Origin of the sequence: Hydrogenophaga sp. RWCD_12 (assembly GCF_046604225.1) — a bacterium.
Classification (GTDB): domain Bacteria; phylum Pseudomonadota; class Gammaproteobacteria; order Burkholderiales; family Burkholderiaceae_C; genus Hydrogenophaga.
This window is the reverse complement of record NZ_JBKIXC010000004.1, coordinates 217731-435243: the sequence shown is the minus strand read 5'-3', so window position 1 is coordinate 435243 and position 217513 is coordinate 217731. Positions and strand designations below refer to the sequence as shown.

The window sequence follows — 217513 nt, the reverse complement described above, 5'->3', positions numbered from 1 at the left end:
CCTCGTCCAGATGCGGGCAAGGCACACCCGCCGGTTTGCCGTTGGGAAGCCCCGGCATGGGACTGCTGATCGAAGGCGCGATGCAGCAGGCCGCGCAGCCGGGACGGCAGTCCACCGCGCTCAGTCCTGAAAGCGTCGCGCCGCCCAGAGGACCTGCTCGACCACCGCGCGCACGTTCTCGCGTGCGGGTTCGGCGGCCAGCTGGCCCTCAGGCGTGAAGGCCTCGCCGGCCTTGGACAGGGCGAACTGTTTCGGCGACACCCAGCATTGCAGGTTCATCAGCAGCGGCGCCAGGTGGCTCAGGCTGCGCAGGCCACCCAGCGCTCCGGGCGAAGCCGCGAGCATGCCGACCACCTTGCCGGCGAACGGCTTGGTGCCGCTGGACCAGGCCGGGTCGCCCTTGATGGGGCTGGAGACCCAGTCGATGGTGTTCTTCATCAGGCCGGTGTAGCTGCCGTTGTACTCGGGCGAGACCACTATCCAGGCCGGGTGGGCGAAGAAGATTTCCTTCAGGCGCACCACATCGCGCGGCGTGCCTTTGGCTTCGAGGTCGGCGTTGTACAGCGGCACATCGAAGTCGGCCAGCTCGATGTGCGTCACGGCGGCACCGGCCTCACGGCCCAGGCCCGCGGCGACGGTCGCCAGCTTGCGGTTGAAGGACTGGGCGCGTGTGCTGCCCGCGAAGACGAGGAGGGGGGTGGGGGTGCTCATGCGACCCATTGTGGCAGCGGGTGTCCGCAGGATTCCTGCGTGGGGGTTTCAGGGCCCGGACCGTTGCGCCGTTTCCAGCGCCAGCAGCAGGCTGGTGCGGTGCTCGCGTGCCACGACCCGCCAGTCTTCGCCGGTCAGTGCGCCTTCCATGGCCCAGAGCAGATTGAGGCTGGCGTTCTGTCCGGCCGCCTTGACGCGCAGCCAGGCACGGACCGAGCCCAGCTGTTCGAGGTCGGTGCGGCCGTGGATGCCGGCGGCGGCGAGCATGGCCAGCGATTTCGGGCCGAGGCCGGGGAGGTCGGACGGTGGGGACGGAGGCATGGGCAAGCGGTGCGGTGTCGCAGGGCGTGGCGCGATCTAGGACAATAACGGGTTCGCGCGGGCCGGGGCAGGCCCGCAGCCGCTGTTTCACGTGAAACAGTCCTTGCATTGTCGGGCCGGCCGGGATGGCTGGAGCCCTGGAGCGCTCTCACATGTTGTACCCACAGGAATTTGACGTCATCGTCGTCGGCGGTGGCCATGCCGGCACGGAAGCCGCGCTGGCCGCTGCGCGCATGGGCTGCGCCACGCTGCTGCTGACCCACAACATCGAGACGCTGGGCCAGATGAGCTGCAACCCCAGCATCGGCGGCATTGGCAAGGGCCACCTGGTGAAAGAGGTGGACGCGCTGGGTGGGGCGATGGCCCTGGCCACGGACGAGGGCGGCATCCAGTTCCGCATTCTCAACAGCAGCAAGGGCCCTGCCGTGCGCGCCACCCGCGCCCAGGCCGACCGAATCCTGTACAAGGCCGCGATCCGCCGCATGCTGGAAAACCAGCCCAACCTCTGGCTGTTCCAGCAGGCGGTGGACGACCTGATGGTGGAGGGCGATCGTGTGGTCGGCGCCGTGACGCAGGTCGGCATCCGCTTCCGCAGCCGCACCGTGGTGCTGACGGCCGGGACCTTCCTTGACGGCAAGATCCATGTTGGCCTGAACAACTATGCCGCCGGACGGGCGGGTGATCCGCCAGCGGTCAGCCTGTCGGCGCGCCTGAAAGAGCTTAAGTTGCCGCAGGGTCGCCTGAAAACCGGCACGCCGCCACGGCTGGACGGCCGGACCATCGACTATTCCAAGTGCCAGGAACAGCCCGGCGACGGCGTGCCCGGCGGCATGAACGCCGACCAGCCGGTGCCGGTGTTCAGCTTCATGGGCAGCACGGCGATGCACCCGCGGCAGGTGCCATGCTGGATCACCCACACGAACCTGCGCACGCACGAGATCATCCGCTCCGGCTTCGACCGCAGTCCCATGTTCACCGGCAAGATCGAGGGCGTGGGCCCGCGCTACTGCCCGAGCGTGGAAGACAAGATCAACCGCTTTGCCGACAAGGACAGCCACCAGATCTTCCTGGAGCCCGAGGGCCTGACCACCCACGAGGTCTACCCCAACGGCATCAGCACCAGCCTGCCGTTCGACATCCAGTACGCGCTGGTGCGGTCGATGCCCGGTCTGGAAAACGCCCACATCCTGCGCCCGGGTTACGCCATCGAATACGACTACTTCGACCCGCGTTCGCTCAGGAACAGCTTCGAGACCAAACAGGTCCAGGGGCTGTTCTTCGCCGGACAGATCAACGGCACCACCGGCTACGAAGAGGCGGCGGCCCAGGGCCTGTTCGCTGGGCTCAACGCCGCGTTGCAGTGCCAAGGCAAGGACGCCTGGCTGCCGCGCCGCGACGAGGCCTACCTGGGTGTGCTGGTCGATGACCTGGTGACGCAGGGCGTGACCGAGCCGTACCGCATGTTCACCAGCCGCGCCGAGTTCCGCCTGCAGCTGCGCGAAGACAACGCCGATATGCGCCTGACCGAGCAGGGCAGGGCGATGGGCCTGGTGGACGACGCCCGCTGGGATGCATTCAGCCGCAAGCGCGACGCTGTTTCACGTGAAACAGAGCGTCTGAAGTCCACCTGGGTCAATCCTCGCAACCTGCCGGCGGCCGAATCCGAGCGGGTGCTGGGCAAGGCCATCGAACACGAACACAACCTGTTCGACCTGCTGCGCCGGCCGGGCGTGGGCTACGCCGAGCTGATGGGCATGGACGGCGGCAAGTACCACCCGGAGCCGAAGCCGGATGACACCGACGCCCGTCCGGTGGTTTCACGTGGAACACTGGGCGAGCTGCACGACGCTGTGGTGGAGCAGGTGGAGATCGCCGCCAAATACTCGGGCTACATCGACCGGCAGAAGGGCGAGGTGGAGCGCGCCGCGCACTACGAGCACCTCAAGCTGCCAGCGGATCTGGACTATGCGCAGGTCACAGCCCTGTCGTTCGAGGCGCGGCAGAAGCTGGCCAAGCACCGCCCGGAAACTCTGGGTCAGGCCGCGCGCATCTCGGGCATCACCCCGGCCAGCATTTCGCTGCTGATGATTCACCTGAAGAAGGGTGGGTTCAAGGGTTTCGCGCGTCGCGAATCTGAAGCCGCATGAGCGCCGTGGACTTGAAGAAGGCGCTTGAAGCCGGGTTGCGCGATCTTGGCCTGAGCCTGTCCGGTGGGCAGGTCGATCAGCTGCTGGCCTACCAGGACCTGATCGCCAAGTGGAACAAGGTCTACAACCTGACGGCCGTGCGCGACCCGCAGGAAATGCTGACGCACCACCTGCTGGACAGCCTGGCCGCGATTCCGCCGCTGCTGCGCCAGACTGGCGGGGAATCTGTGAACTTGCTCGACGTCGGGTCAGGCGGCGGCCTGCCGGGCGTGGTGATCGCGATCACCTGCCCGCAGATCGAGGTGCACTGCGTGGACACGGTGCTCAAGAAGGCGACCTTCATCCAGCAGGTGGCGGCGACGGTGCGGTTGCCGAACCTGCGCGGAATTCATGCGCGAGTCGAATCCCTGAAAGCGGAAGAGGGCGGCTACGACGTGGTCTGCTCGCGGGCGTTTGCCTCGCTGGTGGACTTCACCACCTGGTCGCGATCGGCGCTGAAGCCGGGGGCGGTGTGGATGGCGATGAAGGGCAAGCACCCATCGGACGAGCTGTCTGCTCTGGCTTCCGATGTGGCGGTGTTTCACGTGGAACAGTTGAAGGTGCCGGGGCTGGATGCCGAGCGTTGCATCGTGTGGCTTCGGCCTGCGGTTTCTTGAGTTTGGTGCGTTTCACTCATTGACCTGGCGCCAGGCCGTTGGCGATGTGCGCGTTCTCCGGCCCACGCTCGCGGGCTGATGGACCTGTTCGCTGATATCCCTTCGTCAACGCCGGGCCTGTTTGCCATCGTTTGGGCAACCGCGAATGGGGCCTGCGCCCGCGCACATCGCCAACGGCCTGTGAGAAGCAATGCTGGTGTACCAACCGTTGGGGTGCCGGTGTTTCGCTGGAGGGGGTTGTGGCGTGTGGATGGGCGGCGGGACGATTCGCGGTTGCCACAGAGCGGGCGGACCAGCGCGTTGTTGACGGAGCAACGCAGGCATTCCAGCCCACAAGACCGCGAGCTGGACCAGAGCCCAGCCACACGCCGCAGCCCCCTCTGAAGTAGCGCAGGAAAGAAACCAGAGCCACAGAAGCAACAGATGAGCGAAAGCAGGCGCGCCCAAACCAACAAAGCCAGCCGAAGAAAAAGACCCCTCACGTAAACTCGACCGTTCCACCCGAGACAAGAGAAAGCCCACACCATGTTCGGCATCGCTGACTACGGCGCCTTCGTCGCCGCCATCATCCTGTTCCTCGCCATCCCCGGCCCCGGCAACCTCGCGCTCATCACCTCCACCAGCAAAGGCGGCATCAAGGGCGGGCTGGGTGCCACCTTCGGTGTCATCGCGGGCGACCAGGTCCTGATGTGGGCCGCCGTCGCCGGCGTCGCCACGCTGCTCGCCACCTACCCGGCCGCCTTCCACGCTGTCCAGTGGCTCGGCGCCGCCTACCTCGCCTGGCTCGGCTTCAAGATGCTCACCGCCAAACCCGGCGACGCACCTGTCCTCAACATCCGCCCGCGCCAATACTTCCAGCAGGCTTTCACCATCACCCTGCTCAACCCCAAGGCCATCGTCTTCTACATGGCCTTCTTCCCGCTGTTCGTCGACCCCGCCCGCCATCAGGGTCTGGTCACCTTCGGCGCCATGGCCGTCACCGTCGCCTTCCTCACCTTTCTCTATGGCCTGACCGCGGTACTGCTCACCCACTTCCTGGCCGAGCGCATGCGCGCCAACCCCAGGATCGGGCGCACGCTGGAAAAGCTGGCCGGCGTGTTCCTGATCGGCTTCGGCATCAAGCTGGCCCTCTCCAAATAAGCAACCGGGTTCGACCACATGGCCAAGATCTTTTGCGTCGCCAACCAGAAGGGCGGCGTCGGCAAGACCACCACCACCGTCAATCTCGCCGCCGGCCTGGCCAAGGTGGGGCAGCGTGTGCTCATGGTCGACCTCGACCCGCAGGGCAACGCGACCATGGGTTCGGGCGTGGACAAGCGCAGCATGGCGCTGTCGGTCTACGACGTGCTGCTGGAGTCGGCGACGGTGGCCGAGGCGGCGATCCGTTCCGAGAAATGCGGCTACTCCGTGCTCGGCGCCAACCGGGAACTGGCCGGTGCCGAGGTCGAGCTGGTCGAACTGGAGCGGCGCGACAAGCGCCTGAAGGCGGCTCTGGCCGCGGTCGACGCCGACTACGACTTCATCCTGATCGACTGCCCTCCGTCCCTCTCCATGCTCACGCTCAACGGCCTGTGCTCGGCGCACGGCGTGATCGTGCCCATGCAGTGCGAGTACTTCGCGCTCGAAGGCCTGACCGATCTGGTCAACACCATCAAGCAGGTGCACGCCAACCTCAACCCGGACCTGCAGATCATCGGCCTGCTGCGCGTCATGTTCGACCCGCGCATCACCCTGCAGCAGCAGGTCAGCGACCAGCTCAAGGCCCACTTCGGCGACAAGGTGTTCGACACCGTGATCCCGCGCAACGTGCGCCTGGCCGAGGCGCCGAGTTACGGTCTGCCGGGCGTCGTGTTCGACCCGTCGGCGCGCGGCAGCCAGGCCTTCGTGGCCTTCGCCACCGAGATGGTGGACCGCATCCATTCGATGTGAGCGCCGGCTTCTGTGGAATGGCTGATGAAACCTGAGAATGTATTGATCCTGCCGGGCTGGCAGAACAGCGGTCCCGAGCACTGGCAAAGCCGCTGGGAAGCCCAACACGGCTTTCGCCGCGTGGATCAGCACGACTGGATGACCCCGCGCCGCGGCGACTGGATCGCCCGGCTGGAAGATGTGATCCTGGGCTGCGACGGCCCGGTGGTATTGGTGGCGCACAGCCTGGGCTGCATCCTGACCGCCGCCTGGGCCGAGGTCTCGCACAGCACGGGCCGCGTGCAGGGCGCGCTGCTGGTGGCTCCCGGTGACCCGGAGCGCGAAGAACTGCGCCCGCTGCTGCCCAGCTGGGCGCCCATCGTGCGCCAGCGCCTGCCGTTTCCCAGCACCTTGGTGGGCAGCCGCAACGACCCATATTGCGACTTCACCAAAGCCCGGAGCCTGGCCGACAACTGGGGCGCGCGCTTCGTTGACCTCGGCGAGCGCGGCCACATCAATGCCGAATCCGGTCTGGGCGACTGGCCCGAAGGTCTGGCGCTGCTGAACGAACTGACTGACAAGAAAGACAACTGAACATGGTCACCAAAAAACCCAAGGGCCTCGGCCGCGGACTCGAAGCCCTGCTCGGTCCCAAGGTGGCGGAAGCCGCCTCGCCCGACGCTCAAGAAACCGAACGCAACGCCGGCGCGCCCAGCACGCTGGCGCTGACCGAGCTGGTCGCGGGCGTCTACCAGCCGCGCACCCGCATGGACGAGGGCGCACTCTACGAGCTGGCCGAGTCGATCAAGGCGCAGGGCATCATGCAGCCGATCCTCGTGCGCAAGCTGGCCGACGGCCCCAACGCCGGCAAGTACGAAATCATCGCGGGCGAGCGGCGCTTCCGGGCCTCGAAGCTGGCGGGGCTGGACAGCGTGCCGGTGCTGGTGCGCGACGTGCCGAACGAGGCCGCGGCCGCGATGGCGCTGATCGAGAACATCCAGCGCGAAGACTTGAACCCGCTGGAAGAGGCGCAGGGCCTGCAGCGCCTGGTCAAGGAATTCGGACTGACGCACGAGCAGGCGGCGCAGGCAGTGGGCCGCTCGCGCAGCGCGGCGTCCAACCTGCTGCGCCTGCTGCAACTTGCCGAGCCGGTGCAGACCATGCTGATGGCCGGCGACATCGACATGGGTCACGCGCGTGCGCTGCTGTCGCTGGAGAAGGCGGCGCAGATCACAGCAGGCAACCAGATCGCGGCGAAGAAGCTGTCGGTGCGCGAGGCCGAGAGCCTGGTCAAGAAGCTGGGCGCCGAGTTCAACCTGGTCCCGCAGCAACCCAAGAAGGAAAAGTCGCGCGACATCCGCCGGGTGGAGGAAGAGCTGGCCGACCTGCTGACCGCCGAGGTCGAGGTGAGAATCAAGAAGCGCGTTAAGCGCCACGGCCGCGTCGAAGAAATGGGCGAACTCGCGATCCAGTTCGGCTCGATCGACGAGCTCAACGGCCTGATCGATAAGCTCAGAAACGAGCGCTGAGCCGCGTGCAAGCCCAAAGAAAAAGGCCTCCAAGTGGAGGCCTTTTCAGTGGCGTCGCGCCAGCGTCAAGAACGCCGCGGAACCGGCTCTGCCGGGCCGCCAGCGTTGTCCCCCAGGGGGGAAGCCGCGCAGCGGCGCAGGGGGGAGTTAATTCCCCACCTTCAGTTGGCCGCCCTTGCCCAGGCCGCCCTTGACTTCCTGCGCCTTGTAGTTGCGCAGGGCAATCACCATGCTGTTGTAGGCGTCGGTGAACGCGGCCACCGTGGCCTTGCCGGCGGGGGAGCGCGAGAAACCACCCAGCGAACCGGCGGCGGTCGGGCCGAAGACGCTCAGGGCCGCGCCGTAGTTGGTGGCGGTGGCGTTGCCTTCGGAGATCGCGATCTGCACGCCCGAGCGGATGTCGAACATGGTCAGGGTCACGACCGAGGCCTTGCTTTCCAGACCACCGGCGATGATGCCCAGGTTGCGGTTGCGCGAACCCAGCAGGCCGCCCACGGTGCCGGCCAGGGCGCCGGTGGAGTCGTTGTCGATGATGATCGCGGGTTCCAGGTAGTAGTCGGCGGCGACGCGCTGGCCCTTTTGCTGGTTGGAGCCGGCACGGAACTCACCCGAATTGCGCTGCTTGTCGGTGATGTTGGACAGCTTGCCTTCGGTGCGGTTGTTGCCGATCGAGGTGATCACGAAGCAGTTGGACTGGGCCACGGCCAGGCGGATCAGCGGCTCGATGGTCGTGATCTGCGTGGCGGAACCGAAGCTGCCCCACCATTCTTTGTCGCGGCCATCGTCCACAGCGAGCGTACCCAGCGGAGCGGCGCAACGCTCCAGAGACGAGTTGGCGCCGACACTGGTGCCGCCGGCAGCGGCGCCGGTGGTGGCGGTCGGGCTGGAGCCGGTGGACACACGACCGCCGCCACAGGCGGTGAGGCTGACGCCCAGAGTCAGGGCAGCCGCCAGGCGCAGGGGGGTGGAGTTGATTTTCATGGAACCTTCCTGGTGATCAAGGGAAAAAAGGGAGTGACGGGCGACGCGGCCTCGGGTCTGGTCAATAGAACCACCAGCGGCCGTCGCGCCAGTAACTCGTGTAAGCATATCCGCTGTACCAGCCGGCGAACCAGCCATTCTTGCGCACACTTTCGCGCCACTGATAGTCGGACTGGGCGTCCTGCTTGGCCTTGCGGGCCTGGGTGAGCATTTTCTTGGCTTCCTTGTCGCCCTTGTCGGCGGCCATCATCAGCCAGCGCTCGGCCTCGGCCGGATCGGGACCCATTTCTTCCAGGCCGACCAGGTAGAAGCGGCCCAGCGCCTGTGCGGCCTTGAAGTTGCCGCGTTCGCCGGCGTCACGCATCCACTTGATCGCCAGGTATCCGTCTTTGCGCACACCGTCGCCGCGGAAGTAGCGCAGGCCCAGGTCGTAGGCCGCGCGCGGGTCCTTGGCAGCCATCGCTTCGAGCGCGGCCACCTTGGCGTCCTGCGCAGGATCGGCCTTGGCCGCCAGCTCGGCCTCGAAGTTCGCGGTGCTGCGCGGGCGGTCGGAACAGCCGGTGTTGTCGCAGATGCGGATGGTGTCTTCGGCCATGGCGGCACTGGAGACAAGCAGCAGGGAAAGACAGAGGTGTTTCATGACGGGCCTGTGGAGGTGTGACATCAGCGAAAAAGTGTACTGCCCGGTGCCATGCCGGGGCAACCGGCGTCGGTCAAGGAGCGGCGAATCTGGCAAGCAATTGTTCCCTCGCCCGGTGGATGCGGGCTCATGCCGACAGCTGCATCAGGGTGCAGTTGATGCCGCTGCCGATGCCGCCGAGCAGGACCTGGCTGCCTGGCGCCACCCGGCCGGCGCGCATCGCTTCGTGCAGGCAATAGATCACCGCCACCGGGCCCATGTTCCCGTGGGTCGGGTAGATGTTGTGGAAGCGCTCGAAGGGCATGCCCCAGACCTTGGCCACGCCCTGGGCGTGGGTCTCGGACACCTGGTGGCAGACGAACAGGTCGAACTGGTCCCGCCGCACGCCCAGCTTCGCTTCGAGCCGCACCAGGGTGCGCGCTGCCAGCATCAGGCCATGGCGCAGCAGCCCGCGGCTTTGCGTCGTGATCAGTTCGCGCTGTGCGGTGCACAGCCGGTTGCGCCCCTGGCTGGTGGCGGCGAGCGACGCGGCGCCGTGCACCCGCAGGGCTCCGGGCCCGCCGGCATCGCGCGTGAGCCACACCGCCACGGCGCCGCAACCCAGCGTCAGGCCGGGCAGCAGCGACTCGAACCGGGTCGCGTCCGGCGTACCCGTGCCCAGGGTACGCAGCGCGCCGTCGATCAGGTCGTGGGTGTTCTCCGCGCAGACGATCAGGGCGTTGTCCACGCGGCCGCTGACGATCATCTGGGTCGCGACATCGATGCCGTTGACCATGCCTACGCAGGCGTTGGACAGGTCGAAGCACTGGCAGGTGTCGGGCAAACCCAGCTCGCCGTGGACCAGGGTGGCGACCGATGGTTCGATGAAGTCGCGGGTGACCGAGCAGCTGATCACCAGCGTCACCTCGCTGCGGGCGATGCCCAGCCTAGACAGCAACCGGTCGGCCACCAGGGCCGCCGCCTGGCTGGGAGTGCAGGTGCGGTCGGCCCACATGCGGCGTTCGCGGATGCCGGTGAGCTGCTGGAGGAACGTGGGGTCCTGCATCGTGGGCGGCAGCAGGTGCCGCACGGCAGGGAGCAGGGTCTCGGACAGCGTGGCGCTGCTGAGGGCGGTTTCGGCTTCCAGCACCTCGATGCCGGCGATGGATACCCCCGCAGGGGCGTGACTGGGCTTGGCAAACATGCCGTTCCTCCTGAATGTGTCGGTCTTCTCCCACCCGGATCGGGTGGGGCGCCGGCACATTCTAGGGAGAGGGCGCTGGGGTGGCGCAAGAGGCTGTGTCACCGCACCAGCCGCAGTGCAAGGTGGGAGGACCGCGCAAAGGGTTCCAGCCAACCCCCGTCCATGGACAGGCTGTAGGCGAAGTTCAGCGGGTCACCCATGTAGGCGGCGTCCGCCGGGTCGCCCACGGCCGCGGTGCTGGTCCAGAGGTCGGTACCGGGTGCCCCGGGAAATGCCGCGCGATCGGCGTACGGGGCGGACGTCTGGGATTTGTCCAGCAAGCTGGCACCTTCCTTGACATTGGGGATGCGCCAGCCGGACGTGCGCAGGCCCGATCCGTTGGCGTAGAGCAGTGCTTCCCGGTGGGTGTAGGTGGTGGCGGTTCCTGTACAGGCAGAGCCGCTCCAGACCTGGCCTTCGAGGCAACGGCGCCACTGCAGCCCGGTCAGCTTGTCGCTGACCACGTTGTTGGCGCCGTCGGTGCCATAGACCATGGTCGAGTAGCTGTAGCGGCCCCCGCTGACATTGCCCATGTTGCCGCGCACCAGGCGGACAGGCCACGCATTGACATTGCTCTCAACGACGTCCCATCGGTAGCTGTCATTGGCCAGCACCCACTTTTCGGTGGCGCTCGCCGCCTCGCTGCTCCAGAAGAAGCTGGCCACCGTGTTGGGGAACCATGTGGCATCGACAAAGGGTGGTGGACCGAGCAGGCCGTAGTGGTTGAGCGTGGCGAGTTCCAGCACCGTGGGCACGCGCCAGTCGGTGAAGCCGCACAGCGTGGAGGCGTTGACGGCAGCGACATAGCCGCTGGTGTCGGTGGCCGCGCCGCCGCCCTGGCTGGTGTAGGTGTGGTCTTTGTCGCGCAGTCCGCCGTCGTCGGTCTTGCCTTCCCAGTAAAGGCCGGTGACCTGGTCCTGGACGCAGCTGGTCTTGGGTTCGGTGACCAGGGTCGTTCCCGAGAGGCGCGTCACCGGGCCATAGCTCATCGGGTTGTGGGCTGTGCGGACCGAGTCCTGCTGCACATACAGGGGCAGCGTGGCCAGCGTCGCACCACAAGTGCCGAAGAAGTCGGTGGAGGTCACCAGGTTGCGTCCATAGCATTGGTCGGCAGAGAGGCCGGTGTGCGGCAGCTTGTCGGCGTTCCACGCGCTCGACGGCACGTAGTAGCCGATGCCCTCGTAGCTGTAGGTGCCACTGAGGGTGGACTGGATGGAGTCGCGTTCGGTGGCGCTGGCGGTGTAGAAGTGGTAGCCCTTGGCGGGCAGGTAGAAGCGGTACAGCGGCGTGAGGCCCTGGCCGGCGACCTGGCTGGCGTGGTAGGCCGTTCCCTCCAGCTGGAACTGGGGCAGGGTGGCCAGGACCGTGGTCTTCTCGGTCTCGCTGATGGTGTAAAAGTGCACGCCCGTGGCGCTGTTGTAGAAGCGGTAGACGGGGCTCAGCCCCGGCGCGGCTTCGCTGGCCGCTTCAAACGCGGGACCGTCGAACGCGAACTGGGGCATGGTGGCCAGGATGTTGGCCTTCTCCGTCTCGCTGGTGGTGTAGAAGTGCGCGCCGGTGCTGCCGTTGTAGAAGCGGTAGACGGGGATGCGCACTGCGGTGGCCTTGCGCGCGACGTTGCCGTTGGCGTAGTCGTCCCAGGCCGCGATCTGTCCCGGGGCGATCTTTTCCAGCGGGGCGGGTTGCTCCTTGGCGTGGGCCTCGGCGTCCTGGAGCGACCGGGCGTTGAGCCAGGCCGGGGGTGCGCCGGAGGCTGCTTCAAAGACGACGCCTTCGCTGCCGGTGCGGTCCGTGACGGTGGATGCGTGGCCGGATGCCTCGTTGCCGCCGCCGCAGGCGGCCAGCACACAAACCAGGACCAGCGCGGTGCTGGTCCGGAGCAGGCGGATGGCAGGGATGGGCATCGCGATCTCCGGGACATCGGGCGCCGGGATCGGCGCACCGAATTCGCGGGTAATGTGCCGCAGCGCTTCACCGCGCACATGTCCCTTTCGAGATGGTTCCGAAGCAAGCATCCCCCAACCGGTGCATCAGCGCACCAGCCGGATGGCGATCCAGTCGATGGTCCGGTTGCTGTGGTCGAGGTATCCCGCGCCCACCGACACGTCGTACGCAAAGTTGATCGGGTCCACCACATAGCCGGTGCTGGTCCACACGCGCCCTGCCGACGGCGTGCCCACCGGGAAGGCCACCGTGTTCATGAAGGGCGGGGCGGTCGCCGACCGGTTCAGCAGGCTGGCACCTTCCTTCACGTTGGGCAGCCGCCAGCCACGGGCGGTCAGGCTCGGGTTCTCGGCGTAGGCCTGGGCACGGACGTGGGTGAAGCCCAGATAGGTGCCGGTGCAGGCCGTGCCGTTCCAGATCTGCCCTTCCAGGCAGCGCCGCCACTGCAGACCGGTCATGTGGTCGTTGACCACGTTGCTGGCGGCGTCGGTCCCGTAGGGCACCGAGGTGTAGCTGTAGCGGCCGCCCGCGGTGTCGCCCATGCTGCCGCGCACCAGGCGGACCTTGGCCAGGGTGTTGCGGGGCGTCTCCACTTCCCAGCGGTCCTGGGCCATGTACACGGTCCAGGCGGTCGTGATCGAGCGCACCTCGCGGCTCCAGTAGTGGCCGAACGGCATGTTCACCAGCCAGTTCGCATCCACGTGGGGCGGCCCACCGGTGGTGTCGCCGTAGTTGAGCAGCGTGATCAGCTCCAGGGTGGTCGGCAGGCGCCAGTCGTTGTAGCCACAGAGTTTGGCCGCGTTGACCGATGCCACATAGCCGCTGGCGTCGTTGGCGGCCAGGTTGCCCCAGTTGGTGTAGTTGTTGTCCTTGTCGCGCAGTCCGCCATCGTCGGTCTTGCCTTCCCAGTGCAGGCCGGTGACGTTGTCGTAGACGCAGTTGGTCAGGGGCTCCAGGATGAAGAACATCCCGGCGGGGCGCCGCACGCCGCTGTAGGACATCGGGTTGATGGCGGTGCGGGCCGAGTCCTGGCTGAACGACATCGACACTGTGTTGCCGGTGCAGGCGGAGAACACGAACGACGAGGTGTTGTTGTCGTAGCCGTAGCACTGGGCGGTGGTCAGGCCGGTGTGGGGCAGCTTGTTGGGGTTCCAGTTGCTGCCCATGACGTAGTAGCCGATGCCCTCGTAGCTGTAGCCGCTGGCGGTGTTGGCGATCAGCGCGTCTTTCTCGGCGGGACTGGCGGTGTAGAAGTGAAAGCCCCGGGTCGGCACGTAGAAGCGGTACAGCGGCAGCAGGCCCTGACCCGCGGCCGGGCTGGCGTGGTAGGCCACGCCATCGAGCTGGAACTGGGGCTGCGTGGCCAGGATGGAGGCCTTCTCGGCTTCGCTGATGGTGAAGAAGTGCACGCCGGTCTGCGTGTTGTAGAGGCGGTAGACCGGTAGCAGTCCCGGGGCCGATTCGCTCGCCGCCAGGAAGGCGGTGCCATCGAAGGTGAACTGCGGCATGGTCGCCAGCAGCGTGTTCTTCTCGCTTTCACTGCTCGTGTAGAAGTGCGCGCCGGTGCGCGTGTTGTAGAAGCGGTAGACCGGGATGCGTGTCGCGATGGCCTTGCGGGTGGCGGAGGTGGTGCTGGGGCTGCCCGGGGATGCAGCGCCGGGCGCGGATTTCTCGACCGGCGGTCCCGATGCTTCGTCGCCCTGGCCGCCGCCGCAGCCAGCAAGACCCAGCAGCCACGACAGCACCAGCGCTGCCGCGCCCAAACTCCGCACACGTCTGCCCGTGGCTCCAGCGTTCATGACCGACTCCTTCAGGACAAGCGTTGACCCGGTGCTTCCGCGCCAGGCAAGGCAGCGGAACACCGGGTAAGCACTGTCCGGCGTCCGGTCACCGGCCGCCAGTGCCAAAAGTCACTGTCTCGGGGCTAGCGCACAAGGCGGATGGAGTGCGTGTTGCTTCGGCCGGAAATATCCATCCACCCGCTCGTCATGCTGATGATGTAAGCGTTGTTCAGGCCGTCCACGGCGTCGGCCGTTGTCGTCCACAGGTTGTTGCTGGCTGCGCCGGGAAACGCGCTGCTGTTGATGAACGGCGCGGCGGTAGCGGCCTTGTTGAAGAGGCTTGATCCTTCCTTGACGTTGGGCAGTCGCCAGCCGGAGGCCGGCAGGCCGGACGCATTGCTGTAGACCAGTGCAGCGCGGTGGGTGTAGGTGGTGGGAGTGCCGGAGCAGAGGTACCCGCTCCAGGTCTGGCCTTCGAGGCAGCGGCGCCACTGCAGGCCGGTCAGTTTGTCGTTGACCACATTGTTGGTGCCGTCGGTGCCGTAGGCGATGGTCGAATACGTGTATCGGCCACCGGCAACGCTTCCCATGCTGCCGCGCACCAGCCGGACTGCACGGAGACTGTCGCCCGTCATGACGCCCTCGTAGCGCCCCGTGCCGTGCGTGACCGTCCAGTATCCGCCGCCGCTGGTCGCTTCGCCCGTCCAGTAGTAGGGGGTGCTCAGGGTATTGGGGAACCAGGTCGGGTCGACATAGGGGGCGGCGTCGGTCCGGCCATAGTGGTTGAGCGTCATGAGTTCGAGTGCCGTGGGCATGCGCCAGTCGGTGAAGCCGCACAGGCTGCTGCCATTCACGGCCGCGACATAGCCGCTGGCGTCCGTGGCTGCGCCACCGCCCTGGTTGCTGTAGAGGTTGTCCTTGTCGCGCACACCGCCGTCGTCGGTCTTGCCTTCCCAGTACAGGCCGGTGACCTGGTCGTAGACGCAGTTGGTCTTGGGCTCGGTGATGAAGAACAAACCCACACGGCGGAACACCGAGCCATAGCTCATCGGGTTGTGGGTGGTGCGCGCCGAGTCCTGCTGCGAGTACAGCGACGAGAAGATGGCGATCAGGCTGCAGGTGCCGAAGAAATCGGTGCCGGTCACGATGTTGCGCCCGTAGCATTGGTTGGTGCCAATGCCGGTGTGCGGCAGCTTGTCGGCGTTCCAGGAGCTCGACGGCACGTAGTAGCCGATGCCCTCGTAGCTGTAGGTGCCGCTGAGGGTGGACTGGATGGTGTCGCGTTCGGCAGAGCTGGCGGTGTAGAAGTGGTAGCCCTTGGAGGGCACGTAGAAGCGGTAGAGCGGCGTGAGGCCCTGACCGGACACCTGGCTGGCGTAGTAGGCGGGACCTTCCAGAACGAACTGCGGATAGCTGGCCAGGATCGTGGTCTTCTCGGCCTCACTGATGGTGTAGAAGTGCACCCCGTTCTGGGTGTTGTAGAAGCGGTAGACAGGGCTCAGGCCCGGTGCCGTTTCACTGGCGGCTTCGTAGGCTGGCCCGTCGTAGTTGAAGTTGGGCATGGTGGCCAGGATGTTGGCCTTCTCGGTCTCATTGGTGGTGTAGAAGTGCGCGCCCGTGGTGCGGTTGTAGAAGCGGTAGACAGGGATGCGCACAGCGGCCGACTTGCGGGCCACGTTGCCGCTGGCGTAGTCGTCCCATGCAGCGATCTGCCCGGCCGCCAGCTTCTCCAGCGGAGCGGACTCGGCGGAGGTGGCCTTGGCCTGGACTTCGGCGTCTTCCAGCGACTTGGCGTTGAGCCATGCGGGCGGTGCGCTGGAGGCTTGTTCGAAGACAACGCCTTCGGTGCCGACGCGGGCGGTGGCGGTCGAGGACGCGCCTCCAGTCTCTTCGCGGCCACCGCCGCAGGCAGCCAGGCCCAGGCAGAGCAGCCAGGCCAGTGCCGGACGGGCCGCAGCCACAGCGCTTGTTCTTGTCAATGTGTCCATCATCCCCTCCTCGGGTGCAGCGGGAGGTGCAGGGAAAGCGTCGGCGTCCCGCCAGGTTCCGACGAAGCCGAACTATGGAGGGACTAACAAATTGACACATGTCCCGAAAGTAATGGGACATGCCTCATCGGAGGGACGCCGAGGCTTCCACGGTTGCGCCGTGTGAGGCGCGGTATTCGCTCAGATCGCGAAGATCTTGCCCGGGTTGAGGATGTTGTCCGGGTCGAGGGCGCGCTTGATGGTGCGCATCATGTCGACCGCGCCGTCGCCGGCCTCGGTGCGCAGGAAGTCCATCTTGTGCAGACCGACGCCGTGTTCGCCGGTGCAGGTGCCGCCGAGTTTGAGCGCGCGCGCCACCAGGGTCTGGTTGAGCGCTTCGGAGACGCGGTGCTCTTCCGGCTTGGCCGGGTCGATCAGGTAACCGAAGTGGAAGTTGCCGTCGCCCACGTGGCCGACCAGGAAGTAGGGGATGCCGCTGGCGTCTGCCTCGGCCACCGAGTCGAGCAGGCAATCGGCCAGCTTGCTGATCGGCACGCAGGTGTCGGTGCTGATGGCGCGGCAGCCGGGCTTGCTCTGGATGGCCGCGAAATACGCGTTGTGCCGCGCGGTCCACAGGCGGGTGCGCTCTTCGGGCGTGGTCGCCCATTCAAACGCGTTGCCGCCGAATTCGCCGGCGATTTCCTGCACCGTCTCGGCCTGTTCCTTCACGCTCGCGGGCGAGCCGTGGAACTCCATCAGCAGCATGTGTTCTTCGCGCAGGCCCAGCTTGCTGTGTGCATTCACCATGCGCACGGTGTTGGCGTCGATCAGCTCGCATCGCGCGATCGGCACGCCCAGCTGGATCACCTGGATCACGGTGCGCACGGCCGCTTCAATCGTGGGGAACGAGCAGGTCGCGGCCGAGATCGCCTCGGGCAGCGGATACAGCTTGAGCGTCACTTCGGTGATGACGCCCAGCGTGCCTTCGCTGCCCACCATCAGGCGCGTCAGGTCGTAGCCGGCGCTGCTCTTCTTGGCGCGCGTGCCGGTGCGGATCACTTCCCCTTTGGCCGTCACCACTTCGAGCGCCAGCACGTTCTCGCGCATGGTGCCGTAGCGCACGGCGTTGGTGCCGCTGGCCCGCGTGGCGGCCATGCCGCCGATGGAAGCGTCGGCGCCCGGGTCGATCGGGAAGAACAGGCCTTCGCTTTTCACAGCATTGTTCACGCCCATGCGGGTGATGCCGGGCTGCACGGTGACCGTGAGGTCCTCGGCGTTGATGGACAGCACCTGGTCCATGCGGCTGACGTCGATACTGATGCCGCCTTGCACGGCCAGCAGGTGGCCTTCGAGCGAAGAACCGACGCCGAACGGGATGACGGGAACCTTGTATTGCGCGGCGAGCTTGACCGCATCGGCCACGTCTTGCGTGGACTGCGCAAACACCACGGCGGACGGTGGTGGCACGCTGAAAATCGATTCGTCGCGGCCGTGGTGTTCGCGCACCGCCAGCGCGGTGGAACACTGCGCGCCGAAGCGCTGCTGCAGGGCGTCGATCAGGGCCGCGGGAACCTCGCGCAGCTGCAGCGCGGGTGCGAGGTGGTGGTGTTCGGTGGGGGCGTTCATGGACGGTCTCCTGGATCGTTCTGCGCCGCGGCGCCTGGCCGCGGGCGGGGTGATCCGGCAGTGTAGACCGGGTGCCGCCACGGTGGGGCCACCGCGGCGACTGCCCCCACCACGGGCATCACATCTTCATCGCCTTGGCGAACTCCGCGCTGCTGACGGCGCCGTCCTTGTCGGCGTCGATGCGGTCGAAGCTGACCGCGACGGCCGGCAGGGCGGCCGCTTCTTCGCGGGTCAGCTTGCCGTCGCCGTTCTTGTCAGCCTTCACGAAGGCGGCGGTGACTTCGGCGTCGCCGGCGGGCGCGGCCGGGGCTGCGGTGCTCTGGGCGTAGGCGCTGCCGGCCACACCCAGGGTGACGCTGGCGATCAGCATGAGGCTGCGGGTTTCAAAGGCGGTGATGCGTGAGTGGCGTTGGGTCATCAGGAACTCCTGTGGTGTTGAAAGGACCGCCATTGCAACGTCGATCGCGCCCCGAGGCCAGCGCTTTTGCCGGCTGTTTCCTCACGCACCTTCTGCTTGCCTGAGACACATTTGCCTGTGTTCCCTTACATCCGGGTCTTTGCCGCCCGCGGACCGGCTTTCACGGACAATGCCAGCTCGCGGCGCGCGACCGGATGCGCCGCCCCCGCAGGAGACTTCATGGGCAACCGCCTTACACAGATCGCGACCCGCACCGGCGACGCCGGCACCACCGGCCTCGGAGACAACAGCCGCGTGTCCAAGAACAGCCTGCGCGTGCACGCGATGGGCGATGTCGACGAACTCAATTCGCAGATCGGCGTGCTGCTGTGCGAAGAGATGCCGGCCGACGTGCGCAGCCTGCTGGTCGAAATCCAGCACCAGCTGTTCAACCTCGGTGGTGAACTCTCGATTCCCGGCTACGAGCTGCTCAAGCCTGAGGCGGTGGCGGCGCTCGACGACGCGCTGGAGCGCTACAACGCGCAGCTGCCGCGGCTGCAGGAATTCATCCTGCCGGCCGGCAACCGGGCGGCCTCGCTGGCCCACGTCTGCCGCACCGTGGCGCGCCGCGCCGAACGCGCGCTGGTCGCGCTGGGCAACGAAGAGGCGATCAAGGAAGGCCCGCGCCAGTACCTCAACCGCCTGTCGGACCTGATGTTCGTGCTCGCGCGCGTGCTCAACCGCATGCACGGCGGCGACGACGTGTACTGGAAGAGCGAGCGCCTGGCCCAGGGCGACGCCTCGTGAACCTGCGGCTGCCGGCCCTGCTGCTGTGTGCGCTGGCCGGTGCAGCGCAGGCGGCGGCGCCAGCCAGTCGCCACGTCGGACTGGTGTGCGAGGCGGTGTACCTGCCGGCCCGCTCGACCTGGACCCGCCAGGTCGACATCGACTACGACCAGCGCAAGGTGACGGCGGTGCGCATCGACGGCGTCAGCGTCTACAGCTTCTCGGTCACAGGCACGGTGATCCTCACCGCGGTGGACAACGAACGCATCCAGATCGACGCCGCCGCGCCTTCCTGGCACAGCGACTTCCGCGGCCTGGCCCAGTCGCAGGGCCATTGCGAGCGCACCCCTTAGGCCGCTCAAGGCTCCCTAGGGTCAACCCTGAATCCGGTCTGGCCAGGATTTGATCTGGCGCAAATGGGCGGCCAAACACAGGCACGATACTGCACTTTTCCGTTCATCAACATGCATTAAAGTGCATTCAACGAGGAGACTGCCGTGAGCCAACTGAACGCAGACAGCCTGGTCGAAGACCGCGAATCGATCCAGAGCGACAACTTCGTCGAGGTCAACTACGACGACCGCATTCCCAACAACGTCGACCTGTCGTCCGACCGCCAGCTGCAGCGCGCGTTGGAGAGCTGGCAGCCCAACTACGTGGAATGGTGGAAGGAAATGGGCCCCGAGGGCTTCCAGAACGCCGAGGTCTACCTGCGCACCGCTGTGGGCGTGGACCCGGCCGGCTGGGCCAAGTTCGGCTACGTGAAGATGCCCGACTACCGCTGGGGCATCCTGCTGGCGCCCAAGGTTGAGGGCCGCACCATTCCGCACGGCAAGCACAAGGGCGAGCCGGCCTGGCAGGAGGTGCCCGGTGAATACCGCGCGCTGCTCAAGCGCCTGATCGTGGTGCAGGGCGACACCGAGCCGGCCTCGGTCGAGCAGCAGCGCTGGCTCGGCGCCACCGCGCCCAGCCTGTACGACATGCGCAACCTGTTCCAGGTCAACGTCGAGGAAGGCCGCCACCTGTGGGCCATGGTCTACCTGCTGGTCAAGTACTTCGGCAAGGACGGCCGCGAAGAGGCCCAGGCCCTGCTGGAGCGCCGCAGCGGCCACCAGGACAACCCGCGCATCCTGGGCGCCTTCAACGAGAAGACCCCCGACTGGCTGAGCTTCTTCATGTTCACCTACTTCACCGACCGCGACGGCAAGATGCAGCTGGCCGCGCTGGCCGAATCGGGCTTCGACCCGCTCTCGCGCTCCTGCCGCTTCATGCTGACCGAAGAGGCGCACCACCTGTTCGTCGGCGAGACCGGCGTCGGCCGCACGGTCGAGGCCACCTGCGCCGCGATGAACAAGGCCGGCATCACCGACCCCTACGACACCGAAGCCATCCGCAAGCTCGGCGTGGTCGACCTGCCGCTGCTGCAGCGCAAGGCCAACTTCCACATGAGCGTGACGCGCGACCTGTTCGGCAGCGAGATCAGCTCCAACGGCGCCGACGCGTTCAACACCGGGCTGAAAGGCCGTTTCAACGAGGCCAGGCTCGAAGGCGACGACCACCAGCTGCAGGACGCCACCTACCCGGTGCAGCGCGTGGTGATCGGAGGGCTGGTGTGGGAAGACGTGCCCGCGCTGCGCGCCATCAACAGCCGCCTGCTCGATGACTATATCGCCGACTGCCAGGGCGGCATCGACCGCTGGAACAAGACGATCGAGAAGGCCGGCATTGACTTCAAGATCGCGCAGCCGCACAAGGGCTTCAACCGCAGGATCGGCGAGTTCGCCGGGCACCGCATCAGCCCCACAGGCGAAGTGCTGAGCGAAGAAGTCTGGGCCGCACGCTGCGAAGAGTGGCTGCCCAACGACAGCGACCTGACGTTCATCCATTCGCTGATGAAGGCCCACCACGAACCCGGCCAGTACGCCAGCTGGATCGCGCCTCCCCGCATGGGCATCAACCAGCAGCCCGTCGATTACGAGTACGTAAAAATCGACTGAAGGTACATGGCCCCCACGCTCCGCCGCTGCGCGGGTCGCTGCCCCCCGAGGGGGCGCGAATTCAGCTTGGGGCGGCCCTGCGCTGAATTCCGGGCCCTCTCGCTCCTTCAGCTCAGCCCAAGCTTGCGGCGCAGTTCGGGGATGGCGGCCTGGCCGGCGGCGTAGCCGGCCTCGATCATTTCCTTGCGTGCCGAAAAGTCCGAGCTGTCGAACTCGTCGGTGCGCGGCTGGATCAGGACGTTCGCGGTCTTGCCTTCGAGCTGGGCCAGCGAACGGCCCATGATCTCGAACGACTGCAGGATGATTTCGTAGAGACCGCTGCGCGGCTTGGTGGTCGGCCTGCCGCCCACGTCGACGGCGATCACCAGGTCGGCACCCAGCTGTCGTGCCACGGCCACCGGCACCGGGCTGGTCAGCCCGCCGTCGACCAGCTCGCGTCCCTCGAAGGTGGCCGGAATGAACACGCCGGGGATCGAACACGACGCGACCACCGCCGCACCGGTGTCGCCGCGCTGGATCGCCACCTTTTCGCCGGTCGCCAGATCGGTCGCCACGGCCGCGAAGCGGCGCGGCATCTTCTCGATCGGCATGTTCTCCAGGAAGCCGTTGACCAGGCGCTTGAGCGCCGCGCCGCCCATCATCCCGCGCTTGTTGCCCGAGGACAGGTCGGCGACGTCGATGTCTTTCACCTTGAGCGCAACCTCCTGCATCTTCCAGGGCGAGAAGCCCGCGGCGTAGAACGCGCCGACCAGCGAACCCGCGCTGGTGCCCGCGACGATGCTCACGGGAATCTTCGCTTCGTCCAGCGCCTGCAGCACGCCGATGTGCGCGAAGCCGCGCGCCGAGCCACCGCCCAGCGCGATGCCGATGGTCTTGCCAGCGACGGGCCGGGCGGCCGCCGCAGGCTTGCCGCCGGCCTGTGCGCGCACAAGACCCGAACCCGCGAGACCGGCGCCCAGCGCCAGCCAATGTCTGCGTTGCATGTCCATGCTCATTTCTCCACCGGCTTGACCAGACCCTGGTCGATCAGCGCCTTGAGCTGGTCCCAGGCCGAGGCGAACGCACCGGCGGGCTCACCCTTGGTGATGTTCTCGATCTTTTCTTCCAGCAGCACCACCTCGACGCGGCGGTTCAGGCGACGGCCTTCGTCGGTGGTGTTCGAAGCCACCGGGCGGCGCGCGGCGAAGCCGGCGGACTTGATGCGCGCTGCGGGCACACCGCGCGCGACCAGCGCCTTGCCGATCTCGGCCGCACGTTCGTCGGACAGCTTCTGGTTCATCTCGGCCGCGCCGGTGTTGTCGGCATGGCCTTCGAGCGCAATCGCCTTGTCGCTCTTGGTCGTCACCAGTTGCGCGATGCGGTCCAGGTAGGGGCCGGCCTCGGAGGCGTTGAGCGCGCTCTTGCCGGTCTCGAACAGCGCCGCGCTGGGCAGGAAGATTTCCACGCCGCGTTCGGCCTGCTGGATCGGCAGCACCGGGCCGCGGTAAGGCGCGGGGGCGGGCGTGGTCTGGCAGGCGGCCAGCAGGGTGGCGGTGAGGACGGGAAGCAGGAGCCGTTGGGCGAAGGTGCGTCGAAGCATGGTGGGGCAGAGGTCGGTTGTCGGAGCGGGGCCGCGCCAGCTTAGGGGCGCCCCGCCCGCAGGGACCGTCGACTCCGATCTCGTCCGCACAAACCGTGCGCTATTGCCGTGCCTGTCGTTCGGCAGCAACCGCAGCGGCAACTACCGCGGCGCCAGGACCGCCATCGTGATGCGCGATACGCAGGTCAGCTCGCCTTCTTCGTTCTTCATGTCGATCTGCCAGACCTGGGTGGTGCGGCCGATGTGCACCGGCCGTGCGGTGCCGGTGACCCAGCCGCTGGTCGTGCCCTTGAGGTGGTTGGCGTTGATGTCCAGCCCGACGGCGCGGTGGTCGGGAGGGCAGCTGTACGCCGCGCCACAGCTTCCCAGCGTCTCGGCCAGCGCCACGCTCACGCCGCCGTGCAGCAGGCCGTAAGGCTGGCGCGTGCGCGCGTCCACCGGAACGCGTCCGACGATGAAGTCGTCGCCGACTTCCATGAACTCGATGCCCAGATGCTCGTTGGCAGTGCCTTTGCTGACCGCCGTGAGGATCTCGCAGGAGATGGGCTTCTTCCAGATGCCCGCCATGGTGTTCAGGCCTTCTTGCGGCCGATCAGCGCCCACAGCAGGATCGCGCCAAAGGTCGCGGTACCGATGCCACCGAGCGCAAAGCCGCCGAACTTGAGCGTGTAGTCGCCGGTGCCCAGCACCAGGGTGATGGCCGCGACCAGCAGGTTGCGGTTGTCGGAGAAATCGACCTTGTTGTCGACCCAGATCTTGGCGCCGGCCACGGCGATCAGGCCGAACACCACGATGGACACGCCGCCCATCACGGCCAGCGGAATCGCCTGGATCAGCGCACCGAACTTGGGGCTGAAACCGAGCAGCACGGCCATCAGGCCCGCCACCAGGAACACGGCGGTGGAATAGATCTTGGTGGCGGCCATGACGCCGATGTTCTCGGCGTAGGTGGTCACGCCGGTGCCGCCCGCACTGCCGGCCACGATGGTGGCGACGCCGTCACCGATGAAGGCGCGGCCCATGTACTGATCGAGGTTCTTGCCGGTCATGGCGGTCACGGCCTTGATGTGGCCCAGGTTCTCGGCCACCAGAATGATAGCGACCGGCGCGATCAGCAGCATCGCGCTGCCGCTGAACACCGGCGAGCTGAAGTTCGGCGCCCCGAACCAGGCGGCGCTGGCGATGCCGGACAGGTCCAGTGGCTTGCCGAAACCCAGGCCGTTGGTCAGCACGGCGTAGACGATGCTGGCGACGATCAGGCCGACCAGGATCAGCAGTCGCTGCACCATGCCGCTGCTGAACACCGCCACCAGCGCGACGCAGACGAAGGTGATGCCCTGCATCCACTTGTCGAAGTCGGTCGGCGCCATGTTCTTGATCGGGATGCCGGCCAGGTTCAGGCCGATTACCGCGACCACCGCGCCGGTGACCACCGGCGGCATGAAGCGCTCGATCCAGCCGGTGCCGATCACCTGCACGATGGCGCCGATCACGGTGTAGACGATGCCGCAGGCAATGATCCCGCCCAGCGCAACGCCGATGTTGGCGTTCGGGCCCTGGCCGGCGTAGCCGCTGGCCGCGATCACCACGCCGATGAAGGCGAAGCTGGAGCCGAGGTAGCTGGGCACCTTGCCGCCGGTGATGAGGAAGAAGATCAGGGTGCCGACGCCGCTCATGAGGATGGCGACGTTGGGGTCGAAGCCCATGAGGATGGGGGCGAGCACCGTGGCGCCGAACATGGCGATCAGGTGCTGCACGCCCATCACGGCGGTCTGCGGCCAGGGCAGGCGTTCATCGGGTCCGATGACGCCGCCGTTGGCGAGGGTGGAGGATGGTTTTTCGGTCCAGCTGAGCAGGCCCATGTCGACTCCTTCTTGTGGGTGTGATGGGCCGGCATTCTGCGCGTGTTTCGATGCCCGCACCAATCCGGTGCGGGACAGCGCGGCGGTGCCGGTCTCAGCCGGCGATTGCCGGCTGCACCTGCCCGCTGCAGCGGCCGAAGCCGATGCGCGCGGCGCCGGGCTTCTCGCACCAGCCGTGCAGGATGACGTTGTCGCCGTCTTCCAGGAAGCGGCGCTGCTCACCGGTGCCGGGCAGATCGATGGCCACTGTGCCGCCCCGGCTCAGTTCGACGATGGCGCCGGCCTCGGGCGGGGTCGGGCCCGAGATCGTGCCCGTGCCCAGCAGGTCGCCGGTCGTGAGGTTGCAGCCGCCGACCGTGTGCTGGGTGACCATCTGCGCGATGGTCCAGTACTGGTGGCGAAAGCTCGTGGCCGAGAGCCGGTCGGGCGCCACGCCCCGGGCACGGTGGGTACCGGTCTCCAGCAGCACTTCAAGTTGCACGTCCACGCCGCCGTGCTCGCGGTTGGCGGGCGCGTCCAGATAGGCCAGCGGCTGCGGCTCGTCGGCCGGGTGGGCGAAGGGCACGCGGTAGGGCGCCAGCGCTTCCATGGTCACGATCCAGGGCGAGACGCTGGTGCAGAAGTTCTTGCCCAGGAAGGGGCCCAGTGGCGCCATCTCCCAGAACTGGTGGTCGCGCGCCGACCAGTCGTTGAGCAGGCACATGCCGAAGATGTGGTCCTCGGCCTTCGCCAGCGGGATCGGTTCGCCCATGGCGTTGCCCGGGCCGATGTAGAAGCCCATCTCCAGCTCGAAGTCCAGCCGCGCGCAAGGCCCGTAGACCGGAGCCTTGGCGCCCGGCGGCATGGCCTGGCCCATCGGACGGTGGAACGGCGTGCCACTGACCACCACGCTGGACGCGCGGCCGTGGTACGCGATGGGCAGCCACTGGAAGTTGGGCGTGAGCGGATCGTCAGGCCGGATCACGCGGCCGACGTTGCGGGCGTGGTGGATCGAGGTGTAGAAGTCGGTGTAGTTGGCCACGCGCGTAGGCACCGCGTGTTCGGCCTCGATCTGCGCCACCATGCAGCCGTGCAGCGTGCCGACAGTCCGAGCATCGGCGTCGTGGCGCAGCGCGGCGAACAGCGCATGGCGCAGCGCGCGCCAGGCCACCGGACCCATGGCGAGCAGGTCGTTGAGCACTGGCGCGCCGCCGGCCTGCGCGGCCACCTGCGGCAATCCCTCGAACAGCCCGGCCGAGGCCGCGGCCGCCAGATCGATGATCTGGTCACCGATGGCGACACCGCCGCGGAAAGCCTCGCCGGAGCCCCGGCGGCGGAACACGCCAAAGGGCAGGTTCTGGATCGGGAAGTCGGCGCCGGCTTCGTTGGCCGAGGCCAGCCAGCTTTTCACGCTGGCGTCGTGGGTGTGGTTCAGTTCCATGGTGTGGGGTCCGGTCACTTCGAGGCCATGAGCGAATCATCAAAAATGGCGACCGCGCGTGTCCAGCCGGCCGAGGCCCCGCGGATCTTGTGCGGGAAGCAGGAGATGTAGAAGCCCGAGGAAGGCAGGGCTTCGAGGTTGTGCAGCTTCTCCAGGTGGCAGTAGCCGATGTCGCGGCCGGCCTTGTGGCCCTCCCAGATCAGGCTGGCGTCCTGCGTGGCGGCGTATTTCTGCGCGGTGTAGACAAAGGGCGCGTCCCAGCTCCAGGCGTCGGTGCCGGTCAGGCGCACTCCGCGTTCGAGCAGGTACATGGTGGCGTCGTAGCCCATGCCGCAGCCTGCGCTGACGAAGTCGTTGTGGCCGTAGCGGCTGCCCGCGCGGGTGTTGACGACCACGATCTCCAGCGGCGAAAGCGTGTGGCCGATGCGTGCCAGCTCGGCCTCGACGTCGGCGGCGGTGACCACGTAGCCGTCGGCCATGTGGCGAAAGTCGAGTTTGACGCCGGGCTGGAAGCACCACTCCAGCGGCACCTCGTCGATGGTCCAGGCCTTCTTCTTCTCGCCCAGCGCCTTGTCCATGGTGCTGTGGAAGTGGTACGGCGCGTCCAGGTGGGTGCCGTTGTGGGTCGAGAGCTGGATCATCTCCACCGCCCACACGTCGCCGTCGGGCAGGTCTTCCTGCTTGAGACCAGGAAAGAACGGCGCCATCTGTTCGAACGAGTTCTTGTGGTCGAAGTACTGGATCTTGGGCGCAAAGGCCGGCGGGTCGGAGATGACGTCGTTTTCGAGAAAGATCGACAGGTCGACGAATTGGCGGGTCATGGTGGTCTCCTTGGAATCGGGTGGGATGGTCAGGGGCGCTGCCAGCGCAGCAGGCGGCGTTCGGCCAGGGCGAGCACGGCGTTGGTGGCGAAACCGATGGCGCCCAGCAGCACGATGCCGGCGAACAGCTCGCTGGCCTGGAACGAGCGGGCGGCCAGCAGGATGGCCTGGCCCAGGCCGTTCTGCGAGGCGATCATTTCGCCGACCACCGAGACGATCAGCGAGACCGTCATCGACAGCCGCATGCCCGAGAGGATGTCGGGCATCGCGTTGGGCAGGCCGATCTGCGCGATGAAAGACAGGCGACTCATCTGCAGCGCCTGCGCCACTTCGCGCAGCCGCGGGTGCACGGCGGCCAGGCCGTGCAGCGTGGCCAGCAGCACCGGCCACATGGAGCCAAAAGCGACCACCGCCAGCACCATGCCGCCCGACAGGCCGAACAGCGCGATCGCCAGCGGCATCACGGCCGAGGCCGGCAGCGGGCGAATGAATTCCAGCGTGGGCGCGATCCAGGTGCGGGCCCTTTGCGAGCTGCCAATCAGCGCACCCAGGGCGATGCCGAGCGCGCTGGCCAGCACCCAGCCGGCCAGCATGCGGCCCAGCGTGGCGCCGGTGTAGCCCAGCAGGTCGCCACCGGCCAGGCCCGCCACCAGGCTGGCGGCGGTGTCGGCTGGCGAGGGCAGGAAGGCGCGGTTGACCCAGCCGCTGCTGCTGGCGAACCACCACAGGGCGATGCACGCGGCCAGCAGGGACAACGAAGACAGCGCGCCGGTGGCGGCGTCGATGCGGCGGAGCGTGTTGTTCATGCGGCCAGTTCCCCCATGCGGCGCGCCACATGCTGCTGCAGTGCCGACGCGCCGGCGTTGATGGCGTAGCCGACCACGCCGATCCAGGCCAGCCAGCCCAGCATCAGCGCCGGGTCCAGGCTCTGTTGCGCGATCATCATCGCGTAGCCCATGCCGTTGGGGTTGGCCGCGATCTCGACCGTGACCGCCACCACCAGCGCGATCGCCACACCCAGGCGCAGCGCCACGAACAGGCGCGGCACGATGGCCGGGCCGATGATCCAGACGAAGCGCTGCAGTGGCGAGAGCTGCAGCGCCTGCGCCACCTCCAGCAGCCGCGGTTCGACCTGCTGCACCGCCGCCTGCGTCAGCACCAGCATGGGCCAGAGGCAGGCAAACGCGACCACGCTGACCTCCATGCGCAGGCCGAAGCCGAACACCAGCATCGCCAGCGGAATCAGCGCGACCGAGGGAATGGGCCGCGCGACTTCCACGCTCAGATAGGCCGCCCGCGCCGCCCGGCGCGACAGGCCCAGCAGCGTGCCCAGCACCAGGCCGGCGAGCGCGCCGATCAGCAGGCCCAGCGCCGCGCTGCCCAGCGTGAAGGCGGTCGCGCTCCATAGCGAACCGTCGGTGGCCGCACCGGCCAGCGCCTTGAGCGCGGCGGTGGGCGGCGCGATCGCGTCGCTGCCCTGGCCGACCGTGCGCGTCCACAGCTCCAGCGCGCCCAGCAGCACGGCCGGGAACACCAGTGGTTTGAGGGAGAAGGCCATCTCAGTGATGCCCCAGGTAGTGATACAGCTCGCGCCGCAGGCGCAGGAACTCCGGGTGTTCCTTGGTGCCGATCTGGTCGCGCGGCTGCGGCAGCGGCACGTCGATCACGGCGGCCAGGCTGGGGCGCTCCGGGGTCGGGTTGCTGCGCAGCGCGATCACGCGGTCGCCCAGGTACAGCGCCTCTTCCAGGTCGTGGGTGACGAACATGACCGTCAGCCCTTCTTCGCGCACCAGCCGCGCCAGCTCGTCCTGCAGCGTCTCGCGGGTCATCGCGTCCAGCGCACCGAAGGGCTCGTCCATCATCATCACGTCGGGGCGCTGCGCCAGGCAGCGCGCGATCTGCACCCGCTGCTGCATGCCGCCGGAGAGCTGGGCCGGGTACTTGCTGGCGTGCGCGCCGAGGCCCACGGTGTCCAGCACCTTCGCGATGCGCGCGGGCCGCTCGGCCTCGGGCACCTTCGCCGCTTCCAGCGCCAGGCTCACGTTGGCCGCCACCGTGCGCCAGGGCAGCAGCGCGCGGCCGTAGTCCTGGAACACGAAGGCGACCTCCCGGCTTGGTCCGGTGATGGGCTTGCCCTGGCGCAGCACGGCGCCGCGGCTGGGCGCCACGAAACCGGCCGCGGCGCGCAGCAGCGTGGTCTTGCCGCAGCCCGAGGGCCCGATGACACAGACGAACTCGCCACGCCGCACGCTCAGCTCGGTCGGAGAGAGGATTTCGCGACCGCCGAGGGTGATGGCGACGCGGTCGAAATGCAGAACGGTTTCCGACACCCGGGCCTCACTTCACGATCAGCTTGGCCACGTTGGGGGTGGTCTTGAGCATCTCCTGGTCCTTCATCAGGCCGACCCAGTAGTTCAGCTGCTTCTCGGTGACGATGGGCGAGGGCGGCGAGATCTGCACCTTGGCCAGCACTTCGGGCGGCAGCTTGATGTATTTGGCGATGGCCGCGCGCACGGCGTCGTTGTTCTTGGGCTGCAGCATGAAGGCCGCGCCCTCCTGCACGCCGTCGCGGAAGGCCTTGACCGCGCCGGGGTTCTTCTCGGCCCAGTCCCGCCGCGCGGTGTGGATGATGGTCGGCTGGTTTTCGGGCAGGAAGGTCGAGTAGTAGCTGGCCACGTAGCCCGCGCCCGAATCGGTGATGCGGCTCATGAACGGGTCGGCGCTGACGACCGCGTCGACCGAGCCGCCGCGCAACAGGTCGCCGTGCTGCGGGAACGAAGCCTCGACGAAGTTGACTTTCTTGAAGTCCACGCCCTGCGTCTTGAGCCAGGCGCGGAAGGTCACGTGCAGGAAGGCGCCCAGGCCCGGCACGCCGATCTTCTTGCCCACGCAGTCCTGCGCGGTGCGGATGCCGCTGCCCGCCTTGGCCACCAGACCGAAGCCGGTGATGGTCTTGGAGGTGGCGCCACCGCCGGCCACCACCACGTGGTCCAGCCCGCCGTCGACCGACTGCAGGAACACGCTGGGCGTGGGGCCGCCGATCTGCAGCGAGTCGGCCTGCACGGCGGCGGGAATGGTGGAGTTGATCGGGATGAACTTGGCCTCGACCTCCAGCCCGCGCTTCTGGAAGAAGCCCTGCTCGATGGCGACGAACACCGACGCGAAGTCGGTCACGGCGGTGTAGCCGAACACCACCTTGGGCATCGACTGGCCCAGGGCGGGCAGGCTGGCGGCGGCGGGAATGGCGGCCAGTGCGGCCAGGGCGGTGCGTCGTTTCATGCTTGTCTCCTTCGGGATGGGGTGGCTGGTTTTCTGGTCGGGGCGGGAGCGGGCAGGGCGGCGCGCAGACCGCCCACGATGAATCGCACGAGCCGGTCCGAGGCCTCGGGGTCGCCGGCCCGGCTTTGGTTCTGCGAGAGCCGCACCACCCGGTCGTCGACCAGGTGGTGCAGCAGGGCGCCGAGCGCGAACTGGTAGCCCCAGGCCACGTCGCCCAGGCTGGCGTGGGGCAGGGCGGCGTGCATGGCCGCGATGAAACGATGCGCCATCGGGTCGAAGAATTCGCGCAGCACGCGGTCTGCCTCGGCGCTGCCGTAGGCCAGCTCGCGGCCGACCAGTTGCGCGTAATAGAAGCCCTCTTCGCTGTGCCGCAGGCGGATCACCGGCTTGACGAAGGCTTCGATGATGCGGGTCAGCGTCTGTGGGTCCTTCGGGTCCACCGCCGCGGCGTCCAGCGCTGCCAGGCGTTCCTCGATGGTCTGGTTCCAGTGCGCAAAGATGGCGTGGAACAGCTCGTGTTTGGGGCCGTAGTAGTAGCCCACCAGCGCCAGCGGCACGCCGGCTTCTTCGGCGATCTGCCGGATCGTCACGCCGTGGTAGCCGTGCTGTGAGAAGAGCTTTTCGGCCGCCAGCAGGATGGCCTGCTGGCGGTCGGGGCGTGATGCCGCGCGCGGCGAAGCCTTGACGGAGCGGGGGCGGGAGGCGCTGGTGACCATGGAGCGGTATTGAACGGTTGTACAAAAAACTTGAACATCCGTGCAAACCCTTGTGCGGGCCCCGCTGACAACTGCGCGATAGGCGCAGGCGCGGGAGCGCTGCTACGCTGCGCCGCAGGAGACAAGACATGACAGAACAACATCCCCCCTTCACGCCCCAGATCCGCCTGTACCAGCAGTGGCTGGCCGATCGGCACGGGCTGCAGTTCGACAGCTACGACGCGCTCTGGCGCTGGTCGGTCTCCGATCTCGACGCGTTCTGGCAGAGCATCTGGACCTACTTCGACCTGCGCTCGCCGACGCCGCACACGGCGGTGCTGGAGCGCAACGTGATGCCGGGCGCGCGCTGGTTTCCCGGCGCCCAGGCCAACTACGCGCACCAGGTGTTCCGCCACGTCGACGCGGCGCATGCGGCGGGCCTGTCGGCGGTGATCTCGGACAACGAGAAGGGCCAGCGGCGCGAGCTGTCCTGGCCCGAGCTGCGGCGGCAGGTGGCCTCGCTCGCGCTGCACCTGCAGGCGCAGGGCGTGCAACCCGGTGACCGCGTCGCGGCCTATTTGCCCAACATTCCCGAGACCATGGTCGCGTTTCTCGCGGTGGTCAGCATCGGCGCGGTCTGGAGCGTGTGCGCGCCCGACATGGGGACCAATGCGGTGCTCGACCGCTTCCGGCAGATCGAGCCGGTGGTGCTGATTGCCTGCGACGGCGTGACCTACGGCGGCAAGGACTTCGACCGACTGGGCGTGGTGGCCGAGTTGCGCGCGGCGCTGCCGACGGTGCGCCACGTGGTGCTGCACGCCAACCTCGCGCAGGACCCGGCAGATGTGGACCGTGCGCTGGAGACCGCGCAACCCTGCGCCGCCTTCAGCACGGCGATCGCCCGCCACGACGCCCCCGTGCGGGCCTTCGAACCGATGTGGCTGCCCTTCGACCACCCGCTGTGGGTCGTCTACAGCAGCGGCACCACCGGCCTGCCCAAGCCCATCGTGCACGGCCACGGCGGCACCGTGATCGTCGCGCTGGCGCTCAAGATCCTTCACAACGACGTGGGCTGCAGCTATGCGCCCAACAGCTTCGGCGAACGGTTCCACTGGTACAGCTCGACCGGCTGGGTGATGTGGAACGCGCAGACCAGCGGCCTGCTCAATGGCACCACCAGCGTGATCTACGACGGCAACCCCGGCGGCAGCAAGGAGCGGCCCGACTGGACCGTGCTCTGGCGCTTCGCGGCGCGCGAAGGCGTCACCTTTTTCGGCGCGGGTGCGGCGTTCTTTGCGAACTGTTTGAAGTCGGGCGTGGACCTCTCGACCTGTGGTGATCTGTCGGCCGTGCGCGCGCTCGGCACCACCGGCTCACCGCTGTCGGAAGACGCGCAGCGCTGGGGCACGGCGCAGTTCGCGGCCATCGCCCGAACCGACATCCAGAAAGACATCTGGTGGTGCAACATTTCTGGCGGAACGGATTTCGCGGGAGCCTTCATTGGCGGAAACAGGGATCTGCCACAGACGCCCGGCCGCATGCAATGCCGCCTCATGGGCTGCGCGGTTGAGTCCTGGGACGAGCAGGGCCGGCCGGTGATCGACGCGGTGGGCGAGCTGGTCTGCGCGCAGCCGATCCCGTCCATGCCGCTGTACTTCATCGGCGACAGAAACCACGAGCGACTGCTCGGCAGCTACTTCGACATGTACCCGCCCGGTCATGGCCGCAAGCCCGGTGGCGGTGATCTGGACAAGGACTCCGGCGCCGTCTGGCGCCACGGCGACTGGCTGCGCATCCATCCCGACGGCTCCTGCGTGATCTATGGCCGCTCTGACGCCACCATCAACCGCCACGGCCTGCGCATGGGCACCAGCGAGCTCTACAGCGCGGTCGAGGCCCTGCCCGAGGTGATGGACTCGATGGTGGTCGACCTCGAATACCTGGGCCGCGAGAGCTACATGCCGCTGTTCGTCGTGCTGCGTCCGGGCCTCACGCTCGACGATCCGATGAAGGCGAAGATCAGCGAGGCGATCCGCACCGCGCTTTCACCGCGGTTCTTGCCCAACGAGGTTTTTCAGGTCACCGAAATTCCGCGCACGCTCTCGGGCAAGAAGCAGGAACTGCCGATCAAGAAGCTCATGCTCGGCCAGCCGCTGGAGAAAGTGATCAACCGCGAGGCCATGGCCAATCCGGCCTGCCTGGACTGGTACGTGGCGCTGGCGGTGGCGCACCTGGGCCAGGCAGCGGGTTGAACCGCCGGGGGTGGCGGTCAGGGACTGTTCGCCACCAGCCGCAGCGTGGAGGTGCCACCACCGAATCCGACGTAGCCGTCGATCGACTGGACGTAGAAGCTGTAGGAGCTGTCGTCCAGCCAGGGCGTGGATGAACCGTTGAGACCGTTGTCGCCCGGAAAGAGCGTGGTGTCCAGCGCGGGCGCGTACCTGGAATAGTCGGTGATGCTGTTCAACTCCTTGACGTTGGGCATGCGCCAGCCGGTCTGGGTTCTGGCATGGCTCAGGGCGGCCTCCAGAAAGAAGCTGCTGGCCGTGCCGGTGCAGGTGCTGCCGTTCCAGGTCCGCCCTTGCTGGCAACGCCGCCAGGTCAGGCCCGTCTTGCGATCGATGACTGCGTTGTTGGCGCTGTCGCCGGGGTAGGGCTGGGTCGTGATGAGATGGCGTTGCCCGGTCCACGCAGCGCCTCTGACGAGGCGGACATAGTGGGTATCTGAGCGGAGCGCACGAAAAACTGTGCCGTTGTAGAAGTTGACCACCCACGCCTCCGCAGCCAGGGCGGGGTTCGCGTTCGGCGTGTTGGTCCAGTAGTAAGTCCCCAGGGAGTTCGGGAACACCGCGGTGTTGTACCGGGCGCCCACCGCGCGACCGTAATCCACCAGCCCCTGAAGCTCTTCGACGTTGGGCAGGCGCCAGTCGTTGAACCCGCAGATCTTGAAGGCGTTGACGGCGACGACATAGGCGCTGGCGTCGGTGCTGCTGCTGTTGCCGCCCTGATTCGTGTAGAGCTTGTAGCCGTAGCGAAGGGCCAGCGCAGCACTCTCCTTGCCTTCCCAGATGAGGCCGGTCACATTGTCCTTCACGCAGCTGGTGTTGGGATAGGTGGTGGCACCGGAGGTGACGCTGCTGTAGCTCATCGGGTTGAAGGCTGCGCGGTGGCCGTCCTGCAGCGGGTTGAGGTTGATCGCGCCGGTGGTGCCGCAGCTGCCCAGGATCAAATTGCCGCCCCAACACTGCGCACCGGTGATGCCGGTGTGAGGCACGGCCGGTGTCTGCCAGTCGCTGCCCAGCACGTAGTAGCCGATGCCCTCGTAGCTGTATTGCGGCAGCGTGGCGATGATGCTGTCGCGCTCGGCGGTGCTGTTGGAATAGAAGTGAAAGCCCTTGGCCGTGTAGAAGAAGCGGTAGAGCGGCGTGTAGCCGGTGCCGCTGAGGGTGCTGGCGTAGTAGGCGATGCCTTCGAAGGTGAACTGCGGCTGGGTGGCGACGATGCTGTTCTTCTCGGCGTCGCTGATGGTGTAGAAGTGCACGCCCGTGGCCGTGTTGTAGAGGCGGTACACGGGGCTGAGGCCTGCGATGGCGGTGCTGCTGGCGTAGAAGGCCGGGCCTTCGTAGGTCATGTAGGGTTTGGTGGCCTGCACGCTGGCCTTTTCGGCCTCGCTGGTGGTGAAGAAGTGCGCGCTGGTCAGGGTGTTGAAGAAGCGGTAGACCGGCACGCGCGAGGCCGCACTCTTGGTGACCGGCACCTCGGCGCTCTTGGTGGTGATGGTGGTCGTGGCCGCTGGTTCCGCAGCGGCCTTGTCGCTGACCTCACCGCCGCCACACGCCGTGAGGGCACCGAGCGCCAGGGCGCACCAGAGCATTTTCCAGCGCGCTGGTGTGGCGAGGATGGTCGGAAGAGCGGGACAGCGGATCGAAGGGGATGACATGCCGGCGATGCTAGACACCGCCTCTGCGAGCAGCATCCTTCATGTGAATGAGATCTGTGAATTGGGGCTTTGAAGGAGAGGGCCCGCGCGGCCGCGGAGCTCAGCCCTGGGGAAACGCCGCCATGAGCCGCAGCAGTTCCTGCTGCCGGCGCACACCGGTCTTCTGCAGCAGCGACGACAGCTGCGAGCGCACCGTGGGCACCCCGACCTCCAGCGCGTGCGCGATTTCTTTGGGCGTGTGGTCTTCCATCAGCAGCGACAGCACCTTCTGTTCGGCCCGCGTCAGTCCAAAGAGGCTGGCCGCCAGTGCGACCGCGCCGCCGCCCTGGCGCTGTGCATCGATCAGCCAGATCACGGCGCCGTGCCCGCGAACGTGGGTGGTGCTGGCGGCCAGGCGGTTGTTGGGTGTGGCCATCGCATAGACCGGCCCTTGCGCCGTGGCGACCCGTTGCCCGGTGTAGCGGCCCTGGCGGGCCTGACGGTCCAGTTGCTGCAAGACCGGCAGTAGCGGGGGCTGCGGCGACGCAGCGGGCTGCAGCAGCGCTTCGGCACGCCGGTTGGCGAAGGTCACGCGGCCGTCCGCGCCCAGCAGCAGCATGCCGATGCCGATCTGGTCCAGGCCCGACTCGAACAGCGACCGGTCGGCGCGCGCGCGCAGCAACTCGTGGTGCAGCTTGAGGCTGCGCTGCAGGTGCGGCACAGCCCTTTGCAGCGTCGCCATGGCGCCGCGGCCGAACGCCCGCCGCTGCGGGCCACGGTAGAACGAAAGCACGGTCTCGGGCACGGCGACCGAATTGCCGTGGTTGAACAGCACGGTGCACAGCAGCCACTCCTGCCCCATGCGGCGCAGGAAGTCGTTGTAGAACAGCGATTGGCGCAGGCGCCGCTGCGGGGCCAGCATCTCGCCACAACCCACGTGGCCGGATTCGAACAGGCCCTGGTCGCGCCCGTTGTGGGTCCACACGTCGTGCAGGTGGTAGTACTCGCCGTAGGCCTGCGCGGTCTCGAAGTCGTAGCGGTGGCCGTGCATCGGCTGGTGGCTGAACTGGTCGCCCGGGGTGAACAGCAGGCCCGAATCGGCCTGCAGCGCGGTGGCCCAGCGCCCCAGCAGCGCGTCCCAGCGCGCGGGATCGCCCACCGCATCGTAGGTTTGCAGCAGCAGGGTGTCCTCCACCGAGGTGCTCATGCGCCAGCGCCTTTCATTCATGTGAAGGATGTGTCGAATGTAACGCCGACCTAGCATCCGCCACCATCCGTACCCACCCTCAAGGAGCTTTCATGTCCCCGGTCCGATCCCTCGCGTTGTCTCTTGCGTCCCTCGTGCTTGTGCCGTCCGCCTGGGCCGATGACCCTGCGCAGCCGATCGATCCGGCGCGCCTCAAGGCCCTGCTGCCCGCCGCCTGGTCGGGCGTGGAGCGGCGCAACGTGGAGGCAGAGCGCAAGAACATGGGTGGCTTCAAGAGCAGCACGGCCGAAGCGCACTACAAAGCCAGCGGCTCAGGACGGCTGGAGCTGGTGGTGCGTCTCGGTGACGAGGGCGCTTCCGGCGCCGGCATGTATGCCTACGGCGCCGACTACCTGAAGAAGGACGTCAAGAACGAGACCCAGAAGAGCCTGGTGCAGGGCGGCCGGCGCTTTCTGCTCACCAGCACCACCGCCAAAAGCATGCTCATCGAAACCCAGGTCGCCGGTCGCTGGATGGTCAACGTCAACTGCATCGAAGCGACCGAGGCGCAGTGCGTCGACGCGCTGGGCAAGGTGGACTACGCGGCGCTGGAAAAGCTCAAGCCGTGAAGCGGTGAAGGGCCGCGCTGGAACGCGGCGAGGTGCAGTCTGGCTGCGCGCCTGCATGTGCTGCCCGTCGATGTCGCTGGGTGGCCCAGATCGGATTGCCCCGTGGCCGTTCCGGTCGTGCACATGTTGACACCGTTTGATACGTTGGGCGTGCCCGATTTGCTGAACACTTCCCGGTGATCGTTGCGCTGTTCGTCCTGTCCGGCGGGCAGCCGTGGATCAGATCGGAGGACCCAGATGAACCGCGGTACTTCTCTTGTCCAGCCTCAGGACCTGATGGAGCCTCTGGACATTGACCTGGACACCTTGGACCATGCGCTGATGGACCTGCTGACCAGCGACTGGCAGACCCTGGACGGCGGCGAGTGGCTAGATACAGCGGTGGCCGTCCAGCAAGTCGGCCCGATCGTCTCAGACCGCGCGGCCTGAGGGCGAACCCCGGGGGCGCGGGGCCTGGCGTAGCATGCGAGACCTCCACCACTGCCCGCCCCGAGTTCCCCATGCCCATCACCCTCTCATCCGCCAGCCTGCCCGTTTTCAAGACCGCCCTGTCCAACCTGCTGCACTGCCTGAAGAAGGCGGAAGCCAACGCGGCCGCGCGCAAGTTCGATCCCAATGTGTTCGTCACGATGCGGCTGGCGCCCGACATGCTGCCGTTTGCGTCGCAGATCCGCATCGCCTGCGACGCCGCCAAGAACGGCACCGCGCGCCTGGCCGGCATCGAGGCGCCGAAGTTTGAAGACAACGAAACCACCTTCGCCGAACTGCAGGCCCGCATCGCCAAGACGCTGGACTGGCTGGCCACTGTGTCGGCCGCGTCCATCGACGGTCGCGAAGAGGCCGACATCACCTTTCCTGTCGGCCGCGACAAGACCCGCACCATGAAGGGCGAGGCCTACCTCAAGCACTGGTCGATCCCCAACCTGTTCTTCCACGTCACCACCGCCTATGCGCTGCTGCGCCACAACGGCGTGGATCTGGGCAAGACGGATTTCCTGCTGGGCGAGCAGGCGGGCTGAGCGCGTCCGATGACCTTCGAGGTGCTGGCCCTCGCAGGCAGTCTGCGTGCAGCGTCGATCAACGCGGCGCTGTGCCGGGCTGCGGTGCGACTCGCACCCGGCGGCCTGCGCGTGACCGTATTTCCAGGGCTAGGCGACCTTCCGCTGTTCAACCCGGACCTTGAAGCGGACCCACCATGGCCGGTGCAGGCATTGCGCGCCGCCGTCGCGCGCGCGCACGCGCTGCTCATTGCCAGCCCCGAGTACGCCCACGGCATCGCTGGGCCGATGAAGAACGCCCTCGACTGGCTGGTCAGCTTCGAAGGCACGGTGGGCAAGCCGGTCGCGCTCTTCAATGCCTCACCACGGGCCCGCCACGCGGACGAGGCGCTGCGGGAGGTGCTGCAGACCATGTCCGCGACGGTCGTTCCCTCGGCGTCGCCCACCCTGGCGCTTCTTGGTGCCTGCACCACCGAGGAGGCCATGCTGGCGGACCCGGGCGTGAGCCGGGCGATACGGAGTGCCCTGGATGGCCTTGAAACCCATCTCGCGGGTGACACGGCTCCCGGCGCGTCCTTCCCGCTTGGGTAGGCCCTCGATCACCGCTGACGCGCGGCCGCAATAGGCGGCGTCGGTCAGTCCGTTCGACTGACCAGCACCATGCCTGTGACCCAGGACAGCACCGTGGTGCTGAAGCCGGGCAGGGTGGTCAAGGTCTCCAGCAGGGCCGCGGCCTTGAGCTCATGGCCTTCTGGCCAGTTGGGCTGCGGCAGCATGTCGTCCACCACATAGAGGCCGCCCGGGCGCAGCAGCGCCAGGGTTTCGGGCAGGCGCCGGTACTTGCCCGGCCACGAATCGGCAAAGATCAGATCGAACGTGCCGGGCGCCAGCGTGTCCAGCCACGCGTCACCATCGGCGCACACCACCGACAGGCGCGGGTCGTGGCCCAGGTGGCGGCGCGCGATGTCCAGCACGGCGTCGTCGTTGTCCACCGTGGTGAGCGTGGCGCGGGCGTCCATGCCGTCCAGCAGCCAGGCGGTGGACAGGCCGGTGCCGGTACCGATTTCCAGCAACTGCCCGCCCGGCTTGCTGCCCGCCAGCGTGCGCAGCAGGCTGCCCGTGAGCGGCTCGGAGGCCATGGTGAAGCCGGCCGCATGTGTGTCGGCCCAGAGGGCGGCCAGGGCCACCGGTTCGCGAAGGTTTTGGTGATCGTTCATATTCGTTGACGCAGAGGGTGTGAGAGCGGTGGGTTTCGCGCGTCACATCCCTGCCGGCTGCTGCGGGAGCGGCCGGTGGTCTAACGGGGCAGGGGGATCAGCGGCCTGCGTCAGCAGGCCAAGGGCGCGCGGTCCTGCCCCGGCCCTGTAGCAGCAGGGTGTGTAGCGAAGGGGCGGAGGGGCGCGGAAGCATGGTGGGCATCTTAGGTCATGAGTCGCAGGTTGAGTGACGCCTCAGACATCCGCTGGATACACTGTCTCCCGCATGAAAGAACGTTTCAAACGGAAGACATTCACGGTGATCGCCGTCCCAGTGGTGGCCTTGTTTGGGGTGGTGCTTCTTGTCGTGTCGCCAGGCCCTTCCGCGTCCACGATCAAAGAAACTAGGCTGTTTTGCCAGCGAATTGAACGAGGCACTTTATTTCCTGACCTCATGCAACGGGCAGGCGCCTCGGCAGAGAAGGGTATCCGGGCGGATGTGGTGGAGGAATCGAAGGTGCTGATTCGTTTGCACAACTGCCACTGTTGGGTTTCGTTCCAGCCAACGGGGACTGAAGTCTCTGAAGTCGTTTGCAACTCCTGATGGGATCCAACCATTGCCGATCGAAATGCTTCTGAGCGCCATCCAGGGCGATATCTCCAAGCTGCACGTCGACGCCATCGTCAACGCGGCCAATTCGTCGCTCCTCGGTGGTGGCGGAGTGGACGGTGCGATCCACCGTGCAGCGGGGCCTGAGCTGGTGCATGAATGCCGTCTGCTCGGGGGCTGCAAGACGGGCGAAGCCAAGCTGACCAAAGGCTATCGGTTGCCCGCCAGATTCATCATTCACACCGTCGGACCGGTGTGGCGTGGCGGTGCGCATGGCGAGTCGGCGCTGCTCGTATCCTGCTACCAGCGGTCGCTGGAGGTGGCGGCCGCCGCGGGCGTGTCATCGCTGGCGTTTCCAAGCATCAGCACGGGCATCTTCGGCTACCCCATCGAAGAGGCTGCGGCTGTTGCGGTGTCGACGGTCCGGCAGGTGCTTGAAGCCGGCTGCACTGTTCAATCGGTCACCTTCTGCTGCTTTTCCCAGTCCGACTTGGAGATCTACAGGTCCGCGCTTGCGTCGGCCGGCTTTTGATGGCGAACAGGAGCGCCCGCCGAATGCAACTGACATATGCTTTTGCAAGCATCTATCGCCGAGCAAGATGACCGAAAAACAATACCGAATGCTCTTGACAGTCTATGCAGCGCTCATCGTGGTGTTGCTCGCTGCCATGTTCGTGTCCCCGCCCTCTGATGCCCTGATGGTTGCTCTCGGCAATGAGCCGAAAACCTGGCCCATGAGCAATTTTTGGGTGGCTGGAGGTATTGCAGGGGTTTTGATGTTGATGACGCTGATCGGACTTGTCGGACTGTTTCTCTTCAAAGCATGGGCTCGGCCGCTTTCGGTGTTTGCAACTGCTTTCGCTTTACTGCTTCAACCCTTCATAGGGGCGTCCGTCTTCTCCGGAATCGAATTTGCACTGATCGGGATCGAATCGACTCTCTGGGGTGTCATCTTGGCGTTGTCGTATTCCTCGCCCATTGGTGATCGGTTCGGGCGCTGAAGCAGTTTGTGCGGGGTGACAAGGCGTCCCTTACCCCCGCACCAGACACGCCGCGATCCTCGTCCCCTCCGCGAACACGAAGTCCTTGAAGGCCTGGTTGACGCCGTTGAGCGCGGCGTCGCGGCGGTGGATGAAGCACCAGTCGATGTACTTGGGCATGTCGGCCAGGTCGAGCACGGCGATGCGGCCGGCTTCCAGCTCCACCTGGAACACGTGGGCCGAGAGGAAGCTGACGCCCAGGCCTTCCATCACCGCGTGTTTCACCGTCTCGTTGCCCGAGAGTTCCAGCCGCTGGCGCACCTGGATCGACTGCGCCTGCAGCAACTGTTCGAGGAACAGCCGGGTCGACGAGCCGGGCTCGCGGAAGATGAAGTCTTCCTGCCGCAGGTCGGTCCATTCGAGCGCGCTGCGCCGCGCCAGCGGGTGGTTCACCGGCGCGACGATGCAGTGCGGATGCCGTGCGAAGCTGTGCGCTTCCACGGCCGCCTCCGACGGCGGGTAGCCGGTGATGGCGATGTCCAGCCGCCGCTCGGCCAGCAGGTCCAGGATCTCGCCGCGCTTGGCCACGGTGAGCTTGAGGTGCACGTCCGGGTGGCGCTGGTGGAACTCGCTGAGCAGGCGCGGTGCGAAGTAGTTGGCGGTCTGCACCACGCCCAGGTGCAGCAGCCCGCGCAGGCCGCGCGAGGTCTCCTTGCTGCCGTCGCTGGCGTAGAAGGCCATGGCCTCTTCGGCCGCGCGCACCTGCGCCAGGATGATGCGCGCGTGCATCAGCAGCTCCTGCCCGGCGTCGCTCAGGCGGCGGCGGTCGGCGGGGTCGAACAGGGCCGTGCCCAGCGCCTGCTCGATCTGCCGCACCGCCATCGACACCGCGGGCTGCGTCATCTCCAGCTGCTCGGCCGCGCGCGAGAAGCTGGCGCTGGTCGCGACCGCCTCGAACACGCGCAGCTGGCGCACCTTCAACTGCATCATGGAAATTTCCTCGGGACATTCCCGCACAAAACGGCCGATGCTGCACTGCGATGGGGCGGCCGGGCGGGGTTTTGGGCCTGACTATAAAGTGATTTGATGGCTTTGATAAAAGTCCATCAATAGCTCGAATATGGCGCGGTCCCTAGCATCGCGGCCCATGAACACAGCCACCACCCCCTTTCCTCGCTGGGACGACGCCGCCACCACCGGCATGGACGAGCCCCGGCTGCTCCTGTACCGCTCCAACCTGCTCGGGTCGGACCTGCGCATCACCAACTATGGCGGCGGCAACACCTCGGCCAAGATCGTTCACAAAGACCCGCTGACCGGCCAGGACGTCGAGGTTCTGTGGGTCAAGGGTTCGGGCGGCGACGTCGGCTCGATGAAGCTCGACGGCTTCTCCACGCTCTACATGGACAAGCTGCGCGCGCTGCAGGGCCTGTACCGAGGCCTGGCGCACGAAGACGAGATGGTCGGCTACCTGCCGCACTGCACCTTCAACCTCAACACCCGCGCCGCGTCCATCGACACGCCGCTGCACTCCTCGCTGCCCTACGCCCATGTCGACCACATGCACCCCGACGCGGTGATCGCGATCGCGGCCATGGCGAACTCCCAGGCCATCACCGACAAGGTCTTCGGCGGCACCGTGGGCTGGATGCCCTGGCTACGCCCGGGCTACGAACTGGGCCAGCAGCTCAAGGCCTACAACGACGCCCACCCCGGCCTGCGCGGCATCGTGCTGGGCGGCCACGGCCTGTTCAGCTGGGGCGAGACCTCCAAGGCCTGCTACGAGAACACGGTGGACCTGATCGAGACCGCGCAGAACTGGCTGGCCGCCGAGCGCGCCGCGAAAAAGGTGCAGGTCTTCGGCGGTGCCAGGGTCGAGTCGCTGCCCGAGGACCAGCGCGACGCCACGCTGGCGCGCGTGCTGCCGGTGATGCGCGGCCTGGCCAGCGCGGCCGGCGGCCACAAGCTGATGCACCTCAACACCTCGGCCGAGGTGATGCAGTTCGTCAACTCCGCCGAGCTGGAGCCGCTGGCGGCGCTCGGCACCTCCTGCCCTGACCACTTCCTGCGCACCAAGATCCGCCCGCTGATCGTGCCCGAGGCCGTCTACACGCTCGAAGGCGCCGCGCTCAAGGACGCCCTTAACCGGCTGCTGGCGGACTACCGCGCCGACTACGCCGCCTACTACGAGCGCTGCAAGCGCCCGACCAGCCCGGCCCTGCGCGACCCCAACCCGGTCGTGCTGCTGCTGCCGCGCATCGGCATGGTGACGATCGCCAAGGACAAGGCCACGGCCCGCATCGCTGGCGAGTTCTATCTGAACGCCATCAACGTGATGCGCGAGGCCAATGCGGTCGACCGCTACGTCGGTCTGCCCGAGCAGGAAGCGTTCGACATCGAATACTGGCTGCTCGAAGAAGCCAAGCTGCAGCGCATGCCCAAACCCAAGCCGCTGGTCGGCCGCGTGGCCTTCATCACCGGCGGCGCCGGCGGCATCGGCCAGGCGATCGCCCGGCGCATGCTCAGCGAAGGCGCCTGCGTGGTGCTGGCCGACATCGACCAGACCGCGCTCGACAGCGTCAGCGCCGACCTGGCCAAGGCCCACGGCAAGGACCATGTGCGCGGCGTGCTGTGCAACGTGACCGACGAAGCCTCGGTGATCGCTGCGTACGGCCGCGCCGCAGTCGAGTTCGGTGGTGTGGACATCCTGGTGAGCAACGCCGGCATCGCTTCGGCCGCGCCGATCGAAGACACCTCGCTGGAACTGTGGAACCGCAACCAGAGCATCCTGGCCACCGGCTACTTCCTGGTCGGCCGCGAGGCCTTCAAGCTGATGAAGGCGCAGGCCGTGGGCGGCTCCATCGTGATGATCGCCAGCAAGAACGGCATGGTCGCCAGCGCCCAGGCCACGGCCTACTGCGCCGCCAAGGCCGCCGAGATCCAGCTGTCCCGCAGCTTCGCGCTCGAAGGCGCACCGCTGGGCATCCGATCCAACGTGGTCAATCCCGACGCGGTGATCCGCGGCTCCAAGATCTGGACCGGCAAGTGGAGCGAAGAACGCGCCGCCGCCAACAAGATCGGCGAAGGCGACCTCGAAGCGTTCTACCGCGACCGCTCGATGCTCAAGCGCAGCGTGTTCCCCGAAGACATCGCCGAGGCCACCTATTTCTTCGCCTGCGAAGACCTCAGCGCCAAGAGCACCGGCAACATCCTCAACGTGGACGCTGGCAACCTCGCCGCGTTTACGAGATGACCACCCCCCTGCGCCGCGCTGCGCGCGTCACCCCCCAGGGGGCGACACCAGCGGCCCGGCGAAGCCGGTTCCGCGGTGTCCGCGGGACGAGATGGGCGCTCAAGCACCCGCTCAATACGGAGAAAACATGAAGACCATCGACAGCAGCTTGATCACCGCGCACAACGAACCCCAGCTGCGCCTCGTGCACCACGACTACGAGCACCTGGGCGAGCAGCTCGCGCGCCGCCACATCGACATCGAGACCGTGCGCCAGCAGGTCGCGGCCTTCGGTGTCGCGATTCCCAGCTGGGGCGTGGGCACCGGCGGCACGCGCTTTGCCCGCTTCCCCGGCCAGGGCGAGCCGCGTAATGTGTTCGACAAGCTGCAGGACTGCGGCGTGATCCAGCAGCTGGCGCGCGCCACGCCCACGGTCAGCCTGCACATTCCGTGGGACAAGTGCAGCGACTGGAGCGAGCTGCGCCAGGCCGCGGCCTCGGCCGGCCTCGCCTTCGACGCGATGAACTCCAACACCTTCAGCGACCAGCCCGGCCAGGCCCACAGCTACAAGTACGGCAGCCTCAGCCACACCGACGCCGCCACCCGCGCGCAGGCCGTGGCGCACAACCTCGAGTGCATCCAGATCGGCCAGGCGCTCGGCTCCAAGGCGCTCACCGTCTGGGTCGGCGACGGCAGCAACTTTCCCGGCCAGCAGCACTTCCGCCGCGCCTTCGACCGCTACCTGGAGAGCGCGCAGCAGATCTACGCGGCGCTGCCGGGTGACTGGCGAATGATGCTGGAGCACAAGATCTGCGAGCCGGCCTTCTACGCCACGGTCATTCAGGACTGGGGCTCCAGCTTCCTGGCTGCGCAGGCCCTGGGCCCGAAGGCGCAGTGCCTGGTCGACCTCGGTCACCACGCGCCCAACGTCAACATCGAACTGATCGTCGCGCGCCTGATCGCCGCCGGCAAGCTCGCGGGCTTCCACTTCAACGACAGCAAGTACGGCGACGACGACCTGGACGCCGGCAGCGTCTCGCCCTACCGCCTGTTCCTGGTGTTCAACGAACTGGTGGCGGCGGCGCACGAAGGGGTCGCCTTCGATCCGGCTTACATGCTCGACCAGAGCCACAACGTCACCGACCCGATCGAAAGCCTGATGACCAGCGCGATCCAGGTGCAGCGCAGTTACGCGCAGGCCTTGCTGGTGGACCGCGCGGCGCTCGATGCCGCGCAGGACGCCAACGACGCGCTCACCGCGACGCACCTGCTCAAGCAGGCCTTCCAGACCGATGTGACCCCGCTGCTGCAGCGCGTGCGGGTGGACGCGGGCGGCGCCGTCGACCCGGTGGCCGCCTACCGCGCCAGCGGCTACCGCCAGCGGGTGGCCGCCGAGCGTCCGGCCGCCGTTGGCGGCAGCGGCGGCATCGTCTGAAACCAACACCCGGCGCCGCGCATGCGCGGCACCGGATCCATCCCGATCGCGGGCATCGCGCCAGCGACAGGACCCTGACCCACCCCGGGTCGATCATCACCAACCGCGACGACAACCACTGGAGACATGAACATGAAATCCCGCTTCGCACTGACTGCCGCTGCCCTCGCCCTCGCGCTGGCCCAGCCGGCCTTCGCCGCCGACAAGATCGCCCTGGTGGTCAAGAGCCTGGGCAACGGCTTCTTCGACGCCGCCCACCAGGGCGCGCTCGAAGCCGCCAAGGAACTCAAGGACGTCGAGATCATCTACACCGGCCCCGCCAAGGCGACCGCCGAAGGCCAGATCGAGATCGTCAACTCGCTGATCGCGCAGAACGTCAAGGCCATCGTCATCTCTGCCAACGACCCCGACGCACTCGTGCCTTCGCTCAAGAAGGCGATGCAGCGCGGCATCAAGGTGATCTCGTTCGACTCGGGCGTGAAGAAGGACGGTCGCCTGATGCAACTGAACCCGTCGAACAACGCGCTGATCGGCGAGAAGCTGGCCAAGATGAGCGAGCAGGTCGTGGGCAAGACCGGCGAGATCGCCGTGCTGTCGGCCACCGCGCAGGCCACCAACCAGAACATCTGGATCGGTGAAATGAAGAAGGTGCTGGCCAAGCCCGAATATGCCGGCCTGAAGCTGGTCAGCGTGGTCTACGGCGACGACCAGACCGACAAGAGCTACCGCGAAGCGCAGGGCCTGTTCAAGAGCTACCCCAACCTGAAGGCCATCGTCGCCCCGACCACGGTCGGCATCGCCGCCGCCGCCAAGGCCGTGCAGGACGAGAAGAAGGTCGGCCAGATCTTCGTGACCGGCCTGGGCCTGCCCTCGGAAATGGCCGGCCACGTCAAGAGCGGTGCGGTCAAGTCGTTCGCGATCTGGAACCCGATCGACCTGGGTTACTCCTCGATCTACGCCGTGCACGCTTTCATGAAGGGCACCGCCAAGGGCACCAAGGGCGAGGTGATTTCTCTGGGCCGCGTCGGCAAGGCCACGCTGGATGAAAACGGCGAAGCCGCGATGGCCGAACCCTTCACCTACGACGCCTCCAACGTGGAGAAGTTCTCCAAGATCTTCTGATCTCCCGATGGACCTTGTACCGTGCGACTGGTGGCCATGACCTCTGAGAATCCCTCCGCCTGGCTCCGGCTGCAAGGCATCCACAAACGCTTCGGCCCGACCCACGCCCTCAAGGGCGTGGACCTCGAGTTGGTGCCGGGAGAAGTGCTCGCCCTCATCGGCGAGAACGGCGCCGGCAAGTCCACGCTGGTCAAGCTGCTGACCGGCGTGTACCCGGTGGACGAAGGGCAGATCGTGCTCGGCGGCCAGCCGGTGCGCTTTGCCCGCGCGCAGGATGCGCAGGCGGCGGGCATCGTCGCGGTGCACCAGGAAACCGTGATGTTCGAGGAGCTGTCCGCGGCCGAGAACATCTTCATCGGCCGCCAGCCCATGCGCCGGCTCGGCCCGCTGTCGGTCATCGACTGGGCGCGCATGAACACTGAGGCGCAAGCCGTGCTCGACCAGGTTGGCGCCGGCTTTGCCGCCACCACGCCAGTCAAACAACTGAGCCTGGCGCAGCGCCATCTGATCGAGATTGCCCGCGCGCTCTCGCAGCAGGCGAAGGTGGTGATCCTCGACGAACCCACGGCCGCGCTCTCGCAGGCCGAGATCCGCGATTTCTACGGCCTCGTGCGCGGCCTGAAGGAGCAGGGCGTCGCGGTGCTGTTCATCACCCACAAGTTCGACGAAATCTTCGCCGTTGCCGACCGCTACGTGGTGCTGCGCGACGGCGCCTCGGTCGGCCACGGCCGCATTGCCGATGCCAACGAGGGCGAGCTGGTGCGGCTCATGGCCGGCCGCGAGATCAGCAAGATCTACCCGCACATCCCGCGCCAGGCGGGCGACGTGGTGCTGGAGGTCGAAGGCCTCTCGCACCCGACCGAATTCGACAGCCTGAGTTTTTCGTTGCGTGCCGGCGAGATCCTGGGCTTCTACGGCCTGGTCGGCGCCGGGCGCAGCGAGGCCATGCTCGCGCTCATGGGCCTGAACCCGCAGGCACGTGGCCAGATCCGCGTCGGCGGCAAGGCCCTGAGGGTGCGCAAGCCGGCCGACGCGATCGCCGCGGGCCTGGCCTACGTGCCCGAAGAGCGCCAGCGCCAGGGCGGCATCCTCGATTTTTCGGTGCGCCACAACATCTCGCTCGCGGGGCTCGCCGGCCCGTTGACCAAGGCCGAGCCGCTGTCGCGCGGGCCCTGGCTCTCGGCCGTGCGCGAAGCCGCACTGACCGACAGCATGATCGATCGCCTGCGCATCAAGACCGCCGGCCACGACACGCCACTCTCGGGTCTTTCGGGTGGCAACCAGCAGAAGGTGGTGATTGCCAAGTGGCTGGGGCTGAACCCGCGCATCGTGATACTCGACGAGCCCACCAAGGGCATCGACGTCGGCGCCAAGCAGGCGGTCTACCAGCTGATCGCCGAGATGGTCGCGCAGGGTCTGGCGGTGATCCTGGTGTCCAGCGAGCTGCCCGAAGTCATGCACCTCGCGCACCGCACCGTGGTCATGCGCCGCGGCCGCATGGTCGCGACCTTTGAGCAGGGCGAGGCCGACGCCGAAACCATCGTGTCCGCCGCGTCGGGCATCGCCTCCGCCTCACCCGTCCACGGCGAACCGCAGGAGCTGGCCGCATGAGCGCCGCATCGACATCCCCCTGGGCTGCCCACTGGCACGCGCGCCGCCGCGAGTGGCTGCTCGCGGTCATCATCACGCTCATCGTGCTGGCCGTCGGCTGGCGCGCCCCGGTCTTCCTGAGCGCGCGCAACGCGCTGGACATCGGCAACGACTCGGCCATCCTCGTCATCCTGGTGATGGGCCAGATGCTGGTGCTGCTCACACGCGGTGTGGACCTCTCGGTCGCCTCCAACCTCGCGCTCACCGGCATGTTGTGCGCGCTCGCCGCTCGCGCCTGGCCGGGCATCCCGCTGGTGCTGCTGCTGCTCATGGCCTGCGCCGTTGGTGCACTGCTGGGCGCGGTCAACGGCTGGCTGATCATGCGGTTCTCGCTGCCGCCCATCGTCGTCACGCTGGGCACGCTCTCGGCCTACCGCGGTGCCACCTTTGTCGCCAGCGGCGGCGCCTGGATTTCCGACCACGAAATCCACCCGCTCATCAAGGGCCTGCCGCGAGAAGAATGGCTCGGGCTGCCGGCGCTGATCTGGGTCGCACTGGTGGTGACCTTCGCGACCGCCTGGCTGCTGCGCTGGCGCCGCGAAGGGCGCGAGCTCTACGCCTACGGCGGCAACCCGCACGCCGCGCTCTACGCCGGCATCCCGGTGCGCCAGCGCCTGGTCATGGCCTACACGCTCTCGGGCCTGCTGGCCGGCCTCGCGGGGCTGCTGTGGGTCGGTCGCTATTCCATCGCCTTCACCGAACTGGCCTCGGGCTACGAACTGACGGTGATCGCCGCCTGCGTGATCGGCGGCGTCAGCATCGGCGGCGGTGTCGGCACGATTGCCGGCGCGCTGCTGGGCGTGCTGTTCATCGGCGTCATCAACGGTGCGCTGCCCGTGATCCAGGTCTCGCCGTTCTGGCAGCAGGCGATTGCCGGCGCGGTGATCCTGGTCTCGGTGGTGCTCAACGCCCGCGCCGACCGCACCCAGGGCCGCCAGATTCTCGAAACCCGTCAAGGAGTGCCCGCATGAAGGCGCTGGACACCTGGGAGCGCATCCTGATTGCGCTGATCGTGCTGGTCTACCTGGGCTTCGGCCTGGGCATCGAGGGCTTCTTCACGCCCTACGCGCTGGCCGACAGCACCTACAACTTCTCCGAGAAGGCGCTGATCGCGCTGGCGATGGCGCTGCTGGTGATCGCCGGCGAGATCGACCTGTCGATCGCCGCCACCATGGCGCTGGCGTCGATGGCGATGGGCTTCGCGATGAAGGCCGGTGCCGGCACCGCCACCATGGTGCTCGCGGCCATCGCCACCGGCGTGGCCTGCGGCGCGCTCAACGGCTGGCTGGTCACGCGCTGGAAGCTGCCCTCCATCGTCGTCACCATCGGCACCCTCTCGCTCTACCGCGGCCTGGCGCAAGTCGTGCTGGGCGACCAGGCACTCACCGGCTACCCCGAGACCCTGGTCACCTGGGGCAACGGCTACCTGGGCGACCTGCTGGACCTGCCCTGGCTGATCGTGCCGATCGAGTTCGCCGTCATGCTCGTGGCGGCCCTGCTGGTCGGCCTGTTCCTGCACGCCACGGTGCACGGCCGGCGCATCTACGCCATCGGCGCCAACGCCGTCACCGCGCGCTTTTCCGGCATCGCGGTCGACCGCTACCGCATGGGCCTGTTCATCTTCGCGGGCGTCATGGCCGCGCTCGCCGCCGTGCTGCTTACCGGCCGCATCGGCAGCACGCGCCCCAACCTCGCCATGGGGTGGGAACTGGACGCGGTGACCATCGTCATCCTCGGCGGCGTGTCGATCCAGGGGGGCAAGGGCAGCGTGGTCGGCACCCTGCTGGCCGCCGTGCTGCTGGGCAGCTTCACCTTCGCCATGGGCATGCTCAACGTCACCGGCATCGTGGTGTCCATGGTGGTCGGCGGCCTGCTGATCGCGGCCATGGTGCTGCCCCAGTACCTGCGCCGCCTCACCGCGCGCTTCCAGAAGGCACAGCACGTGCGGGGGAGCTTCACATGAGCGCCACAGAAAAACACGCCTTCCGCATGTTCCTGAACCCCGGCTGCGTCGACGAATACCGCCGCCGCCACGACGCCATCTGGCCCGAGCTGGTCAGCCTGCTCAAGGAGAGTGGCATCGAGGACTACAGCATCTACCTCGACGCCGAACACCATGTGCTGTTCGGTGTGCTGCGCCGCCGTCCCGGCCACACCATGGGGAGCCTGCCGCAGCACCCGGTGATGCAGCGCTGGTGGCAGCACATGAAAGACATCATGCGCTGCAACCCCGACGGCTCGCCGGTCGCCGAAGACCTGCCCCGTCTCTTCCACATGGATTGACCATGGTCCGCCACGCCCACACGCTCGTGCTGGACATCGGCAAGAGCAACGCCAAGCTGGTGCTGTTCAACGCCGAGGGCGACGTGCTGGCCCGCCGCGTGCAGGCCAACCAGTCCGTGTCCAACGACGGCTACACCGCGCTCGGCACCGAGGCCCTGCAGGCCTGGCTGCTCGAAGGCATGGCCACGCTGCCCGAGCGCCGGCAGATTGGCCGCATCGGCATCACCACCCACGGCGCGGCCTTCTGCGCCGTCGGCGATCACGGCCTCGCGATGCCGCCGATGGACTACGAGTGGGACAGCTACGGCCTCTGGCGCGAACGCTACGCGGCCCTGCTCGACGGCTTCGAGGTCACCGGCTCGCCGCTGCTCCCGCTGGGTCTGAACGCCGGCCTGCAGCTCTACTGGCTGCAGCAGAACAGGCCCGAAGCCTGGGCGCGCGTGCGCCACTGGCTGCCCTACCCGCAGTACTGGGCCTGGTGGCTCACCGGCGTGGCCGCGAACGAAGCCACCTCGCTCGGCTGCCACACCCACCTCTGGCAACCAACGCGCAACGCCTTCGCGCCCTGGGCCGTGCACCAGGGCCTGACCGACCGCTTCGCGCCGCTGCGCCTTGCGCACGAAGCGCTGGGCCCACTGCGGCCGGAACTCGCCGCCCAGCTCGGCCTTGCGCCCGACTGCCGCGTGCATGTCGGCCTGCACGACAGCAACGCCTGCCTCGCGCGCCACCTGCATGCGCTGCCCGGCGCCAGCGTCGTCTCCACCGGCACCTGGACCGTGATCATGGCGCCCGGCGTGCCGACCGACATGCTCACGCTCGACCCGCTGCGCGACCAGCTGTTCAACCAGTCGGTCGAAGGCAAACCGGTCCCGACAGCGCGCTTCATGGGCGGCCGCGAATTCGCCCACCTCTGCCACGGCGCCGACCCCTCGCTCGCCACGCTGCGCGCGCTGCGCGACGTGATCGACGCGGGCTGGACCGTGTTGCCCGAAGACAGTGCCCAACCCGGCGCCGCGCACGGGCGCGTGGCCGAACTGCGCCAGGGCGAACGGCGCCTGGGCAACCGCCCCGGCGAGGTGCCGCTGCACCTGCGGCCCGCGCTCGGCGCCTGGTACTGCGCGCTCATGACCGCCCAGACTCTGCGCGAACTGCTGCCGCCGGGGCTGGCTGCCGAAGCCGCCCACACTGTCGTGCTCGAAGGCCCCATGACCGACAACCCCGCCTTCGTCACCGCGCTCGCGGCGCTGCTCGCGCCCATGCGCCTGCTGCGCAGCGTCGACGAGGTGGAAGGCACCGCCCGCGGAGCCTGGCTCAGCACACGATGGGACGAGCCGGCGGGGGAGGGCGCGCGCTACGCGGAGGTGCTGTTGCCGGAGGCGGCGGATGTGCTGCGGCTGCAGGCGGCGAGGGCGGCTTGGGAAGCCGTGGTGGAGGGCGTGGCGGTCTGATAGGCTGCCATCCATGCCCCGCTTCGTCGTCCTTCTCCGTGGTGTCAATGTCGGCAAAGGCAACCGGGTGCCGATGGCCGACTTCCGGGACATGCTCGAAGCGCTGGGCCATACCGACGTGCAGACCCTGCTGAACAGCGGCAACGCCGTGTTCTCGTCGACCAGCCGCAGCGCGACAAAGCTGTCCACGGAGATCGCCGCTGCCGTGCAGGCGCGTTTTGGCGTCACGACGCCGGTCATCGTCAAGTCCGCCAGCGAGTTCCGCGCCATCGTGGATGGCAACCCGATCGTTCCGCCCGAGACGGAGCACTCGCGCTTTCTCGTCGCTTTTTCGATGGACGCGGGGCGATTGAAAGAACTCGATGCCTTGCAGCCGCTGCTGAACCCGGGCGAGCGCCTTGCCGTCACGGCGCACGCCGCCTACCTGAATTGCGCGGGCGGGTTGCTGGAGAGCAGGGTGGGTGAGGCGATGCTGGGCAAGGCCGGCAAAGGCATCACCACCCGCAACTGGGGCACGACGCTCAAGCTGGCCGCGCTGTTTTGACGCCAGAATGCGGCAATGCTCCCAACGCCGCCGCCCATGGTTCCCTTCACCGTCGAGCGCATCGATCACGTCGTGTTCCGCGTGCGGGATCTCGCTGCCAGCGTGTCGTTTTACGAGCGCGTGCTCGGTTGCCATCTCGTGCGCGAACGGCCCGAACTCGGCCTGGTGCACGTTCGCGCCGGCGCGTCCATGGTGGACCTCGTGGCCATCGACGGACCGCTGGGTCGGGTCGGCGGGGAAGGGCCGAAGGCGGAAGGACGCAACGTCGACCACCTCTGCCTGCGGGTCGAGCCTTTTGACGAGCAACGCATCGTTGCGCACCTCGCCGAACACGGCATCGTTCCCAGAGGCCCGGCGAGCACCAACTTTGGCGCGGAAGGTGAGGGCCCCTCCCTGTATTTCCGCGACCCGGACGACAACGTCATCGAACTCAAAGGACCAGCCCATGGGACTTCTGGACTTCATCTTCCAACGCGGTGAATCCGCCGACGAGGCGCTGCTGGCCGTGGCCACGGCGCGGGGTTGGGCCGCGTGCAGCCGCAGCGGCATGGCCATGCTGCCGCCGTCGCACGCGGCGGCCGATGTGCACGGCCTGGGCGGGCGCGGGGCGCCGCACTGCGCGGGGCGGTCGTTCGAGCTGGCGCTCGGCCCGCAGCACCGCCCGGCCGTCGTCTCGCACCTGGAGATCACGGTGTCCGACGATCAGGAGCACGTCTACGACATGGTGACCTGGCAGCGCCCGGCCGGGACGCTGCTGCGCTTCGAGGCCGAGCTGGGCGAAGGTGCCGGGCAGCACCACCGGCTGGGCGACCGCTTCAACCCGGGTGGCGCCGCCAAGCACCGTCTCCCGGGCGGCGCCGTCCTGCGCATCGGCCGCGACGCGGATGCAGAACGGGCGCAGACCTTGTGTGCGGCCGCGGGATGGAGCGAGCTGATGCAGCTTGCGCAAAGCCCCGCCCTGCGCGGCTGCGTCGCCGAAAGCCTCGGAGACCGGGTGGCGGTGTATTCGTGGACCGGCATGCCGCGCAAGGGCCAGGCCCGCTGGCACGACCTGGTGGCGGTGGCCGAGGGGCTGGAGGCTTTGATGGATAGCTGTGAATCAGGGGCGTGACGGATATCCCGAGCACACTGCACCCAAACCCTCTAACCTGACCGCATGCAAACCCCCACACCTTCCCCGTCGCGTCACTTCTTCCGCCTGGCCCTGGCGTTGGCCCTGCTCACGCCACTCGCCACCCCCGCGCAAAGCACCACCCCGCCCGAGCCGCTCAAGGCCATCGAGCGCCTCGACGTTGGCCGCTACCTGGGCACCTGGTACGAGATCGCGAAATACCCCAACCGCTTCCAGCGCCAGTGCGTGTCCGGCACACAAGCGCAGTACCGCCTGCGCGACGACGGCCAGCTTGACGTCATCAACCGCTGCCGCCAGGCCAGCGGCGAGACGGCCGAAGCCGTGGGCCGCGCGCGCCAGGACGGCCCTGCCGATTCGCCGAAGCTGGAGGTGCGCTTCGCCCCTGCCTGGCTGTCGTGGCTGCCCATGGTCTGGGCCAACTATTGGGTCGTCGATCTCGACCCGGGCTACCAGCTCGCCGCCGTGAGCGAGCCGAACCGCGAATACCTGTGGGTCCTGTCGCGCACGCCGACGGTGGACGCGGCGGCGTATCAAGCCCTGCTGGCGCGGTTGCAGGCCAAGGGGTTTGATCTGTCGAAGCTGGAGAAGACGGCGCAGCCGGGGAGCCCGAATTGATCGACCTGCCCGACTGGCTGGATGCACCCCGGGGACTTTTGCTGGGGGTGCTGCGGTTCCTCTGGTGGCTGGCCTGGGACATCTGCATCGAGACCGTCGGCTGGTCGGTGGGCTGGTGCGTGCTGCGGACGGTGACGCTGGGTCGGTCCCCGCAGGACCGTTTGGGCGGTGTCGATGACGCTGACTCCGGCACGGCAATCCTGGTGGAGATCGTTGGTCTGGCGGTATTGGCGATGGGGATCTGGTGGCTGGCGGGGGAGTGGCCTTGAGGCTGCCCCTTGATGTCCAGGTTGAAGTACATATGAAGCACATACAATTCGTATATGTTTCATATGGAGTCCACCCATGGGCATTGTCAAGATTTCCGACCAGATGCATGAGAACCTGCGGGTCGCGGGCACGGCGCTGAGCCGGTCCATCAACGCGCAGGCCGAGCACTGGATGCGCGTCGGCATGCTGACCGAGATGCACCCCGACCTCGACTACCGCGCCATCTGCCAGCTGCTGATCCAGGCCGAACTGAGCGGCGGCCTTGACCTCACCAACGCCGCCACCCTCGGCACGACGTCGCCACCCAAGACCGCCGCCGCAGCCACCGCCAAAGGCCGGCACTGATGGTGCACCGCGTCCCGATCCGCAGCGCCGACGAACTGGTCATGGCGCGGCGGTCCGCGCAGCTGGCCGCCGACGTGCTGGCGATGATCGAGCCCCACGTCGTGCCCGGCGTCAGCACCGAGGTGCTCGACAGCCTCGCCCACGACCACATCGTCAACGTGCAGGGCGCCATTCCCGCCAACCTCGGTTATCACGGCTACCCCAAGACCATCCTCACCTCGGTCAACCACGTGGTCTGTCACGGCATCCCCGCGCCCGACAAGCTCCTCAAGGCCGGCGACATCGTCAACATCGACGTCGCCGTGCTCAAGGACGGCTGGTTCGGCGACACCAGCCGCATGTTCTGCGTCGGCATGCCCAGCACCCTCGCGCGGCGGCTGGTCGACACCACCTACGAAGCCTTGCTGGCCGGCATCCGGCAGGTGCGGCCCGGCGCCACGCTCGGCGACGTGGGCCACGCCATCCAGAGCGTCGCGCACCGCGAGCATTTCAGTGTGGTGCGCGAGTACTGCGGCCACGGAATCGGCCAGATCTACCACGACGAACCCAACGTGCTGCACTACGGCCAGCGCGGCCAGGGCCTGCAGCTGGAGGCCGGCATGGTCTTCACCATCGAACCCATGCTCAACGCCGGCAAACGCGAGACCCGGCAACTGGCCGACGGCTGGACGGTGGTGACCAAGGACCGCTCGCTCTCGGCGCAGTGGGAGCACATGGTGGCGGTGACGGATCAGGGGTGCGAGGTGCTGACGGCGTGGCCGGGCGGGACGGGGGCTTATCCGGCGGTGTGAGCGCTTCCAAGTTCTCACATCCTGTTAAATCTGCATTGCGTGGAGAAAAAAGGTGGTTTTAAAGGCAACAACTTTGTTGATCAGCAGTGACCGCGGGTGTGCGGTATCTCGCCGTTTCTGCCGAAGTTGAGAGCCGTGAAAGCTGCTTCGGAGCCTCGGAAGCATCACTTCCTGCCGCAGTTCTATTTGCGGGGGTTCTCTGTCGACCGACGCGGCATCTTTCAGATTGAAAAGTCGACTGGTCGTCACTATGGTTGCCAGATCAAAGACATTGCTGCGATCCGCGATTTCCACGAACTTGATGGAGCGGAAACTGGTGACCCATACCTGTTCGAGAAGAAGCTTGCTGAGCTTGAAGGTCTGCAAGCCGAACACCTTCAAAGCGTTTTGGTTGAAGGAGTAGCGTCTGAGCAGCAGCGCTCGAACTTAGTTGGCCTGCTGGCAATCATGCGAATGCGAGTGCCAGCCGTAAAAGAGCACATTGAGCGCTCTTATGTATCAACAGTGCGAGCCACGGCACTAGCACTCGAACGATCTGGCCGTCTACCGAAGCTACCCAAGGGGCTGGAGATAGCACTGAGCTTAGAGAACCTGGATATCAAAGTCCTGAACTGGAAGTGTCTCGATGTGATGTTCAGAATGGGATCTAGCGAGAGGGTTCTGCAGATTTTGTCTCGCATGCGGATCACCCTTTACCGCGCCCCCTTTGGCAACCGCTTCATTACATCGGATCAGCCTGTTGCTCTGTACCACCCGACTCTTTGGAAGGGTGATCACGGTGTAGGACCAGGCACGCTCGGCGTCGAAGTGAGCTTCCCTCTGTCCAGTCGCGTTCTTGTAGTGCTGGATCACTCGGCGAAGCCTCATTCGGAACGTGTTGCAACGTGTGCTGAGGTAGACGAATTCAACAGGAGAACCGTTGTCATGGCGCAGCAATACATCTACACGGGAGAGACTCCTCAAGCTGTTGTCTTACTTGCTCAAAGGGGTTCTGGAGTCTTTGCAGGCTTTCGGCACGAAGATTTCGATGCGGGCAAAGAGTTCATGCAGGTGCACCGCTTCATTCCTGTTGGTCCAGCTGAAGACGCATGACGCCGACCTTCTCATCGAGAGACGTCAACCACTCAACGCCTCCAGCGGGTTTCATGCCCATTTGCAGAACATCTATGCCCAAGTACCTGATCTCATTCCCCAGCGCAGCCATGAAAGTGCCTGACGGCGAACTGGAAGCAGTAGGCCGCGACGCACACGACGTGATCGAACAGGCCAAGGCTGCCGGCGTGTACGTCTTCGCTGGCGGCATCGACGACAGCGCGCCGCCGGTGCTGGTCTCGGCCGATGGTGCGGTTGCTGAGGGCGGCTACCCGTGGGCGCCGCCGCTCAATGGCGGTTTCACCGTGCTCGAACTGCCTTCGCGCGAAGAGGCCATCGCTTGGGCCGCGCGCCTCGCGAAAGCCTGCCGCTGCGACCAGGAGCTGCGCGTCTTCGGGCTCGACCCGCGGACCTGAAACCGTATGGACCGATCCAATCCAGAACAAACCGCATTGGTCTTCCTCGCCATCACACCCTCAGGCTTGCACCAGGCCATCGAGCTTTCCAAACGCTCGCCAATGGCCATCTGGTGTGGCGCTGATGCCATCAGCGAAGCCGACTGGGATGACCTGAGAGGCGTTGAGGTATCGCGCTTTGACTACCCGTTGGCAGGGGAACCTCCGGGGGTGATCAAGGATGCTCTCGAAACCATTGCCGAGCACCACCCTCTGGCCACGGTCTGGGTTGAACATGTGCCATCGAGCTAGCCATTCGTTCGTCGTGGGCGCCATTGCCCCCTGTGGTCCCGGCATGGTCATGGCCTGAGGCTGAGGTTCCGGGTAGAGCACCATGCGTGCTGGGGCCTTCCCCGCGGAACCAACAACCTTATCGTCTTGCGGTGCCGTTTGGCGTAGAAGCCTGCGAAGGCATGGACTTCGGGCGGTTAAGAAGAGAATTCCAAACAGATCTGCCAGCGGTCTATGTCATCTCTGCGGCGCTACGGAAACGACAGCCGATAGGATCTTTCAGGACCTAAGGTCCAGCGGGCACTTTTGCACAAGGCTTAACGATGCGTTCGGTCCACTCCTTCAACATCTTTGCAGACTATTTCCAGTTCGTTGTTCAAGACGAGAGTTCCGACGACGACTTTGCCGAGATCTGGACTGAAGAAGCGCAGGCTTTGCAAACTGCGTTTGGTCGAAGCGCTGTATGCCCTGGCACGCTACGGAACGTGGACGTTCCTGTTGAAGTCATCGTGACCGATGTGGACCCAGCGATTGACCTATCGACGGTTGATCACGCTGTCGAAGGGAGTCTTCAGTTTCCGACCGGGCGCATTGTCGTGATGGGTTGCACGGGGTACTCTCCGGACGCTCCTCGCTTCGAGATTCAGGCTGGCACATACCGAGTAGTTGCCGTGATGGCCGGGGTGCAGAGCATCAAGACCGAGTGGGATCCCGCAGAGGACAAGTATGTTGTCTACCTCTGGCCCGGCGCTGCGCGCCCCCCAAGACTTCTCAAGCACTGGAATAGCGGGCCTTGAATGCGAGCGTGGGGGCGACCGCTTGCCCGATTGAAACGCGGGGTGTCCTTGAATCGCCTTGTCAGTCACTTTTCTTCGGGTAAACCCTCCATTGACACCACCCCGCGCTGATCCGAAGGTGCAAGGCTTTCCGCCTGCCTGCCTTGACCCCGGAGACGCGCCATGCAAACCACCAGCCCGCACCAGCACATTGCCACCGTGATGCAGGTGGCCGCGGACGGCGTGGGGGCGCAGATCGCGGCGCGGCATGAGCAGGTGATCCGCGATTCGTGGCTGCGCTGTGTGCAGCAGCACCGGCTGGACCCGACGCGCATGCAGGAGGCGGTGATCCTGCCGCAGGCGCGGCTGCGCGAGCACCAGGACCAGATGGAGGCGCTGCTGCAGATCGCCCGCCACGGGCTGGAGTCGCTCTACAGCAAGGTGGCGGGGCTGGGCTATGTGGTGCTGCTGACCGACGCACGCGGCGTGACGGTGGACTTTCTGGGCGACCTGGTGTTCGAGCCCAGCCTGCGCAAGGCGGGCCTCTACCTCGGCGCGGACTGGAGCGAGCACCACGCCGGTACCTGCGGCGTGGGCACCTGCATCAGCACCGGCCAGGCGCTGACGGTGCACCTGGACGACCACTTCGACGCGACCCATATTCCGCTGACCTGCACCACCGCGCCGGTGTACGACAGCGCTGGGCAGTTGAGCGCGGTGCTGGACATTTCGCAGCTGAGTTCGCAGCAGCCCAAGGAGAGCCAGCACCTGGCGCTGCAGCTGGTGAAGATGTACGCGCACGACATCGAGAACGCGGCCTTCCTGCACCGCCACCGACACGACTGGGTGCTGCGCCTGTCGCAAGCGCCGCAGTTCCTCGACGTGCAGCCGGACTACCTGCTGGCGCTGGACGCCAACGGCCGCGTGGTGGGCCATAACCGGCGGGCGCAACTGGCGTTGCAGAACGGCGAGCCTTTGCTGGGCATGGGCTTCGAGCAACTCTTCGGTCTGCCCTTCGGCCAGATCGGCCGCTTCGTGATGACGCAGCCCTCGGACCAGCGCGCGGTGATGCTGGCGGGCGGCCGGCAGCTGCTGTTCCTCTCGGCGGTGCCGCCGCCGGCGCGGCCGGTGGCGAGCGCGCCGCGCGAGGAACGCCGCGTGCCCGCGCCGCTGGCGGCGCTGTCGGCCGGCGACGCGGCGCTCGACCGGCAGGTGGAGCGCGTGGCGCGGCTGGTGAACACGCCCATCAGCCTGCTGATCACCGGCGAGACCGGCTCGGGCAAGGAGTATTTCGCGAAGGCGGTGCACACGGCGAGCGAGCGGCGCAGCCGTCCCTTCGTGGCGGTGAACTGCGCGGCGATTCCCGAGCACCTGATCGAGAGCGAGCTGTTCGGCCACCTGCCGGGCAGCTTCTCGGGTGCATCGCCCAAGGGCAAGCGCGGCCTGATCGCCGAGGCCGACGGCGGCACGCTGTTCCTCGACGAGATCGGCGACATGCCGCTGGCGCTGCAGGCGCGGCTGCTGCGGGTGCTGTCCGAGCGCGAGGTGCTGCCGGTGGGCGCGACGAAGCCGGTGCCGGTGAACATCCGCGTGATCGCGGCGACGCACGCGCCGCTGGAGCAGCTGGTGTTGGCGGGGCGCTTCCGCGACGACCTGTACTACCGCCTCAAGGGCGCGCACATCCAACTGCCGCCGTTGCGCGAGCGCAGCGACCTGGGCGCGATGATCACGCGGCTGCTGGGCGGTCGCGCCATCACGCCCGCTGCCCTGCAGCGCCTGCTGGCGCACCGCTGGCCGGGCAACCTGCGCGAGCTGCGCAACGTGCTCGACTACGCAGGCAGCCTTTGCGCGGAGGGGCCGATCGACCTCGACGACTTGCCGGAGCTTTCGGTCGCGCGGCTGCCGTTGCACGCCGGCGCTGCCAAGGCTGCGCACGACGACGGGCCGGAAGCCTTGCTGCAAGCGCTGCGCGCGGCGCAGTGGAACGTGAGCGCGGTGGCGCGGGCGATGGGGCTTTCGCGCATGACGCTGTACCGACGCATGAAAAGGGCCGGCATCGTGCCCCCGAACCGCATGAATTGAACGGCCCAGGCCTGTGACAGCTGTCACTCGGGGTGAGTGACAGCTGCACGGGGTGTGACACCCGCCGCCGCTGGCAAACGGCAATCAGATCAAGCACTTGCGCGCGCCGCTCGCATGGCACGCGTCTTGTGATGCATAGGGCACCGGCCCGCATCGAGGCCGGCATCACAGGAGACAACCCATGACTGCAAACACGCCCTCCGGGCGGGCACAACGCTGGCTCGACGCCTTTGGCGCCGCGCTGGCGACCGGCAAACCCGATGCCGTGCTTCCCCTCTTCGACGCCGACTGCTACTGGCGCGACCTCGTGTCCTTCACCTGGAACATCCGCACGCAGGAAGGCCACAGCGCGATCGGCGAGATGCTCGCCGCCCGGCAGGCCGACACGGCGGCGTCGAACTTCCAGCTTGAAGGCGACGCGACCGAAGCCGACGGCGTGACCGACGTCTGGTTCACCTTCGAGACCAGGGTCGCGCGCGGTCGTGGCCACCTCCGCCTGAAAGGTGACAAGGCCTGGACGCTGCTGACCACCATGGTCGAGCTCAAGGGTTTTGAAGAGAAGAAGGGCACGCGCCGCATCAAGGGCGCCGAGCACGGCGCGCAGAAGGGCCGCAAGAGCTGGCTGGAGCGGCGCCACGAAGAAGAGGCGCGCCTGGGCTACACCGAGCAGCCTTACGTCGTCATCGTCGGCGGCGGGCAGGGCGGCATCATCCTGGCCGCGCGGCTGCGCCGCCTGGGTGTGCCGACCATCGTGATCGAGAAGAACCCGAACCCGGGCGACAGCTGGCGCAACCGCTACAAGACGCTGTGCCTGCACGACCCGGTCTGGTACGACCACCTGCCGTACCTGCCGTTCCCGGACGACTGGCCGGTGTTCGCGCCCAAGGACAAGGTCGGCGACTGGCTGGAGATGTACGCCAAGGTCATGGAGATCAACTACTGGGGCTCCACCACCGCGAAGAAGGCGCACTTCAACGAAGCCAAGGGCGAGTGGGAACTGACCGTGGACCGCATGGGCAGGGAAGTGGTGTTGCGGCCCAAGCAGCTGGTGTTCGCGCTCGGCGTCTCGGGCTACCCCAACGTGCCGCAGATCGAAGGCGCCGACAGCTTCGAGGGCGACCAGCATCACTCCAGCAAGCACCCTGGCCCCGAGCAGTACGTGGGCAAGAAATGCGTGGTGCTTGGGTCGAACAACTCGGCGCACGACATCTGCGCGGCCCTGTGGGAGAACGGCGCCGACGTGACCATGGTCCAGCGCAGCAGCACGCACATCGCGCCGTCCGACTCGCTGATGGAACTGGCGCTGGGCGGGCTGTACAGCGAGGAGGCGGTGAAGAACGGCATCGACCACCACAAGGCCGACCTCGTGTTCGCCAGCGTGCCCTACAAGATCATGCACACCTTCCACATCCCCGTGTACGACGAGATGAAGAAGCGCGATGCGGACCTGTACGGCCGGCTGGAGAAGGCGGGCTTCATGCTCGACTTCGGCGACGACGGCTCGGGCCTGTTCATGAAGTACCTGCGCCGCGGCTCGGGCTATTACATCGACGTGGGCGCGAGCGAGCTGGTGGCCAACGGCAGCATCAAGCTCAAGAGCCACAACAACATCGAACGCATCAACCCCAAGAGCGTGACGCTGACCGACGGCACCGAACTGCCGGCCGACCTGATCGTCTACGCCACCGGCTTCGGCTCGATGAACCGCTGGCTGGCCGACCTGGTGTCACCCGAAGTCGCCGACCGCGTCGGCAAGGTCTGGGGCCTGGGCTCGAGCACCACCAAGGACCCGGGGCCGTGGGAAGGCGAACTGCGCAACATGTGGAAGCCGACCAACCAGAAGCAGCTCTGGATCCACGGCGGCAACCTGCACCAGAGCCGCCACTACTCGCAGTTCCTGTCGCTGCAACTCAAGGCTCGGTACGAGGGGTTGGACACGCCGGTCTACGGGCAGGCGGCGGTGCACCACCTGCGGTGAGCGCGTGACCCGCTGAGGCTTGTCTATAGTGGGCTGGCGCCAACCGCCAGCCCACGTCATGCCCATTCTTGTTGCGAAGTGCGTTCGGGGAGGTCCATGCTGATCGCCCAGCAACGCTCCGCCCTGTCCGGCTTCACCTACGACCTGCTGTCGGCCGACGGCACCGCGATCGGGGACCTGTGTTTTCCCGACTGGGCCGAGGCGCGCAACGCGCGGCTGAAGAATCCGTCACCCGGACGCCTGTCGTCGAGCATCGACATGACCCTGTCGGGAGCGGCGTACACCATCGAGTTCGAATACACGCGCCGCGGCTGGGAGAACGACACACGCTACGAACTGATGAAGGATGGCGTGTGCGTGGCAGCGGCCGACGTCACGGTGACCGGCCACCTGTTCCGCTCGCCCACCGTTCGCATCACCGGTCCTTGCGTGGGCGAACTCGTGCGCCGCTATGGTCACCTAAAGACACGCTTTGATTGGGTGCAGGGTGGTCAGGTGGCTGGACGCGTGGAAGAGATGGATCTGTTCGCCGTGCGCAGGCGGCTGGGCACCGACCTGCCACCCGGAGTGCCGCTGGCGGTGCAGGGGTTTCTGCTGTTTCTGGTGTTGGTGCTGGCGTATGGGTGATCAACGCGTTAAGGGCAGAATTCAGTGCGCAGGTTCGGTGTCCGGGCGCGAACTCTCTGCGAGCATGGCGCCGACGGTGTCAGGTTTCCACGGTTTGAAACTAGGGGGCAGGATATGAAGAAGCAATGGGAGGTGATCGCGCTCACCTTGTTGAGTCTGGCGCTCTGCGCGGCCGCTGGCACGGCGCTCTACAGGTGGATCACGGAGGGCGACCAGGTCCGGTGTGTGGCCAATGAATTCGCCTTTGGGTGCTCCACGACCCTGGGCTGGTTGATGACCGCGATCGGGGCGGTGGTTGTCGTGGCCGGCGCAGCCCTTTGGGCGCGTTTCTATGACCGGTGACCAGGCCTGTGGCCTGTCGCTCAACCTTTCCGGCTCACCAGCACGATCCCGCACGCCACCCCCACCAGCGCCAGCACCAGCTGTGTGGTCAGCGGTTCGCTCAGCAGCACCACGCCGAACACCAGCGCGAACAGCGGGGTGAGGAAGGTGAAGGTGGACATCTGCGTCGCGGGGTAGTGGCGCAGCATCCACATCCAGGCCAGGTAGCTGGCGAACGCACCCACGGCGGTCTGCAGGAACACCGAGCCCCAGGCCAGCGCGGAGTAGTCGAAGGACCAGGTTTCGCCCAGCGCCAGCGACAGCAGCGGGCAGACCGTGGCGGTCACGCTCAGTTGGTAGAAGAGCGACTTCTCGGCCTGGATGGTCGCGACCTTGGTGGTGCGGATGGCGATGGTGGTCAGGCCCCAGAACATGCCGGCGGCCAGGCCCATCGCGTCGCCTTTCCACTGCCCTGGCGCCGAGCCGTGCAGGAAGGCTTCGCTGAACGCCACGCCCACGGCGGCAAATGCTATGAACAACCCAATCCACTGGATGCCGCGCATCTTTTCGGTGGGCACGAAACGCGGCAGCAGCAAGGCGACCCAGAACGGGCTGGTGTAGAGGAACACGGTCAGGCGCGAGGCGCTGGTGTGCTGCAGGCCGAGGTAGATCAGGCAGAACTCGGCCGCGAACAGCAGGCCGACCAGCAGCCCGCCCTGGAGCGACCCGTCGCGGGTGAAGAGCTTCACACCGCGGACCTGGCACCAGAGCCAGAGCAGGGCGGTGGCGCCGGCCATGCGCACCGAGGCCTGCCACAGCGGCGGGATCTCCCGGCCGGCGAACTTGATCAGGATCTGCTGGAAACCCCAGAAGGCGCAGCACACCACCAGCAAGGTGATGGCAAAGGTGTCGAGGTGGTCTTTGCGTTGGACGGGGGTCATGAAGGCAAGGGTATCCGAGAGAAGCGCGCCAGAGCGCGCATGCGGTCACTGGCCCGAGGCAAGACGCTGCAAGTGGCGCTTGAGGGTTTCGGCCTCACCGGCCGACCAGCGTGAGAGCAGGGTGGTTTCCTGCGCGCGCGCCTGTTCGATCAGGGCGGCCGCGATGCGCTGGCCGTTGGCGGTCGCGGCGACCAGGGTGCGGCGCTGGTCCGCCGGGTCGGACAGCAGTTCGACCAGCCCGTCGTCGGCCATGCGTTGTACCAGCTTGGTCACGGTGGGTTGCTTGGCGAGCACGTCGCGCGCAAGCTGGCCCAGCGGCAGACCGCCCTGCAAGCCGGCGGCCTCGGGCGCGAGGGCCGCGTCGTGCAGCACGGCCAGCACGCGCCAGGCGATGTGGGTCAGGCCCTGCGCGGCGATTGCGTTCTCGAAGTCGCGATAGACCGCGTGGCTGGCCTGGCCGAGCAGGTAGCCGAGGTAGCTGCCGACGAAGCGGTTGTCGGGCGCCTGCGGCGCGCTGGGGTCGGCCTGCAGCGGGTGCTCGGTGTAAAAGCGCCCGCCGTGGAACAGCAGCGGCGAGGCGGTGGGGCGGCGCGTGCAGCGCTCGACCTCGCCGACAAAGATGACGTGGTCGCCCTCGGTGTACTGACTGCGGTTGAAGCATTCGAAGGTGGCGACGCAGCCCCGCAGCAGCGGCGCGCCGCCGGCGCCTTCGTCGAACTCGATGCCGGCCCAGCGGTCGACGCCGCGCGCGGCAAAGCGCTCGGCCAGCGTCTGCTGGTCGGCGGCAAGCACGTTGATGGCGTAGTGCCGGCCCTGGGTGAAGACCGCCATCGAGCCGGCCGCCTTGCCCAGGCTCCACAGCACCAGCGGCGGATCGAGCGAGACCGAGTTGAAGGAGCTGGCCGTCAGCCCGACGGGCTCACCCTGCTCGTTGCGCGCGGTGACGATCGTGACCCCGGTCGCGAACATGCCCAGCGTCGCACGGAAGTCGCGCGGCGAGAAATCGGGAGGGCGGGCCGTGTGGCCGGCGGCACGGGATGGGGACATGGCTGCAATTTATATGAAATTTCATCAATAATGTGTCCGCCCGACGCCAAATCCCCGTTGGCATCGCGGGCCAGGACAAGAGGAGACCCTTATGTTGCAGGAGCGGATCGAGCCCGCGTGGATCGACGCGTTTGAAGCGGTTCTCAGGCGCTGTGCGTTGCAGCCGCGGGACACGGTAGCCATTCTCTGCGAAACCCAGAGCCGGCCGGTACTGATTGAACTCGCGCGGCTGGCGGCGGCCCGTCTGGGCGCGCAAGCCTTCGTGCTGACGCTGCCGTCGGTGTTCGGTGCGGCAGGCGAGCCGGTGACGCGCTCGACCGGCGCATCGCCGGCCATCCAGCAGCTCGGCCCGGTGATCGCGGCGCTGCAGGCCAGCACGCTGGTGATCGACTGCACGGTCGAAGGCCTGATGCACGCGCCCGAGCTGCCGGCCGTCCTGAAAGGCAACGGCACGACGCAACCGCGCATCGTCTACGTGAGCAACGAGCACCCCGAGGCGCTGGCGCGGCTGCTGCCCGACGACGCGACCGAGGCGCGCGTGAAAGACCATGTGAAGCGTCTGCGCGGCGCGAAAGCCATGCGCGTGACCTCGCCGGCGGGCACCGACCTGACCATCTCGCTGCAGGGCGCGGTGGTCGGCGGCAACTGGGGTAGCACCACGCGCCCCGGCACGCTGACCCACTGGCCCGGCGGCATCGTGCTGGCCTTCCCGGCGGCGGGCAGCGTGAACGGCCGTCTGGTGCTGGCCGAGGGCGACGTGAACCTGACCTTCAAGCGCTACATCGAGCGGCCGATCACGCTGACGATTGCCAACGACTACGTGACCCACATCGACGGCGGCGGTGTCGATGCCGAGTTGCTGCGCTCGTACTTTGCGGCGTGGGGCGAAAAAGAGGCCTATGCCGTGAGTCACGTCGGCTATGGCCTTTGCGACGCGGCACGCTGGGACAGCATGTCGCTGTACGACAAGCGCGACTTCAACGGCACCGAGCTGCGCGCCTTTGCCGGCAACTTCCTCTACAGCACCGGCGCCAACGAAACGGCGGGCCGCTACACCCGCGGCCACTTCGACTGGCCGATGCGCGACTGCACCGTGGCACTGGACGGCACGGTGGTCGTCGACGCCGGAAAGGTCGTGTCTTGAACAGCATCCCCACCTTCACGACCCTGGGCACGGGAGACACCGTGCTCATGCTGCACGGCATCGGCGGCGGCCACTTGGCCTTCGCGCCGCAGGTCGAGACCCTGGCCTCGATCGGCTACCGCGCGGTCGCCTGGGACATGCCCGGCTACGGTCACAGCGCGCCGATCGAGCCCTACACCTTCAAGGGTCTGGCGCAGAGCTGCATCAACCTGATCGACGCGCTGCAGTGCGAGAGCGTGGTGCTGGTCGGCCACAGCATGGGCGGCATGGTGGCGCAGGAGGTCATCGCGCGCCGGCCCGACCGCGTGCGCAAGCTGATGCTCTGCGGCACCTCGGCGGCCTTCGGCAAACGCAGCGACGGCAAGAGCGCCGAGGCGTGGGCGCAGCAGTTCATCGCGCAGCGCACCGCGCCGCTGGATGCGGGCCAGACCATGGCCGACATGGCCGCGAAGCTGGTGCCGCAGATGGTCGGCCCGGGTTCGCTGCCCGAGGGCGTGCGGCTGGCCGAGCAGTGCATGGCGGGTGTGCCGGCCGCCACCTACCGGCGCGCGCTGGACTGCATCGTGACCTTCGACCGCCAGGCCGCGCTGGCGCAGATCGGCGTGCCCACGCTGCTGGTGGGCGGCGAGTTTGATCGCGTGGCCGCGCCGTCGGTGATGAAGCAGATGGCGCAGCTGATCCCGCGGGCGCGTTATGTCGAGATGGCCGGTGTCGGCCACCTGATGAACCTCGAAGCGCCCGACGAGTTCGACCGCATCCTGCTGGACTTCCTGCGCGAGCGGCCACCCAAGACACGCCCTGATCTGCACTGAATTCGCTCTGACCACTCACCAGAAAGAGGAGACAACCCATGACCACCCGCCCCGTCAACCCCGTCACTGGTCTGGACTTCACGCCCGCCGTCGGCGACATGCCCTTCACACCGCTGCAGCGCGAGTGGCTGGCCAAGGCGCACGCGCTGGGCCGCGACAAGTTCGCGGCCCGCGCCGCGCAGTGGGACCAGGAAGCCAGCTTCCCGTTCGCCAACTACGACGACCTGCGCGAGCAGGGCTTCCTCAAGCTCTGCGTGCCGACCGAGTTCGGCGGCGCAGGTGCGGACTTCCCGACCTACATGATGGTCGCGGCCGAGATCGGGCGCTTCTGCGGCGCCACGGCGCTGACCTGGAACATGCACATCTGCTCGACCATGTGGACCGGCGTGCTGGCCGACGGCATTGCCATGACCGACGAGCAGCGCGCCGAACACGCGGCGCGGCGCCAGATCCACTTCGCGCGCATCGTGAACGAAGGCAAGCTCTACGCGCAGCCTTTCAGCGAAGGCACGGCCGCCGCGGCCGGCCGCGCGCCGTTCGGCACCACGGCGAAGAAGGTGGTGCTGGACGGCCAAAGCGGCTGGCTGATCAATGGCCGCAAGATCTGGGCGAGCCTGTCGGGCGCGGCCGACTACTACGGCGTGCTCTGCACCGAAGACAAGGGTGACGACCATCCCGACGCGCGCGACACGCTCTACATCAGCGTGCCCGCGACGGCCGAGGGCTTCAGCATCAGCGGCGAGTGGGACCCGCTGGGCATGCGCGGCACGGTCAGCCGCAACCTCACCTTCAAAGATGTGTTCGTGAGCGACGACGAGCAGCTCATGCCGCGCGGCATCTACTTCAAGGGCGCGCAGACCTGGCCGGCGATGTTCAACACGCTCTCGCCGACCTACCTGGGCGTGGCCAATGCGGTCTACGACTTCACCGTGCAGTACCTGCGCGGTGAGATGCCCGGCGAGCCGCCGATCAAACGCCGCCAGTTCCCGACCAAGCAGATCACGGTCGCGCAGATGCGGCTGCAGCTCGAATCGATGAAGAGCCTGTTCACCCGCGCGATCTTCGAGGCCAAGCCCAATCCGACCAAGGACGAGAAGCTGCGCCTCTACGCCGCGCACTACGCCGTGATGGAGGGCGCCAATGACCTGGCGCGCCTGGGCATCCGCACCTGTGGCGGCCAGAGCATGCTCAAGCACCTGCCGCTGGAGCGCCTGTACCGCGACAGCCGCTGCGGCGCGCTGATGCTGCCCTGGACAGCCGAGCTGATCCTCGATCGCATGGGCCGTGAAACGCTTTACGAACCTGGTGAAAAAGACGACTGAGAACAACGACACCGGTGGGCACCGGGAAACCCCTGACACGGCGCATCCCTAGAATCGCGGGATGCGTTCTTCCGAACTCCTCCTTGTGGCCCGCCGTGGCGCCCTGTGTCTGGGGCTGTCTCTGGCCGGCCTGTCGGCGCAGGCCGCCGACGCTTCCCCCTCGCTGATCTCCACCGCCGAAGCGGCCACCGTGCGCGCGCCCGCCACCAATCTGGCCGAACCCTGCGGCGAGTTTGTCGCGCGGCTGCCCAACGTCAAGGCGCCGCTGTGCCAGGCGGCCATGCTGGTGCCGACCTCGGGCAAGTCGGTCGAAGGCCGCAGGCTCTATGCGCGCGACGTGGTGGCGCCCGAGGCGCAGCTGAAGGTGCTGGTGCTGGGCGGCATCCACGGCGACGAACTCTCGTCGTCGTCGGTGGTGCTGCACTGGATCCAGCGCGCGACCGAGACGCCGTCCAACGTGCACTGGCGCTTCCTGCCGGCGATCAACCCGGACGGCCTGATGAAGCGTCCGGCCACCCGCGTGAATGCCCACGGCGTGGACCTCAACCGCAACTTCCCCACGCCCAACTGGGAGCGCGACGCCAAGGTCTACTGGGAACAGCGCACGAAGAAAGACCCGCGCCGCTGGCCCGGGCCCAAGCCGCTGTCCGAGCCCGAGTCCCGCTTCGTGCTCGAAGAGATGGAGCGCTTCCACCCCGATCTGGTGGTGAGCATCCACGCCCCCTACGGCGTGCTCGACTTCGACGGCCCGACCGTGCCGCCGGCGCGGCTGGGCCGCCTGTACCTGGACCAGCTGGGCATCTTCCCTGGCAGCCTGGGCAACTACGGCGGTGTGCACAAGGGCACGCCGGTGGTCACGATCGAACTCAACAGCGCGATCCGCACGCCGCTGGACGTCGAAATGCGCCAGATGTGGCTGGACCTGAACCGCTGGATGGGCGAGCACCTGCGGCCGGCCAAGGACGGCGCTAATGTCGTGCCGGTCAAGGCCAAGAAGGCCGGCTGAGCGCCCGGCGTCGCGGATTCCCATGAGCACCTTCGATCCCGACGCCCTGGAGTGCCTGGCCGCCATCATCGAAGAGGGCGGCTTCGAGCGCGCGGCGCAGCGCCTGTCGATCACGCAGTCGGCCGTGTCGCAACGGCTGCGGGCGCTGGAGGCGCAGGTGGGCACCGTGCTGATCGTGCGCAGCCGCCCGCTCAAGCCCACGGCCGCGGGCCAGCTCATGCTCAAGCACGCCAAGATGATGCGGCTGCTGCGGGCGGACCTGGAAAACGAACTGCGCGAACTGGCGCCGAGCGCGACCGGTGGTGGCCGGGACGAAGACCGCATCTCGATCGCCATCAATGCCGACAGCATCGCCACCTGGGCCTTGCCGGCGCTGGGTGCGCTGGCGCGTCAGGGCCTGCCGGTGGAAATCATCACCGATGACCAGGAGTTCACCCACGAGTGGCTGCGCGAAGGCCAGGTGCTGGGCTGCGTGACCTCACTGGGTCAGGCGCTGCGGGGCTGCAAGATGGAGCCGCTGGGCTGCATGGAATATGTGGTGGTGGCACACCACGACTTCGCGCGCCAGCACTGCCCCAAGGGCCTGAACGCACACAACTTCCACCAGCTGCCGTTCGTGGCCTTCAACCGCAAGGACCATCTGCAGCAGACCTTCGTCGAGCAGGCCTTCGACCTGCCGCGGGTCGGCCTCAAGCAGCTGTTCGTGCCCTCCTGCGAGGGTCAGGTGCGTGCGGTACAGGCCGGCTGGGGCGTGAGCGTGCTGCCCGAGTTGCGGGTGCGCGACTTGCTGCAGAGCGGCGAGCTGGTGAACCTGGCGCCGCGCCACCGCCTGGGCGTGACGCTGTACTGGCACTGCTGGAACCTCAGCTCGGACGTGCTGGATGCGCTGACCGCGGCGCTGAGTGAGGCCGCGGCGCGCAATCTGCTGCCCTGCCGCCCACAAAAAACCCCGCCGAAGCGGGGTTCGAAGCGCAAGGGTCCGGGGCCGGACGTCACTTCGGCATGATGACGCTGTCAATGACGTGAATGACGCCGTTGTCGGCAGCGATATCGGTCTTCACCACATTGGCAGCGTCCACCTTCACCCCACCCATGGTGGTCACGGTGATCTCGCTGCCCTGAACCGTCTTGACCTTGCCGGCCTTGACGTCGGCGGCCATCACCTTGCCGGGTACCACGTGGTAGGTCAGCACGGCGGTCAGCTTGGCCTTGTCCTTCAGCAGCGCGTCGAGGTCGGCCTTGGGCACCTTGGCGAAGGCTTCGTCGGTCGGCGCGAACACGGTGAACGGGCCCTTGCCCTTGAGCGTGTCGACCAGTCCGGCGGCTTGCAGCGCGGTGGCCAGGGTCTTGAACGAGCCGGCCGCCACCGCGGTGTCGACGATGTCCTTGGCGTGGGCGGAACCCAGCGAGGCCAGGGCGATGACGGAGGCAATCAGGGTCTTTTTCATGGGGAACTCCTAAGGGTTAAGGACAGGGGAACAGGAAAGAAAAAAATTTAGGCGGGCGGCAGGATGACCTTGTCGATCACATGCACCACGCCGTTGCTGCAGAGGATGTCGGTGGCCACGATCCCGGCGCTGCGACCGCGGCTGTCGGTGATGCGCAGGTCGGCGCCCACGGTAAAAGTCGCGCCCTGCAGGGTCGCGATCGGGGTGTTCAGGGGAACGTCGGCCTTGAGAACGCGGGCCGGAACGACGTGGTAGGTCAGCACCGCCGTCAGCAAGGTCTTGTTGGCGAGCAAGGCCTCCTTGCTGAGGTGCAGTTCGGACAGCAGCGATGCAAACGCCGCGTTGGTGGGGGCGAACACCGTCAGGGGGCCTGGTGCACTGAGCGCTTCGGCCAGCCCGGCGGCGACCACGGCTTCGACCAGGATGCTCAGGTCGGGCGTGGCCTGAGCGGTCGCGACGATGTTGGCGCGGTCGGGTTCGTCGTCACCGCCGCCGCACGCAGCCAGAAGGCCTGCAGCGGCACTGGCCAGCAACACGGTACGTCTTGGAATCGGCATGTCTGTCTCCTTCGTGTGGAACGTGGGTTGAGACAGCTGGCCGTGCGGAGGAAATGGGGTGGCGCTACTGTCTGGGTGCGATATTAGCCTCAAAAGATCAAAAAGTGACTAGTCGGTATAAATCGCAGACAAGTCAGTATGGTTATCAACTTTTTCGTCCTGATGCGGCACAATGCGAGCGCTACCCAAAGATCACCATGGCCACTGCTGTCTCTTCACCCCCCTCCCGCACCCTTCCCAAGCGCAGTTTTCGCGAGCAGATGCATCTGGCGCGCGAGGACGCGATCGTCTCTGCGGTCAACCGTCTGCTGGCCGAAAAAGGCTTCGATGCCATGACGGTAGACGAGGTCGCGGCCGAGGTGGGCATTGCCAAGGCCAGCCTTTACAAGCACTTCCCGAGCAAGGAAGACCTGGCGGCGGCCGCGATGGTCAGGGTGATGAACCGGGCGCGTGCCTTCCTGGACACGCTGGACCCGAAAGCGCCGCCGCTGGACTTGCTCAAGCAGGTTGCGCGCTGGACCATGGAAGTGCAGCTGGCTGGCGAGATGCCCTCGCTGCCGAGCGAGAACTCCAGCCTGCGGGCCTCGCTGACGACCAACAAGGCCTATGTGGACGGCCTGATGGACGTGAGCGACCGGCTGGGGGGCTGGATCGAGGCGGGGCAGAAGGACGGCAGCATCAATCCGGCGCTGCCCGCGATCGCGGTGCTGTACACCCTCTACGCCCGGGCCTGCGACCCGGTGCTGGGGTTCCTCAAAGGATCAGGCCTCTACAGCGACGGCCAGATCATCGACATGGTGCTGGGCACCTGTTTCGACGGTTTGCGCCAGCGTTGAGCTGGCGCACCGGCGTCAGCGCACCAGCAGGACCGGCACCTTGCAGTGCGCCAGCACTTGCGTGGCCACCGAACCCATCACCAGGTTGCCCAGGGCGCTGTGGCCGTGTGACCCCATCATGACCAGATCGAAGTCGCCGGCATTGGCCTGCTTGGCGATCAGCTCGCCAGGCGTGCCGGTCTTGTGCACGACCTGCGCCTCGATGCCGTGGCGCTTGAGGAACTTGACCACCGGAGCGGTGATCTTTTCCGACTCTTCGGCGTAATAGCTGTTGGCGACCTGTGCGCCGACGGCGGCGCGCGCGCGCGGAGGCAGCGGCATCTGGACGGTGAAGAGGGTGAACTGGTTGCTGGCGCTGAAGACCTCCAGGTGTGTGGTCAGGTAGGCGAGCATTTTCTTGGTGTAGGCGCTGCCGTCCACAGCGAGCAGGATCTTCATGGTGTCTCTCCGTCATGGTGCCCGTGACCGGGCGGATTTCCTCAGTGTACGCGCGGGTTTTGGCGTCTCCCCTATGGGATTTCCACATGCACTGTCAGATTGGGCCTGAAGCCCACCTGTTCGTCCTTGCGCGCATATCCCAGCGGATTGGCGACGATGCGGCAGCGGCCGACCCGAAGGTCGGTCGGGCAATGCAGGTGCCCGTGCAGCCAGAGGTCGGCGTGCGGCAGCAGATCGTCGAGTGCGTTGCAGAAACCGGCTGTGCCGGGCGAGAGGCCATAGCGCGGGTCGGCGCTGTGCAGCGTGGGCGCAAAGTGCGTGACCACCACCGTCGGCCCGGCATGCGGCCTGGCGAGCTCGGCCCGCAACCAGTCCTGGCATTCGAGCGCGAGTTCGCGCATCGCGGCCGCATCGAACAGCGCGCCGCGCCACTGGCCCGCCATCTTGTGCAGATAGAAGTTGGCTGCGCGAAACGCCTTCTCACGCAGGCGCAGGCGCTCGGTTTCGGTGGCCTTGTCGGGCGAGAGCGCGTCGTAGTCGCTCCAGAGCGTGGTGCCTACGAAGCGCACGCCGTCGAACTGCAGCGACTCGCGTTCGAGCCAGGCGATGCCCAGCCGGTCGCAGGCGCGGCGCAGGTCGGCATGCGCATCGTCCCAGTCGAGGTTGTCGTACTCGTGGTTGCCCGGCACGAACAGCACCGGCACCGGCCAGCCGGCGTACTGCGGCAGCGGTGAAAAGCGCTGCAGGCCCCAGTCCGGCTCGTCCATCGCGCTGCCGTCCCGCCGCGTCTGGTACGAACCGACGTCCCCGGCCAGCACCAGCAGGTCCGCCCCGGGGGCCGGTGTCGCGGCAAAGGTCGGGTCGGCCTCCAGGTGCAGGTCGCTGAGCAGTTGCAGGTTCATGCGGCGATTGTCGTGCCCGGTTCGGCGAACCCGTGCCGAGCCGCCCGCTCGACCGCCTTGCGCAGCCAGCGATGGGCGCCGCTGTGCTCCGAATGGCGGTGCCACAACGCGTCGACGTGCACCGCCGGTACCGGCAGCGGCAGCTCGCGCAGCGTCAGCGCCGATTCGATGCCGGTGACCTCGACAAAGTGGCGCGGCAGCACCGTCAGCAGGTCGGTGCTCGCGACGACGCGGCCGGCGGTGAAGAACTGGTTGACCGTGATCACGATGCGGCGCTGGCGCGACTGGGCCGACAGCGCCTCATCGACAAAACCGAACGGCCGGCCCGAGAAGCTCACCAGCAGATGGCGCGCGGCGCAATAGGCGTCCAGCGTCAGGGGCTTCTTGGCCAGTGGGTGGTAGCGCCGCATCACGACCACGTATTCGCCGTCGTAAAGCCGCTGGTGCTGGAAGCGCGGGTTGTGTTCCTGCAGGTGGATGGCGGTCAGCTCGGCCAGCACGCCGGGGAAATGGCCGATGGCCAGGTCCGCCGAGCCCGACTCCAGCAGGTCGCGCGGGTCGCGCGTGGTCAGTGGCACGATGCGCAGATTGACACCAGGTGCCTCTTTTTCCAGCAGATCGACCAGACCCGGCACCAGCTTGGCGGCGGTGGCGTCCGCCATGGCCAGCACGAAGGCCTTGGCCGCGGTGGCGGGCTCGAAGTCGGCCGGTGAGAGCGATTCGCGCAGCTGCGCCAGCGCATCCCGCACCGTCGGCCACAGCGCCAGTGCCACAGGCGTGGCCTCGACGCCGTAGCCCGAGCGCCGCACCAGTTCGTCGCCCAGGCTCTCGCGCAGGCGCTTGAGCGCGTTGCTCACCGCGGGCTGGGTCATGGCCAGGTTGTGGGCCGCGCGCGTGAGGTTGCGTTCGGTCATGACCTCGTCGAACACCCGCAGCAGGTTCAGGTCCAGCGTGCGGAAGTTGGTTTCATTCATCATGAATATGAATGTAATGCATCACAAAAATAAATTGGCGTGACATCGGGGTTAACCCTAGCATTCGTCTGTCCAAAAGACTGTTTCTCCAAAGGAGTTCGCCATGAGCACCGTCTTCTCCCCTTCTTCCTCCTCGGTGGGCACCGGTTCTGCCCCCGCCGAACGCGGCGTTTACCGTGCCCGCCGCCGCTTTGACGGCTCCCGCGGCCTCGCCGCCATGCTGCTGGCCGCCGCTGTGGCTGCCCTCGTCGTGCTGGCCGACCAGATGATCAGCACCTGGGCCGACGGTCACCTTTTCCTCGGCTGGGTTGCCCTCTGGGTGGTGATCTTTGCCGGCTCGGCCCTGTTTGCCGGCACCGCCCGCCGCATGGCCCACGCCACGCTGCGTTCGCTGGACAGCTGGTCCAAGTCGATGGCCGAAGCCCGCGCCGAGGCCCGCCTCTGGGACCTGGCCCGCACCGACCCGCGTCTGAAGGCCGAGCTGATGCTGGCGCGCGACCGCGAAGCCGATCTGGTGGAAGCCCAGCAAGCACCCGTTGCCGCCGACGACTACGCGCAGGCTCTGGCTCCGCTGGGCCTGGACGCCGGGTTTGCATCGCCGATCCGCCGCTGGGCGCAGATCGAAGTGCGCCGTCAGATGGGCTACCTGCCTTACCTCTGAACCGCCCAACGCCAGGAGCATTCCATGAGCCTGATCGCCTATCTCTACCGCTGTACCAGCATCTGGCGCGGGCTGTTCGGCCCGGCGCACGCCGTGTCCGACGAAAGCGACGACCGCGGCTGGGGCCAGTTCCCCGAACGCCTGGTCGACGGTCGCGGCACCCACACGCATCTGAAGCACCTGTGACCTGTTGAGCGTCCGGGCAGACCGGTCGCCCGAACAGCACCAATAAAAAAGCCCTCCGGCGAACCGGAGGGCTTTTTCTTTTGTGGGCTCGTCTCGATCAGACGGCGGCCAGGCGCTTCTCCAGATCGGCCTTGGTGGCGACCAGCTCCTTAGGGAGGTGGTAGGCCAGCTGTTCAAAGTGCGCATCGTGCAGCTTGAGCTCCTCGGCCCAGGCGGCCTTGTCGATGCTGGTCACGGTCTTGAACTGCTCGGCACTGAAGCTCAGGCCGTTCCAGTTGATCTCGGCGTAGGCCGGCGCGGTGCCGAACATGGTCTGCTCGCCCTGGGCCTTGCCCTCGATGCGGTCGATCATCCACTTGAGCACGCGCATGTTGTCGCCGTAGCCCGGCCAGACGAACTTGCCGTCGGCGTCCTTGCGGAACCAGTTGACGCAGAACATCTTGGGCGTCTTGCCACCGGCGGCGCCAGCGACCTTCTGGCCGACATTGAGCCAGTGCTGGAAGTAGTCGGCCATGTTGTAGCCGCAGAAGGGCAGCATGGCGAACGGGTCGCGGCGCACCACGCCCTGCGCGCCAAAGGCGGCGGCGGTGGTCTCGGAACCCATGGTGGCGGCCATGTAGACGCCTTCGGTCCAGCTGCGGGCTTCGGTCACCAGCGGCACGGTGGTCGAGCGGCGGCCGCCGAACAGGAAGGCGTCGATCGCCACGCCCGCCGGATCGTCCCACTGCGGGTCTAGCGCCGGGTTGTTGGTGGCGGCGACGGTGAAGCGCGAGTTCGGGTGGGCGGCCTTGGTGCCCTTTTCCTTGGCAATCGCCGGGGTCCAGTCGTTGCCCTGCCAGTCGATCAGGTGATCGGGCACGGTGCCAGAGTCCTTCTCCATGCCTTCCCACCACACGTCGCCGTCGTCGGTCAGCGCGACGTTGGTGAAGATCACGTCCTTGTGCAGCGAGCGCATGCAGTTCGGGTTGGTGTGCATGTTGGTGCCGGGCGCGACGCCGAAGTAACCCGCTTCGGGGTTGATCGCCAGCATCTTGCCGTCGGCTTGCGGCTTGACCCAGGCGATGTCGTCACCGATGGTGGTGACCTTCCAGCCGGGGAACGCGCTCTCGGGCGGAACCAGCATGGAGAAGTTGGTCTTGCCGCAGGCGCTGGGGAACGCGGCGGCGACGTGGTACTTCTTGCCTTCGGGATTGGTCACGCCCAGGATCAGCATGTGTTCGGCCAGCCAGCCCTGCTCGCGGCCCATGTTGGAGGCGATGCGCAGCGCAAAGCATTTCTTGCCCAGCAGCGCGTTGCCGCCATAGCCCGAACCGTAAGACCAGATTTCGCGCGTTTCGGGGAAATGCACGATGTACTTGACCTTCGGGTTGCAGGGCCAGGTGGTGGTGTCCTTTTCACCGGCGGCCAGCGGCGCGCCCACGGTGTGCATGCAGGGCACGAAGTCGCCGTTGCTGCCCAGCACGTCGTACACGGCCTTGCCCATGCGGGTCATCAGCTTCTGGTTCACGGCCACGTAGGCGCTGTCGGTCAGTTCGATGCCGATGTGGGCGATGTGCGAACCCAGCGGGCCCATCGAGAACGGCACCACATACATGGTGCGGCCCTTCATGCAGCCGTCGAACAGCGGGTTCAGCGTCTGGCGCATTTCGGCCGGGGCCATCCAGTTGTTGGTCGGGCCGGCGTCTTCCTTGTTGGCCGAGCAGATGTAGGTGCGGTCTTCCACGCGGGCCACGTCGGACGGGTCGGTCCAGGCCAGGAAGGAACCCGGGCGCTTGGTCGGGTTGAGCTTCTTGAAGGTGCCGGCGTCGACCAGTTCCTGGCAGAGGCGGTCGTATTCGGCCTGGCTGCCGTCGCACCAGTACACGTTGTCAGGCTTGCACAGGGCCACCATGTCGGCCACCCAGGCGATCAGGCGGGCGTGTTTGACGTAGGAGGGCGTGTTGAGGTTCAGGCCCTGCATCACGGGAGAGTTCATCGAAAAGGCTCCGGTAGTTTTGAAAACGGCGGGCTCAAGAGACACCGACAGCCGCGGGCCACGTGGAATGGGCGGGCGGCTGAAATTCCCTTGGGCAAAAAGGGCGGTCGGCGTTCGGGGCTGCAGGGCGGTTGCCGTGCGGCGGGGCAGTCAGGAAGGGGGCGGGTGATCCCGGGTCCTGACCCGTGTGTCGGCCAATCTGCCAATTTTAAAAAAGAAGGCGGGTCAGTTACCGGCAAGTTACATGCAAGACTTGCATAACCTGATGCCGATAACCCGGTTTCCGCCCCGCGACCGGGGCGATAGAGTCTCGGAATGGAACCCCAACTGAACCTGGCGCCCCACCTGACACCCCTGCTGGACGAGTTGCGCAGGCTCGAAGACCTGTTCCACGCAGCCTATCCCGATGCCACGCCGACTGCCTTTGACCGGCTGGTCGATCCCGGTTTCTGGGAGGTCGGCGCGACCGGGCGCCCCTACAGCCGGGCTTTTGCACGGCAGGTGCTGGCCGATCGCCACGGCCGGCCCGACCCGGCGACCTGGGTCACCGACGATTACCACCTGCAGGAAGCAGGGCCCGGCGTCTACCTGCTGACCTACCGCCTGCGCCAGCCCAGCCGGGTGACGCGCCGCCTGACGGTCTGGCGGCGCGATGGCCAGCGCTGGCAGGCTGTTTACCACCAGGGTACGGTCGTCAGCGTCTGAATAGAGGACACAAAAAAGCCGCCCGGAGGCGGCTTTCGCGGAAGCGGTGTCCGGGCCTCAGGCCATGAACACGGCAATGAAGGCCAGCAGGAAGATCAGCACGCCGCCGGCCACGGGCAGCACCACGGGCATGTACGGAACGATGGACTCCACCACGTCCTGGGGCTGGTCGGCGTGGTCGTCGTGATGGGCGTGGGCCATGGAAAGTCTCCGGGATTGAGATAAATCAATGGTCATTCTAAGGTGCCCGTGCGCACCGGCATACCGGGGCAGACCCCAAGCCCGGCTTCAGAGAAGGGCATAGGTGGTGCTGGCTCGGCAGACGCTCCTGCCATCCTCGGCGCCTGCGATGTCGATCTCGCCAAACACCAGGTTCTTGCCCGCGCGCACCACCCGCGCCGTGACCAGCGCGTCCTGGTTGGACAGCGGCTTGAGGAAGCTGCTGTTCTGCTGCACCGTGGTCATGGGGCGCTGCGTGCCCAGGCGGGTCACGATGGCCAGCACCATGGCGGTGTCGGCTGCGGCCATCAGCGCCTGGCCGCAGACCATGCCGCCAATGCGGGCCAGTTGCTCGTTCTGCGGCAGGCGCAGCACCACCTCGTCGGTCTGGAAACGCTCCACCCGCAGGCCCAGCGCCTGCACCCAGGGCGCGAACCAGTCGGACAGGCAGGCCTGCAGCGTCTCGGTGGTGAGGGTGTCGGTCATGTCCAAGGCCTCACATCAGCTGGGCGTCGAAGCCCGCAGCTTGCAGCGCGTCGATCACCTGTTGCACATGTTCCCGGCCGCGCGTCTGCAGCACCAGCTCGACCGCCACGTTCTGCGCCGCCAGCAGGGTGAAGGCGCGCTGGTGGTGCACCTCGTCGATGTTGGCGCCGGCATCTGCGACGATCGCCGTGATGCGCGCCAGGTTGCCGGGCACGTCGCGCGCGCTGACCTGCACGCGGGCCAGCCGTCCGGCACGCACCATGCCGCGTTCGATGATCGAGGCCAGCAGCATCGGGTCGATGTTGCCGCCGCAAAGCACCAGGCCGACGTTGCGGCCGGCGAACGGCGCCGGGTGCTTGAGCAGCGCGGCCAGGCCGGCGGCGCCAGCTCCTTCGACCAGCGTCTTCTCGATCTCCAGCAGCATCACGATCGCCTGCTCGATGTCGCCCTCGTCGACCAGCAACAGGTCGTCGACCTTGTCCCGGATGATGGCCTGCGGGATGACGCCCGGCGTGCCGACGGCGATGCCTTCGGCGATGGTGCTGCTGCCCTGCGGCAGCTGCGTGCCCTTGATGGCGTTGAACATGGCCGGGAAGCGCTCGGTCTGCACGCCGACGATGCGGATGTCCGGCCGGATCGCGCGCGCCGCGGTCGCCATGCCGGCGATCAGGCCGCCGCCGCCGATGGCGATCACCAGCGTGTCGATCTCGGGCTGCGCCTGCAGCATCTCCAGTGCGACGGTGCCCTGGCCGGCGACGATGGCCTCGTCGTCGTAGGGATGCACGAACACCAGCCCCTGCTGATCGGCCAGCGCGTAGGCATGGGCACGCGACTCTTCCAGCGTGTCGCCGTGCAGCACGACCTCGGCGCCGAAGCCGCGCGTGCGCTCGACCTTCACGCCCGGCGTGAAGCGCGGCATCACGATCACCGCCCGGATGCCCAGCCGCTGCGCGTGATACGCCACACCCTGCGCATGGTTGCCGGCGCTCATGGCGATCACGCCCCGCGCGCGCTCTTCTGGTGAGAGTTGTGAGAGCTTGTTGCAGGCACCGCGCTCCTTGAACGAGGCGGTGTATTGCAGGTTCTCGAATTTGAGGAAGACCCGGCAGCCAGTGAGCTGCGAAAGCGTGCGCGATTCCACGCACGGGGTGTCCAGCACCTGGCCGTTCAGGCGCGTTGCAGCGGCGTCAATGTCTCTTTTTTCCAGCATCGGGCGATTGTGCGGCCGGACGATTGTCACAAGTGAGCGGGAAAGGCCCCATAGCTCGATGGATCACGCTGGATCACGCTCTTCCATGATTCATCAAGCTGGGTTATGGTCCGCTCACATCCGCATGGCGGTACCGCTTCCCCTGTTGTCACGACTGGAGGTAACCACATGAGCAAACGCCTGCTGCAGCGCGCCACGCCGACGGCCACGGCCGTGGCCGAATCGCGCCCAGGCCCGGAGCCGCGGCCCAGCGCGGCGATCGACGCACGGGTGTTCGTGCCGCCGGGGCTGCGTCAGGCCCCGGTGCTGGACCTGATGTGTTCGCACTTCGTGCTCACGCTGGCCGCGCGCCAGGGGCAGCGCTTCAACGTGCGCCGCGACCTCAATACCCTGCTGGCGCTGGCCGGCCGCCACCTGATCTGGCCGATGACAGTGCTCACGCGGTTGCGCGAGTTCCTCTCCCGCCGCTGCAAGGACAACGAACTCTGGAGCGGCAATGACAAGCTCTCGACGGCCGCCTTCATGGAGCGCTACGGCGTCTGGCGCGGGCCGTACGAAGAAGGCACGCTGTTCTTCTATCTGGACGAATACGCCAAGGAATCGCCCAAGGACCTGCTGTCGGTGCTGGCCGTGACCGGCGACTGGCTCAACCAGGCACTCAAGAAGCAATCCACCCTGGTGGAAAAGAACATCGACGCGCTGGCCAACCTGCTGCAGCTCAACCGCGCCGAACGCGCACTGCTGCTCTACGGCACGCTGGCGCGCTACCAGCGCGACCTGCGCTCCATCCTGGTCGAGTTCAAGGTCAACAACGCGCCCGAGGCCTATGCGGCCATCGCCGACGTGGCCGGCGTGAAGGCCAGCGAAGTGGGCGAGGCGCTGCGCGCCGGCTCGCGGCTCGAACGCATCGGCATGGTGGAGAACCTGATCTCCGAACACAACATCACCGACCTGGCCGATCTGATGAAGGTCAGCGAGAAGCTGCCGCCGGTGTTGATGCGCGAGTACCGCAACGAGAGCGAGCTGATGGCGGTGTTCACCCGCCCGGCCGCGCGCTCGGCGCTCAGCCCCAAGGACTTCGACTACGTGGCCGACGACGTGCGCCTGCTCAGCGGCCTGCTGCGCGAGGCGGTGGCGCGCAAGGAGCCGGGTGTGAACATCCTGCTCTACGGCCCGCCCGGCACCGGCAAGACCGAGCTGGCGCGCGTGGTCGCGCAGGCCGCCGGACTGGAGTTGTTCGAGGTGGAATACGCCGACCGCGACGGCAACGCGCTCTCGGGCCGCGACCGCTACCGCTCGCTCCAGATCGCGCAGGTGTTTCTCAAGGGCACGGCGCATTCGGCGCTGCTGTTCGACGAGGTCGAGGACGTGTTCCCGCCGATCAGCAGCGAAGCGGCGCAGTTCCTGGCGCGTGCCGAGCAGGTGCCTGCCGCGCAGAGCCACAGCGTCAGCGGCAAGGCCTGGGTCAACCAGATCCTGGAATCCAACGCAGTGCCCACGGTCTGGGTCACCAACCGCATCGAGCAGATCGACCCGGCGTTCCGCCGCCGCTTTGCCTACCACCTGGAACTCAAGAGCCCGCCGCCCGGCGCGCGCGAGCAGCTGGTGCGCAAGACGCTGGAGGGCGAGCCGGTGTCCGAAGCGCTGGTGGCGCGGCTGACCGCGCGCAAGGGACTGACGCCCGCCCAGATCCGCACCGCGGTGCGTTTCGCCCATCTGGTGGCGGCGCCGGCCAAGCCCTCGCGCCGGCGCAAGGTGGCGGCCGACAGCGGCCCGACGCTGGACGAGCTGATCGAGCGCCAGCTGCGCAATGCCGACCTGGCGCTGGGCCGCGCGCCCGACGCCGGCATGCGCCCTGAAGTGACGCAGTACAGCCTGGAGATGCTGAATGTCGAGTCGCGCTACGACATCGGCCGCATCATCGACGCGCTCAAGGCGCGCGGCCACGGCTGCCTGTGTTTCCACGGCGCACCCGGCACCGGCAAGACCGCGCTGGCCGAGCACATCGCCAAGTCGCTGGAGCGGCCGCTGATGATCCGCCGCGCCAGCGACCTGGTGAGCAAGTTCGTGGGCGAGACCGAGCAGCAGATGGCGGCGATGTTCCGCGAGGCCGAAGCCGAGAAGGCGGTGCTGTTGCTGGACGAGGCCGACAGCTTCCTGCAGGACCGGCGCGGCGCGCAGCGCACCTACGAGGTGACCGAGGTCAACGAGATGCTGCAGGGCATGGAGCGCTTCAACGGCATCTTTGTCTGCACCACCAACCTGATGGACGCGATCGACCAGGCGGCGCTGCGGCGCTTCACCTTCAAGATCAAGTTCAAGCCCCTGCTCAAGGAGCAGCGCGAACGCATGTTCGTGGTCGAGGCGCTGGGCGGTGACGAGGCGGCGCTGACCGATGCGATCCGCTCACGCCTGGCGAAGCTGGAGCAGCTGTGCCCGGGCGACTTCGCGGCGGTCAAACGCCAGGTCGAGATCCTCGCCGAGACCCTGCCGCCGGAAGAATTCCTGGCGCAGCTCGAAGCCGAGCACCGCATCAAGCCCGAAGTCCGCGAAGCGCGAACCATCGGGTTCACGCACTGAGTACCAAGCGTGCAAACCGAGGCAGCACGGAGGCTGCCTCCGGCGTTGGTGCGAGCGATCCTGCGATCTCCGTTGCGTCGAGGCCTTCTTTGGCCAGCACATCTCCGAGGCCGTCGAGGTAGGCGCGCAGCGCCTCATCGGAAAACTCCGGGTGGAACTGCACGCCCCAGGCGCGGTCACCGACGCGGAAGGCGTGGTGGGCTTCGTGGGCGCTGCCGGCCAGCAGCACGGCGTTGGCCGGCAGGCTGCGCACCGATTGCCAGTGCACCGCCTGCGCGGGAAAACGTGCGGGCAGCCCGCCGAGCAGGGGGTCGTCGGCCGACACCGGGTGGCGCTCGACCGTCACCGTGCCGATCTCGACGCCGTCGGGGTGGTGGCTCACTTCGCCACCCAGCGCATGGGCCAGCAGCTGGTGGCCATAGCAGATGCCCAGCACCGGCGTGCCGGCCTCGACAGCGGCTTGCAGCCAGGGCACCAGCGCCTCGCTCCAGGGTTCGCGTTCGCTGACCATGCTGTGCGAGCCGGTCAACACCACGCCCGCGAACTGTTCGGGCGGGGCAGGCAGACCGTCGGCCTGGGCATCGTGGCTCTGCACGGTGGCGGCGCCACCTTCGCGCAGACCCGCCGCGATCCAGTCGTCGAAATCGCCCAGGCGCTCGCGGATGTGCGCGTGGGTGGAGCCGGTCTTGATGATGAGCAGTGGCAGCGAAGGCATGGTCCGATTCTAGGAAGCCGCCACCGCGTGTGCCGGTGCAGGGGCACTCTGCGGGATGCGCCAGAAACGGCGAAGCCGCCCGCACCCGAAGGCGCGTGGCGGCTTCTGTGACCGGGCCGTGCCCGGTCAGTGCAACAGAGCCATGGGGCCGGAAGGCAGTTCCTCCGGCGCGTGATCGGGATGGTGCTCGACGAAAAAGCGCAGCTTGTGGTCCAGGCGACCCACGCGGGAGTTGGCCTCGGCTTCGCAGAAGTGCTTGGAGATCAGGTTGAACATCTTGCCGCGCAGGAACCACAAATCCTGAGGCGTGCGGCAGGCGATCAGGGCAGCGTGCAGGCGCGTGCGCAGCGGGTCCTGGATGTCGGCCATCGCGTCTTCGAATTCGCTGACGAGGAAGTCCAGTTCAAGCACCTGGGTGTCGTGGTAATTCGATTCTTTCCTTCCGAACCAGGGCAGCTTGAAAAACATGGATGGACTCCTTCCTGTGGCCAATGGGCCGGCAGACCACCGGCTTCCTCTGAAACATCGGCCCGACAGTTGGGGTCTTGAGAGAAATGGACCCCAAAACCCCCCCAATTCCGACGGGCGGTCGGGGCATCAGACGATGGTTTGACAGAACAGCCGGCGCGGGCCGGCTAGGCCTCAATCGAAAGCACTCACCACCCGCAGCACCTCGGCGCCGTAGGCTTCGCGCTTTTTCTGGCCGATGCCGGAAATGCCATCCAGATCGGCCATCGAGCGCGGTTTCTGTGCCGCAATCGCACGCAGGGTCGCATCGTGGAAGATCACGAAGGCCGGCAGGTTGTGTTCGCGCGCCACCTCGGCGCGCCAGGCCTTGAGCGCGTCCAGGCATTCGCGCTCGGACAGCGACAGCGGCTGGCCGTCCGGTGCCGTAGTTGTGCCCTTGCTGCGGCTGCGCGTGCTGCGCCCGCTCTTGCCCTCGATGACCTGGCGCAGCCAGACCTGCGCCTCGCCCTTGAGGATCGGGCGCGCGCCATCGGTCAGGTGCAGGGTGTTGTAGGGCGCATCGTCCACGCGCACCGCTTCGCGCGCGATCAGCTGGCGCAGCAGTGCGCGCCACTGGCTCTCGCTCAGGTCGGCGCCAATGCCGAAGGTGCTGAGCTTGTCGTGGCCGTACTGAGTCACCTTGTCGGTCACCTTGCCGCGCAGGATGTCCATCAGGTGCCCGGCGCCGAAGGCCGTGCCGCTGGCCTGCTGCACGCGGTAGATGCACGAGAGCATCTTGCGCGCGGCCTCGGTCGCGTCGTTGAGCTCGGGCGGGTGCAGGCAGTTGTCGCAGTTGCCGCAGGGCTGGCTGGCCTCACCGAAGTAGCTCAGCAGCCGCACCCGCCGGCAGTCGCTGGCTTCTGCCAGGCCGAGCAACGCGTCCAGCTTGCCGCGCAGCACCTGTTTGAATTCGTCGCCCGCCGGGCTATCGTCGATCATGCGGCGCTGGTTCACCACGTCCTGCAGGCCGTAGACCATCCAGGCGTCGGCCGCCTCGCCGTCGCGACCGGCGCGGCCGGTCTCCTGGTAGTAGCCCTCGATGTTCTTGGGCATGTCCAGGTGGGCGACGAAGCGCACGTCCGGTTTGTCGATGCCCATGCCAAACGCGATGGTGGCCACCATGATCAGGCCCTCTTCGCGCAGGAACCGGTCCTGGTGCTTCTGGCGCACCGATGAGTCCAGACCCGCGTGGTAGGGCAGGGCATTGAGACCGTGGTCGCACAACAGGGCGGCGACTTCTTCCACGCGCTTGCGCGACTGGCAGTAGACGATGCCGGCGTCGTGGCTCTGCGCGCTCATGTGCTCGTCGCGGATGAAGCGCAGCAGCTGCTGCGTGCCGTCCTTTTTCTCGACGATGGCGTAGCGGATGTTGGGACGGTCGAAGCTGCTGACGAAGCGCTGCGCGTCCTGCAGCTGCAGGTGCGTCACGATGTCTTCGCGCGTCAGGTCGTCGGCCGTGGCGGTCAGGGCGATGCGCGGCACGCCGGCGTAACGCTGGTGCAGCACCACGAGTTCGCGGTATTCGGGGCGGAAATCGTGGCCCCACTGGCTCACGCAATGCGCTTCGTCGATGGCGAACAGCGACAGCAGGCCACGCTCGTGCAGCGAGTCGAGCAGCGCCAGGAAGCGCGGCGTGGTCAGCCGCTCCGGCGCGGCGTAGAGCATGGTGATCTCACCCTTGAGCAGGCGGCGCTCGATCTGCTGCGCCTCGTCCTGCGTCAGGCTGGAATTCAGAAAGGCCGCGTCCACGCCCGCTTCCAGCAGCGCGCCCACCTGGTCGTGCATCAGCGCGATCAGCGGCGAGACCACGATGGCCACGCCATGCCCCGCGCGCTGGCGCACGATGGCCGGGATCTGGTAACACAGCGACTTGCCGCCGCCGGTGGGCATGAGCACCAGGGCGTCGCCACCCTCGCTCAGGTGCGTGACGATGCCGGCCTGTGGGCCGCGGAAGGCCTCATAGCCGAAGACCTCCTGCAGTACCGCCGCACAGGCCTCCAGCGTCTCGCCTTCGGCGGAAATGTCGATCGCATCCATGGGCAGTATTGTCGGGGATGCGGTCGGGGCAAGCCGCGCGGTGGGTCGGTCCCGGCGCGGGACTTTCTACAATCGCGGCATGAAAACGCCCGTCTACACCCGCGCCCAGGCGCTGCCCGAGATCCTGAAGCACCGCATCGCCATCCTCGACGGCGCGATGGGCACCATGATCCAGCGCTTCAAGCTGGGCGAAGAACAGTACCGCGGCGAGCGCTTCAAGGACTTCCACAAGGACGTCAAGGGCAACAACGAGTTGCTGAGCCTGACCCGTCCGGACGTGATCCGCGACATCCACGAGGGCTACCTCGCGGCCGGTGCCGACCTGATCGAAACCAACACCTTCGGCGCGACCACCATCGCGCAGGACGACTACGACATGGCGCACCTTGCGCGCGAGATGAACGTGGCCTCGGCCCGCATCGCCCGCGAAGCCTGCGACAAGTACTCGACGCCCGACAAGCCGCGTTACGTGGCCGGCGCCCTGGGCCCGACGCCCAAGACCGCCAGCATCAGCCCGGACGTCAACGACGCCGGCGCCCGCAATGTGACGTTTGAGCAGCTGCGCGCCGCGTATCTTGAACAGGTCGAAGGACTGGTCGAGGGCGGCGCCGACGTGCTGCTGGTCGAGACCATCTTCGACACGCTCAACGCCAAGGCCGCCCTGTTCGCCATCGACCAGTTCTTCGAGCAGAGCGGCCAGCGTCTGCCAGTGATGATCAGCGGCACCGTGACCGACGCGTCCGGCCGCATCCTCAGCGGCCAGACCGTCACGGCCTTCTGGGCCAGCGTGCGCCACATCCAGCCGCTGTCGATCGGCCTGAACTGTGCGCTGGGCGCGACCCTGATGCGCCCCTACATCCAGGAACTGGCCAAGGTCGCGGGCGACACCTTCATCAGCTGCTACCCCAACGCCGGCCTGCCCAACCCCATGAGCGACACCGGCTTCGACGAGACGCCGGACGTCACCAGCCGCCTGGTGCGCGAGTTCGCGGCAGAGGGGCTGGTGAACATCGTGGGCGGCTGCTGCGGCACCACGCCGCAGCACATCGGCGCGATCCATGACGCGGTCGCCACCCAGTCTCCGCGGGCGGTGGGGCGGTCGGTGTTCTACCGGGAAACAGAACTGGCCTGATCGTGCCTTCCTGAATAACAGCAGGATTTCATCAGGCTGGGCCTGAAGGACCTTCTGGCCACAGGGTCTGCATTGGCGGGCCACAATCGCGGCTCCCATCAAGGGGAGTAACCCATCCGCAACCGGACACTTAGCCCGGCCCTGCGGGCGGGGGTTCCGTCAGTACGCAGCCTGCGCGAGCAGGCCGCCGGAATCCCCGGGTTGGGCTTCAAGCCCAACCTAGGCCAGACCTTGGAGGGTGTTCCTCACTTCGATCAACACCGTCCGCTCTGAAAGGTCTTGTCATCCATGGAAACCATCGCACCCCTCTGGCTCTGGGGCGTCTTCGTCGCCTTTGTTCTGGCGGCCCTGTTCGTCGACTTCGTGTTGCTCAAGAAGCAGGGCGCCCACGAGGTGGGCGTCAAGGAAGCGCTGAACTGGTCGATGGCCTGGGTGGCGGTCAGTTTTGTCTTCAACGGCCTGCTGTGGTGGGCGGTCAGGGACACAACCGGCTCGACCGAACTGGCGAATGAAAAGTCGCTGGAGTTCCTGACCGGTTACCTGATCGAGAAGAGCCTGGCGGTCGACAACATCTTTGTCTTCCTGCTGATCTTCACCTACTTCGCAGTGCCGGCGGCGTACCAGAAGCGGGTGCTGATGATCGGCATCGTGGGCGCCATCGTGCTGCGCACGATCATGATCCTGGTGGGCGGCTGGCTGCTGGCCCAGTTCCACTGGATCCTCTACGTCTTCGGCGCCTTCCTGATCCTGACCGGCGTGAAGATGTGGTGGGCCGCCGGCAAGGAGTCCGACCTGAACGACAACCCGGCGCTCAAGCTGCTGCGCAAGCTTATGCCCGTGAGCAAGGAATACGACGGCGAGAAGTTCTGGACTGTCGAGAACGGCAAGCGCATCGCCACGCCGCTGTTGATGGTGATCGCCATGGTGGGCCTGACCGACGTGATCTTTGCGGTCGATTCGATCCCCGCCATCTTCGCCATCACCAGCGACCCGTTCATCGTGCTCACCAGCAACGTGTTCGCCATCCTGGGTCTGCGCGCCATGTTCTTTCTGCTGCAGGCCGCGGCCAGCCGCTTCCACCTGCTCAACTACGGCCTGGCCGTGATCCTGGTGTTCATCGGCAGCAAGATGGTGCTGATCGACATCTACAAGATTCCGGTGGCGGTGTCGCTGGGCGTGGTGATCGGCATCCTGGCGGTCACGATGCTCTGGAGCTCGAAGACGGCGCCCAAGACCTGAGGCCGATCACTTCCTCTTGTCCGGCGTGGGCATGAGGACGTCGATTTCCTGCTGCAGGGTCCGCACGAGCTTGGCGTGCACCTGCAGCTTCTGGCTGGCTTCGCGCAGGCGTTCGGCCAGCCGCAGGGCGATCGCGGTCATGAGCTTGGCGCCGGTCGCGGGCTGCTCGGCGATCAGGGCCACCAGCGCGTCGCGGGTCAGCACGGCGCAGGAAACGTCGGTGCTCGCGGTGCAGGTGGCCGAGCGGGCTTCTCCGTCGACCAGGGCCATCTCGCCGATCAGGCTGCCGGGGCCGAGCACGCTGAGCGTGACCGGGCCGGTGCGGCTGGCCTGCTGCGACTCCACCGTGACTTCGCCGCCCAGCACCAGCACCATGAAGCCGGTGTCGCCCGTCTCGCCCTGGCGGATCAGTGTGGTGCCTGACGAAAAGCGGCGCGGGCGCATGAAACCGACCACGGCCAGTGCGTCTTCTTCGTTGAGCTGGGCCAGCGCGGTCGGCGCGCGCAGCCAGAGCGCAGCCTCGTGCGCGGCCGACGAGCCGGCCACCGCCGCCAGCCGCTCGCTGGGCAGGCGCGACTCGGGGGCGTCTTCGCCGAGCCCGGAAAACAGTTTGTCGAACATGGACATTCGCGCATTGTGACGCGGGATGGCCGGCCCAGGCGTGACCAGATGCACCAGCAGGGCCAGTGGGTGACGCCCTTCACGGACGCCGCATCAGCCCGGCAGCGGAATCCATTCGTCGTGGTCGTCGGGAGGCAGCGCGAAGCGACCGGCGGCCCAGTCGGCCTTGGCCTGCTCGATGCGCTCCTTGCGCGAGGACACGAAGTTCCAGAACATGTGGCGCTCGCCCAGCGGCTCGCCGCCGAAGACCATGAGCGTGGCGCCTTCGGCGCCCGCCGTGACGCTGTCCCCTTCACCGGTGAAGACCAGCAGCTGGCCGGGTTCGGCTGTCGTGTCGCCATGGCTGACCGCACCGCGCGCCACGTACACCGCCTGCTCGGCATGGCCGCCGGGCAGGGCCAGCGTGGCGCCGGGCTGCAGCTGCGCGTGCAGCGCGAACAGCGGCGAATGCGTGCGCACCGGTGTCGTCTGCCCATAGGCGCTGCCGGCAAACAGGCGCCACCAGACGCCGTCCGCTTCCCGCTCGGGCATCAGGGCCTGCGGGTAGTGGGTGAAGGCGGGCTCGCATTCTTCGTCGGCCTCGGGCAGGGCGACCCAGAACTGCATCAGTTCCAGGCCGCCGCCGGCGAAAGAGTCGGGGTGGGTGAAGCGTTCGGAATGGCTGATGCCGCGGCCGGCGGTCATCCAGTTGACGTCGCCGGGCTTGATGTCCTGGCGGATGCCCAGGCTGTCGCGGTGGGTGATCTGGCCGCTGAGCAGATAGCTCACGGTCGACAGGCCGATGTGCGGGTGCGGTCGCACGTCGGCGCCGCGCACGTGCTCGGGCGCCAGCGTCACCGGGCCGGCGTGGTCGAGAAACACGAAGGGGCCCACGTGGCGACGCTTGGCGTAGGGCAGCACCCGCCGCACCGTCAGGCCGTTGCCCAGGTCGCCGTGGCGCGCGGTGATCAGCATCTCCAGCATGTCACAGCCTCCCCATCCTTCCGCTCTGGAAGTCGACGAACGCCTGCTGGATCTCCTGCGGCGTGTTCATGACGAACGGCCCGTAGCCCACGACCGGTTCGTCGATGGGTTCGCCACACAGCCACAGCAGTGTGGTGTCGGCCAGCGCGGTCAGCTGCACCCCTTCGCCCTCGCGGTCGTAGACGATCATTTCCGCGTCGCCGGCTTCCTGGCCGTCGGCCGTCTTCACCCGTCCCTGGTAGACCAGCGGCACCGTGGTGTGGCCTTCGGGGGCGGGCAGGGTGATGGTGTGGCCGGCCTTGAGCTGCACGTCCCAGACCTGCATGGGCGTGAAGGTCTTGGCGGGTCCGGTGGCGCCGTCGTACGTTCCGGCGATGGGCCGCACCGAGCCGGCGTCGGCGCCATGGATGTCTTTCAGCGCCAGCGTCGGGATCTGCGCCGCAGCGATGCCCTGGTAGCCGGGCGGCGCCATCTTGTCGCGCGCCGGCAGGTTCACCCAGAGCTGCACCATGCGGAACGGGCCGCCGCTGCGGCCAAAGGCTTCGCTGTGGAACTCCTCGTGCACGATGCCCGCGGCCGCGGTCATCCACTGCACCTCGCCGGGGCCGATGGTGCCGCCGCCGCCGGACGAGTCGCGGTGCGTGACCTCGCCGTCGTAGACGATGGTCACGGTCTCGAAGCCGCGGTGCGGGTGCGCACCCACGCCGCGGCGTTTCGTGGTGGGTTCGAAGACCACCGGGCCGCCGTAGTCGAGCATGAGAAAGGGCGAGAACGCGGCGGGGTCGTCGTTGTACGAAAACAGGGTGCGCACCGGAAAACCGTCGCCGACCCAGTGGCCTTGCGTGTTGCGCTGGATGAATTGCACGGACTTCATCGGGGGAGTCTCCTTTGGAGGCCAATTGTGGGGTGAGGCCGCGTTTTGCAACACCGTCAGGGACAATCCGGGCTATGCGCATTTCCGAACTGCGCCAGCGGCTGCAGTCGCTCGGCGCCCTGCCCAAACACGAACACCGCGTGCTCCGCCTCTGGAGCCAGGCCCTGCCGCAGACGGCGGGCAAGCGGCAGATCGAACACTTCCTGCCGGCCACGCTGAGGGCCGCGCTGCCGGCGCTTGAAGCCGAGCTGGCGGGCCTGGCGCAACTCGCTTCGGCGCACCCTGGCGACGACGGTTCCGAGCGCCTGCTGGTCAAACTCGGCGACGGGCAACTGGTGGAAAGCGTGCTGCTGCTGCCCGACCGCACGCCCGGCCTGTGCGTGTCCACACAAGTGGGCTGCGCGGTGGGCTGCCGCTTCTGCATGACTGGCACCACAGGGCTGATCCGCCAGCTCGGCAGCGCCGAGATCGTGGCGCAGGTGGTGCTGGCGCGCACCCGCCGGCCGGTGAAGAAGGTGGTGTTCATGGGCATGGGCGAACCCGCGCACAACCTGGACAACGTGATGGAGGCGATCGAGCTGCTGGGCACGGCCGGCAACATCGGCCACAAGAACCTGGTGTTCTCCACCGTGGGCGATCCGCGCGTGTTCGAAGAGCTGCCGCGGGGTGCGGTCAAGCCAGCGCTGGCGCTGTCGCTGCACAGCACCAGGGCCGACCTGCGCCGCGACCTGCTGCCGCGCGCGCCGCTGCTCACGCCCGAAGAACTGGTCGACGCCGGCGAGGCCTATGCCCGCGCCACTGGCTACCCCATTCAATACCAGTGGACGCTGCTAGATGGCATCAACGACAGCGATGAGGAGATCGAGGGCATCGTGCGGCTGCTCACCGGCAAGTACGCCATCCTCAACCTGATCCCCTACAACACCACCGAAGGCATGCCCTTCGTGCGTCCGAGCTGGGAGAAGGCGGCCGACATCGCGCGCCGCCTGCACCGCCGTCACATCCTGACCAAGTTGCGCCAGTCGGCCGGGCAGGATGTGGACGGCGGCTGCGGACAGCTGCGCGCCCGCGCCGAGCGGCCGGCGCGCCCCGTGGTGCCCATCCGCACCGCCGCCTAGACCCCGAGACAGGCCGCTGCCGGCCCGTTATTTCGGGCTTAACTTCACCGGCGTCGGGCCGATAGTGGAGAGGACTGCGTTTCCATCTGTTACCGCTGCATGCGTTTGACGGACAGAGGCGTTTCCTTCCTCTTCACATCGAGCACTTTGGTATGCGTGTCCTGATGCATCCTTCTGCGGGGCAGCGATTGCCCGGCCTGGGCGCCTGGCTGCTGCAGCCGTTCGCGCGGCTGCTGCCGGGGTCTTCCCGCTCCGCGGTGCCGCCCGTGCTGACACAGGTGGCCGAACGTCTGGGCGAGGCAGAAAAGCTCTGGTCAAGCCACATCGGCACCGCACAGGACCAGATGCGCGAAGCCACGCAGAACCTGCTGCAGGGCTTCGTGAACATCCTGGACGAGCTCGACCACATCGTGGCGCCGGATGCGGGCAACCAGTCCGCCGAGATCGATACCCGCGCCGTGCTGCTGACCCGCTGCGAGCAGCAGCTGCGCCAGCTGCTGGGGCACTTCTCCGGTTTCATCGCGACGCGCGAAGAAATGCTGGGTTCGGTGCGCTCGCTCTCCGACGCCGCCAGCCAGCTGGCGCAGATGGCCGACGACGTCAGCCTGCTGGCGCGCCAGACCAACTTCCTGTCCATCAACGCCGCCATCGAGGCCGCCCGCGCCGGGGAGACCGGGCGCGGCTTTGCGGTGGTGGCGGCCGAAGTGCGCCGCCTGTCCAACGCATCGGGCGCGACCGGCCAGCGCATCAGTGACCAGGTGGAGAACTTCGGCCTGCACATGAATGAAGTGCTGCTGACCGCGGACATGAGTGCCGAGCGCGACGCACAGGCCACGCAGTCTTCGGGCGAGATCGTCAACGAAGTGATCGGTCTGGTCGGCAGTTCGGTGGCCGACCTCAACGACCGTGCCGCGGCACTGCGCGAACGCGGCGCGGTGGTCAAGGCCCACGTCGAGCAGCTGATGGTCGACTTTCAGTTCCAGGACCGCGTGCACCAGATCCTGGATCAGGTGCGCAGCTCCATGGGTGAGGCCACGCGGCGCCTGCAGCAGGCGGTCGCCGAAGGCCGCATGCCCGACGCTGCCGAGTGGGCCGCCTTGCTGACCGCGGGCTACACCACCGACGAACAGCGCCAGGTGTCCGCCGGGCAATCCGCCCAGTCTGCCGCAGCCAGCGGTGAAACCACTTTCTTCTGACCTCCGGGAGTCTCCACATGGCCAAGACCATATTGATCGTCGACGATTCGAGTTCGCTGCGCATGGTGGTGCGGCTGGCATTGACGCGCGCGGGCTACGAGGTGCTCGAAGCCGGCGATGGCAAGGAAGGCCTGGCCCAGCTGGAGAAGGCGGGCAAGGTGCACCTGATCGTGAGCGACGTGAACATGCCGATCATGGACGGCATCGCCTTCGTGACCGAGGTCAAGAAACACCCGCGTCACAAGTTCACCCCGGTGGTGATGCTGACCACCGAAGGCCAGGACGCCAAGAAGGAGCAGGGCAAGGCGGCCGGAGCAAAAGCCTGGATCTGCAAGCCCTTCAACCCGCCCCAGCTGCTGGATGCGGTCTCCAAGCTGATCCTGCCCTGAAGGAGTCGCCATGACACCGAGCCGGGGCCTGCCGCCCGAACTGACCATCTACACCGCGGGCGATGTCCGCACCCAGTGTCTGGCCTGGCTGGGCTCTCCGGCCGACGAGGGCGAAGACGATGGCTGGGCGCTGGACGCCGCGGCGGTCGAACAGGTGGATGCCGCCGGCGTGCAGCTGCTGGTGTCGCTGGCCCGTTCGCTGGACGGGCTCTCGCGCCCGCTGCAGCTGCAGCGACCCAGCGCTCCCCTGACCGATGCCTGCGCCGCCCTCGGGCTGGGCGACTGGCTGTCGACCCGCACCGCGCCTGGAGCGACCGCATGAACCACCACGACGCCGACCAGAGTTTCATCGCAGAGGCCCTGCCGGCCTTCATCAGCGAGTCGGACGAGCAGCTCGAAACCATCGAGCACCTGCTGCTGGAGCTGGAAGACCAGCCCGACAACCACGAACTGCTGGGCGCGCTGTTCCGTTGCGCGCACACGGTCAAAGGATCGGCCGGTATCTTCGGTCTGGACGAGGTGGTGGCGTTCACGCACCACGTCGAGACCCTGCTGGACAAGTTGCGCGATGGCCTGGTCGGCTTCACCCCCGACATGGGCACGCTGCTGCTGCAGTGCAACGACCAGATCCGCTTCCTGATCCACGTGGCCCAGTCGGGTGAGTCGGCCAGCGCCGACGACACCGCCCGCCGCGCCGACCTGGAGGCGCGCCTGCAGGCTTTCAGTGGCGACGGCGCGACCGCCCATGCGCCATCTGCCGTCGCCGCAGCGCCGGAGCCGGTCACCGGCGACGACAGCGGGTTGCAGACCTGGTCAGTGCAGGTGGCCTTTCTGGCCGACACGTTCCGCAACGGCATGGACCCGCTGGCGGTCCTCAACTATGTGCGCGGCCTGGGCACCATCACGCGCATCGACTGCGATGTGTCGGCGGTGCCGGTGCTCGACGCCCTCGACCCTGAAAGCTGCCACCTCGGTTTCTCGTTCGATCTGGACACGCCGGCCGATCTGGCCACGATCGAAGCGGCCTTCAGCTTCGTGCGCGAAGACTGCACGCTGACCATCACGCCGCCGCCCGCCGCCGCGCCGTCCCCGGCACCGGGAGCGGTCGAGAGCGCGGTGGCCGCCGTGGCCGAAACACGGCCCGCCACCACCGCCGCCGCCAAGGCCCCCGCCGCTGGCGGCAAGGCGCGCGAAGGCGGCGAAGACCAGCGCTTCATCCGCGTGCAGGCCGACCGGCTCGACGCCGTGATCAACCTGCTGGGGGAACTCGTGATCGCCGGCGCCGGCGCCTCGCTGCTGGCCCGCCAGTCGCGCCAGGGCTCGCTGATCGAGGCCAACGAACAGATCAACCAGCTGATCGAGGAAATCCGCAACGGCACGCTGCAGCTGCGCATGGTGCCGATCGGCGAGACCTTCACGCGCTTCCGGCGCGTGGTGCGCGACACCGCGGCCGAGCTGGGCAAGGACGTGCAGCTGGAGATCGTCGGCGGCGACACCGAGCTGGACAAGTCGGTGGTCGAGCGCATCGCCGATCCGCTGATGCACCTGGTGCGCAACGGACTGGACCACGGGCTGGAGACGCCCGAACAGCGCATTGCCGCCGGCAAGCCGCCGCAAGGCAAGCTCGTTCTCTCGGCCTGCCACGAATCCGGCAGCATCCTGATCCGCATCTCCGACGACGGCCGCGGCGTGCAGCGCGACAAGGTGCTGGCCCGCGCCTGGGAGCGCGGCCTGCTGGAGCAGGGCGTGGTGCCCGGCGACGCCGACATCCTCAAGCTGATCTTCGAACCGGGCTTCTCGACCGCCGAGAAAGTCACCAACCTCAGCGGACGCGGCGTCGGCATGGACGTCGTGCGCCGCAACATCGAAGCCCTGCGCGGCACCGTGCTGCTCACCAGCGACGCAGGCGCGGGATCGACCATCGAGATCCGCCTGCCGCTCACGCTGGCCATCATCGACGGCTTCCTGATCGGCGTCGGCGAATCGCGCTTCATCTTCCCGCTCGACGCGGTGGTCGAGGTGATCGAAAGCCGCGCCAGCGCGACCGAGATGGACGCCAGCGGGCGCGGTGTCGTCGAGCTGCGCGGCCAGGCCCTGCCGGTGGTCAGCCTGCGCCAGCTGTATGCGCTGGAGCCCTCCGCCAGCGACCGCGTGAGCATCGTCGTGATCCGTTCCGGCGGCATGCGCTACGGCGTGATGGTCGACCAGCTGCTGGGCCAGCACCAGACCGTGATCAAGCCGCTGGGCCGCATGTTCCGCAGCCTGCGTGGCATGTCGGGCTCGTCGATCCTGGGCAACGGCGACGTGGCCCTGATCTTCGACGTGGCCTCCCTGTGTCAGCTGGCCACCCACCCGCCTGGCCGTCCTTCCGCTGGCGCTTCCTTCCGCAACCCCCTGGCCGATTCCACGCATCCCTGAGGAGCTTCCATGACCCCGAACGACTTTCCCTTCCTGGCCCGACTGTTCGCGGGCGAACCGCTCACCAGCCTGTGTGAGCAGCTGGACACGAAGACCGAGGCGCTGGCCGACACCGGCGCCAGACTCGATGCGCTGGAGCTGAGCCACCAGCAGCTCAAGGCCGAAGCCACGGGCCTGCTGTCGGCCATCGACACCGGCTACGCCTACATCGAGTTCGACACCGAGGGCACGGTGCTCAAGGCCAATGGCAATTTCTGCCGCCTGCTCGGCTACCGCAGCGAAGAGATCGTCGGCCGGCACCACCGCCTGTTCGTCGACCCGGTGTACGCGGGATCGCCGGCCTACATGGGCTTCTGGAGCGCGCTCAACGCCGGGCAGACCCAGGCTGACGTGTTCCGTCGCATCGGCAAGGACGGCCAGGAGCTCTGGATCCAGGCCACCTACGCGCCGGTCAAGGACGAGACGGGCCGCGTCGTCAAGGTGGTCAAGATCGCGACCGACGTGACCGCGACCCGCCTGCAGGCGGCCGACTGGAGCGGCCAGATCGACGCGATCGGCAAGGCCCAGGCCGTGATCGAGTTCGACCTGAACGGCAAGGTGCTGTCGGCCAACGACAACTTCCTGCGGACCCTGGGCTACATGCTGGACGAGGTGGTGGGTCAGCACCACAGCCTGTTCGTCGATGCGGCCTACCGTTCCTCACCCGAGTACCGGGTGTTCTGGGACAAGCTGGGCCGCGGTGAATACGACGCCGGCCAGTACAAGCGCATCGGCAAGGGCGGCCGGGAAGTGTGGATTCAGGCTTCCTACAACCCGATCTTCGACCTCAGCGGCAAACCGTTCAAGGTCGTCAAGTACGCCACCGACATCACCGCGCAGAAGCTGCAGGCGGCCGACTGGAGCGGCCAGCTCGATGCCATCAGCAAGGCGCAGGCCGTGATCGAGTTCGACCTGAACGGCAAGGTCCAGACCGCCAACGAGAACTTCCTCCAGACCCTGGGCTACACGCTCGACGAGGTGAAGGGCCAGCACCACAGCCTGTTCGTCGACCCGGCCTACCGCGCCAGTGCCGAGTACCGGATGTTCTGGGACAAGCTGGGCCGCGGCGAATACGACGCCGGACAGTACAAGCGCATCGGCAAGGGCGGCAAGGAGGTCTGGATCCAGGCCTCCTACAACCCGATCCTCGACATGAGCGGCAAGCCGTTCAAGGTCGTCAAGTACGCCACCGACATCACGGCGCAGAAGCTGCAGGCGGCCGACTGGAGCGGCCAGCTCGACGCCATCAGCAAGGCGCAGGCCGTGATCGAGTTCGACCTCACGGGCAAGGTGCTGTTCGCCAACGACAACTTCCTGAACACGCTGGGCTACGCGCTGACGGAAATCCAGGGCCACCACCACAGCATGTTCGTCGACGCGGTCGAGCGTTCGCAGCCGGCCTACCGCGAGTTCTGGGAGCGTCTGTCGCGCGGACAGTTCGACGCCGGCCGTTACCGCCGCATCGGCAAGGGCGGCAAGGAAATCTGGATCCAGGCCTCCTACAACCCGATCTACGACATGAACGGCAAGGCCTTCAAGGTCGTCAAGTACGCCACCGACGTGACCGAGCAGGTCCGGGCCGCCGACATGCTGGCGACCGTGGTGGAGCAGGCGCAGTCGGCCACCGCTGCCGCGCGCGAGGGCGACCTCGAACAGCGCATCCCGCTCGAAGGCAAGAGCGGCGCGCCGCTGGCCCTGTGCGAAGGCATCAACTCGCTGCTGGAAACCAGCGAGGTCATCTTCGGTGACGTCGGTCGCGTGTTCAGCGCGCTGGCCAACGGCGACCTGTCGCAGCGCATCGAGCGCGACTACGCCGGCACCTTCCAGCGCGTCAAGGAAGACGCCAACGCCAGCTGCGTCAAGCTCTCCAGCGTGATGGACGAGGTGCGTTCGGCGGCCGAAGCCCTGACAGGCGCAGCCAACCAGGTGAGCGCGACGGCGCAGAGCCTGTCGCAGGCGGCCAGCGAACAGGCTTCGTCGGTGGAAGAGACGACGGCCTCGATCGAACTGATGTCCGCCTCGATCTCGCAGAACAGCGACAACGCCCGCGTGACCGACAGCATGGCCACCAAGGCCAGCAAGGAAGCGGGCGACGGCGGTCAGGCGGTGACGCAGACGGTGCAGGCGATGAAACAGATCGCCGCCAAGATCAGCATCGTCGACGACATCGCCTACCAGACCAACCTGCTCGCCTTGAACGCTGCGATCGAAGCGGCGCGTGCGGGCGAACACGGCAAGGGCTTTGCGGTGGTGGCGGCCGAAGTGCGCAAGCTGGCCGAACGCAGCCAGGAAGCGGCCAAGGAAATCGGCGACCTGGCCGAACACAGCGTGTCCACCGCCGAGCGGGCGGGCAAGCTGCTGGGCGAGATCGTGCCCTCGATCCAGCGCACCTCGGAGCTGGTGCAGGAGATCTCGGCCGCGTCAAGCGAGCAGAGCCAGTCGGTCACACAGATCGGCGGGGCGATGGGACAACTTTCCAAGGCGACGCAGCAGAACGCGTCCGCCTCGGAAGAGCTGGCGGCGACCTCCGAAGAGCTCTCGGGCCAGGCCGAACAGCTGCAGCAGGCGGTCTCGTTCTTCGGCTCGGGCGAGCAGGACATCGTGGTGCGCAAGGTGGCCAACGGAGAACCGGCGCCGCGGCGCGCCGCAGCAGGCCTGCGCATGGCCGCTGTCGCCGGGGCGCCCGTGCCGCGCTCCAGCGGCAATTTCCGGCCCTACTGAACCGGTTTCCCCGGGCAAACACACAACAAGAAAAGGATCCCGCCATGAGTACCCACCAAGTCTCCTGGGCCGCCCGCGTCTTTGCCGGCAGTGAACTGGACCAGCTCAACGAAGCGCTGGAGCAGCAGTCGCGCGCGCGCGCCGAAGCCGAGGCATCGCTGGCCGAGATCAAGGCCCGGCTGGACACCGTCGAGGCCGAGCTCAAGGTCCGCACGGACATCATGAACGAGACCAGCATCGTCTCGGAAGCGGACAAGAAGGGCGACATCCTGTCCATCAACGAGAAGTTCATCGAGGTCTCGAAGTACTCGCGCGAAGAACTGATCGGCCAGCCGCACAACACGACCCGGCACCCCGACATGTCCAAGGAGGTGTTCAAGCAGATGTGGTCGACGATCGGCCGCGGCCAGATGTTCCGCGGGATGATCAAGAACCGCGCCAAGGACGGCACGCCGTACTACGTCGATGCGGTGATCGCCCCCATCCTGGGCGAGAACGGCAAGCCGATGAAGTACCTGGGCGTGCGCTACGACATCACGACTTCGGAGATCGAGCGCCAGAACGCGCGCGGCATCCTGGCCGCCATCGACACCTCCTATGCCTACATCGAGTTCGACCTTGGCGGGCACGTGCTGAGCGCCAACGACAACTTCCTCAAGGTGATGGGCTACCGCAGTGAGGAGGTGGTGGGACACCACCACCGCATGTTCGTCGATCCGGCCGAGGTGAACGCACCGGCCTACGCGCAGTTCTGGCGCGACCTCAACGACGGCAAGCCCCAGAACAATGTGTTCCGCCGGGTGGAAAAGTCGGGCCATGACGTCTGGATACAGGCGGTTTACGCCCCGGTGAAGGACGAGATGGGCCGCGTGGTCAAGATCGTCAAGATCGCCACCGATGTCACGGCGGATGTGGTGGGCCAGCGCATGTTGCGCGAAGCGGTGGAGCACGCGCAGAAGGTGACATCGGCCGCCATGGCCGGCGACCTGTCCCAGCGCATTCCGATGGAAGGCAAGAGCGGCCCGATCGCCGACCTGTGCACCGGCGTCAACGCGCTGATGGAAACCAGCTCGGTGATCTTTGAAGACGTCGGCCGAGTGTTCAGCGCGCTGGCCAACGGTGACCTGACCCAGCGCATCACGCGCGACTATGCAGGCACCTTCAACCAGGTCAAAGTCGACGCCAACGCCACCAGCGAAACCCTGGCCGGAATCGTCGATGACGTGGGCCGTGTGTTTTCGGGCCTCGCCAACGGCGACCTGTCGCAGCGCATCGAGCGCAGTGCGGCCGGTACCTTCGAGCAGGTCAAGAACGATGCCAATTCCAGCTGCGAGAAGCTGTTCAGCATCATTGAGGAAGTGCGCTCGGCGGCCGAAGCCCTGACAGGCGCGGCCAACCAGGTGAGCGCGACGGCGCAGAGCCTGTCGCAGGCGGCCAGCGAACAGGCTTCGTCGGTGGAAGAGACGACGGCCTCGATCGAGCTGATGTCCGCCTCGATCTCGCAGAACAGCGACAACGCGCGCGTGACCGACAGCATGGCCACCAAGGCCAGCAAGGAAGCGGGCGACGGCGGTCAGGCGGTGACGCAGACGGTGCAGGCGATGAAACAGATCGCCGCCAAGATCAGCATCGTCGACGACATCGCCTACCAGACCAACCTGCTCGCCTTGAACGCTGCGATCGAAGCGGCGCGTGCGGGCGAACACGGCAAGGGCTTTGCGGTGGTGGCGGCCGAAGTGCGCAAGCTGGCCGAACGCAGCCAGGAAGCGGCCAAGGAAATCGGCGACCTGGCCGAACACAGCGTGTCCACCGCCGAGCGGGCGGGCAAGCTGCTGGGCGAGATCGTGCCCTCGATCCAGCGCACCTCGGAGCTGGTGCAGGAGATCTCGGCCGCGTCAAGCGAGCAGAGCCAGTCGGTCACACAGATCGGCGGGGCGATGGGACAACTTTCCAAGGCGACGCAGCAGAACGCGTCCGCCTCGGAAGAGCTGGCGGCGACCTCCGAAGAGCTCTCGGGCCAGGCCGAACAGCTGCAGCAGGCGGTCTCGTTCTTCGGCTCGGGCGAGCAGGACATCGTGGTGCGCAAGGTGGCCAACGGAGAGCCGGCGCCACGCCGCGCCGGAGCAGGCCTGCGCATGGCGGCTGTCGCCGGGGCACCGGTGCCGCGCGCGGGCGGCGCCGCCAACTTCCGGCCCTATTGAAGGAGCACACCATGGCGACACAGAAATCTGCAGCCACCGGCGATGGCGCTGGCGGCAGCCAGTTCCTCACCTTCCTGCTGGGCAAGGAGGTGTTTGCGATGGACATCCGCACCGTGCGGGAAATCATCCAGTACGGGCCACTGACCCTGGTGCCGCTGATGCCCGACTTCGTGCGCGGCGTCATCAACCTGCGTGGCGCCGTGGTGCCGGTGATCGACCTGCACGCGCGCTTCGGGCGTCCGGTGGCCGAGATCGGCAAGAAGACCTGCATCGTGATCTTCGACGCGGTGCGCGAAGGCGAACGGGTGGAGCTGGGCCTGCTGGTCGACGCGGTCAGCGAAGTCATCGACATCGCCGACGACCAGATCGAGCCGCCGCCGAGTTTCGGCACCGCCGTGCGGCGCGACTTCATCCAGGGCATGGGCAAGATCGACGACCGCTTCGTGATCATCCTGGAGCCGGACAAGGCCTTCGATGTCGACGACATGGCCCGGCTCTGCGAGGCGACCCAGGAATCGGCCCCGGCCTGATGCGTGACCCCAACCGGCCCCTGCCATGACCCAACTGCACGACCACACCTACCGCAAGATCACCGGCCTGATGCACGAGCTTTGCGGCATGTCGTTCTCCGACGCCAAGAAGCCGCTGGTGTCCTCACGCTTGTGGCCGCGCATCCAGCGGCTCGGGCTGGACAACTACGAGACCTATTTCGACCTGATCGCGGGCGGTCGCGACGACGGTGAACTGCAGGTGGCGATCGACCTGCTGACGACCAACGAGACCTATTTCTTCCGGGAGCCGGCGCACTTCGACATCCTGCAGCGCGAGGTGCTGGCCACGCGCCCCCCTTCGCTGTCGGTGTGGAGCGCGGCCTCATCGTTCGGCGACGAGGCTTACAGCGTGGCGATGCTGCTGTCGGACCTGCAGACCAAGGCCCAGGGTCCGGCGCAGTGGAGCGTGCTGGGCACCGACATCAGCGACCGGGTGCTGCGCAGCGCCTCGCAGGCGATCTATCCGGCCGAGCGCCTGCGCCAGGTGTCGGAGGAACGGCTGCGCCGCTACTGCCTGCGCGGTGAAGGAGAGTCCGAGGGACTGGTGCAGATCAAGGAGAGCCTGCGCCGCCGTGTGCGTTTCGGCCAGGTCAACCTCTGCCTGTCGGTCGAGGGCATCGGACCGTTCGACGTCGTGTTCCTGCGCAACGTGCTGATCTATTTCGACCCGCCGACCAAGAGCGGGGTGGTCGACCGGGTGCTGACCCTGCTGCGGCCGGGTGGGCTGTTTTTCATCGGCACCGCCGAAGGGCGGGTGCCTTGTTCGACACCCTTGCAGGTGCTGGGCCCGGGAGCGTTCCGCAAAGGCGCCGCGTCATGAGGACTCGCCTGGCCCGCGCACGGCCGGAGCGTGCACCCTGGCCGTTCATGGAAGGCCGGCCCCGGTTGCACACCCTGCATCCGGGCGACGTGGCCTGCGCGTTGCGCGGCGAAGAGCTCGAGACCCTGCTGGGTTCCTGCGTTGCCGTGATCCTGACCGATCCGCGCCGCACCGTGGCGGCAATGTGCCACATCGTCCACACGGTGGCGGTGCAGGACCCGGGCCGGCGCACCAGCGCCCACGGGACGGCGGCGTTCGACGCCATGGACCGCCTGCTGATCGCGCGCGGCATCCAGCCGCAGATGTGCGACGCCTGGGTGTTCGGTGGCGGCAACATGTTTCCGGACCTCTACCGCAAGAAACACATTGGCGATTCCAACGCCGACTGGGTGATGCACATGCTCGCGCAGCGCGGCGTGCGCGTGCTGCGCGACGACCTGGGCGGTCGCTACTACCGCCGCGTGCGCTGGACGGTGGGTGACGAAGAGCCGCAGGTGCACTGCGTGCCGGTGTGAGGGGAGGAACCATGGCAATACAGGTTTATGTGGTCGACGATTCGGCGGTGGTGCGGCAGACGCTGATGCACCTGCTGCAGGGCGACCCGGAGATTCATCTGCTGGGCAGTGCGCCCAATCCGTTGCTGGCCGCGCCGGCGATCCGCAAGAACCGGCCCGACGTGCTGCTGCTGGACATCGAGATGCCCGGCATGGACGGGCTGACCTTCCTGCGCCAGATCATGGAGGAGTCGCCGATCCCGACCGTGATCTGTTCGACCCTGACCACCGACGGCAGCCGCATGGCGCTCGAAGCGCTGGCGGCCGGGGCGGTGGCGGTGGTGGCCAAGCCGCGGCTGGGCCTCAAGCAGTTTCTGGAAGAGTCGCGCCGCGAACTGTTGCAGACGCTGCGCACGGCGGCGCGCGCCAAGCCCGTGTGCAGTGCGGGCGCGGTGGTGCGGGCGCAGGCCGCGGCCCAGCGGGCACCGGTGGCCGGCCTGCATGCGCTGTCGGTCAACAAGCCGGTCGTCCTGGGTGCGTCGACCGGCGGCACGCAGGCGATCGAATCGGTGCTCACCGCCTTGCCACCCGACAGCCCCGGCATGGCCATCGTGCTGCACATGCCCGAAAAATTCACGGCGATGTACGCGCAGCGGCTGGACGGTCTGTGCGCGGTGCAGGTGCGCGAAGCGCGCGACGGCGACCGGCTGGAGCGCGGCGTGGTGCTGATCGCGCCTGGCGGGCGCCACATGCAGCTGCGCAAGAAAGCCGGCCAGTACTTCGTGGCGGTGGTCGACGGTCCGCCGGTCAACCGCCACAAGCCGTCGGTGGACGTGCTGTTCCGATCGGCCGCCGAATGCGCCGGGCGCGACGCGCTGGCCATCATCCTCACCGGCATGGGCGACGACGGCGCGCGCGGCATGAAAGCGCTGCACGACCTGGGCGCCCGCACCGTGGCGCAGGACGAGGCCAGCTGTGTGGTCTACGGCATGCCCAAGGAAGCGGTCGCGCTGGGCGCGGTCGACGACGTGCTGCCGATCGGCCAGGTGGCGCGCGCGATCACGGCGTTCGACGCGCGGGGCTGAGTCCGCCCGCTGAGGCTGTCCAGCGGCGCACCGGCATTGGCCGGTCAGGGCGAGGCCCGGGCACATCGATTGCTTGCGCGGGTCCCATGACCCTCGAAGCCCCTGTCCAGATGACCCGTTCGCCCGCCGTCGGGTCCTGGCGCGACCCGGTGGCGTTGCTGCTGGCCTCCACCGGCGAAGGCATCTACGGTGTGGACCTGGACGGCGCCTGCGTGTTCATCAACCCGGCGGGCGCCCGGCTGATTGGCTACGAGCCGCACGAGGTGATCGGGCGCAACATGCACGAGCTGACGCACCACGCACGCCCGGATGGTTCCGCCTATCCCGAGGCCGAGTGCCCGATCTTCAATGCGTTTCGCCGCGGCCTGCCCTGCCGCATCGACAGCGAGGTGTTCTGGCGCCGCGACGGCTCCTGTTTCCCGGTCGAGTACTCCAGCCACCCGGTGATCGAAGACGCCCAGGTGCGCGGCGCGGTGGTGACCTTCGTGGACATCACCGACCGCAAGCGCGCGGCCGACGCGCTGCAGCGGGCCAAGGACCAGCTGGAGGAACGTGTGCGTGAGCGCACGCTCGCGCTGGAGACAGCGCTGCGGCGCGTGCGTGAACTGGCCGCCTGGTCCGAGACCGTGCGCGAGGAAGAGCGCACGCGCATTGCGCGCGAGGTGCACGACGAACTCGGCAGCCTGCTGGTGGCGCTCAAGATGGACGTCAACTGGATGGACAAACGCCTGTCCGAACAGCAGCAGCGCAGCCCCGAGGCGGCCGAGGACATGCGCACCCGCATGCGCTGCAAGTGCCAGAACATGAGCCGCCTGATCGAAAGCGCGGTCGACAACGTGGGCCGCATCATCACCGACCTGCGTCCCAGCATCCTGGATCACCAGGGCCTTTGGGCGGCGCTGGAGTGGCAGGCGCAGGAGTTTGTGGCTTCGGCCGAGCTGGCACTGGACTGGTGCATGGAGGTGGACGACACCCCCGAGCCGCCCGAACCGATGGCCATGGCGGTGTTCCGCATCTTCCAGGAGATGCTGAGCAACGTCGGTCGGCACGCGCAGGCGCGGCACTTGCGGGTGGTGATCGCCGTGGCCGCGGGTGAGCTGTCGCTGACGGTGCAGGACGATGGCGTGGGCGCGCCGGCCCAGGCTTTCGAAGCCGGCGACGCCTACGGCGTGATGGGCATGCGCGAACGCGCGCGGCACTTCGGTGGTCTGATTCACATCGCCAGTGCGCCGGGGCAGGGGACACGGATGCGCCTGCAACTGTGCCTGACCGGAAAGGAGCCCACATGAATGGCGTGCTCACCGACACCCTGCGCGTGCTGATCGGCGACGACCACCGCATCGTGCGCGAAGGGCTCAAGCAGATCCTGGCCGACGCGCCCGACGTTCTGGTGGTGGCCGAGGCGCAGACCGGTCCCGAAGTGCTGGCCCAAGTGGAACAGCTGCAGGGGCGCACTGGCCTGGACCTCGTGCTGCTGGACATCGCGCTGCCTGGCATCGACGGTCTGGACGTGCTGCAGCAGCTCAAGCGCGAGCACCCGAAGCTGCCGGTGCTGATGCTCAGCACCTACCCCGAAAAACAGTATGCCGTGCGCTGCATCAAGCTCGGCGCCAGCGGCTATCTCAACAAGAGCGCAGACCCCGACGACATGCTCGCCGCGGTGCGCAAGGTGGCCGCCGGCGGCGTGTTCCTCACGCCGGCCACCGCCGAGGCGCTGGCCACCGCGGTGGGGCAGGGCAGCGCGCAGGCCGGGCCGGAAGCGCTGTCGCACCGCGAGCACCAGGTCTACCGACTGCTCACGCAGGGCCAGACCGTGAGCGAAATTGGTGCGCAGCTCGGTCTGGCTCCCAACACGGTGAGCACCTACCGTGCGCGCATCCTCGAAAAGACCGGCACCAAGAACGACGTCGAGCTCGCGCTCTACGCCGAACGCCACGCGCGCACCCGGCCAGGCGTCTGAATCGCCGGGTTTTGTAGGGCTGGCCCTACAAGCCATCGTCAGAGCCTCCACGAAATGCAGCACGCAGGCGCCGATCGCCCTCGAAGGCCCGGTCGGTGGCCCGCCGCTTGCAAGACACACCCGTCATCAACTCACGAGGTGCGTCATGTCCGAATTCTTCGATCCCTACAACGCCGACCGTCCGCTCATGATGAAGTGCACGTGCGGACGCGACCACACGCTGGCCGACCACCACGCCGAAGTGGTGGCCGACGAGGCCGCCCGTGAACTGCGCGCTCGCAGCGAGACCGCCGAATTCGAGGCCTACAGCAATGAGTTCATCGAAGCCACGCTGGTCAAGGCCATCTTTCCGCAGGACGAGGAGCGTCGCCGCTTCCTGCGCGCCGTCGGCAAGGGCACGGCCATGGCGGCGATCGCCAGCGTGCTGCCGGTGGCCAGCCTGCAGGCCATGGCGCAGGACAAGGGCGCGCTCGAGAAGACCAACCTCAAGATCGGTTTCATCCCGATCACCTGTGCCACACCGCTGATCATGGCCCACCCGCTGGGCTTCTACAGCAAGCAGGGTCTGAACGTCGAGATCACCAAGACCGCCGGCTGGGCGCTGGTGCGCGACAAGATGATCAACAAGGAATACGACGCCTCGCACTTTCTCTCGCCCATGCCGCTGGCCATCAGCATGGGGCTGGGCAGCAATGCGGTGCCGATGAACGTTGCCACCGTCCAGAACATCAACGGCCAGGCGATCACCCTGAGCCTCAAGCACAAGGACAACCGCGACCCGAAGAACTGGAAGGGCTTCAAGTTCGGCATCCCGTTCGACTACTCGATGCACAACTTCCTGTTGCGCTACTACCTGGCCGAGAACGGCCTGAACCCCGACACCGACGTGCAGCTGCGCGTGATCCCGCCGGCCGAGATGGTGGCCAACCTGCGCGCCGGCAACATCGACGGCTTCCTCGGCCCGGACCCCTTCAACCAGCGCGCGGTGTTCGACGAAGTGGGCTTCATCCATCTGCTGACCAAGGATCTCTGGAACGGTCACCCCTGCTGTGCCTTCGGCACCAGCACCGAGTTCATCCAGAAGAACCCCAACACGTTCGCCGCGCTCTACCGCGCGGTGCTCAACGCTGCTGCCATGGCGCGCCAGCCGAAAAACCGCGAACTGATCGCCAAGGTGATCGCGCCCAGCCAGTACCTCAACCAGCCCGAGGCGGTGCTCACCCAGGTGCTCAGCGGCAAGTTCGCCGACGGCCTGGGCAAGGTGCAGAACGTGCCCGACCGCGCCGACTTCGATCCCATGCCCTGGCAGAGCATGGCCGTGTGGATGCTCACGCAGATGAAGCGCTGGGGCTATGTGAAAGGCGACGTGGACTACAAGGTGATCGCTGAAAAGGTCTTCCTGATCACCGACGCACGCAAGCACATGAAGGACCTGGGCATGGAGTTCAAGGCGGGCCCGACTTACACCAAGCACACCATCATGGGCAAGGAGTTCGACCCGGCGAAGGCCGATGCGTACCTGAAGAGCTTCGCGATCTCGAAGGCCGCGTGATCATGAAGACGGTCAGTCTCAACCTGCGCGCAGCGGTGGTCTCTCTGCTGATCTTCGTGTGCTTCGTCGGTGCCTGGCAGCTCGCGACCACCGGTCCCTCCATCGGCGGTGCGTCCACCGGCATGACGGCCGAAGAGATCGAGTACGCCAAGATGATGGGCAAGGACCCCGGCGCACAGAAGAGCGCCGGCTTCCCGCCGCCGATCGAGGTCGCGAAGGCCAGCTGGGCGCACCTGTCCGACCCCTTCTACGACAAGGGGCCGAACGACAAGGGCATCGGCATCCAGCTCGCGCACTCGCTCGGCCGGGTCGGCCTGGGCTTCCTGCTGGCGATGGCGGTGGCGCTGCCGCTGGGCTTTGCCATCGGCATGTCGCCGCTGATGCAGAAGGCCTTCAACCCCTTCGTACAGGTGCTCAAGCCCATCAGCCCGCTGGCCTGGATGCCGCTGGCGCTCTACACGCTGAAAGACTCGGACGTCAGCGGCATCTTCGTGATCTTCATCTGCTCGATCTGGCCGATGCTGATCAACACCGCCTTCGGTGTCGCCTCGGTCAAGCGCGAATGGCTCAACGTGGCCAGCACGCTGGAGGTCAACCCGCTGCGCAAGGCCTTTCAGGTCATCCTGCCCGCCGCGGCGCCCACCATCCTGACGGGCATGCGCATCAGCATGGGCATCGCCTGGCTGGTGATCGTGGCCGCCGAGATGCTGGTCGGCGGCACGGGCGTGGGCTACTTCGTGTGGAACGAGTGGAACAACCTGTCGCTGACCAACGTGATCTTCGCGGTGCTGCTGATCGGGGTGGTCGGCATGTTGCTGGACCTGATGTTCGCGCAGCTGCAGAAGGCGGTGACGTATGTGGAGTGACACCAGCGTGCGCGAGGGTGCTGCCCCCGCGGCCACCGCGGCCCCGGCGGCCGCTGCCCATCAGAAGGTTTCTCCGATGTCCGGTTTCCTCAAAGTTGAACAGCTCGCCAAGGCCTTCCAGGCCGACAAGCCGGTGTTCGCCGACGTGTCGTTCGAGATCGCGCAGGGCGAGTTCGTCTGCATCATCGGTCACAGCGGCTGCGGCAAGACCACCATCCTCAACGTGCTCGCGGGGCTGGACACCGCCACCAGCGGCCTGTGCTTCATGGACGGTCGCGAAATTGCCGGGCCCAGTCTGGAGCGCGGCGTGGTGTTCCAGAGCCACGCCCTCATGCCTTGGCTGACGGTGCGGCAGAACATCGCCTTTGCCGTCAAGTCGCGCTGGCCCGATTGGGGCAAGGCGCAGATCGGCGCGCACGTCGAGAAGTTCGTTGCCCTGGTGGGCCTGTCGAACGCCATCGACAAGAAACCCAGCCAGCTCTCGGGCGGCATGAAACAGCGCGTGGGCATCGCGCGCGCGTTCGCCATCCAACCCAAGATGCTGCTGCTCGACGAGCCCTTCGGCGCGCTGGACGCGCTCACGCGCGGCACCATCCAGGACGAGCTGATGGGCATCGTGCGCGAGACGCAGCAAACTGTCTTCATGATCACGCACGACGTGGACGAGGCCATCCTGCTGTCCGATCGCATCCTGCTCATGACCAACGGCCAGGAGACCGACCAGGGCTACAAGCCTGGCGGCCTGGCCGAGGTGGTGGTCAACCCGCTGCCACGCAGCCGCACGCGCGCGCAGTTGCACCACCTCGACGGCTACTACGACCTGCGCAATCACATCGTCGATTTCCTCGTCAGCCGCGCGAAGGCGCACTGACGGATCTCCTTTCCCCTTCACCTTCCACACCAGCAACGAGGCAACACCATGACCCGACTCGCCGTCACCGAAAAGATCATTTCCACCAAAGTCAGCAAGGGCCTGAACTGGGCCGATGTGGCCAAGAAGGTCGGCCAGTCCAAGGAGTGGACGACGGCCCTGTGCCTGGGCCAGATGACGGCCACCCCGGCGCAGGCCAAGGCGGTGGGCAAGATCTTCGGCCTGACGGCCGAGGAGCAGAAGTGGCTGATGGTGGTGCCCTACAAGGGCTCGCTGCCCACGACGGTGCCGACCGATCCGCTGATCTACCGCTTCTACGAACTGGTCAGCGTCTACGGCACCACGTTCAAGGAACTGATCCACGAAGAGTTCGGCGACGGCATCATGAGCGCGATCGACTTCAAGATGGACCTGCAACGCCAGGCCGATCCCAACGGTGACCGCGTGAACATTGTAATGTCGGGCAAGTTCCTGCCGTACAAGCAGTACTGATGGACCCCCGCCCACCGCTGCCGCCGTTCACCGCCGAATCCGCCGCGCAGAAGGTGCGCGGTGCAGAAGACGCGTGGAACAGCCGCGACCCGGACCGAGTCGTCAAGGTCTACACCGAGGACACGCGCTGGCGCAACCGCGCGGAGTTCCCGGTGGGCCGCGATCAGGTGCACGCCTTCCTGGTGCGCAAGTGGGCGAAGGAGCTGGACTATCGGCTCATCAAGGAGCTGTGGGCCTTCACCGGCTCCCGCATCGCCGTGCGCTTCGTCTACGAGTGGCGCGACGATTCGGGCCAGTGGTTCCGTTCGCACGGCAACGAGAACTGGCAGTTCAATGCGCTGGGCTACATGGAAGAGCGCCATGCCAGCATCAACGACCGGCCCATCCACGAAAGCGAGCGGCTGTTCCTCTGGCCGCTGGGTCGCCGGCCCGATGACCACCCCGGCTTGACCGAGCTGGGTCTCTGAGGGCGGTCCCTTCCTGGCCGGATCGCTGTCAACGACGCACGAAGCCGCTCCGGTCAGGGGCACCGCCGGGCCGGCTTTACCGGACGGCCAGCGCCGCCCCCTGGGGGGTGACGCGAAGCGGCGCAGGGGGATCGAATTCAGTGCAGCGTCATCGGGTGTGAGGTGGTCTTCACCCGCACCACCGCCGGCTTCGCTTCGTAGGGCACCGCATCGCAGCCGCAGATCTGGGCCGCGATAGTGTGCGCCTGGCGGCCGATGGGTTCGATGTAGCGGCTGGCCTGGCCTGCGATGGTGATGCAGTCGCCCAGCGCGTGGATGCGCTCGTTGCTGGTCTGCAGCGTGGCCGCGTCCACCGCGATGCCCTGGTTCCAGGCGAGCGCGGCGCTCTGCGCTAGGCGCGGTGGCGTCATCAGGCCGGCCGCTGCGATCACCTGGTCGGCCGCGAACTTCTGGCCGCAGGCCGTGGTGAGACGGAACTTGCCGTCGATCTTCTCGACGCCAGCCACCTGCACGCCGCCCACAAAGCGGATCGGCAGGTCCCGCCACGCGTTCAGCAGCTGCGCGCCCGCCGCGTCGGCTTGCCAGCGCGCGAGCGGCTCGGTCATCACGTCCAGCAGCGTGATGCGGTGGCCGCCGAGCGCGAGGTCGTTGGCGAGCTCGCTGCCGATCAGGCCCGCGCCGACGATCACCACGTCTTTCGGTCCGGAGCCCAGCGCCGCACGCAGCCGCTGGTAGGCGCCCAGGTGATTGATGCGCCAGACCAGCGCCGCCGGCAACGCCGGGGGCAGCGCTGCCTGCGCACCGTGGGCCAGCACCAGTTGGTCGTAGCGCAGCGTGCCGCGCGTGGTGCGCAGGCTGCGCGTGTCGGGGCAGATACGCACGGCGTCGGTGTGCGCGAGCAGGCGCACGCCCAGGCGCTTCGACGCATCGGCGCCGGTTTCCTTCACGAGCTTGCCCGGGTCCATCTGCCGCGCCATCGCCACCGACAGCAACGGCTTGTCGTACACGTCCGCCGCGCAGGCGCTGACCAGGGTGATGGGCAGGTCCGCGTCGAGTGCGCGCAGGGCCTCGGCCATCTGCCAGCCGGCGCGGCCTCCGCCGACGATGACCACGCCCGGCGTGCCGCCGCGTTTCGTCACCCGGGCGGCGCTGCCGGCACGCGCGCGCAGCGCCTCGATGGACGGCGCTTCATACAGCGTGAAGTCGTTCTTGGTCACGCCGCACAGCGGGCAGTACCAGTCTTCCGGAATGTCCTCGAAACGCGTGCCCGCGGCCAGGCCGCTGTCGAGGTCGCCCACCGCCTCGTCGTAGATGAAGCCACAGGCGTCGCAGATGTACTGCAGGAAGGGCCGGCCACCGTCCGGTGGCACCACCGCCGCGGCCAGCGGCACATCGCGCACCTCGCCGTAGATGTTCGACAGGACGCTCATCCCGGCATCTCCTCGGCCGAGAGCCGAGCGATCTCTTTGCGCAGGTGTTTGATGGCCGGGGTGACGATGGCGACGAACTGCGCCTCGCGCACGCGGCGCTGCACCTCGCTGCTCATCAGGTAGCCGCGCGCGCCCTGGTGCATCAGGGCCGAGTTGGCGGCGCGCAGGCACAGTTCGGCGCCGTGCGCGCGCGCGTCCAGCACGTCGATGAAATAGTCGGTCGAGGTGTCGAACGGCGTTTCGGCCAGCTTCATGATCCGCGCCACCAGCGCGTCGAACTCCGCCTGCAGCTCGGCCGGCCGGTCTTCGAGGTACTGGTTCACATGGCCCAGCTGGCCCTCCACCGCCCACATGCTGTCGATCGCACCCTGGACGATGCCCGCCGCGATGCCGCATTGCAGCAGCACGAAGCCGCCTCGGATGCGGGCGATGTATGGCTTCGCGGGGTCGGCCACGATGTCGTCGGTGCCGACGAACAGGTCCTTGCATTGCACGCTGTAGGTGCCCGTGCCCTCCATGCCCGAGAACTCGGGGCAGGCCTTGAGCGTGACGCCCGGCGCGTCGCAGCGCAGCATGAACATCATCTCGCGTCCAGCGCTGGCACCATCTTCAAACACCGCCGCAATGGCGCCGAAGTAGTGGTCCGGCCCCAGGTTGCTGACCCAGGGCAGGGTGCCGTTGACGAGGTAGCCGCCGTCGACCGGCGTGGCCTTGAGCAGCAGGCTCTCGATCTGCGCAAAGCTCTTCATCGGGTTCGACAGGCCGGTGCCGCCCAGCGTCTCGCCGCCCACATGGCGCACCAGCCTCTCGCCGGTCAGCGCCGGGTTGCCCGAGGCCTGCATGTACAGGCCCGCCACGCACTGGCACCACATCATGAAGCCGGTGGCGCCGCAGACCTTGGCCGCTTCCGCCATCGCCAGGATCGCCTGGCCGTAGTCGCCGGGCGAACCGTCGGCGCGCGGCAGGTGCGCGCTCATCGCCCCCGCCGCGGCCAGCCGCTTCATCAGCTCCACCGGGTAGGCGCCGCGGTCGATGGCGTAGGCCTGCTCGGCCAGCGGGCCCTGCGCGATGGCGCGCACGGCGGCGATCAGGTCCGCGGGCGGCGCCGCGAGTTCGGGGGGCAGGTCGGCGGGGTTCATGTCGGTGCTTCAGGCCATGCTGATTTCAAACGGGATCGGGTTGCGCATCGTGTTGGCCACCGGCGAATAGAAGTTCGCGTGCTGCACGATTTCGTCCAGCACCTCGCGGCTCGCGTCGCCTTCCACCAGCACCTTCACGCGGATCGCCTGGAAGCCCATCTCCGGCGGCGTCTTCTCCAGCGCACCGCCGGCGCCCCAGGCGGCCGGGTTGCCGATGTCGCCTTCGAGGAACACCTCCAGCCGGCTCAGCTTCACGCCCTTCCAGGTCGCCACCGCCGTCACGCCCACGGCGATGCAGCCACCCAGGCCCGACAGCACGATCTCGCCCGGCGCTGGCGCCGTGTCTTCGCCAAACAGGTGCAGCGGCTCGTCCACCACCACGCAGTGCTTCTCGCCCACGTAGTTCAGCGAGTGGTACTGCCCCTCCATCACGGTGTGGACCTTGTTGGTGCCGCGGCGGGCCGGGTTGGCCTTGCCGCCAGCGGCGAAGTCGGCCAGGCCGTTGGCGTCGATGGGGCGCAGGTAGGCCTTGATGGTGGCGGGGGCGAGGGTCTCGGTGTCGGACATGGTGTCTCCGGAGTTGAAAAGCTGAAAGGGATGGGGGTCAGGCGGCCATCGCCAGCTGCGGCTTGTTGGCCGGCGCTGCCATCGGCAGGCCGGTCTCGATCGGCAGGCTCGGGTCGCGCGACCACTCGTTCCAAGAGCCGAAGTACATGCGCACGTCGGCAAAGCCCGCCTGCTTGAGCGCCAGGAAGGTGTTGGATGCGCGCGCGCCCTTGAAGCAGTAGAGGTAGACCGTGTCGTCGGGCGCGATGCCGGCCGTGGCGCACTCGGCCTTCACCTCGTCGGGCGTCTTGAACACCGGGCCCGCGGCCGACGGCTTCATGAAGCGGTACCACTCGATCCACTTCGCGCCCGGCAGACGGCCCTTGCGCGGCGCGAAGTCCTTGCCGTAGGGCGACGAACTGTCGCCGATCCACTCGTCCACATCGCGCACGTCGAGCAACACCGTGTCGGTGCCCAGCGCGGCCTGCACATCGGCCTGCGTCAGCATCACGTCGGCCATCGGCAGTTCGGGGAAGGTAGCGGGCGTGGGCGTGGCCGCCTCGGTGGACACCGGCAGGCCGGCCGCCTTCCAGGCGCTGAAGCCGCCGTTGAGCACCTTGATCTTGGGGTAGCCCAGCCAGGTCAGCAGGTAATAGCCGCGGCACGACTGGCCGTAGCCGCTGTTCATCGCGTCTTCGTAGAACACGGCGGTCTCGGCGCCCGAGAGGCCGGCCTTGCCCAGCGCGTCGGCGAAGGTGGCCTTCAGCGCCTGCAGGCCCTCGGGCGTGGAGGTGGCGAGAAAGGTGAACACCTCGCGCAGGTTCACGGCGCCGGGAATGCGCCCGGCGGCAAAGGTGTCGGCGTCGCGCGTGTCGATGACCACCACCGGTTCGGCGGCTTGCAGGGTGGCGAGTTGATCGGGTGCGATCAGGGTGGCTTCAATGCTCATGGGGACCTCTGAATCAGGGCAAAGGCAAGATGGCCTGAGCCCTTCATCGCAACCGCTGTGCCAGGGCGGCACCGGGGTAGGTCAACGCAGGGAAGCTGTTGATTTTGTTGGGGTTATGGGGATTGGGGGTGGGCTGACGCCGGGAGCGTGGCCTCTGGGGTTTGACATTGGGTCAACAAAATGTCGACACATTGGAGGTGGGTTTGGGTGAGCGCTTGAGCCGGCAGCGGCGAGCCAGACCTTCGTACGCTGGCTATAGTGCAAGAGCGATTCGGCAAAGGTATGTAGCGTGGAGGCCCGAGTCGGTTTTTTCGGATCTGTTAAACCTGTTCATGCACTCAGCGAGGTGCGTTGCAGGCTTGATTTCAAACAAATTTTGGAGGAGCCATGCGACTTTGTTTAACGGCAGGTATTGTGGGTATCCGGCGTTTTGCCGTTTAAATCAAAGTTAGGCCTCATAGATTCAAATAGAGATGCGCTACGACTACTCGAAGAACACACCAAGTTGGATGAAATGGGCGCTGGGGCTCGCTGCTCTACTGGCCATCGTTCCAGTTTCTAACCTCGTATTTTTGGGAATTCGAAATCTTCGCTTTGCCTACACCGGTGAAATTGGACTGACCGGCCTCGGCCAACTAGGCGACTTTTTTGGTGGTCATACAGCTGCATTTGCAGGCGCTACGTCACTCGCAGTCGTACTGTTCTTCACTTTTCATCAGGCTAGGCAACAAAGCCAATTCTTCGTCACGCAACAAGAAGACGCAGCCAAGCATTCTCAGCGCGAATTCTTCTTGCAAGGTATCAACCTGATTACTCAATGGGATATCGCCTCACCCGGATGTGATCAGTGTCTGCGACTTCTTGATTACTACGGACGAGTGGCACTGAATTCAGAAGATCGTGAACTACCCCTGATGCTGAACACAGTGATCACTGCCAAGATTCGAGAGAACCTGCAAGGCCAGAATGGTAGCTTTAAGAGAACAAACTACCCGTACGCCATCGAAGTAATGGAACGAATCGCCGAACTGCGCAAAGAGGACGGACTAGCCTCAAAACTTAAGCTCTCTGGGCGCAAGGACGATGCAACTTAAAACCTATCCACCCCCCGGGTTGCCCCAGGGGGTAGGTCCTCGACCGTCACCCCCCGCAGATGATGGAGGGTATAGGAGTTGCTCGTCCGGTCGTCTCCCGACGACCAATGATGAATTGTATCCCCATTTCGCGATCCTGCGCAATGAGGCCTAACCATTCGCTCAACCGGACCCATTGCGGCATGCGGCAATAGGCCCGCCATTTCATTCTGGGCCTTTAGCCACATACCGCAACGGTCCGGTTAGCTCAAACGTTAGCCCGCAGCCAAATGCAACACCGCACTGCTATTCGCTACGCCTGCTATTTGCTCGCAGGGTTGCTCGTGTTGTGTTCGCTGTGGTGCTTGCTCTGGGTTATTTCGTCCTCGAGCATGGCATTCACAGACTGCGCTGGGGCGTATGACTTGTTTGCCAAGAACCCGCGTTGTCGGCAGCCGTCCATTGCCGGGCTACTTGCACTTGCGTTGGTGATTTGCGCTGCCGGCGCGGTCTTTTTGGGCCGAAGGTTTCGCTCGTGAGCCTTATCCATACTCAGATCAGCTTCAACGCAAGTCGCTCATGAACATCATCGGAATCTACGGATTCACTGGCCGGCACACCGGGACGTCCGAATACGACTGGAATCACCCGGAAGCGGGCGCGACACACCAGTGCATGCTGTTCCTCCGGCAGGAATCGGAATCGGGCGAGTTTGAGTCGGCCATGGCGGAGTGCCATCGGTACGGCTTCGAGGCCATCGAGAACATGAGCTATGGCAAGCTGGACGTTGAGGTGCTCAACACGGAGCCCTACAGGGGCTTCTCCGGGTTCTACGAAGAAGCGCTCGCGAGTGGCAGCGCGTTGGTCTTCTATCCAGCTGAGGCCCAGAGCGGTGGCGCTGGAGCCTGATTCGCTGGGCCTCACCACATATATATGTTGAACATCGCCTCCATGTCGCTAGCGCTGGCAGGCCTGCTGGTCCTGGTCGCGTCGCTGGCGCACCTGGCATGCATCGCGATTGGCGCCAAGGCGTATCGGTTCATGGGTGCTGGCGAACGGATGGCGCGGGCCGTCGAGGCGGGCAAGGTCAAGCCAACGCTCATCACCCTCGTCATCGCCAGTGTTCTGCTCGTCTGGGCGCTGTATGCCTTCTCCGGCGTTGGGCTGGTTCCCAAACTGCCCTTCACTGAACTGACGCTGTGTCTCATCAGTGCCGTGTTCCTGGCCCGGGCCATCGCCTTTCCGTGGCTGCGGCCCAGCTTCCCCGAAAACTCCACCACCTTCTGGCTGGTGTCTTCAGGCATTTGCCTGGTGATCGGCCTGCTGTACGCGGTCGGTGTTGCGACACTTTGGTCAGCGCGGTGAGGTCAGGCGCACACTCGCGCGACTTCTATCGGCAAACCAGGCCGCCATCATCCAGCGCAGGCGGGCGCATCAGATCGTCGTCAATGCCCATGACCGCGCTGGCCCGTTCTACCGCCCGCCACAGCAGCGGCGGCATCTTCAGGATCTCGTCGGGTGAGTCGGCCTGGGCGATCCAGTGGCTGATCTGCCGGTGCTCGTCCGGGGTCAGCAAGGCCAGGTGCAGCATTTCGTCGATGGTTTTCATGGTCGCCTAGTGTGGGGCTCAGCGCACCCCCGCCTTCCTCAAACGGTAACTGAACTGCCGCAGCGTCAGCCCCAGGCTTTGCGCCGCGCGCGACTGGTTGCCGCCGTGCTGCGCCAGGGCGACGGCGAGCTGGTGGGCGTCGTGTGAGCCGGCGCTCTGGTAGTCGCGCACCAGCGGGGTGGCGGCCTCGGCCGGTGGCGCGTGGCGCGGAGCCGGGCGGACCGGGGTGGCCAGCGCCTCGGGCAGGAAGCGCGACAGGTCGCCCGCGTGCACCACGGGCTGGTCGGCCAGCAGCACCACGCGCTCGATCACGTTGCCTAGTTCGCGGATGTTGCCGGGCCAGTCCAGCCGCTCCAGCCGTTCCAGCGCGTCGGCGGCCAGGTGCACGTTGCGCTGGTGGGCTTGGTTGGCGCGGCTGGTGAAGTGCAGGGCCAGGGGGCGGATGTCTTCGCGCCGCTCGCGCAGGCTGGGCAGGCGGATCGGGATGACGTTGAGCCGGTAGTACAGGTCCTGGCGGAAGCGGCCGCTGGCGGCTTCCTGCGCCAGATCGCGGTTGGTGGCGGCGACCAGACGCACGTCGATGCGGATTTCGCGCTGCCCGCCCAGGCGCACCAGCGTGCCTTCCTGCAGCGTTCGCAGCAGCTTGGCCTGCAGGGCCAGCGGCAGTTCGCCGATTTCGTCGAGGAAGATGGTGCCGCCGTGCGCCTGTTCGAACCAGCCGGGGCGGGCGCTGTGGGCGCCGGTGAAGGCGCCGCGTTCGTGGCCGAAGAGTTCGCTCTCGAATAGCGTGTCCGGGATGGCGGAGCAGTTGACCTTGATGAAGGGCTGGTCGCGCCGGCCGCTGGCCAGGTGCACGGCGCGGGCAAACAGCTCCTTGCCGGTGCCGGACTCGCCCAGCAGCAGCACGGTGGCCTGCGACTCTGAGACGCGCTCCAGCTCGCCCAGCGCTTGCAGCAGCGCGGGCGAGCGGCCGATCAGCCCGTAGCGGGCGCTGCCGACGTCGAGCGCACGCTCCAGCGCCTCGTTGCGCGCGGCGAGCTGGCGCGTCTCTTCGGCCACCAGCTGTTCCAGCCGCAGCAGCTGGCCGGCCAGGGTGGCGAGGATGCGAAGCAGCGCCAGGTCGTCGTTGAGGTGGCGCTGGCGGCTGCGGATGCGGTGGCAGGCGAGCACGCCCACGGTGGCGCCGTTGACTTCGATCGGCAGCGCGATGAAAGCCACGGTCTGCGGCGGCAGGTCGGCCCGCGCCACGGTGCGGAACAGGAACAGCGGCTCTGCGTCCACGTCCTGCACGATGGCGGGCAACCCGCTGGCCAGCACCCGGCCGGTGATGCCCTCGCCCCAGCGGAACACGCCGCGCGCGGCCTCCGCAGCGGTCAGGCCGTAGGCGTGGCGGACGGAGGCGGAGCGCTCGCCGCCCTCGCTGACCTCGTCGGCCAGCACCATGCGCCCGCGGTTCAGTCCCAGCAGCTCGCTCATCAGGTGCAGCATCTCGCGCAGCACGTAGGCGGGCGCCAGGCTGCGTCCCACCAGCTTCATGACCTCGCGCATCAGCAGCAGCTCCTGGGCGTGCCAGTCGGTGGACGGGGCGCCAGGTGCGTCGGGGTCGGTGCGGTGGGGCATGCGCCGAAGGCAAGCAAACATCGCACCAGACCCGTGCGCCGGCGGTTGGCGGCTAAAATCCCGGCCTCTCAAGGAGCGCTGCAGCGCCACCCCCCGCGGGCTGGCGTCAGGCTTGAGGTTTCGGGCGTCCACCGCCCCTCCGGCCCCGCCGGTTCCAACGGCGCTCACCAGTTTATGAATCCCTTCTGGTGAGCCCCATGTCCGACGTTTCCTCCTCCGTCTCCGTTCCCCCCATGCTGCTGTCCGGCCTCGAGCCGCTGCGCATCGGCGAGGGCAGCCTGTTCGTCAACGTCGGCGAACGCACCAACGTGACCGGCTCCAAGGTGTTCGCGCGCATGGTCCTCGAAGGCCGCTACGAGGACGCGCTGGCCGTGGCCCGCCAGCAGGTCGAGAACGGCGCGCAGATCATCGACATCAACATGGACGAGGCCATGCTGGACAGCCAGGCCGCCATGGTGCGGTTCCTGAACCTGATTGCCGGCGAGCCCGACATCGCGCGCGTGCCGATCATGATCGACTCGTCCAAGTGGAGCGTGATCGAGGCCGGCCTGCAGTGCATCCAGGGCAAGGGCATCGTCAACTCGATCTCGATGAAGGAAGGCGTGGCGGAGTTCAAACGCCAGGCCGGGCTGGTCAAGCGCTACGGTGCGGCCGCCGTGGTGATGGCCTTCGACGAGCAGGGCCAGGCCGACACCTACGCACGCAAGATCGAGATCTGCGAGCGCGCCTACCGCGTGCTGGTCGATGAAGTGGGTTTCGCGCCCGAAGACATCATCTTCGACCCCAACATCTTCGCGATCGCGACCGGCATCGCCGAACACGACAACTACGCGGTCGACTTCATCGAGGCCACGCGCTGGATCAAGCAGCACCTGCCGGGCGCCAAGGTCAGCGGCGGCGTGTCCAACGTGTCGTTCAGCTTCCGCGGCAACGACCCGGTGCGCGAGGCGATCCACACCGTGTTCCTTTACCACGCCATCCAGGCGGGCATGGACATGGGCATCGTCAACGCCGGCATGGTCGGCGTCTACGACGAGCTCGAACCCGAACTGCGCGCGCGGGTGGAAGACGTGGTGCTCAACCGGCGGCCCGACGCCGGCGAACGCCTGGTGGAAGTGGCCGAGAGCGCCAAGAGCGGGGCCAAGGACGAGAGCAAGCAGAACGAGTGGCGCGCACTGCCGATTCGCGAGCGCCTCTCGCACGCGCTGGTGCGCGGCATCAACGCCCACATCAGCGAAGACACCGAAGAGATGTGGCAGCTGATCAAGGCCGACGGCGGCCGCCCGCTGCACGTGATTGAAGGCCCGCTGATGGATGGTATGAACGTGGTCGGTGACCTGTTCGGTGCCGGCAAGATGTTCCTGCCGCAGGTGGTGAAGTCCGCCCGGGTGATGAAGCAGGCCGTGGCCCACCTGCTGCCCTACATCGAAGAAGAGAAGCGCCAGCTCGAAGCCGCCGGCGGCGATGTGAAGTCCAAGGGCAAGATCGTGATCGCCACCGTCAAGGGCGACGTGCACGACATCGGCAAGAACATCGTGACCGTCGTGCTCCAGTGCAACAACTTCGAGGTCGTGAACATGGGCGTGATGGTGCCCTGGCAGGACATCCTGAAGAAGGCCAAGGAAGAGGGCGCCGACATCGTGGGCCTGTCGGGCCTGATCACGCCCAGCCTGGAAGAGATGCAGGTGGTGGCGGCCGAGATGCAGAAGGACCCGCATTTCCGCGAGAAGGGCATCCCACTGTTGATCGGCGGCGCGACCACCAGCCGCGTGCACACGGCGGTGAAGATTTCGCCGCACTATGAAGGTCCGGTGGTCTACGTGCCCGACGCGTCGCGCAGCGTGAGCGTGGCGCAGGGCCTGATCGGCGACGGCCGTGTGCAGTACCTGGCCGAACTCAACGCCGACTACGAGAAGGTGCGCGCGCAGCACGCGAACAAGAAGCAGGTGCCGTTGTGGCCGCTGGCGCAGGCGCGTGCCAATGCGACGCCGGTGGACTTCGCCGCTCACGCGCCGGTTGCGCCCCGCTTCATCGGCCGCCGCGTGTTCAAAAACTTCGACCTCGCCGAGGCCGCGAAGTACATCGACTGGGGCCCGTTCTTCCAGACCTGGGACCTGGCCGGCCCGTACCCGGCGATCCTGAACGACGAGGTGGTGGGCGAGCAGGCGCGCAAGGTGTTCGCCGACGCGCAGGCCATGCTGAAAAAGATCATCGACGGCCGGTGGCTGACGGCGAACGCGGTGATCGGCCTCTACCCGGCCAACCGCGTGAACGCGGACGACATCGTGCTCTATGCCGACGAGGCGCGCCAGCAACCGGTGCTGACCTGGCACGGCCTGCGCCAGCAGACCGAGAAGCAGGAAATCGACGGCCCGGATGGGAAGCCGATGATGCGCCCCAGCCGCTGCCTGGCCGACTTCGTCGCGCCCGCCGGCACGGCCGACTACGTGGGCCTGTTTGCGGTGACAGCGGGTGTCGGTGCCGAGAAGAAGGAGCAGCAGTTCCTGGCCGCGCACGACGACTACAGCGCGATCCTGTTCAAGGCCCTGGCCGACCGCCTGGCCGAAGCCATGGCCGAATGCATGCACCACCGTGTGCGCACCGACCTCTGGGGCTACGCGGCGGGCGAAGCCCTGAGCAACGAAGAGCTGATCAAGGAGAAGTACCAGGGCATCCGCCCGGCGCCCGGCTACCCGGCCTGCCCTGACCACTCGGTCAAGCGCGCCATGTTCGCGCTGCTGCAGGCCGACGAGATCGGCATGGCGCTGACCGAGAGCCTGGCCATGACGCCGGCCGCCAGCGTCAGCGGCTTCTACCTCGCGCACCCGGACAGCCAGTACTTCAACGTCGGCAAGATCGGCGACGACCAGGTGCAGGACCTCGCGGCACGCAGCGGCGTCGACGCGACCGAGCTGCGTCGCTGGCTGGGCCCCAATCTCTGACGGGGGTTGTGCTAAAACCCGCTTCCCTTCTGTCTGAACACGGCATCCATGGCTCTTGTGTGTCCATCCTGTGGCGCGGAAAACCGGGACAAAGCCCGGTTCTGCCGGGGATGCGCACGTCCGCTGGAGCAGCCCGGCGAGGCTGATTCATCGACCGACAAGCGGGAGCGGCGGCCGGGAGCGGCCGAACGTGCCCGGCGGCGGCGCCGGGCCGCTGCCAAGGCAGCCAGCCCTTCCCGTTCGCGCTGGACCGGAGCCATCGTGGCCGCGGTGCTGGCCCTGGGCATCGGCTGGTGGCTCGGCGCGCGACAGACCAGCCCCGCGCCGGCACAGGCCGCTGCGCTGCCGGCGGCGACGGCTCCTGCGACCGCAGTGTCGCCTGCCGTGACCGCTGCGCCCGTGCAGCCGCTGGCGGCGGTGCCTGCGACCAGCGCGGTCGAACCCCCGGTCGGCGCAGATACCACCGCTGCGCCGGAGTCGGCTGCTGCGGTGGACCGTCTGCGTCAGTCGGTCGAGATGCTGGAACGCCAGGACCGCGCGCGTGCCGCGGTGCTGGAGCAGCAGCGCCTGAAAGCCGCCCAGGAGAAGCAGCGCGCCGACGAAGCCCGCCGACGCGCCGAGGCGCAGGCGGCAGCGGCCACCCCGGCGCCCGCCACCCCCGCCACTGTTGTCCAGGGCAACGTTCCCCCGGTGGCGACAGCGGCGCCTTCTGCACCGACGGTCGACCAGCTGTGTGCTGGCAGCACCAATGTGTTCGCCCGCGATTTCTGCCGCATGCGCGAATGCGGCAAGCCCGGCTACACCAACGACCCGGTCTGCGTGCGCTTCCGGCAGATGGAAGAAGCGCGGCGCCAGGAAACCGAACGCCGCTGATCACACCCCGTCCCGGGGAAGGAGCCTGCATGTCGAACCCGAATCCTGCCGCGCGCCCCCTGGCCCTGGTGACTGGTGCCTCTTCCGGCATCGGTCTGGCGCTGGCCGAGGTGCTGGCCCGTGAAGGCCACGATCTGGTGCTGACAGCCCGCCGCGTCGAGACCATGGAGGCCAGTGCGCAAGGTCTGCGCCAGCGCCACGGCGCCAAGGTCGTGGTGATCGGCGCCGACCTGTCGCTGCCGGACGGGCCGCAGCACCTGTTCGACCAGGTGCAGGCACTGGGGCTGCGCCCGGCGATCCTGGTCAACAACGCCGGGGTTGGCACCTTCGGGTCGTTCAAGGACACACCGCAGGCGCCAGACGAAGCCATGCTGCAGCTGAACATGAACAGCCTGGTGGGAGTGACCAAGCGTTTCCTGCCGGGCGTGATTGCGCAGCGCGGCAGGATCCTCAACCTGGCCTCGACCGCGGCCTTCCAGCCCGGTCCCGGCATGGCGCTGTATTTCGCGAGCAAGGCATTCGTGCTGTCCTTCTCCGAGGCGCTGCACGCCGAGCTGCGAGACCAGGGTGTCTCGGTCACGGCCCTGTGCCCCGGGCCCACCACCACAGGCTTCCAGTCGGCCGCCGGCATGGACCGCTCTGCCCTGTTTTCCTCGCCCTGGATCAAGAGCGCCGAACAGGTGGCCGAGGCCGGCTACCGCGCCATGCAGCGTGGCCAGCGGGTGCACATCCCGGGCGCGATGAACTGGCTGCTGGCACACGGCGCGGCCTTCACGCCGCGGCCGCTGCTGATGCGCATTGCGCAGCGGCTGACGCGCGAAACCTGACGTGCCGGCCGCTAACCCGCGGCCCGCAAAGCCCGCCGGTACTGCACCGCTTCGGCGATCTGCGACACGCCGACCGACTCACTGCCTGCGAGGTCAGCGATGGTGCGGGCCACGCGCAGGGCGCGGTGCGTGCTGCGGGCGCTCCATCCCAGCCGCGCGGCCGCGGTCTGCAGGAACTTCAGCGCGGCCGGTTCGACCTGCGCGTGTTCGTCCAGCGACTGCCCCGCGAGCTTCTGGTTGATGTGGCCCTGGCGCGCGTGCGCGCGGGAGCGGGCGGCTTCTACCCGTTCCCTCACCACGGCACTCGGTTCGCCGGACATGCCCCGCAACAATTCCTCGGGCGGCAGCGCCGGCACCTCGACGTGCAGATCGATGCGGTCCAGCAGCGGTCCGCTCAAACGCCCCTGGTAGCGCGCGATCTGGTCGGGCGTGTCGCGGCAGGGCTGGGTCGGGTGGCCGAGAAAGCCGCAGGGGCAGGGGTTCATCGCGGCCACCAGCTGGAACCGCGCCGGGAACTCGCTCTGCATCGCCGCGCGCGAGATGCGGATGTGGCCACTCTCCAGCGGCTCGCGCAGGGCTTCGAGCGCGGCGCGCGGGAACTCGGGCAGTTCGTCGAGAAACAGCACCCCGTGGTGCGCGAGAGAAATCTCACCCGGTGGGCATATTCAAAGTTACGCCAACAAATCACCAAAGTTGCAGTGCAACGTTGGTGATTTGTTGGCAACTAGGATGTCTGCAATGCAGCGGTTGCTGCCGGTCGAAGTCGTGCACCGTATTCACGCTTTGGGTGCACTGCAGACTTTGCCGCATGCAACCACCGAGTGCATTGACCGCTGGTCTCAGGTGAACTACCCCTTAACATGGACGCAGTAACACGCGATCCATCGGCTGGGACGATGGATATCCCTCGGACAGAGAGCACCAGAATGCAGATGAAGGCTGAAGAAAAGGTCATCTCGCCATCACAGTTCATGCGCCAAATCCGGCCTGAGCTCTATTCAGATTCGACCTCACGCGTAAAACACCACCTTAAAGCCGAGGTCCTATCCCATCACCTGGACACCATCACCGAGCGCAACCAGACGCATGATTTTGAACTGTTCTGCCGCAAGCTTTGCGAGCGGACGATCTGCCCGAACTTGAGGCCCGCAACGGGCCCGGAGGGTGGTGGTGACAGCAAGGCCGACACCGAGACCTCACCGGTATCCGATGAGATCAGCAAGCTCACCTACGTCGGTATGGCCAATAGCGGCAGCGAGCGATGGGCTTTCGCCTTCAGCGCGAAGAAAACGTGGGCCGACAAGGCGCGATCGGACGTGGCCGGCATCATGGCCACGAGCCGCGGCTACAAGAGAATCTTCTTTGTGACGTCGAGGGCTGCGCGTGCAAAGGATCGAGCCCGAGTGGAGGATGAACTTACCCGTGAGTACGGTATTCAAGTCACGATCCACGACCGCATCTGGATCCTCGATGAAGTCATCGACAAGAATCGCCGCGACCTTGAGTACAACTATCTGGGGATCGGTGATGAAACGAGCGACCATGATCTTGGCCCATCTGACTATTCGCGCAAGCAGCAACTGGCCGACATAGAGAAGGAGCTGACGGACCCTTCCGCGTTTGTCGGTATGGAGATGCAGCGAGCAACCGAGGCACTCGTGGCAGCCAAGTTGGCGCGGGAGCTGGAACTGCCCCGAGCTGACGTCGACGGCAGGCTTCTTCGGGCCGTTCGCCTGGCGGACGATGGGGGAACGCACCGGCAGCAGCTCACCGCCCGCTACGAGACGCTCTGGACGGCATTCTGGTGGTTCGACGACATTAAGGCGATCGTCGATGGCTACGACGGCTTTGAAGCCCTGGCAATCGGAAGCGAGCACGCGACGAACCTCGAGTTGTTGTGCAACCTGGCGCAACTGCTATTCAATGCCGTCATCCATGGTCACCTCACGTCCGAGCAGGCAGGACTGCAGCCGCGAGTTGCTCGGTTGTCCTCAAGGCTTTCCGAACTGGCGAGCGACAGCGGCCGCCCGAACAATGCGCTGGAGGCAAGGACTTCGCTGCTGACCATCCAGGTTAACGAAGCCCTGACGGCCGGTGAGCCCGAGCGGCTAGCCTCGTTGTGGCCTCAGTTCGGAGACATCCTCGCCAAGGCCGACGGCCTGGGAGAATTCGACGCCAAGCGCCTAACTAGGCTGATTGAGGTGTTCGGTCCGGTTGCCGGCAAGGATCGCGGTTACCGGGATCTCGTGGATCAAGTCTCCGACTTCGTGGCGAAACGTACGGGCGAGAGCCAGGGCGCGCTGGTTTTGCTCAAGCGCGCCAATCAGCTCGACTTCGACGAGAACATGGAGATGATTCGGCTCCTCGGCAAGGCCGCCCGGCTGCTTTCCAAGAAGGAGCATGCGGAGGACCTCGTCCGTGCACAGGCCCTGCTCGCAGTCGCCTACCGAAGTGCCGGCTTGCTTTGGGCGGCGCGTGCGAGCTCCACGTCGGCCGCTGCGACCTTGTTCATCGAAGCCGACGAAGGCGGCGAACTTCCGGCAACCACATTCCCTACGCTGATGAATGCGGCATGGCAGGCGGTCGAGCTGAAGCACTTCCCCGAAGTGCTGGAAACAGTTCAGGTCGCGCGCGGCTGCCTGAACTCGTTGCCTTTCGACGACGAGTCGGCGAAGCGCGCCGCCGAGCAGTTGCAGGACTTCGACATGGTCCTAGCCTGTCAGCTAGCGAATCTTTCCTTGGGGGAGGTGCCGCGGCTGGAAATGATCCCTGACATCGTGCGAAGGCTGGGCCTGAACCACAGTCGATCCACGCTGCTTTACATGCTGGGGTACGAGGACGTGCTGAGAGAAGAAGGATGGATCTCGGAGAGCGAATCCGCCCAGGACGTTGAGAGCTTCTTCAACCAATTGGCGGGTCAGCCCGCTGGCGACGCGCGCTGGAGACCCGCGATCTTCAACGGCCAGAATGAGCAGGTGTTTGCCACCTCGGTTCTGGGCGTGCAGGTGAACGTGACGCACGAGCCTACCGACACCGGTATCACCGTGGCCGAGGCCATTGTCGGGACAGTCGAGGCCTTCTTCGCGACAGCGTTCGAGCTAGACGCTTTCGCTCATGTGGAGCGTTTCGATGTCACTCTTGTCGATGCGAACATCACGCGCTTCGAGGTGACGGCGGACATTGACCGGATGAGGGCGACGGTCCGTTGGCCCAATGGCGTGTTTCCCGGATCACCGTCGGTGTACGGCGACTTTCAAAACATGTTGCTGGAAGTTGCCGCCGTCATCTTTTCGGCGACTTGCCGTGCGAAGAACTTTGAAGAAGTTGCTACCCGGCTATTCAAGACAGATGCTGCAATGGATCGCGTTGCGATGATTGGCTCGCTGTGCTTCAGCCGACAGCGCATCTTCGGCGGCGTGTCGCGCCTGTCCTCTTGGGATAAGCATTCACCGAAGAGGTTCGAGGCCAGGCCGGACAGGCCGCACGTTGAACGCGAGCCACAACCTACCAAGGCTGGCACGCAAGCCAAGGGCGAAGTCCACGACGAGACGGAATTCCCGAAATTGACCGATCACAGAGATGTGAAAGTCCGATCGGTCATCGACATCCACCTCTGGGATCGTGCGGGCTGGATGGGCGCGGCCTATGGAGTCGTCGACGACAAGGCGCCGCCCTTCATGGCTCTGATGTTCAAGGATCGGGATGCAGCCGCAAGAATATTTGAGAGATGGCGGGAGCGGTTCGGGACAGCGGACAAGGAGGAGGAAATCCACATCGGCATCGTTCGTCGATTCTCCGCCGAACATCCGACGCACTACGGAATGGTCATCACCTCGAAGATTCCTACGGATCAGGGAGATTCACGAATTGCCATGTTCGCGTCGCGTTCCCTCACCATGGAGCCTTCCGACGACGTCAATCTCACTGGGTTTCTGGACCTTTACAAGAAGGCCGGCGCCTACCTCCTAATGCCGGTCGTTTTGGTCCCGGGACAACCGCCGCAATTCATCGGCGGCCTCTACCTGCTCAAGCGGTCGTTGCATGTGAAGATGGCTGCCGATGTGGGCCCAAGCGACCTGGAGAACATGTTTTTGAAGCCTCGGGGTCTCGGGCACGATCAAGCGTGACGTGTCGAGGCTCCTAGTTGTCAGCTTTACCTGCGCGGACACGGTTTTCGGCCTCAGTATGAACCTCGACACAAGAAGCACGTGACGAGATGCGAGAAGAATGCAGTTCGTGCTGGTGTCCAGCTTGGCGGCTCTTGGTCGAAGCTGTCGTTCAGCGTCGAAATCTGAACGGCAGTAGACAGCCTATTCTGTTGAAAAACTCGTCAGGAACACGAAAAGCAGGTTTCTTGGGGTTCTTGAACCCTTGGTCATCCTGCGATCGTCGATCCTGGATCGATCTGAGAGGTCGACTTTTGCCTTGAAGCGTGCCCGACTTCGCGGGCCGAGTTTTTCAACAGAATACGCCAGAAACGCTCATTCGGGGGGGACGGATGTGCAGCGACAGCCGTCAGCCGATGACGCGTATGGAACTCACGGTCTACGGTGGCGGTCATTCGCGAAAGCGAGTCGTTTCTCGGTCCCACTTATCCCTCGGACTCACATGGGAAAACAGATGTCGGTCCGGCTCAGGCAAAGTAAACAGCCTGCCCCTGCCGGTCGAAGATCAGGACGCCTTGGATCTGACCCTGGTGCACGCCCATGACCATGCGATTGAGCGCCTGCTCAATGAACTCGGTCTTTGCCGGCTGTCCTTCTCGACCAGATAGCGCCGCCGCCATCACCATGCGCCACTCAGGCGACTGTTGATCGGCCTCCGCTGCAAGGGCCGTCCAGTCGGACAAATCGGCCGCGGTTCGGTCTAAGCACATGCGCGGGGTGAGCGCGCCGCCCTGCTCCTGCTCGAAACGTGTGCGTTCGTCCGGGCTGGCATCGGGTGGCAACTCCACATCAACAAAGACCATCAGTAGGGTCTGGGGCGTTGGCTGGGTGCGGGCAACAGCGATCAGGTCGTCAAAGCAGGTGATGTTCATGAGGGGTCGGTGTGGAGGCCGTCGATGGGGCCGGCGTCGGTGAGGGTGCGTACGATCTCGTGCACGCCCGGGCGGGGCGGAGTCGGTTTGCGGGCGCTGACTGTGCCCATGCTCAGACAACACAGTGCGTGCTCCTGTGGTCCGAGGGCGAACAGCGAGCGCAGCGCGCTGGACTTCATGGCCTTGCCGCTGGTGAGCGCCGATCCCCAGCCGCGTGCTGTGGCCATGAGCAGCAGATTCTGCACCGCACAGCCGGCCGAGAGGACGCGTTCGTTCAGGTCAATGTCGGGGTCACCACAGACGCCATTGACCACCACCAGCAACAGCACCGGTGCACGCAAAGCCTTGTCGTATGCCTGAGCCAACTGGTCAGCGGTGGCGGAAGGGTCCCGCTCGCGCAGGGCGTTAGCAAACGCCTGACCCAGTCGCGGGCGCTGCGTATCAGGGACCAGAACCAGGCGCCAGGGGCGCACGCGTTCATGGTCGGGTGCGCTGGTCGCACTGGTTAACCACTCTTGCAGCTCTTGGGCACTGGGACCCGGACCCACCAGACGTTTGGGAAGTACGGTCTGGCGGGTGTCCATCAGCGCTTGCAACACATCGCCGACCGAAGTCTCTTGCGGTAGGGAAAAAACGGTGCAGGGAGTCATTCCAGAACTTGTCCGTCGGGTTCCACATAGACCAGGTAGGGACCAGTACCACTGTGATCGGATTGCGACGAGGGTACGAAGGCACCACGGGCAGCGTCAAACACATGTACCTCGCCGTGTTCGATCACATAGTGCCAGCCGTGAAGGCTGAGGTGCCCGGCCTCCACCGCCCGGCGCACCATGGGGTACTCCATCAAGCGTTCGAGTTGCAGCACGACCGCGCGTTGTTCGGTGCGATGTAAGGCTTCCTTCGAGGGTTGCACCGGCAGCAGCGCCTCGTCCGCCAGCTTGAGCCAGGCTTTGAGGGCCACGGCCTCGTCAGGCGCGCCTTCGTAGGCGGTGCGGATCGCACCGCAGTGGCTGTGGCCGCAAACAATGATGCGTTCGACCTGCAGGCTGAGCACCGCGAATTCGATCGCGGCCATCGTTCCATGCAATCCATGGGACTGATCGTAGGGCGGCACGAAGGCGCCCACGTTGCGCACCAGGAACAGCTCTCCTGGCGCCGCACCCGTCAGGAGGTAGGGCACCAACCGCGAGTCGCTGCAGCCGATAAACAGCGTCTTGGGATGCTGGCCCTGGGCAACGAGATCCTGGAAGCGCTGCTGGTGGCGCGGAAAGTAGTCCTCATGGAAGTCTCGGAGGCGCAGCAACAGATCGTCGGGCATGGCAGGCCTGCAGGCTTATTGCACCAGCGGGGAATCGGTCCCTTCGAGTTCGATGCCCTCGACCTTCGCCTGGCCCACCAAGAGGCGCATGTACTGGCGCAGCGCGGTGGCGCGCGACTGGTGTTGCAGGCGCTGCCGAATCGAGGCCGCGACCTCGTCGTAGGGCGGCAACGTGCCCTTCTTGCGGCTGAGCACCTCGATGATGTGCAGGCCGAAGCGCGTGTGCACCAGGCGTGGGTGCACGCCCATACCCCAGCGCGAGTCCGTCTGGAAGAACAGCTCGTTGGCCAGCTCGGGCGCGCAGTCTTCGGGTGCCAGCCAACCCAGGTCGCCCCCTTCGACGCTGGAAGGGCAGTTGGACAGCTCGGCCGCCAGCTGCTGGAAACGGCCTGGTGCAACGTCCTTGCGCATCAGGTCCAGCAGGGTGGCTTCGGCACGCTGCGTCAGCGCGTGCACATTCACACCCGGAGTGACCGCAAACAGAATGTGTCGCACCTGCAGCGCCTGACCAACGATGAAGTGGTTCTTGTTGGCTTCGTAGTAACGGCGGCACTCGTCGTCGGTGGGAGCGGGCGATGTGACTTCGTCGTCGGTCATCGCCTCGATCACATGGCGCTCCGCCTCGTTGAGTTCGGGCGCAACGAGACTGCTTGACCGAGGCAGCAATCCCACGTGTACCGCGCGCTGGCGCAACAGTTCGGTAAACGCCCGCTCGCGCAGGGTCTCTGCGTCCAGCGCCTCGCCCGGATCGTGCAAGGCGATGCCGTTGATGCTGGCGGGGACGATCTGCATTTGGCCGGAGCAGGCGCAGCTGGCGCTGCCGCAACCGTGGGACTGGCTGTCGCTCATGGTGGTTCCTGTTGGCATATTCAGCGGCCCCGCTGGCTCAGCGGCTGTTGCGGCGTCATGCCGATGCGGCGGCTGCGCACCACCTGGTAGGGGCGGGTGACGTAGGCCAGGGTGCCGAAGCCGCTCCACACGTGCACTAGGCGGGTGAACGGGAAGACCAGGAAGATGCTCATGCCCAGGAACATGTGGGCCTTGAACACCCAGCTGGCGTCGGCGATCAGTTCGGCTGCGCCACCGCGGAAGGTGACGATGCGCTGCGCCCATTCGGCCAGCTTCATCATCATGCCGCCGTCCAGGTGCTGGGCCGACAGCGGGATGGTCGCCAGGCCGAGCGCGAACTGCGCCCACAGCAGCCAGAGCAGCACGATGTCACTGGTCTTGCTCGTGGCTCGGATGCGCGCGTCCGACAGGCGCCGGTGCAGCAGGATGCTCAAACCCACGAACCCGAACAGCCCGAACAGGCCGCCCGAGACCATGGCCATGAGCTGCTTGGCGCCCGCGGTCATGAAGTGCTCGTACAGAAAGTGCGGCGTGAGCATGCCCACTGTGTGGCCGAAGAACAGGAACAGGATGCCGACGTGGAACAGATTGCTGCCCCAGCGCAGCTGGCCCTTGCGCAGCAGCTGCGACGAGTCGCTCTTCCAGCTGTACTGGTCGCGGTCGAAACGGATCAGGCTGCCCAGCAGAAAAATGGTGAGCGCGATGTACGGATAGATGCCGAAGACAAAGTTATGGAAGCCGTTCATGCTGCGACTCCTTGAGAAGGGGTGGTTTTCTTACGGACGATGTGGATGGGTTGCGCCTGGCCTGGTCGGTTCTGGCCACGGGTGGCGCAGCCGTCAAAGGCCTCGGGTTCGGCCCAGGCCTCGTCCATGCTCTCTTCGACCGGGATGGCCACGGCCTGAGCTCTCTGCCCGGCCAGTTCCAGCACGGCAGCGATTACGGCGGCGTACGGGCTCTCGCGCTTGATCAGTGCGCTGAAGATCGCGTTGAGGATGTGCGCCATCTCGCCCAGGAAGGCCTTGGCCAGCGCGGGCGGCTGGGTGGAGGCGAACTCCAGCACTACGCCCAGGTGGTCGGGCAGTTCGTCGGGGCCGAGGTACAGGCCGGCCTTTTCGTAGGTCTGCACCAGGTCGATCATGGCCGGGCCGCGGTCGCGCGAGTCGCCGTGCACGTGCTCGAACAGGTGCAGCGAGGTGGCACGGCCGCGGTCGAAGGTCTCGACGTAACGGGCTTCCACCTCCAGCGGGTCCTGGCGCTGCAGGTTCACGGCCAGCGTGCGCAGTTCGGCACGGCGCGAGGCGGGCACTGCGTCTTCGTCGTCGAGCACCTGCAGCAGGGCATCGAACTCGCTGCGCAGCTGGGCGTCGGGGTAGGCAATCAGTCGCGCGAGGACGCGCAGGGAATAGCGGGTGTTCTTCATGGTGTTTCCTTTCAGACCACCGACTGGATCGGGATGGTGCGGCGCTTGTCCCCACCGAACAGGCTCGTCTCCGAAGCGCCGTCCGAACAGCCGTTGCCGAACGAGAAGCCGCAGCCACCGCGCAGGTCAAAGGCGTTTTCAGCGTATTCCCGATGCGAACTCGGGATGACGAAGCGGTCTTCGTAGTTGGCGATCGCCATCACGTGGTACATCTCCTCGACCTCGGCGCGGCTCAGGCCAGTCTGCTCCAGCACCTTGAGGTTTTCCACGCCGTCCACGTGCTTGCCGCGCTGGTAGGCGCGCATGGCCAGCATGCGTTCGAGCGCGCGCACCACCGGCGCCGTGTCGCCGGCGGTCAGCAGGTTGGCCAGGTACTGCAGCGGGATGCGCATCTGGCTGAAGTCGGGCAGCTCGCCGTTGGCACCGATCTGGCCCGCGTTGGCCGCGGCGGAGATCGGCGAAAGCGGAGGCACGTACCAGACCATGGGCAGCGTGCGGTACTCGGGGTGCAGCGGCAGCGCCACCTTCCAGTCGATTGCCATCTTGTAGACCGGGCTCTTGCGCGCGCCTTCGAGCCAGCTCTCGGGGATGCCGTCCTTGCGCGCCTGCTCGATCACGGCCGGGTCGTTGGGGTTGAGGAAGATGTCAAGCTGGGCCTGGTAGAGGTCCTTCTCGTCGGGCACGCTGGCGGCCTCGGCGATGCGGTCGGCGTCGTACAGCACCACGCCCAGGTAGCGGATGCGGCCCACGCAGGTTTCACTGCACACGGTGGGCTGGCCGGCCTCGATGCGCGGGTAGCAGAAGATGCACTTCTCGGCCTTGCCGGTCTGCCAGTTGTAGTAGATCTTCTTGTAGGGGCAGCCGCTCACGCACATGCGCCAGCCGCGGCACTTGTCCTGGTCGATCAGCACGATGCCGTCGTCCTCGCGCTTGTAGATCGAGCCCGAAGGGCACGAGGCCACGCAGGCCGGGTTCAGGCAGTGCTCGCACAGGCGCGGCAGGTACATCATGAAGGTGTTCTCGAACTGGCCAACCATGTCCTTCTGGACCTGGTCGAAATTCGCGAGGTTGGCGTCTGCACTGCGCTTGCTGAACTCGCCGCCGAGGATTTCTTCCCAGTTCGGGCCCCACTCGATCTTCTCCATGCGCTGGCCGGTGATCAGGCTGCGCGGCCGTGCGGTGGGCGCGGCCTTCACCTCGGGCGCCGACTGCAGGTGGTCGTAGTCGAAGGTGAAGGGCTCGTAGTAGTCGTCGATCTGCGGCAGGTTGGGGTTGCTGAAGATCTTCATCAGCAGCGACCACTTGCCGCCCTGCTTGGGCACGATGGAACCGTCGGCCTTGCGGACCCAGCCCCCGTTCCACTTGTCCTGGTTCTCCCACTCCTTGGGGTAGCCGATGCCGGGCTTGGTTTCGACGTTGTTGAACCAGGCGTATTCCACGCCGGGGCGGCTGGTCCAGACGTTCTTGCAGGTGACCGAACAGGTGTGGCAACCGATGCACTTGTCCAGGTTCAGCACCATCGCGATTTGGGCACGTACTTTCATCTTTGTTCTCCTGTGCTGATCACGCCTGAACCGAGTCACGGCCTTCGCCGTCGAGCCAGTCGATCTTGCGCATCTTGCGCACGATGACGAACTCGTCGCGGTTGGTGCCGATGGTTCCGTAGTAGTTGAAGCCGTAGCTGAACTGCGCGTAGCCGCCGATCATGTGGGTCGGTTTGGTCACGATGCGGGTCACCGAGTTGTGGATGCCACCGCGCGTGCCTGTGATCTCCGCACCGGGGGTGTTGATGATCTTTTCCTGGGCGTGGTACATGAGCACCATGCCCGGGTTCACGCGCTGGCTCACCACCGCGCGCGCCGCGATGGCGCCGTTGGTGTTGAACAGCTCGACCCAGTCGTTGTCGGCGATGCCGGCGCTCTTCGCGTCGTCCTCGCTGAGCCAGATCACCGGGCCGCCGCGGTTGAGCGTGAGCATGTGCAGGTTGTCGCTGTACGTGCTGTGGATGCCCCACTTCTGGTGCGGCGTGATGAAGTTGAGGCTGATCTCCTTGTTGCCGTTGGGACGGCGGTGAATCATCTCGTCCACCGTCTTGAGGTCGACCGGCGGGCGGTAGCTGGAGAGGCCTTCACCGAAGGCCAACATCCAGGGGTGGTCCAGGTAGAACTGCTGGCGGCCGGTGAGGGTGCGCCATGGGATCAGCTCGTGCACGTTGGTGTAGCCGGCGTTGTACGAGACCTTTTCCGATTCGAGGCCGGACCAGGTGGGCGACGAAATGATCTTGCGCGGCTGTGCCTGGATGTCGCGGAAACGGATCTTCTCGTCCTCGCGGTGCAGGGCCAGGTGGGTGTGGTCGCGGCCGGTGATCTTGCTCAAGGCCTCCCAGGCCTTTACGGCGACGTGGCCGTTGGTCTCGGGCGCCAGCTGCAGCACCACCTCGCAGGCGTCGATGTCGCTGTCGATGCGGGCCATGCCCTTGGCCACGCCTTCGGTGTGCACGGTGCCGTTGAGTTCCTTGAGCTGGCCGACCTCGGTCTGCGTGTTCCAGGCGATGCCCTTGCCGCCGTTGCCGGCCTTGTCCATCAGCGGACCCAGGGCGGTGAAGCGGGCGTAGGTGTTGGGGTAGTCGCGTTCGACCACGCTGATCTGCGGCGCGGTCTTGCCGGGGATCAGGTCGCACTCGCCCTTCTTCCATTCCTTCACGTCAAAGGGCTGGGCCAGTTCGGCCGGGCTGTCGTGCATCAGCGGCGTGAGCATGAGCTCCTTCTCCACGCCCAGGTGGCCGACGCAGACCTCGCTGAAGGCCTTGGCGAAGCCCTTGTAGATCTCCCAGTCGCTCTTGCTCTGCCAGGCCGGGTCCACCGCGGTGGACAGCGGGTGGATAAAAGGGTGCATGTCGCTGGTGTTGAGGTCGTTCTTCTCGTACCAGGTCGCTGTGGGCAACACGATGTCGGAGTACAGGCAGGTCGTGCTCATGCGGAAGTCCAGCGTGACCACCAGGTCCAGCTTGCCTTCGGGCGCCTTGTCGTGCCAGGTCACTTCGGTGGGCTTGGCGTCGTCGGCGCCCAGGTCCTTGCCCTGCACGCCGTGCGTGGTGCCCAGCAGGTGCTTGAGGAAGTACTCGTGGCCCTTGCCGCTGGAGCCCAGGATGTTGGAGCGCCAGACGAACAGGTTGCGCGGCCAGTTGTCCGGGTGGTCCGGGTCCTCGCAGCTCATGCGCAGCGAGCCGTCCTTGAGCGCCTTGACCGCATAGTCCTTCGGGTCCATGCCGGCGGCCGTGGCGTCCTTGACCACCTGCATCGGGTTGGTCTGCAGCTGCGGCGCGCTGGGCAGCCAGCCCATGCGCTCGGCGCGCACGTTGTAGTCGATCAGGCTGCCGCCGAACTTGCCCTTGTCGGCCAGCGGCGAGAGGATCTCGTCCACGCCCAGCTTCTCGTAACGCCACTGGTCAGTGTGGGCGTAGAAGGCGCTGGTGGAGTTCATCTGGCGCGGCGGGCGCACCCAGTCCAGCGCGAAGGCCAGCGCGGTCCAGCCTGTCTGCGGGCGCAGCTTCTCCTGGCCCACGTAGTGCGCCCAGCCGCCACCGCTCTGGCCGATGCAGCCGCACATCATCAGCATGTTGATGATGCCGCGGTAGTTCATGTCGCTGTGGTACCAGTGGTTCATGGCCGCGCCGATGATGACCATGGACTTGCCCTTGGTCTTGTCGGCGTTGTCGGCGAACTGGCGCGCCACCGCGATCACCTGGTCGCGCTTGACGCCGGTGATCTTCTCCTGCCAGGCGGGTGTGTAGGGCGTGTCCTGGTCGTAGCTGGTGGCGCCGGTGTCCCCCGGCAGGCCGCGGTTGACGCCGTAGTTGGCGACGGTGAGGTCGAACACGGTGGCGACCAGCGCGTAGCGCTCTTCACCGGCCTTGCCCAGCTTGATGCGGCGCACCGGCACCTGGCGCACCAGCACGTCGTCGGTGGCGTTGGACTGCTTGTTGGCCGTGAAGTTGGGCGTGTCGATGCCGCCGAAGTACGGGAAAGCGACCTCGCCCACTTCGTACTCGCTGCCTTCGCCTTCCATCAGGCTGAGCTTGAGCTTGACCTGTTCGTCGCTGCGGGCCTCCTTGTCTTCCAGGTTCCACTTGCCCGCGTCGGTGCGGCCTTCGGCGCCCCAGCGGAAGCCGATGGAACCGTTGGGCAGCACGACCTTGTCGTCCTGGTCGATAGCGACCGTCTTCCACTCGGGGTTGTTAGCCTGGCCGAGCTTGCCGTTGAAGTCGCTGGCGCGCAGGTAGCGGCCGGGCACCACGACCTTGCGGCCGTCGGGCAGGGTGCGCTCTTCTAGCTGCACCAGGTTGGGCATGTCGGTGTAGCGGCGCACGTAGTCGTCGAAGTACGCCGAGCGCTTGTCGAAGTAGAACTCCTTGAGGATCACATGGCCCATGGCCATCGCGACTGCAGCGTCCGTGCCCTGCTTGGGGTGCATCCAGAGGTCGCAGAGCTTGCTGATCTCGGCGTAGTCGGGCGTGATTGCCACCGTCTTGGCGCCCTTGTAGCGGACCTCGGTGAAGAAGTGGGCGTCGGGCGTGCGGGTCTGGGGCACGTTGGAGCCCCAGGCAATGATGAAGGTGGAGTTGTACCAATCGGCCGACTCGGGCACGTCGGTCTGCTCACCCCAGATTTGCGGGCTGGCCGGCGGCAGGTCGCAGTACCAGTCGTAGAAGCTCATGCACACGCCACCGATCAGCGACAGGTAGCGCGAGCCGGCGGCGTAGCTGACCATGGACATGGCGGGAATGGGCGAGAAACCCCAGACCCGATCCGGACCGTGCTTCTTGATGGTGTAGACGTTGGACGCGGCAATGATCTGGTTGACCTCGTCCCAGGTGCTGCGCACCATGCCGCCCAGGCCGCGCTGCTGCTGCCACTGGCGGCGGGCGTCCGGGTTCTCGACGATGGCGGCCCAGGCATCGACCGGGCTCTTGGCCACGGCCAGCGCCGCGCGCCAGTGCGCCAGCAACTTGCCGCGCACCATGGGGTACTTCACGCGGTTGGCGCTGTACAGGTACCAGCTGTAAGAGGCGCCACGGGCGCAGCCGCGCGGCTCGTGGTTGGGCAGGTCGGCGCGGGTGCGCGGGTAGTCGGTCTGCTGGGTTTCCCAGGTGACGATGCCGCCCTTGACGTAGATCTTCCACGAGCAGGAGCCCGTGCAGTTCACGCCGTGGGTGGAGCGCACGATCTTGTCGTGCGCCCATCGGTTGCGGTAGGCGTCTTCCCAGGTGCGGTCTTCGCCGGTGGTGATGCCGTGCGAGCCGGAGAAGCTTTCAGTTGGAGCCGAAAAGTGGCTCAGGCGGTCGAGGAAGTGACTCATCGTGGGGTCTCCGAAAAAACGTGTCTGGGGCGCTCAGGGGTTCTTGATCTCGGCGCCCTTGCGCAGGTAGAACCACCAGTTCAGCACCAGGCACAGGGCGTAGAAGATGGCGAAGCCGTACATGGCGAACTGCGGCGTGCCGGCCTTGATCTGCGCGCCGATGACGACCGGCGCGATGAAGGCGCCGTAGGCGGCGACGGCCGAGGTCCAGCCCAGCACGGGGCCGGCCTGCTGGCGGTCGAAGATGACGCCGATGGTGCGGAAGGTGGAACCGTTGCCGATGCCGCTGGCAAAGAACAGCACGATGAACAGGCCGATGAAGGCGGGGAAGTACTGCTCGGGCGTGGCCGAACCGTAGGCCTGCATCATCACGTAGCCCACCGCACCGGAGGCCGCCACCATCACGGCCGAGATGACCTGGGTGACGATGGAGCCACCGACCTTGTCGCTGATCCAGCCGCCGATGGGCCGCACCGCGGCACCGACGAAGGGACCGATCCAGGCGTAGGTCAGGGCCGAGGGCGCATTGGGGTTCTTCAGCGCGTGCTGCATGACGCCCGCAGCGTCGGGGATGTGCTGGAAGCCGAAGATCACCGTGATGGCCAGCGGCAGCACCATCGAGAAGCCGATGAAGGAACCGAAGGTGACGATGTAGAGCGCTGTAAGCGACCAGGTGTGTTTGTTGCCGAAGATGGCGAACTGCTTGTTCACGCCTTCTTTCATGGGGCCAAAGGCAGCCAGCTTCATCATCAGCAGCGCCAGGATGATGTCCAGCGGGATCGCGACCCACATGTTCAGAATGCCCAGACCGGTGGGGGCCGGCAGGTACAGGTAGAGCATGAAGATGGCCGGGATGAAGGCCAGGGTGTAGAGGTAGGTGACCTTGGCGAACGCGACGATGGGGTTGCCCGCATCGGGTGACACCGTCTTGAGGTTGTTCATGCCGAACCAGGCCAGGATGGACAGCGGCACCAGTGAGAGCACCCAGGCAAAGCCGGCGTTCTGGATCCAGGTCGGCGTGCCGGCGGCGATCTTGCCGAAGATCCAGCCGCTGTCTTTCACCAGCGTCATGGATTCACCGCCGAAGGCGCCCAGCAGCGGCAGGGTCATCACCAGCGGGATGACGATCTGCATCGTCGTGACACCGAAGTTGCCCAGGCCAGCGTTCAGGCCCAGAGCCGTGCCCTGCAGGCGCTTGGGGAAGAAGGTGCTGATGTTGGACATCGAGCTGGCGAAGTTGCCGCCGCCCACGCCCGACCACAGCGCCATCAGCTGGAACACCCACAGCGGCCAGTCCTTGTGCTGCAACGCGATGCCGGTGCCAATCGCCGGGGCCAGCAGCATGGCGGTGGTCAGGAAGATGGTGTTGCGACCACCGGCCAGGCGCACCAGAAAGGACGCCGGGATGCGCATGGTGGCGCCGGAGATGCCGGAGATGGCGGTCAGCGTGAACAGCTCGGCCTGGGTGAAAGGGAAACCCAGGTTGAGCATCTGCACGGTGATGATGCCCCACATGCCCCAGACCGCGAAGCCGCACAGCAGGGCGGGCACCGAGATCCAGAGGTTGCGGTAGGCGATGCGGCTGCCGGTGCTGTTCCAGAAGCGTTCGTCTTCGGGGCGCCAGTCCTGGACGTCGGCGCCGGAGGTGGTTTGGTTGTTCATGGGAAGTGCTGACCGGTGTGGTCAGTTCTGAAGGGAGAAGGACTTGGCGCTGGCGCCCATGACCTGGGTTCCGCGGACTTCGGTCCAGTACATCCAGATCAGCGAAACCCAGACCACGCCGTACATCAGCATGAAAGCGCTGGAGCGAATGCCGGTCAGGTCCATCAGTACGCCGAACAGGATCGGCAGCACAAAGCCGCCCATGCCGCCGGCCAGGCCGACGATGCCGCTGATGGCACCGATGTTCCCGGGGTAGTCGTCGCTGATGTACTTGAAGACGCTGGCCTTGCCGAAGGCCCAGGCCACGCCTAGGATGAACATCAGGCCGGTGAACAGGTAGACGTTCAGGCCGATGTGGAAGGTGCTGGGGCCGTTGACGGTCATCACCGTGAAGTCGGTCTGCGGGTAGCTCAGCAGGAACAGGCAGATCCAGCTCACCCACATCACCCACCAGGTGACTTTGTGCGCGCCGTACTTGTCGGAGAGCACGCCGCCGATGGCGCGCAGCACGCCACCGGGCAGCGAGAAGCAAGCGGCCAGCAGCGCGGCCACGCGGATATCCAGGCCGAACTCGCCCACGTAGTACTGCACCATCCACAGCGCCAGCGCCACGTAGCCACCGAACACGATGCTGTAGTACTGGCAGTATTTGATGACCTTGGGATCCTTCAGCGCCTTGAGCTGATCGCTGAACTTCACGTGGCTGGGCACCAGGTGGGCTGGGTCGCTGTGGCTGAACAGCCAGAACAGCACCAGGGTGCCGAGCATGATGGCCGCGTACACCTGAGGCACCATGGTCCAGCCAAAGGCCACCAGCAGCACCGGCGCCACGAACTTGTTGACCGCCGAGCCGGAGTTGCCCGCGCCGTACACGCCCATGGCCATGCCCTGGCGGCCCTTGGGGAACCAGCGCGCGACATAGGGCGTGCCGACCGAGAACGAACCGCCCGCCAGGCCGACGAACAGGCCGATGGTCAGGAAGTGCCAGTACTCGGTGGCATAGCTCATCAGCCAGATCGCCGGCACGGTGACCGCCATCAGGATCGCCATCACGATGCGGCCGCCGTAACGGTCGGTCCAGATGCCCAGGGGCACGCGGATCAGCGAGCCGGTGAGCACCGGCGTCGCAGTCAGCAGGCCGAACTCGGTCGCATTCAGGTTCAGCATCTTCTTGATCGGAATGCCGATCACGCCAAACATCATCCAGACCATGAAGCAGACCGTGAACGCCAGCGTACTGACGATCAGGACCGACCAGGCCTTTCTCTCATTTCTCAGTTCTGAAGCCATGTTTTCTCTCCGAAAGACATGGCATGACTGTCCCTTTTCAGGGTAGGGCTGAACATCCGCCAGAGGCATGCACGGCCACGGCAGAAGGACGAGGCGCCGGCGCGGCTGCGTCGTTCTGAAGAACTACTCCGCCGGCTTTTCAGGCACGGCTTGCGCCAGATCAAGACACAGGCGTCATCGGATCGGACACGCACCTATCGCGTCGACGTCGGCTTGAATATAAGTAATTGATGAATTACATTTCAAGCCATGGCAACCCAACCCACCCCCAAGCAAGCGACCGAACAGCGCCAGGCCAGTCTGGTGGCGGCCGCGCTGGCCCTTGCCGCACAGCGCAGTCCGGCCGACATCACTACCGCCGACCTGGCCCAGGCCGTGGGCATCACGCAAGGCGCCGTCTTCCGCCACTTCGAGAGCAAGAGCTCCATCTGGCTGGCGGTGATGGACGCTGTCCACAAGGATTTGCTGACGCGCCTGCGCGCCGCGGCCGAGGCAGGCAGCCAGCCGCTGACGGCCTTGCGGGCGGTGTTCATGGCGCATGCGGATTTCGTGGTGGAACAGCCGGGCGTGCCGAGGGTGATCTTTCAGGAACTGCAGCATCCGGAGGACACACCACTGAAGACGCAGGTTCGGCAATTGATGCAGGACTACCGCACGCTGATCACAGGCCTGCTGGAGCGCGCGCAGGCGGCACGTCAGCTGGCGCCGGGCACCGATCTGCAGGCGGCGGCGGTGCTGTTCATCGGTTCGGTGCAGGGGCTGGTGATGCAGTCGCTGCTGAGTGGCCAGGTGGGCGCGATGCGCCAGCTGGCGCCCGCCGTGTTCGAGCTTTTTCAACAAGCCATCGCCGCGCCGCCCAGTCGGGCCCGGCGCGACAAGGAGTCCACCGCATGAAGCTGAATCCCCAACTCTCGCGCCGGCTGCTGCTGGGCGGCATGGCGCTGGCGCTGCTGGCGGCGCTGGCCTGGGTGGCGCTGCGGACCGGGCCGCTGGCGCCGGTGAAGGTCCAGGTGACCGAGGTGAAAAAAGGCAGCGTGCGCCCTGAAATCTTCGGCATCGGCCAGGTGGAGGCGCAGCGCAGCTGGATGGTGGGGCCGACCGCGGCTGGGCGGGTGCTGGGCGTGAAAGTGGACGTCGGGCAGGCCGTGCAGCCGGGCCAGGCGCTGGCCGAGATGGACCCGGTGGACCTGGACCAGCGGCTGGCGGCGCTGGACGCCTCGCTGGCCCGCGCGCAGAGCACGCAGCAGGCGGCGGGCGCGCAGGTGGCCGACGCGCAGGCGCGGCGCGCGCTGGCGGCGGCGAACCTCAAACGCAACGAAGACCTGGCGAAGCAGGCCTTCATCAGCGCCGGGGCGCTGGAGGCGCGCGCGCAGGAGGTGGCCTCGGCCAGCGCGGGCGTGGCCGCGGCGCAGGCCAACCTGGGCGGCAGCGCGCAGGACATCACGCGGCTGCGCGCCGAGCGCGCGGCGCTGGCGCAGCAGCGGGGCAACCTGAAACTGGTGGCGCCTGCGGCGGCGGTGGTGACCAGCCGCGACGCCGAGGCGGGGACCACGGTGGTGGCGGGCCAGGCGGTACTGCGGCTGATGGACCCGGCCAGCCTGTGGGTGAAGCTGCGGGTGGACCAGGGCCGTTCGGCCGGGCTGACGCCGGGGCTGACGGCGCGCATCGCGCTGCGCTCGCGCCCGGGGGAGCTGCTGGCGGGCAAGGTGGCGCGGGTGGAAGCGCTGGCCGACAGCGTGACCGAAGAGCGGCTGGCGATGGTGGCGTTTGATGCGCTGCCGGCGGGCGCGTCGTTGGGCGCTTCCGTGGGCGAGATGGCCGAGGTGACGTTGCAGCTGCCGGCTTCCGCCGAGACGCTGCTGCTGCCCAACGCGGCCGTGGTGCAGCATGAGGGCCAGACCGGTGTGTGGCGGCTGAAGGACGGCGCGCTGGCGTTCGCACCAGTGACGCTGGGCGTACAGGGGCTGGACGGCTCGGTGCAGGCGCTGAATGGGTTGAACGAAGGCGACACGGTGGTGCTGTACAGCCAGAGCGCGCTGAAGCCCGGCGCGCGCATCGCAGTGGTGGAACAGCTGCTGCCTGCGGGAGCCAGGAAGTGATCAGCCTGGCCGGCCGCGACATCCTGCACGGCTGGAGCAAGTACGTGCTGACCGGGCTGGGCCTGGGGCTGCTGATCGGCGTGACGCTGACCATGGCGGGCGTGTACCGCGGCATGGTGGACGACGCGCACGCGCTGCTCTCCAACAGCCGCGCCGACCTGTGGGTGGTGCAGAAAGACACGCAGGGGCCTTACGCCGAGTCGTCTAGCCTCAAGGACGACGTGGTGCGCAGCGTGCGCGGCATGCCGGGCGTGGCCGCGGCGGCCAACGTGGCCTACCTGACCATGCAGGTGCAGAAGGACGGGCAGGACCAGCGGGTGATGGTGGTGGGCATGGAGCCGGGCCAGCCCGGTGCGCCAAGCTACCTGGTGGCGGGCCGGCACATCACGCGCAACCACTACGAGGCGGTGGCCGATGTGAAAACCGGCTTGGCGCTGGGCGACACGGTGCGCATCCGTCGGCACAACTACGCGGTGGTCGGGCTGACGCGGCGCATGGTGTCGTCGGGCGGCGACCCGATGCTGTTCGTGCCGATGAAGGACGCGCAGGAAACGCAGTTTTTGAAAGACAACGACGCCATCGTCAATGACCGCGCGCGCACCGCCGCCAACCCGGCCTTCAACCGCCCGGGCAGCCCCGGCCTGCTGGAGGCGGTGCAAAACCTGCAGACCAGCAGCCGCAACGTGAACGCGGTGCTGGTGCAGATCGCGCCCGGGTTCAACCCCGAACAGGTGGCCGAGCCGATCCGGCGCTGGAAGCACCTGAACGTGTTCACCCGCGACCAGATGGAAGACATCCTGGTGGTGAAGCTGATCGCCAATTCAGCCAAGCAGATCGGCATGTTCCTCGTGATCCTGGCCATCGTCAGCGCGGCGATCGTGGCTTTCATCATCTACACCATGACCATGGGCAAGCTGCGCGAAATCGCGGTCTTGAAGCTCATCGGCACGCGCGACCGCACCATTGCCGGCATGATCCTGCAGCAGGCGCTGGGACTGGGCCTGATCGGCTTTGCGGTGGGCAAGGTGGCGGCCACGTTCTGGGCGCCGGCGTTTCCCAAATTTGTGTTGCTGCTGCCGGGCGATTCGGTCACCGGCCTGGTGGTCACCTTGATCATCTGCGCGCTGGCCAGCACGCTGGCGATCCGCGTGGCGCTGAAGGTGGACCCGGGAGCGGCGATCGGATGAACACCATGAACAACCCCAATCAAGGCGGCATCCTGATCGAAGGCTTGCGCAAGGTCTACGGCAGTGGCGACACCGCCGTGGAAGCGCTGAAACACGTGAACATGCAGGTGGCACCCGGCGAGGTGGTAGGCCTGGTGGGCCCTTCGGGCTCGGGCAAGAGCACGCTGCTCAAGTGCCTGGGCGCCATCATCGAACCCACCAGCGGCAAGATGACGCTGGGCAACGAAGTCATCTACGACAACGGCTGGAAGGTGAAAGACCTGCGCGAACTGCGGCGCGACCGCATCGGCTTCGTGTTCCAGGCGCCGTACCTGATTCCGTTCCTGGACGTGACCGACAACGTGGCCTTGCTGCCCATGCTGGCCGGCGTGCCCAATGCGCAGTCCCGCGAGCGGGCGCTGGAGCTGCTGACCGCGCTGGACGTGCAGCACCGGGCCAGGGCCGAGCCCTCGCAGCTTTCGGGGGGCGAGCAGCAGCGGGTGTCCATCGCCCGCGCGCTGGCGAACAAACCGCCCGTGATCCTGGCCGACGAACCCACCGCGCCACTGGACAGCGAGCGCGCGCTGGGCGTGATGCGCATCCTCAACCAGATGGCGCAGCAGGCGCAGACCGCGATCATCGTCGTGACGCACGACGAAAAGATCATTCCCACCTTCAAGCGGATCTACCACATTCACGATGGTCAGACGGTGGAAGAGGCCGGCGAAGGCCGCGCGCTGGAAGGCGTCTCCACCCTCGCACCCGCCTGAACCAGAGAGCCACGATGACCACTCCCCGCCTCATGAAAGCTCTGTCCGCCTTCGGCGTGGTGTTCGGCGCCCTCACGGTAGTCAGCGGCTGGCAGGGACTGTTTGGCGACGCAGCCACCCGCATGGCCCTGGGGAACACCGTGGGGTATGTGCTGTGGTTCAACTTTGTCGCGGGGTTCGTCTACGTGGCGGCCGGACTGGGCCTGTGGCACGGCGCGCGCTGGGGCCTGTGGCTGTCGACCGCTCTGGCGGTGGGCACAGCCTTGCTGGCGGCGGCTTTCGGGGTGCATGTGCTCCGTGGCGGCGCCTTCGAGATGCGCACGGTGGGCGCGCTGACCCTTCGCTTCGGTTTCTGGACGGTGGTGGCGGCTGTGGTGTTGCGCCGCCCGTCGCAGTGACACCCACGCGAATCACTGCCGTCAGGCCAGCCCGTGGTGGGTGGCGAACACGGCAGCCTGCACCCTCGAACTCAAACCCAGCTTGCGCAGGATGTGCTGCACGTGGATCTTCACCGTGGTCTCCGCGATGTCCAGCGCACGCGCGATCAGCTTGTTGCTGTCGCCACGCGCGATCAGCAGCAGGATCTCGCGTTCACGTGGCGACAGCAGGTCGGCCCCCGCCGCCATATCACGCGACGGCTCCGGCGGAGCGGTCGCGCTCACGGGGGCTGCCTGCGGCGCCACGGCGACCGGTCGCGCGCGGAACACCGACACCAGCTTGGTCATCATTTCCGGGCTGATCACCGATTCGCCGTCCATCACCTTGACGATGGTCTCGCACAGCTGGTCGGACTCCACCGTTTTAAGCAGGTAGCCGTCGGCGCCGGCCTGCAGCGCGGCGGCGAGGTCGTTCTCGTCTTCACTCACCGTCAGCATGAGGATGCGCGCACCGGGAGCCGCGTCCTTGAGCGCAGGAATCGCATCCACGCCGCGCACCCCGGGCAGGTGGTTGTCCAGCAGGATCACGTCCGGCGCCTGCTGGGTCAGGCAGCGCAGCGCCTCGCCCACGTCACCGGCCTCACAGGCCACCGTGAAGCGTTCGTCGGTGGACAGCAGGGCCCTGAGGCCACGGCGGAACAGGGAATGGTCGTCGACCAGCAGCAGCCGGATGGGGTGGGTCATGGGGTGCTCAGAACGGATTCGGAAAAGTCCAGACCCACGGTGGCGACGCCGTGGGCGGTCACCGGGTTGGGTGGCAGGGTCAGTGTGACGGTGGTGCCCTGACCCACACGGGATTCGATCGCTACGGAGGCGCCGATGCGTTCGGCGCGCTCGCGCATGATCTTGGTGCCAACGTGGGTTTCACCCTGGCGTTGCGCGGTGTCGAAGCCGCCGCCGTTGTCGCGCACCACGAAGCGCCAGTGCGGGCCCTTGTGCACGTCCAGGCTCACATGGCTGGCGTCGGCGTGCTTGCGCACGTTGGAAAGCGCCTCCTGCAGCACATGCAGCACCTGCACCTGCACGTCGGCGGGCAGCGGCAGACCTTCACCTTCAAGCTGCAGGCGCGTGGGCAGGCCGGTCTGGTGCTGGAACTTCTGCAGCGTCTCCTGGAGTGCAGCCTCGATGTCGTCGGTATTGGTGCGGGTGCGGAAATGCACCAGCAGTTCGCGCACGTCGTTGATGCTTTCCTTCAGGCCTGCATCCAGTTCGTCCAGCGTCGACTGAACCTTGTCAGGCTGCTGCTTGTTCACCGCGCTGCGCAGCAGCTGCGTCTGGATCTTGAGGAAGGCCAGCGACTGCGCGATCGAATCGTGCAGTTCGCGCGCCAGCAGCGACCGCTCCTCGCCCACCGCCGCCTCGCGCTCCAGCGCGGCTGCGCGCAGGCCTTCGAGCGCACTCGCCAGGTGGCTGGCCAGCGCATCGAGCAGCTCGGTCTCGTCGGCGTTGAGGTGGATCTCGCTGCGAAAAAACAGGTCGATCTCGCCGATCAGGCGCTGCTGCAGGCGCACCGGTACGCTCACCAGGTTCTGGTAGCCCACTCGCGCGCAGTGCCGCATCGGCGCCGCATCGTGGTTGTGGATCGGAATGACGCGGATGCGCGCATCGGGCTGAAGGCTACCGCAGGCGCAGGCACCCGCAATCAGGCTGCGCTCCTCGTCGTGCATCTCCTGCGGGAAGCAGTCCGAGGCCAGCATCAGGTAGCGCTGGTTGGCCTCGTCGGACCAGCGCACCGCCACTGCGTCGGCCTTCATCACGGAACGCACCCGCTGCGAGAAGCCTTTGGAAAGCTCTTCGATCGTGTTGGCCTTGGCCAGAAAGGCACTAACCTCGTAGAGCGACTCCAGGCGCGCGCGCTGCGCCTCGATGCGCTCGGTCTTGGACACCACCTTGGCCTCCAGGCCTTCGTAGAGCGACTGCAGGGTCGAGGCCATTCGGTTGAAGCCGGCGGCCACCTGGCCAAACTCGTCTTGCGTGTCGACGTCGATGCGCGCACCGAACTGCCCGCTTTCCACCTGCGCCAGGCCGCGCCGCAGGTGCACCAGCGGATTGATCACGTAAAGATAGCCGGTGTAGAGCATGACCACCGCGCCGCCGATCGCCAGCGCCATCATCACGAACTGGAACAGATTGAGCACGGCTGTGAAGCCTGAGAGCTGATGTTCGATGGCGAGCACAAAACGGTCCACCGCTTGCACAAAGGCATCGGCCGATTCGATCAAGCGGGACGGCTCGGGGGGTGGCACCGCGGTCCAAAGGTTCCGTTGGGTCAGCCAGAGCGACTGCACCGCGGCGAACTCGCGCCGCACATCCGGGTCCCAGGGCACGAACAGGGGCCTAGACGGGTCGCCCTCGCTCAGCAGCCCCAGGCTCTGATCGAACTGCGCCACGAGAGCTTGTACCTCGGGGGTGGGGCGCTGGGCCTGCACCGCGCTGGTCAGCCGCCAGGTCTGCATCCGCATGCGCCCAGCTTCGTTGACCGCCGCCGCGCCGCCCTCGAGCTGCCAGGTGACCCACAGCGTCAGTCCGATCGAGGCCAAGCCCAGCAGCAGCAAGGCGGCGCCGATGCGGATCAGCTTGGTCGACAGGGATGCGGTGGATGCCATCGCCAAAGGTTACCCCGCCACAGGCCGCGCCGACAACAGGGCGGGGTCGGGCAGACCTGGCACCCAGCGCACCCGGGCGGCGCCCGCTGGCGCCACCAGATCGGCCAGCGTCAAGCCATCCAGCACGGCCAGGTAGGCATCCATCGCCTGTTGCAGCGCCAACTGCAGGCGGCAGCGTCCGCCCATGCGACAGGTGTTGCCCGTGGCGTCAAAGCATTCCACGAGCTGGAAATCGGCCTCGGTCTGGCGCACCACTTCGCCAACGCTGACTTCTCCGGCCTGGACCAGCAGACGCAGGCCGCCACCGCGACCGCGCAGGGTTTCCAGCCAGCCCTGGGCGGCCAGGGTCATGACGATTTTGGTCAGGTGGCTGCGCGAGATGCCGTGCGCCTGCGCGATCTCGGCCACGGTGGGCGGGGCCTCGCGGCCCTGGGTGGCGGCGCAGTACATGAGCACCCGCAGGCTGTAGTCGGTCCACTGGGTCAGTCGCACGGTAGGCTCCGGTCGGGGTCCAAGGGTGTGGCGGGGGTCGTTCGTCCGGATGTCCGGACTTGTTCTATGGAAATATGCATTTTGAATGCATTTTATGGCTCAATACATGCATCTCAAATGCACATTCAGGAGCTGCACATGAACACCACCACCGTTGAGCGCCCACAGGCCCAGCAGGCCATCGGCCAGATCGCCGTCAACCTGCCGGGGGCCACCGCCATCTTCCGCCGCCTCAAGCTGGATTTCTGCTGCGGCGGCCAGGTGCCGCTGGCACAGGCCTGCGCCAGCAAGGGGCTGGACACCGACGCCGTGCTGGCCGAACTGGCCCGCCTGCAGCGCGAAGACCAGGCGCCCGACGCGCAAGACGCGGCCGCGCTGATCGACCACATCCTCACGCGTTACCACGCAGTGCACCGCGAACAGTTGCCCGAACTGGTCCGCATGGCCCGGCGCGTGGAGGCGGTGCACCGCGACCACCCGGCTGTACCAGTGGGTCTGGCGGCCCTGCTCGAAAACATGGAAGTGGAGTTGCTGGAGCACATGGAGAAGGAGGAACAGGTGCTGTTCCCCGCCATCGAAAGCAGCGCCGCCGGCCTGGGTAGCCCAATCGGCGCGATGCGCGGCGAACACACCGCACACGGCGCGCTGCTCGACCAGTTGGCCGCCTTGACCAACGACCACACCCCTCCACCGGGCGCCTGCAATACGTGGCGTGCGCTCTTCGCCGGCACCGCGCAGCTGACCGATGACCTGATCAGCCACATCCACCTGGAGAACAACGTGCTATTTCCTCAAGTCGAGGCTCGCACAGCTGCGCCTTGCAACTGAAGGGCGCCAGACGACGGTAGGCAGTTCAAGCCAAGGTCTGCCGCCGCGTGAATCAGTCGGATGGCTTCAACACATCCAGCCACTCTCCACCCCACACCAGACTTTCCTCCGATCAGGGGTGAGAGGCTGCATTCAGCCTATATCGGTCGAGTCACACTTTGTGAAGACCGCGCGCATCCAAGCCAGTCTGAGATCCCGCTTCAGTGGACAACGCCTTAATCAGGCGAATGACATCGTCGGCGCCATGGGCCGCGGACAGGGTGATGCGCAGGCGGGCCGTGCCCTCCGGCACGGTGGGCTGCCGGATGGCGGGCACCCACAGCCCCTGCGCGTGCAGGCGCGCCATCACGTCCAGCGCGGCGGCGTTGTCGCCGATCACCAGCGGCTGGATGGCGGTGTCCGAGTGAATCAGCGTCCAGCCGGCGGCGTCGATAGCCGGGTGGGCGCCCGGCGCCAGACCGTCGCGCAGCTGCGAGATCAGCGCGGCCAGGTGCTGGCGCCGGCGTTCGCCCTCGGCACCGAGCACACAGCGCAGGCCGGCGCGCACGGCCTCGGCCAGCAGGGCCGGCGCGGCGGTGGCGTAGGTGTAGCTGCGGGTTTTCTGCAGCAGCCACTCGACCAGCCGCTCGGGCCCGGCCACGAAGGCGCCCGCCACGCCCAGGGCCTTGCCCAGCGTGGCCATGTAGAGCACGCGCGGCGAAGCGCCCGCGCCGGTGAGGCCGGCGGCGGCCAGCGCGCCACGGCCCTGCGGCCCCAGCACTCCGAAGCCGTGCGCGTCGTCCAGCAGCAGCAGCGCGTCGTGCCGCTCGCACAGCGCGTGCAGGCCGGCGATGTCGGCCACGTCGCCGTCCATGCTGAACACCGCGTCGCTGATCACCAGCTTGCGGCGCGCCGGGCTGGCGACCAGCAGCGCGTCGAGCCGCGCCAGGTCGCCGTGGGGGAAGCGGTGCACCGTGGCCTTGGACAGGCGCGCGCCGTCGATCAGGCAGGCGTGGTTCAACGCGTCGGAGAACAGCGCGTCGCCCTCGCCCACCAACGCCGGCACGGTGCTGGCGTTGGTGGCGTAGCCGGCGTAGAAATACAGCGCGCGCGGCAGGCCCACGGCCTCGGCCAGCTCGCGCTCCAGCGCGGCGTTGGCCACGCTGTGGCCGCTGACCATGGGCGAGGCGCCGGAGCCCACGCCGTAGCGGTCCACCGCGGCGTGCACCGCCTGGCGCAGCAGCGGGTCTTGCGCGAGGCCCAGGTAGTCGTTGCTGCAGAAGGCCAGCAGCGACACGCCGTCCACGTTGAGCCGGGCCCCCGGCTCGGGCGTGACCGCGCGGCGCACGCGGCGCAGCGACTGCGCGTCCAGCGCGGCCAGGCGCTCGTCAAATTCGTTCAGCCAGCTCATGGCCATCCTTTCAACGCCATGTTTCAGGCAGTTCCAGTTGCACAGCGCGCGCGTCCGGCACCGGCTGCCAGGGCACGAGGCCCAGCAACGGCGCGCCCAGGCGCTGGCGCAGCGTGTCGATGTTCTCGTCGCGGCAGGCCATGTCCGGGTCCACGGCGCTGGCCACCCAGCCTGCCAGCCGCAGGCCGTCGGCGCGGATGGCCTCGGCCGTGAGCAGCGCGTGGTTCAGGCAGCCCAGCCGCAGGCCCACCGCCAGCACCACCGGCAGGGCCAGCGCCACCGCCAGATCGGCCAGGGTCTCGTCGTCGTTGAGCGGCACGCGCCAGCCACCCGAGCCTTCGACCAGCACCACGTCGGCCAGGCCACGCAGTTCGCGGTGCGCGGCCACCAGTTCGGCCACGCCCACGCGCCGGCCCGCGCGCGCGGCCGCCAGGTGGGGCGAGAGCGGCTCAGGCAGCATCACCGGGTTGTCCAGCGCGGGCGGCACGGCCACGGTGGACGCTGCGCGCAAGGCCAGCGCGTCCTCCGCCACCCACACGCCGGCCTGCTGCACCAGGCCGGCCGCCACCGGCTTCATGCCGACCACGCGGGCGTGGTGGCGCGCCAGGGCGTGCAGCAGCGCGGCGCTCACCAAGGTCTTGCCCACGCCGGTGTCGGTGCCGGTGACGAAGCAGCCGTCAAACGCCATCGGGCACCCCGCTCACCGGCGCCGGGCCGGCTTCTTCGGCCAGCGTGGCCTGCAGCGCGGCCAGCGCGCCCCGGGCCAGCAGCTCGCCCTCGGCCTCGTCGATCACATAGGGCGGCATGGCGTAGAGCGTGTGGCCGATGGGGCGTAGCAGCAGCCCCTGCGCCAGCGCGTGGAGGGCGAAGCGGCGGCCAAAGTCGGGCAGGCTGCTGAGCACGTCCCATGCGAAGACCATGCCACGCTGCCGCGCGTGGCGCACACGCGGGTGGCGGGAGATCGGCGCGAACTGCGCGGCCAGCCGCTCGCTGGTGTCCAGGTTCTGGCGCAGCGCGTCGGTCTGCTCGAACAGGTCCAGCGTGGCCAGCGCCGCGCGGCAGGCCAGCGGGTTGCCGGTGTAGCTGTGCGAATGCAGGAAGCCGCGCGCCACCTCGTCGTCGTAGAACGCGGCGTACACCGCGTCGGTGGTGAGCACCACCGACAGCGGCAGCGTGCCGCCGGTCAGGCCCTTGGAGAGGCAGAGAAAGTCGGGACGGATGCCCGCCTGCTCGTGCGCAAACAGGGTGCCGGTGCGGCCGAAGCCGACCGCGATTTCGTCGAGCACCAGGTGCACCTGGTGCCGGTCGCAGAGTTCGCGCGCGCGGCGCAGGTACACGGGGTCGTGCATGGCCATGCCGGCGGCGCACTGGATCAGCGGCTCGATGATCACGGCGGCGGTCTCGTGCGCGTGGGCGGCCAGCAAGTCGCCCAGGGCGGCGGCGGCCCGCTCGGCCACGTCGGCCGGGGTTTCACCGGGCGCGGCGAGCCGGGCGTCGGGGCTGGGCACGGTGGTGGCCAGGCGCACCAGCGGCGCATAGGCTTCGCGGAACAGCGCAATGTCGGTCACGGCCAGCGCGCCCACGGTCTCGCCGTGGTAGCCCCCGGCCACGCCGACAAAGCGGCACTTGTCTGCCCGGCCCGCGTTGCGCCAGTGGTGGGCGCTCATCTTCAGCGCGATCTCGGTGGCGCTGGCGCCGTCGCTGCCGTAGAAGGCGTGGCCCAGGCCCGTGAGCGCGGCCAGGCGCTCGGAGAGTTCCACCACCGGCCCGTGGGTGAAGCCGGCCAGTATCACGTGGTCCAGCGTGTGCAACTGGTCGATCAGCGCGGCGCGGATCGCCGGGTGGTTGTGGCCGAACAGGTTGACCCACCAGGAGCTGATGGCGTCGAGGTAGCGATGGCCTTCGTGGTCGTGCAGCCACACGCCTTCGGCCCGCGCGACCGGAATCAGCGGCAACGCCGCGCCTTCGGGCGCGTGCAGTTTCATCTGTGTACAGGGGTGCCACACGGCGGCCAGGCTGCGCTGGCGCCAGGACCCGTTGGGGGAAATGCGGTCCATGCAGGGTTCTTTCATCACAGGCCGCCCGGTTCAGGGGCTGCCATCGGCGTGGAAGTCGGGACTCAGTTGCACCGTCTCGCCAATGATCAGCAAGCCGGGTTGGGGGCCGTAGGCTGGGGCCTGCTCGACCAGGCGGCGCAGGCTGCACGCGACCACGGTCTGCGTCGGCCGGGTGCCGTCGCGCACGATGGCCGCCGGGGTGTCGGGGGACAGGCCATGGGCGATCAGCTGCCCGGCGATGTGGGCCAGGCGCAGGATGCCCATGTAGAACACCCGCGTCTGTCCGGGACGCGCCAGGGCCCGCCAGTCGTGTGTGGCCTCGTCGTCGGCCAGGTGGCCGGGCAGGAACACGCAGCTGGCCGCGAGGTCGCGGTGGGTGAGCGGGATGCCCGCCGCGGCCGAGCAGCCGCTGGCGGCCGTGACGCCGGGCACGACCTCGAAGGCGATGCCTTCGGCCTGCAGCGCCTGCACCTCTTCTCCGCCGCGCCCGAACACGTACGGGTCGCCGCCCTTCAGGCGCACCACCCGCCGGCCGGCCCGGGCGAGCTGCATCAGCAGGGCGTGGATGCCTTCCTGCGGCACGGCGTGGTGGCCCAGGGCCTTCCCCACGTACACGCGCTGCGCGCCCGCCGGGATCAGCGCCAGCACCTCGGGCGCGATCAGCCTGTCGTGCACCACAACCTCGGCACGTTGCAGGCGGTCCAGCGCGCGCAGAGTCATGAGGTCAGCCGGGCCCGGACCGGCGCCAACGATGGAGACAAAGCCCCGGGGGCCCGCTTCATTCGGCATCGGCGCCTCCGGGGCCCTGGTGGAACACCAGGTCCTGCACCACCTGGCCGCCAACCAGATGCTGATCGATGATGCGGTCCATGTTGGCGTCGGTCACGTTGTAGTACCAGGTGCCGTCGGGCTGCACGCACATCACCGGCCCTCCCTTGCAGGCGGCAAAGCAGCTCACGCGGCTGCGCTTCACACGCAGCTCGCCCTCGTGCAGGCCAGCGGCCTTGAACTTCTCGCCCAGGCTGTCGAACAGCGCCTGTGACGCGCCGTCCTGTGTGCAGCGTGGCCCGGTGCAGACCAACAGGTGACGCTTGTATGCGGCTATCCTGGGTTTCACCACCGGTTCGGCCGCCGTGTCCGCTGCACGCGCATCATCCAGGGCGCTCATGCTTCGGTATCCTCGGCCGCGTCGGCCTCTGCTACGGCCAGTGGTTCGGCCAGCGTGGCCGCGATGTACGGCGCAGGCAGCCGGTGGCGAGTCGCGAGTTGCTCGACGCTTTCGCCCGCCGCATGGTCCGCGATCAGGTTCTCCAGCCAGCCGTTCAGCCCGGTGCTCAACGAGCGTCCGGCTTTTTCGCCGTCGCGCGTGGCGCCCCCTTCGCTCATGTCGTACTTGTTGGCGTAGCCGCGCGGGGTCACCATCAGCCCGTTCTGTACCACGGTGTTGCTGTTGCCGATCAGAACGGTGCTGAGCATGCCAATGTCCTGCTCGCTCATGCGGTCCAGTGTGGTGAACTCGATGTGCTGGCGCCGCCGATAGGCGCTCTTGACGATGGCCACCGGCGTGTCGGGCCGGCGGTGGCGCAGAAACAGGCGCTGCGCTTCGACGATCTGGCGCGTGCGGCGGCCGCTCTTGGGGTTGTAGAGCGCCACGACAAAATCGGCGTAGGCCACGGCGTCCAGGCGGCGTGCGATAGTGGGCCAGGGCGTGAGCAGGTCGCTGAGCGAGATCGCGCAGAAGTCGTGCGTCAGCGGCGCCCCGACCAGGGCCGCGCAGGCGTTGAGCGCCGAAGCGCCCGGCACGATTTCCACCTCCACGCCGTCGTCGGGCGTCCAGCCGGCCTGGAACAGCACCTCGTAGGTGGGGCCTGCCATGCCGTAGACGCCGGCATCGCCCGAACTGATCAGCGCCACCTTCTGGCCCGAACGGGCCGCCTCCAGCGCGCTGACGGCACGGTCGAGTTCCTCGGTCATGCCCTTGCGCACCACCTCCTTGCCTTCCAGCAGGTCGGCCACCAGCTTGATGTAGGTGACGTAGCCCACCACCACATCGGCTTCGGCAATGGCGGCGCGGGCGCGGGCGGTCATGTGGTCCACGTGGCCCGGGCCGATGCCCACCAGCATGATCTTGCCCACAGGGCGGGCGGTGGTGGCTACGGTTTCAGTGTTCATCGGCAGAGGCTCCAGACAAGGGAATGAAGGGCCCGTCCGCGGGCACGGTGGGCGCAGAAATGCGGGCCACCGACACGGTGGCGTTTTTGCCGTCGCTGCCCCGGCATTTGTGTTTTTCCACCAGCAGGCCGGTGGCGTCGCACGCGCCCGCGGCCAGCAAGGCCGCGGCCTCGCTGACCGAGGGGGTGCCGGTGAAGCGGCGCACGGTTTCAGACGGGTTGGGCACCGGTACCGAAGCCAGCTGCGTGGGCGCATAGAACGCGACGGTCCAGCCCCGCTCAGCGGCCAGCGCAAGGAGCGCAGGCTCGTCGGCCTTGAGGCTGATGCTGGCCACGACCGCCACCTGGTGCCAGTCGGCCCGGACCTGCGCAAGCGCCTGCTCCACGGCCAGGCGCAGCGTGGCCAGCGGGGTACCCCGGTCGCAGCCAATGCCCAGCGCCACGTTCACGCGGCGGTCCCGGTGGTGGTAGTGGTGCCAGCCGACGCGGGCGGCCGGTAGACCACCAGGCGTTCGTGCAGGGTCTGCCACAGCGCCTCGCTCACCGGGTGGTGCGTGATCCAGAGCACCGCCCGGTAGCGGTCCAGGTGCACGTCTTCCAGGCGCGCATAGCGGTGGATGCTGGCCGGCAGTGGCGTGGGTCGGGTCCACCAATGCGGGCTGCCCGCGTCCTGCACGACGGCCACCGGTTCTTCGTTGACCACGGCGGCCGAGACCCGGGTGATGTTGAGTTTGGGCGCTTCCACCACCCAGCCCAGTTCGCGGCCCAGGATGTCCACCGGGATCGTCTTGCCGACGTCCGAGGCGGTGGTGAGCACGGGCGTGGCGCCCAGGAGCGCGGCCACGGTGTCGGCCATGGCGTTGGCGCCGCCGACGTGGCCCGAGAGCACGGGAATGACGAACTGCCCGGCGTCGTCGACCACCAGCACACCAGGGTCTTCGTCCTTGCTATTCAGGTGCGGCGCGATCAGCCGCACCACCGCGCCCAGCGAGACGAAGAAGACGATCTGGTCGAAGTCCTCGAACAGGGGGCCGATGCGGTCCTTGAAAGCACCGTCGTAGGCCAGCAGCGGGTTGGGCAGGCCCTGCATGGTTTCGGCGAACTTGGCGGCGACGCAGATCGAGGCCTGCGGCAGCTGCCGCGCCAGCGCCGCCACCTGCGCGGCCCCGTGTTTCGTGATGGCCACCAGGCAGACCCGGGGCAGAGAAGGTGTCGTGGTCATGCGGTGGCTTCCAGGGATGAGGGGCTGTCCTTCTTCAGGCAGCCCTTGATGCGCTCGCCGCGCACGCGGTGGGGGTTCTTCACGATCAGCAGCGACAGGTAGCTGACCTTGCTGCCGCGCAGCGTCAGCAGGTCCGCGCCCGAGAGGCGGCGCTCGTCCAGCGCGCCGACGCGCTCGACGAAGTGCGCGCCGGCCAGCAGCCCGCGCGCCTCCAGCCAGTCCAGCAGGTCTTCGATCAGCGGCTTGATCTTCATCAGCACCAGGGTGTCGAAGTCGGGCAGCAGCCGGTCCACTGCGCGCACGCCGTAGGCGGCAGGCACGATGGCCACGGTGTCGTCCTGTTCCGCGAAGGGTTCACCGACGTCGGCGCAGGCGGCGGTGAAGGAATTGACGCCCGCGACCACCCCCACCGGCACCCGTTCATCGAGCCCGCGCACGGTGCGCGCCAGGTGGCCGAAGGTGGCGTAGGTGCTGGCGTCGCCTTCGACCAGGAACAGCACGTCGCGCCCGGCCTGCAGCCAGGGCAGCACGGTGTGTGCGGCCTTCAGCCAGGCGCGGGCCAGCTTCTCGCCGTCGTGCGTCATCGGGAACAGCAGCGGCGTGTGGGTCTCCGGCAGCGGCAGTCCGGCGCGCTGCACGATGTCCAGCGCGTAGCTGGGCGTCTTGCCGCTGCGCACCGGGTAGACCCAGATCGCGTCGCGCCGCTGCAGCGCGGCCCAGGCGGCGCGCGTGATCAGGCCGGGGTCGCCAGGGCCGAGCGAGATGCCGTGCAGCGTGCCGACGGGGGGCATGGTGTCAGTCATGGCGGTGCTCCGTGTCGGGCTGGCCGCTGCCCATGCCGGCGCAGACCAGCCAGACCGGGTTCTCGGCCGCCATGCGGTGCATGTGCAGGATGGGCCGGCTGCGGGCGGCCTGCAGCTGCAGCACGTCCCATTGCGCGTTCAGGCTCTGCAGCGCCTGCGTGGCGGTGGCCAGGTTCTCCAGGGTGACAAAGTTCATCACCAGCCGGCCGCCGGGGCGCAGGCGGCGCAGGCACAGCCCGATCAGCCCGGCCAGCTCGCCGCCGGAGCCGCCGATGAACACCGCGTCCGGGTCGGGCCAGGCGTCCAGGCCCTCGGGCGCCTTGCCGTGCTGCAGCGTGTAGTTGCTGACGCCGAAGGCCGCGTGGTTGCGTCCGGCGATGGCCTGGTCGGCCTCGTTCTTCTCTATGGCAAAGACGTGGCCGCGCGGGCACAGGCGCGCCGCTTCCAGGCCGACCGAGCCGGAGCCGGCACCGATGTCCCAGACCACGCTGCTTTCGCGCAGCTGCAGGCGCGCCAGGCTGACGGCCCGCACCTCCTGCTTGGTGATCAGCCCCTTCTCGGGCTGGCGCTGCTCGAAGGCGCTGTCGGCCAGACCGAAGCGCACCGGCTGCGCCGCCGCGCGGCTGCGCCACAGCAGCACCACGTTGAGCTCGGCAAAGCGCATCCCGGCGGCTTGTGCCGGGCTCAGTTGCGGGTGGATGCGTTCGTCGGCCTGCAGCAGGTTTTCCGCCACTGCCAGCTGGAAGTCCTCGCCCAGGCCTTCGGCCAGCAGCAGGCGGGCGATGCGGTCCGGGCTGTTGGCCGGGCTGGTCAGCACCAGCAACCGCTGTTCGGAGCGCAGCGCCTGGGCCAGCGCATACAGGCCGTGGTCCGGCCAGCTGCCACGCACCCACTCGCCCGCGTCCTGGCTGTGCACGGAGACGATGCGCGCGTCCTGCCAGGCCAGGCCGATGCGGGCGCAGGCCAACTGCACCGTGGAGAGGTTGGGCAGGATGTCGAGCGCGTCCAGGCACAGGTGCTGCGCCAGGTAGGGCGCGATGCCGTGGCACAGCGGGTCGCCAGTGGCGAGCACCACGCTGCTCTGGTGGGCGTCGCGCGCGCTGCGCACCCACCCGGGCACGGCCTTCAGCTGGCCGGTCAGGTCGCGCGTCACCGCGCCGGCCTTGAGCTCGTGCCGGAACAGGGCCAGCGTGCGCGCGCCGCCAATGACCAGGTCCGCGGTGCGCAGGTGGGCCAGTGCGGTGGCGCCCAGGCTGGCGGCACCGTCGTCGAGCACGCCGATCACGCGGCAGGGGTTGGGGTCTTTCACTCGGGTGTCCATGGCGTCTTCGGTGTCGCTCATTCGGTGTCGAAATCGGTGTGTTGCGTGTGGCCGATGCCGGTGCGGCCGGCGGTGGCGGGCAGCGGCCGTGGCTCGGCCGGGGCGGAGCGGACGTCGGCCACCGACTGGCCGGCGAAGTCGCACACCAGCACGCGCAGCTGGAACGCCCGGCCGTAGCGTTCGGGCGCGGTCAGGGTGTCGATGGCGGCCTGCGCCAGGGCCTGGTGGAAGGGCTCGCCCAGGCCGCGCTCGACCATCAGCTCGGCGCCAAAGCGCGCGGTCTCGGCGGTGGCAATGGCGCTGCAGTCCTCGGCGCTGGCGCCGATCTGGCGCGCGATCGCGGCCACCAGGTCGGTGTCCACCACGTTGCGGTTGGCGTGCGTGATGGTCTCGCCCTGCGCGATCTTGGTCAGCTTGCCGACCATCACCCCCAGCACCACTTCCTTTAGTCCCTGGGCCACCACCTCGTCCAGCGCATAGCGCAGGAAGTCGCCCATCTGCACGAAGCAGGCGGCCGGCAGTTCCGGGCGCTCGGCGCGCAGCGCGCCCATGGCAAAACTTTCGGTGCGCCCGCCGGTGGTCAGCGCGACCACGCCGTGGCCCAGCGTGGCCGCCACCTGAATACCCTGCACCACGCTGGCACGCCAGGCCGCGGTGGAATAGGGTTTTACGATGCCGGTGGTGCCCAGGATGCTGATGCCACCCAGGATGCCCAGCCGCGCGTTGGTGGTCTTCCTGGCCATCTCCTGGCCACCGGGCACGCTCACGGTCACTTCCAGCCCGTGCTGCGCCAGCAACTGCGGCGCGACCTCGCGCAAGTTGTCGGCGATGTTCTGGCGCGGCACCGGGTTGATCGCCGGCCCGCCCACCGCCAGCCCCAGGCCGGGCATGGTGACCGTGCCCACGCCCTCGCCGGCCACGAAGCTCACCTCGCCCCCCCGCCCGGGCAGCAGGCGCAGGTCCACCGTGAGGTGGGCACCGTCGGTGCAGTCCGGGTCGTCGCCCGCGAACTTCACCACCATGGCGTGCGCGCTCTCCTGGTCACAGCGGCCGTCGTGCACGGCAAAGTGCACCCGGTCACCGTTGGGCAGCAGGCTCTCGACGGCCTCGGGCACCTGCCCTGTCAGCAGTCCCTCCACGGCCGCGCGCGCGGCCGCGGCGGTGCACGCGCCGGTGGTGAAACCGGTGCGGGTGCCGCGCGGGGAGGTGCTGTCTGTCATGTTTGTGGACCCAGGGTTTTGGTGTAGGTGCGGAACACTTGGTCGTGCACCCAACCCTGCGAGACATACAGCGCCTGCGCGCGCAGGTTGTCGTGGGCGGTGGTGAGGTCCAGGCGTGCGATGCCTTGTGCACGCGCAGCGGCCTCGGCCGCCTGCATCAGCGCACGACCAGCACCACTGCGCCGCGCTTCGGCGCTCACGTAGAGGTCGTAAAGCACCCATATCGGCGCCGCCAGCACGGAGCAGAAGCTGGGATAACACTGGCAAAGGCCCACAGCCTGATCGCCCTGCCAGGCCAGCCACAACACCGACTGCTGCTGTGCCAGGCGCTCGGCCAGGAAGGTCCGTGACCGGGTCAAGTCGGCAGGCCGCTCGTAAAACTGCCGGTAGGCGTCAAACAGGGGCGCCAGGGCATCCAGGTCGGCGGCCTCGGCCCGCGTCACACGGCACACGGATCGACTCATGAGTGCTGCTCCTTGGCAGCGAGGGCTACATGGGTGCTTTGGGTAGGGTGGGTGAATGACTCATCCCCATAGCACTTCAGGACCTTGGCCAGTACCACGTGATAGCCGCCCAACCACTTGGAATACGCGGCCTTGGCCTCCAGGTGCTTGGGGTGGCACGTCAGTTCTTGCAGACCCAGCTCGTCGGCCCAGTAGTACACATTGCAGACGCGCCCAGTGGATGGGTCTTCCCAGGCCTCTTCGCCGAGGTAGCCAGAGGTTTCACGCGCGGCAGTGGCGATCAAGGCGTCCAAGGAGTGGAACTCGGCGTCGAATTGTTTTTTGTCGAAGATGAATGTGGCGCTGTACATGGGGACCCTTTGGCAAGTGAAAGGCGCGCAGTGTCAGGCCAAAACGGATCCGCCGGCCTGGCGTTGTTGCGCTTCGGCCAGTGACAGCAGCGCGTGCAGCGCCGCCACCACCAGGGTGGAGCCGCCCTTGCGGCCACGGATCACGATCCAGGGCACGCCGGCCACACCGGCCATCAGGTCCTTGGACTCGGCGGCGGAGACGAAGCCCACCGGCATGCCCACCACCAGCGCCGGGCACACGCCCTGCTCGCGGATCAGGCGCACCAGCTCGATCAGCGCCGTAGGCGCGTTGCCGATGCCGACGATGGCGCCGTCCAGCAGCCCCAGCCGGTGCGCCTTGCGCATGGCCTGAACAGCGCGCGTGCTGTCCTCGGCCTGGGCCTGGGCGATCACGTCGGGGTCGCTGATGAACTGGTGCGTGGCCATGCCGAAGTGCTTCAGGCGCGGATGCGACAGACCGGAACAGATCATCTCCACGTCGGCCACCACGGGCGCGCCACCGCGCAGCATGGCGCCGATGCCGGCCGCCACCGCGTCGGGGTGGAAGTCGGTCAGGCCGTTGAACTCGAAGTCGGCGTTGGCGTGGATCATGCGGCGCACGATCGGCCACTGCTCGGCCGTGTAGCTGTGCGGGCCGGCCTCGGCGTCGATGACGGCGAAGCTGTCGTGCTCGATGGCCTGGCCGGCCCGGGTGAGCTGTTCGGTGATGGTGTTGACCGTGCTCATGCAGTCAACGCCTCGGGTGCGTGGGCGTGGGCGTTGCCGTGCACTTGCACGGTGGCGTGCGTGTGCTCGTGGGAGTGGCCGTGCCCCAGGTCGTGCGCGATCTCGCGGTAGCTGCAGCCGTCGCAGGGCAGCCTGCTGTCGGGCACACCGGCCAGCAGGTCGTGCACACGCTGCTCGACCAGTTCGAAGATTTCCTTCTCGAAACCGAAGTGCGTGCCGCAGGCGAAACGGATCTGCGGGTACTGCAGGCGCAGGTGTTCGACCTGGCGGTGGATACGCTGCATCAGCGTGCCGGTGTAGAGGTAGTACGGCAGCACCACCACCTGCCGCATGCCGATCAGCACCTGGCGCTGCACCACGCGCTCCAGCCGCGGCCAGGTGATGCCGGTGAACGCCAGCTCCACCAGCTCGTGGTCGCCCTCTTCCTGCAGCCAGCGCGCCATCTTGGCCATGTCGCCGTTGGCGCCGCGGTCGGACGAACCGCGCCCCAGCAGCACCACGCCGGTGGTGGTTGGGTCGGGCATGTCCAGTTCGGCCATGGCCTTGCGCAGGCGGCGCTTGAGGATGGCCAAGATGGGGTCGCAGGCCGTCAGGTGCGGGCCGTAGTGGAACGCCACACCTGGCAGGTGCTCGCGCGCGTGTTCGATCGCTTCCGGAATCTCCATCTTCACGTGGCCGGCCGCGTTCAGGATCAGCGGCAGCACCAGCACGCGCCGGCTGTTTCTGGCGGCGGCCAGCAGGCCGTCGTGCAGCGAGGGCGGCGCGAATTCGATGAAGCAGACCTCGATGCGCCAGGCCGGCTGGCGCACCTGCCACTGCGCGACGAAGTCGCGGATTTCCTGGTTGCCGGATTCCTCGCGCGAGCCGTGGCCCACGAGCAGGATGGTGGTGTCGTTCATGTCGAGGCTTTCCTGAAACGGTGGGTGAAACTGGGGTCGTAGAGGCGGGACCGGGTGAGTTCCGGCCACTGGCGCGCGCCCAGCGTCGGGCTGGCGATCACCATCGCCTGGCTGACGATGCCGGCCTCGCGGCAGAGCTGTTTGATGGTGGCCAGCGTGCCGCGCACGATGCGCTCCTCGCCGGGCCAGCTGGCCTTGTGCACCACCAGCACCGGCGCGTCCTCGGCCCAGCCGGCGGCGCGCAGCCCGGCCTCCACCTTGTGCAGCAAGGTGATGGACAGGAAGATGCACAGCGTCGTGCGGTGCGCCGCCAGGGCCGCCAGGTCTTCGCCCTCGGGCATGGGCGTGCGACCCTCGACCCGGGTGAAGATGGTGGTCTGCGTCACCTCGGGCAGCGTGAAGCTCTCGACCGCCGCCGCCGCCGAGGCCATGGCGGACGACACCCCCGGCACCACCGCCACCGGCACGCCCGCGGCGTCCAGCGGCTGCACCAGCTCGATCAGGGCGCCGTAGAGCGCCGGGTCGCCGGTCTGCAGCCGCACCACGGTGTCGCAGCGCGCTGCCTGTGCGATCAGCCAGGCCGACATCTGCTCCAGCGTCATGTCCTTGCTGTCGGCGATCACGCAACCCGGCGGCGCCCAACGGGTCGCCGCCTCGTTCACCAGCGAGCCGGCGAACAGGATGGCGCCCGCCCGCGCCACCAGGTCGCGCCCCTTGACCGTGATCAGCTCCGGGTCGCCAGGACCCGCGCCGACGAACCAGACAATTCCGGCTCCCATGGTGCGCCCGCGATCAGGCGGCGTGGTGCAGACGGTGCTCCACCGCCACGCTGCCTGCGAGGCGGCGCAACGCCTTCGCCGCCGCCAGCACAGCCAGATCGATCAGCGGTTCGGCCAGCACCACGCTCATGTAGGCAGCACCGAAGCGGCCAATGCTCACCAGGTTGTCGACACCGACCCCACGCCCATAGAGCGCCCAGAACCCCACCCACAGCACGATGCCGCCTTGGTAGGCCACCGACAGCTTCAAGGCCTGGCGGTAGCCGATGTCCACATAGGCCAGGTTGTCAGGAACGACCCACCTGGCCAGCGCAGCGGTGGCAAACAGCGGCACCAGCAGCGTGGTGACGTTCATGCCGTACTGCGGCAGATCGAACGGAGCGAAGAACAGCCCTTGGATCAGCAGACCACCGGCCAAGCCGATCGCCGCAGGTGCCACACCGAACACGAGCATCAACGTGGTCCCCAGGATCAGGTGCACCTCGGACACGCCCACCGGATGGTGCGGCAACACCTCGAAGAAGCAGAACACCAGCGCCATCGCGAGCACGGATCGCACCAGCCAGGCCGCAGTGCCTTCCTTGCCGATCAGATGCCGCGACAGCTGTGCCGTGTAGCCCATACAAGCGGCTGCAGTGGCGTAGCTCAGGATGAGCTTGGCGCCGTCCACCAGACCTGGTTCGATGTGCATGAGGTGACTCCTTGGGTTGAATGCGTTGGACACAACGCGGTTTGAAAAGCGGCAAGGCCCAAGGGGAGGCGACAGCAGGTTTCAGCGGCGAACGGGAAGCCCTGGACGAGCGAACGCACAAGCGTCGGCTCAGACTCGCAATGGCAATGCACAGGGACAAAAAGGGAACACCGGCGAAAACCCCTCACCGCCTTCCCCGACGGTGTTTGGGTAATGTGGCCGCGCTTGACGCGCAGCCTCCTTGTTGGCCGGTATCCGGGCTGACAGAGCGTTTCTCAAAGCCTTCCCAGCGTGAGCCAGTGGCGAAATTTTGAGAAATGGGGGGCGATGGCATTGCCTCGACCCACCCGTCTGCTTACCGTTGCGGGGGCAGCGCAGGTTAGGTTCGCCCGTGTGGGACTCCCCCTCCTGCTTCCCGTTGAACTGCAGCATCGGAACGATGTTGCGAGCACCAACGCAATGATTCTATACCTGCGACTTCTGCCAACTCGCATGCGCCGCACCTGGCTTCGCAAGTACGAGGGCATGCAAGACCCTTACGAGGCAACAAGAGTTGGGCTGCTTCCATGCGGCTTTTTCCGGCTTTGCCCCCCGGGAGCTGTCGCATGCTGTCAGTCCAACCAAACCCGATGGCGGCTTTGTTCCCAAAGCAGACCTTTGTCGCACGATTTATGTATCAAGGACATTCAAATGGACCACGCTACGCTGCGCACATCGATAGGGCTGATGTATCGACAGTAGGGGCTGAACAGACCAAAAGCGCATACGACGCTCCTCGCGCTACGAACGCATATGCAACGTTTTTGAAGGTGAGTGAGCTGAGTAGACAAGGCAACGAACTCTCGCAACTCACCAATCGGCGGCTGTTTCAAGGAGTAAAGGACTCTTTAAACATCTTTCGCTTGAATTGAAAGCTCACCACATGATGACTGAACACCCCCAAACCCCAGACGGAGTTCAGCTCTCTGCAACTGATGCTTTGCATGTTGTCCCGCGTCTTGTACTCACAGTGGACGACGAACCGTCGATCCTCAATGCGCTTCGGCGTCTGCTGCGCCTCCACGGGATCACCACACTCCAGGCCTCGTCCGGCAAGGAGGCCCTGGAACTCCTGAAGACACATGAGGTCGATCTGGTGATCTCGGACATGCGCATGCCCGAGATGGACGGCGCCAGACTTCTGGAGCAGATCAAGGAGCACGACCCGAGCATCATCCGCATGCTGTTGACCGGCTACGCGGACATGCAGTCCACCATCGCCGCGATCAACCAGGGAGCCATCCACCGGTATCTGGCCAAGCCCTGGGACGATCAGGAGCTGGTGTTGTCGGTCAAAGACGCGCTGGCCCGGCGCGAACTGGAGCGCGAAAACGCCCGACTAACCCAACTGACGAAAGAGCAAAACCAGCAGCTGAAAGACGCCAACGCGCAGCTGGAAAGCCGAGTCGCCGCGCGGACCGCCGAACTCTCCCAGATCAACGACATGCTGGAGGCCTCCTACCAGGAACTCGACGACACGCTCCTGGCGGCCTTTCGCGTCCTTTCCAGCCTGATCGATCTGCGACACCGCGAGTCCGGCCATTCGCGCCGGGTAGCTGAGCTGAGCAGGGCTGTCGCCAAGCACATGGGGCTCTCCGAGCGGGATGTGCGCGACGTCTACCTCGCCGCGTTGGTGCACGACATCGGCAAGATCGGCTACCCGGACGCCATGCTCACGAAACCCGTGTCCGCGTTCACACCGGACGAGGTGCAGCGACACCAAAGGCACACACTGGATGGCGAGACCGCGCTGATGTCGCTGCAGCATCTTGGTTCGGTCTCGCGCATCGTCCGCCAGCACCACGAACGCGTGGACGGCAAGGGCTTTCCGGATGGCCTGTCGGGCTCAAGCATCTGCATTGGTGCAAGGATCGTGGCCGCCGCCACCGACTTGGACCAGCTTTTGCATGGGTCCTTGGGAGACCAGCATCACAGCGCGGAAAGCGCGAGCCATCTCCTCAAAGGGGGCGCAGACACACGCTATGACCGCCAAGTCCTTGATTCACTGATCAAGGTTTGGACTGAAATGGAGTCGGCTGCCAAGGAAGACGTCCAGATTGACGTGCGCGACTTGCGGGTCGGAATGGTCCTGGCGCGAGACCTGGTGTCAAGCACCAACGCAGTTCTCCTGGCGACAGGCTATGTGTTCGACGAAAAGATCGTGCGGCAGGTGACCGGATATGCCGCTCGCCAGGGCGTTCAGATGTTCTTGTGGATCAGAAGTGATTCCATTGACGCCTGAGCAAGGCGTCCACATCACGGAGTAAAGACTTGGACCCATATGCCCTGGATGATGCAACTGCTGTGTCGACTGCTACGGAGATGGTCGAAGCCATTGCGGTCCCTGCCGCGCTGGTGCGTGGACGGCACATTTGGATCGCCAACGACGCGCTGAGCCGTTTGACTGGCTATTCACTCGCTACGCTGACAGGAATGGCATTTGACGCCTGCCTGGATCGAGATGGATTCGCCGGCTGGGTGGACGCGCTGAACCTGTGTGCAGATGGAAGTCAGCTGCCGCCCGCATTGGAGACCAACATCACGACCTCATTTGGAGGCCATCGTCCTGTCGAGCTGCACCTGAAACCTCTAACCCTCGCGCAGCGGCGCTGCGTTCTGGTCACCTGCATCGACCAAAGCGATGTCTCGCATGTTCAGAGCAGCCTACTGAGCATGACCGAAATGCTTCAGCAGATCATTGATGGCGCTTCGGTGGCTTCCTTCGTGATCGATCAGAACCATCGGGTCACCCATTGGAATGTCGCGTGCGAACGCATGACCAAAGTCCATCGATCCAAGGTCCTGGGTACGACTGATGGCTGGCGTGCGTTCTATCCCAGCGAGCGCCCACTCCTGGCCGATCTGGTGGTTGATCAGTCGGCAGCGGAGGCATTTTCGTCACTGTATGGAGACCGCGTGCACCGATCCGCGGTCGTTGATGGAGGTGTCGAGGTCGAGGCGTTCTTTCCGCAGTTTGGCCAACAGGGCATGTGGTTGTTCTTCACGGCAGCACCATTGCGCAACGCACAGGGCGAGATCACGGGAGCCATCGAAACCCTCCAAGACGTGACCGCCAGACACCACTCGGAAAACGAACTGCGTCGCCACCGCGAGGAGCTCGAAGAAAGGGTGCGCCAACGCTCGGCCGAACTGGCAGCCTCCGCGAGGGAACTGGAGCTGTTTGTGGCCAACTCGCCCATCGCCGTGGCCTGCACGGTGGATGGTGTGGTCCGCAAGGCCAACCCGGCCATGGGTGCCATGTTTGGATATCCGAGTGCCGAGATGGTGGGTATGCCGGGCAAGGCCTTCTACCGAACAGAAGATGAATACAGGCTATTCGGCACGATTGCGGGCCCTCTGCTTTCGCAAGGCCTACCGGTTCACACAGAGATGTGGATGCAGCACCAGAGCGGAAAGGCGATATGGGCACAGGTCGACGCCCATGTGATCGACCCGGCCACACCCGCACGAGGCACCTGGTGGATGATGCAGGACCGCTCGGAGATCCTTCACGCACAGGGTCAGCTTCAGCACCGGATCGAAGAACTCAACGAGACCAACCACAAGCTCGAAGAGGCGCAAAACCAGTTGCTGCAGCAGGACAAGATGGCCTCCATCGGTCAGCTGGCCGCAGGAGTTGCGCATGAAATCAACAACCCGATCGGGTTTGTCAACTCCAACGTCAACACCCTCAAGAAGTACACACAGGACCTTCTAGCGGCTCAGGCTGCTCTGAGCGCTGCCACGTTACGGTCTGCGCAACCCGAACTGGTACAGGAGTGCGCCAGGATTGAGTGTGCGTTTGAACTCGACTTCCTGCGCGACGATCTGCCGACCTTGCTGGAGGAATGTTCCGATGGCCTGGACCGGGTTCGACGCATCGTCCAGGACCTCAAAGATTTCTCCCGAGTCGATCATGCCGAGTGGCTGGACGCCGACCTCAACCGAGGGCTGGAGTCGACGCTGAACGTGGTGCGCAACGAACTCAAGTACAAGGCCGATGTGGTCAGGCGGCTGGGGGACATCCCTTTGGTGTTCTGCCTGGCCGCCCAGCTCAATCAGGTCTTCATGAACCTGATCGTCAACGCTGCGCACGCCATCACTGACAAAGGCACGATCACCATCGCCACGGGTATGGAGGGGGACTGGGTCTGGGTGCAAATTGAAGACGATGGCTGCGGCATGCCATCCGACATCAAGCGCCGCATCTTTGAACCGTTCTTCACCACCAAGGCGGTCGGCAAAGGCACGGGTTTGGGCCTCTCCCTCTCGTTCTCCATCGTGCAGAAGCACCGCGGAACGATTGAGGTTCAATCGGAGCCCGGCGTCGGGACCGCTTTCCGGGTCTGGTTGCCCATCGCAGGGCCCAAGGCTGGCGAGGACACTGCAGCTCCTCCTGCGTGGGTTTGGACCAGGTCCAGCCCAACTGGCTAGCCTGTAGAGCGCTCAGGCCACGGTAGCCGGCTGCGCTTCCTGGGTCGCCGCCAATAGCATGTCGTCCCCGATCAGGATGTCCGGATCAAGCCCCAGGTGGACGCCAACGGCGTCGGGGTACGTATTGACCAACGCATCGCCACCCAGGGAAAGCTCCTGCGCACGCGAACGCCAGGATGCGATGTGCAGCACTCCGGCGATGGGCTCGTGAACGCCGCCTCCGAAGGGAGAGGTTTGGAACTCGATTGCCCCAATCATTTCACTGGGAAACTTCCATTCCGCGGCCAGCGCAGCACCGACCTGGGCAAAGCTGTACCCAAAGCGCTCCTGTTCAGCAGCGCTGCGGCGTAGGTCGAGCATCGGAACACTCAGGTCCAGTTCTGTCATCGCCTCGGGCATGCCTACGTGCATCACCAACTCTCCGATTCCATGGACCATTCCTGCGGTAAACGCCGTGTCCTCATCGAGGTGTGTTGGCGCCGCGATCTGATGGGAAAACTTTGCCGTGCTTAGGCTGTAGCGCCAGAACTGGCCCAGATTCACGCCGCAGACGCATTGAAAGCCCTGCTCCAGCGCTGCGGCAACCACCAAGGCCCGGACCTTGGTCACGCCAAGAACGTTGATCGCCTCGCTCACCGTACCGACCGATCTCCGAAGTCCGAAGTAGGCCGAGTTCGCCGTCTTGAGCAGGCGCGCCACCAGAACGGGGTCCTCCTGGACGAGTTTGGCCACCAGAATGACGTCCACGTCCTCCCGCCCAAAAGTGCCCATCAACTGGCGGACTGTCTTGGGAGCCGACGGCAGGGCGTTCGGGCGTTTGAGTAGCGTTTCAAGTTGCATCGATGTTCCTCCGACCGTGACTCCCAAGATGTCGGCATCGAGCATTTGAACTTAAGGTGAACTATCCGTTGGCGACTGCTATCTTGCGTCGCGCGAACGCTTCCCGGGCGGTCACCGCGACCAATACCAAGGTGGTCAAGGCACCTGCTTCGATCAGCCTCATGCCAGGCATCAGCGGCGCCAGCAGGAGCAGCCCCGCCATACCGGCGGCATGGGAGAGCGGGAAGGATCCGTACACCACCCGTTTGAACAAGGCATTGCCCAACAGGTAGATCACTGGCCCGCCGATCAGCACGGCAATGTACTTGCCCTTGATGGGGTCCATCGGGTGGGCCACGATCAGATCATCCGCTACCGCACACACGATCACTCCTGCGATCAGAAGCACGTGCAGGTAATGAAAGTACGCACCGAGGCGACCCGGGTCTTGAGAGTGTTCGATGACATGGGCAGCGTCACCACTGGAAGTGTCAAAGTACATCCACCACATCGCCACACACCCGATGAAGGACACCAGAAAGGCCATCCACAGTGACAGGTCTGGATGGGCAGCGCGTGCAAACGAGGCTCCGATGGCCAGAACCGACTCGCCCAAAGCGATGATCACGAACAACTGGCAGCGCTCGGCGAGGTGCCCGCCGTCGATGGTCCAGTCCGAGGTGTGGGACCGACCCAGACCCGGTACCGGAAACCCGGCCATGGGCGACAGGTATTCGCACGCCGCTGCCAGCAGCCAGAAGCCCAAACGCCAGTTTCCTTCGCTCAGACCGCCTGCGATCCAACAAGCGGCAGATACCGACAGCCAGAACAGGATGCGCTGAAAGTTGGGGGCCAGCGGATGAGCACGCCCCAAATTCCAGAGCACAAACACCGTTCGTCCAACCTGTATGGCTGCGAAACTGAAGGCAAACAAGGCCCCCTGGTCACCGAAGGCGTCGGGAATAGCGGCTGACACCAGCAAGGCCACTCCCATGATCGCCATCAGCATCCAGCGGATTGCCAAGTGGTCCGGGTTGAACCAGTTCGTCACCCATGCGGTGTATTGCCAGCCCAGCCAGACAGCCAGCCACAGGGTGGCGGTCTGCACGGCTCCCAGCAGTGTGAGGTGCTCCAGCAGAAAGTGCGAAAGCTGGGTGATCGCGAAGACGTAGACCAAGTCAAAGAACAGCTCCAGGCTGACGACCTTCGCGGCTTGGTCTCGGCCACGCAAAAAGCTTGGCGTTGGCGCATTCACTGTTGTTGTTCCTTTGTGGTGTTCAGTCTGCCTCGTCCGATCTGGCTTCCTTGGCAGTGCAGCAGCGCTCCATGAGCCAGAGCTTTGTTCAACTGCGAGAGACCCACCAGATCAAGCCACCGGCCAGCACGGACGGAAAGGCGAACACCAGCAGCAGGATGGGCAATTCCTCCCTCACACCATAACCCGCATGCACCACGCCGACCCACATGTTGGCCAAGGCAACCAGGAACCAGAATGGAACGAAGAGCTTGGCGGCCTGCAGCACGCCCCCAGCGCTGGCTCCCCAGTGCCAACCGAACATCGCGAACACGAGCAGCAGTAGAACGCCTGACAGCAACACAACGACCAAATGCATGAGGGATACCTCCATCCAAGAAATTGAGCGACCCAGCGTGAACCGATGTCAGTCTATTTAGTTACCAGGACCAGATAAAGGCAGAATCTGCCGACACACCATCCAGAAAATCTAAACAATGTGACGACATGGATCGGATCGATCATCTGAACATCTTTGTCCGAATCGCTGAATGCGGCAGCTTTGCGCAAGCGGCGGACCAACTGGGATTGCCTCGGGCGACAGTCTCCCTGGCCATGCAGCAGATCGAGCGCCGATTGGGTGCGCGCCTTCTCCACAGAACCACTCGCAGCGTGTCACTGACCTTGGATGGGGAAGCGCTTCTGGAGCGTGCAGCAGCGCTGGTGGCGGACATGGATGACCTGGAACGTCAGTTCCGCCCGCCCGCCGACCTGGTCACCGGTCGTTTGAGAGTGGACGTACCTGGCCGCATTGCACGCAAGCTGATCGCTCCGCAGTTGCGATCTTTCCTGGAACGCCATCCGAAGATAGACATCGAACTGGGTTCATCGGATCGTGCGGTTGACCTGGTGCAGGAAGGTGTGGACTGCGCGCTGCGTGTCGGTCCACTGATCGCCAGCAGCCTGGTGGCCCGACCCATCGGCGTGCTGAAACTGATTAATTGCGCGAGTCCCTCGTATCTGAAGGAGCACGGCGCGCCGCAGCGACCCCAGGACATGGCGCAGCACACTGTGATCGACTACGTGTCGCCGACCAACGGCCGTCGGGCGCCGTGGGAATGGGTGCAGGACGAAAAAGTCCATGCCATTCATCCTGCCAGTCGGGTCAGTGTCAACAACGCCGAGACCTACATCGCCTGTGCGCTTGCTGGACTTGGTCTGGTTCAGATTCCGGCATTTGACGTGCAGGAGCACCTGGTCAACGGTGAGTTGGTGGAAGTGATGGCCGAGGCTCGACCCGCACCGATGCCAGTCAATCTGGTCTATCCACACCGACGCTATCTTTCTCGTCGACTGCAGGTGTTCGCACAATGGATGGAGGAGATCCTTGCACCCCATCTGGGCTAGCCTTTGCGCCAGCGTTCGCGATCATTTGTGGGCGAGGGTGACAAATATGCATTGAATTGCTGCATGGAGGGCCCACTTCAAAAAGCAGCCCGGTATGTCAAGACGTCACATCGCCATCCGCTCCGCCCGCTTTGCGAGCGTTAGCGGTTGGTCTTCCCTAGGGTGACGAAAGGTAGCTAACAGCCTTGAAGCGATCTTCAAGTTTTCAGTTTCGGCATTGCCGCGGTGGGGCAGTCATCGGCAAGGGTTTGCAGGCCGTCTATTCAGCGCCAAGAGCACTCGGTCGCGAAATGAGGAAGCAGTCGTTCAAAGAGGCCGTGTAAAACGCCAATCTCATCCGCATGCAGGCTCAGGGTCACTATCAAGCTCAAGCGACTTTTCTGGCTGAATCTGAGACCCGGGTACCGGCGTTCATGAAATACCGTGTGCAAGAAGGGTGTTTCAATACTTGCTCATTCCGCTCAAGCGTCGTCTTCTTATGCCTACTGGTCGGTAGGCGGCCAAATCTTTGAGCGTCAGACCACAGGCTCCTGCTGCGTGGTGCAGTGGATCCCGCCACCGCCGGCTGCCACGCCGTCGATGTTGAGTTGCACCATCTCGCGATTCGGAAACAGGTCCTTGAGCGTGTCGCGAGCATTGGCGTCGGCTTTTGCGTCACCGAACTCGGGCGCAATCACCGCACCGTTGCACACATAGAAATTGATGTAGCCGGAGGCGAAGTCCTTGCCCGCGTAGCGTTCGCGCACCGTTTCGGGCCCCTCTATGACAACCACCTCCAGCTTGTTGCCGCGCGCGTCGGTCATCTCGCGCAGCAGTGCCAGGTGCCGCTTGGTGACGGCGTGGTCATATGAAGCTGAATCTGAGTCGTAGCCCGCCACCACCACCCCCGGCGCCGCGAAGCGCGCGTAGAAATCGGTGTGGCCGTCCGTGATGTCCTTACCTTTGATGCCCGGCAGCCAGAGGATCTTTTCCAACCCCAGCAGGCGCTTGAGTTCAGTTTCGCAATCGCCCTTCGACAGGCCCGGGTTGCGGTTGGCATTGAGCACGCAGCTCTCGGTGATGATAGCCGTGCCGTGGCCGTCCACCTCGATGCCGCCGCCCTCCAGCACCAGCGAGGTTTTCAGCCGAGGCGCGCCAGCCCGGCCTGCGACGAAGGCGGCCACCTTGGCATCGTGCCCGTGCTTCTGCTTCTTGCCCCAGCCGTTGAAGTTGAAGTCGACAGCGGCCTTCTGGCCTTGCTGATTGGTCACAAAAACAGGACCCGAGTCGCGCACCCAGAAGTCGTCCACCAGCTGTTCGACCAGCTCGACCCTGGATCCCCTGAGCAGCTCGTTCGCCCGGGCCATGTCTTTCGGGCGCACCAGCATCGACACGGGCTCGAAGCGGGCAATCGCCATGGCGATGTTGGCCAGGTCCTGCTGCACCACGGGCAACAGCTTCTTGCCCCAGATGTCCAGATGAGCGCCAAACGCCATCCACGTGCGTTGGTGTGGCTCGGCCTCGTCGGGCATGCGCCAGCCGGTGCCGGCCGTCGGCGCCGCTGAACCTGTCATTGGCTGCGTCATGGCGATGGAGAAGGCCGCGAGGGACTGGAGTGTCTGGCGTCGGTTCTGCATGGGTCGGTCACTTGCCTTTCTTGAAGGCCACGAAGGCCTGCTGCATGCTGGTGCGCGCCTGGGCGCTCAATGCGCCGGTGAAGATCAGCTTGCGGATGTCGTCTTCGCTCATGCTGATGCTCCTGTTCCGCAGGACTTCGGGCTTGAGCAGGGTGGTCGCGGCGGTGTTGCCGGTAGGGTAGTTGAAGTTGTTGGTCATCGCCGCGGCGTACTCCGGGCGCAGGTAGAAGTCCATGAAAGCCAGTGCGTTCTTGGGGTGCCTGGCTTCCTTGAGGATGCCCATGGCGTCAAAGAAGAAGATGCCGCCGGTCTTGGGGATCAGGGCTTCGATGACATCGCTGGAGCCGTTTTCCTTGATTCTGGCGGCGGCCATGTTGATCTCGCTGGACCAGCCGATGGCGACGCAGGCCTTGCCGCTCGCGAGGTCGTCGATCATGCCGTTGGAAAAGATGCGGATGTCTTTTCGCACCTTGGCCAGCATGTCGGTGGTGGCCTTCAGATCTGCCGCGTCGCCCGAACCGGGGTTCTTGCCGATGTGGTGCAGCGCCAGCGGGATCACGTCGGTGGACGAATCCTGAAACGCGATGCCGCAGGACTTGAGCTTGCTGGTGTAGGCGGGGTTGAAGACCAGGTCCCAGGCGTTTTCGGGCATGGGCATGCCACCCAGTGCTTTTTCTGCCTTGGTCCTGTTGATGCCCACCGTGGTGAAGCCCCAGGCCCAGGGGATCAGGTGCGCGTTGCCCGGATCGTCCTGCGCGAGCTTGGCCATGAGGTTCTTGTCGAGATTGCCGTAGTGGGTCAGCTTGCTCTTGTCCAGCGGCTGCATGATGCCGCCCTCGACCTGCTGCTTGGCGAACACGTTGCCGGTGACCGCGATGTCGTAGCCCGTGTTGCCGGCCGTGACTTTGGCGTGCATGGTCTCGTTGCTTTCGTAGGTGTCGTAGTTGACCTTGATTCCAGTCTCCTTCTCGAAGGCTGCAATGGTCTCCGGCGGGATGTAGTCCGGCCAGTTGTAGATGTTCAGCACCTTCTCGTCGTCCAGCGCCACGGGAGCCGGCGCTGGCGCCGCCGCAGGAGGCGCGGGGGCGGGCGCTGGTGCGGGTGCTGGCTCGGGCGAACAGGCACTCAACACAACGGCCAACGCCGTGACGCACAGAACAGGGATGGCTCGCATGAAGGCTCCTTGGGTTCGAAGGTAAGGCATCAGCACTCCACCGCGCCGTCGCTGGTCAGCAGGGTGCGGTACATCGTCGGTCGGCGGTCGCGGAAGAAACCCCAGCTCTGGCGGTCGGCGCGCATGGTGTCGAGGTCCAGCGTCTGGATCAGGATCGTCTCTTCCGTGCGGCCCGCTTCCTGCAGCTTGGCGCCGGTGTGGTCGGTGATGAAGCTGCTGCCGTAGAAGGTGGAGGTCAGCGGCGCCTGCTGCGGATTGCCGTTGCCCAGCCCGGTCTCGGTGCCGATCCGGTTCGCGGCGACGACGGGCACCATGTTGGCCGCGGCGTGGCCCTGCATGGTGCGCTGCCAGTGGCCGCTGGAGTCGTAGCTCGGGTCCCAGGGTTCGGACCCGATGATGGTCGGGAAGCACAGCACCTCCGCCCCCATCAGCGCCAGGCTGCGCGCCGTCTCCGGAAACCACTGGTCCCAGCAGATGCCGATGCCGATGCGCGCGACCTGGGTGTCCCAGACCTTGAAGCCGGTGTCGCCGGGAGAGAAATAGAACTTCTCGGTGTAGCCGGTGCCGTCGGGAATGTGGGTCTTGCGGTAGCGCCCGAGCACGCACCCGTCGGCGTCGGCCACCGCGATGCTGTTGTAGGCGACGTTGCCGGCGCGCTCGTAGAAGCCGATCGGGATCACCACCTTCAGTTCGGCCGCCAGGCGCGCGAAGTGGGCAATGCCGCGGTGGCCTTCAAAAGGCTCTGCCAGCGCCAGGTGTTGCGCGTTCTGGTCAATGCAGAAGTAGGGCGACATGAACAGCTCCGGGCACAGCACCAGCCGGGCCCCCGCTTTCGCGGCTTCGCGGATCAACCCTTCGGCCCGCGCGATGTTGTCCTGGAAGTTCCAGCTGCCGGAGGCCATCTGGACGGCAGCGACGGTCAGTGTTCGGCCCATGGTTGTGCTCCTGTGCATCAAGCGGAAGTGGTGGAAGGCTGTTGCTGGGTCGAGCAGTGCAGGCTGCCGCCGCCCATCGAAATTGCTGTGACGGGCAAGAGCTCGATGGCTCGCCCCGGGAAGGCTTGGGTGAAGACCGCGCGGGCCGCCTCGTCCTCGGGCACGCCGAACGCCGTCGACACCACCGCGCCGTTGACCAGCACATAGTTGGCGTAGCAGTCGCAGTAGCGCTCCGAGCCGAAGCGCTCGCTCACAATCGGTGAAGGCAGTTCCAGGAACTCGAAGCGTCGGCCAGTTGCGTCGGTCGCGAGCTCCAGCGCGCGCCGGTTTTCCTGCATCGTGCGGTGGTACTCGCCCTGGTCCGGCGAGGCCGACTGCACCAGCACCCGCCCGTCACCGACGAACGAGGCGATGCCGTCCACATGCCCGTTGGTCTCCACCTCGTCGGGGTTGCCGGGCAGCCAGATCACCTTGCGGATGCCGAGCATGCGGCCCAGCTCGTCTTCGATCTCGCTGCGGCTCATGTGCGGGTTGCGGTTGGGGTGCAGCAGGCACGACTCCGTCGTCAGCAGGGTACCCTGTCCGTCGACGTAGAAGGACCCGCCTTCCAGCACCATGTCGGAATTGAAGATCTGCGCACCGGCAGCGCGCGCCATGTCCTGTGCCAGTTGCTGGCAGCCGTCGTGCGGCTGGTACTTGCCGCCCCAGGCGTTGAAGCGGAACACGGCGGCGGCCAGCTGCCCGCCCGGCCCCTGCAGAAAGACCGGGCCGCAGTCGCGGATCCAGTTGTCCTCGGCCGCCACCGAAACCACCTCCACACCCGGCCCGCACAGGAGCCGTGCGCGCTCGACTCGGCTGTGGTGGGCGGTCACCTTGCAGGGCTGGTAGCGGGCGAAGGTTCGCGCCGCCAGCGCGAACTCCTCTTCGACCCGCGCGTAGTGGTCGCCCCACAGCTCCTCCCGGTTCTCCAGCACCGGCCAACCCAGCCACATGGCCGCCATCGGCTCCCACTCGGCAGGCATCCTGTAACCCCGCTGGCGGGCATCGAATCGACTCATGAAACGCTCCTTGGGTGGGTCTGGAGCGAGTCTAGAAAGCCTAAGATACAAATAAAAGCGAACTCTTTTGCTTTGATCAATCAAGTTACTTCATATGTCGTCGCCGCGCATACCCTCCATGAAACTGCTGGTGGGCTTTGAGGCCGCCGCCCGCCTGGGCAACTTTTCGAGGGCGGCCGACGAGCTGGCCCTGTCGCAAAGCGCCATCAGCCACCAGATCCAGATGCTCGAAACCCAGCTCGGCCAACCGGTGTTCCGGCGCATCGGCCGCGGGGTCGAACTCACGGTGGCCGGCAAGATCCTGCTCAGCAGCGTGCAGGGGGCGATCAACACCTTGCGCAACGGCATGGGCCGCATCGGCAGCTACATGGACGAGGGGCTGGTGGTGCTGGTGTGTCCGGCGCCGTTGCTGCAGGGCTGGCTGCAACCGCGCATGGCACGGCTGCTCGCCGAGCTGCCCGGCCTGTGTCCGCTGCTGTCGTGCGACGAGACCGCGCGCTACGTGGACGAGATCGACGTGGACCTTTCGATCAGCGAGCGTCCGCTGGCCCAGGCCGGTCTGGTGGAAACGCCGCTGCTGTCAGACGAGTGGGTGATGGTCGCGCCGACGGCCTTGTTGCCGTTGCTGGGAGGGGTTGCGATCGATCGGCACCACCTTCAGGTCGGGCTGATCTGCATGGAAAACGCCTTCACCGGCGAAGCCACCGCCGACGTGTTCCGCGAACATCTGCACCGCTTTCGCAAGACCGCCATCTACGACGACGAGCGCCTGTTGCTGGACGCCGCCTTGCGGGGCCTCGGGCTCGCGTTCCTGCCGCGCCTGCTGGCGCAGGATGCGATCGACCAGGGCCGCTTGCATCTGCTGGAGGGCTACCCCCGCGTGGAAGGCAAGACCTGGTGGATTTCCCGGCGGGCGGGTGAGCCGCGCAGCGAGCGCATCACCCAGATGCACGACTGGCTGCTGCGCGAGGGCCACACGGCCGCGCCCAGCGGCGTCAGATGAACGCCGACAGGAGGATGCCGCCGAACGTGGCACCGAGCCCAGCCATGTACAGCTTGAGCGTGACCCTGTAGTGGGCCAGCGCCGCCTCGGGCGCCACGCCGGGCTGGAGCATGCGGAACAAGGCGCTGAACAACAGCAGCGCCCCCACACAACAACTCAGCAGCACCACGACGTCCGACAGCGAGCGCAGCGCGAAGTTGTCCTCCGTCACCCACTGCCCGAGAAAGCCGACGAGGAAACCGAGGATCACCCCCAGCGAAGTCACCACGGGCTGGCGGTAGTCTTTCAGTTCAAAGGCGGGTGAGCTCATAGGTCGTGCTCCAGGGAATGGGGGCCTAGGCATTGTGCCTGCTGTCCCTCGCGACGAGTCCCTCGGCGGCAACGCGTTGCCAGGTTCTCGAAGCAAATGCGGAGTACACCGCCTGCCCGCTTGATACGTTGGCATTTGAGCTTTGAAGGACCGCTTTGGCGCACTAGGTGGAACGGCGGGAATTGGGGTAGCTCCTGTCGGTCACGTCTATTCGAGCTAAGACCGCTCCCAGCCTCTAGCGGGTCCTGACCGGTCTCAGGCAAGTGTGCAGCGATTGCTGTCGACTGCGAACGTACAGTGACTTTCCGCTCTGTGTCCAGCAGCGGTCATCCATACGGCGCAGGCTGCTCTTGCTCACTGACTTCTCGGGGTCAGGCAGTCGCAGTCAGCTGAGCAGAGACTCAACCGAAGCAGTCAAACGACTTCTTTCTCCGTTAGAAAACTGAACGTACCGGCCCGAACCAATTCCAGATACAAGGAGATGGCGGAAGAAGTCGAAAGTGGCTACTTGACAGCCGTACCCTTGTTCTTCAGCAACTCGGTATAGACCTTCTTGGCATCGGCGAACGAGTCGATGCCGTTGAAATCGCGGGTCACGAGGTCCAGCGAAATGTGACCACGGGTGGGTGAGTTGGTCCAGTAGAAACCCTCCAGCCGCTTGTCGCCTGACATGAGCCGAAGGTCCCCGTAGCCTGTGGTGAGCTTGTCCTCGGCGTCCTGCAGCCGCCGCATTTCGAAGACGTACTGAAGTTGCGCAATCGCGCTTCGAGGCTCGACCACCAATGCCTCCAACGTAGACCGGGCCGGCAGGCTAGGTGTGTAGGACTGAATTGTCAGGAAGAAGTAGCTCTGTTGAACCACGAACGCGATCGGGATGGGCGGTAATGGATCTGCGCCCTCGGTCGGCTTGAACTCGGTCCTCAACTCGCCCCACCATAGCCCGTGAACCATGCGCTTTCCCATGAGCCATGCGAGCTTCGGGTGCTTCCATTGCAGTTTTGACAGCCCCCAAATCAGCAGCGGCGGCACTGCCAGCGCAGTGGACACGCTCTGCCAAATGATCTTCACCGGGTGCTCCCGCAGTTCAGGTAAGCGGGCCAAGAGGATCCCGCCGGCCAATACCAGCAAGACATAGCCGCAGTACTTGAATAGCCGCAGTAGGTCGTCGTAAGTCAGGCTAACTGGCAACATCAGATGAGTTCGCTAAAGGTCAATTGTCCGGCTTCATAGATCGAAGCCAAGCCTTCGTGTGTGAGCAGCCCTATGGCCTCAATGCCTGACACCTTCGAGGCCAGCAGCGCTGTCATGTGCCGGGCACCGCTGGCATGCGGTGCGGCGTCGGATGAATTAGGTAGCGGCGGCGCGATGAATTGGCACAGGTGGGTCAGTGACGCCGAACTGGCTCGCACGAAATGGAAGCCGTCGTGCCAGCGAGACGAGTGGCGCGCCGTTCGGGCAAGCACATCACAGATGGGATCGAGTCCTTCGACCGGCAGTTCGAATCGCTCATCACCGCCGATTTCAAGCTGCAGGTGCGGCAATGCCGCCAGCGAGTTGTAGAAAACAATTCCTAGCCCGGCGAAGTCATTGGCGATCCTGGGAGCAGCCCCGCGAAGCAGCTGAAGGGCACTGAACGCTTGAAAGGATGGCAAAGTCAAGGTCTCCACGCAGGAAAGAAGTCGCTGCACTATCCACCTTTTATCGGTGCAGATAATGTTCCGCGAATGTCTGACTTGTTCGTCAGCGTCTCCCGCGTTCTAGAACAATTATCCCAGCAATGGGGGCGAGGCTATTGAAAATCCAAACTTCGTTCTCAAATATCGAAACGTCGAAATCCCCAGCACGCTTTCTAGCAGTATTCGGCTTTCCGGTTGAAGTGTGGAACGGGTAGCTCGGCACCTGCAGGCGACGTGTCTCTACACGCGTCTTACCGTTCATATCATGCCCTCCTGCCCATGCTGAATCTAAGCGCCCTCTTCTACACAGAAATCGAATCTGAACCCTGCCTATTTGGCAACTTGGACCTGCGCGAGGAAGATCGCAAGGACATCGCCGAAGCCAAAAACGAGGTTCGGATAGCGCTGCGAGACGGGATCCCACGTGTCTACGCGGCAGATGGACACCCAGGCAAAGTCCCACAGCCGCGATTCTTCACGCAGGGCTCCTGGGCCTACAAGACGTTGAACGCTCCCGCGCAAAGCCCCCAGCAAGCAGACGTTGACGACGGCTGCTACCTGCCGCTCAGCTTCCTGAACCAGACAGACAGCCCCAGCATCGCGGCGGAGATCTTTTTCGGCGTGGCAGAGAAGGCCCTGGCAAATCTTGTCAAGGACAAGGGCTGGAAGCTCTCCGGCAAGCCCACCTGCATCCGCGTGGAAATCAGCGATCGTTCGCACATCGATATTCCCTTGTACGCGATCCCGGACAACGAGTTCGAGACCCTCGTAAAGGCAGAGAACGCAAGGCGCGCTTCCCTCGAAGGCATCCACATCTTTGTCGAAGCGGCGATTGACAGCTGGGAAGACCTGCCCAAGACGAAGGTACTGCTTGCCCATCGCGAGGAAGGCTGGATGCACTCCGACCCCCGCCCTGTGAAGGAGTGGTTCGTCGACCAAGTCGAGACCAAAGGAGAACAGCTCCGCCGAGTCGTGCGCTATATCAAGGCTTACCGCGACTGGACCTGGAAATCGGGAGGCCCCAGTTCAATCCTGTTGATGGCAGCCGCGTCGCCGCTGTTCGTGAAGCAGGATCTTCGTGATGATCAGGCGCTGGTAGACGTCGTCAAGCAATTGCCCTCGGCGCTACGCATGGGCGTCTGCAACCCGATCAACCCGAGGGAGTCGCTGACCGACCGCCTGCGTGCGGTCAGCGATGAAGTGGACCTTGTCGAGCAGGCCGCGCTGCGGTTCGAGGATCTGGGCCGCCGCCTCCAGGCGGCTCTCGACGCAGGCAACGCCGATCAGGCGTGCACTTGGCTGCAGGGGCTGTTCGGGCCGCGCTTCCCTGACCGTCCCGATCGCGTGACGGCGGGCTCTGTTGCCTCAGGCGTGGCCGCTGCCATCGCCGCCTCCCCGGCGATCGCCGGCCCGAACGAGCTGGTCGGACGGACACGCGCCGGATGAAGTTCGAGAAGGTCGCGATCCCGGACCTGACTGCAGCGCTACACCAGCGCGGCTTTTCTTATTTGAAGCGCGACGAGCTTGGCTGGATGCGGTTCGTCGGCGAACTACGCCTGAAGGCTAAGAACTACCCCTGTGAACTAGCCGTCTCACCCGCACTCGATGACTTTCCCCGTGTTTGGCTGACGCCGGTTCCGCCGGGGCGCCCTGAACTACAGCCTCACCTCAGCGCGAGCGGGTACCTGTGCTACCTGGCACTTGGCTCGGTCATCTTCGACTTCTTCAATCCGATCCGCCAGACGATGGCCTGCCTCGACAGTGCTGAGCACGTTTTGGAGGACATCCTGGCCGGCAAAATGGTGGAGGACTTGGCAGAGGAGTTCCACATCACCTGGGGCAGCAACTGGTGCCTGTTGGACGTCGATGCGCGCCTGCCTCGCAGACTGGACGCCTACGCGTTCGGAGGAAAAATCAGCGTCGCCACGGACAACGAGACGCGCACCCACGCCAAGCTGGAAGCCATCGGCCTGAGTCTTCCAAAGACCAAATTGCCCGCGTTTCGAGTGCGAACTAACGCAAGGCCTATGCCGCTGCAGGGAAGCTGGCCACCAAAGACCGTCCAGGCGTTCCTGAAGTGGCAGAAGACGCTGGACCCGGGGTGTAGCAAGAAGATCGAGCAACGCCTCATGGATTTGTTCCGGGCTAAAGCGACGCGCGTGTTGGTCCTGATCGACTCGCCGCAGGTCCAATACGGCATCGAGGTGGACCTCAAGCGCGATTCCGCCGGCCCAGGCAAAAAGCCGTCGCGACGCGAGATCCTCTACCGCCTGTCCGTCCACTGCATCTCCGTGTACCGCATCGACGACCAGTACCTTGCCGAGCGAAACATTCCCGGCTCCAAGACCCTCGCCGGGCTCAAGATCGGGCTAGTTGGGTGCGGGACCATTGGCGGCTATCTCGCCGAGATGCTGGCGAAAGCCGGCGCGGGAACGATCGGCGGGAGACTAACGCTGGTGGACATGGGTTCTCTTGAACCCGGCAACCTTGGACGTCATCGACTTGGCTTCAACGCCCTAGGCAAGAAAAAAGCAGAGGCGATGTGCGATGAGCTCAGGCGTGTGGCGCCGGGCGTAGACGCTGTGGCCGTTGTCGGGGATGTCAAAGCTACGAACCTGGGGCCGCTTGACCTACTGATCGACGCCACAGGGGAACAGAGCCTGACCGACTGGCTCACATGGCAGTACTCGGACAAGGTTCCGTTCCTGGCGACTTGGGTGGAAGGGGCTGGGTCCGCCGTCCGCGCCCTGATGAAGGCCAAGCCTGAGTACGCCTGTGCGCGATGCGTGTCACAGCCGCCCCTGAAGGAGCAATACCGAGTGTTCGACGTGCCGCTAGAGGTCGGCATGAAGGGACATGGCTGTGAAGGCCTTTACGTTCCCTTCACTGCTGCAACGTCCGTGCAGGCGGCCGCGCTAGCGATGGAGATGGTTCAGGCGTGGTTGGATGGCGCAGAGTCGCCCAGCTTTAGAACGCGCGCACTCGATCAGCAACACGAAGTTCATTTCAAGGATTGCTCGCCCCCAAGGTACCAAGGATGCCCAGCATGCGCCACATGAGTGACTGGACTTTGGCCGGTGGCAGCCTGCTTCTGAACTTCTCCGACGAGGTCCGCGGTGTATTCGATAGGAACGTACAAGTGGGCAACCTACCGGAGAGCGGCGGCGTGCTGCTGGGGACCGTGCATGAACGCGGCCTGCTCGTCACAGTGGCCACGACACCTACACGCCTGGACCGGCAGTTTCGCTATCTCTTTGAACGGTTGCCGTTCGGCCACCGCGCGGTGGCAAGGCGTCAGTGGCGCAAAAGCGCTGGCACCACCCGCTACATCGGTGAGTGGCACACGCATCCGCAAGACATCCCAGTCCCCTCTGGCATCGATCTGAACGAGTGGCAGAAGCTAGCCAAGACGAGGGCCGATAAGCGACCTTTGTTAGCCGTCATCGTCGGTCGAAATGACCTTCACGTGGAGCTGGTGCAAGGTGACGGCCATCGAGAGCTGCTCAGTCCTTACATCGAATGAGCATGTTGGGTACTGCGTCTGGGCTGCCGCCGATCTCAAAGACACCTTGTTAAGGCGGAAGATGAAAACCGCAGGTGGTGCGACAAGCTCTCCAAGTTTGAATCGAGCACACCACATCCATCAGAAGCTGATCTCCGTACACCGCTCAACGATCACCCCTCTTGAAACACCCGTCCACAATTCACCGCCCCACCCCATAATCACGAACACCATTCGAGCTTCTCGCTGGCGGCATATCTTGCGCCACTCACTGAGGTCTGTCGCGGACGGGTTGGGTTGACACTCAGGATGCGTGTGCCATTCACCCAGGTAGTCGATTTTCTGGTCGCTGGCGTGCCAATGGCGGAGAGCAATCTCTTGGTGATGACGAGCGGAGCGCACGAACTGGTAGCGCCAACCTCTGTCTGCTTTTTGCGGTGCAGAGGCTATCGTCACATGCAAATGATCTCCGCGCCGATAGCCAAGCAGGATGCCACCGGATTCGGGTTTACCGACACTGTCCTGCCAGTGTCTGTCCATCAACTCCAATGGCTCGGCTTCGATGAGTAACCTCCCTGCGGAAGGAATAGGTCCTTGCCAGACTAGGGGCGAGCGCATGCTGGACAAGCTTCCATTCGGGCAGGGTCCTGGTTTTTCACCTTGAACACGTCTGCGCTTTCCAGACTGCGCGTGCGAAAACGCGGCGAAGGGTCGCCCTGCAACCAGGCGCAGACCATGTCGATGGCCAGTGCGGCCGCATGCATCGGAGCGGATACCGCATAGGGCGTAAATGCGCGACACCCATCGGTACGCCGCAGGGGCTCCGTCTTAAGCAAAGGGAATCGCTCTTCTCGATGCACCCGGGTATTGGGGGTGAGCAAGCAACGGTAGCAGGCCCCACCTTGCGCATCTGCCCACAGAGCCTGCACGGCCTCTCCGTTTCCACGGATCCACACATGCAATATCGGTGTGCGTGTCCCTCTTTGTAGGCGCAGACCATTGAGAAGTTCACTCACTGACTCCTCGCCGGTGGCATCAACGATCAACTCCGCACCGAACAGTTGAGCATGATGAAACGCACTGCAGGCGTGGGCTTCGATGTCACTGTGCGGGAACTGGCGAAGCAGTTCCTCTCTCAACGCCCCTGCCTTGCTTTTCATCAACGCGGAGTACCCCAGCGCATGCCGCCCCAAGTTTTCGGGGCCAAGGGTATCGGGGTCGATGAGTTTGAGCTTTCCGAGCTTGCCCGTGCCTGCCCCAAGTCGCACCAGCGCGGCCGCGACGAACGAGCCCACAGCACCACACCCTACAACGGTCACCCGCTTGTTGAACAGGTCGTTAAAACTGAGATTTCGACTGTGTACGAACCGGCTACTCACCTCACGAAGAGCCATTCGAAATACACGCTGTGTCCCTCCCGCGTTGTGTAGGTAGTTCCTGAAGCGCTTGGGACTGTTGGCATAGCCGATGCATTTGACCTTGTTTAAATCGAAGCCAAAGCCAATCCAACCCACAGGCGTGTTCACAGCGAAGGCGGCATACGCTTGCTGCAGGTACTCTTTCTCGCCAAGTGCCTTCTGCACCCCGGCTGCCAAAGAACGATCCCAAACCCGGAGCCAAGCAAACAACTCCTTTACCGTCTCGGGCATCTTTGCGGGAACAGATGGTCGGACTGGGGTCCTAAGCAACCAGCATCGGAATTGCGATGGTTTCAGGCTGGCACCAATCGCCTGCGCTAGCCGACGCGCCTCATCCGCGTCGCAGGTCACCAGAGCGTGCTTACGCTCACCCTGAGTCAGGATGAAATACCCAGCAGTCGTTGCCTCGTGGTGAATGTCCCCCAGAAAAACTGTCCATGGCAGTGCAAGTTGTCCATATTCCCAATGAGCTGGAAACTCACTCTGTATGTCGCCGACGCGGTAGTCCGGATCAGCACTGATCCGATCCAGCATGGCTTTGGCTTGGTCCAGACATTGAGCCAAAGCCGTCGCCGGGTCGTAGCGATCCAAGGTCACTGCCCCCGGAGCGAAGTAGCAAAGGTGCCCCAGCACGTCGACATGTGGCATCACCGCGGGCAGAAAGGCGGGTCGATCGACCAGCGAGATCCGAGGGTACTCAAGAAAGTCCCAGTCCTCGATGGTCAGCTTGACAGGCACCGCCCCTTTGGCGCAGGGCAGCGAACCCGCAAAAGCTCGGCAAGGTGCCCTCGCAGCAACGGGATGGAACCCGCGGCTTCTCAGCAGCCTTAGCGATTCTCCCAGCAAGGTCACGTTGAAGTGCTTTCAACCGGCCTTTGTGGATGGGATGACCGGGGCAGCCACCTGCAATGCAGGTGTGCTGCGTATGGCGTCTGAATCGCCATCAAGCTCCACGCACGCACTGTCCATGGGCAGGCGTCCTCCAAACTGCTTGCGCAGCAAGGCAAGGACCGCGTCCTTTTCGTGTAACGCCGACTCGCGCGACTGGCGCAGTTCCGCAGCCAGTCGCCCGAATCGCTGGGCGGCGGCTTCGCGGTCGGGCTCCAGCAGTCGGTTGAAATCCTCTGCTCCATCATCAATTCCCAACTCGCGGATCTCGCCCAAGAAGGCGCGACTCAAGCGCCGAGCGGCATCCTCAAGTGCACGGTCATCACGGCCAACGCGTGGCTCGAATGTCTGGGTCACCGCGATCATGATCGACACCGAGGTCGGCCCTCCTTGCTGCCAATGATGGTCACGCCAGGCTTTCAGGTAGCGGCAGACCCGACGCAATTGCGGACCATGCTCCTCGACACGATCTTTGAACCAGTTGGCTATAACTTCGGGGTCCGAGGGCTTCCACTCGCCCTTGCGCGTCGCCATCACCACACAATCCAAGTCTGCCCACTGCTGCCTGGTCTCGATGGCCTCCGTGAAGTCGATGCTTTCCATGCCGGCGGAGTCGTAGGTCCCCGCCTTGGCCAAAGCCACTGATTCGGTGATCTTCTCGAACTTTCCCTCCGGTGCCGCGTACAACGGAACGTCGATGTGCGCCCAGGGAGATACCTTGATGCGGATACAAGTGTCTTTTCCTGGAAGCAGTGTCCAGTCCTCGTCGTCGCAGAGATCTTCCAAGAGCTGCTCGACCAAGACGAAGTAGGCTTTTGCCATGGCGTGTGGCGGCCCGTTCTCTTCCCAAACTGTGACTGGAAGATAGACGCCAAAGTCCCAGTCCATTTCCTGAGGAGGTGTCGTGGCCGGCACGACACAGGTGTCGTAAGACCAAGAGCCTTGTGTCCTGAACCTGGGCGTCACACTGTGGTCCATACCGAGAACGGTCTTGGTCGCAAGACTGATTTTCAATTTGAGGTGGTTCTCGATCTTCCTGACGCATGTCCGCAGGTAGCGGCGTTGCTCCATGTCAGGGCGGATGCGGCTCTCGAACGCATCGGCGTCAATGCCACTATGGAAAAAGAGCTTGGAAAATTTCAACATTTGACTTCTCGCGCTGCGTTAGGGCCGTAGTAAAACTTGGGGAGAGCAGATTGGTGGCGAAGAAACGCTTGGCAGTCGTCACGCCCCAAACAAGCTTTCGATTTTTCAGAGGCGGAGCCCATCAAGACCTCACGCGCTGGGGCATCGGCCTTATCCAGAGCGACCGCTCTGGCACGCTCGTCCGTCAGCACATCGTCGACCAACACATAGCGTGCACCGAGACGGTGTTTGAGCATGAAGTCGCTGAGCGACTCCTGAACCGAGATCGACACGCCAAACAGCCGCTTCGGCATGTTGGCGGGATGGATACCACCCCAGTCATACGTTCCACCACTGCGATTGCGGCGCGGGTCCGCGGTAAATTTCGACGACATGGTGCCAACGGACATCATGTGCACCGCATTGAGTGGGTGCCCAAAAAACATTTGAGCTTCGTGAAGAGCAATCAACCCGGGCGCGTTGGCATAGAGCCCACCGTCCACGTACTGGTTGTTGTTGAAGGTGTGTCGGGGAAAGTACCCTGGCGCTGCGCTGGTCGCCAAAGCGATGTCCACCAAACGGAACTGGTGATCCCTCTTGAAGGAAGCGTGGTGCGCCGTCTTGAAAAGCTGAGGCTGCCCGGTCGAGTAGTTGATCGCCGGCACAATAACCGGATGCTTGCACGCACCCAGCGTTTGCTCACCGAAAATATCTGGAGCGGTCAATAGTTGCTTCAGCGGTTCTTGAGAATACGGGGCGCGGACGATGCCCCACAGCGAGAGACGGCGCTTGAATATGTCCTCTCCATGCTCCTCGAAAAGCTTGACCATCTTCTCGGCGGGAATCTCCATGGCAACAGCTAGGGCCAGGATTCCGCCGATGGAGGTACCGGCGATCAAGTCGAAACGCTGTGCAATCGGGCCGCCGATGTCCTGCTCCAGATCTGCCAAGATTTTGGCGGTGTAGAGCCCCCGATAGCCACCGCCCGAAAGGGCCAATATCTGGAACCGCGCTTGTTCTAAATCCATCAAGATCCCACCCTCTGTGTCGCTACGTTGCTTAGGCCACCCGCTGTGTCATCTCCATCTGGTGGTATGGAGATCAAAAGCGGAACTTCAAGGGGCTCCAAGGCTGATGCACTCTTGACCAGGCAGTGCACCCAAAAACGCCTCAGAACCAACGCCAGACACGGCGTAACCATTCTGAACGGCGCTGAAAGCGCGGTCTGTAGAGCTGGCGAAATTCGTGGTGCATGGGCCTCTCCATGTGAGAACTGTAATTTTATACAGCATCCCTGGCAAGCCCTGTTTTTGGACCCAAGGTCGGTTTGACGGCCAAAGGACTCGGGCGTCCTGGCTGATGCCGTGGGGCTGCCCAGGCGTTGCCCCCGAGCCAATCGGCGTCTGTCTCGGCCGCTCAGTGAAAATCCCTGACGCCTCCGGCAGCCTGTGCGCTGTGCTTTCAGTGGTGCGTGCGAGGTGTGTGGGTGGGGCGTCTCGCTGTTCCCTCCGCCGTAGCACGTGTCTCGCCGGCTGAAATGACCCCACTTGTCAGCGATCAAGTTCCGCGTGACACAGGTCGAGAAAGAAACCGGGATCCGTGCCAGGAAAACTAAAAAATTCCGTAGGGACTCACTGTCGGCTGCGTGCAAGCGACATCGCGATCGCGCAGATCATCATTCCACTGGCCAACAGGAAGGTCAGTTGCATCCCTTCGGCGAAAGCCGAGGCGCTGGCGTGAGCGAAGTCGTCTGTTCCGACGCCATACGAGAAGACGATGCCCATCACAGACGCGCCGGTGATCAGGCCGATGTTGCGCGAGAGGTTCAGCAATCCCGAAACCGTCCCTTGTTGGTCCTTGGGCACCTTCGCCAACGCGGCTGTGTTGTTTGCCGCCTGGAAGAGTTGGTAGCCCGGCGTCAGAACGGAGATGGACAGCACGTAGCCGATCACGCCGATCATGTTTGGCAGGAACGCGAGCAGCAACGTGCCAACGGCCAACAGATTGAGCCCTATGGCGAGTATCCTGCCGCTTCCCCAGGCATCGACCAGTCGCCCCGAGGGAATACCGCCGAAGATGGAAATCACGGGGCCGATGGCCATCACGAATCCGATCTGCGAGGCCTTCAGACCGAGACCAAAACCCAAATAGAACGGCCCGACCACCAAGGTCGTCATCATGATGGTTGCAACCAGCAGGTTCACGAGAAGACTGCGCGCCAGATCCCGGTCAAGCGCCGACAACAAGCTTGCATTGGAGCCGGTCCTATTGGTGGGCTCGCTCGAGAGTGTCACGAAAGCCAGAAAGAAAGCGATGCACGCCAGCGGGAACTGCACCCAAAAAATGCCGCGCCAACCTGTTGCCTCGATCAGAACCCCGCCAAGCGACGGGCCGAGCGCCGTCCCCAGCGCCGACACGGTGCCGAGCAAGCCCATCGCCCTGCCAAGGCGCTCCGTTCTCGCCGTCTGGCGCATCAGCGCCATGGAGAGTGTCATCAGGAAGGCAGCACCGATGCCCTGTAGCGCCCGAGCGCTGACCAGTAGCCAAAGGTTCGATGCAGCGCCACACAGCAGCGAGGCAACGGCAAAAACCGCAAGGCCTAGCATGAGCGAACGTTTCAGCCCGAGACTGTCACCGAGCCGCCCCGCAGCGACGACCGTGATCGTCAGCGCGACAAGATAGGCGACGACGACCGACTGCACCTGTGCGAACGGCGCCGCGAACGCCTCGGCCATTGTGGGCAACGCGATGTTGGCGATGCTGGTACTGAGCGATGCCAGCAGCATCGACAGCGCCAACGTGATCGTGATTCCCTCTTGAGCTTTGACCGGGGCCGGTGATTCCGTCTGCTTCATCATCCTTCTCTCTTGTCTGAAGTTTCGATCGAGAGCATGATGCGACCTCAAGTTGACTTGAGGTCAAGCATGGAATTTCTGGATATTGGAGAGGTCTCGGCAAAGAGCGGAATCAAGCCCTCGGCGCTGCGCTACTACGAGGAAGCCGGGCTCATTTCCTCCAGTTCACGGCATGGACTGCGCAGGCAGTTTCCGCGCGATGTGCTCTTGCAACTCAAGCTCATTTCTATGGGGAAATCAGCCGGTTTCTCGCTCGCCGAGATTGGTGGCATGTTTGGACGGAACGGTTTGCCAGAACTGCCGCGTGTGGTGCTGCATCAGAAAGCCGACGAGATCGACCGGCAGATCCAAAAGCTGGCGGCGCTGCGAGATACGCTGCGCCACGTCGCCGACTGCCCTGCACCTTCGCATTTGGAGTGCCCAACCTTCAGGCGACTGGTTGAGGTGGCGGGCAAGAGCAGCATCAAGCAAGCGAAGAAGAAGGCATCCACGGCGAAGGTGGGCTCAGAACCCTCCGCAAGGCGCGTGAAGCTGTAGCAGCTGGCGACGGAGCTCCACCTTGGACCTCCACCTTTGAGCGGTACACCTACCGTGTGCCGTCAGAGCCACGCCGCTCTGCAAAGAACTGCGACAACTCAGCGTCGGGGATTTGCTGATCGGCGTATGTGAACGTCCCTGAAGCGGCCATCTCTTGCGCCGCCCTTCGGATCAAGCCGAAAGTGGCGCGCGCCAGGCTGCCGCCGACGGTGACCCGCCGAACGCCCAACGATCCGAGTTGGGACACGGTGAGTGAGGAGCCCGTCAGTCCCATGACCACAGTAATGGGACCGTTGATCTCCCGGACCAGTGCTTCGATGGACTTGGGGTCGGATGCGCCCGGGACAAAGAGGCAGTCCGCACCCGCTTCGTGGTACGCATTGCATCGTTCGACGGCGTCTGCAAAGGGATGGCGAGCATCCGTCAGGTAGGCATCGGTTCTGGCTGTCAGAACAAAGGGGACTCCCGAAGCGTCTGCAGCGCGTCTGGCTGCTCGAATGCGTGCAACAGCATCCTCTCTGTCGAACAGGGCTTGCGCAGGGTTCCCGCTGTTGTCCTCGATGTTCGCACCCACCACGCCAGCGCGGATCGCAGCCGTGATGGTTTTCCCAACCTCGTCCGGACTCGAACCGTAGCCCGACTGGAGATCGGCAGAAATAGGAAGTGGACTGGCCGCAGCGATGGACCCCACCCGATCCAGCATGGTCTCCCTGCTTACCGCAGCCTCCTGATCAGGGAACCCCAGCGAGAAAGCCACGCCGGCACTCGTGGTGGCGATGGCCGGAAAGCCGCAGGACGCGAGCATCAGCGCGCTACCAGCGTCCCACGCGTTGGGCATCAGAAAGATGGCGTCGGTGGTGTGCAACTGCTGGAATCGCAGACCCTGTTGGATTTGATTCATGAAGGCTATCCTAGTGGTTGAAAGGGGCGGCTGGCACAGTTTGCAGCGGTGCAGCGAGGTGTGATTTCAGCTTGAGCCTTCCCGAGGCTCAAGCTGAAATCACAACAGATCAAAGGTAGATGTTTCCATGGATGCGGTCGTGTCACTCAGGCGCTGGCAGGCGCTTTCTGAAGCCGAGCAGACTGCTGTCCTGCACTTGAATGTCACGGAGCAGCAAGTTGAATTCGCCGGGACCGTCGCGCGATCGGTCCAGGCCTGCGTGGAAGATCAGACCAATGAAATTGCGGGCCTGGCAGTGGTTCACGAACAGCGCGTCGTCGGCTTCTTCTTGCTCAAGCGGGGCGCTAGTGCGCCGGTGTGGGGCGGTCCAAAGGCGGCCGTGGTCAGTGCCATGCGAATCGACATTTCCCATCAAGGCAAGGGGATGGGGTCCGCTGCCCTCAAGTTGCTTCCGCCGTGGATCGCCGCACACTGGCCGGAGTCCACAGAGCTCGCGTTATCGGTCGATGAGGAAAACCAGTCCGCGCGCCGTGCCTATGCCAGGGCAGGGTTTGTGGACCTCGGGAAAAGAGATGAGGGGCGCATCGGTTGGGTTCGCTACATGTCGAAGCCGATCTCATTTGCGGTCTGAAGTCGCTTCTTCCATTCGTCAAAAAAAGGTCGCCCTGTCACACCGGTCGATCCGGGGTGCTCATTGAAAGACGACAACTCTTGTCGCCATCGCACTTCGTCTTGGTGATTCTTCATCCGATCAAGCTTGAAGTGGGGAGCACCTTTGTTTGACCCAGCGATATACCGACAGGCGCAGCCACCCCTAGAGCTGCTTTCTAAAATTGAGCACCTCGACCTGCTGCGCGAGTGTTTTGTACAGCGCGATTGCTGGGGAGATTGCCTCCCAAGAGTTGAACTGCCGCATTCCGCACCCAGAGTGCCGTGCCAAAAGCACTGGAAGACTGGCGCTGGCAGTCAGTGCAGCGGCACGCAAACAAGGTTGCTGGCTTACCCAAGATGCGGTACTTCACTTCCCCGCATTGACACTGCCCTTCAAGGGTCTCGATCACGTTTGCATACCTAACGAATGAAAGGGACTTCCCCGTCCTGGGTGATCCGCACATTTGCGGGATACGGCAACTAGGTGCCACGATCTGGTGCACACGGTGGAGGACACAGCGGCCAACGTCAACGACGTGACGCAGGCGCACGCGCTGGTGCATGGCGAGGAAGCCAACGTGCTGGCCGACGCGAGCTACCTGGGCGTGGACAAGCGAGCAGAGACCCAAGGCATCAACGTCAACTGGCACCTGGTCATGCGACTGGGCATGCGCAAGGTGCCGGCCAAGAACACGGCGCAGCTGCAGACGTTGTTTGCGCTGAGCAATCTGTGGATGGTTCGACGCACGTTGCTGCAGGAGATGCGGAGACGAGTGCGACTGTCGCGGCCAAAGGGTCGTGACATGGGCGAAATTGGCCTTCAAAAGGACACCGCAAGCCTGAAATTGCCGCCATCCGAAATCGAGTACATGAATTCACGCTGCGACGGGCGTTGTGCAGACCATCCCCAGGGTTTCAAGCTATTCCAGGCGGTCATAGTCCGGACTGCCGAATTCCCTTCCTACCGGCCGGACACAACCCCACTCAGAGGGTTCAAGAGTCGATTGCAGACCATTGCTCTCGGTCGCGCGCATCGTCGATTGCTTCTTCGCGACACTTCCTGGCACCGTACCGGTCACATGACCCTGGACTGAATCTTCCGGAGCTAGCCATCGCTGATCGAGAAACTCGTGTGGCAGGTGCTCGATATCACTGATCATCTGTCCGAGGTCGTGAGGATCCGGATAGTGACGCAACGCAGCCCGTGCCTGAGAACGGAGATCCTCAGGCACGTCGTCTCGTGCAACCATCTTGCGCAGGATTTCACCGGCAAACCGGAGAGCCCGTGCACGCTCACTTGGCATCGTCATGATTTCCTCCATTTTCACAAAATGATTGACAGTAAGGTCTATCTTGGGGACTGCTTTCGGTCAGCATCAACACCGGGTGCGAGAGGACTTTGACTGCGTGGTGCCGCAAAGTCGGCCACTCGTTGCCTCCGATGCAAGGCAACGCCAGGGCGAGGTCAGTCGTCTTTTGCTGTGTAGTGATTTTGTCGTTCCGAAAGGCGACGCGCAATCACGTCTGGCAATTGACGAAGAGTGGACACCATAACTGTTCCTGTTCCCTGCAACAAAGCTTTGGCGTGGTGGGACATTCCTTGATCGGATCGAAAGACATCCACATACGGGGCGTACATGCAGTGAAGTGAGTCAACGAACGCGCTTTGCTTTGGTGCTTTCCCACGAGAGAACAGTACCGGATCGCGCCATACCGCCATGTAAGACAGCACACAAAGCGATAGCCCAGGGCACGCGACGATGATGTCCTTGGCCTTGGGCTGAATATTGGTCACGTTCAGCAACTTCTGGCACCCCGCCGAGACAACACGCTCTAGGATCACATCGGCCTGTTTGTTCCAAGTAGATGGTGAAAGCGCGGGCTGAACATCGGCCTTGTTGGGACGATCCCTTGATCGTAGGGATTCGGCAAGTTGTTGGAAGCTTCCAAACACCAGATGAGCTCTCCTAGCCGGCTCCCTTACCCATGCGGAGAAGTGATCCCCATCATCGGGGTGTGTCGCGAACCAACCCATCATCCATGCTGGGTCGACGAAACAAGTCTTGAGTGCAGCAATTGCAGCATCCCTTGAACCGCCTCCAACGCAGTAGTCGATGACAGCCGAAGCGGACTCCGGTTTGAGTGGCAGACGGTTTGAGATTACGTCTGGCGTCGCAGATCGCGCGACTTGACGGGCAAGTGCCTCTAGCTCTGTCTTTCCCCGTTGCGACTGCATTCGCCGCTTGGCTGCTCTACGTTGCTCACGGTTCATTTCGGAGGGTAGTTCGACCTCGTGCGAATTTTTTTCGATCACGTCTGCGAGGCCCTCTCTCAAGTCGTCGACCAGCGCTGGCACTGTGTCGGGAAACCATTCGCCGACACTGGAGTGCACTGAAATGACTGGAGAAGGTATCCCCGTCAAGCAAGCAAGTTCGTGCCGAAGAACCTTGTCGTACGAAATCAACGCGTTGCTGCCGCATAGCTGCGCCATAACCCGAGCGCGCTCCATAGCACCAACGGCGCTATTCCCTGGCAATGGAGACACCTCGCTGAGTATGGAGCCCGAGAAATAGAACGAAACCTCCCCAGAAGTTGCATGACGCTGAAGGATCTTCAGCGTGTCGCCATACAAGTCAACAAGGCTTGGGTTGGATAGGTTGGAGTAGTCGCTGCTGTCGAGAAAGACGGAAAGTGGTTTCACGGTCGCACGTCATCAATGAAGGGTCGATCGATACTGTGCTCCATCTTGCGTGGCTGTCTCGGATGGAGTTTCTGGAGATTGCCTTGCTCATTCCAATAGGGGATGCACACTCATCAGCCGTTAGGCATGATCCAGGTTCCTCCAAGGGCGTGTGACAGCGTTCATGGATTAAGGCCCGCCGCGTGCGGGCTCATTTTTTGAACATAGCGTCCTCGGTAGACCACTTCTCATGCCGGCTTCTGCAGTCCTCTTTTGTCTCGTTGTCGCCATCTCCGACGGAGATACTCTGACAGCTCGCTGCGGCGAATCTGGCGCCTACGAACAAGTGAAGGTGCGCATCGCCGGTATCGATGCCCCAGAAAAGGCCCAAGCCTTCGGTCAACGTTCGCGTGAGGCGCTCGCTGATATGTGCCACCTGGAGACCGCCACCATCACGGCGAGGACTACGGACCGGTACGGCCGCACCGTGGCCGACGTGCAATGCAAAGGACAGGACGTTGGCAGTGCGCTGGTAGCCACCGGTTTGGCCTGGGTATTCGACAGGTACTCGGAGGGCTACGAGGATCTGTACCCTCTACAGAGAGACGCCATAGCTGACCGACGCGGTTTGTGGACCGACCCGGCTCCGGTAACGCCCTGGGACTGGAGGCAACAGCGCCGATCTAGTGCCCGGCAATAGCGTGCATTTCTGCGAGCTGAGACATTAGGCGAACCGCAATCTCTTCGCTGCGCTCTGCAGCTTCGGAAAGCCTGAGAGTCCCACTGTATAGACCACAGTAACGCACCTCGATGAAGTGCGCGAAGTCGTCTGCCACTGACATCGCTTCTTCTCTGATGGCCTCACTGAGGCTGCTGTACTCCGACGGGGCTGTGACAACTACTCCGTGCACCAGTGCTTCTGCCCGATACACACCAGGAACGACATTGTCGACAACCAGTGTGAGGATTTGTAGCTCAACAGCCGCCATAGTTTTTCCTTCCGCTCTTGGTGATGGTGTAGGTCCCGCCACGCGGCCCGACATAACAAGTCTGGCCACCAAGGGACGAGTGATTCATCCGCGGAGCAACGTTCGTAGTGGTGGAGTTCGACATCACACCGTTTGGCACGGCGGAGTGAGCAGCTTGCGGTGTCGAACTCCTTGACGGACCCTGCGCCTGCCTGTTGGCCACCTGCAGACATTCAACGCGCTTCGATGCGGTTTCCAGCAGGCTGCATGCCTCGATGAGAATCGCCGGCACCTGTGCACTCACCTGCGTAGATAGCAAAGAGATCAAGCACACGACTGCCCCAAAAAGTGCTTTCTCGAATCTGCTCCTTGATGTCATGTGCCTCCTCCTCCTCCTCTTTTCTTTACCCTGCATCTGACGAGGATGCCTGCTACTTCATCAGCCAAGGTGCCCAGCACTGATTGACCCAAGGTAGCCAACGGCGTCGTCTGTGCGACCTTCTTTCACCAACTGCATCAGTGTCTTGTTGCTGAACGTAGAGATCGGATGGCCCTTGATGAAGGTGGCGCTGCGCAGCAGGTCTGGCTCAACGGTCACAGCTACCGACAGCAAACGCAAAAGGTTGCGCAGGGCTCCCTGAAGCTGTACGGATTCGGGGTGGGTTCGCAGCGTCTCTACATCGACGCCGGCGACTTCTGCAAGATCCTGCTCTTGCAGACCCAGCAATTTGCAGAAGGCGGGGACGGACAAGCGCGTGGTCCCAGGCTCCCGAAGTTTCTCCGCGAGGGTGAGATGGGAAGTCTTCATGCGATACCTCGATCAAAGTATTTTGCGCCTGACAGGGCTCGCAACGGACCGTGCATTTGCTGAGTCAGGCCATCGGCCCTGGCGGGTGCCAAGAACACGCAAGGGCTGCGGTCAAGGTCCGCCGGCAGCGAAGAGGTCAGTGAACGGAATCGCTTGGCAGTTTGACGGCAACTTTGAGTCTCACTCATGAGCACTCGTGTGGATCGAGTCAAGTCATTGCGAAGAGTCAGCAACAACGAGTCGACGACGGCCGCAAACAATGTGCCGTCCAAGATGCAGTGCAAACGTGCTTCGCCCAGTACATGAACCATATCCATCCTGGTCCAACGTTGATTGCAGGCAAGACCATGAGCTCGCAGAAGTTCGAGGAGCACGGCGACCAGTGCAAACGAGGCCGGGAGCCTTGATCTCAATGGCTCATGGGCTGTTCGATCCATAGACTGCGTGCAGGCACCGAGAAACGACAGCCATTCGTCTTGGGTAGCCTGGGCTCGTTTTGTCGGATAGAACTCTCCCAGACCTTTGCTCCCCTTCCAGCACAGTTGAGCGCGAATTTCGGTGATGGTGGGCTCTTTGCCTTTGCGTGTCCGTAGGTCGGCAATGGTGGAGGCAAGTACGTCCCTTGTGACGAACCGGTTTTGTCTGGCCAGCTCCGCGTCAATGACCGCCGTCATCCAGGGTGGTTGCAGTTGAGACGTTCCATCGAAATGCACCCTCGTGATGTCTGCCTCTTTGCAGAAGGACAAAAACGAGGATGGCCACCGTGACAGAATTTGATGTGCTGCTGGAACCAGAACCGCACGATCAGCGACACACAGCAACTCGAAGGCACGCGATCGGCTTGCTGAGCGAGACAGATTTGACAGTGCCTCTGACCACACGGTGTTTGTGGCTTTGATGTTGTTCGCTGGGAGGTTGCGCAAAAAGATCTGTCCGACAGCACGCAAAGCTTGAAACGCTTCTATCGAAGGAACCGATACCTCCCCCAACTGCACGAAGGAAATGTCGAGCCAACTTGCTGGATCGTCAGCAAGAACAACGGGCTCAGGGTTGTCGACAGTCGATTCGTACTCGAACCCACAATGCCAGCAGTTGCGCAGGGACTGAAACCCCTCGTGTACGGCGTCATGTCTTCCACAACCAGATGGCCAGGGAGCACATCCGCATCGCGGACATCGATCCAGAAGCCGGGTTCGATGCGTCTCGCAATGTGTGACGAATCCCAAGCGCCAACGAAGACGAAAGTGGGGAACAGCGTCGGTCGCGAGACAGTCTGGACAAAACATTGGGCCATTCGTATCACCAGCTGCTGCCATGCGTGAGCGCAACCACCATGGCGGTTGACACCGAGGCGTCAGCGAGTGGATCACCTTGCCGAGCAGTGACCGAAGGGTCATTGACATGACCTGATCGAGGGTGGCGCCGTGCAGCCGAGCGATCCAGTTCAAGTCATGCAGGGACACACCCAGATCAGGGTCGGAGCGACGCGTTCGCTCATCGAGAACGGGAAACAGCGAATATCCGTTGGCCCATCCGGCCCGCTGACGCCAAGACGACAGCGACTCCCCTGGTTGAGGTCTTGGCCGAATGAGGAAGGGAGTGGACGTATCCCTCATCGGAGGTTCAGCTTCTCCCACTCGCGCAGACTCTCGAAATCGATCAATATTTCATCGAGTCGCGTGACGTGGGTCGTGGTCTTGTTGATCGCAATTTTTCCCTGCAGCAAAGCATCGAAGAACGCCTGTAGATGGCGCAAAGGCCGCTTTTTGAAACGGTATACCACCGCAGGTAGCAGAAGCTGATCGTTGATCAAGTTGGGACGCCGTCGAGCCAGACGCAGGAGAGTATTCGCGACCGAGAACACCTCAGCCGGATGCACTCGAATGCTGCGTGGCGTTATCCCATAAGGGACGCCATACAAAACTTTGGCTTTGACCAACGAGCGGATCACGCTGCCGCTCGTGCCCAAGGTGAGCGCCATCTCTGAAACAGACGCCGTTGACATGGTGATTTGGATAGCCTTCTGCACCATCGCCTTGTCAATCTGATATCGCCGGATGCCATTCGCATTCTTGGTGATCAGACACTGTCCCAGTCGTCCGGACTCAATCCAATGTCGGGCCAAAACGTAGGAGCACCCGGTAACTTCCATGAGATGCCTGATTCCCACAGTCCTTTGCGGGTTGCTTTGAACCAGTTGAGGAGTCTTCGTGCCAGGCAATCGAAGGCCACTGTACCGTTGTGACCATTCCCGGACACCGCTTTTGATCTGAACCAAGACATCTTTTCGGTTGAGGGGCGCGGTCAGCAAAAATGAAGAGACAAAAATTTTTTCCTCAGAAGAAAGATGACGCTCAAGAAACGCATGCAGGCCTTGAGGCCACTGCTCAAAGATGTCCTCAATGCCTTGAAAGTCCGCATATGACATGAAAACGTTGTAGAACTGTGAGGGCCGTTTTTGTTTTTTGACGCTTGCAATCGTCTCCCTCATGCTCTGCAGGCGTCTACAAAACATGACGGCGTGTGTCTCCAGAACACTCGACGCCTCGAAAGTCTTGGCGGGCTTCGCATAGACGTCCGCCAAGTCCAAGACCTTGTAGTAGCTGACGAAGTCTTTTGGCACCTTCTGCAGTGGCAGGCTCAAGTAGCTCATGCCGCAGTCGCAAGCCAGAAAGTGCTTGCGCAGATAGGAAATGGATCTCCCACACTTTGGGCATCGATCAACCAGCAGTAGGTGATGACGATCGCAGATGAACTCAAAGGCCCGTTCCCACGAAGCCTTGATGTACCGGGGCCACATCTCGTTGAGGCACAGCGGGCAAACTCTGCAAAGAAATGTTCGCCCTGACTCTTTCATCAGGTTCCGACCAGAGCCCGACTGTGCAAAGACTCCGGGGGTTTGTTCGACGTGCTTGATTCCAAGTGCTCCCATCACGACCTCAGGTTGACTTGCAACCAAAGTCTGTGGAATGACTCCAAGACGTTGCGCGAAGCTCTGAAGACCATTTGTCATATGGTTCTGCTCGGCGATTCGCAAGAGGTATCCCGGCCAGGACTCGCCTTCTTCAGGTCGCGGTTGAATCAGCAAGTTGCTCTCCTCGCAAGATCTCAAAAGGCTCGTCAGCGCGATGCAGCTGCCTGAGGACAAAGTCGTCCGAAAACGGGTTGAACTCTGGTTTGCACTGGCCATGCACGTATGCAAAGGCGCGTTCAAGGTCAGAGCGAGTCATCTGTTCCCTCGCTTCCTTGAAGGCCTCGTACCAACCTCGGTCTACGAGCTTGATCAGCCGATCGAAGATGCCGTCGCAGGCCAGGAACAGCCTCGCCCTGGTTTTTGGATCAACCAGACAGGACGGCTCAGCCAAGGGGAGCTGGGCGTCAATCTTTTCCAAGACGCGGCTGAACAACCGAACCCCTCGGTTGTCTGAAATCGAGAAGTAGTCCAGCTGTGCTCGATACCCAACCCGCTTGACGATCTGAGGGTCGCTGTTGATGACCAACTTGGCTTCCTGGGTGCCCAGAAACACCCAGACGGCAAACGACTTGTCGATGAACTGCCGCAGTCGGGTACTCACAAGTTCGACGCCACGCTTGGCACGCCGTGCTGGAATGTCCTGGACGTTGTCGATCAGGATCAGCCGTACCTCACAGTGGGTCAGGAACAGTTCAGCTGCTTTGTGGGTATCCACCTTGTGTTTGCGTCCCCGCGGATCTGGATCACCAAGGGCTTCCAAAATGGCGTACGAGAACTCGATCGGAGAGCAAGGGTCGGGCACTTCAATCAGCAGAACCGGCCGAATGGTTCGTTCGTCGTCCTGGCGAGCGTAGCGCTGCTCTCCGATGGCCTTGAGGCGGTTCATCAGCGTGGTTTTTCCCACTCCGGAACCTCCTGCCACGAACATCCCGCAGGCCTGGCGAGTGCGCTCGCATTCATCGAGCTTCTCATTGAGGTCGCTGATGATGCTTGCTACTGCAGGGTAAGCTACGAACAGCTCCCTGTTCCATTCCTGCCGCTTTGGTGCATCGCATCCAAGCCAACGCCGCTTGTCGAGTTGGGTGTGTTCAACGTCACTCACCATTGGTCGTCCTCGTCGAGTTCGACCAGTTCAAGTTCCTGCAGCGATGACTCCAACTCGGTCATCTCAACCATCCGCGTCTCTCCGGGCGATTGACTAGGAAGCTTTGCGTTGTCCCGGGTCTCGGGGATCGACAAGTCCCCTGCATTTGCAGCGAGCTTTCGATACCTGAGCTTTGATGATCTGGACAGTTGATTCAAATATTCAACGAACTCCAGTCTCGCGTGGACCAAATCGTTCATGGACGGGTTGGTGATTTTCAAGGTGCGCGCAAACCGAAGGATGAGCGACTGTTGGTACCTTGTCAGCCCGTGCACGTAGTTGGGGTCCATCACGCAATCGACCCGCATCAGTGTTTTGGTCCGGGGGTGTTGCACCACGATATAGGTCAGGTCCTTGTAGTCCTGATAAACGATCACACTCGCTTGTGGACCCAGTTCTTGTTTCAACGCTGACAGCGGAAAAGACCAGTACCTGAGCTTGAGGGTTTCGATCGCGCCGTTCTCTCGGAAGCGCAGATACAGTGGCCTCAGCCGCATAAACGCGATCTGTTGGGAACTCCAACGGACTGCTGGTCTGTGATGCCGAAAGTGCATCTGCCATCGCTGCTTGGGCGTGAACCCGTCGTCACCAGGGTTGTTGAGGTACTGGTCGGTTACCCATCTGGCAAACCAGCGTCTGAATACGTCCTCCGTCAGGATGGCGTGACTCATGCCGTATTTGACGGAGTCTGGATCACCTTTGTCTCCGCGCCACCCTGGAAGCTGGGTGCAGAAGTCCTGTTTCACGATGTTGTTGAAGTGCTCAATGGCGGTCTTCTCTGTCGGCCCGTATGGGCGTGCCCCTGCAAGAATCAGTTGCATTTCTTCCCGGCGGTGCTCCATGCTTTTGGACTGGTTGTATCGAGCGTTGTCCATCAGGATGGTCCCCTGCGCCCCATAGCCAATCCAAGAATGCGCACACTCACTGAACAAGGGCTGGCCCATGTCCTTGGGCAGAAAGGAGTCTGCGATGGCACCAATCGCAGACTCATACGACCTGGGCCGATGACCCAGATCGAAGCCAAGAGGGACCTTGGAGTACTGGCAGACGCCGGAGGTCAGGTATGCGCGGCCGTGAGGAAGGCCTGTCCTGGGATCGACCAGGAAGACACCGCAGTCGGTGTCGTCGTACTCGCTCACGAGCAACGGGAACTGAGCGCTGTCCCGAGAGAGAGCGTTGTTGCGGTAGATGCGATTGGCCCGCGCTCGTCCGTGATTGCGGACGCATAGTTCGTAGGCGCCGAATTTCTCATCTACCCGGCGAGAGATGGTGCTGGCTCCAGGAATCGATATTTCGCTACCTGGTAAGGCCAGGTTTTCGGACGCGATCTTTACCCGCACTTCATCGATGATTTTCTGTTTGACGATCGGCCCTCGCTCTTGCGCGATTCGGGAAAGGATTTGGCCGAGTAGGGCATCTGCTCTCGGGTCGGTCCTTGGTTTGCCGCGTCCGCCACGCAGCGAGTAATTGGGTACCGCGACGGTCCAGTCGCCGCCAGTCTGTCGGACCTTTTGTTCAGTTTCACTCAGAGTGCTGATCGCATAGCGCCTGATGTTGGCCAATTCGGTAGTGGCGAGTGAATTGACGGCGGCGCGAACCCACGGTTCCTCGACCAGTTGAGTGATGCCTCTGTGTTTGAGCGCCTCGATCCACTGTCTCTTGTCCATCATCACCTGCACAGCCGCCTCAGACTCTTGCCGCAGCCTGGAAGTGTCCATGGCGGACGCGGCACTTGTTCCCGATGCGGTGGTCGGATTCAAGCCCATCTGGACGATCCCGGATTGGATGGCGTCGATCAGTTGATGCTCGGAGACCTGTTTCGTTTCGTTGGTGTGGACGTGGCGTAGAAAAACCTGTCCGTCGCAGAGTTTGTCAATGCGCAACTGATTCCCACCAGTCGAGAGCAGCATGCCTTCCGCCAAAGAGATGGAGGTACTTCTCGCTGGGAAAACAATGGCAGATCGGAGTGTTTTCATGGATTTTTTCGGTGACGTTGATGTGAAAGGCGCCGTAGGAGGCAGCAGAGATCGCGTCGTCCCAGCCGAACTCACTAAGCAAAGGAGCGAGAGTTGTTTGGGAAGCAGCAAAGCCGCGAACCTGTTCGATGCGTTCGCGTGACGCTGGGTGCCTAAAGCCTCGATCGAGCATCCGGACCGTGTGCGACGTGTTTGACGAGAGGTGGCCCCTGTCCGTCCAGACGTGGTACCCGATGCCCACTTGCTCCAGGAATGCGCTCTCGATGTCGAAACGTTCTTTCACCTCTTCGGTGATGAAGCGCTGAGACTTGACCTGGATGACGTGTAACGTTGATTCGCCTGTGGCCAGTTCGACAAGCACGTCAGGGATCCGGTCTTCTGGCCCCCCGATTTCCTCGAGCGAGAACGGTTGCGCCTTGAAGCGCTTGACCACGCCAAACCTCTGCAAGTAGCTCAGTAGCAGCAGGGCAGTGGCCTCGTGTCCTCCCTCGGCGTACTGCCATCCTGATGGCGTCAAGATCGGGAGGCGTGTGGTGGACTTGCTCTGAGTGGCGACGCACCGTCGAGGCGCGGAACCAAAAATCGCATCGCGCCACCCGAGCGAATGGCTTCTTTTTTTGTGGGTCATGGGACCTCCTTGCTCCTTGTAGGGCAGAGGTCACGCGCGCCGAATAGGCGTAGCTGTGCCTTCCCTGTAGCGAGAAACAAAAGTGAACAAGACCGGAGTTGACCGCCAGCGAACGAGGCGATAGAGTTGTGTCTGGTTTAAGGATCTCTCAACTTCGGTTGGGATCAAGGGCTGGACACTTTGGCGAGTGTTCAGCCCTTTGTATTTGTGCGAGCGCATGACGTCGCACCTGTACATCAGGCGTTGGCGGATTGGTTACTTCATACCGAGCGCCCTCGCGATATCAAAGCTTTGGCCGCGAAGACACTTGCGCTCTCCGCGGAGCACCGCATAGACAAGTGCCGGAGCAAAACCCTTTGAGCGAGCCCAGTCAGCGATCACAACGCCGTTGGCGCGAAAAGCTTCAAGGCTGCCAAGGTGCTGTGGTTGCGACTGCGGGGTCTGCATCTCAGGCGCTGATGCGGTCATTTGTCGCGCCTCTTCAACCATTCGAGAAATGCCTGCAGCCTGGCATCCACGCGCCTCGTTGCTGCAGCCTTGGCCGCGAAGCCACGTGGACATGTGTCCAAGCTACTTGGTGCAGCAGGGGACGAAGAGATGCGCGGGTCCATAGATCGCCGCACTCTGTCATATTTCGTTCCCTCCCGGTAGGGTCCGTTTTCAGCGAAGTTGAACCCATACCCGCTTAGATTGGAAAAGAATATTTCTTGTTGGTTCGGAGGCCCGCTCCCTATGGGAAGCGGGCCTTTTTTTCAACTCTCATTTCTTATAGGTGCCTATGACTGGACAGGTGGGCCGGGTCTGATCAAAGCTGCGAGGAATGGCCCACTTCCTCGCTAAGCAAGTCAAGCTCCGAAGCGGAGAGCGAGTCTCCGTGAATCGCCCCGGAGCGATTCAGAACTTTTATCAACACTTTTGGGTGCGCATAACCGTTCCGATGGATGAGTGTCTATGGCGAACGTAAAGCGAAACCCTTGGCAGAGCTTGAGGACCAGGTTATGGGCGACCACAGTCGCTGATGCATTGCAACTGCGTTCCGGGAAGTCGATCGAAGACCGCGTGAACAAGGCGTCGGGGCTCGAAGACTGTGAACCTTCCGGGAATTTCGGTCGCTATCTGTCAGGCAAGAAGATGCCGTCGCGAACCATCGGACCGATCGTGAGGAGTCCCTGGCTTGAACGAGTTGACGCCCTTGTACCGGGAGCGTCGAACATTTTTAGGTCACCGCTGTGGTACCTGCTGGACAGAGATCAAGACTCAACGATCGCAGAGCTTTTGCAGTGTATTGAGTTGTTGCCAGAAGAGGAGAGAGAGTGCTTGCTACTCCCTGGAACAGAGCATCTTCCTGCTCCGTATCGGATTCAACTGCCGTCGGAGACTGATCTGTTTTGGATCATCTCAAGAGACGCAGCTTGGCACTATGGATTTTTGGCTTGTGTCTTCCGAGCAGCGGAGCTGAGAGGCGATTCAAACTTGGCGCGACGAGCCTTGCTCTGCCTAATTCAGGGGATTGATCTCCGGCTGAGTCTGGCCGAAGAGAATGCTTGGTCTAGACCGGTAGAGCAGGAGCTCGGGCAACACGTCAGGGAATTCTTCGCTGAGTGGCAGTTTGCGATGACTGCGTCGCATAAGCCCGTGCAGCTAAGCGCTCACTTGCTCGAACACAGGCAGTTTGAAGATGGCTACATTATGCGCCGTCGTGAATTCAAGAATGCACAAGTCGAAGCCATTTTGAACGCCGATCCGAACCAGTGCTTCTCTGCCTGATTGGGTATTCCGGATCAATGTGGCCGTTGATTCTGGCCTGGCGTTCCCCCTGAAACAGGACAGCTCTGAACTACAGACTGGCCGCTTCGTTGGGTTGAACTGACCTGCTGTTGACGAACTCGCTCGGGGTCAGGTTACCGAGCGTGGGCCGGGTGGACGGCGGTGGTTGCAGTCGTCCTGCCGGACCTTCAATTTCTCCCGGGCATCGTGCAACGTGACGAACTCCTTGACATTGAGGAACTCGTCGCGAAGCCGCCCATTGAACGATTCAAAGCCATTTGCGCCGCCGTTCATATGAACACCCGAGATCAGAGTTTCTCGCGCCCAACAGGGCTTACGGCCATTGCCTCGCCTCCGTGCAAAGCAGGATCGAAGCGAGCGAGCTTGCACTCGAGTGACTCAGCATTACCAGCATTGCTGCTGCCTGTATGAGTGCCTACATCCGCCCCACTTGGCTCGGGTTGCTCGTAGGCAGGTTGAGTAGATCGAATGGGCTTCACTTTGTCACCTGCTGTGGACCCAACTCTCTCGCTTGCGCGATGATGCTTGGCGATGGACATGGTGAGCCTCCAGGTCAGGTACTTCTGTCAAGGTTTCCAACATAGAAACTGTTGGGATGTGCGAGCAAGTCCTCTCAAGCAACACCTACGCCGTGATGGCTGAGGTAACTGCTTAGCAGGGGGGGCCGCTGGAGCCGATACCCTTCGAAGATCACCAGCCGACGATAGGGTGTCTTGGTGGAATCAGCTTCGCGTTTCATTCGGTGTCATGCGTGTACGTGATTACACCCGAATACCGCGTCATCTTGTCGTAGAGCGCGCGTCCCGTTGCGTTGTCGGCATAGGTATGCCAGTACACCCGCGTGCTGCCTGCCGTCTTCGCAGCGAAGTAGACCGCCTCAATGAGTTTCTTTCCAGCACCTCGGCCTCGGTGGTTCGGTGAGGTGAACAGATCCTGGAGATAGCACACGTCGTTGAGGCGGGTGGTGCTTCGATGGAACAGGTAGTGCACCAAGCCAACGACAGCGGAGCCTTCGACTGCAATCAGTGCGTGGACAGGCTCGCCGAGGTCGAAAAGTCGCTCCCACGTCTTCTGCGTGATCGCCTCAGGCAGTGCAGTGCTGCCCTCCCGACCATAGAAGGCGTTGTAGCCATCCCATAGCGGTCGCCATTGCGCGTAGTCGGCAGGGGATAGCGGGCGAATCGAGATTTCTGAGGTCATGGTTTGAACATATGATGTCGATCATATTTTGGCATCCACGAAAAGTATGACCGATCGCAAACAGCTTTCGCATGACCGCATCGTCGAGGCAGCGTCGCGCGCGATCCGGCGCGAGGGTTTCCATGGAGTTGGCGTGGCCGACATCATGAAAGAGGCCGGGTTGACTCATGGGGGGTTCTATGCGCATTTCGAGTCCAAGGACGCTCTTTTGGCCGAGGCAGTGGGTCGTGCCGGTATCGATGCCTACGACCACTTGTCTGTGCGCATGGCTCAGCATCGCGCGCGCGGTGATTCACCCTTCAGTGCGCTGGTCAAGGCTTACCTGGGTCAGGCTCACGCGCAGGGCCGCGAAACGGGCTGTCCGATCGCTGCACTCGTGTCTGAGATACCCCGTCAGCCTGCGGAGGCTCGTGCGGTTTTTCTGCACCGCGTCGAGGGCTTCATCCTGAGGATTCAGCAGGCCTTGCCTGCACCTGCCCACCGCGATATGGCGGCGCAGGTTTCCAGCACGCTGATCGGCACCTTGCAGTTGGCCCGTTTGTTCGGTGCCGACACGCCTCAGGGGCGACGCTTGCTCAGACAGGCGCAGCAGAGTCTCATACGGCAATACGACCGTGCCTGTGACGGAGGGGCTGACGCCGAACCGGCAGATCGATTGGCCTGAGGTCTTCCCGGACATTCTTTCGTCAGAAATATGATTTTCATCATATTTCTACTCGTTCAAGAACCCACCATGAAGCAGAGAGATGCAGACAGATCCGTTTGAGGAAAACACGATGAGTTCCATGAAGCCAAACACAGAATGCCGCGTCGTCATCACCGGCCGCGGAATGGTCTCGCCTCTGGGCGTTGGCAAAAGGACTTCGTGGCTGCGCTTGGTCGCAGGCGAGTCTGGCGTGCGGGCGTTGCCCACCACGCTGTCCGAAGGTCAGGAGAGTCGCGTGGCGGGCCTGGTTCAGGATCGGTCAGCCGAGACCCCGGATGGTTTCGATCCAGGCCGCTTCATGGACGCCAAAGACATCAAGAAGGCGGATCGATTCATCCACCTCGCCTTGGCTGCGGCAGATGAGGCGCTCAAGGAAGCCCGATGGCCACCCATCGAAGAAAGCTCGCGCGCCATGACCGCGACCGTGGTTGCCTCAGGCGTTGGAGGTTTTCCCGCCATAGCAGACGCCGTCCGGCTCGCAGAGCAGCGGGGCGTAAAACGTCTCTCGCCTTTTACCGTACCGTCGTTCCTCATCAACCTCGCGGCGGGCCACATCAGCATCCGATATGGCTTCAGGGGACCGGTTGGCGCCCCGGCCACCGCGTGCGCAGCCAGCGTGCAGGCGATTGGGGATGCCGCACGGCTGATCCGCAGTGGCGAAGCCGATGTCGTACTCTGCGGGGGCAGCGAATCCACCATGGATCCCGTTACCCTGGGCGCCTTCTCGTCGGCTAAGGCCTTGTCCACTTCGTACAACGACACGCCAGCGACAGCATCCCGGCCTTTCGACCAGGCACGCGACGGTTTCGTGCTGGGCGAGGGTGCGGCCATGCTGGTACTTGAGTCACTCGACCATGCACTCAAGCGCGGCGCAACGCCCATCGCCGAAGTCCTTGGCTACGGCACCAGCGCAGACGCCTTTCACATCACAGCCTCGCCACCCGACGGAAGCGGGATGGTGCTCTCCATGTCAAGGGCACTGGCGCAGGCAAACATCCTCAGCGCCGACATCGACTACATCAGCGCCCATGCAACCTCCACGCCCGTTGGGGATGCCGCAGAACTTCGCGCCATCCACAGCGTGTTCCATTCGGGCGCGCGGGCAGCAGTCTCTTCGGTCAAAGGTGCTCTCGGACACCTCTTGGGCGCAGCAGGCGCCACTGCCACGATTTTCGCCACCTACGCCATGCAGGAAGGACTGGTGCCTCTCACCTGCAATCTTTCAATGCCGGATGCAGGCGCTGCAGGATTGGATCTGGTCTACGGCACTTCTCGCGAGATGAAGGTCAACCATGCGCTCGTCAACGGCTTTGGCTTCGGGGGAGTGAACGCGTCGCTCGTGCTGAGAGCAATGTCATAACCAAGGGACGCAGGTGCGCCAACCTATCACCCGTCGCTGCCCGGTCAGGGGAGGATGAAGGCTCTCTTCACCGGCTATGCGAACCAACCCGCGAGGGAAGGGTGAGTGCGCGAACCCTGGCAGCCTCGCAAAAGTGCCGATTGCGTGGGAGCCAGAGATGCAGCCAAGCGACGCCCCTCTGCCTTGAGTCTGACCTTGGCAAGTTGGCTTGCTCGTATGCTCGGCCAAGCCTTTGAGGCTGACACTCTGCTTCAGGCTGTGTCGATGGAAGCAGGAAGGCGTTGTGGTCATCGACACAATGATGCTGTTCAAGGAGTATCTCCAGACCAAACACGACCAAAATCGGGTGAACGGGTACTGCGCGCAGAGGCTTCGTTCTTTGGGCGCCGTTTGGTTACCGCCTTGTTGCATCAGCGGGAGTACTCCCGCCCGGGAGAAACGATCAGCAATCGCTGCATTGCTGCCATCAGCTTTTGGAACTGCAGTTTGTGGCTTTTGGCCACGAGCAGCTTTTCCGTACACAGAAGATCTGTTGTTCAACTTTTGATCTCACCTGAGGGTGACAACGGAGTAGCCTGCTGGCGAACCTCATGGGGCGCGAAAGCACCGGCCTCATTCCCAGGGCGAAATTGCCTCAGCCTGCAGCGCTGCGGCGATGGATGGCCGCAGCGCGAGATTCTCTAAGTAGCACGTGTAGTTTGGGTAGAGCACCTTCATCTCGTACCCTTGGCGAGTGCCCCAGCGATAGAAGACCAGCCAAAACGGATCAACAACAGAGAAACCAGTCCCAAGTGCGAACGCGTGACGACCAAGATGGGCTTCAATGTCTGCCAGACAGCGCCGGAAGTTCGCATGCCCGCTAGATTGAACAGGTGGAAAGTCAGCTGCGCTTGCAACGAACCTTTCGGGTCGAAGAATCTGAGCGAATGCGACGTGAACCGTATTGGACGACCACGCCAGAAGCTCAAGGCATCTCGCTTCACTCTCTCCGCCGGCAGTGGGGTAGAGCTCGGCCAGAGGAAACTTGCGACCCAGGTAAGCGAGGATTGCTGGATTCTCCGTGAGCGTAAAGCCATCGATTAGAAGAGCGGGAATGCGACCCTTGGGGTTCACGGCCAAGTATTCAGGAGAGTGGTTGCTGCGGTCTGCAGTCGAGAACTTGCGAAGTTCGAACTCAACTCCAATCTCGCGCAGCACGGCGTGCGGCGCAAACGAACAGGCCCCGGGTGAATAGTAGAGAGCGATGGTCATGAACGACTCCTGTGATGCCAACCGTTATGCCGATCAATACAGCAGCAACGACGGCCGTTTTGGGAGGCCCCGAGGCTTGCGGGAGGCGATGCCCAAGGGATGAGCTCATTGCTGTGCTGAATGTGCTGCGGCCCTACCGCTTTGTTCGGTACGGGTGCCGGCGAATGAAGGGACAACGGCCTATTCAAACACCGGCCGAAAGAATGACCGCTCACAGCTCAGGAAGCATCGTGTCTCTTCGGCAAACCTGAAAGCTGCTTGGCAGTCCGGATCTGCCAAAGAGTCCTTTCGGTACTGCTCGTAGCTGGCCAGGGACGGAAAGGAAAATGAGGCTAAGGCGATGTTGCTGGCGCCCTCCGAGGGCAGCAGGTATCCATGATGGAGTCCTCCGAATCTGCGAACGAGCGGAATCCAGCGCTTGGCGTAGGCTTCAAATTCATCGAGTTTTGCGGAGTTGATAACGTATCGAAGGTGGCAGGTGATCATGCTCAGACTGTGTGAAGGTTGAGGTCTCTGGAGGGGTCCGGCTTGCGAAATCGGCGTGACCGGCGCAAGTTTGCGTAGGGGGAGGTTGAACTCAAATCCGAATCGCCTTGGTCATCTCAAGTACCTTTACCCCACCGACGAAGGGGACCCCGAACTCACCACTGAGGGGGTAGGCACTGCTTCTCCCCGTGCGCCTGTAGCCGCGCCGTTCATAGAACGCAACCAACTCAGTTCGGCACTCAATCACACTGATCTGCAAGGTGGTGGCTGCACCCGACTGCTTTGCGTACTGCTCAGCGTCTTCCAGCATCAGCTTTCCGTGACCTATGCCCTGAAGCCCTGGATCCGTGGCAAGCATTCCGATACATGCCACAGAACCGACAAAAGATACCTGCACACAGGCGATGATCGAATCCGCCTGGCGGCGGATGAGCATCACTGATCCGCTGTTCATCGATGCGATGACCTGATGTTCAGATGTTCTCGAGCCACGGATCCACTCGGTCTCGTGAGTCCATCCACCCGTCCCTGCCACTGGTCTGTATGCACGATTGACGAGGGCTGCGATGTCACTCGCGTCTTTGTGCGCTGCGATGGAGAAATCGCGGTTCATCGAATTCCAACCCATTGACTTTTGCCTGCATTGCCATGGTGTGCCTGGTGGCTGACTCGCGTTGACGGTATGTCAACATGACGAACACGCATTCGACGACAACGCTCTGTAACGAGACAATTTGCATGCCGCATGTGTTTGTCCGCTACATGATCAACGTGACCTTCTATTTGCTTCGATCCTGCCGCTCAGCGCGGCCAAAGGATCATCTGGGTACATCTGAATACGCAGATCCGTTTTCCGGATTCCTGATGGACCACCTCTGCGTCCCACACCTGCGTGTTTCGCCCAGCGTGTACGCACCGCGCGGCGCAAAGAACATTACCTTCCCGAGCGGTGCCTAGGTGGTTCGATTTGGTCTCGATCGTCGTGAAGCTCTCGGCGCCCGCGGGCAAGTTCGCGACGCATCCATACCCTGCCGTCGTGTCCGCCATGGCGACGAGGGTGCCTGCATGCAGATAGCCGTTTGGCGCCAGCAGGCTTCGGTTCAGAGTGAGCAGCGAGTCGATCTCCAGCTTTCGAATGTCAGTGATCACCAGGCCAAGGAGCCCGGGAAGATAGCCATCGCCAAGTTGATTGAAGTACGTCTCATCAAACACGGGTTGCTTCCGGGATCGGTTGAAAGAGAACACTGGCGCAGTGAGTCAACGAAGTGCGTGTTCGGTCACTGACCCATCGAGTATCGATCTGACCTCACAAGGAGAAAAAGAGTTGAACCCGACACCCACAAGGCAGTTTCAGCCAATGAACGATTTCACCGTACTGGTTCTCGAGGGCGCGTTTGCATCCAGCGTAGCGGCGACGGTCAACATCCTGAGTGCAGCCCGCAAGCTTGCTCCACGTCTTGGTGTCCCCGTTCCGAGCTGGCGCATGTCTTCAGTTCGCGGTGGAACCCTTGCACTTCAGGACGGCATGAGCGTTGACACAGAGCGGCTTGACGATCAGAACGGTGAGGATGGGTCGCTATGGATCGTCCCTGGCCTAGGCCTGGACAGCCCGAAAGCCATTCATCAGTTCTTTGCGCAGGCAGATACGAAGCGTGCCGTAGACGCAATACGGCTGCATGCTTCAGCGGGTGGGGGGGTTGCTGCGTCTTGCTCGGGCGTGTTCGTGCTCCAGGCTGCGGGACTGCTTTCCGGCAAGCGGGCAACCACGGCCTGGTGGCTCGCCAAGGAGCTTCAGAGACTTGTCCCTGACTGCAGAGTCGATGCGGATCGCATGGTGTGTGCCGATGGTCTTGTATTGACTGCCGGCGCAGCGTTTGCACAGACCGATTTGATGCTGCACCTGTTGCGTGCCTTGTCTGGCAACTCTTTGGCCGATGCTGTTTCTCGCGCACTCTTGATTGATGGACGGCAGGCTCAGGCGTCCTACATCGTGCCCGAGGTCTATGCCAACGGTGACGACCTGATAGGCCGCCTGGTGGCCCGCGTTGAGTCAGCCCTGCCGGATCCTCCTTCGGTAGGAGAACTTGCCCGGGAGTTTTGCATGTCTGAGCGCACGCTGGCCCGCTATGTGAAGCGTGCTACTGGAAGGAGCCCCATGGCGCTCCTGCAGAGTGTCCGGCAGCGCCGTGCGAGGACCTTGTTGGAGTCGAGTCGCATGACGGTCGAGCAGGTAGCCAGTGCAGTTGGGTATCAGGACGCGACAGCACTGCGCCGTCTGATGGTGCGTGTCGCGGGAGCCAGTCCAAGTCGATTTCGTCCCGGGTCGACTGTCGCCATCCCATAGCTTGCGGCAGGTTGGTTATGGTTTGATGAGGGATGCAATTGCCCGTGAACCGGGGGCCATGTCAAGCATCAAACTGCTCACAAGATTTGATCTGTCTGCTTCGGTGCGTTGTTGCGAGAGAAACTTCTTGCCCACCAGCTCCCTGATTTCGATTTCAAAACCGACGAGACGATGTGCCGTCTGGGTTAGAAAATCAGGTGATGCTTCGGCCATTGACCACGGTTGCGGGCGCTTGTCCTCTTGAGCGGCTGTTAGTCTGTTGAGATGTGCTGCCATCCATTCGGATCCCTCTACAAAGCGGAGCGTTCCGCGCGCTTGCACAGCAACGTAGTTCCAACTTGGCGCGTTGCGCCCCGTGGTTTGCCCACTGACGTACCAACGCGGAGAGATGTATGCGTTAGGGCTTTGGAAGATCACAGTGGCTTCGCATTTCTTGCAGCCCTCGGACCAGAGCGAGTGAGATCGAGCAACATGACCTGAAAGTGTCCCAAAGGGGCCGTTTGTGCATAGATCCAGCGGCAGCAGGTTGATCTCCAAGCCTCCCGCGCTGGCCACAACAGTGGTCGCAAGCGGATAGTCACGCATGTGCTGATGCAGCTCTTCAAGATCGGTGATCGCAAACAGTGGCTGAATGTGCATATGATTTCCGTAGGAACAACAACGGCGCCTCTGCAATCTGCATTCGAATGTCCGCCACTGGCTTTTGGGGCATGGTCGAATGCTTGCGAAGTCTGGACTACTGACTTCTTCTGCTTCTCACACCCATTCCTCAGCGGCAGCGGTACGCTCTAAGCCACTGAATCATCGATGGAGCTCATTCTGATGCAGACGTGATCCAGCGTTGATTTCGGTCGCCCTGAGGAATGTCACCACGCGTTGCACGACCATGGGTGACCGCAGTATTCGCCGATGGCCAAGGCGTGCCACCACTTCGAGAGTCGAACCCTGCCAAACCTGTGCCAGTTGAGCGCTCTCTGAGAATGGAATCTCCATGTCCTCGGCATCATGCAGGATAAGCGAGCGATGCTTTAGTCCCGGCAGCAGTTGTTCCAGGTCCATGGTTGCGAGCGGTTCACCGATCTGGTCCACCATATTGTCGAGGACCTGCTGTGTGCCCGACTCGTCGAGGCCTGCTGATACGCAACCTCGACGCAATACCCGTTCCATTGATGACGGGCCTGCCAAGTGAACGCTCGCGCGAACAGTGGCGCCGCGACTGAATGCGAAGAGGGCCGCGGCCGAGCCCACGGAGTGACCGATGATGGCGTGAGGCATGCCCAGCGACTCCACCGCGCTCAGCACGGCGCGGCCGAAATCGACGGCGTCCGTTGCCGATCCGTCTGACTCTCCGTGCCCCGGTGCGTCCAGTGCATAGACGCTGAATCCCGCTTGAATCAGTGGCGCTACAAAGCCGGCCATGTAGCCAGCATGGCTCTCCCAGCCATGGAGCAGAAGCACGGGTGGGCCCTTGCCCCAGGCCCAGACGGCCAGCCTGAGCCCTCGATGGATGACCTCAAGGCGCGTTGCGCCCGCAAGGGCAGCTTGGTTCTCTGGCGATGGCGGCACCCGTCGCGGATGGGTCAGGAAGTGAAAGACCTGGCTGGGTGATGGCCGCTTCGTCGTCACAGCGGACGTGGAAGATGAGTCGCTCAAGTGGATGCTCCTTGGGTTGCGCCGATGGGACAGGGGGGCTAGAGGAGGCGTTGCTTGAAGAAGCTCAGGATCTCGTCCCGCGCAGCAATGGTGGGTTGTCCCGCCTCGTCGATAAGGTGCGCAGTGACGACACTGTGTGGACTTGCAACCACCTTCTCGAAGAAGGGCGAAAGTCCCGTCTTGCGGGCTGCGGTGTCCGGAAGGATCCGAGCCACAAACCGGTCCCCCAGTGCAGCGGAATAGGCGGCAAAGCGCTCAGCCTTGCAGTAGCGGTCGCCCTCGAAACGGTAGGCCAGAACAGTCAGATCCTCACGCTGCAGACGCTCTCCAACCGCGGTCAGGTCATCCGGCCCGATCTCGAGCCCCCCCGGATCGTCAAAGGGCAGGGACGGCTGCGACAGCACGGGTGCCAACATCGATGGTTCCAGCATCATCGTGAGTGCAAAGTTGCCTGTGAAGCACATGCCTATGGCACCGACCCCAGGGCCAGCGCATTCGCCGTGTGCCATGCGAGCCAAGGCGCGCAGCCATTGCGTCACCGGGCTCGCCTGGTTAGGTCCCTTTTTGTTGGCAAAGGCTCTGAACTCTGCGCTGACGCAAGCTCGATGCATCACCTGCTCGCCTTCTTCCGCGGTGGCGACCATTCCGTCGCGGCCGAAGAGGGATGGCATGTAGACCGTAAATCCAGCATCGCGGACCCAGCGGCTGAAGCGCGCGACGTGTGGGCTGATGCCTGGCATCTCCGTCATGACAATCACAGCCGGTCCGCTGCCGGCAACATGCACGCGTTTGCTCAGTCCGTTGAGCGTGATTTCGCGGGCTTGGAAGTCCTCAAGTGGGTCGTGCTCGGCGAGGTTGCGGTTGGGCATGGATTGATCCAGGTAGTGAAAGATGGGCGCGCATCAGGCGGCTTCCCCGGGAGGTCTGGCCTTGCATATGTCCGAGTTCGATTTCAGCGCACGCATGGGCCGCGTGCCAGTGTCCGAATCGACGTGTCACGGGCGTTTTTTGACAGTCATCGAACTGCGATCAATGCTAGCGATTCGCGTCTCTACGAATAGAAGAAAACCAAGTGCGGGGAGCGACAACACAAGTGGCAAGGCCGCATTCGACTGCTATCCTGAGGCACTCATTCACCGTTGGTCACGTAAGGACTGTGCATGTCAGTTTCGATCGTCCGCCTGCCATCCCTGGATCTTGTGCGTGGGTTCGTGGCCGTAGGTCGCCGCATGAGCATCACCCTCGCGGCGCAGGATCTCTGCCTAACTCAATCGGCTGTTAGCCGACAGGTGCATGCACTCGAAGAGGTGCTTGGGGTCAAGCTCTTCGCGCGAGGCTACCGCTCGCTTCAGTTCACCGGTGAAGGTGAGCGGCTCTTCCGCATCGCTGACGTGTCGGTACAGCAGCTGCAGGACGTGATCGGTACGCTGGATACGCGCCAACAACGCCGGCCTGTCACGATCACTCTCAGCACCGGCGTGGCTGCGTTGTGGCTGCTTCCTCGCCTCAGCATGCTCCAGGATCAACATCGTGCGATCGACGTCCGCATTGCTGCGAGCAACAGGGTCCTGGATCTCAAGGCTGAGGGCATCGATTTGGCCGTTCGCTATTGCTCCGAGGCGTCCGCGCCGCCAGGTGCCGAGCGACTCTTTGGCGAGCACCTGCTCGCGGTCTGTCATCCTTCATTGACCGTCACCCAAAGAGAGTCGTCCGAAATCATTCGCAAAAATGTCTTGCTGGACTTCGACGAACCTCGGCGCCCTTGGATGCACTGGTCGCAGATGCTTGCGGCTGCGGGGCTGTCCTCCATACGACCGCGGGCAATCATGCGATTCAACCAGTATGAGCAGGTCATACAGGCGGCAGTGGCGGGGCAGGGCGTCGCAGTGGGGCGCGTGGCATTGATCGAGCCGATGTTGGCCGACGGACGGCTGGTGGCGTTGCCGCACTTCAAGGTCAATCACGAATTGGATCACGCCTACTGGCTCATTCGCTCCCCGTCAGAACCGCATCGAGACGTCGAAACGGTGGCTCTCTGGATCAAGCGTGAGTCAGAGCTGCTGTTGGGTGCAATGGAGACACGATTGGCTCCCTTGTCCGAGAACGAGATACCCAAGAAGGGTCCCGTGCCGAAGGCCAACCCACCGCGCAAGCGTTAGCTATGTTTGGGCGCACAGCCGCTGACTATCTGGTCCTGGCGAAGGGGACCTGTTGCTAGAAGAACGGGTAGGGTCCTGCGTCGTGATTTGTGTGCACAAGATGCGTGACCAAACGCTCACTCCTCGACCATCGGTGCAACAGATATGATCTCGGACCCGAATAGGACTGGGGTTGAGCGTTTTGCGCCATTTGAAGTGCAATCTCCGTTGTCGTACTTGGGCACGTGATGACCACGGTTCCGGCCCATCGTCTCACCATCGTCCTGTGGACATGTCCGCAAAGCACGGCCTCTATGTTGTCGAACCCGATCAGAAGATTCGCCAGCTTTCCTGAGTCCAGGAGTCTGTAGCGGTCAAGGTATGGAATTCCGCAGGTGAAGGGTGGGTGGTGCATCACCACCAGCGTTGGCTTCTCACGATTGGTCAACAGCGTGAGCTCCAGCCAGGACAGTGTCGATTCCTCTAACTCGCCATGATGCGAGCCGGCTTTGCAGGTATCCAATACAACGATGCGCAGATCGTGGTCATCGATGCAGTAGTTCATGGGACCCGCAGCAGGCAGGTAGTCATGCGAGCGGAAAGCGCGTCTGAGATTGGCCCGATCATCGTGATTGCCGGGCGCGATCAGGAACGGAATGGCCAGTCTCCCAAGCGCCTTGGCCGCTTCAAAGTATTCTTCCGGGCGACCTTCGTCCACAAGGTCCCCTGACACGATGACGAGGTCAGGGCGCCTGTCCAGGCTGTGCAGATGATCTACAGCACGGCTCAGTTGGGCATTCGAGTTGACAGCGCCACCGTAGAGCTGGTCCCCAGGCCGAACGTGCAAGTCTGAAAGCTGAGCAATCAGCATGCTTCAAGTGCGAGATTTGAGAGTCGGAACCAGAGACTGTTCATGAACTGCTCTCAATAGCCATCGGTGCTTGTTGGCAATCGCTGGCTCTCGACTTGCCAATCTATCGGGCAGGTCGCTCGAATGTGGCCACGATTCGCGCCGTGGCGAGGCTGTTGCTGTTGATCATGAACCCGATCATTGCCGCGCTGGCATCGACGGGCAGATCGATTTTTTCGACCTTCAGAGCGTGGACGGAGAACAGATAGCGGTGGGCGCGACTTCCTGGCGGCGGGCACGCTCCACCATATGCGTACGCACCAAAGTCATTGCGCCCCATCTTGGCGCCCTGCGGAAGGGCGGCGCCATCCAGCGCACCCGCCCCTTCGGCAATGGCGTTGTCCCCGCCCGGAATGTTGTAGACCAGCCAGTGCCACCATCCGCTGCCTGTCGGAGCGTCAGGGTCGTACATGGTGATGGCAAAGCTCTTGGTGCCGGCTGGTGCAGAGCTCCAACGCAAGACCGGCGACCGGTTGCTGCCAGTGCAACCAAAACCGTCAAAGACCTGTGCCACAGCAAGACGCTCGCCGTGACGAAGGTGCTCGCTGTGAAGTCGAAAGTCGCCGGCGGCGGCAAATACAGGTAGCCATGAGACGGCGACAGAGGCGATGGTGCGGATGGGTCGCGAAATGATCATGGGGGCTCCCGGGCGAAGGCGTGCGTTGAACGCGGACAATGCAGACCATTGAACGTGAGGTTTTGATCTCGCTCAAGTGACAAGCCAGACGCCCTTCGTGCCAATTCGGACAGCTACAGCTGGCTGCCAGACTTGGAGACATCGGGTCGATGTCCGAAACAGCTTCCAAAAATGCGGTTTTGGCCCTTGCCCATTGGTGACTCGTCGATTCGAATGAGCGCATGGCACTCCCCGCCGTGTGATCACCTGCAAGAGGTATCTGAACCGTGAGTCCCGAACTGGCTGCCCGCTTTACGAGTGAATGGCTTGAAGCGTGGAACGCCCACGACATTGATCGAATACTCAGTCACTACAGCGACGAGTTCGAGATGTCTTCGCCAGTGATTGCCCTCCTTACGGGAATATCAGAGGGCTGCATCAAGGGAAAGCAGGATGTGCGCCGGTATTGGGTCAAGGCACTTGCCAAGTACCCCAGTCTTGCCTTCGTTCATGTTTGCACCTTGATCGGCGTTGACAGCCTGGTCATTCACTACGTTGGCGCGGCCAACCGGAGAGTGGCCGAGGTGTTTCACTTCAATCGCGAGGGACTGGTCTCCCGCTCACATGCCTACTACGAGGTCTGATGCGTCAATCACTCGGAGTCGGGCACTACGGTGATCAGGGTGCTTTGTACCCTGCGTCTGAGTCAGTATCCGTCTTGAATCAGTGTCCATTGTGTTGAAGTTGTATCGATCGCCTTGATCGTCTTTTCGGACCAAACAACTCTGTTAGGCAAGTCATGAACATGCAAGACATACCTTTTGGCACGACGGACTGGACGACAGTGCCTTGCACGGAGCACAAGGGCACAACCGGTACCGCCATTTGGCGCACCGCGAACTTCGGGAACATCCGGGTGCGCCTCATTGAGTATTCAAGGGGCTACGAGGCGGACCATTGGTGCACGAAGGGTCACATCTTGCTGTGCTTGGACGGAGAACTTGAAACCGAACTGGAGGACGGCCGAAAGTACTTGCTGAAGCCTGGCATGAGCTACCAGGTTGCCGACGGTGCTGAACCCCATCGATCGCGCACGGTGACAGGCGCAAGGCTCTTCGTTGTCGACTGAACGTCGTCAACAGAAACCTCAAGCTCGGAAAGGTCCGTTGAACGTGTTCTCGCACATATTTGTTGGCGTAAAGGACTTTGACCGGGCCTTGGCCTTTTACAAGCCGGTGATGGAGGCACTTGGTGCGCCGCTTCGATTCGTGGATGCGAGTCGCCCTTGGGCCGGTTGGCAGTCTCAGCCAAAACCGAGGCCGCTGTTCATCATCGGCGCGCCATATGACAAACAGGAGCACGACGCCGGGAACGGTCAGATGGTTGCGTTCCTGGCCAAAGATCGTCAAACCGTCGCAGAAGTTCATCGCCTGACACTTGCCCTTGGCGCTGTGTCTGAGGGGGCTCCTGGTCTGCGCCCGGAGTATCACGCGAACTACTTTGGTGCCTACGTCAGAGACCCCGAAGGCAACAAGCTGTGTTTTGCCTGTCACGAAGCTCATCCTTGAGGTCGAGGCCTCGATATCGGCCGATCGAGCGAGCAGGATGGATAGGGCGCCTGTGTCAGGTCAGATAGGAGCCTCGCTTGTCGCAAGTCGCCCAACTTGTGTCCTGTGGCGCACTGTTGAAGATCGCGCAGCGCTGGCTCAATGGTGCTGTATCGATGAACGGACACAGCCTCATGCCCAACATTCTCATCAAAGTGCCGAAGGGTGCGTTTCCACCTCAAACCCGGGCCAGGCTTCTCCGCCGCGTGACAGAGGCAGCTGCAACTGCTGAGCAAATTCCAGATAGGCCAGAGGCACGATTCACCTCATGGGTGTGTCTGGAAGAACTTGAGACAGGGATGTTTGTCTGCGCTGGCTCGGACATGACACACCAGGTTCTCCCGTGCATTGTCATTGTGTATGTGCCCAGTGGCGTGCTTGACGAAAAGTCCAGAGCGCTTTACCACCGACTGATCCATTCAGCGCTTGAAGAGTCGTTGCCATTCAGCGAACAGCGGCAACTGGCCACATCCGTCATTCTTCATGACGTTCCAGATGGAGCGTGGGGCGGAAACGGGGTCACGCTTCGACTTGTCGATCTGGCCAAGATGGCAGGCTATGCCCATCTTCAGCATCTGTCTGCCAAGAGCACTTGAAGCGATGAACGCTGAATCGCGATCGATGCTGCCCTTCAAGTCGCGCCGAACAGTTGCTTTTGGCGATTGCGACCCTGGGGGTGCCATCTACACACCTAGGGCATGTCACTTTGTCGTCGAGTCCATTCTCGACTTTCAGTCCTGGATATTGGGAGCACCGGCAGCTCGGACGATCTTTGAGATGGGCATCTTGCCGCCGGCGAAGGCCATCAGCGTGGAGTTTGCGTCGCCTCTCGCCTGGGACGACGTCATCGAACTTGAAGTCACTTGCAGCGCGGTCGGAGAGACCTCCTTCAGCTGTGACGTTGCAGCGCGGCGGCTTGGTGGTGAGCTTGCCTTTCGAGCCCGCCTCACGCAGGTCTGTGTTTCGCCAGAAAGCAAGCGTCCCGTTGCCATCCCGTTGGTCCTGCGCGCCGCCCTTGAGAGATCAATTGTCTGAGCATTCTTCCACCGCCCACAGGCCTCGCCAATAGCAAGAAATTGAACCTACCAACGCGGTATGCGCGCACCAACATTTGATCAGGAGCATTTATGTCTGAGCACCGAGGTGACGATGTTGTCATCTGTTCTGCGGTTCGCACGCCGATTGGCAAGTTCATGGGCGCGCTGTCCAGCGTGACTTCGCCGGTTCTTGGAGGCGTGGCGATCAGGGCTGCCGTTGAGCGGTC

220 protein-coding genes, 4 pseudogenes and 2 riboswitches (2 of these 226 only partly in view) are annotated in these 217513 nt (G+C 65.1%); of the genes and pseudogenes, 106 read left to right on the top strand and 118 right to left on the bottom strand.

Going from position 1 to position 217513, the window contains the following annotated elements:
- The 3 genes in view from ACLIJ1_RS17570 to ACLIJ1_RS17560 are tightly spaced (at most 48 nt apart) and all read right to left on the bottom strand, a layout consistent with a single transcriptional unit that may run on beyond the window.
- Nucleotides 1-115, bottom strand: the 5' end (the start) of a protein-coding gene (locus ACLIJ1_RS17570; protein ID WP_411366831.1) for a YkgJ family cysteine cluster protein. The gene continues 140 nt to the left of window position 1, outside the view; only the first 115 of its 255 coding nucleotides appear in the window; it begins with the start codon at nt 113-115; its stop codon lies off the left edge, out of view.
- Between the two features lie 5 nt (nt 116-120).
- On the bottom strand, nt 121-711 hold the full coding sequence (locus ACLIJ1_RS17565; protein WP_411366830.1) for an NADPH-dependent FMN reductase: 591 nt from the start codon (nt 709-711) through the stop codon (nt 121-123).
- A gap of 48 nt (nt 712-759) precedes the next feature.
- A complete protein-coding gene (locus ACLIJ1_RS17560; RefSeq protein ID WP_411366829.1) occupies nt 760-1032 on the bottom strand; it encodes a TfoX/Sxy family protein in 273 nt (90 codons plus the stop codon).
- Nucleotides 1033-1184: 152 nt separating this feature from the next.
- On the opposite strand from ACLIJ1_RS17560, the gene mnmG reads away from it, so the two are divergent.
- The 6 genes from mnmG (at nt 1185) to ACLIJ1_RS17530 (ending at nt 7272) form a co-directional block, all read left to right on the top strand.
- Nucleotides 1185-3179, top strand: coding sequence for a tRNA uridine-5-carboxymethylaminomethyl(34) synthesis enzyme MnmG (gene mnmG, locus ACLIJ1_RS17555; RefSeq protein WP_411366828.1), 1995 nt, complete (start codon nt 1185-1187; stop codon nt 3177-3179).
- Complete coding sequence (rsmG, locus tag ACLIJ1_RS17550) at nt 3176-3835, top strand: 16S rRNA (guanine(527)-N(7))-methyltransferase RsmG (RefSeq protein WP_411366827.1); 660 nt, start codon at nt 3176-3178, stop codon at nt 3833-3835. Before mnmG ends, rsmG begins: the two co-directional genes overlap by 4 nt.
- Nucleotides 3836-4360: 525 nt before the next feature.
- The gene (locus ACLIJ1_RS17545) at nt 4361-4975 is read left to right on the top strand and encodes a LysE family transporter (RefSeq protein ID WP_411366826.1); all 615 of its coding nucleotides are present in this window, start codon (nt 4361-4363) and stop codon (nt 4973-4975) included.
- Between the two features lie 18 nt (nt 4976-4993).
- The gene (locus ACLIJ1_RS17540; protein ID WP_411366825.1) at nt 4994-5764 is read left to right on the top strand and encodes a ParA family protein; all 771 of its coding nucleotides are present in this window, start codon (nt 4994-4996) and stop codon (nt 5762-5764) included.
- A gap of 24 nt (nt 5765-5788) precedes the next feature.
- Nucleotides 5789-6337 carry an RBBP9/YdeN family alpha/beta hydrolase gene (locus tag ACLIJ1_RS17535; RefSeq protein WP_411366824.1) on the top strand — a complete coding sequence of 183 codons (549 nt, stop codon included), beginning with the start codon at nt 5789-5791 and terminating at the stop codon, nt 6335-6337.
- A gap of 2 nt (nt 6338-6339) precedes the next feature.
- Nucleotides 6340-7272, top strand: a complete 933-nt coding sequence (locus tag ACLIJ1_RS17530) for a ParB/RepB/Spo0J family partition protein (RefSeq protein WP_411366823.1) — start codon at nt 6340-6342, stop codon at nt 7270-7272.
- A gap of 147 nt (nt 7273-7419) precedes the next feature.
- Here the strand turns inward: ACLIJ1_RS17530 and ACLIJ1_RS17525 are convergent, their stop codons facing one another.
- The 8 genes from ACLIJ1_RS17525 to ACLIJ1_RS17490 all read right to left on the bottom strand — a co-directional run bounded on the left by ACLIJ1_RS17525 (nt 7420) and on the right by ACLIJ1_RS17490 (nt 17851).
- Nucleotides 7420-8253, bottom strand: a complete 834-nt coding sequence (locus ACLIJ1_RS17525) for a hypothetical protein (RefSeq protein WP_411366822.1) — start codon at nt 8251-8253, stop codon at nt 7420-7422.
- 61 nt (nt 8254-8314) lie between these two features.
- Nucleotides 8315-8893 (bottom strand): tetratricopeptide repeat protein, encoded by a 579-nt coding sequence (locus ACLIJ1_RS17520; protein WP_411366821.1) that lies wholly within the window; start codon nt 8891-8893, stop codon nt 8315-8317.
- Between the two features lie 127 nt (nt 8894-9020).
- Nucleotides 9021-10076, bottom strand: a complete 1056-nt coding sequence (locus ACLIJ1_RS17515; protein WP_411366820.1) for a 3-oxoacyl-ACP synthase III — start codon at nt 10074-10076, stop codon at nt 9021-9023.
- A gap of 98 nt (nt 10077-10174) precedes the next feature.
- Nucleotides 10175-12019: a DUF1566 domain-containing protein gene (locus tag ACLIJ1_RS17510; protein ID WP_411366819.1), complete on the bottom strand. Its 1845-nt coding sequence runs from the start codon at nt 12017-12019 to the stop codon at nt 10175-10177.
- 126 nt (nt 12020-12145) lie between these two features.
- Nucleotides 12146-13858 carry a DUF1566 domain-containing protein gene (locus ACLIJ1_RS17505; RefSeq protein ID WP_411366818.1) on the bottom strand — a complete coding sequence of 571 codons (1713 nt, stop codon included), beginning with the start codon at nt 13856-13858 and terminating at the stop codon, nt 12146-12148.
- A 125-nt stretch (nt 13859-13983) separates the two neighbouring features.
- Nucleotides 13984-15828, bottom strand: coding sequence for a DUF1566 domain-containing protein (locus ACLIJ1_RS17500; protein ID WP_411366817.1), 1845 nt, complete (start codon nt 15826-15828; stop codon nt 13984-13986).
- A 180-nt stretch (nt 15829-16008) separates the two neighbouring features.
- Nucleotides 16009-17433 (bottom strand): FAD-binding oxidoreductase, encoded by a 1425-nt coding sequence (locus ACLIJ1_RS17495; RefSeq protein ID WP_411366816.1) that lies wholly within the window; start codon nt 17431-17433, stop codon nt 16009-16011.
- A 118-nt stretch (nt 17434-17551) separates the two neighbouring features.
- A complete protein-coding gene (locus ACLIJ1_RS17490) occupies nt 17552-17851 on the bottom strand; it encodes an EF-hand domain-containing protein (RefSeq protein WP_411366815.1) in 300 nt (99 codons plus the stop codon).
- A gap of 219 nt (nt 17852-18070) precedes the next feature.
- Here ACLIJ1_RS17490 and ACLIJ1_RS17485 point away from each other — a divergent pair, with 219 nt between their 5' ends.
- The 3 genes from ACLIJ1_RS17485 (at nt 18071) to boxB (ending at nt 20613) form a co-directional block, all read left to right on the top strand.
- Nucleotides 18071-18637, top strand: a complete 567-nt coding sequence (locus ACLIJ1_RS17485) for a cob(I)yrinic acid a,c-diamide adenosyltransferase (protein WP_411366814.1) — start codon at nt 18071-18073, stop codon at nt 18635-18637.
- Nucleotides 18634-18969 (top strand): hypothetical protein, encoded by a 336-nt coding sequence (locus tag ACLIJ1_RS17480; protein ID WP_411366813.1) that lies wholly within the window; start codon nt 18634-18636, stop codon nt 18967-18969. The genes ACLIJ1_RS17485 and ACLIJ1_RS17480 overlap by 4 nt, the downstream gene beginning before the upstream one ends.
- Before the next feature lie 153 nt (nt 18970-19122).
- Nucleotides 19123-20613, top strand: a complete 1491-nt coding sequence (boxB, locus tag ACLIJ1_RS17475) for a benzoyl-CoA 2,3-epoxidase subunit BoxB (protein WP_411367032.1) — start codon at nt 19123-19125, stop codon at nt 20611-20613.
- A 107-nt stretch (nt 20614-20720) separates the two neighbouring features.
- On the opposite strand, the gene ACLIJ1_RS17470 is transcribed toward boxB, so the two are convergent.
- The 11 genes from ACLIJ1_RS17470 to ACLIJ1_RS17420 all read right to left on the bottom strand — a co-directional run bounded on the left by ACLIJ1_RS17470 (nt 20721) and on the right by ACLIJ1_RS17420 (nt 30290).
- Nucleotides 20721-21596 (bottom strand): patatin-like phospholipase family protein, encoded by an 876-nt coding sequence (locus ACLIJ1_RS17470; RefSeq protein WP_411366812.1) that lies wholly within the window; start codon nt 21594-21596, stop codon nt 20721-20723.
- 8 nt (nt 21597-21604) lie between these two features.
- Nucleotides 21605-22192 (bottom strand): OmpA family protein, encoded by a 588-nt coding sequence (locus ACLIJ1_RS17465; RefSeq protein WP_411366811.1) that lies wholly within the window; start codon nt 22190-22192, stop codon nt 21605-21607.
- A gap of 141 nt (nt 22193-22333) precedes the next feature.
- Nucleotides 22334-22759, bottom strand: a complete 426-nt coding sequence (locus tag ACLIJ1_RS17460; protein WP_411366810.1) for a hotdog fold thioesterase — start codon at nt 22757-22759, stop codon at nt 22334-22336.
- A gap of 5 nt (nt 22760-22764) precedes the next feature.
- Complete coding sequence (locus ACLIJ1_RS17455; protein ID WP_411366809.1) at nt 22765-24054, bottom strand: solute carrier family 23 protein; 1290 nt, start codon at nt 24052-24054, stop codon at nt 22765-22767.
- Between the two features lie 94 nt (nt 24055-24148).
- Nucleotides 24149-25474, bottom strand: coding sequence for a fumarylacetoacetase (gene fahA, locus ACLIJ1_RS17450; RefSeq protein ID WP_411366808.1), 1326 nt, complete (start codon nt 25472-25474; stop codon nt 24149-24151).
- Between the two features lie 14 nt (nt 25475-25488).
- A complete protein-coding gene (locus ACLIJ1_RS17445) occupies nt 25489-26295 on the bottom strand; it encodes a cyclase family protein (RefSeq protein ID WP_411366807.1) in 807 nt (268 codons plus the stop codon).
- A 29-nt stretch (nt 26296-26324) separates the two neighbouring features.
- Nucleotides 26325-27101, bottom strand: coding sequence for an ABC transporter permease (locus ACLIJ1_RS17440; RefSeq protein WP_411366806.1), 777 nt, complete (start codon nt 27099-27101; stop codon nt 26325-26327).
- Nucleotides 27098-27853, bottom strand: a complete 756-nt coding sequence (locus ACLIJ1_RS17435; protein ID WP_411366805.1) for an ABC transporter permease — start codon at nt 27851-27853, stop codon at nt 27098-27100. Before ACLIJ1_RS17435 ends, ACLIJ1_RS17440 begins: the two co-directional genes overlap by 4 nt.
- Nucleotide 27854: 1 nt before the next feature.
- Entirely contained in the window at nt 27855-28625 is a 771-nt protein-coding gene (locus tag ACLIJ1_RS17430) for an ABC transporter ATP-binding protein (protein WP_411366804.1), read from the bottom strand.
- 7 nt (nt 28626-28632) lie between these two features.
- Nucleotides 28633-29574 carry an ABC transporter substrate-binding protein gene (locus ACLIJ1_RS17425; protein WP_411366803.1) on the bottom strand — a complete coding sequence of 314 codons (942 nt, stop codon included), beginning with the start codon at nt 29572-29574 and terminating at the stop codon, nt 28633-28635.
- Complete coding sequence (locus ACLIJ1_RS17420; RefSeq protein ID WP_411366802.1) at nt 29571-30290, bottom strand: TetR/AcrR family transcriptional regulator; 720 nt, start codon at nt 30288-30290, stop codon at nt 29571-29573. Before ACLIJ1_RS17420 ends, ACLIJ1_RS17425 begins: the two co-directional genes overlap by 4 nt.
- A gap of 128 nt (nt 30291-30418) precedes the next feature.
- On the opposite strand from ACLIJ1_RS17420, the gene ACLIJ1_RS17415 reads away from it, so the two are divergent.
- Entirely contained in the window at nt 30419-32521 is a 2103-nt protein-coding gene (locus ACLIJ1_RS17415; protein ID WP_411366801.1) for an acetoacetate--CoA ligase, read from the top strand.
- 17 nt (nt 32522-32538) lie between these two features.
- On the opposite strand, the gene ACLIJ1_RS17410 is transcribed toward ACLIJ1_RS17415, so the two are convergent.
- Nucleotides 32539-34209 (bottom strand): DUF1566 domain-containing protein, encoded by a 1671-nt coding sequence (locus tag ACLIJ1_RS17410; RefSeq protein WP_411366800.1) that lies wholly within the window; start codon nt 34207-34209, stop codon nt 32539-32541.
- Between the two features lie 100 nt (nt 34210-34309).
- Nucleotides 34310-35416 carry a helix-turn-helix transcriptional regulator gene (locus ACLIJ1_RS17405; RefSeq protein ID WP_411366799.1) on the bottom strand — a complete coding sequence of 369 codons (1107 nt, stop codon included), beginning with the start codon at nt 35414-35416 and terminating at the stop codon, nt 34310-34312.
- 71 nt (nt 35417-35487) lie between these two features.
- Here ACLIJ1_RS17405 and ACLIJ1_RS17400 point away from each other — a divergent pair, with 71 nt between their 5' ends.
- The 4 genes from ACLIJ1_RS17400 to ACLIJ1_RS17385 all read left to right on the top strand — a co-directional run bounded on the left by ACLIJ1_RS17400 (nt 35488) and on the right by ACLIJ1_RS17385 (nt 37592).
- Nucleotides 35488-36003, top strand: a complete 516-nt coding sequence (locus tag ACLIJ1_RS17400) for a hypothetical protein (protein ID WP_411366798.1) — start codon at nt 35488-35490, stop codon at nt 36001-36003.
- A 237-nt stretch (nt 36004-36240) separates the two neighbouring features.
- Nucleotides 36241-36432, top strand: coding sequence for a hypothetical protein (locus ACLIJ1_RS17395; RefSeq protein WP_411366797.1), 192 nt, complete (start codon nt 36241-36243; stop codon nt 36430-36432).
- Between the two features lie 71 nt (nt 36433-36503).
- On the top strand, nt 36504-37022 hold the full coding sequence (locus ACLIJ1_RS17390; RefSeq protein ID WP_411366796.1) for a DUF1993 family protein: 519 nt from the start codon (nt 36504-36506) through the stop codon (nt 37020-37022).
- A 9-nt stretch (nt 37023-37031) separates the two neighbouring features.
- Complete coding sequence (locus tag ACLIJ1_RS17385; protein WP_411366795.1) at nt 37032-37592, top strand: NADPH-dependent FMN reductase; 561 nt, start codon at nt 37032-37034, stop codon at nt 37590-37592.
- 44 nt (nt 37593-37636) lie between these two features.
- Here ACLIJ1_RS17385 and ACLIJ1_RS17380 read toward each other — a convergent pair whose 3' ends face one another.
- Nucleotides 37637-38218 (bottom strand): O-methyltransferase, encoded by a 582-nt coding sequence (locus ACLIJ1_RS17380; RefSeq protein ID WP_411366794.1) that lies wholly within the window; start codon nt 38216-38218, stop codon nt 37637-37639.
- A gap of 265 nt (nt 38219-38483) precedes the next feature.
- Here ACLIJ1_RS17380 and ACLIJ1_RS17375 point away from each other — a divergent pair, with 265 nt between their 5' ends.
- The 3 genes from ACLIJ1_RS17375 (at nt 38484) to ACLIJ1_RS17365 (ending at nt 39808) form a co-directional block, all read left to right on the top strand.
- Entirely contained in the window at nt 38484-38801 is a 318-nt protein-coding gene (locus ACLIJ1_RS17375; RefSeq protein ID WP_411366793.1) for a hypothetical protein, read from the top strand.
- A gap of 25 nt (nt 38802-38826) precedes the next feature.
- The gene (locus tag ACLIJ1_RS17370; RefSeq protein WP_411366792.1) at nt 38827-39339 is read left to right on the top strand and encodes an O-acetyl-ADP-ribose deacetylase; all 513 of its coding nucleotides are present in this window, start codon (nt 38827-38829) and stop codon (nt 39337-39339) included.
- A 67-nt stretch (nt 39340-39406) separates the two neighbouring features.
- Nucleotides 39407-39808 (top strand): hypothetical protein, encoded by a 402-nt coding sequence (locus tag ACLIJ1_RS17365; protein WP_411366791.1) that lies wholly within the window; start codon nt 39407-39409, stop codon nt 39806-39808.
- A gap of 30 nt (nt 39809-39838) precedes the next feature.
- On the opposite strand, the gene ACLIJ1_RS17360 is transcribed toward ACLIJ1_RS17365, so the two are convergent.
- Nucleotides 39839-40777 carry a LysR family transcriptional regulator gene (locus tag ACLIJ1_RS17360; RefSeq protein WP_411366790.1) on the bottom strand — a complete coding sequence of 313 codons (939 nt, stop codon included), beginning with the start codon at nt 40775-40777 and terminating at the stop codon, nt 39839-39841.
- A 157-nt stretch (nt 40778-40934) separates the two neighbouring features.
- Here ACLIJ1_RS17360 and ACLIJ1_RS17355 point away from each other — a divergent pair, with 157 nt between their 5' ends.
- The 23 genes from ACLIJ1_RS17355 to ACLIJ1_RS17245 all read left to right on the top strand — a co-directional run bounded on the left by ACLIJ1_RS17355 (nt 40935) and on the right by ACLIJ1_RS17245 (nt 62237).
- Nucleotides 40935-43040, top strand: coding sequence for a bifunctional rhamnulose-1-phosphate aldolase/short-chain dehydrogenase (locus ACLIJ1_RS17355; RefSeq protein ID WP_411366789.1), 2106 nt, complete (start codon nt 40935-40937; stop codon nt 43038-43040).
- 127 nt (nt 43041-43167) lie between these two features.
- Nucleotides 43168-44454 (top strand): L-rhamnose catabolism isomerase, encoded by a 1287-nt coding sequence (gene rhaI, locus ACLIJ1_RS17350; RefSeq protein WP_411366788.1) that lies wholly within the window; start codon nt 43168-43170, stop codon nt 44452-44454.
- Nucleotides 44455-44586: 132 nt separating this feature from the next.
- Nucleotides 44587-45576 carry a rhamnose ABC transporter substrate-binding protein gene (gene rhaS / locus ACLIJ1_RS17345; RefSeq protein ID WP_411366787.1) on the top strand — a complete coding sequence of 330 codons (990 nt, stop codon included), beginning with the start codon at nt 44587-44589 and terminating at the stop codon, nt 45574-45576.
- A 36-nt stretch (nt 45577-45612) separates the two neighbouring features.
- Nucleotides 45613-47187, top strand: coding sequence for a sugar ABC transporter ATP-binding protein (locus ACLIJ1_RS17340; RefSeq protein WP_411366786.1), 1575 nt, complete (start codon nt 45613-45615; stop codon nt 47185-47187).
- Nucleotides 47184-48197, top strand: a complete 1014-nt coding sequence (locus ACLIJ1_RS17335) for an ABC transporter permease (protein ID WP_411366785.1) — start codon at nt 47184-47186, stop codon at nt 48195-48197. The genes ACLIJ1_RS17340 and ACLIJ1_RS17335 overlap by 4 nt, the downstream gene beginning before the upstream one ends.
- Entirely contained in the window at nt 48194-49189 is a 996-nt protein-coding gene (locus tag ACLIJ1_RS17330) for an ABC transporter permease (RefSeq protein WP_411366784.1), read from the top strand. Before ACLIJ1_RS17335 ends, ACLIJ1_RS17330 begins: the two co-directional genes overlap by 4 nt.
- Nucleotides 49186-49509, top strand: coding sequence for an L-rhamnose mutarotase (gene rhaM / locus ACLIJ1_RS17325; protein WP_411366783.1), 324 nt, complete (start codon nt 49186-49188; stop codon nt 49507-49509). Before ACLIJ1_RS17330 ends, rhaM begins: the two co-directional genes overlap by 4 nt.
- Before the next feature lie 2 nt (nt 49510-49511).
- Nucleotides 49512-50957, top strand: coding sequence for an FGGY-family carbohydrate kinase (locus ACLIJ1_RS17320; protein WP_411366782.1), 1446 nt, complete (start codon nt 49512-49514; stop codon nt 50955-50957).
- Between the two features lie 13 nt (nt 50958-50970).
- On the top strand, nt 50971-51501 hold the full coding sequence (locus ACLIJ1_RS17315; protein WP_411366781.1) for a DUF1697 domain-containing protein: 531 nt from the start codon (nt 50971-50973) through the stop codon (nt 51499-51501).
- 36 nt (nt 51502-51537) lie between these two features.
- Complete coding sequence (locus tag ACLIJ1_RS17310) at nt 51538-51981, top strand: VOC family protein (RefSeq protein ID WP_411366780.1); 444 nt, start codon at nt 51538-51540, stop codon at nt 51979-51981.
- A complete protein-coding gene (locus ACLIJ1_RS17305) occupies nt 51947-52612 on the top strand; it encodes a hypothetical protein (RefSeq protein ID WP_411366779.1) in 666 nt (221 codons plus the stop codon). Before ACLIJ1_RS17310 ends, ACLIJ1_RS17305 begins: the two co-directional genes overlap by 35 nt.
- A gap of 45 nt (nt 52613-52657) precedes the next feature.
- A complete protein-coding gene (locus ACLIJ1_RS17300) occupies nt 52658-53248 on the top strand; it encodes a lipocalin family protein (RefSeq protein WP_411366778.1) in 591 nt (196 codons plus the stop codon).
- Complete coding sequence (locus ACLIJ1_RS17295) at nt 53245-53517, top strand: hypothetical protein (RefSeq protein ID WP_411366777.1); 273 nt, start codon at nt 53245-53247, stop codon at nt 53515-53517. The genes ACLIJ1_RS17300 and ACLIJ1_RS17295 overlap by 4 nt, the downstream gene beginning before the upstream one ends.
- 76 nt (nt 53518-53593) lie before the next feature.
- Entirely contained in the window at nt 53594-53863 is a 270-nt protein-coding gene (locus ACLIJ1_RS17290) for a ParD-like family protein (RefSeq protein WP_411366776.1), read from the top strand.
- Nucleotides 53863-54654 carry a type I methionyl aminopeptidase gene (gene map, locus ACLIJ1_RS17285; RefSeq protein ID WP_411366775.1) on the top strand — a complete coding sequence of 264 codons (792 nt, stop codon included), beginning with the start codon at nt 53863-53865 and terminating at the stop codon, nt 54652-54654. Before ACLIJ1_RS17290 ends, map begins: the two co-directional genes overlap by 1 nt.
- A gap of 135 nt (nt 54655-54789) precedes the next feature.
- Complete coding sequence (locus ACLIJ1_RS17280; protein ID WP_411366774.1) at nt 54790-55746, top strand: DUF4238 domain-containing protein; 957 nt, start codon at nt 54790-54792, stop codon at nt 55744-55746.
- A gap of 110 nt (nt 55747-55856) precedes the next feature.
- A complete protein-coding gene (locus ACLIJ1_RS17275) occupies nt 55857-56162 on the top strand; it encodes a YciI family protein (protein WP_411366773.1) in 306 nt (101 codons plus the stop codon).
- Nucleotides 56163-56168: 6 nt separating this feature from the next.
- Nucleotides 56169-56453, top strand: coding sequence for a hypothetical protein (locus ACLIJ1_RS17270; protein WP_411366772.1), 285 nt, complete (start codon nt 56169-56171; stop codon nt 56451-56453).
- 302 nt (nt 56454-56755) lie between these two features.
- Nucleotides 56756-57229, top strand: a complete 474-nt coding sequence (locus ACLIJ1_RS17265; RefSeq protein ID WP_411366771.1) for a hypothetical protein — start codon at nt 56756-56758, stop codon at nt 57227-57229.
- 162 nt (nt 57230-57391) lie between these two features.
- Nucleotides 57392-59290 carry a sigma-54-dependent Fis family transcriptional regulator gene (locus ACLIJ1_RS17260; protein WP_411366770.1) on the top strand — a complete coding sequence of 633 codons (1899 nt, stop codon included), beginning with the start codon at nt 57392-57394 and terminating at the stop codon, nt 59288-59290.
- 181 nt (nt 59291-59471) lie between these two features.
- Nucleotides 59472-61268, top strand: a complete 1797-nt coding sequence (locus tag ACLIJ1_RS17255; RefSeq protein ID WP_411366769.1) for an NAD(P)/FAD-dependent oxidoreductase — start codon at nt 59472-59474, stop codon at nt 61266-61268.
- Nucleotides 61269-61364: 96 nt separating this feature from the next.
- Nucleotides 61365-61895 (top strand): hypothetical protein, encoded by a 531-nt coding sequence (locus tag ACLIJ1_RS17250; protein WP_411366768.1) that lies wholly within the window; start codon nt 61365-61367, stop codon nt 61893-61895.
- Between the two features lie 114 nt (nt 61896-62009).
- Nucleotides 62010-62237 (top strand): hypothetical protein, encoded by a 228-nt coding sequence (locus ACLIJ1_RS17245; protein WP_411366767.1) that lies wholly within the window; start codon nt 62010-62012, stop codon nt 62235-62237.
- A gap of 20 nt (nt 62238-62257) precedes the next feature.
- Here the strand turns inward: ACLIJ1_RS17245 and ACLIJ1_RS17240 are convergent, their stop codons facing one another.
- The 3 genes and pseudogenes from ACLIJ1_RS17240 to ACLIJ1_RS17230 all read right to left on the bottom strand — a co-directional run.
- Nucleotides 62258-63157 (bottom strand): DMT family transporter, encoded by a 900-nt coding sequence (locus tag ACLIJ1_RS17240; RefSeq protein WP_411366766.1) that lies wholly within the window; start codon nt 63155-63157, stop codon nt 62258-62260.
- A 45-nt stretch (nt 63158-63202) separates the two neighbouring features.
- On the bottom strand, nt 63203-63529 hold the full coding sequence (locus ACLIJ1_RS17235) for a MarR family winged helix-turn-helix transcriptional regulator (RefSeq protein ID WP_411367031.1): 327 nt from the start codon (nt 63527-63529) through the stop codon (nt 63203-63205).
- Between the two features lie 156 nt (nt 63530-63685).
- Nucleotides 63686-64204 (bottom strand): annotated as a pseudogene (locus ACLIJ1_RS17230) (flavin reductase family protein); the annotation flags it as partial.
- A 91-nt stretch (nt 64205-64295) separates the two neighbouring features.
- Between ACLIJ1_RS17230 and ACLIJ1_RS17225 the strand changes: the two are divergent.
- The 5 genes from ACLIJ1_RS17225 (at nt 64296) to ACLIJ1_RS17205 (ending at nt 69494) form a co-directional block, all read left to right on the top strand.
- Nucleotides 64296-65348, top strand: coding sequence for a peptidase M29 (locus ACLIJ1_RS17225; RefSeq protein WP_411366765.1), 1053 nt, complete (start codon nt 64296-64298; stop codon nt 65346-65348).
- The gene (locus tag ACLIJ1_RS17220; RefSeq protein WP_411366764.1) at nt 65345-66160 is read left to right on the top strand and encodes an alpha/beta fold hydrolase; all 816 of its coding nucleotides are present in this window, start codon (nt 65345-65347) and stop codon (nt 66158-66160) included. Before ACLIJ1_RS17225 ends, ACLIJ1_RS17220 begins: the two co-directional genes overlap by 4 nt.
- A 38-nt stretch (nt 66161-66198) precedes the next feature.
- On the top strand, nt 66199-67482 hold the full coding sequence (locus tag ACLIJ1_RS17215; protein ID WP_411366763.1) for an acyl-CoA dehydrogenase family protein: 1284 nt from the start codon (nt 66199-66201) through the stop codon (nt 67480-67482).
- Between the two features lie 61 nt (nt 67483-67543).
- Nucleotides 67544-68488 carry a M14 family murein peptide amidase A gene (locus tag ACLIJ1_RS17210; RefSeq protein ID WP_411366762.1) on the top strand — a complete coding sequence of 315 codons (945 nt, stop codon included), beginning with the start codon at nt 67544-67546 and terminating at the stop codon, nt 68486-68488.
- Nucleotides 68489-68510: 22 nt separating this feature from the next.
- Nucleotides 68511-69494 (top strand): LysR family transcriptional regulator ArgP, encoded by a 984-nt coding sequence (locus ACLIJ1_RS17205; protein WP_411366761.1) that lies wholly within the window; start codon nt 68511-68513, stop codon nt 69492-69494.
- On the opposite strand, the gene ACLIJ1_RS17200 is transcribed toward ACLIJ1_RS17205, so the two are convergent.
- A complete protein-coding gene (locus tag ACLIJ1_RS17200) occupies nt 69481-69936 on the bottom strand; it encodes a fasciclin domain-containing protein (protein WP_411366760.1) in 456 nt (151 codons plus the stop codon). The genes ACLIJ1_RS17205 and ACLIJ1_RS17200 overlap by 14 nt on opposite strands.
- A gap of 47 nt (nt 69937-69983) precedes the next feature.
- A complete protein-coding gene (locus tag ACLIJ1_RS17195; protein ID WP_411366759.1) occupies nt 69984-70493 on the bottom strand; it encodes a fasciclin domain-containing protein in 510 nt (169 codons plus the stop codon).
- Nucleotides 70494-70690: 197 nt separating this feature from the next.
- Between ACLIJ1_RS17195 and ACLIJ1_RS17190 the strand changes: the two genes are divergently transcribed.
- Nucleotides 70691-71329 carry a TetR/AcrR family transcriptional regulator gene (locus tag ACLIJ1_RS17190; RefSeq protein ID WP_411366758.1) on the top strand — a complete coding sequence of 213 codons (639 nt, stop codon included), beginning with the start codon at nt 70691-70693 and terminating at the stop codon, nt 71327-71329.
- Nucleotides 71330-71344: 15 nt separating this feature from the next.
- Here ACLIJ1_RS17190 and ACLIJ1_RS17185 read toward each other — a convergent pair whose 3' ends face one another.
- From ACLIJ1_RS17185 to ACLIJ1_RS17175, 3 genes are all read right to left on the bottom strand, one after another.
- A complete protein-coding gene (locus ACLIJ1_RS17185; protein WP_411366757.1) occupies nt 71345-71767 on the bottom strand; it encodes a universal stress protein in 423 nt (140 codons plus the stop codon).
- A gap of 71 nt (nt 71768-71838) precedes the next feature.
- Nucleotides 71839-72669 carry a metallophosphoesterase gene (locus ACLIJ1_RS17180; protein ID WP_411366756.1) on the bottom strand — a complete coding sequence of 277 codons (831 nt, stop codon included), beginning with the start codon at nt 72667-72669 and terminating at the stop codon, nt 71839-71841.
- Nucleotides 72666-73643, bottom strand: coding sequence for a LysR family transcriptional regulator (locus tag ACLIJ1_RS17175; protein ID WP_411367030.1), 978 nt, complete (start codon nt 73641-73643; stop codon nt 72666-72668). Before ACLIJ1_RS17175 ends, ACLIJ1_RS17180 begins: the two co-directional genes overlap by 4 nt.
- Nucleotides 73644-73746: 103 nt before the next feature.
- Here ACLIJ1_RS17175 and ACLIJ1_RS17170 point away from each other — a divergent pair, with 103 nt between their 5' ends.
- Both ACLIJ1_RS17170 and ACLIJ1_RS17165 read left to right on the top strand, forming a co-directional pair.
- Nucleotides 73747-74304, top strand: coding sequence for a hypothetical protein (locus ACLIJ1_RS17170; protein WP_411366755.1), 558 nt, complete (start codon nt 73747-73749; stop codon nt 74302-74304).
- Nucleotides 74305-74328: 24 nt separating this feature from the next.
- Nucleotides 74329-74490, top strand: a complete 162-nt coding sequence (locus ACLIJ1_RS17165) for a hypothetical protein (RefSeq protein ID WP_411366754.1) — start codon at nt 74329-74331, stop codon at nt 74488-74490.
- Nucleotides 74491-74587: 97 nt separating this feature from the next.
- On the opposite strand, the gene ACLIJ1_RS17160 is transcribed toward ACLIJ1_RS17165, so the two are convergent.
- Nucleotides 74588-76465: a phosphoenolpyruvate carboxykinase (GTP) gene (locus ACLIJ1_RS17160; RefSeq protein ID WP_411366753.1), complete on the bottom strand. Its 1878-nt coding sequence runs from the start codon at nt 76463-76465 to the stop codon at nt 74588-74590.
- A gap of 315 nt (nt 76466-76780) precedes the next feature.
- Between ACLIJ1_RS17160 and ACLIJ1_RS17155 the strand changes: the two genes are divergently transcribed.
- Nucleotides 76781-77170, top strand: coding sequence for a DUF4440 domain-containing protein (locus ACLIJ1_RS17155; RefSeq protein WP_411366752.1), 390 nt, complete (start codon nt 76781-76783; stop codon nt 77168-77170).
- Between the two features lie 57 nt (nt 77171-77227).
- Here ACLIJ1_RS17155 and ACLIJ1_RS17150 read toward each other — a convergent pair whose 3' ends face one another.
- The 3 genes from ACLIJ1_RS17150 to ACLIJ1_RS17140 all read right to left on the bottom strand — a co-directional run bounded on the left by ACLIJ1_RS17150 (nt 77228) and on the right by ACLIJ1_RS17140 (nt 79085).
- A complete protein-coding gene (locus ACLIJ1_RS17150) occupies nt 77228-77371 on the bottom strand; it encodes a hypothetical protein (protein WP_411366751.1) in 144 nt (47 codons plus the stop codon).
- Between the two features lie 87 nt (nt 77372-77458).
- Nucleotides 77459-77875 carry a PaaI family thioesterase gene (locus ACLIJ1_RS17145; RefSeq protein ID WP_411366750.1) on the bottom strand — a complete coding sequence of 139 codons (417 nt, stop codon included), beginning with the start codon at nt 77873-77875 and terminating at the stop codon, nt 77459-77461.
- Nucleotides 77876-77885: 10 nt separating this feature from the next.
- Nucleotides 77886-79085 carry a threonine ammonia-lyase gene (locus tag ACLIJ1_RS17140; RefSeq protein WP_411366749.1) on the bottom strand — a complete coding sequence of 400 codons (1200 nt, stop codon included), beginning with the start codon at nt 79083-79085 and terminating at the stop codon, nt 77886-77888.
- Nucleotides 79086-79400: 315 nt separating this feature from the next.
- Between ACLIJ1_RS17140 and ACLIJ1_RS17135 the strand changes: the two genes are divergently transcribed.
- Entirely contained in the window at nt 79401-81665 is a 2265-nt protein-coding gene (locus tag ACLIJ1_RS17135; RefSeq protein WP_411367029.1) for an ATP-binding protein, read from the top strand.
- Here the strand turns inward: ACLIJ1_RS17135 and ACLIJ1_RS17130 are convergent.
- From ACLIJ1_RS17130 to recQ, 3 genes are all read right to left on the bottom strand, one after another.
- The gene (locus ACLIJ1_RS17130) at nt 81655-82380 is read right to left on the bottom strand and encodes a glutamine amidotransferase (RefSeq protein ID WP_411366748.1); all 726 of its coding nucleotides are present in this window, start codon (nt 82378-82380) and stop codon (nt 81655-81657) included. The genes ACLIJ1_RS17135 and ACLIJ1_RS17130 overlap by 11 nt on opposite strands.
- Nucleotides 82381-82506: 126 nt before the next feature.
- A complete protein-coding gene (locus ACLIJ1_RS17125) occupies nt 82507-82848 on the bottom strand; it encodes a hypothetical protein (RefSeq protein WP_411366747.1) in 342 nt (113 codons plus the stop codon).
- 174 nt (nt 82849-83022) lie between these two features.
- Nucleotides 83023-84924 carry a DNA helicase RecQ gene (gene recQ / locus ACLIJ1_RS17120; protein ID WP_411366746.1) on the bottom strand — a complete coding sequence of 634 codons (1902 nt, stop codon included), beginning with the start codon at nt 84922-84924 and terminating at the stop codon, nt 83023-83025.
- A gap of 79 nt (nt 84925-85003) precedes the next feature.
- On the opposite strand from recQ, the gene ACLIJ1_RS17115 reads away from it, so the two are divergent.
- Together ACLIJ1_RS17115 and ACLIJ1_RS17110 are read left to right on the top strand one after the other, a co-directional pair.
- On the top strand, nt 85004-86056 hold the full coding sequence (locus tag ACLIJ1_RS17115; protein ID WP_411366745.1) for a homocysteine S-methyltransferase family protein: 1053 nt from the start codon (nt 85004-85006) through the stop codon (nt 86054-86056).
- A gap of 288 nt (nt 86057-86344) precedes the next feature.
- Nucleotides 86345-87295: a TerC family protein gene (locus ACLIJ1_RS17110; protein ID WP_411366744.1), complete on the top strand. Its 951-nt coding sequence runs from the start codon at nt 86345-86347 to the stop codon at nt 87293-87295.
- Nucleotides 87296-87301: 6 nt separating this feature from the next.
- Here ACLIJ1_RS17110 and ACLIJ1_RS17105 read toward each other — a convergent pair whose 3' ends face one another.
- The 3 genes from ACLIJ1_RS17105 to ACLIJ1_RS17095 form a co-directional block, all read right to left on the bottom strand.
- Complete coding sequence (locus ACLIJ1_RS17105) at nt 87302-87916, bottom strand: cyclic nucleotide-binding domain-containing protein (RefSeq protein ID WP_411366743.1); 615 nt, start codon at nt 87914-87916, stop codon at nt 87302-87304.
- Nucleotides 87917-88009: 93 nt separating this feature from the next.
- Entirely contained in the window at nt 88010-88879 is an 870-nt protein-coding gene (locus ACLIJ1_RS17100; protein WP_411366742.1) for a pirin family protein, read from the bottom strand.
- Nucleotide 88880: 1 nt separating this feature from the next.
- Nucleotides 88881-89753: a pirin family protein gene (locus ACLIJ1_RS17095; RefSeq protein ID WP_411366741.1), complete on the bottom strand. Its 873-nt coding sequence runs from the start codon at nt 89751-89753 to the stop codon at nt 88881-88883.
- A 74-nt stretch (nt 89754-89827) separates the two neighbouring features.
- Between ACLIJ1_RS17095 and ACLIJ1_RS17090 the strand changes: the two genes are divergently transcribed.
- The 18 genes from ACLIJ1_RS17090 to ACLIJ1_RS17005 all read left to right on the top strand — a co-directional run bounded on the left by ACLIJ1_RS17090 (nt 89828) and on the right by ACLIJ1_RS17005 (nt 108993).
- Nucleotides 89828-90871, top strand: coding sequence for an RNA methyltransferase (locus ACLIJ1_RS17090; protein ID WP_411366740.1), 1044 nt, complete (start codon nt 89828-89830; stop codon nt 90869-90871).
- A 164-nt stretch (nt 90872-91035) separates the two neighbouring features.
- On the top strand, nt 91036-92067 hold the full coding sequence (locus ACLIJ1_RS17085) for a methyl-accepting chemotaxis protein (RefSeq protein ID WP_411366739.1): 1032 nt from the start codon (nt 91036-91038) through the stop codon (nt 92065-92067).
- Between the two features lie 17 nt (nt 92068-92084).
- Nucleotides 92085-92456, top strand: coding sequence for a response regulator (locus tag ACLIJ1_RS17080; protein WP_411366738.1), 372 nt, complete (start codon nt 92085-92087; stop codon nt 92454-92456).
- Nucleotides 92457-92466: 10 nt separating this feature from the next.
- Nucleotides 92467-92778 (top strand): lipid asymmetry maintenance protein MlaB, encoded by a 312-nt coding sequence (locus ACLIJ1_RS17075; RefSeq protein ID WP_411366737.1) that lies wholly within the window; start codon nt 92467-92469, stop codon nt 92776-92778.
- Nucleotides 92775-94874, top strand: a complete 2100-nt coding sequence (locus tag ACLIJ1_RS17070; protein ID WP_411366736.1) for a chemotaxis protein CheA — start codon at nt 92775-92777, stop codon at nt 94872-94874. Before ACLIJ1_RS17075 ends, ACLIJ1_RS17070 begins: the two co-directional genes overlap by 4 nt.
- A gap of 9 nt (nt 94875-94883) precedes the next feature.
- Nucleotides 94884-97634, top strand: a complete 2751-nt coding sequence (locus ACLIJ1_RS17065) for a methyl-accepting chemotaxis protein (RefSeq protein WP_411366735.1) — start codon at nt 94884-94886, stop codon at nt 97632-97634.
- Nucleotides 97635-97678: 44 nt separating this feature from the next.
- On the top strand, nt 97679-99835 hold the full coding sequence (locus ACLIJ1_RS17060) for a methyl-accepting chemotaxis protein (protein ID WP_411366734.1): 2157 nt from the start codon (nt 97679-97681) through the stop codon (nt 99833-99835).
- An 11-nt stretch (nt 99836-99846) separates the two neighbouring features.
- A complete protein-coding gene (locus ACLIJ1_RS17055; protein WP_411366733.1) occupies nt 99847-100365 on the top strand; it encodes a chemotaxis protein CheW in 519 nt (172 codons plus the stop codon).
- 25 nt (nt 100366-100390) lie between these two features.
- A complete protein-coding gene (locus ACLIJ1_RS17050; protein ID WP_411366732.1) occupies nt 100391-101206 on the top strand; it encodes a CheR family methyltransferase in 816 nt (271 codons plus the stop codon).
- Complete coding sequence (locus tag ACLIJ1_RS17045; protein WP_411366731.1) at nt 101203-101721, top strand: chemotaxis protein CheD; 519 nt, start codon at nt 101203-101205, stop codon at nt 101719-101721. The genes ACLIJ1_RS17050 and ACLIJ1_RS17045 overlap by 4 nt, the downstream gene beginning before the upstream one ends.
- Before the next feature lie 11 nt (nt 101722-101732).
- The gene (locus ACLIJ1_RS17040; protein WP_411366730.1) at nt 101733-102785 is read left to right on the top strand and encodes a protein-glutamate methylesterase/protein-glutamine glutaminase; all 1053 of its coding nucleotides are present in this window, start codon (nt 101733-101735) and stop codon (nt 102783-102785) included.
- Between the two features lie 86 nt (nt 102786-102871).
- Nucleotides 102872-104074: a PAS domain S-box protein gene (locus ACLIJ1_RS17035; protein WP_411366729.1), complete on the top strand. Its 1203-nt coding sequence runs from the start codon at nt 102872-102874 to the stop codon at nt 104072-104074.
- Nucleotides 104071-104745, top strand: coding sequence for a response regulator (locus tag ACLIJ1_RS17030; RefSeq protein WP_411366728.1), 675 nt, complete (start codon nt 104071-104073; stop codon nt 104743-104745). Before ACLIJ1_RS17035 ends, ACLIJ1_RS17030 begins: the two co-directional genes overlap by 4 nt.
- Before the next feature lie 145 nt (nt 104746-104890).
- Nucleotides 104891-106297: a CmpA/NrtA family ABC transporter substrate-binding protein gene (locus ACLIJ1_RS17025; protein WP_411366727.1), complete on the top strand. Its 1407-nt coding sequence runs from the start codon at nt 104891-104893 to the stop codon at nt 106295-106297.
- 2 nt (nt 106298-106299) lie between these two features.
- Nucleotides 106300-107163, top strand: a complete 864-nt coding sequence (gene ntrB, locus ACLIJ1_RS17020; protein ID WP_411366726.1) for a nitrate ABC transporter permease — start codon at nt 106300-106302, stop codon at nt 107161-107163.
- Entirely contained in the window at nt 107153-108034 is an 882-nt protein-coding gene (locus ACLIJ1_RS17015; protein ID WP_411366725.1) for an ABC transporter ATP-binding protein, read from the top strand. The genes ntrB and ACLIJ1_RS17015 overlap by 11 nt, the downstream gene beginning before the upstream one ends.
- Before the next feature lie 48 nt (nt 108035-108082).
- Nucleotides 108083-108526 (top strand): cyanase, encoded by a 444-nt coding sequence (gene cynS / locus ACLIJ1_RS17010; RefSeq protein WP_411366724.1) that lies wholly within the window; start codon nt 108083-108085, stop codon nt 108524-108526.
- Nucleotides 108526-108993 (top strand): DUF1348 family protein, encoded by a 468-nt coding sequence (locus ACLIJ1_RS17005; RefSeq protein ID WP_411366723.1) that lies wholly within the window; start codon nt 108526-108528, stop codon nt 108991-108993. Before cynS ends, ACLIJ1_RS17005 begins: the two co-directional genes overlap by 1 nt.
- Before the next feature lie 137 nt (nt 108994-109130).
- Here the strand turns inward: ACLIJ1_RS17005 and ACLIJ1_RS17000 are convergent, their stop codons facing one another.
- Genes ACLIJ1_RS17000 through ACLIJ1_RS16985 form a run of 4 tightly spaced genes read right to left on the bottom strand, consistent with a single transcriptional unit; the run spans nt 109131 to nt 113057 of the window.
- Nucleotides 109131-110423 (bottom strand): FAD-dependent oxidoreductase, encoded by a 1293-nt coding sequence (locus ACLIJ1_RS17000; RefSeq protein WP_411366722.1) that lies wholly within the window; start codon nt 110421-110423, stop codon nt 109131-109133.
- A complete protein-coding gene (locus tag ACLIJ1_RS16995) occupies nt 110420-111562 on the bottom strand; it encodes an acyl-CoA dehydrogenase family protein (RefSeq protein WP_411366721.1) in 1143 nt (380 codons plus the stop codon). Before ACLIJ1_RS16995 ends, ACLIJ1_RS17000 begins: the two co-directional genes overlap by 4 nt.
- Nucleotides 111563-111571: 9 nt before the next feature.
- On the bottom strand, nt 111572-112129 hold the full coding sequence (locus ACLIJ1_RS16990) for an OsmC family protein (protein WP_411366720.1): 558 nt from the start codon (nt 112127-112129) through the stop codon (nt 111572-111574).
- Between the two features lie 37 nt (nt 112130-112166).
- The gene (locus ACLIJ1_RS16985) at nt 112167-113057 is read right to left on the bottom strand and encodes a sulfurtransferase (RefSeq protein ID WP_411366719.1); all 891 of its coding nucleotides are present in this window, start codon (nt 113055-113057) and stop codon (nt 112167-112169) included.
- 473 nt (nt 113058-113530) lie between these two features.
- Here ACLIJ1_RS16985 and ACLIJ1_RS16980 point away from each other — a divergent pair, with 473 nt between their 5' ends.
- The 3 genes from ACLIJ1_RS16980 to ACLIJ1_RS16970 all read left to right on the top strand — a co-directional run bounded on the left by ACLIJ1_RS16980 (nt 113531) and on the right by ACLIJ1_RS16970 (nt 115495).
- Nucleotides 113531-114151 carry a hypothetical protein gene (locus ACLIJ1_RS16980; RefSeq protein WP_411366718.1) on the top strand — a complete coding sequence of 207 codons (621 nt, stop codon included), beginning with the start codon at nt 113531-113533 and terminating at the stop codon, nt 114149-114151.
- Nucleotides 114152-114709: 558 nt separating this feature from the next.
- A complete protein-coding gene (locus ACLIJ1_RS16975; protein ID WP_411366717.1) occupies nt 114710-115039 on the top strand; it encodes a hypothetical protein in 330 nt (109 codons plus the stop codon).
- 24 nt (nt 115040-115063) lie between these two features.
- Nucleotides 115064-115495 (top strand): hypothetical protein, encoded by a 432-nt coding sequence (locus ACLIJ1_RS16970; RefSeq protein ID WP_411366716.1) that lies wholly within the window; start codon nt 115064-115066, stop codon nt 115493-115495.
- 25 nt (nt 115496-115520) lie between these two features.
- On the opposite strand, the gene ACLIJ1_RS16965 is transcribed toward ACLIJ1_RS16970, so the two are convergent.
- Together ACLIJ1_RS16965 and ACLIJ1_RS16960 are read right to left on the bottom strand one after the other, a co-directional pair.
- Nucleotides 115521-115739 carry a hypothetical protein gene (locus ACLIJ1_RS16965; RefSeq protein WP_411366715.1) on the bottom strand — a complete coding sequence of 73 codons (219 nt, stop codon included), beginning with the start codon at nt 115737-115739 and terminating at the stop codon, nt 115521-115523.
- An 18-nt stretch (nt 115740-115757) separates the two neighbouring features.
- Nucleotides 115758-117359 (bottom strand): sigma 54-interacting transcriptional regulator, encoded by a 1602-nt coding sequence (locus ACLIJ1_RS16960; protein WP_411366714.1) that lies wholly within the window; start codon nt 117357-117359, stop codon nt 115758-115760.
- Between the two features lie 64 nt (nt 117360-117423).
- Nucleotides 117424-117532, top strand: a riboswitch (S-adenosyl-L-homocysteine riboswitch).
- Nucleotides 117533-117556: 24 nt separating this feature from the next.
- Here ACLIJ1_RS16960 and metH point away from each other — a divergent pair.
- From metH to ACLIJ1_RS16940, 4 genes and pseudogenes are all read left to right on the top strand, one after another.
- The gene (metH, locus tag ACLIJ1_RS16955) at nt 117557-120301 is read left to right on the top strand and encodes a methionine synthase (protein ID WP_411366713.1); all 2745 of its coding nucleotides are present in this window, start codon (nt 117557-117559) and stop codon (nt 120299-120301) included.
- 48 nt (nt 120302-120349) lie between these two features.
- Nucleotides 120350-120421 (top strand): annotated as a pseudogene (locus ACLIJ1_RS16950) (zinc-ribbon domain-containing protein); the annotation flags it as partial.
- A gap of 141 nt (nt 120422-120562) precedes the next feature.
- Nucleotides 120563-121174: a hypothetical protein gene (locus ACLIJ1_RS16945; protein WP_411367038.1), complete on the top strand. Its 612-nt coding sequence runs from the start codon at nt 120563-120565 to the stop codon at nt 121172-121174.
- A 29-nt stretch (nt 121175-121203) separates the two neighbouring features.
- Complete coding sequence (locus ACLIJ1_RS16940) at nt 121204-122001, top strand: SDR family NAD(P)-dependent oxidoreductase (protein ID WP_411366712.1); 798 nt, start codon at nt 121204-121206, stop codon at nt 121999-122001.
- A gap of 11 nt (nt 122002-122012) precedes the next feature.
- Here the strand turns inward: ACLIJ1_RS16940 and ACLIJ1_RS16935 are convergent.
- Nucleotides 122013-122657: pseudogene (locus ACLIJ1_RS16935) on the bottom strand (ATP-binding protein); the annotation flags it as partial.
- Nucleotides 122658-122933: 276 nt separating this feature from the next.
- Between ACLIJ1_RS16935 and ACLIJ1_RS16930 the strand changes: the two are divergent.
- Entirely contained in the window at nt 122934-126128 is a 3195-nt protein-coding gene (locus ACLIJ1_RS16930; protein WP_411366711.1) for a hypothetical protein, read from the top strand.
- Between the two features lie 506 nt (nt 126129-126634).
- Here ACLIJ1_RS16930 and ACLIJ1_RS16925 read toward each other — a convergent pair.
- The 10 genes from ACLIJ1_RS16925 to ACLIJ1_RS16880 form a co-directional block, all read right to left on the bottom strand.
- A complete protein-coding gene (locus ACLIJ1_RS16925; protein WP_411366710.1) occupies nt 126635-127039 on the bottom strand; it encodes a ribonucleotide reductase subunit alpha in 405 nt (134 codons plus the stop codon).
- A complete protein-coding gene (locus ACLIJ1_RS16920; RefSeq protein ID WP_411366709.1) occupies nt 127036-127623 on the bottom strand; it encodes a nitroreductase family protein in 588 nt (195 codons plus the stop codon). Before ACLIJ1_RS16920 ends, ACLIJ1_RS16925 begins: the two co-directional genes overlap by 4 nt.
- Before the next feature lie 62 nt (nt 127624-127685).
- Nucleotides 127686-128357, bottom strand: a complete 672-nt coding sequence (locus ACLIJ1_RS16915) for a carbonic anhydrase (RefSeq protein WP_411366708.1) — start codon at nt 128355-128357, stop codon at nt 127686-127688.
- 15 nt (nt 128358-128372) lie between these two features.
- Nucleotides 128373-129206, bottom strand: a complete 834-nt coding sequence (locus ACLIJ1_RS16910) for a peptidylprolyl isomerase (RefSeq protein WP_411366707.1) — start codon at nt 129204-129206, stop codon at nt 128373-128375.
- A gap of 20 nt (nt 129207-129226) precedes the next feature.
- Nucleotides 129227-129952 (bottom strand): respiratory nitrate reductase subunit gamma, encoded by a 726-nt coding sequence (narI, locus tag ACLIJ1_RS16905; RefSeq protein ID WP_411366706.1) that lies wholly within the window; start codon nt 129950-129952, stop codon nt 129227-129229.
- Nucleotides 129949-130629, bottom strand: a complete 681-nt coding sequence (gene narJ, locus ACLIJ1_RS16900) for a nitrate reductase molybdenum cofactor assembly chaperone (RefSeq protein WP_411366705.1) — start codon at nt 130627-130629, stop codon at nt 129949-129951. Before narJ ends, narI begins: the two co-directional genes overlap by 4 nt.
- An 11-nt stretch (nt 130630-130640) precedes the next feature.
- Nucleotides 130641-132173 (bottom strand): nitrate reductase subunit beta, encoded by a 1533-nt coding sequence (gene narH, locus ACLIJ1_RS16895; protein ID WP_411366704.1) that lies wholly within the window; start codon nt 132171-132173, stop codon nt 130641-130643.
- Between the two features lie 19 nt (nt 132174-132192).
- Nucleotides 132193-135987, bottom strand: coding sequence for a nitrate reductase subunit alpha (locus tag ACLIJ1_RS16890; protein WP_411366703.1), 3795 nt, complete (start codon nt 135985-135987; stop codon nt 132193-132195).
- Nucleotides 135988-136020: 33 nt separating this feature from the next.
- On the bottom strand, nt 136021-137649 hold the full coding sequence (locus tag ACLIJ1_RS16885; protein WP_411366702.1) for an MFS transporter: 1629 nt from the start codon (nt 137647-137649) through the stop codon (nt 136021-136023).
- Nucleotides 137650-137670: 21 nt separating this feature from the next.
- A complete protein-coding gene (locus ACLIJ1_RS16880; protein WP_411366701.1) occupies nt 137671-138939 on the bottom strand; it encodes an MFS transporter in 1269 nt (422 codons plus the stop codon).
- Nucleotides 138940-139188: 249 nt separating this feature from the next.
- Here ACLIJ1_RS16880 and ACLIJ1_RS16875 point away from each other — a divergent pair, with 249 nt between their 5' ends.
- From ACLIJ1_RS16875 to ACLIJ1_RS16855, 5 genes are read left to right on the top strand one after another with little or no spacing between them, the layout of a single operon-like run.
- Nucleotides 139189-139833 (top strand): TetR/AcrR family transcriptional regulator, encoded by a 645-nt coding sequence (locus ACLIJ1_RS16875; protein WP_411366700.1) that lies wholly within the window; start codon nt 139189-139191, stop codon nt 139831-139833.
- Complete coding sequence (locus tag ACLIJ1_RS16870) at nt 139830-141038, top strand: efflux RND transporter periplasmic adaptor subunit (protein WP_411366699.1); 1209 nt, start codon at nt 139830-139832, stop codon at nt 141036-141038. The genes ACLIJ1_RS16875 and ACLIJ1_RS16870 overlap by 4 nt, the downstream gene beginning before the upstream one ends.
- Complete coding sequence (locus ACLIJ1_RS16865) at nt 141035-142225, top strand: ABC transporter permease (RefSeq protein WP_411366698.1); 1191 nt, start codon at nt 141035-141037, stop codon at nt 142223-142225. The genes ACLIJ1_RS16870 and ACLIJ1_RS16865 overlap by 4 nt, the downstream gene beginning before the upstream one ends.
- Nucleotides 142222-142974, top strand: coding sequence for an ABC transporter ATP-binding protein (locus tag ACLIJ1_RS16860; RefSeq protein WP_411366697.1), 753 nt, complete (start codon nt 142222-142224; stop codon nt 142972-142974). The genes ACLIJ1_RS16865 and ACLIJ1_RS16860 overlap by 4 nt, the downstream gene beginning before the upstream one ends.
- Before the next feature lie 32 nt (nt 142975-143006).
- Entirely contained in the window at nt 143007-143372 is a 366-nt protein-coding gene (locus ACLIJ1_RS16855) for a hypothetical protein (RefSeq protein ID WP_411366696.1), read from the top strand.
- A 21-nt stretch (nt 143373-143393) separates the two neighbouring features.
- Here the strand turns inward: ACLIJ1_RS16855 and ACLIJ1_RS16850 are convergent, their stop codons facing one another.
- The 3 genes from ACLIJ1_RS16850 to ACLIJ1_RS16840 are packed head-to-tail and all read right to left on the bottom strand — an operon-like array spanning nt 143394 to nt 146509.
- Entirely contained in the window at nt 143394-144095 is a 702-nt protein-coding gene (locus ACLIJ1_RS16850) for a response regulator (protein WP_411366695.1), read from the bottom strand.
- The gene (locus tag ACLIJ1_RS16845) at nt 144092-146017 is read right to left on the bottom strand and encodes a type IV pili methyl-accepting chemotaxis transducer N-terminal domain-containing protein (RefSeq protein WP_411366694.1); all 1926 of its coding nucleotides are present in this window, start codon (nt 146015-146017) and stop codon (nt 144092-144094) included. Before ACLIJ1_RS16845 ends, ACLIJ1_RS16850 begins: the two co-directional genes overlap by 4 nt.
- A 9-nt stretch (nt 146018-146026) precedes the next feature.
- Nucleotides 146027-146509: an Rrf2 family transcriptional regulator gene (locus ACLIJ1_RS16840; RefSeq protein ID WP_411366693.1), complete on the bottom strand. Its 483-nt coding sequence runs from the start codon at nt 146507-146509 to the stop codon at nt 146027-146029.
- Between the two features lie 138 nt (nt 146510-146647).
- Between ACLIJ1_RS16840 and ytfE the strand changes: the two genes are divergently transcribed.
- A complete protein-coding gene (ytfE, locus tag ACLIJ1_RS16835; RefSeq protein ID WP_411366692.1) occupies nt 146648-147337 on the top strand; it encodes an iron-sulfur cluster repair protein YtfE in 690 nt (229 codons plus the stop codon).
- Between the two features lie 151 nt (nt 147338-147488).
- Here the strand turns inward: ytfE and ACLIJ1_RS16830 are convergent, their stop codons facing one another.
- Genes ACLIJ1_RS16830 through ACLIJ1_RS16750 form a run of 17 tightly spaced genes read right to left on the bottom strand, consistent with a single transcriptional unit; the run spans nt 147489 to nt 161430 of the window.
- The gene (locus tag ACLIJ1_RS16830; protein ID WP_411366691.1) at nt 147489-148733 is read right to left on the bottom strand and encodes an aminotransferase class I/II-fold pyridoxal phosphate-dependent enzyme; all 1245 of its coding nucleotides are present in this window, start codon (nt 148731-148733) and stop codon (nt 147489-147491) included.
- A gap of 4 nt (nt 148734-148737) precedes the next feature.
- The gene (bioD, locus tag ACLIJ1_RS16825) at nt 148738-149415 is read right to left on the bottom strand and encodes a dethiobiotin synthase (RefSeq protein WP_411366690.1); all 678 of its coding nucleotides are present in this window, start codon (nt 149413-149415) and stop codon (nt 148738-148740) included.
- Nucleotides 149405-150784, bottom strand: coding sequence for an adenosylmethionine--8-amino-7-oxononanoate transaminase (gene bioA, locus ACLIJ1_RS16820; RefSeq protein ID WP_411366689.1), 1380 nt, complete (start codon nt 150782-150784; stop codon nt 149405-149407). The genes bioD and bioA overlap by 11 nt, the downstream gene beginning before the upstream one ends.
- A 30-nt stretch (nt 150785-150814) precedes the next feature.
- A complete protein-coding gene (gene cobA, locus ACLIJ1_RS16815; protein WP_411366688.1) occupies nt 150815-151573 on the bottom strand; it encodes a uroporphyrinogen-III C-methyltransferase in 759 nt (252 codons plus the stop codon).
- Nucleotides 151563-151952 (bottom strand): (2Fe-2S) ferredoxin domain-containing protein, encoded by a 390-nt coding sequence (locus tag ACLIJ1_RS16810; protein ID WP_411366687.1) that lies wholly within the window; start codon nt 151950-151952, stop codon nt 151563-151565. Before ACLIJ1_RS16810 ends, cobA begins: the two co-directional genes overlap by 11 nt.
- Nucleotides 151949-152956 carry a precorrin-3B C(17)-methyltransferase gene (gene cobJ / locus ACLIJ1_RS16805; RefSeq protein ID WP_411366686.1) on the bottom strand — a complete coding sequence of 336 codons (1008 nt, stop codon included), beginning with the start codon at nt 152954-152956 and terminating at the stop codon, nt 151949-151951. The genes ACLIJ1_RS16810 and cobJ overlap by 4 nt, the downstream gene beginning before the upstream one ends.
- The gene (locus ACLIJ1_RS16800) at nt 152946-153404 is read right to left on the bottom strand and encodes a cobalamin biosynthesis protein (protein WP_411366685.1); all 459 of its coding nucleotides are present in this window, start codon (nt 153402-153404) and stop codon (nt 152946-152948) included. Before ACLIJ1_RS16800 ends, cobJ begins: the two co-directional genes overlap by 11 nt.
- Nucleotides 153401-154177, bottom strand: coding sequence for a cobalamin biosynthesis central domain-containing protein (locus tag ACLIJ1_RS16795; protein ID WP_411366684.1), 777 nt, complete (start codon nt 154175-154177; stop codon nt 153401-153403). Before ACLIJ1_RS16795 ends, ACLIJ1_RS16800 begins: the two co-directional genes overlap by 4 nt.
- A complete protein-coding gene (cobI, locus tag ACLIJ1_RS16790; protein WP_411366683.1) occupies nt 154174-154980 on the bottom strand; it encodes a precorrin-2 C(20)-methyltransferase in 807 nt (268 codons plus the stop codon). The genes ACLIJ1_RS16795 and cobI overlap by 4 nt, the downstream gene beginning before the upstream one ends.
- On the bottom strand, nt 154973-156322 hold the full coding sequence (cbiE, locus tag ACLIJ1_RS16785; protein WP_411366682.1) for a precorrin-6y C5,15-methyltransferase (decarboxylating) subunit CbiE: 1350 nt from the start codon (nt 156320-156322) through the stop codon (nt 154973-154975). The genes cobI and cbiE overlap by 8 nt, the downstream gene beginning before the upstream one ends.
- The gene (locus tag ACLIJ1_RS16780) at nt 156319-157521 is read right to left on the bottom strand and encodes a cobalt-precorrin-5B (C(1))-methyltransferase (protein WP_411366681.1); all 1203 of its coding nucleotides are present in this window, start codon (nt 157519-157521) and stop codon (nt 156319-156321) included. The genes cbiE and ACLIJ1_RS16780 overlap by 4 nt, the downstream gene beginning before the upstream one ends.
- Entirely contained in the window at nt 157518-157985 is a 468-nt protein-coding gene (locus tag ACLIJ1_RS16775) for a GNAT family N-acetyltransferase (RefSeq protein WP_411366680.1), read from the bottom strand. The genes ACLIJ1_RS16780 and ACLIJ1_RS16775 overlap by 4 nt, the downstream gene beginning before the upstream one ends.
- The gene (locus ACLIJ1_RS16770) at nt 157982-158335 is read right to left on the bottom strand and encodes an antibiotic biosynthesis monooxygenase (RefSeq protein WP_411366679.1); all 354 of its coding nucleotides are present in this window, start codon (nt 158333-158335) and stop codon (nt 157982-157984) included. Before ACLIJ1_RS16770 ends, ACLIJ1_RS16775 begins: the two co-directional genes overlap by 4 nt.
- A gap of 33 nt (nt 158336-158368) precedes the next feature.
- A complete protein-coding gene (locus ACLIJ1_RS16765) occupies nt 158369-159061 on the bottom strand; it encodes a precorrin-8X methylmutase (RefSeq protein WP_411366678.1) in 693 nt (230 codons plus the stop codon).
- Nucleotides 159058-159960 (bottom strand): sirohydrochlorin chelatase, encoded by a 903-nt coding sequence (locus tag ACLIJ1_RS16760; protein ID WP_411366677.1) that lies wholly within the window; start codon nt 159958-159960, stop codon nt 159058-159060. Before ACLIJ1_RS16760 ends, ACLIJ1_RS16765 begins: the two co-directional genes overlap by 4 nt.
- Nucleotides 159957-160739, bottom strand: coding sequence for a precorrin-4 C(11)-methyltransferase (gene cobM, locus ACLIJ1_RS16755; protein WP_411366676.1), 783 nt, complete (start codon nt 160737-160739; stop codon nt 159957-159959). The genes ACLIJ1_RS16760 and cobM overlap by 4 nt, the downstream gene beginning before the upstream one ends.
- A 13-nt stretch (nt 160740-160752) precedes the next feature.
- Nucleotides 160753-161430 (bottom strand): energy-coupling factor ABC transporter permease, encoded by a 678-nt coding sequence (locus ACLIJ1_RS16750; protein ID WP_411366675.1) that lies wholly within the window; start codon nt 161428-161430, stop codon nt 160753-160755.
- 228 nt (nt 161431-161658) lie between these two features.
- Nucleotides 161659-161901, bottom strand: a riboswitch (cobalamin riboswitch).
- A 538-nt stretch (nt 161902-162439) separates the two neighbouring features.
- Here ACLIJ1_RS16750 and ACLIJ1_RS16745 point away from each other — a divergent pair.
- Nucleotides 162440-163711, top strand: a complete 1272-nt coding sequence (locus ACLIJ1_RS16745; protein ID WP_411366674.1) for an HD domain-containing phosphohydrolase — start codon at nt 162440-162442, stop codon at nt 163709-163711.
- Nucleotides 163712-163791: 80 nt separating this feature from the next.
- Nucleotides 163792-165903 carry an ATP-binding protein gene (locus tag ACLIJ1_RS16740; RefSeq protein ID WP_411366673.1) on the top strand — a complete coding sequence of 704 codons (2112 nt, stop codon included), beginning with the start codon at nt 163792-163794 and terminating at the stop codon, nt 165901-165903.
- 12 nt (nt 165904-165915) lie between these two features.
- Here the strand turns inward: ACLIJ1_RS16740 and ACLIJ1_RS16735 are convergent, their stop codons facing one another.
- The 3 genes from ACLIJ1_RS16735 to ACLIJ1_RS16725 all read right to left on the bottom strand — a co-directional run bounded on the left by ACLIJ1_RS16735 (nt 165916) and on the right by ACLIJ1_RS16725 (nt 168350).
- Nucleotides 165916-166788: an HDOD domain-containing protein gene (locus ACLIJ1_RS16735; RefSeq protein ID WP_411366672.1), complete on the bottom strand. Its 873-nt coding sequence runs from the start codon at nt 166786-166788 to the stop codon at nt 165916-165918.
- Between the two features lie 16 nt (nt 166789-166804).
- Nucleotides 166805-167977 (bottom strand): low temperature requirement protein A, encoded by a 1173-nt coding sequence (locus ACLIJ1_RS16730; protein WP_411366671.1) that lies wholly within the window; start codon nt 167975-167977, stop codon nt 166805-166807.
- An 88-nt stretch (nt 167978-168065) separates the two neighbouring features.
- Nucleotides 168066-168350: a hypothetical protein gene (locus tag ACLIJ1_RS16725; protein WP_411366670.1), complete on the bottom strand. Its 285-nt coding sequence runs from the start codon at nt 168348-168350 to the stop codon at nt 168066-168068.
- A 113-nt stretch (nt 168351-168463) separates the two neighbouring features.
- On the opposite strand from ACLIJ1_RS16725, the gene ACLIJ1_RS16720 reads away from it, so the two are divergent.
- A complete protein-coding gene (locus ACLIJ1_RS16720) occupies nt 168464-169363 on the top strand; it encodes a LysR substrate-binding domain-containing protein (protein WP_411366669.1) in 900 nt (299 codons plus the stop codon).
- Nucleotides 169364-169878: 515 nt separating this feature from the next.
- Here ACLIJ1_RS16720 and ACLIJ1_RS16715 read toward each other — a convergent pair.
- The 4 genes from ACLIJ1_RS16715 to ACLIJ1_RS16700 are packed head-to-tail and all read right to left on the bottom strand — an operon-like array spanning nt 169879 to nt 174146.
- On the bottom strand, nt 169879-170979 hold the full coding sequence (locus ACLIJ1_RS16715) for an agmatine/peptidylarginine deiminase (RefSeq protein WP_411366668.1): 1101 nt from the start codon (nt 170977-170979) through the stop codon (nt 169879-169881).
- Between the two features lie 7 nt (nt 170980-170986).
- Nucleotides 170987-172153: an extracellular solute-binding protein gene (locus ACLIJ1_RS16710; RefSeq protein ID WP_411366667.1), complete on the bottom strand. Its 1167-nt coding sequence runs from the start codon at nt 172151-172153 to the stop codon at nt 170987-170989.
- A 29-nt stretch (nt 172154-172182) separates the two neighbouring features.
- Entirely contained in the window at nt 172183-173088 is a 906-nt protein-coding gene (aguB, locus tag ACLIJ1_RS16705; protein ID WP_411366666.1) for an N-carbamoylputrescine amidase, read from the bottom strand.
- A 17-nt stretch (nt 173089-173105) separates the two neighbouring features.
- A complete protein-coding gene (locus tag ACLIJ1_RS16700) occupies nt 173106-174146 on the bottom strand; it encodes an agmatine/peptidylarginine deiminase (RefSeq protein ID WP_411366665.1) in 1041 nt (346 codons plus the stop codon).
- Nucleotides 174147-174264: 118 nt separating this feature from the next.
- Here ACLIJ1_RS16700 and ACLIJ1_RS16695 point away from each other — a divergent pair, with 118 nt between their 5' ends.
- Nucleotides 174265-175149, top strand: a complete 885-nt coding sequence (locus tag ACLIJ1_RS16695) for a LysR family transcriptional regulator (RefSeq protein ID WP_411366664.1) — start codon at nt 174265-174267, stop codon at nt 175147-175149.
- Here the strand turns inward: ACLIJ1_RS16695 and ACLIJ1_RS16690 are convergent.
- From ACLIJ1_RS16690 to ACLIJ1_RS16680, 3 genes are all read right to left on the bottom strand, one after another.
- Entirely contained in the window at nt 175142-175459 is a 318-nt protein-coding gene (locus tag ACLIJ1_RS16690; RefSeq protein ID WP_411366663.1) for a hypothetical protein, read from the bottom strand. The two genes, ACLIJ1_RS16695 and ACLIJ1_RS16690, sit on opposite strands and share 8 nt — an antisense overlap.
- Nucleotides 175460-175963: 504 nt before the next feature.
- On the bottom strand, nt 175964-176650 hold the full coding sequence (locus tag ACLIJ1_RS16685; RefSeq protein WP_411366662.1) for a hypothetical protein: 687 nt from the start codon (nt 176648-176650) through the stop codon (nt 175964-175966).
- Nucleotides 176650-177117, bottom strand: coding sequence for a hypothetical protein (locus tag ACLIJ1_RS16680; protein WP_411366661.1), 468 nt, complete (start codon nt 177115-177117; stop codon nt 176650-176652). Before ACLIJ1_RS16680 ends, ACLIJ1_RS16685 begins: the two co-directional genes overlap by 1 nt.
- A gap of 297 nt (nt 177118-177414) precedes the next feature.
- Between ACLIJ1_RS16680 and ACLIJ1_RS16675 the strand changes: the two genes are divergently transcribed.
- From ACLIJ1_RS16675 to ACLIJ1_RS16665, 3 genes are read left to right on the top strand one after another with little or no spacing between them, the layout of a single operon-like run.
- Nucleotides 177415-178581: a CBASS cGAMP synthase gene (locus ACLIJ1_RS16675; protein WP_411366660.1), complete on the top strand. Its 1167-nt coding sequence runs from the start codon at nt 177415-177417 to the stop codon at nt 178579-178581.
- Nucleotides 178578-180194, top strand: a complete 1617-nt coding sequence (locus tag ACLIJ1_RS16670) for a ThiF family adenylyltransferase (protein WP_411366659.1) — start codon at nt 178578-178580, stop codon at nt 180192-180194. Before ACLIJ1_RS16675 ends, ACLIJ1_RS16670 begins: the two co-directional genes overlap by 4 nt.
- Nucleotides 180191-180658, top strand: a complete 468-nt coding sequence (locus ACLIJ1_RS16665) for a Mov34/MPN/PAD-1 family protein (protein WP_411366658.1) — start codon at nt 180191-180193, stop codon at nt 180656-180658. Before ACLIJ1_RS16670 ends, ACLIJ1_RS16665 begins: the two co-directional genes overlap by 4 nt.
- A 120-nt stretch (nt 180659-180778) precedes the next feature.
- Here ACLIJ1_RS16665 and ACLIJ1_RS16660 read toward each other — a convergent pair whose 3' ends face one another.
- The 5 genes from ACLIJ1_RS16660 to ACLIJ1_RS16640 form a co-directional block, all read right to left on the bottom strand.
- A complete protein-coding gene (locus tag ACLIJ1_RS16660; protein ID WP_411367028.1) occupies nt 180779-181255 on the bottom strand; it encodes a Mov34/MPN/PAD-1 family protein in 477 nt (158 codons plus the stop codon).
- The gene (locus tag ACLIJ1_RS16655; RefSeq protein ID WP_411366657.1) at nt 181240-182907 is read right to left on the bottom strand and encodes a ThiF family adenylyltransferase; all 1668 of its coding nucleotides are present in this window, start codon (nt 182905-182907) and stop codon (nt 181240-181242) included. The genes ACLIJ1_RS16660 and ACLIJ1_RS16655 overlap by 16 nt, the downstream gene beginning before the upstream one ends.
- 12 nt (nt 182908-182919) lie before the next feature.
- Nucleotides 182920-184089 carry a CBASS cGAMP synthase gene (locus ACLIJ1_RS16650; RefSeq protein WP_411366656.1) on the bottom strand — a complete coding sequence of 390 codons (1170 nt, stop codon included), beginning with the start codon at nt 184087-184089 and terminating at the stop codon, nt 182920-182922.
- A complete protein-coding gene (locus ACLIJ1_RS16645; RefSeq protein ID WP_411366655.1) occupies nt 184083-185096 on the bottom strand; it encodes a CBASS cGAMP-activated phospholipase in 1014 nt (337 codons plus the stop codon). The genes ACLIJ1_RS16650 and ACLIJ1_RS16645 overlap by 7 nt, the downstream gene beginning before the upstream one ends.
- A 603-nt stretch (nt 185097-185699) precedes the next feature.
- On the bottom strand, nt 185700-186923 hold the full coding sequence (locus tag ACLIJ1_RS16640) for an MFS transporter (protein WP_411366654.1): 1224 nt from the start codon (nt 186921-186923) through the stop codon (nt 185700-185702).
- Nucleotides 186924-186992: 69 nt separating this feature from the next.
- Here ACLIJ1_RS16640 and ACLIJ1_RS16635 point away from each other — a divergent pair, with 69 nt between their 5' ends.
- On the top strand, nt 186993-187460 hold the full coding sequence (locus ACLIJ1_RS16635) for a helix-turn-helix domain-containing protein (RefSeq protein WP_411366653.1): 468 nt from the start codon (nt 186993-186995) through the stop codon (nt 187458-187460).
- A 49-nt stretch (nt 187461-187509) separates the two neighbouring features.
- Here ACLIJ1_RS16635 and ACLIJ1_RS16630 read toward each other — a convergent pair whose 3' ends face one another.
- On the bottom strand, nt 187510-188361 hold the full coding sequence (locus ACLIJ1_RS16630; protein ID WP_411366652.1) for an isocitrate lyase/phosphoenolpyruvate mutase family protein: 852 nt from the start codon (nt 188359-188361) through the stop codon (nt 187510-187512).
- 127 nt (nt 188362-188488) lie between these two features.
- On the opposite strand from ACLIJ1_RS16630, the gene ACLIJ1_RS16625 reads away from it, so the two are divergent.
- Nucleotides 188489-188992, top strand: a complete 504-nt coding sequence (locus tag ACLIJ1_RS16625) for a GNAT family N-acetyltransferase (RefSeq protein WP_411366651.1) — start codon at nt 188489-188491, stop codon at nt 188990-188992.
- Nucleotides 188993-189188: 196 nt separating this feature from the next.
- Here the strand turns inward: ACLIJ1_RS16625 and ACLIJ1_RS16620 are convergent, their stop codons facing one another.
- Nucleotides 189189-189476, bottom strand: a complete 288-nt coding sequence (locus tag ACLIJ1_RS16620; RefSeq protein ID WP_411366650.1) for a GFA family protein — start codon at nt 189474-189476, stop codon at nt 189189-189191.
- Between the two features lie 30 nt (nt 189477-189506).
- Here ACLIJ1_RS16620 and ACLIJ1_RS16615 point away from each other — a divergent pair.
- Nucleotides 189507-189779: pseudogene (locus tag ACLIJ1_RS16615) on the top strand (transposase); the annotation flags it as partial.
- A gap of 153 nt (nt 189780-189932) precedes the next feature.
- Here ACLIJ1_RS16615 and ACLIJ1_RS16610 read toward each other — a convergent pair.
- Both ACLIJ1_RS16610 and ACLIJ1_RS16605 read right to left on the bottom strand, forming a co-directional pair.
- On the bottom strand, nt 189933-190316 hold the full coding sequence (locus ACLIJ1_RS16610; RefSeq protein ID WP_411367027.1) for a BPSL0761 family protein: 384 nt from the start codon (nt 190314-190316) through the stop codon (nt 189933-189935).
- Nucleotides 190317-190477: 161 nt separating this feature from the next.
- Nucleotides 190478-191713 (bottom strand): hypothetical protein, encoded by a 1236-nt coding sequence (locus tag ACLIJ1_RS16605; RefSeq protein ID WP_411366649.1) that lies wholly within the window; start codon nt 191711-191713, stop codon nt 190478-190480.
- Between the two features lie 229 nt (nt 191714-191942).
- On the opposite strand from ACLIJ1_RS16605, the gene ACLIJ1_RS16600 reads away from it, so the two are divergent.
- Complete coding sequence (locus ACLIJ1_RS16600; RefSeq protein WP_411366648.1) at nt 191943-192392, top strand: thermonuclease family protein; 450 nt, start codon at nt 191943-191945, stop codon at nt 192390-192392.
- A 707-nt stretch (nt 192393-193099) separates the two neighbouring features.
- Here the strand turns inward: ACLIJ1_RS16600 and ACLIJ1_RS16595 are convergent.
- From ACLIJ1_RS16595 to ACLIJ1_RS16565, 7 genes are all read right to left on the bottom strand, one after another.
- The gene (locus ACLIJ1_RS16595) at nt 193100-193468 is read right to left on the bottom strand and encodes a DNA-binding protein (RefSeq protein ID WP_411366647.1); all 369 of its coding nucleotides are present in this window, start codon (nt 193466-193468) and stop codon (nt 193100-193102) included.
- A complete protein-coding gene (locus ACLIJ1_RS16590; protein WP_411366646.1) occupies nt 193465-195084 on the bottom strand; it encodes a TniQ family protein in 1620 nt (539 codons plus the stop codon). The genes ACLIJ1_RS16595 and ACLIJ1_RS16590 overlap by 4 nt, the downstream gene beginning before the upstream one ends.
- Nucleotides 195081-196556 (bottom strand): TniQ family protein, encoded by a 1476-nt coding sequence (locus tag ACLIJ1_RS16585; RefSeq protein ID WP_411366645.1) that lies wholly within the window; start codon nt 196554-196556, stop codon nt 195081-195083. The genes ACLIJ1_RS16590 and ACLIJ1_RS16585 overlap by 4 nt, the downstream gene beginning before the upstream one ends.
- Nucleotides 196534-197544 (bottom strand): TniB family NTP-binding protein, encoded by a 1011-nt coding sequence (locus ACLIJ1_RS16580; protein WP_411366644.1) that lies wholly within the window; start codon nt 197542-197544, stop codon nt 196534-196536. Before ACLIJ1_RS16580 ends, ACLIJ1_RS16585 begins: the two co-directional genes overlap by 23 nt.
- Nucleotides 197541-199496 carry a hypothetical protein gene (locus tag ACLIJ1_RS16575; RefSeq protein ID WP_411366643.1) on the bottom strand — a complete coding sequence of 652 codons (1956 nt, stop codon included), beginning with the start codon at nt 199494-199496 and terminating at the stop codon, nt 197541-197543. Before ACLIJ1_RS16575 ends, ACLIJ1_RS16580 begins: the two co-directional genes overlap by 4 nt.
- A complete protein-coding gene (locus tag ACLIJ1_RS16570; protein ID WP_411366642.1) occupies nt 199459-200190 on the bottom strand; it encodes a hypothetical protein in 732 nt (243 codons plus the stop codon). Before ACLIJ1_RS16570 ends, ACLIJ1_RS16575 begins: the two co-directional genes overlap by 38 nt.
- 255 nt (nt 200191-200445) lie before the next feature.
- The gene (locus tag ACLIJ1_RS16565; protein ID WP_411367026.1) at nt 200446-200637 is read right to left on the bottom strand and encodes a DNA-binding protein; all 192 of its coding nucleotides are present in this window, start codon (nt 200635-200637) and stop codon (nt 200446-200448) included.
- A gap of 612 nt (nt 200638-201249) precedes the next feature.
- Between ACLIJ1_RS16565 and ACLIJ1_RS16560 the strand changes: the two genes are divergently transcribed.
- Nucleotides 201250-201957, top strand: a complete 708-nt coding sequence (locus tag ACLIJ1_RS16560; RefSeq protein WP_411366641.1) for a hypothetical protein — start codon at nt 201250-201252, stop codon at nt 201955-201957.
- 129 nt (nt 201958-202086) lie between these two features.
- Here the strand turns inward: ACLIJ1_RS16560 and ACLIJ1_RS16555 are convergent, their stop codons facing one another.
- Together ACLIJ1_RS16555 and ACLIJ1_RS16550 are read right to left on the bottom strand one after the other, a co-directional pair.
- Complete coding sequence (locus tag ACLIJ1_RS16555; RefSeq protein WP_411366640.1) at nt 202087-202251, bottom strand: integrase core domain-containing protein; 165 nt, start codon at nt 202249-202251, stop codon at nt 202087-202089.
- A 462-nt stretch (nt 202252-202713) separates the two neighbouring features.
- The gene (locus tag ACLIJ1_RS16550) at nt 202714-203178 is read right to left on the bottom strand and encodes an N-acetyltransferase family protein (RefSeq protein WP_411366639.1); all 465 of its coding nucleotides are present in this window, start codon (nt 203176-203178) and stop codon (nt 202714-202716) included.
- Nucleotides 203179-203224: 46 nt separating this feature from the next.
- On the opposite strand from ACLIJ1_RS16550, the gene ACLIJ1_RS16545 reads away from it, so the two are divergent.
- Together ACLIJ1_RS16545 and fabF are read left to right on the top strand one after the other, a co-directional pair.
- A complete protein-coding gene (locus ACLIJ1_RS16545; RefSeq protein WP_411366638.1) occupies nt 203225-203842 on the top strand; it encodes a TetR/AcrR family transcriptional regulator in 618 nt (205 codons plus the stop codon).
- Nucleotides 203843-203954: 112 nt separating this feature from the next.
- Nucleotides 203955-205244: a beta-ketoacyl-ACP synthase II gene (fabF, locus tag ACLIJ1_RS16540; protein WP_411366637.1), complete on the top strand. Its 1290-nt coding sequence runs from the start codon at nt 203955-203957 to the stop codon at nt 205242-205244.
- Nucleotides 205245-205856: 612 nt separating this feature from the next.
- Here the strand turns inward: fabF and ACLIJ1_RS16535 are convergent.
- The 4 genes from ACLIJ1_RS16535 to ACLIJ1_RS16520 form a co-directional block, all read right to left on the bottom strand.
- Entirely contained in the window at nt 205857-206495 is a 639-nt protein-coding gene (locus ACLIJ1_RS16535; protein ID WP_411366636.1) for a glutathione S-transferase family protein, read from the bottom strand.
- Between the two features lie 180 nt (nt 206496-206675).
- Entirely contained in the window at nt 206676-206981 is a 306-nt protein-coding gene (locus ACLIJ1_RS16530; protein ID WP_411366635.1) for an NIPSNAP family protein, read from the bottom strand.
- A 91-nt stretch (nt 206982-207072) separates the two neighbouring features.
- A complete protein-coding gene (locus ACLIJ1_RS16525) occupies nt 207073-207594 on the bottom strand; it encodes a GNAT family N-acetyltransferase (protein WP_411366634.1) in 522 nt (173 codons plus the stop codon).
- A gap of 188 nt (nt 207595-207782) precedes the next feature.
- Nucleotides 207783-208193 carry a PaaI family thioesterase gene (locus tag ACLIJ1_RS16520; protein WP_411366633.1) on the bottom strand — a complete coding sequence of 137 codons (411 nt, stop codon included), beginning with the start codon at nt 208191-208193 and terminating at the stop codon, nt 207783-207785.
- A gap of 145 nt (nt 208194-208338) precedes the next feature.
- Between ACLIJ1_RS16520 and ACLIJ1_RS16515 the strand changes: the two genes are divergently transcribed.
- On the top strand, nt 208339-209325 hold the full coding sequence (locus ACLIJ1_RS16515; protein WP_411366632.1) for a GlxA family transcriptional regulator: 987 nt from the start codon (nt 208339-208341) through the stop codon (nt 209323-209325).
- Between the two features lie 15 nt (nt 209326-209340).
- Here ACLIJ1_RS16515 and ACLIJ1_RS16510 read toward each other — a convergent pair whose 3' ends face one another.
- The 3 genes from ACLIJ1_RS16510 to ACLIJ1_RS16500 form a co-directional block, all read right to left on the bottom strand.
- Nucleotides 209341-209964: an FMN-binding negative transcriptional regulator gene (locus ACLIJ1_RS16510; protein ID WP_411366631.1), complete on the bottom strand. Its 624-nt coding sequence runs from the start codon at nt 209962-209964 to the stop codon at nt 209341-209343.
- A gap of 162 nt (nt 209965-210126) precedes the next feature.
- Nucleotides 210127-210978 carry an alpha/beta fold hydrolase gene (locus ACLIJ1_RS16505; RefSeq protein WP_411366630.1) on the bottom strand — a complete coding sequence of 284 codons (852 nt, stop codon included), beginning with the start codon at nt 210976-210978 and terminating at the stop codon, nt 210127-210129.
- Nucleotides 210979-211016: 38 nt separating this feature from the next.
- Nucleotides 211017-211847, bottom strand: a complete 831-nt coding sequence (locus tag ACLIJ1_RS16500; RefSeq protein WP_411366629.1) for a dienelactone hydrolase family protein — start codon at nt 211845-211847, stop codon at nt 211017-211019.
- Between the two features lie 291 nt (nt 211848-212138).
- Here ACLIJ1_RS16500 and ACLIJ1_RS16495 point away from each other — a divergent pair, with 291 nt between their 5' ends.
- Nucleotides 212139-213137, top strand: coding sequence for a LysR substrate-binding domain-containing protein (locus tag ACLIJ1_RS16495; protein ID WP_411366628.1), 999 nt, complete (start codon nt 212139-212141; stop codon nt 213135-213137).
- Nucleotides 213138-213192: 55 nt separating this feature from the next.
- On the opposite strand, the gene ACLIJ1_RS16490 is transcribed toward ACLIJ1_RS16495, so the two are convergent.
- A complete protein-coding gene (locus ACLIJ1_RS16490; RefSeq protein ID WP_411366627.1) occupies nt 213193-213987 on the bottom strand; it encodes a phosphodiesterase in 795 nt (264 codons plus the stop codon).
- Between the two features lie 103 nt (nt 213988-214090).
- The gene (locus tag ACLIJ1_RS16485; RefSeq protein WP_411366626.1) at nt 214091-214663 is read right to left on the bottom strand and encodes a YbhB/YbcL family Raf kinase inhibitor-like protein; all 573 of its coding nucleotides are present in this window, start codon (nt 214661-214663) and stop codon (nt 214091-214093) included.
- A gap of 266 nt (nt 214664-214929) precedes the next feature.
- Here ACLIJ1_RS16485 and ACLIJ1_RS16480 point away from each other — a divergent pair, with 266 nt between their 5' ends.
- The 6 genes from ACLIJ1_RS16480 to ACLIJ1_RS16455 all read left to right on the top strand — a co-directional run.
- Entirely contained in the window at nt 214930-215286 is a 357-nt protein-coding gene (locus ACLIJ1_RS16480) for a nuclear transport factor 2 family protein (protein WP_411366625.1), read from the top strand.
- A gap of 155 nt (nt 215287-215441) precedes the next feature.
- Nucleotides 215442-215771 (top strand): DHCW motif cupin fold protein, encoded by a 330-nt coding sequence (locus tag ACLIJ1_RS16475; RefSeq protein WP_411366624.1) that lies wholly within the window; start codon nt 215442-215444, stop codon nt 215769-215771.
- Between the two features lie 43 nt (nt 215772-215814).
- A complete protein-coding gene (locus tag ACLIJ1_RS16470) occupies nt 215815-216210 on the top strand; it encodes a VOC family protein (RefSeq protein ID WP_411367025.1) in 396 nt (131 codons plus the stop codon).
- A 77-nt stretch (nt 216211-216287) separates the two neighbouring features.
- Nucleotides 216288-216845, top strand: a complete 558-nt coding sequence (locus tag ACLIJ1_RS16465) for a tautomerase family protein (protein ID WP_411366623.1) — start codon at nt 216288-216290, stop codon at nt 216843-216845.
- A gap of 4 nt (nt 216846-216849) precedes the next feature.
- Nucleotides 216850-217284, top strand: a complete 435-nt coding sequence (locus ACLIJ1_RS16460) for an acyl-CoA thioesterase (RefSeq protein ID WP_411366622.1) — start codon at nt 216850-216852, stop codon at nt 217282-217284.
- Between the two features lie 92 nt (nt 217285-217376).
- Nucleotides 217377-217513 carry the 5' portion of a thiolase family protein gene (locus tag ACLIJ1_RS16455; RefSeq protein ID WP_411366621.1) on the top strand. 1060 nt of this gene lie beyond the right edge of the window, so 137 of the gene's 1197 nt are visible here — the first part of the coding sequence; the start codon lies at nt 217377-217379; its stop codon lies off the right edge, out of view.

What these genes read in the sequence shown, in the direction of transcription:
- ACLIJ1_RS17565 (WP_411366830.1), bottom strand. Translation starts at nt 711, where the DNA reads ATGAGCACCCCCACCCCCCTCCTCGTCTTCGCGGGCAGCACACGCGCC.
- ACLIJ1_RS17560 (WP_411366829.1), bottom strand. Translation starts at nt 1,032, where the DNA reads ATGCCTCCGTCCCCACCGTCCGACCTCCCCGGCCTCGGCCCGAAATCG.
- mnmG (WP_411366828.1), top strand. Translation starts at nt 1,185, where the DNA reads ATGTTGTACCCACAGGAATTTGACGTCATCGTCGTCGGCGGTGGCCAT.
- rsmG (WP_411366827.1), top strand. Translation starts at nt 3,176, where the DNA reads ATGAGCGCCGTGGACTTGAAGAAGGCGCTTGAAGCCGGGTTGCGCGAT.
- ACLIJ1_RS17545 (WP_411366826.1), top strand. Translation starts at nt 4,361, where the DNA reads ATGTTCGGCATCGCTGACTACGGCGCCTTCGTCGCCGCCATCATCCTG.
- ACLIJ1_RS17540 (WP_411366825.1), top strand. Translation starts at nt 4,994, where the DNA reads ATGGCCAAGATCTTTTGCGTCGCCAACCAGAAGGGCGGCGTCGGCAAG.
- ACLIJ1_RS17535 (WP_411366824.1), top strand. Translation starts at nt 5,789, where the DNA reads ATGAAACCTGAGAATGTATTGATCCTGCCGGGCTGGCAGAACAGCGGT.
- ACLIJ1_RS17530 (WP_411366823.1), top strand. Translation starts at nt 6,340, where the DNA reads ATGGTCACCAAAAAACCCAAGGGCCTCGGCCGCGGACTCGAAGCCCTG.
- ACLIJ1_RS17525 (WP_411366822.1), bottom strand. Translation starts at nt 8,253, where the DNA reads ATGAAAATCAACTCCACCCCCCTGCGCCTGGCGGCTGCCCTGACTCTG.
- ACLIJ1_RS17520 (WP_411366821.1), bottom strand. Translation starts at nt 8,893, where the DNA reads ATGAAACACCTCTGTCTTTCCCTGCTGCTTGTCTCCAGTGCCGCCATG.
- ACLIJ1_RS17515 (WP_411366820.1), bottom strand. Translation starts at nt 10,076, where the DNA reads ATGTTTGCCAAGCCCAGTCACGCCCCTGCGGGGGTATCCATCGCCGGC.
- ACLIJ1_RS17510 (WP_411366819.1), bottom strand. Translation starts at nt 12,019, where the DNA reads ATGCCCATCCCTGCCATCCGCCTGCTCCGGACCAGCACCGCGCTGGTC.
- ACLIJ1_RS17505 (WP_411366818.1), bottom strand. Translation starts at nt 13,858, where the DNA reads ATGAACGCTGGAGCCACGGGCAGACGTGTGCGGAGTTTGGGCGCGGCA.
- ACLIJ1_RS17500 (WP_411366817.1), bottom strand. Translation starts at nt 15,828, where the DNA reads ATGGACACATTGACAAGAACAAGCGCTGTGGCTGCGGCCCGTCCGGCA.
- ACLIJ1_RS17495 (WP_411366816.1), bottom strand. Translation starts at nt 17,433, where the DNA reads ATGAACGCCCCCACCGAACACCACCACCTCGCACCCGCGCTGCAGCTG.
- ACLIJ1_RS17490 (WP_411366815.1), bottom strand. Translation starts at nt 17,851, where the DNA reads ATGACCCAACGCCACTCACGCATCACCGCCTTTGAAACCCGCAGCCTC.
- ACLIJ1_RS17485 (WP_411366814.1), top strand. Translation starts at nt 18,071, where the DNA reads ATGGGCAACCGCCTTACACAGATCGCGACCCGCACCGGCGACGCCGGC.
- ACLIJ1_RS17470 (WP_411366812.1), bottom strand. Translation starts at nt 21,596, where the DNA reads ATGCAACGCAGACATTGGCTGGCGCTGGGCGCCGGTCTCGCGGGTTCG.
- ACLIJ1_RS17465 (WP_411366811.1), bottom strand. Translation starts at nt 22,192, where the DNA reads ATGCTTCGACGCACCTTCGCCCAACGGCTCCTGCTTCCCGTCCTCACC.
- ACLIJ1_RS17460 (WP_411366810.1), bottom strand. Translation starts at nt 22,759, where the DNA reads ATGGCGGGCATCTGGAAGAAGCCCATCTCCTGCGAGATCCTCACGGCG.
- ACLIJ1_RS17455 (WP_411366809.1), bottom strand. Translation starts at nt 24,054, where the DNA reads ATGGGCCTGCTCAGCTGGACCGAAAAACCATCCTCCACCCTCGCCAAC.
- fahA (WP_411366808.1), bottom strand. Translation starts at nt 25,474, where the DNA reads ATGGAACTGAACCACACCCACGACGCCAGCGTGAAAAGCTGGCTGGCC.
- ACLIJ1_RS17445 (WP_411366807.1), bottom strand. Translation starts at nt 26,295, where the DNA reads ATGACCCGCCAATTCGTCGACCTGTCGATCTTTCTCGAAAACGACGTC.
- ACLIJ1_RS17440 (WP_411366806.1), bottom strand. Translation starts at nt 27,101, where the DNA reads ATGAACAACACGCTCCGCCGCATCGACGCCGCCACCGGCGCGCTGTCT.
- ACLIJ1_RS17435 (WP_411366805.1), bottom strand. Translation starts at nt 27,853, where the DNA reads ATGGCCTTCTCCCTCAAACCACTGGTGTTCCCGGCCGTGCTGCTGGGC.
- ACLIJ1_RS17425 (WP_411366803.1), bottom strand. Translation starts at nt 29,574, where the DNA reads ATGAAACGACGCACCGCCCTGGCCGCACTGGCCGCCATTCCCGCCGCC.
- ACLIJ1_RS17420 (WP_411366802.1), bottom strand. Translation starts at nt 30,290, where the DNA reads ATGGTCACCAGCGCCTCCCGCCCCCGCTCCGTCAAGGCTTCGCCGCGC.
- ACLIJ1_RS17415 (WP_411366801.1), top strand. Translation starts at nt 30,419, where the DNA reads ATGACAGAACAACATCCCCCCTTCACGCCCCAGATCCGCCTGTACCAG.
- ACLIJ1_RS17410 (WP_411366800.1), bottom strand. Translation starts at nt 34,209, where the DNA reads ATGTCATCCCCTTCGATCCGCTGTCCCGCTCTTCCGACCATCCTCGCC.
- ACLIJ1_RS17405 (WP_411366799.1), bottom strand. Translation starts at nt 35,416, where the DNA reads ATGAATGAAAGGCGCTGGCGCATGAGCACCTCGGTGGAGGACACCCTG.
- ACLIJ1_RS17400 (WP_411366798.1), top strand. Translation starts at nt 35,488, where the DNA reads ATGTCCCCGGTCCGATCCCTCGCGTTGTCTCTTGCGTCCCTCGTGCTT.
- ACLIJ1_RS17395 (WP_411366797.1), top strand. Translation starts at nt 36,241, where the DNA reads ATGAACCGCGGTACTTCTCTTGTCCAGCCTCAGGACCTGATGGAGCCT.
- ACLIJ1_RS17390 (WP_411366796.1), top strand. Translation starts at nt 36,504, where the DNA reads ATGCCCATCACCCTCTCATCCGCCAGCCTGCCCGTTTTCAAGACCGCC.
- ACLIJ1_RS17385 (WP_411366795.1), top strand. Translation starts at nt 37,032, where the DNA reads ATGACCTTCGAGGTGCTGGCCCTCGCAGGCAGTCTGCGTGCAGCGTCG.
- ACLIJ1_RS17380 (WP_411366794.1), bottom strand. Translation starts at nt 38,218, where the DNA reads ATGAACGATCACCAAAACCTTCGCGAACCGGTGGCCCTGGCCGCCCTC.
- ACLIJ1_RS17375 (WP_411366793.1), top strand. Translation starts at nt 38,484, where the DNA reads ATGAAAGAACGTTTCAAACGGAAGACATTCACGGTGATCGCCGTCCCA.
- ACLIJ1_RS17370 (WP_411366792.1), top strand. Translation starts at nt 38,827, where the DNA reads ATGCTTCTGAGCGCCATCCAGGGCGATATCTCCAAGCTGCACGTCGAC.
- ACLIJ1_RS17365 (WP_411366791.1), top strand. Translation starts at nt 39,407, where the DNA reads ATGACCGAAAAACAATACCGAATGCTCTTGACAGTCTATGCAGCGCTC.
- ACLIJ1_RS17360 (WP_411366790.1), bottom strand. Translation starts at nt 40,777, where the DNA reads ATGATGCAGTTGAAGGTGCGCCAGCTGCGCGTGTTCGAGGCGGTCGCG.
- ACLIJ1_RS17355 (WP_411366789.1), top strand. Translation starts at nt 40,935, where the DNA reads ATGAACACAGCCACCACCCCCTTTCCTCGCTGGGACGACGCCGCCACC.
- rhaI (WP_411366788.1), top strand. Translation starts at nt 43,168, where the DNA reads ATGAAGACCATCGACAGCAGCTTGATCACCGCGCACAACGAACCCCAG.
- rhaS (WP_411366787.1), top strand. Translation starts at nt 44,587, where the DNA reads ATGAAATCCCGCTTCGCACTGACTGCCGCTGCCCTCGCCCTCGCGCTG.
- ACLIJ1_RS17340 (WP_411366786.1), top strand. Translation starts at nt 45,613, where the DNA reads ATGACCTCTGAGAATCCCTCCGCCTGGCTCCGGCTGCAAGGCATCCAC.
- ACLIJ1_RS17335 (WP_411366785.1), top strand. Translation starts at nt 47,184, where the DNA reads ATGAGCGCCGCATCGACATCCCCCTGGGCTGCCCACTGGCACGCGCGC.
- ACLIJ1_RS17330 (WP_411366784.1), top strand. Translation starts at nt 48,194, where the DNA reads ATGAAGGCGCTGGACACCTGGGAGCGCATCCTGATTGCGCTGATCGTG.
- rhaM (WP_411366783.1), top strand. Translation starts at nt 49,186, where the DNA reads ATGAGCGCCACAGAAAAACACGCCTTCCGCATGTTCCTGAACCCCGGC.
- ACLIJ1_RS17320 (WP_411366782.1), top strand. Translation starts at nt 49,512, where the DNA reads ATGGTCCGCCACGCCCACACGCTCGTGCTGGACATCGGCAAGAGCAAC.
- ACLIJ1_RS17315 (WP_411366781.1), top strand. Translation starts at nt 50,971, where the DNA reads ATGCCCCGCTTCGTCGTCCTTCTCCGTGGTGTCAATGTCGGCAAAGGC.
- ACLIJ1_RS17310 (WP_411366780.1), top strand. Translation starts at nt 51,538, where the DNA reads ATGGTTCCCTTCACCGTCGAGCGCATCGATCACGTCGTGTTCCGCGTG.
- ACLIJ1_RS17305 (WP_411366779.1), top strand. Translation starts at nt 51,947, where the DNA reads ATGGGACTTCTGGACTTCATCTTCCAACGCGGTGAATCCGCCGACGAG.
- ACLIJ1_RS17300 (WP_411366778.1), top strand. Translation starts at nt 52,658, where the DNA reads ATGCAAACCCCCACACCTTCCCCGTCGCGTCACTTCTTCCGCCTGGCC.
- ACLIJ1_RS17290 (WP_411366776.1), top strand. Translation starts at nt 53,594, where the DNA reads ATGGGCATTGTCAAGATTTCCGACCAGATGCATGAGAACCTGCGGGTC.
- map (WP_411366775.1), top strand. Translation starts at nt 53,863, where the DNA reads ATGGTGCACCGCGTCCCGATCCGCAGCGCCGACGAACTGGTCATGGCG.
- ACLIJ1_RS17275 (WP_411366773.1), top strand. Translation starts at nt 55,857, where the DNA reads ATGAAAGTGCCTGACGGCGAACTGGAAGCAGTAGGCCGCGACGCACAC.
- ACLIJ1_RS17270 (WP_411366772.1), top strand. Translation starts at nt 56,169, where the DNA reads ATGGACCGATCCAATCCAGAACAAACCGCATTGGTCTTCCTCGCCATC.
- ACLIJ1_RS17265 (WP_411366771.1), top strand. Translation starts at nt 56,756, where the DNA reads ATGCGTTCGGTCCACTCCTTCAACATCTTTGCAGACTATTTCCAGTTC.
- ACLIJ1_RS17260 (WP_411366770.1), top strand. Translation starts at nt 57,392, where the DNA reads ATGCAAACCACCAGCCCGCACCAGCACATTGCCACCGTGATGCAGGTG.
- ACLIJ1_RS17255 (WP_411366769.1), top strand. Translation starts at nt 59,472, where the DNA reads ATGACTGCAAACACGCCCTCCGGGCGGGCACAACGCTGGCTCGACGCC.
- ACLIJ1_RS17250 (WP_411366768.1), top strand. Translation starts at nt 61,365, where the DNA reads ATGCTGATCGCCCAGCAACGCTCCGCCCTGTCCGGCTTCACCTACGAC.
- ACLIJ1_RS17245 (WP_411366767.1), top strand. Translation starts at nt 62,010, where the DNA reads ATGAAGAAGCAATGGGAGGTGATCGCGCTCACCTTGTTGAGTCTGGCG.
- ACLIJ1_RS17240 (WP_411366766.1), bottom strand. Translation starts at nt 63,157, where the DNA reads ATGACCCCCGTCCAACGCAAAGACCACCTCGACACCTTTGCCATCACC.
- ACLIJ1_RS17225 (WP_411366765.1), top strand. Translation starts at nt 64,296, where the DNA reads ATGTTGCAGGAGCGGATCGAGCCCGCGTGGATCGACGCGTTTGAAGCG.
- ACLIJ1_RS17215 (WP_411366763.1), top strand. Translation starts at nt 66,199, where the DNA reads ATGACCACCCGCCCCGTCAACCCCGTCACTGGTCTGGACTTCACGCCC.
- ACLIJ1_RS17210 (WP_411366762.1), top strand. Translation starts at nt 67,544, where the DNA reads ATGCGTTCTTCCGAACTCCTCCTTGTGGCCCGCCGTGGCGCCCTGTGT.
- ACLIJ1_RS17205 (WP_411366761.1), top strand. Translation starts at nt 68,511, where the DNA reads ATGAGCACCTTCGATCCCGACGCCCTGGAGTGCCTGGCCGCCATCATC.
- ACLIJ1_RS17200 (WP_411366760.1), bottom strand. Translation starts at nt 69,936, where the DNA reads ATGAAAAAGACCCTGATTGCCTCCGTCATCGCCCTGGCCTCGCTGGGT.
- ACLIJ1_RS17195 (WP_411366759.1), bottom strand. Translation starts at nt 70,493, where the DNA reads ATGCCGATTCCAAGACGTACCGTGTTGCTGGCCAGTGCCGCTGCAGGC.
- ACLIJ1_RS17190 (WP_411366758.1), top strand. Translation starts at nt 70,691, where the DNA reads ATGGCCACTGCTGTCTCTTCACCCCCCTCCCGCACCCTTCCCAAGCGC.
- ACLIJ1_RS17185 (WP_411366757.1), bottom strand. Translation starts at nt 71,767, where the DNA reads ATGAAGATCCTGCTCGCTGTGGACGGCAGCGCCTACACCAAGAAAATG.
- ACLIJ1_RS17180 (WP_411366756.1), bottom strand. Translation starts at nt 72,669, where the DNA reads ATGAACCTGCAACTGCTCAGCGACCTGCACCTGGAGGCCGACCCGACC.
- ACLIJ1_RS17175 (WP_411367030.1), bottom strand. Translation starts at nt 73,643, where the DNA reads ATGAATGAAACCAACTTCCGCACGCTGGACCTGAACCTGCTGCGGGTG.
- ACLIJ1_RS17170 (WP_411366755.1), top strand. Translation starts at nt 73,747, where the DNA reads ATGAGCACCGTCTTCTCCCCTTCTTCCTCCTCGGTGGGCACCGGTTCT.
- ACLIJ1_RS17165 (WP_411366754.1), top strand. Translation starts at nt 74,329, where the DNA reads ATGAGCCTGATCGCCTATCTCTACCGCTGTACCAGCATCTGGCGCGGG.
- ACLIJ1_RS17160 (WP_411366753.1), bottom strand. Translation starts at nt 76,465, where the DNA reads ATGAACTCTCCCGTGATGCAGGGCCTGAACCTCAACACGCCCTCCTAC.
- ACLIJ1_RS17155 (WP_411366752.1), top strand. Translation starts at nt 76,781, where the DNA reads ATGGAACCCCAACTGAACCTGGCGCCCCACCTGACACCCCTGCTGGAC.
- ACLIJ1_RS17150 (WP_411366751.1), bottom strand. Translation starts at nt 77,371, where the DNA reads ATGGCCCACGCCCATCACGACGACCACGCCGACCAGCCCCAGGACGTG.
- ACLIJ1_RS17145 (WP_411366750.1), bottom strand. Translation starts at nt 77,875, where the DNA reads ATGACCGACACCCTCACCACCGAGACGCTGCAGGCCTGCCTGTCCGAC.
- ACLIJ1_RS17140 (WP_411366749.1), bottom strand. Translation starts at nt 79,085, where the DNA reads ATGCTGGAAAAAAGAGACATTGACGCCGCTGCAACGCGCCTGAACGGC.
- ACLIJ1_RS17135 (WP_411367029.1), top strand. Translation starts at nt 79,401, where the DNA reads ATGTGTTCGCACTTCGTGCTCACGCTGGCCGCGCGCCAGGGGCAGCGC.
- ACLIJ1_RS17130 (WP_411366748.1), bottom strand. Translation starts at nt 82,380, where the DNA reads ATGCCTTCGCTGCCACTGCTCATCATCAAGACCGGCTCCACCCACGCG.
- ACLIJ1_RS17125 (WP_411366747.1), bottom strand. Translation starts at nt 82,848, where the DNA reads ATGTTTTTCAAGCTGCCCTGGTTCGGAAGGAAAGAATCGAATTACCAC.
- recQ (WP_411366746.1), bottom strand. Translation starts at nt 84,924, where the DNA reads ATGGATGCGATCGACATTTCCGCCGAAGGCGAGACGCTGGAGGCCTGT.
- ACLIJ1_RS17115 (WP_411366745.1), top strand. Translation starts at nt 85,004, where the DNA reads ATGAAAACGCCCGTCTACACCCGCGCCCAGGCGCTGCCCGAGATCCTG.
- ACLIJ1_RS17110 (WP_411366744.1), top strand. Translation starts at nt 86,345, where the DNA reads ATGGAAACCATCGCACCCCTCTGGCTCTGGGGCGTCTTCGTCGCCTTT.
- ACLIJ1_RS17105 (WP_411366743.1), bottom strand. Translation starts at nt 87,916, where the DNA reads ATGTTCGACAAACTGTTTTCCGGGCTCGGCGAAGACGCCCCCGAGTCG.
- ACLIJ1_RS17100 (WP_411366742.1), bottom strand. Translation starts at nt 88,879, where the DNA reads ATGCTGGAGATGCTGATCACCGCGCGCCACGGCGACCTGGGCAACGGC.
- ACLIJ1_RS17095 (WP_411366741.1), bottom strand. Translation starts at nt 89,753, where the DNA reads ATGAAGTCCGTGCAATTCATCCAGCGCAACACGCAAGGCCACTGGGTC.
- ACLIJ1_RS17090 (WP_411366740.1), top strand. Translation starts at nt 89,828, where the DNA reads ATGCGCATTTCCGAACTGCGCCAGCGGCTGCAGTCGCTCGGCGCCCTG.
- ACLIJ1_RS17085 (WP_411366739.1), top strand. Translation starts at nt 91,036, where the DNA reads ATGCATCCTTCTGCGGGGCAGCGATTGCCCGGCCTGGGCGCCTGGCTG.
- ACLIJ1_RS17080 (WP_411366738.1), top strand. Translation starts at nt 92,085, where the DNA reads ATGGCCAAGACCATATTGATCGTCGACGATTCGAGTTCGCTGCGCATG.
- ACLIJ1_RS17075 (WP_411366737.1), top strand. Translation starts at nt 92,467, where the DNA reads ATGACACCGAGCCGGGGCCTGCCGCCCGAACTGACCATCTACACCGCG.
- ACLIJ1_RS17070 (WP_411366736.1), top strand. Translation starts at nt 92,775, where the DNA reads ATGAACCACCACGACGCCGACCAGAGTTTCATCGCAGAGGCCCTGCCG.
- ACLIJ1_RS17065 (WP_411366735.1), top strand. Translation starts at nt 94,884, where the DNA reads ATGACCCCGAACGACTTTCCCTTCCTGGCCCGACTGTTCGCGGGCGAA.
- ACLIJ1_RS17060 (WP_411366734.1), top strand. Translation starts at nt 97,679, where the DNA reads ATGAGTACCCACCAAGTCTCCTGGGCCGCCCGCGTCTTTGCCGGCAGT.
- ACLIJ1_RS17055 (WP_411366733.1), top strand. Translation starts at nt 99,847, where the DNA reads ATGGCGACACAGAAATCTGCAGCCACCGGCGATGGCGCTGGCGGCAGC.
- ACLIJ1_RS17050 (WP_411366732.1), top strand. Translation starts at nt 100,391, where the DNA reads ATGACCCAACTGCACGACCACACCTACCGCAAGATCACCGGCCTGATG.
- ACLIJ1_RS17045 (WP_411366731.1), top strand. Translation starts at nt 101,203, where the DNA reads ATGAGGACTCGCCTGGCCCGCGCACGGCCGGAGCGTGCACCCTGGCCG.
- ACLIJ1_RS17040 (WP_411366730.1), top strand. Translation starts at nt 101,733, where the DNA reads ATGGCAATACAGGTTTATGTGGTCGACGATTCGGCGGTGGTGCGGCAG.
- ACLIJ1_RS17035 (WP_411366729.1), top strand. Translation starts at nt 102,872, where the DNA reads ATGACCCTCGAAGCCCCTGTCCAGATGACCCGTTCGCCCGCCGTCGGG.
- ACLIJ1_RS17030 (WP_411366728.1), top strand. Translation starts at nt 104,071, where the DNA reads ATGAATGGCGTGCTCACCGACACCCTGCGCGTGCTGATCGGCGACGAC.
- ACLIJ1_RS17025 (WP_411366727.1), top strand. Translation starts at nt 104,891, where the DNA reads ATGTCCGAATTCTTCGATCCCTACAACGCCGACCGTCCGCTCATGATG.
- ntrB (WP_411366726.1), top strand. Translation starts at nt 106,300, where the DNA reads ATGAAGACGGTCAGTCTCAACCTGCGCGCAGCGGTGGTCTCTCTGCTG.
- ACLIJ1_RS17015 (WP_411366725.1), top strand. Translation starts at nt 107,153, where the DNA reads ATGTGGAGTGACACCAGCGTGCGCGAGGGTGCTGCCCCCGCGGCCACC.
- cynS (WP_411366724.1), top strand. Translation starts at nt 108,083, where the DNA reads ATGACCCGACTCGCCGTCACCGAAAAGATCATTTCCACCAAAGTCAGC.
- ACLIJ1_RS17005 (WP_411366723.1), top strand. Translation starts at nt 108,526, where the DNA reads ATGGACCCCCGCCCACCGCTGCCGCCGTTCACCGCCGAATCCGCCGCG.
- ACLIJ1_RS17000 (WP_411366722.1), bottom strand. Translation starts at nt 110,423, where the DNA reads ATGAGCGTCCTGTCGAACATCTACGGCGAGGTGCGCGATGTGCCGCTG.
- ACLIJ1_RS16995 (WP_411366721.1), bottom strand. Translation starts at nt 111,562, where the DNA reads ATGAACCCCGCCGACCTGCCCCCCGAACTCGCGGCGCCGCCCGCGGAC.
- ACLIJ1_RS16990 (WP_411366720.1), bottom strand. Translation starts at nt 112,129, where the DNA reads ATGTCCGACACCGAGACCCTCGCCCCCGCCACCATCAAGGCCTACCTG.
- ACLIJ1_RS16985 (WP_411366719.1), bottom strand. Translation starts at nt 113,057, where the DNA reads ATGAGCATTGAAGCCACCCTGATCGCACCCGATCAACTCGCCACCCTG.
- ACLIJ1_RS16980 (WP_411366718.1), top strand. Translation starts at nt 113,531, where the DNA reads ATGCGCTACGACTACTCGAAGAACACACCAAGTTGGATGAAATGGGCG.
- ACLIJ1_RS16975 (WP_411366717.1), top strand. Translation starts at nt 114,710, where the DNA reads ATGAACATCATCGGAATCTACGGATTCACTGGCCGGCACACCGGGACG.
- ACLIJ1_RS16970 (WP_411366716.1), top strand. Translation starts at nt 115,064, where the DNA reads ATGTTGAACATCGCCTCCATGTCGCTAGCGCTGGCAGGCCTGCTGGTC.
- ACLIJ1_RS16965 (WP_411366715.1), bottom strand. Translation starts at nt 115,739, where the DNA reads ATGAAAACCATCGACGAAATGCTGCACCTGGCCTTGCTGACCCCGGAC.
- ACLIJ1_RS16960 (WP_411366714.1), bottom strand. Translation starts at nt 117,359, where the DNA reads ATGCCCCACCGCACCGACCCCGACGCACCTGGCGCCCCGTCCACCGAC.
- metH (WP_411366713.1), top strand. Translation starts at nt 117,557, where the DNA reads ATGTCCGACGTTTCCTCCTCCGTCTCCGTTCCCCCCATGCTGCTGTCC.
- ACLIJ1_RS16940 (WP_411366712.1), top strand. Translation starts at nt 121,204, where the DNA reads ATGTCGAACCCGAATCCTGCCGCGCGCCCCCTGGCCCTGGTGACTGGT.
- ACLIJ1_RS16930 (WP_411366711.1), top strand. Translation starts at nt 122,934, where the DNA reads ATGAAGGCTGAAGAAAAGGTCATCTCGCCATCACAGTTCATGCGCCAA.
- ACLIJ1_RS16925 (WP_411366710.1), bottom strand. Translation starts at nt 127,039, where the DNA reads ATGAACATCACCTGCTTTGACGACCTGATCGCTGTTGCCCGCACCCAG.
- ACLIJ1_RS16920 (WP_411366709.1), bottom strand. Translation starts at nt 127,623, where the DNA reads ATGGACACCCGCCAGACCGTACTTCCCAAACGTCTGGTGGGTCCGGGT.
- ACLIJ1_RS16915 (WP_411366708.1), bottom strand. Translation starts at nt 128,357, where the DNA reads ATGCCCGACGATCTGTTGCTGCGCCTCCGAGACTTCCATGAGGACTAC.
- ACLIJ1_RS16910 (WP_411366707.1), bottom strand. Translation starts at nt 129,206, where the DNA reads ATGAGCGACAGCCAGTCCCACGGTTGCGGCAGCGCCAGCTGCGCCTGC.
- narI (WP_411366706.1), bottom strand. Translation starts at nt 129,952, where the DNA reads ATGAACGGCTTCCATAACTTTGTCTTCGGCATCTATCCGTACATCGCG.
- narJ (WP_411366705.1), bottom strand. Translation starts at nt 130,629, where the DNA reads ATGAAGAACACCCGCTATTCCCTGCGCGTCCTCGCGCGACTGATTGCC.
- narH (WP_411366704.1), bottom strand. Translation starts at nt 132,173, where the DNA reads ATGAAAGTACGTGCCCAAATCGCGATGGTGCTGAACCTGGACAAGTGC.
- ACLIJ1_RS16890 (WP_411366703.1), bottom strand. Translation starts at nt 135,987, where the DNA reads ATGAGTCACTTCCTCGACCGCCTGAGCCACTTTTCGGCTCCAACTGAA.
- ACLIJ1_RS16885 (WP_411366702.1), bottom strand. Translation starts at nt 137,649, where the DNA reads ATGAACAACCAAACCACCTCCGGCGCCGACGTCCAGGACTGGCGCCCC.
- ACLIJ1_RS16880 (WP_411366701.1), bottom strand. Translation starts at nt 138,939, where the DNA reads ATGGCTTCAGAACTGAGAAATGAGAGAAAGGCCTGGTCGGTCCTGATC.
- ACLIJ1_RS16875 (WP_411366700.1), top strand. Translation starts at nt 139,189, where the DNA reads ATGGCAACCCAACCCACCCCCAAGCAAGCGACCGAACAGCGCCAGGCC.
- ACLIJ1_RS16870 (WP_411366699.1), top strand. Translation starts at nt 139,830, where the DNA reads ATGAAGCTGAATCCCCAACTCTCGCGCCGGCTGCTGCTGGGCGGCATG.
- ACLIJ1_RS16860 (WP_411366697.1), top strand. Translation starts at nt 142,222, where the DNA reads ATGAACACCATGAACAACCCCAATCAAGGCGGCATCCTGATCGAAGGC.
- ACLIJ1_RS16855 (WP_411366696.1), top strand. Translation starts at nt 143,007, where the DNA reads ATGAAAGCTCTGTCCGCCTTCGGCGTGGTGTTCGGCGCCCTCACGGTA.
- ACLIJ1_RS16850 (WP_411366695.1), bottom strand. Translation starts at nt 144,095, where the DNA reads ATGACCCACCCCATCCGGCTGCTGCTGGTCGACGACCATTCCCTGTTC.
- ACLIJ1_RS16845 (WP_411366694.1), bottom strand. Translation starts at nt 146,017, where the DNA reads ATGGCATCCACCGCATCCCTGTCGACCAAGCTGATCCGCATCGGCGCC.
- ytfE (WP_411366692.1), top strand. Translation starts at nt 146,648, where the DNA reads ATGAACACCACCACCGTTGAGCGCCCACAGGCCCAGCAGGCCATCGGC.
- ACLIJ1_RS16830 (WP_411366691.1), bottom strand. Translation starts at nt 148,733, where the DNA reads ATGGCCATGAGCTGGCTGAACGAATTTGACGAGCGCCTGGCCGCGCTG.
- bioD (WP_411366690.1), bottom strand. Translation starts at nt 149,415, where the DNA reads ATGGCGTTTGACGGCTGCTTCGTCACCGGCACCGACACCGGCGTGGGC.
- bioA (WP_411366689.1), bottom strand. Translation starts at nt 150,784, where the DNA reads ATGGACCGCATTTCCCCCAACGGGTCCTGGCGCCAGCGCAGCCTGGCC.
- cobA (WP_411366688.1), bottom strand. Translation starts at nt 151,573, where the DNA reads ATGCCGAATGAAGCGGGCCCCCGGGGCTTTGTCTCCATCGTTGGCGCC.
- ACLIJ1_RS16810 (WP_411366687.1), bottom strand. Translation starts at nt 151,952, where the DNA reads ATGAGCGCCCTGGATGATGCGCGTGCAGCGGACACGGCGGCCGAACCG.
- cobJ (WP_411366686.1), bottom strand. Translation starts at nt 152,956, where the DNA reads ATGAACACTGAAACCGTAGCCACCACCGCCCGCCCTGTGGGCAAGATC.
- ACLIJ1_RS16795 (WP_411366684.1), bottom strand. Translation starts at nt 154,177, where the DNA reads ATGACCACGACACCTTCTCTGCCCCGGGTCTGCCTGGTGGCCATCACG.
- cobI (WP_411366683.1), bottom strand. Translation starts at nt 154,980, where the DNA reads ATGACTGACACCATGCCCCCCGTCGGCACGCTGCACGGCATCTCGCTC.
- cbiE (WP_411366682.1), bottom strand. Translation starts at nt 156,322, where the DNA reads ATGAGCGACACCGAAGACGCCATGGACACCCGAGTGAAAGACCCCAAC.
- ACLIJ1_RS16780 (WP_411366681.1), bottom strand. Translation starts at nt 157,521, where the DNA reads ATGACAGACAGCACCTCCCCGCGCGGCACCCGCACCGGTTTCACCACC.
- ACLIJ1_RS16775 (WP_411366680.1), bottom strand. Translation starts at nt 157,985, where the DNA reads ATGAGTCGATCCGTGTGCCGTGTGACGCGGGCCGAGGCCGCCGACCTG.
- ACLIJ1_RS16770 (WP_411366679.1), bottom strand. Translation starts at nt 158,335, where the DNA reads ATGTACAGCGCCACATTCATCTTCGACAAAAAACAATTCGACGCCGAG.
- ACLIJ1_RS16765 (WP_411366678.1), bottom strand. Translation starts at nt 159,061, where the DNA reads ATGAGCACGGTCAACACCATCACCGAACAGCTCACCCGGGCCGGCCAG.
- ACLIJ1_RS16760 (WP_411366677.1), bottom strand. Translation starts at nt 159,960, where the DNA reads ATGAACGACACCACCATCCTGCTCGTGGGCCACGGCTCGCGCGAGGAA.
- cobM (WP_411366676.1), bottom strand. Translation starts at nt 160,739, where the DNA reads ATGGGAGCCGGAATTGTCTGGTTCGTCGGCGCGGGTCCTGGCGACCCG.
- ACLIJ1_RS16750 (WP_411366675.1), bottom strand. Translation starts at nt 161,430, where the DNA reads ATGCACATCGAACCAGGTCTGGTGGACGGCGCCAAGCTCATCCTGAGC.
- ACLIJ1_RS16740 (WP_411366673.1), top strand. Translation starts at nt 163,792, where the DNA reads ATGGTCGAAGCCATTGCGGTCCCTGCCGCGCTGGTGCGTGGACGGCAC.
- ACLIJ1_RS16735 (WP_411366672.1), bottom strand. Translation starts at nt 166,788, where the DNA reads ATGCTCGATGCCGACATCTTGGGAGTCACGGTCGGAGGAACATCGATG.
- ACLIJ1_RS16725 (WP_411366670.1), bottom strand. Translation starts at nt 168,350, where the DNA reads ATGGAGGTATCCCTCATGCATTTGGTCGTTGTGTTGCTGTCAGGCGTT.
- ACLIJ1_RS16720 (WP_411366669.1), top strand. Translation starts at nt 168,464, where the DNA reads ATGGATCGGATCGATCATCTGAACATCTTTGTCCGAATCGCTGAATGC.
- ACLIJ1_RS16715 (WP_411366668.1), bottom strand. Translation starts at nt 170,979, where the DNA reads ATGCAGAACCGACGCCAGACACTCCAGTCCCTCGCGGCCTTCTCCATC.
- ACLIJ1_RS16710 (WP_411366667.1), bottom strand. Translation starts at nt 172,153, where the DNA reads ATGCGAGCCATCCCTGTTCTGTGCGTCACGGCGTTGGCCGTTGTGTTG.
- aguB (WP_411366666.1), bottom strand. Translation starts at nt 173,088, where the DNA reads ATGGGCCGAACACTGACCGTCGCTGCCGTCCAGATGGCCTCCGGCAGC.
- ACLIJ1_RS16700 (WP_411366665.1), bottom strand. Translation starts at nt 174,146, where the DNA reads ATGAGTCGATTCGATGCCCGCCAGCGGGGTTACAGGATGCCTGCCGAG.
- ACLIJ1_RS16695 (WP_411366664.1), top strand. Translation starts at nt 174,265, where the DNA reads ATGAAACTGCTGGTGGGCTTTGAGGCCGCCGCCCGCCTGGGCAACTTT.
- ACLIJ1_RS16690 (WP_411366663.1), bottom strand. Translation starts at nt 175,459, where the DNA reads ATGAGCTCACCCGCCTTTGAACTGAAAGACTACCGCCAGCCCGTGGTG.
- ACLIJ1_RS16685 (WP_411366662.1), bottom strand. Translation starts at nt 176,650, where the DNA reads ATGTTGCCAGTTAGCCTGACTTACGACGACCTACTGCGGCTATTCAAG.
- ACLIJ1_RS16675 (WP_411366660.1), top strand. Translation starts at nt 177,415, where the DNA reads ATGCTGAATCTAAGCGCCCTCTTCTACACAGAAATCGAATCTGAACCC.
- ACLIJ1_RS16670 (WP_411366659.1), top strand. Translation starts at nt 178,578, where the DNA reads ATGAAGTTCGAGAAGGTCGCGATCCCGGACCTGACTGCAGCGCTACAC.
- ACLIJ1_RS16665 (WP_411366658.1), top strand. Translation starts at nt 180,191, where the DNA reads ATGAGTGACTGGACTTTGGCCGGTGGCAGCCTGCTTCTGAACTTCTCC.
- ACLIJ1_RS16660 (WP_411367028.1), bottom strand. Translation starts at nt 181,255, where the DNA reads ATGCGCTCGCCCCTAGTCTGGCAAGGACCTATTCCTTCCGCAGGGAGG.
- ACLIJ1_RS16650 (WP_411366656.1), bottom strand. Translation starts at nt 184,089, where the DNA reads ATGTTGAAATTTTCCAAGCTCTTTTTCCATAGTGGCATTGACGCCGAT.
- ACLIJ1_RS16645 (WP_411366655.1), bottom strand. Translation starts at nt 185,096, where the DNA reads ATGGATTTAGAACAAGCGCGGTTCCAGATATTGGCCCTTTCGGGCGGT.
- ACLIJ1_RS16640 (WP_411366654.1), bottom strand. Translation starts at nt 186,923, where the DNA reads ATGAAGCAGACGGAATCACCGGCCCCGGTCAAAGCTCAAGAGGGAATC.
- ACLIJ1_RS16635 (WP_411366653.1), top strand. Translation starts at nt 186,993, where the DNA reads ATGGAATTTCTGGATATTGGAGAGGTCTCGGCAAAGAGCGGAATCAAG.
- ACLIJ1_RS16630 (WP_411366652.1), bottom strand. Translation starts at nt 188,361, where the DNA reads ATGAATCAAATCCAACAGGGTCTGCGATTCCAGCAGTTGCACACCACC.
- ACLIJ1_RS16625 (WP_411366651.1), top strand. Translation starts at nt 188,489, where the DNA reads ATGGATGCGGTCGTGTCACTCAGGCGCTGGCAGGCGCTTTCTGAAGCC.
- ACLIJ1_RS16620 (WP_411366650.1), bottom strand. Translation starts at nt 189,476, where the DNA reads ATGTGCGGATCACCCAGGACGGGGAAGTCCCTTTCATTCGTTAGGTAT.
- ACLIJ1_RS16610 (WP_411367027.1), bottom strand. Translation starts at nt 190,316, where the DNA reads ATGCCAAGTGAGCGTGCACGGGCTCTCCGGTTTGCCGGTGAAATCCTG.
- ACLIJ1_RS16600 (WP_411366648.1), top strand. Translation starts at nt 191,943, where the DNA reads ATGCCGGCTTCTGCAGTCCTCTTTTGTCTCGTTGTCGCCATCTCCGAC.
- ACLIJ1_RS16595 (WP_411366647.1), bottom strand. Translation starts at nt 193,468, where the DNA reads ATGAAGACTTCCCATCTCACCCTCGCGGAGAAACTTCGGGAGCCTGGG.
- ACLIJ1_RS16590 (WP_411366646.1), bottom strand. Translation starts at nt 195,084, where the DNA reads ATGAGGGATACGTCCACTCCCTTCCTCATTCGGCCAAGACCTCAACCA.
- ACLIJ1_RS16575 (WP_411366643.1), bottom strand. Translation starts at nt 199,496, where the DNA reads ATGCTGCTCTCGACTGGTGGGAATCAGTTGCGCATTGACAAACTCTGC.
- ACLIJ1_RS16570 (WP_411366642.1), bottom strand. Translation starts at nt 200,190, where the DNA reads ATGACCCACAAAAAAAGAAGCCATTCGCTCGGGTGGCGCGATGCGATT.
- ACLIJ1_RS16565 (WP_411367026.1), bottom strand. Translation starts at nt 200,637, where the DNA reads ATGCAGACCCCGCAGTCGCAACCACAGCACCTTGGCAGCCTTGAAGCT.
- ACLIJ1_RS16555 (WP_411366640.1), bottom strand. Translation starts at nt 202,251, where the DNA reads ATGAACGGCGGCGCAAATGGCTTTGAATCGTTCAATGGGCGGCTTCGC.
- ACLIJ1_RS16550 (WP_411366639.1), bottom strand. Translation starts at nt 203,178, where the DNA reads ATGACCTCAGAAATCTCGATTCGCCCGCTATCCCCTGCCGACTACGCG.
- ACLIJ1_RS16545 (WP_411366638.1), top strand. Translation starts at nt 203,225, where the DNA reads ATGACCGATCGCAAACAGCTTTCGCATGACCGCATCGTCGAGGCAGCG.
- fabF (WP_411366637.1), top strand. Translation starts at nt 203,955, where the DNA reads ATGAGTTCCATGAAGCCAAACACAGAATGCCGCGTCGTCATCACCGGC.
- ACLIJ1_RS16535 (WP_411366636.1), bottom strand. Translation starts at nt 206,495, where the DNA reads ATGACCATCGCTCTCTACTATTCACCCGGGGCCTGTTCGTTTGCGCCG.
- ACLIJ1_RS16530 (WP_411366635.1), bottom strand. Translation starts at nt 206,981, where the DNA reads ATGATCACCTGCCACCTTCGATACGTTATCAACTCCGCAAAACTCGAT.
- ACLIJ1_RS16525 (WP_411366634.1), bottom strand. Translation starts at nt 207,594, where the DNA reads ATGAACCGCGATTTCTCCATCGCAGCGCACAAAGACGCGAGTGACATC.
- ACLIJ1_RS16515 (WP_411366632.1), top strand. Translation starts at nt 208,339, where the DNA reads ATGAACGATTTCACCGTACTGGTTCTCGAGGGCGCGTTTGCATCCAGC.
- ACLIJ1_RS16510 (WP_411366631.1), bottom strand. Translation starts at nt 209,964, where the DNA reads ATGCACATTCAGCCACTGTTTGCGATCACCGATCTTGAAGAGCTGCAT.
- ACLIJ1_RS16500 (WP_411366629.1), bottom strand. Translation starts at nt 211,847, where the DNA reads ATGCCCAACCGCAACCTCGCCGAGCACGACCCACTTGAGGACTTCCAA.
- ACLIJ1_RS16495 (WP_411366628.1), top strand. Translation starts at nt 212,139, where the DNA reads ATGTCAGTTTCGATCGTCCGCCTGCCATCCCTGGATCTTGTGCGTGGG.
- ACLIJ1_RS16490 (WP_411366627.1), bottom strand. Translation starts at nt 213,987, where the DNA reads ATGCTGATTGCTCAGCTTTCAGACTTGCACGTTCGGCCTGGGGACCAG.
- ACLIJ1_RS16485 (WP_411366626.1), bottom strand. Translation starts at nt 214,663, where the DNA reads ATGATCATTTCGCGACCCATCCGCACCATCGCCTCTGTCGCCGTCTCA.
- ACLIJ1_RS16475 (WP_411366624.1), top strand. Translation starts at nt 215,442, where the DNA reads ATGAACATGCAAGACATACCTTTTGGCACGACGGACTGGACGACAGTG.
- ACLIJ1_RS16460 (WP_411366622.1), top strand. Translation starts at nt 216,850, where the DNA reads ATGAACGCTGAATCGCGATCGATGCTGCCCTTCAAGTCGCGCCGAACA.